This is a genomic window from Leclercia sp. EC_58, assembly GCF_019584355.1.
Lineage (GTDB): Bacteria > Pseudomonadota > Gammaproteobacteria > Enterobacterales > Enterobacteriaceae > Enterobacter.
Window position 1 is genome coordinate 4,384,924 of the sequence record NZ_VDAM01000001.1, and the last position, 169,509, is coordinate 4,554,432.

At 56.1% G+C, this 169,509-nt stretch carries 146 protein-coding genes, 1 rRNA gene and 1 other annotated feature (1 of these 148 only partly in view); of the genes, 46 read left to right on the forward strand and 101 right to left on the reverse strand.

Translation table 11 applies throughout. The annotated features are described in order from the left end of the window. The 9 genes from cysM to FHC51_RS21380 form a co-directional block, all read right to left on the reverse strand. A protein-coding gene (gene cysM, locus FHC51_RS21340; RefSeq protein ID WP_114314318.1) for a cysteine synthase CysM crosses the window boundary here: on the reverse strand, positions 1–54 show its beginning. Its footprint begins 858 nt before the window's first position; the window shows 54 of its 912 coding nt (coding positions 1–54); it begins with the start codon at positions 52–54; its stop codon lies off the left edge, out of view. Between the two features lie 114 nt (positions 55–168). Further along, on the reverse strand, positions 169–1,263 hold the full coding sequence (gene cysA / locus FHC51_RS21345; RefSeq protein WP_103824675.1) for a sulfate/thiosulfate ABC transporter ATP-binding protein CysA: 1,095 nt from the start codon (positions 1,261–1,263) through the stop codon (positions 169–171). Next, positions 1,253–2,128 carry a sulfate/thiosulfate ABC transporter permease CysW gene (cysW, locus tag FHC51_RS21350; protein WP_103824674.1) on the reverse strand — a complete coding sequence of 292 codons (876 nt, stop codon included), beginning with the start codon at positions 2,126–2,128 and terminating at the stop codon, positions 1,253–1,255. The genes cysA and cysW overlap by 11 nt, the downstream gene beginning before the upstream one ends. Further along, the gene (cysT, locus tag FHC51_RS21355; protein ID WP_103180651.1) at positions 2,128–2,961 is read right to left on the reverse strand and encodes a sulfate/thiosulfate ABC transporter permease CysT; all 834 of its coding nucleotides are present in this window, start codon (positions 2,959–2,961) and stop codon (positions 2,128–2,130) included. The genes cysW and cysT overlap by 1 nt, the downstream gene beginning before the upstream one ends. After that, the gene (locus FHC51_RS21360; RefSeq protein WP_103824673.1) at positions 2,961–3,977 is read right to left on the reverse strand and encodes a sulfate ABC transporter substrate-binding protein; all 1,017 of its coding nucleotides are present in this window, start codon (positions 3,975–3,977) and stop codon (positions 2,961–2,963) included. Before FHC51_RS21360 ends, cysT begins: the two co-directional genes overlap by 1 nt. Positions 3,978–4,151: 174 nt before the next feature. Next, entirely contained in the window at positions 4,152–5,051 is a 900-nt protein-coding gene (locus FHC51_RS21365; RefSeq protein WP_156239501.1) for a Dyp-type peroxidase, read from the reverse strand. Positions 5,052–5,144: 93 nt separating this feature from the next. Further along, positions 5,145–5,720 (reverse strand): RpoE-regulated lipoprotein, encoded by a 576-nt coding sequence (locus FHC51_RS21370; protein WP_103824671.1) that lies wholly within the window; start codon positions 5,718–5,720, stop codon positions 5,145–5,147. A gap of 62 nt (positions 5,721–5,782) precedes the next feature. Then, positions 5,783–6,232 (reverse strand): DUF2919 domain-containing protein, encoded by a 450-nt coding sequence (locus tag FHC51_RS21375; RefSeq protein ID WP_220436551.1) that lies wholly within the window; start codon positions 6,230–6,232, stop codon positions 5,783–5,785. Beyond that, entirely contained in the window at positions 6,219–6,644 is a 426-nt protein-coding gene (locus FHC51_RS21380) for a GNAT family acetyltransferase (protein WP_032613000.1), read from the reverse strand. The genes FHC51_RS21375 and FHC51_RS21380 overlap by 14 nt, the downstream gene beginning before the upstream one ends. 212 nt (positions 6,645–6,856) lie before the next feature. Between FHC51_RS21380 and amiA the strand changes: the two genes are divergently transcribed. Beyond that, positions 6,857–7,732, forward strand: a complete 876-nt coding sequence (gene amiA / locus FHC51_RS21385) for an N-acetylmuramoyl-L-alanine amidase AmiA (protein ID WP_220436552.1) — start codon at positions 6,857–6,859, stop codon at positions 7,730–7,732. Beyond that, positions 7,732–8,631: an oxygen-dependent coproporphyrinogen oxidase gene (hemF, locus tag FHC51_RS21390; protein WP_220436553.1), complete on the forward strand. Its 900-nt coding sequence runs from the start codon at positions 7,732–7,734 to the stop codon at positions 8,629–8,631. Before amiA ends, hemF begins: the two co-directional genes overlap by 1 nt. Positions 8,632–8,709: 78 nt before the next feature. On the opposite strand, the gene maeB is transcribed toward hemF, so the two are convergent. Continuing rightward, on the reverse strand, positions 8,710–10,989 hold the full coding sequence (gene maeB / locus FHC51_RS21395) for an NADP-dependent oxaloacetate-decarboxylating malate dehydrogenase (protein WP_114386003.1): 2,280 nt from the start codon (positions 10,987–10,989) through the stop codon (positions 8,710–8,712). Positions 10,990–11,279: 290 nt separating this feature from the next. Between maeB and tal the strand changes: the two genes are divergently transcribed. Further along, positions 11,280–12,230: a transaldolase gene (gene tal / locus FHC51_RS21400; RefSeq protein WP_220436554.1), complete on the forward strand. Its 951-nt coding sequence runs from the start codon at positions 11,280–11,282 to the stop codon at positions 12,228–12,230. Between the two features lie 19 nt (positions 12,231–12,249). Continuing rightward, positions 12,250–14,238: a transketolase gene (tkt, locus tag FHC51_RS21405; RefSeq protein ID WP_220436555.1), complete on the forward strand. Its 1,989-nt coding sequence runs from the start codon at positions 12,250–12,252 to the stop codon at positions 14,236–14,238. Positions 14,239–14,324: 86 nt separating this feature from the next. Here tkt and FHC51_RS21410 read toward each other — a convergent pair whose 3' ends face one another. From FHC51_RS21410 to aegA, 3 genes are all read right to left on the reverse strand, one after another. Next, complete coding sequence (locus tag FHC51_RS21410) at positions 14,325–15,368, reverse strand: DUF1176 domain-containing protein (RefSeq protein WP_220436556.1); 1,044 nt, start codon at positions 15,366–15,368, stop codon at positions 14,325–14,327. A 125-nt stretch (positions 15,369–15,493) separates the two neighbouring features. Further along, a complete protein-coding gene (nudK, locus tag FHC51_RS21415) occupies positions 15,494–16,069 on the reverse strand; it encodes a GDP-mannose pyrophosphatase NudK (RefSeq protein ID WP_103824708.1) in 576 nt (191 codons plus the stop codon). Between the two features lie 65 nt (positions 16,070–16,134). Beyond that, positions 16,135–18,096 carry a formate-dependent uric acid utilization protein AegA gene (aegA, locus tag FHC51_RS21420; protein WP_220436557.1) on the reverse strand — a complete coding sequence of 654 codons (1,962 nt, stop codon included), beginning with the start codon at positions 18,094–18,096 and terminating at the stop codon, positions 16,135–16,137. Positions 18,097–18,293: 197 nt separating this feature from the next. Between aegA and narQ the strand changes: the two genes are divergently transcribed. Both narQ and acrD read left to right on the forward strand, forming a co-directional pair. After that, positions 18,294–19,988 carry a nitrate/nitrite two-component system sensor histidine kinase NarQ gene (narQ, locus tag FHC51_RS21425; RefSeq protein ID WP_220436558.1) on the forward strand — a complete coding sequence of 565 codons (1,695 nt, stop codon included), beginning with the start codon at positions 18,294–18,296 and terminating at the stop codon, positions 19,986–19,988. Positions 19,989–20,187: 199 nt separating this feature from the next. Next, positions 20,188–23,301: a multidrug efflux RND transporter permease AcrD gene (acrD, locus tag FHC51_RS21430; RefSeq protein WP_114314308.1), complete on the forward strand. Its 3,114-nt coding sequence runs from the start codon at positions 20,188–20,190 to the stop codon at positions 23,299–23,301. Positions 23,302–23,408: 107 nt separating this feature from the next. Here the strand turns inward: acrD and ypfM are convergent, their stop codons facing one another. The 12 genes from ypfM to FHC51_RS21490 all read right to left on the reverse strand — a co-directional run bounded on the left by ypfM (position 23,409) and on the right by FHC51_RS21490 (position 36,689). Then, positions 23,409–23,468: a protein YpfM gene (gene ypfM, locus FHC51_RS21435; RefSeq protein ID WP_015572204.1), complete on the reverse strand. Its 60-nt coding sequence runs from the start codon at positions 23,466–23,468 to the stop codon at positions 23,409–23,411. Positions 23,469–23,981: 513 nt separating this feature from the next. Beyond that, positions 23,982–24,581 (reverse strand): hypothetical protein, encoded by a 600-nt coding sequence (locus FHC51_RS21440; RefSeq protein ID WP_163446127.1) that lies wholly within the window; start codon positions 24,579–24,581, stop codon positions 23,982–23,984. Further along, a complete protein-coding gene (locus tag FHC51_RS21445; RefSeq protein WP_163446128.1) occupies positions 24,578–24,928 on the reverse strand; it encodes a hypothetical protein in 351 nt (116 codons plus the stop codon). Before FHC51_RS21445 ends, FHC51_RS21440 begins: the two co-directional genes overlap by 4 nt. 11 nt (positions 24,929–24,939) lie before the next feature. After that, the gene (locus FHC51_RS21450) at positions 24,940–25,488 is read right to left on the reverse strand and encodes a recombinase family protein (protein ID WP_201523943.1); all 549 of its coding nucleotides are present in this window, start codon (positions 25,486–25,488) and stop codon (positions 24,940–24,942) included. Positions 25,489–25,763: 275 nt separating this feature from the next. Beyond that, a complete protein-coding gene (gene radC / locus FHC51_RS21455) occupies positions 25,764–26,195 on the reverse strand; it encodes a DNA repair protein RadC (RefSeq protein WP_104453856.1) in 432 nt (143 codons plus the stop codon). A 440-nt stretch (positions 26,196–26,635) separates the two neighbouring features. Then, the gene (locus FHC51_RS21460; protein ID WP_163446130.1) at positions 26,636–27,742 is read right to left on the reverse strand and encodes an SAVED domain-containing protein; all 1,107 of its coding nucleotides are present in this window, start codon (positions 27,740–27,742) and stop codon (positions 26,636–26,638) included. Continuing rightward, entirely contained in the window at positions 27,742–28,320 is a 579-nt protein-coding gene (locus tag FHC51_RS21465) for a 3'-5' exoribonuclease domain-containing protein (RefSeq protein ID WP_227653921.1), read from the reverse strand. Before FHC51_RS21465 ends, FHC51_RS21460 begins: the two co-directional genes overlap by 1 nt. Next, positions 28,289–28,774, reverse strand: a complete 486-nt coding sequence (locus tag FHC51_RS21470; RefSeq protein WP_104453859.1) for a hypothetical protein — start codon at positions 28,772–28,774, stop codon at positions 28,289–28,291. Before FHC51_RS21470 ends, FHC51_RS21465 begins: the two co-directional genes overlap by 32 nt. Further along, positions 28,775–30,049 carry a nucleotidyltransferase gene (locus tag FHC51_RS21475; protein WP_163446131.1) on the reverse strand — a complete coding sequence of 425 codons (1,275 nt, stop codon included), beginning with the start codon at positions 30,047–30,049 and terminating at the stop codon, positions 28,775–28,777. A gap of 542 nt (positions 30,050–30,591) precedes the next feature. Then, entirely contained in the window at positions 30,592–33,204 is a 2,613-nt protein-coding gene (locus FHC51_RS21480; protein WP_196351975.1) for a TOPRIM and DUF927 domain-containing protein, read from the reverse strand. A 447-nt stretch (positions 33,205–33,651) separates the two neighbouring features. Then, complete coding sequence (locus tag FHC51_RS21485; RefSeq protein WP_163446597.1) at positions 33,652–34,422, reverse strand: hypothetical protein; 771 nt, start codon at positions 34,420–34,422, stop codon at positions 33,652–33,654. A gap of 572 nt (positions 34,423–34,994) precedes the next feature. Next, positions 34,995–36,689 carry a recombinase family protein gene (locus FHC51_RS21490; RefSeq protein WP_163446596.1) on the reverse strand — a complete coding sequence of 565 codons (1,695 nt, stop codon included), beginning with the start codon at positions 36,687–36,689 and terminating at the stop codon, positions 34,995–34,997. A 227-nt stretch (positions 36,690–36,916) separates the two neighbouring features. Between FHC51_RS21490 and FHC51_RS21495 the strand changes: the two genes are divergently transcribed. From FHC51_RS21495 to FHC51_RS21505, 3 genes are read left to right on the forward strand one after another with little or no spacing between them, the layout of a single operon-like run. Next, positions 36,917–37,300, forward strand: a complete 384-nt coding sequence (locus tag FHC51_RS21495; protein ID WP_220436559.1) for an ArsC family reductase — start codon at positions 36,917–36,919, stop codon at positions 37,298–37,300. Positions 37,301–37,303: 3 nt separating this feature from the next. Next, positions 37,304–38,431, forward strand: a complete 1,128-nt coding sequence (gene dapE, locus FHC51_RS21500) for a succinyl-diaminopimelate desuccinylase (protein ID WP_220436560.1) — start codon at positions 37,304–37,306, stop codon at positions 38,429–38,431. Positions 38,432–38,457: 26 nt separating this feature from the next. Then, positions 38,458–38,655, forward strand: a complete 198-nt coding sequence (locus FHC51_RS21505; RefSeq protein ID WP_032613036.1) for a YpfN family protein — start codon at positions 38,458–38,460, stop codon at positions 38,653–38,655. A gap of 38 nt (positions 38,656–38,693) precedes the next feature. Here the strand turns inward: FHC51_RS21505 and ypfH are convergent, their stop codons facing one another. The 6 genes from ypfH to dapA form a co-directional block, all read right to left on the reverse strand. Further along, complete coding sequence (ypfH, locus tag FHC51_RS21510) at positions 38,694–39,389, reverse strand: esterase (protein ID WP_156239517.1); 696 nt, start codon at positions 39,387–39,389, stop codon at positions 38,694–38,696. A 73-nt stretch (positions 39,390–39,462) separates the two neighbouring features. Then, a complete protein-coding gene (locus tag FHC51_RS21515) occupies positions 39,463–41,463 on the reverse strand; it encodes a tRNA(Met) cytidine acetyltransferase TmcA (RefSeq protein ID WP_304608140.1) in 2,001 nt (666 codons plus the stop codon). 15 nt (positions 41,464–41,478) lie between these two features. Beyond that, positions 41,479–42,342, reverse strand: coding sequence for a neutral zinc metallopeptidase (locus FHC51_RS21520; protein ID WP_220436562.1), 864 nt, complete (start codon positions 42,340–42,342; stop codon positions 41,479–41,481). A 126-nt stretch (positions 42,343–42,468) separates the two neighbouring features. After that, on the reverse strand, positions 42,469–43,182 hold the full coding sequence (gene purC / locus FHC51_RS21525; protein ID WP_103180677.1) for a phosphoribosylaminoimidazolesuccinocarboxamide synthase: 714 nt from the start codon (positions 43,180–43,182) through the stop codon (positions 42,469–42,471). A gap of 108 nt (positions 43,183–43,290) precedes the next feature. Next, complete coding sequence (bamC, locus tag FHC51_RS21530; RefSeq protein WP_220436563.1) at positions 43,291–44,325, reverse strand: outer membrane protein assembly factor BamC; 1,035 nt, start codon at positions 44,323–44,325, stop codon at positions 43,291–43,293. Between the two features lie 16 nt (positions 44,326–44,341). Continuing rightward, positions 44,342–45,220, reverse strand: coding sequence for a 4-hydroxy-tetrahydrodipicolinate synthase (gene dapA / locus FHC51_RS21535; RefSeq protein WP_103180679.1), 879 nt, complete (start codon positions 45,218–45,220; stop codon positions 44,342–44,344). A gap of 145 nt (positions 45,221–45,365) precedes the next feature. On the opposite strand from dapA, the gene FHC51_RS21540 reads away from it, so the two are divergent. Together FHC51_RS21540 and bcp are read left to right on the forward strand one after the other, a co-directional pair. Beyond that, complete coding sequence (locus FHC51_RS21540; RefSeq protein ID WP_197080105.1) at positions 45,366–45,935, forward strand: glycine cleavage system transcriptional repressor; 570 nt, start codon at positions 45,366–45,368, stop codon at positions 45,933–45,935. Next, entirely contained in the window at positions 45,935–46,405 is a 471-nt protein-coding gene (gene bcp / locus FHC51_RS21545; protein WP_039029687.1) for a thioredoxin-dependent thiol peroxidase, read from the forward strand. The genes FHC51_RS21540 and bcp overlap by 1 nt, the downstream gene beginning before the upstream one ends. A 95-nt stretch (positions 46,406–46,500) precedes the next feature. Here bcp and FHC51_RS21550 read toward each other — a convergent pair whose 3' ends face one another. Continuing rightward, positions 46,501–47,562: an AI-2E family transporter gene (locus tag FHC51_RS21550; protein ID WP_114314303.1), complete on the reverse strand. Its 1,062-nt coding sequence runs from the start codon at positions 47,560–47,562 to the stop codon at positions 46,501–46,503. Between the two features lie 222 nt (positions 47,563–47,784). Between FHC51_RS21550 and bepA the strand changes: the two genes are divergently transcribed. Further along, complete coding sequence (gene bepA / locus FHC51_RS21555) at positions 47,785–49,248, forward strand: beta-barrel assembly-enhancing protease (protein WP_114385993.1); 1,464 nt, start codon at positions 47,785–47,787, stop codon at positions 49,246–49,248. An 11-nt stretch (positions 49,249–49,259) separates the two neighbouring features. Beyond that, positions 49,260–49,619, forward strand: a complete 360-nt coding sequence (arsC, locus tag FHC51_RS21560; protein ID WP_103824653.1) for an arsenate reductase (glutaredoxin) — start codon at positions 49,260–49,262, stop codon at positions 49,617–49,619. Between the two features lie 32 nt (positions 49,620–49,651). Here the strand turns inward: arsC and FHC51_RS21565 are convergent, their stop codons facing one another. The 4 genes from FHC51_RS21565 to FHC51_RS21580 all read right to left on the reverse strand — a co-directional run bounded on the left by FHC51_RS21565 (position 49,652) and on the right by FHC51_RS21580 (position 54,147). Beyond that, the gene (locus FHC51_RS21565; RefSeq protein ID WP_214422612.1) at positions 49,652–50,353 is read right to left on the reverse strand and encodes a DnaA inactivator Hda; all 702 of its coding nucleotides are present in this window, start codon (positions 50,351–50,353) and stop codon (positions 49,652–49,654) included. Between the two features lie 95 nt (positions 50,354–50,448). Next, a complete protein-coding gene (uraA, locus tag FHC51_RS21570) occupies positions 50,449–51,738 on the reverse strand; it encodes a uracil permease (RefSeq protein WP_220436564.1) in 1,290 nt (429 codons plus the stop codon). Between the two features lie 94 nt (positions 51,739–51,832). After that, positions 51,833–52,459: a uracil phosphoribosyltransferase gene (upp, locus tag FHC51_RS21575; RefSeq protein ID WP_032613066.1), complete on the reverse strand. Its 627-nt coding sequence runs from the start codon at positions 52,457–52,459 to the stop codon at positions 51,833–51,835. A 257-nt stretch (positions 52,460–52,716) separates the two neighbouring features. Beyond that, positions 52,717–54,147, reverse strand: a complete 1,431-nt coding sequence (locus FHC51_RS21580; protein ID WP_220436565.1) for a 6-phospho-beta-glucosidase — start codon at positions 54,145–54,147, stop codon at positions 52,717–52,719. A gap of 278 nt (positions 54,148–54,425) precedes the next feature. Here FHC51_RS21580 and purM point away from each other — a divergent pair, with 278 nt between their 5' ends. The 4 genes from purM (at position 54,426) to ppx (ending at position 59,900) form a co-directional block, all read left to right on the forward strand. Beyond that, positions 54,426–55,463, forward strand: coding sequence for a phosphoribosylformylglycinamidine cyclo-ligase (gene purM, locus FHC51_RS21585; protein WP_220436566.1), 1,038 nt, complete (start codon positions 54,426–54,428; stop codon positions 55,461–55,463). Beyond that, complete coding sequence (gene purN, locus FHC51_RS21590) at positions 55,460–56,101, forward strand: phosphoribosylglycinamide formyltransferase (protein WP_220436567.1); 642 nt, start codon at positions 55,460–55,462, stop codon at positions 56,099–56,101. The genes purM and purN overlap by 4 nt, the downstream gene beginning before the upstream one ends. A gap of 193 nt (positions 56,102–56,294) precedes the next feature. Next, entirely contained in the window at positions 56,295–58,355 is a 2,061-nt protein-coding gene (ppk1, locus tag FHC51_RS21595) for a polyphosphate kinase 1 (protein ID WP_114314296.1), read from the forward strand. Between the two features lie 3 nt (positions 58,356–58,358). After that, complete coding sequence (ppx, locus tag FHC51_RS21600) at positions 58,359–59,900, forward strand: exopolyphosphatase (protein WP_103824647.1); 1,542 nt, start codon at positions 58,359–58,361, stop codon at positions 59,898–59,900. An 8-nt stretch (positions 59,901–59,908) separates the two neighbouring features. Here ppx and FHC51_RS21605 read toward each other — a convergent pair whose 3' ends face one another. Then, a complete protein-coding gene (locus FHC51_RS21605; RefSeq protein ID WP_220436744.1) occupies positions 59,909–62,149 on the reverse strand; it encodes an EAL domain-containing protein in 2,241 nt (746 codons plus the stop codon). A gap of 347 nt (positions 62,150–62,496) precedes the next feature. Between FHC51_RS21605 and FHC51_RS21610 the strand changes: the two genes are divergently transcribed. Continuing rightward, the gene (locus FHC51_RS21610; RefSeq protein ID WP_103180692.1) at positions 62,497–62,703 is read left to right on the forward strand and encodes a YfgG family protein; all 207 of its coding nucleotides are present in this window, start codon (positions 62,497–62,499) and stop codon (positions 62,701–62,703) included. A 27-nt stretch (positions 62,704–62,730) separates the two neighbouring features. Here FHC51_RS21610 and FHC51_RS21615 read toward each other — a convergent pair whose 3' ends face one another. Then, complete coding sequence (locus FHC51_RS21615; protein ID WP_220436568.1) at positions 62,731–63,615, reverse strand: LysR family transcriptional regulator; 885 nt, start codon at positions 63,613–63,615, stop codon at positions 62,731–62,733. 98 nt (positions 63,616–63,713) lie between these two features. Here FHC51_RS21615 and FHC51_RS21620 point away from each other — a divergent pair, with 98 nt between their 5' ends. Beyond that, the gene (locus FHC51_RS21620) at positions 63,714–64,895 is read left to right on the forward strand and encodes an MFS transporter (RefSeq protein WP_220436569.1); all 1,182 of its coding nucleotides are present in this window, start codon (positions 63,714–63,716) and stop codon (positions 64,893–64,895) included. Here the strand turns inward: FHC51_RS21620 and FHC51_RS21625 are convergent. After that, a complete protein-coding gene (locus FHC51_RS21625) occupies positions 64,892–65,617 on the reverse strand; it encodes a 3-oxoacyl-ACP reductase family protein (protein WP_220436570.1) in 726 nt (241 codons plus the stop codon). The genes FHC51_RS21620 and FHC51_RS21625 overlap by 4 nt on opposite strands. 220 nt (positions 65,618–65,837) lie before the next feature. On the opposite strand from FHC51_RS21625, the gene FHC51_RS21630 reads away from it, so the two are divergent. The 4 genes from FHC51_RS21630 to FHC51_RS21645 all read left to right on the forward strand — a co-directional run bounded on the left by FHC51_RS21630 (position 65,838) and on the right by FHC51_RS21645 (position 71,519). Then, the gene (locus FHC51_RS21630; protein ID WP_220436571.1) at positions 65,838–66,299 is read left to right on the forward strand and encodes a DUF6130 family protein; all 462 of its coding nucleotides are present in this window, start codon (positions 65,838–65,840) and stop codon (positions 66,297–66,299) included. 35 nt (positions 66,300–66,334) lie between these two features. Further along, positions 66,335–66,589 carry a DUF1471 domain-containing protein gene (locus tag FHC51_RS23120; RefSeq protein ID WP_220436572.1) on the forward strand — a complete coding sequence of 85 codons (255 nt, stop codon included), beginning with the start codon at positions 66,335–66,337 and terminating at the stop codon, positions 66,587–66,589. Between the two features lie 9 nt (positions 66,590–66,598). Continuing rightward, complete coding sequence (locus FHC51_RS21640) at positions 66,599–67,345, forward strand: alpha/beta fold hydrolase (RefSeq protein ID WP_220436573.1); 747 nt, start codon at positions 66,599–66,601, stop codon at positions 67,343–67,345. A gap of 334 nt (positions 67,346–67,679) precedes the next feature. Then, on the forward strand, positions 67,680–71,519 hold the full coding sequence (locus tag FHC51_RS21645) for an SIR2 family protein (protein ID WP_220436574.1): 3,840 nt from the start codon (positions 67,680–67,682) through the stop codon (positions 71,517–71,519). A 223-nt stretch (positions 71,520–71,742) separates the two neighbouring features. Here FHC51_RS21645 and guaA read toward each other — a convergent pair whose 3' ends face one another. After that, positions 71,743–73,320, reverse strand: coding sequence for a glutamine-hydrolyzing GMP synthase (gene guaA, locus FHC51_RS21650; RefSeq protein ID WP_156239543.1), 1,578 nt, complete (start codon positions 73,318–73,320; stop codon positions 71,743–71,745). A gap of 63 nt (positions 73,321–73,383) precedes the next feature. After that, complete coding sequence (guaB, locus tag FHC51_RS21655) at positions 73,384–74,850, reverse strand: IMP dehydrogenase (RefSeq protein WP_114314245.1); 1,467 nt, start codon at positions 74,848–74,850, stop codon at positions 73,384–73,386. A gap of 159 nt (positions 74,851–75,009) precedes the next feature. Between guaB and xseA the strand changes: the two genes are divergently transcribed. Next, positions 75,010–76,383 carry an exodeoxyribonuclease VII large subunit gene (xseA, locus tag FHC51_RS21660; protein ID WP_220436575.1) on the forward strand — a complete coding sequence of 458 codons (1,374 nt, stop codon included), beginning with the start codon at positions 75,010–75,012 and terminating at the stop codon, positions 76,381–76,383. Between the two features lie 5 nt (positions 76,384–76,388). Here xseA and FHC51_RS21665 read toward each other — a convergent pair whose 3' ends face one another. Continuing rightward, positions 76,389–77,519, reverse strand: coding sequence for an MFS transporter (locus FHC51_RS21665; RefSeq protein ID WP_220436576.1), 1,131 nt, complete (start codon positions 77,517–77,519; stop codon positions 76,389–76,391). 155 nt (positions 77,520–77,674) lie between these two features. On the opposite strand from FHC51_RS21665, the gene FHC51_RS21670 reads away from it, so the two are divergent. Further along, complete coding sequence (locus tag FHC51_RS21670) at positions 77,675–78,694, forward strand: M4 family metallopeptidase (protein WP_156655026.1); 1,020 nt, start codon at positions 77,675–77,677, stop codon at positions 78,692–78,694. Beyond that, entirely contained in the window at positions 78,695–79,045 is a 351-nt protein-coding gene (locus FHC51_RS21675) for a protealysin inhibitor emfourin (protein ID WP_103824635.1), read from the forward strand. It begins immediately after the preceding gene. Here FHC51_RS21675 and FHC51_RS21680 read toward each other — a convergent pair. From FHC51_RS21680 to FHC51_RS21740, 13 genes are all read right to left on the reverse strand, one after another. Further along, complete coding sequence (locus FHC51_RS21680) at positions 79,042–79,263, reverse strand: zinc ribbon domain-containing protein (RefSeq protein ID WP_220436577.1); 222 nt, start codon at positions 79,261–79,263, stop codon at positions 79,042–79,044. The genes FHC51_RS21675 and FHC51_RS21680 overlap by 4 nt on opposite strands. A gap of 52 nt (positions 79,264–79,315) precedes the next feature. Then, a complete protein-coding gene (locus FHC51_RS21685) occupies positions 79,316–80,353 on the reverse strand; it encodes a Gfo/Idh/MocA family oxidoreductase (protein WP_220436578.1) in 1,038 nt (345 codons plus the stop codon). A 62-nt stretch (positions 80,354–80,415) separates the two neighbouring features. After that, the gene (locus FHC51_RS21690) at positions 80,416–81,969 is read right to left on the reverse strand and encodes a peptide MFS transporter (RefSeq protein WP_220436579.1); all 1,554 of its coding nucleotides are present in this window, start codon (positions 81,967–81,969) and stop codon (positions 80,416–80,418) included. A gap of 300 nt (positions 81,970–82,269) precedes the next feature. After that, positions 82,270–83,745 carry a ribosome biogenesis GTPase Der gene (gene der / locus FHC51_RS21695; protein ID WP_103824707.1) on the reverse strand — a complete coding sequence of 492 codons (1,476 nt, stop codon included), beginning with the start codon at positions 83,743–83,745 and terminating at the stop codon, positions 82,270–82,272. Between the two features lie 110 nt (positions 83,746–83,855). After that, positions 83,856–85,034, reverse strand: a complete 1,179-nt coding sequence (gene bamB, locus FHC51_RS21700; RefSeq protein ID WP_220436580.1) for an outer membrane protein assembly factor BamB — start codon at positions 85,032–85,034, stop codon at positions 83,856–83,858. Positions 85,035–85,044: 10 nt separating this feature from the next. Beyond that, complete coding sequence (locus tag FHC51_RS21705) at positions 85,045–85,665, reverse strand: YfgM family protein (RefSeq protein ID WP_114314238.1); 621 nt, start codon at positions 85,663–85,665, stop codon at positions 85,045–85,047. Between the two features lie 13 nt (positions 85,666–85,678). Next, positions 85,679–86,953, reverse strand: coding sequence for a histidine--tRNA ligase (gene hisS / locus FHC51_RS21710; protein ID WP_103824629.1), 1,275 nt, complete (start codon positions 86,951–86,953; stop codon positions 85,679–85,681). A 91-nt stretch (positions 86,954–87,044) separates the two neighbouring features. Further along, on the reverse strand, positions 87,045–88,163 hold the full coding sequence (gene ispG / locus FHC51_RS21715; RefSeq protein WP_103824628.1) for a flavodoxin-dependent (E)-4-hydroxy-3-methylbut-2-enyl-diphosphate synthase: 1,119 nt from the start codon (positions 88,161–88,163) through the stop codon (positions 87,045–87,047). Positions 88,164–88,193: 30 nt separating this feature from the next. Beyond that, positions 88,194–89,201 (reverse strand): cytoskeleton protein RodZ, encoded by a 1,008-nt coding sequence (gene rodZ / locus FHC51_RS21720; protein WP_156239559.1) that lies wholly within the window; start codon positions 89,199–89,201, stop codon positions 88,194–88,196. Positions 89,202–89,492: 291 nt separating this feature from the next. Beyond that, positions 89,493–90,659 (reverse strand): bifunctional tRNA (adenosine(37)-C2)-methyltransferase TrmG/ribosomal RNA large subunit methyltransferase RlmN, encoded by a 1,167-nt coding sequence (locus tag FHC51_RS21725; protein WP_103180711.1) that lies wholly within the window; start codon positions 90,657–90,659, stop codon positions 89,493–89,495. Between the two features lie 169 nt (positions 90,660–90,828). Then, positions 90,829–91,260 (reverse strand): nucleoside-diphosphate kinase, encoded by a 432-nt coding sequence (gene ndk / locus FHC51_RS21730; protein WP_039029721.1) that lies wholly within the window; start codon positions 91,258–91,260, stop codon positions 90,829–90,831. A gap of 155 nt (positions 91,261–91,415) precedes the next feature. Next, positions 91,416–93,740, reverse strand: coding sequence for a peptidoglycan glycosyltransferase PbpC (pbpC, locus tag FHC51_RS21735; RefSeq protein ID WP_220436581.1), 2,325 nt, complete (start codon positions 93,738–93,740; stop codon positions 91,416–91,418). A 1-nt stretch (position 93,741) separates the two neighbouring features. Beyond that, positions 93,742–98,700, reverse strand: a complete 4,959-nt coding sequence (locus FHC51_RS21740) for an alpha-2-macroglobulin (protein ID WP_220436582.1) — start codon at positions 98,698–98,700, stop codon at positions 93,742–93,744. 285 nt (positions 98,701–98,985) lie between these two features. Between FHC51_RS21740 and FHC51_RS21745 the strand changes: the two genes are divergently transcribed. From FHC51_RS21745 to FHC51_RS21760, 4 genes are all read left to right on the forward strand, one after another. After that, entirely contained in the window at positions 98,986–100,530 is a 1,545-nt protein-coding gene (locus FHC51_RS21745; RefSeq protein WP_114385970.1) for a PTS transporter subunit EIIC, read from the forward strand. Between the two features lie 11 nt (positions 100,531–100,541). Next, the gene (locus tag FHC51_RS21750; protein ID WP_156655030.1) at positions 100,542–101,909 is read left to right on the forward strand and encodes a 6-phospho-alpha-glucosidase; all 1,368 of its coding nucleotides are present in this window, start codon (positions 100,542–100,544) and stop codon (positions 101,907–101,909) included. A gap of 89 nt (positions 101,910–101,998) precedes the next feature. Beyond that, positions 101,999–102,844 carry a 3-mercaptopyruvate sulfurtransferase gene (sseA, locus tag FHC51_RS21755; RefSeq protein ID WP_220436583.1) on the forward strand — a complete coding sequence of 282 codons (846 nt, stop codon included), beginning with the start codon at positions 101,999–102,001 and terminating at the stop codon, positions 102,842–102,844. After that, positions 102,844–103,614, forward strand: coding sequence for a MurR/RpiR family transcriptional regulator (locus FHC51_RS21760; protein ID WP_220436584.1), 771 nt, complete (start codon positions 102,844–102,846; stop codon positions 103,612–103,614). The genes sseA and FHC51_RS21760 overlap by 1 nt, the downstream gene beginning before the upstream one ends. Positions 103,615–103,633: 19 nt before the next feature. Here the strand turns inward: FHC51_RS21760 and sseB are convergent, their stop codons facing one another. From sseB to trmJ, 11 genes are all read right to left on the reverse strand, one after another. Next, the gene (sseB, locus tag FHC51_RS21765) at positions 103,634–104,410 is read right to left on the reverse strand and encodes an enhanced serine sensitivity protein SseB (protein WP_214422268.1); all 777 of its coding nucleotides are present in this window, start codon (positions 104,408–104,410) and stop codon (positions 103,634–103,636) included. A gap of 96 nt (positions 104,411–104,506) precedes the next feature. After that, a complete protein-coding gene (pepB, locus tag FHC51_RS21770) occupies positions 104,507–105,793 on the reverse strand; it encodes an aminopeptidase PepB (protein WP_220436585.1) in 1,287 nt (428 codons plus the stop codon). A gap of 59 nt (positions 105,794–105,852) precedes the next feature. Further along, positions 105,853–106,053 (reverse strand): Fe-S cluster assembly protein IscX, encoded by a 201-nt coding sequence (gene iscX / locus FHC51_RS21775; protein ID WP_032613119.1) that lies wholly within the window; start codon positions 106,051–106,053, stop codon positions 105,853–105,855. Position 106,054: 1 nt separating this feature from the next. Then, entirely contained in the window at positions 106,055–106,390 is a 336-nt protein-coding gene (gene fdx, locus FHC51_RS21780) for an ISC system 2Fe-2S type ferredoxin (protein ID WP_039029728.1), read from the reverse strand. A 1-nt stretch (position 106,391) separates the two neighbouring features. Further along, positions 106,392–108,242 carry a Fe-S protein assembly chaperone HscA gene (gene hscA / locus FHC51_RS21785; protein ID WP_220436586.1) on the reverse strand — a complete coding sequence of 617 codons (1,851 nt, stop codon included), beginning with the start codon at positions 108,240–108,242 and terminating at the stop codon, positions 106,392–106,394. 14 nt (positions 108,243–108,256) lie between these two features. Next, complete coding sequence (hscB, locus tag FHC51_RS21790) at positions 108,257–108,772, reverse strand: co-chaperone HscB (protein ID WP_039029730.1); 516 nt, start codon at positions 108,770–108,772, stop codon at positions 108,257–108,259. Positions 108,773–108,849: 77 nt separating this feature from the next. Next, the gene (iscA, locus tag FHC51_RS21795; RefSeq protein WP_103180721.1) at positions 108,850–109,173 is read right to left on the reverse strand and encodes an iron-sulfur cluster assembly protein IscA; all 324 of its coding nucleotides are present in this window, start codon (positions 109,171–109,173) and stop codon (positions 108,850–108,852) included. 15 nt (positions 109,174–109,188) lie between these two features. Then, positions 109,189–109,575, reverse strand: a complete 387-nt coding sequence (gene iscU / locus FHC51_RS21800) for a Fe-S cluster assembly scaffold IscU (protein ID WP_004866383.1) — start codon at positions 109,573–109,575, stop codon at positions 109,189–109,191. A gap of 23 nt (positions 109,576–109,598) precedes the next feature. Beyond that, positions 109,599–110,813 carry a cysteine desulfurase gene (gene iscS / locus FHC51_RS21805; RefSeq protein ID WP_103180722.1) on the reverse strand — a complete coding sequence of 405 codons (1,215 nt, stop codon included), beginning with the start codon at positions 110,811–110,813 and terminating at the stop codon, positions 109,599–109,601. Between the two features lie 116 nt (positions 110,814–110,929). After that, entirely contained in the window at positions 110,930–111,421 is a 492-nt protein-coding gene (gene iscR / locus FHC51_RS21810; protein WP_103180723.1) for a Fe-S cluster assembly transcriptional regulator IscR, read from the reverse strand. 239 nt (positions 111,422–111,660) lie between these two features. Continuing rightward, entirely contained in the window at positions 111,661–112,389 is a 729-nt protein-coding gene (gene trmJ, locus FHC51_RS21815) for a tRNA (cytosine(32)/uridine(32)-2'-O)-methyltransferase TrmJ (protein ID WP_103824617.1), read from the reverse strand. 124 nt (positions 112,390–112,513) lie between these two features. On the opposite strand from trmJ, the gene suhB reads away from it, so the two are divergent. Beyond that, positions 112,514–113,320 (forward strand): inositol-1-monophosphatase, encoded by an 807-nt coding sequence (suhB, locus tag FHC51_RS21820; protein ID WP_103824616.1) that lies wholly within the window; start codon positions 112,514–112,516, stop codon positions 113,318–113,320. A gap of 71 nt (positions 113,321–113,391) precedes the next feature. Here the strand turns inward: suhB and FHC51_RS21825 are convergent, their stop codons facing one another. The 3 genes from FHC51_RS21825 to FHC51_RS21835 form a co-directional block, all read right to left on the reverse strand. Then, a complete protein-coding gene (locus tag FHC51_RS21825; protein WP_220436587.1) occupies positions 113,392–114,219 on the reverse strand; it encodes a hypothetical protein in 828 nt (275 codons plus the stop codon). A 105-nt stretch (positions 114,220–114,324) separates the two neighbouring features. Beyond that, positions 114,325–115,290, reverse strand: coding sequence for a nickel/cobalt transporter (locus FHC51_RS21830; RefSeq protein WP_220436588.1), 966 nt, complete (start codon positions 115,288–115,290; stop codon positions 114,325–114,327). Next, positions 115,281–115,919 (reverse strand): DUF1007 family protein, encoded by a 639-nt coding sequence (locus FHC51_RS21835; RefSeq protein WP_114314223.1) that lies wholly within the window; start codon positions 115,917–115,919, stop codon positions 115,281–115,283. The genes FHC51_RS21830 and FHC51_RS21835 overlap by 10 nt, the downstream gene beginning before the upstream one ends. A 123-nt stretch (positions 115,920–116,042) precedes the next feature. Between FHC51_RS21835 and csiE the strand changes: the two genes are divergently transcribed. Beyond that, the gene (gene csiE, locus FHC51_RS21840; protein ID WP_103824612.1) at positions 116,043–117,320 is read left to right on the forward strand and encodes a stationary phase inducible protein CsiE; all 1,278 of its coding nucleotides are present in this window, start codon (positions 116,043–116,045) and stop codon (positions 117,318–117,320) included. Here the strand turns inward: csiE and FHC51_RS21845 are convergent. From FHC51_RS21845 to FHC51_RS21860, 4 genes are all read right to left on the reverse strand, one after another. After that, on the reverse strand, positions 117,317–118,453 hold the full coding sequence (locus tag FHC51_RS21845) for a 3-phenylpropionate MFS transporter (protein ID WP_220436589.1): 1,137 nt from the start codon (positions 118,451–118,453) through the stop codon (positions 117,317–117,319). The two genes, csiE and FHC51_RS21845, sit on opposite strands and share 4 nt — an antisense overlap. 81 nt (positions 118,454–118,534) lie before the next feature. Next, on the reverse strand, positions 118,535–119,368 hold the full coding sequence (locus FHC51_RS21850) for an aldose 1-epimerase (RefSeq protein ID WP_220436590.1): 834 nt from the start codon (positions 119,366–119,368) through the stop codon (positions 118,535–118,537). Next, on the reverse strand, positions 119,368–120,810 hold the full coding sequence (locus FHC51_RS21855; RefSeq protein WP_220436591.1) for a sugar porter family MFS transporter: 1,443 nt from the start codon (positions 120,808–120,810) through the stop codon (positions 119,368–119,370). Before FHC51_RS21855 ends, FHC51_RS21850 begins: the two co-directional genes overlap by 1 nt. A gap of 69 nt (positions 120,811–120,879) precedes the next feature. Then, entirely contained in the window at positions 120,880–124,161 is a 3,282-nt protein-coding gene (locus tag FHC51_RS21860; RefSeq protein WP_220436592.1) for a DUF5107 domain-containing protein, read from the reverse strand. 114 nt (positions 124,162–124,275) lie between these two features. On the opposite strand from FHC51_RS21860, the gene FHC51_RS21865 reads away from it, so the two are divergent. After that, entirely contained in the window at positions 124,276–125,472 is a 1,197-nt protein-coding gene (locus FHC51_RS21865) for an ROK family protein (protein WP_103824608.1), read from the forward strand. A gap of 127 nt (positions 125,473–125,599) precedes the next feature. Next, complete coding sequence (locus FHC51_RS21870; protein WP_103180736.1) at positions 125,600–126,022, forward strand: DoxX family protein; 423 nt, start codon at positions 125,600–125,602, stop codon at positions 126,020–126,022. Between the two features lie 47 nt (positions 126,023–126,069). Here the strand turns inward: FHC51_RS21870 and glyA are convergent, their stop codons facing one another. After that, on the reverse strand, positions 126,070–127,323 hold the full coding sequence (glyA, locus tag FHC51_RS21875; RefSeq protein ID WP_220436593.1) for a serine hydroxymethyltransferase: 1,254 nt from the start codon (positions 127,321–127,323) through the stop codon (positions 126,070–126,072). A 304-nt stretch (positions 127,324–127,627) separates the two neighbouring features. Here glyA and hmpA point away from each other — a divergent pair, with 304 nt between their 5' ends. Beyond that, on the forward strand, positions 127,628–128,818 hold the full coding sequence (hmpA, locus tag FHC51_RS21880; protein ID WP_220436594.1) for an NO-inducible flavohemoprotein: 1,191 nt from the start codon (positions 127,628–127,630) through the stop codon (positions 128,816–128,818). 86 nt (positions 128,819–128,904) lie between these two features. On the opposite strand, the gene glnB is transcribed toward hmpA, so the two are convergent. From glnB to purL, 5 genes are all read right to left on the reverse strand, one after another. Beyond that, positions 128,905–129,243 carry a nitrogen regulatory protein P-II gene (gene glnB, locus FHC51_RS21885; RefSeq protein ID WP_003860685.1) on the reverse strand — a complete coding sequence of 113 codons (339 nt, stop codon included), beginning with the start codon at positions 129,241–129,243 and terminating at the stop codon, positions 128,905–128,907. A 79-nt stretch (positions 129,244–129,322) separates the two neighbouring features. Next, complete coding sequence (glrR, locus tag FHC51_RS21890; RefSeq protein WP_114314215.1) at positions 129,323–130,660, reverse strand: two-component system response regulator GlrR; 1,338 nt, start codon at positions 130,658–130,660, stop codon at positions 129,323–129,325. Continuing rightward, a complete protein-coding gene (qseG, locus tag FHC51_RS21895) occupies positions 130,657–131,433 on the reverse strand; it encodes a two-component system QseEF-associated lipoprotein QseG (RefSeq protein ID WP_220436595.1) in 777 nt (258 codons plus the stop codon). The genes glrR and qseG overlap by 4 nt, the downstream gene beginning before the upstream one ends. After that, complete coding sequence (qseE, locus tag FHC51_RS21900; RefSeq protein ID WP_114385952.1) at positions 131,430–132,863, reverse strand: two component system sensor histidine kinase QseE/GlrK; 1,434 nt, start codon at positions 132,861–132,863, stop codon at positions 131,430–131,432. Before qseE ends, qseG begins: the two co-directional genes overlap by 4 nt. Before the next feature lie 577 nt (positions 132,864–133,440). Further along, positions 133,441–137,328: a phosphoribosylformylglycinamidine synthase gene (gene purL / locus FHC51_RS21905; RefSeq protein WP_220436596.1), complete on the reverse strand. Its 3,888-nt coding sequence runs from the start codon at positions 137,326–137,328 to the stop codon at positions 133,441–133,443. Between the two features lie 268 nt (positions 137,329–137,596). On the opposite strand from purL, the gene mltF reads away from it, so the two are divergent. After that, positions 137,597–139,147 (forward strand): membrane-bound lytic murein transglycosylase MltF, encoded by a 1,551-nt coding sequence (mltF, locus tag FHC51_RS21910; protein WP_103824602.1) that lies wholly within the window; start codon positions 137,597–137,599, stop codon positions 139,145–139,147. Here mltF and tadA read toward each other — a convergent pair. From tadA to murQ, 4 genes are read right to left on the reverse strand one after another with little or no spacing between them, the layout of a single operon-like run. Continuing rightward, a complete protein-coding gene (gene tadA, locus FHC51_RS21915; RefSeq protein ID WP_114314212.1) occupies positions 139,035–139,574 on the reverse strand; it encodes a tRNA adenosine(34) deaminase TadA in 540 nt (179 codons plus the stop codon). The genes mltF and tadA overlap by 113 nt on opposite strands. Before the next feature lie 30 nt (positions 139,575–139,604). Further along, positions 139,605–140,240, reverse strand: a complete 636-nt coding sequence (yfhb, locus tag FHC51_RS21920; protein WP_103824600.1) for a phosphatidylglycerophosphatase C — start codon at positions 140,238–140,240, stop codon at positions 139,605–139,607. Between the two features lie 3 nt (positions 140,241–140,243). Beyond that, positions 140,244–141,596: a PTS transporter subunit EIIC gene (locus FHC51_RS21925; RefSeq protein ID WP_114385948.1), complete on the reverse strand. Its 1,353-nt coding sequence runs from the start codon at positions 141,594–141,596 to the stop codon at positions 140,244–140,246. A gap of 10 nt (positions 141,597–141,606) precedes the next feature. Continuing rightward, a complete protein-coding gene (gene murQ, locus FHC51_RS21930) occupies positions 141,607–142,500 on the reverse strand; it encodes an N-acetylmuramic acid 6-phosphate etherase (protein ID WP_114314209.1) in 894 nt (297 codons plus the stop codon). Between the two features lie 118 nt (positions 142,501–142,618). Between murQ and FHC51_RS21935 the strand changes: the two genes are divergently transcribed. After that, a complete protein-coding gene (locus tag FHC51_RS21935) occupies positions 142,619–143,467 on the forward strand; it encodes a MurR/RpiR family transcriptional regulator (protein WP_220436597.1) in 849 nt (282 codons plus the stop codon). Between the two features lie 56 nt (positions 143,468–143,523). After that, positions 143,524–143,784 carry a YfhL family 4Fe-4S dicluster ferredoxin gene (locus FHC51_RS21940; RefSeq protein ID WP_103824596.1) on the forward strand — a complete coding sequence of 87 codons (261 nt, stop codon included), beginning with the start codon at positions 143,524–143,526 and terminating at the stop codon, positions 143,782–143,784. On the opposite strand, the gene acpS is transcribed toward FHC51_RS21940, so the two are convergent. The 12 genes from acpS to rseD form a co-directional block, all read right to left on the reverse strand. Next, positions 143,781–144,161: a holo-ACP synthase gene (acpS, locus tag FHC51_RS21945; RefSeq protein ID WP_114314207.1), complete on the reverse strand. Its 381-nt coding sequence runs from the start codon at positions 144,159–144,161 to the stop codon at positions 143,781–143,783. The genes FHC51_RS21940 and acpS overlap by 4 nt on opposite strands. Next, complete coding sequence (gene pdxJ / locus FHC51_RS21950) at positions 144,161–144,892, reverse strand: pyridoxine 5'-phosphate synthase (RefSeq protein ID WP_220436598.1); 732 nt, start codon at positions 144,890–144,892, stop codon at positions 144,161–144,163. The genes acpS and pdxJ overlap by 1 nt, the downstream gene beginning before the upstream one ends. 23 nt (positions 144,893–144,915) lie before the next feature. After that, a complete protein-coding gene (gene recO, locus FHC51_RS21955; protein WP_220436599.1) occupies positions 144,916–145,626 on the reverse strand; it encodes a DNA repair protein RecO in 711 nt (236 codons plus the stop codon). An 11-nt stretch (positions 145,627–145,637) separates the two neighbouring features. After that, positions 145,638–146,543 (reverse strand): GTPase Era, encoded by a 906-nt coding sequence (gene era / locus FHC51_RS21960; protein ID WP_103180752.1) that lies wholly within the window; start codon positions 146,541–146,543, stop codon positions 145,638–145,640. Further along, positions 146,540–147,220 carry a ribonuclease III gene (rnc, locus tag FHC51_RS21965; RefSeq protein ID WP_103180753.1) on the reverse strand — a complete coding sequence of 227 codons (681 nt, stop codon included), beginning with the start codon at positions 147,218–147,220 and terminating at the stop codon, positions 146,540–146,542. The genes era and rnc overlap by 4 nt, the downstream gene beginning before the upstream one ends. Before the next feature lie 223 nt (positions 147,221–147,443). Next, a complete protein-coding gene (lepB, locus tag FHC51_RS21970; RefSeq protein ID WP_103824593.1) occupies positions 147,444–148,418 on the reverse strand; it encodes a signal peptidase I in 975 nt (324 codons plus the stop codon). A gap of 16 nt (positions 148,419–148,434) precedes the next feature. Continuing rightward, complete coding sequence (lepA, locus tag FHC51_RS21975) at positions 148,435–150,234, reverse strand: translation elongation factor 4 (RefSeq protein WP_103180755.1); 1,800 nt, start codon at positions 150,232–150,234, stop codon at positions 148,435–148,437. 184 nt (positions 150,235–150,418) lie between these two features. After that, the gene (gene rseC, locus FHC51_RS21980) at positions 150,419–150,895 is read right to left on the reverse strand and encodes a SoxR-reducing system protein RseC (protein ID WP_114385946.1); all 477 of its coding nucleotides are present in this window, start codon (positions 150,893–150,895) and stop codon (positions 150,419–150,421) included. Beyond that, complete coding sequence (gene rseB / locus FHC51_RS21985) at positions 150,892–151,845, reverse strand: sigma-E factor regulatory protein RseB (RefSeq protein WP_103180757.1); 954 nt, start codon at positions 151,843–151,845, stop codon at positions 150,892–150,894. Before rseB ends, rseC begins: the two co-directional genes overlap by 4 nt. Beyond that, a complete protein-coding gene (gene rseA, locus FHC51_RS21990; RefSeq protein ID WP_039029767.1) occupies positions 151,845–152,495 on the reverse strand; it encodes an anti-sigma-E factor RseA in 651 nt (216 codons plus the stop codon). The genes rseB and rseA overlap by 1 nt, the downstream gene beginning before the upstream one ends. Positions 152,496–152,526: 31 nt before the next feature. Then, positions 152,527–153,102, reverse strand: a complete 576-nt coding sequence (gene rpoE / locus FHC51_RS21995; RefSeq protein ID WP_103824590.1) for an RNA polymerase sigma factor RpoE — start codon at positions 153,100–153,102, stop codon at positions 152,527–152,529. Then, positions 153,099–153,167, reverse strand: a complete 69-nt coding sequence (gene rseD, locus FHC51_RS23125; RefSeq protein ID WP_233212310.1) for a rpoE leader peptide RseD — start codon at positions 153,165–153,167, stop codon at positions 153,099–153,101. Before rseD ends, rpoE begins: the two co-directional genes overlap by 4 nt. 357 nt (positions 153,168–153,524) lie before the next feature. Here rseD and nadB point away from each other — a divergent pair, with 357 nt between their 5' ends. Further along, complete coding sequence (nadB, locus tag FHC51_RS22005; RefSeq protein WP_220436600.1) at positions 153,525–155,144, forward strand: L-aspartate oxidase; 1,620 nt, start codon at positions 153,525–153,527, stop codon at positions 155,142–155,144. On the opposite strand, the gene FHC51_RS22010 is transcribed toward nadB, so the two are convergent. After that, positions 155,129–155,866 (reverse strand): tRNA1(Val) (adenine(37)-N6)-methyltransferase, encoded by a 738-nt coding sequence (locus tag FHC51_RS22010; RefSeq protein WP_220436601.1) that lies wholly within the window; start codon positions 155,864–155,866, stop codon positions 155,129–155,131. The genes nadB and FHC51_RS22010 overlap by 16 nt on opposite strands. A gap of 132 nt (positions 155,867–155,998) precedes the next feature. On the opposite strand from FHC51_RS22010, the gene srmB reads away from it, so the two are divergent. Beyond that, entirely contained in the window at positions 155,999–157,327 is a 1,329-nt protein-coding gene (srmB, locus tag FHC51_RS22015) for an ATP-dependent RNA helicase SrmB (RefSeq protein ID WP_220436602.1), read from the forward strand. A gap of 51 nt (positions 157,328–157,378) precedes the next feature. Here srmB and grcA read toward each other — a convergent pair whose 3' ends face one another. After that, positions 157,379–157,762, reverse strand: coding sequence for an autonomous glycyl radical cofactor GrcA (gene grcA / locus FHC51_RS22020; protein ID WP_103824585.1), 384 nt, complete (start codon positions 157,760–157,762; stop codon positions 157,379–157,381). Positions 157,763–158,075: 313 nt separating this feature from the next. On the opposite strand from grcA, the gene ung reads away from it, so the two are divergent. Beyond that, a complete protein-coding gene (ung, locus tag FHC51_RS22025) occupies positions 158,076–158,765 on the forward strand; it encodes a uracil-DNA glycosylase (protein WP_103180764.1) in 690 nt (229 codons plus the stop codon). A 93-nt stretch (positions 158,766–158,858) separates the two neighbouring features. Here the strand turns inward: ung and FHC51_RS22030 are convergent, their stop codons facing one another. Then, positions 158,859–159,944 carry a tRNA/rRNA methyltransferase gene (locus FHC51_RS22030; RefSeq protein WP_220436603.1) on the reverse strand — a complete coding sequence of 362 codons (1,086 nt, stop codon included), beginning with the start codon at positions 159,942–159,944 and terminating at the stop codon, positions 158,859–158,861. A gap of 206 nt (positions 159,945–160,150) precedes the next feature. Between FHC51_RS22030 and trxC the strand changes: the two genes are divergently transcribed. From trxC to FHC51_RS22060, 5 genes are all read left to right on the forward strand, one after another. Then, entirely contained in the window at positions 160,151–160,570 is a 420-nt protein-coding gene (gene trxC, locus FHC51_RS22035) for a thioredoxin TrxC (RefSeq protein ID WP_103180766.1), read from the forward strand. 71 nt (positions 160,571–160,641) lie between these two features. After that, positions 160,642–161,340 (forward strand): tRNA-uridine aminocarboxypropyltransferase, encoded by a 699-nt coding sequence (tapT, locus tag FHC51_RS22040; RefSeq protein ID WP_220436604.1) that lies wholly within the window; start codon positions 160,642–160,644, stop codon positions 161,338–161,340. 35 nt (positions 161,341–161,375) lie between these two features. Continuing rightward, positions 161,376–164,039, forward strand: coding sequence for a protein lysine acetyltransferase (pat, locus tag FHC51_RS22045; RefSeq protein WP_220436605.1), 2,664 nt, complete (start codon positions 161,376–161,378; stop codon positions 164,037–164,039). Positions 164,040–164,149: 110 nt separating this feature from the next. After that, positions 164,150–165,505, forward strand: coding sequence for a CDP-diacylglycerol--serine O-phosphatidyltransferase (gene pssA, locus FHC51_RS22055; RefSeq protein WP_114385940.1), 1,356 nt, complete (start codon positions 164,150–164,152; stop codon positions 165,503–165,505). 31 nt (positions 165,506–165,536) lie between these two features. After that, positions 165,537–165,872: a YfiM family lipoprotein gene (locus FHC51_RS22060; protein WP_255584953.1), complete on the forward strand. Its 336-nt coding sequence runs from the start codon at positions 165,537–165,539 to the stop codon at positions 165,870–165,872. Here FHC51_RS22060 and FHC51_RS22065 read toward each other — a convergent pair. The 3 genes from FHC51_RS22065 to rrf form a co-directional block, all read right to left on the reverse strand. Continuing rightward, positions 165,869–167,176 carry an MFS transporter gene (locus tag FHC51_RS22065; RefSeq protein ID WP_220436606.1) on the reverse strand — a complete coding sequence of 436 codons (1,308 nt, stop codon included), beginning with the start codon at positions 167,174–167,176 and terminating at the stop codon, positions 165,869–165,871. The genes FHC51_RS22060 and FHC51_RS22065 overlap by 4 nt on opposite strands. A gap of 151 nt (positions 167,177–167,327) precedes the next feature. Then, complete coding sequence (locus tag FHC51_RS22070) at positions 167,328–167,783, reverse strand: DUF4385 domain-containing protein (RefSeq protein ID WP_220436607.1); 456 nt, start codon at positions 167,781–167,783, stop codon at positions 167,328–167,330. A gap of 117 nt (positions 167,784–167,900) precedes the next feature. Then, a 5S ribosomal RNA gene (gene rrf, locus FHC51_RS22075) occupies positions 167,901–168,016 on the reverse strand. Between the two features lie 77 nt (positions 168,017–168,093). Continuing rightward, positions 168,094–169,509, reverse strand: a sequence feature (most likely nonfunctional fraction of RNA operon).

Here is a 169,509-nt window from a genome sequence, read left to right on the forward strand (position 1 = left end):
CCGTTGCAGCTTGATCAGAGGGGTATTGCCGATGGTTTGTTCTAATGTGTTCATGACCGCTGTCCAATAAAAAGCCCGGTGGCGTTGACGCTTACCGGGCCTATACAGAGCATATCGTAGGCCGGGTAAGCGCAGCGCCACCCGGCAAAACTACGTGGCGTTAACCTATCAGGCAGATTCCGCCAGAGCAAGATCTCCCCGCGTCTCGATACGATCCTTGTCGTGGTAAATGCGCGCATGTTGCAGGCCGACAAACAGGCGTTCACCGCGGTGCGGCGGCTCCTCGTCGCGCATCACCACCGTCAGCGGTTCGTTGTACCAGCCCAGCGGCTGTACCACCAGCTGGGTGTAGTGACCTTTTGGGCTGGCTTCCAGCACCTGGACCGGCAACGGCGAGTCGAGACTGGTGCGACGGCTGACATCCACTTCCCACGGACGCAGGAAGAGATCGACCGGCCCCTGATAGCCTGGGGTGTAACCCAGCGGCCAGCGGTGGGCGCCAACGTGGAACTGGCCGCCGCGAATGTTGCCGTGCAGTCGGTTCACTTCACCCATAAACTCCAGCACGAAGCGGGTCGCCGGTTCACGCCAGAGCTGCTCAGGCTCATCAACCTGTTCGATATTCCCCTGGCTCATTACCACCACCCGGTCGGCCACTTCCATCGCCTCTTCCTGATCGTGGGTCACGAAGACGCTGGTGAATTTCAGCTCTTCATGCAGCTGACGCAGCCAGCGGCGAAGCTCTTTACGCACCTGCGCATCCAGCGCGCCAAAGGGTTCGTCCAACAGCAGGATCTGTGGCTCAACGGCCAGGGCGCGCGCCAGGGCCACACGCTGTTTCTGGCCGCCGGAAAGCTGGGCCGGATAACGGTCAGCCAGGTGCGCCAGCTGCACCATCTCCAGCAGTTTGGTCACTTTCGCTTTGATGGTGGCGGCGTTCGGACGTTCACGGCGCGGCAGCACCGTCAGGCCGAAGGCGATGTTGTCGAACACTGTCATGTGGCGGAACAGGGCATAATGCTGGAACACGAAGCCCACCTTACGGTCGCGCGCATGCAGGCGGCTTACGTCAGTGCCGTGGAAGCGAATATGGCCGCTGGTCTGATGCTCCAGACCGGCGATGATACGCAGCAGCGTGGTTTTCCCGGAGCCAGACGGTCCCAGCAGCGCCACCATTTGTCCGGAAGGGATATCCAGCGAGATATCGTTCAGCACCTGGGTGCGACCAAAGGACTTCTTAATATTGGCAATCTCAATGCTCATGATTTCCCTCCTGATGCTGGCGTTTGGCCTGATTCTCTAAACGCCACTGCACCATACTCTTTAAAAACAGGGTCAAAATAGCCATCAGCGTCAGCAGGGCTGCGGCGGTAAAGGAACCGACGGTGTTATAGTCCTGCTCCAGCAATTCAATTTGTAACGGCAGCGACAGCGTTTCGCCGCGGATAGATCCGGATACCACCGACACCGCACCAAATTCGCCAATCGCACGGGCGTTGGTCAACACCACGCCATAGAGCAGCGCCCAGCGGATATTCGGCAGGGTGACGCGGCGGAACATCTGCCAGCCGGATGCGCCCAGCAGCACCGCCGCTTCGTCTTCGTTGCTGCCCTGGCTTAACATCACCGGCACCAGCTCACGTACCACAAACGGACAGGTAACAAATATCGTGACCAGCACCATGCCCGGCCAGGCGAACATGATCTGCAGGTTATGCTCATCCAGCCAGCCGCCCAGCGGGCCGTTGGAGCCGTAGAAGAGCAGATAGACCAGACCGGCCACCACCGGTGAGACCGCAAACGGGATGTCCAGCAGGGTCAGCAGCAGCTGGCGGCCCGGGAAATTAAAGCGGGTGACCAGCCAGGCCAGCAGAATGCCGAACACCAGGTTTACCGGCACGGTGATAAGCGCAATCATCACCGTCAGCCAGATGGCATGCAGCATGTCCGGGTCGGCCAGATTTTGCAGCGCGGGCATAATCCCTTTGCTGAACGCCTGGACAAAGATATAGACCATCGGCACGACCAGAATGAAGGCCGATACCAGCACGCCGGTGCCAATCAGCACCCATTTTCCCCAGTTAATACGGGGAGCGTCGTAGCGTTTCAATTGAGTGATTTCCGCCATCAGTGACCTACCACGCGTCGACCAAAGCGACTTTGCAGAGTGTTAATCGAGAACAGCAGCAGCAGCGATGCCGCCAGGATCACCGAGGCAATGGCGCTCGCCGCCGGGTAATCAAACTCCTGCAGGCGAACAAAAATCATCAGCGAGGTCACTTCGGTTTTCCACGCGATGTTACCGGCGATAAAAATCACCGCGCCAAACTCACCGAGGCTGCGGGTGAACGACAGCGCCACGCCCGCCAGCAGGGCCGGAGAGAGCTCAGGCAGTACCACCTTGCGGAAGCTCTGCCAGCGCGTTGCGCCCAGTGTTTCTGCCGCCTCTTCATATTCCGGGCCTAACTCTTCCAGCACCGGCTGTACGGTTCGCACCACAAACGGGATGCTGGTAAAGGCCATCGCCACCGCAATGCCGAGCCAGGTATAGGTCACTTTAATATCAAACTTCGCCAGCCACTCGCCGTAAAAACCGTTGACGGAAAACAGCGAGGCCAGGGTCAGGCCCGCCACCGCGGTGGGCAGCGCGAAGGGTAAATCCATCAGCGCATCCAGCAGCGTGCGGCCCGGGAAACGGTAGCGGGTTAAGATCCACGCCATCAGCAGACCGAACACGCCGTTAAACAGGGAGGCGACAAACGCCGACAGCAGCGTCACTTTATAGGCCGCCACCACCTGCGGATTGCTGATCACCTCCCAGTACTGGGACCAGCTCATCTCAGAGAGCTGGACCACCAGCGCGCTGAGCGGTAACAACAAAATCAGACAGACGAACAGCAGGCTGGTCCCGAGGCTTAAGGTAAAGCCCGGCAGCACACGTCTGGAGGAAACTGCAAACATTACTTACGCCCCGCCGCCAACAGTTTGTCTAACTCACCGCCGCTGGCGAAATGGGTTTTCATCACCTCAGGCCAGGAGCCAAAGTGATCTTCCACGCGGAACAGCTCGGTCTGCGGGAATTTGTCTTTCAGCTTGTTCATCACGTCCGGGTTATTCACGCGATAGTAGAAATCGGTGATCACCGTCTGCGCCTGCGGGCTGTAGAGATAGTTGAGATAGGCTTTCGCCGCCTTCTCCGTGCCGTTGGCTTCGATATTTTTATCCACCCACGCTACCGGGAACTCCGCCAGAACGTTGGTTTTCGGGATAACCACTTCAAAGCCCTGAGCTTCGTACTGCTTACGGATGTTGTTTACTTCCGATTCAAAGCTGATCAGCACATCGCCCAGACCACGTTCCGCGAAGGTGGTGGTGGCACCGCGACCGCCAGTATCGAACACTTCAACGTTTTTCAGGAACTGAGTCATGAACTGTTCAGTTTTGGCTTTATCGTTGCCGTCCGCTTTGTCCGCGGCGCCCCAGGCGGCCAGGTAGGTATAACGCGCGTTGCCGGAGGTTTTCGGGTTCGGGAAGATCAGCTTCACGTCAGAACGCACGAGGTCGTTCCAGTCGTGGATGTTCTTTGGGTTGCCCTTACGCACCAGGAAGCCCATGGTGGAGTAGAACGGCGAGCTGTTGTTCGGCAGACGGCTCTGCCAGTTAGCCGGGATCAGCTTGCCTTTGTCATGCAGGATCTGCACATCGGTGACCTGGTTATAGGTGACCACATCGGCCTTCAGCCCCTGCAGAATGGCCAGCGCCTGTTTCGACGAGCCGGCATGAGACTGCTTAATGGTCAGCTTATCGCCGTTATTCTCTTTCGCCCACTGCTGTTCAAACGGCGGATTCAGGGCGGCAAACAGCTCGCGCGAGACATCATAGGAGCTGTTCAGCAGCTCGGTTGCCTGCGCCTGCGCAACCAGCAACACTGAAGCTGCCAGCACCAGAGATCCTTTTTTCAGTACAGTAATGGCCATTGCGCACCCTTAAAATGTGATGTTTTTCTCAGGGCCATAATATTTATAACGCGTACTAAAGGAGTAACGGTTTTATATACCGTTTAGTGATTTGGAAGCAGAAAAGGGAATAAGGGTGCGGGGAAAGTGCCGGGTGGCGCTTACGCTTACCCGGCCTGTTAAAGGAGTGCCGTTTTATAACGCCAGCAGACGCTCGATAGATGGCGCAAAGTAGTAGCCGCCGGTCACCGGTTTGGTGAAGCGCAGCATCGCGTCGCGCTTGCCGTCGGTGTCGCCAAACATGCTCAGCAGCTGCTGTTCAATGTTATACAGACGCGCGCAGTAGGCGCAGAAGTAGAGACCGTGTGTGCCGCTGGCGGTACCATACGGCAGGCTCTGGCGGACAATCTTCAGTCCTTTGCCATCCTCTTTCAGATCCACGCGACTCAGATGTGAGGTCACCGGGCGCTCGTCGCCGTCGATCTCTTCATTGGCCTCTTTGGTGCGGCCAATCATCATCTCCTGGTCGTGCACGCTCATGCGGTTGAGCTGTTTGAGGTTATGCTCCCAGCGCTGGACGAAGACGTAACTGCCGCCCGCGTCCACGCCCTCTTTGATCACCGCGACTTCACGACGGGTCTCATCCCCAGCCGGGTTTTCGGTGCCGTCAACAAAGCCGCTCAGATCGCGATCTTCCACCCAGCGGAAACCGTGGATCTCTTCTTTTACTTCAACGCAGTCGCCAAAGGCAGCCATCGCAGCCTGGGCAATGGAGAAGTTCACGTCATGACGCAGAGAAAGAATATGGATCAGCACGTCGTACTGGGTGGCCGGAGCCAGACCTTTACCATAAGGCACAAAGTCTTTCAGCTCTTCGGCCCCTTCTCCGCCGCTCAGCTGACGCCAGACGTTGTGGCCAAACGCCACCACTGCGCCGCAGTGGGCATCCGGGAATTTGGCCTGGAAGGTGGCCACGTTATCAATAAAGACTTTGCTGGCCGCACGCAGGGCATCAACATCCCCTTTGACATTGGCTTCGATCCAAATCGCCGCGCGGCAATGTTCTGGCAAAATGCCACTCTGAACCTGAGACATCGCTCCTCCTGAAAAAAAGATGCCACGAAGTCGTGGCATGGTTGGCGGCGATTATACCCGCTTTTTCAGCGAGGCGGCTTGTCCAGGCGCAATTTACTGCTGCCAGATAATTTTGCTGACTTTCCAGTTTTTCAGGGTGTCGTCAGAAGGCATTAACCCCTGCGGGCCATTCCAGGTTCCGCTGAACTGGTAGCTGATATGCTGGCTGCCTTCCGCCTTACACTCTACCGCCACACCCTCTTCGGCAGGGGCGCTCGCGCAGTTGCCGTAGGCCTTCTGATAGAGGTCGCTAAATGGGGTACCGATCTTCACCCCACTGTCGGTTTCGATGTCGCTATCCAGCACCTCGATGCGCGTCACCGTCTCTTTATTACCGTTAATCACCAGGGCCAGTTGGTCATCTTTCAGCGCTTCGTAATAGTGCACAATATTACCGTTCTGCGTTCTCATGCCGCTGCGCAGCCGGTAATCACCGCCTAATGCCGATTCGATGGCGCTCTGTTCCAGCGGCGTGGCGGCGGTGAGGTTGCCCACCCCCTGCTCAGTCACGTCGGTGGATGAGCCGAACCAGTTCCAGGGATAAGCCGCAGACCAGTTAACGGCGGAAAGCGTTGAACAGCCCGTCAGGACAACGGGAAGCGCACATAACAGTAAACGCAGCGATTTCATCGGGAGTTCCTTTCTGGTTATTTGAACGCTTGTTGGAGTACAGCATCGCTAAAAAGTGCCGTTTAATCTTTCTCGGGGGTGAAACAGGCGCGCAGACGGGGATGGGTCAGCAGCCACAGCAGCGCCACAATATCGGCCACCACCAGCGCAATGCCCACGCCACTCAGGGCTTCACCGTTCAGCCAGAGCAGCGGCTGCCAGCACAGCAGTACGCCCTGGGCGAGGATAAGCAGCCCGTGCAGCGTACGCCACAGACGCGGCCAGAGGTGACGCCGCCCGCTCAGTAAAAAGGCCAGCACCGCCGGGATCCCCGGCAGCAGCCCGAGCCAGAAGTTATTACGATCGGGATAAAACAGGCTCAGCAGCGTGTTGCCCTGATCGCGGGAGGCGCCAGCCAGCACGAATAACACCCAGGTGCGCGCCTGGAGGAGCAGTACGCACCAGAACAGAAACGGCAGACGTACCCGGCCATAGCCGTCGTAGTCGCCCGGGTGGAAATCAATACTCTTCATCTTCTATCAGGCGCTTGCCCAGCGTCAGCACGTCGGCATGTTCATAGTTAAGACGCTCGTACATGCCCAGTACCATGTCGTTATCTTCCCGCACCATGATCTGAATTTTTGGACAGCCACGGGCGATCAGTTTCTTTTCCAGACGATTGAGCAGCGCGTTGGCAATGCCGCGCCCGCGAAACTCCGGGTGCACGCCCAGATAGTATGCCGAGCCGCGATGCCCGTCATAGCCGCCCATCACGGTGCCTACCACTTCGCCGTTCACCTCCGCCACAAGAAACAGGCTGACGTCATGATTGAGCTTGCGCTCGATGTCCATCTCCGGATCGTTCCACGGTCGCAGGAGCTCGCAGCGCTCCCAGAGAGTGATCACCTCTTCGAAGTCTGCCTGGCGAAAAACACGTATCTCCATGGTATTAACCGCCTTTTTGGGTTCAAAAACAGTGATTATGACGCGAACGCCCGCTTTCGCCAATATCCCGCGAAAAACACCTGAAAATTTGGCATAATGGCACTTTGTCACGTATTGAAATGAAAAGTAAAACAATTCGCCACATGGACTGTCGTAACGGAAAAGACGATACGATATAACACCAGGACCCCAATTTTTACAATTCAGGCCGCATGAGCACATTCAAACCATTAAAAGCACTCACATCGCGTCGTCAGGTTCTCAAAGCGGGGCTGGCGGCCTTAACGTTAACGGGCATCGCAAAGCAGGCTCAGGCAAAAGACGAGAGCACGCTCAAAACCAGTAACGGACACAGTAAACCCAAAACCAAAAAACCCGGCGCGAAGCGTCTGGTCATGCTCGATCCCGGTCACGGCGGCATTGATACCGGCGCCATTGGCAGAAACGGTTCCAAAGAAAAACACGTTGTGCTGGCGATTGCAAAAAATGTCCGGTCGATTTTACGCAGCAACGGTATTGACGCCCGCCTGACGCGCACCGGCGATACCTTCATTCCGCTTTACGACCGTGTGGAGATCGCCCACAAGCACGGCGCGAATCTGTTTATGTCGATACATGCCGACGGCTTTACTAACCCGTCGGCGGCGGGGGCATCGGTATTTGCCCTCTCCAACCGCGGCGCCAGTAGCGCCATGGCAAAATACCTCTCCGACCGGGAAAACCGCGCGGATGAAGTGGCCGGAAAGAAAACCACCGACAAAGATCATCTCCTGCAGCAGGTGCTGTTTGACCTTGTTCAGACGGATACCATCAAAAACAGCCTGACGCTCGGCTCGCATATTCTGAAGAAGATTAAGCCGGTACACCGTCTGCACAGTAAAGGCACCGAGCAGGCGGCGTTTGTGGTGCTGAAATCGCCGTCGATTCCCTCAGTGCTGGTGGAAACCTCTTTTATTACCAACCCGGAAGAGGAGCGTCTGCTCGGCACGGCGGCGTTTCGCCAGAAGATCGCCAACGCGATTGCCTCCGGCATTATCAGTTACTTTAACTGGTTCGATAACCAGAAAGCGCACTCCAGGAAACGTTGATGAAACCCAATGCACAGCTGGTTAAAACTTTTCTGCTGCAACTGCAGGATGACATTTGCCAGAAACTGAGCGCCGTCGATGGCGGTGAATTCCAGCAGGATGAGTGGCAGCGCGAAGCCGGTGGCGGCGGACGCAGCCGCGTACTGCGCAACGGTGGCGTGTTCGAGCAGGCCGGGGTTAACTTCTCCCATGTTCACGGCGACGCCATGCCCGCTTCAGCTACCGCGCACCGCCCGGAGCTGGCGGGCCGCAGCTTTGAGGCAATGGGCGTCTCGCTGGTGGTGCACCCGCATAACCCGTTCGTGCCAACCAGCCACGCTAACGTGCGCTTTTTTATCGCCGAAAAACCGGGTGCTGAGCCGGTGTGGTGGTTCGGTGGCGGCTTCGACTTAACGCCCTATTACGGCTTTGAAGAGGACGCGGTGCACTGGCACCAGACCGCCCGCGAACTGTGTCAGCCTTTTGGCGACGAGGTCTATCCGAAATACAAGAAGTGGTGCGACGACTATTTTTACCTGAAGCACCGCGACGAGCAGCGCGGCATTGGCGGGCTGTTCTTTGACGATCTCAACACCCCCGATTTTGATACCGCGTTCAGCTTTATGCAGGCGGTGGGCAACGGCTATACCGAGGCGTACCTGCCGATTGTCGAGCGGCGGAAAAACCACAATTACGGCGTGCGCGAGCGCGAGTTCCAGCTCTATCGCCGCGGGCGCTACGTGGAGTTTAACCTGGTGTGGGACCGCGGGACGCTGTTCGGCCTGCAAACCGGCGGGCGCACGGAGTCGATTCTGATGTCGATGCCGCCGCTGGTGCGCTGGGAGTACAGTTATGAACCAAAAGAAGGCAGCCCGGAGGCTGCCCTGAAGGATTTTATTAAGGTTCGCGACTGGATTTAACGCCGGGCGGCGCTGCGCTTGCCCGGCCTGCCTGACCCGCAGGGCGGGTAAGCGAAAGCGCCACCCGACAACTGTTGCTTACAGCGGCTGCGTTTGCGCCTCTACCACCGCCAGCGCCACCATGTTCACGATACGGCGCACCGAGGCAATCGGGGTTAATACATGCACCGGTTTCGCCACCCCCATCAGTACCGGCCCGACGGTCACCCCTTCTGAACTGGAGACGCGCAGCAGGTTGTAGCTGATACGCGCCGCTTCCACGTTCGGCATGATCAGCACGTTGGCAGAGCCTTTCAGCGGGCTGTCCGGCATCCGCTCGTTACGGATACTCTCCACCAGCGCGGCATCGCCATGCATCTCCCCGTCGATCATCAGCTCCGGCGCGCGCTCGCGCACCAGCGCCAGCGTCTGGCGCATTTTGCAGGCGGCAGCCGATTTGGATGAGCCAAAGTTGGAGTGCGACAGCAGCGCCACCTTCGGTTCGATACCGAAGCGACGCACCGTCTCCGCCGCCATCACCGTAATTTCCGCCAGCTGTTCCGGGGTCGGATCGTCGTTGACGTAGGTATCGGCAATAAAGGTGTTACCGCTTGGCAGCAGCAGCGCGTTCATCGCCCCGGCAGTATGCACGTTGTCGCGATAGCCGAAGATCTCCTGCACTACGCTGAAGTGCTCATGGTACTCACCGATGGTGCCGCAGATCAGCGCGTCAGCTTCGCCACGGTGGACCATGATCGCCCCGATCACCGTGGTGTTGCCGATCACCGCCCGCTGCGCCTGCTCCTGGGTGATCCCCCGACGTTTCATGATCGCGTAATATTCGCTCCAGTACTCCTTGAAGCGTGGATCGGATTCATTGTTGACGATTTCGAAATCGACGCCCGGCTTAATCTGCAGACCCAGCTTCTGGATACGCATCTCGATCACGCTCGGACGACCAATCAGGATCGGCTTCGCCAGCCCCAGGCTTACCAGCTCCTGAGTGGCGTGCAGGACGCGTGCCTCCTCCCCTTCCGCCAGCACCACGCGTTTTGCGTCCGCGCGCGCCTGGGAGAAGATCGGCTTCATGAACAGGTTGGTTTTGTAGACGAACTCGGTGAGTTTATCGATATAAGCATCAAAGTCGGCGATCGGGCGCGTTGCCACGCCGGAGTCCATTGCCGCTTTTGCCACCGCCGGCGCGATTTTGACAATCAGGCGCGGATCGAACGGCTTCGGAATAATGTAATCGGGGCCAAAGCTCAGATCCTGATCGCCATAGGCGGAGGCTACCACTTCGCTCTGCTCCGCGTGGGCCAGCTCGGCAATGGCGTGAACCGCTGCCAGCTTCATCTCTTCGTTGATGGCGGTGGCACCAACGTCCAGCGCCCCGCGGAAGATAAACGGGAAGCAGAGAACGTTGTTCACCTGGTTTGGGTAGTCTGAGCGACCGGTACAGATAATGGCATCCGGGCGTACCGCTTTCGCCAGCGGCGGCAGGATCTCTGGCTCCGGGTTGGCCAGGGCGAGGATTAACGGCGCGCGCGCCATCTTCATCACCATCTCTTCGCTGAGCACTTTCGGGCCCGAGCAGCCAAGGAAGATATCCGCGCCGTCCACCACCTCTGCCAGAGTGCGCCTGCCGTCATCCTCCACGGCGTAGGCAGCTTTGGTCTCCGCCATGTTGGCTTCGCGGCCTTTGTAGATGACCCCTTTGGAGTCGCAGACCACGATGTTGTGCTTCTGCATCCCCAGCGCCACCAGCAGGTTCATACAGGCGATAGCTGCCGCGCCTGCCCCGGAGACCACCATACGTACGTCAGAGAGGTTTTTCTCCACCACCCGCAGGCCATTGAGGATAGCGGCGGTGCTGATGATAGCGGTTCCGTGCTGGTCGTCGTGGAATACCGGAATGTTCATCCGCTCGCGCAGTTTCTGCTCGATGTAGAAACATTCCGGCGCTTTGATGTCCTCAAGGTTGATGCCGCCAAAGGTCGGCTCCAGCGCGGCCACCACGTTGATAAATTTATCCGGGTCGAGCTCGTCCACTTCAATATCGAACACGTCGATACCGGCAAACTTCTTAAACAGTACGCCCTTGCCTTCCATCACCGGTTTTCCGGCCAGCGCCCCGATATTCCCCAGCCCCAGCACCGCGGTGCCGTTGGAGATCACCGCTACCAGGTTGCCGCGGGCGGTGTATTTATAGGCCGCCAGCGGATCTTTTTCGATTTCAAGACAGGGCGCGGCCACGCCCGGCGAGTAGGCTAACGCCAGGTCGCGCTGGGTGGCGAGAGGCTTGGTGGGGGAGACCTGAATTTTGCCGGGTACAGGGAATTCATGAAAATCGAGGGCACTCTGTTTCAACTGATCGTCCATTGTAAGGTTCCTTTCACGTGTCGTTCAAAATGGGTGATGTTGTTATGGTCTGAGTTCACCCAGGGTGGCGGATAGTATCGCTGCTGACCGCGGTTCAAACTTTGAAGGGTGCCAAAGTCTCACTATCCAAAAACAAAAATTGTTATCAATTTATAACAATCATGTTACCTGCCCAGCGAAGCAAGACCATGTCCGTCTGCTATGCTTTTTTGTTAAGTCCATCGCGAATTTCGCAGAAGTGTGATCTAACACACTCCACCAACTCTTTTATTTTCAAGGAGTCACTCTTTATGAATCAACTAGACGGCATCAAACAATTCACCACGGTCGTGGCTGACAGCGGTGATATCGAATCCATTCGCCATTACCAGCCCCAGGATGCGACCACCAACCCGTCGCTGCTGCTGAAGGCTGCCGGGCTCTCACACTTCTCGCATCTGATTGACGACGCCATTGCGTTTGGTAAAGGACGCGGGAAAACCAAAGAGCAGCAGGTTGCCGAGGCCAGCGACAAACTGGCGGTCAATATCGGTAGCGAAATTCTGAAAAGTATTCCGGGGCGCGTCTCCACCGAAGTGGACGCCCGCCTGTCGTTCGACCAGGAGAAGAGCATCGCCAAAGCGCGGCAGATTGTGCAGCTCTATGAGGAGCAGGATGTGGAGAAATCGCGCATTCTGATCAAGCTGGCCTCCACCTGGGAGGGGATCCGCGCCGCCGAAGTGCTGGAGAAAGAGGGGATCAACTGTAACCTGACCCTGCTCTTCTCCTTCGCTCAGGCGCGTGCCTGCGCCGAGGCCGGGGTGCATCTGGTTTCACCGTTCGTCGGGCGAATCTACGACTGGTATCAGGCCCGCCAGCCGATGGACCCTTATGTGGTGGACGAAGATCCCGGCGTGAAATCCGTTCGCAATATCTACGATTACTATAAGCAACACCGCTATGAAACCATCGTGATGGGCGCCAGCTTCCGCCGCACCGAGCAGATCCTGGCCCTCACCGGCTGCGACCGTTTGACCATCTCCCCTAACCTACTGAAAGAGTTGCAGGAGAAAGATGAGCCGGTTATCCGCCGTCTGGTGCCTTCCTCCACGGTGCTGCCAAAACCCAAACCCATGACCGAAGCCGAATTCCGCTGGGAGCATAATCAGGACGCCATGGCGGTCGAGAAGCTGTCAGAAGGGATCCGTCTTTTCGCGGTCGACCAGCGCAAACTCGAAGACCTGCTTGCCGCCAAACTGTAACCTTGCCATGGAGTGAACTATGTCCCGTAAAGAGTTAGCCAATGCCATTCGCGCCCTCAGCATGGATGCCGTGCAAAAAGCCAATTCCGGTCACCCAGGCGCGCCGATGGGCATGGCCGATATCGCCGAAGTGTTGTGGAACGATTTCCTGAAACATAACCCTAACGATCCGACGTGGTATGACCGCGACCGCTTTATTCTCTCTAACGGTCACGCCTCGATGCTGCTTTATAGCCTGCTGCACCTCTCCGGCTATAACCTGCCGCTGGAGGAGTTGAAAAACTTCCGTCAGCTGCACTCAAAAACGCCGGGGCATCCGGAGCTGGGTTATACGCCAGGGGTCGAAACCACCACCGGGCCGCTCGGTCAGGGGCTGGCGAATGCGGTCGGGCTGGCGATTGCCGAGCGCACGCTGGCGGCGCAGTTTAACCAGCCGGGACATGAGATTGTCGATCACTATACCTATGTCTTTATGGGCGATGGCTGCCTGATGGAGGGGATCTCGCACGAGGTCTGCTCCCTGGCGGGCACGCTGGGCCTGGGCAAGCTGATCGGCTTCTACGATCACAACGGCATCTCCATCGACGGCGAAACCGAGGGTTGGTTCACTGACGACACGGCCAAACGCTTTGAGGCCTATAACTGGCACGTGGTGCATGAGATTGATGGCCACGATCCAGAGGCGCTGAAAGCGGCCATTCAGGAAGCGCAAAGCGTAACTGATAAACCGTCGCTGATAATCTGTCGCACGGTCATCGGATTTGGTTCACCGAACAAAGCCGGCAAGGAAGAGTCCCACGGCGCAGCGCTGGGGGAAGAGGAAGTGGCCCTGACGCGGCAGAAGCTGGGCTGGAAATACCCGGCCTTTGAGATCCCGAAAGAGATCTACAAAGCCTGGGATGCCCGTGAAGAGGGCGAAAAAGCGCAGGCGGCCTGGAACGACAAATTTGCTGCCTATCAGAAAGCCCATCCGGAGCTGGCGGCAGAGTTCAGCCGTCGCATGGGCGGTGGCCTGCCTGAAAACTGGGAAGAGACAACCCAGGCGCTGATTGAAAATTTACAGGCTAATCCGGCGAAAATCGCCACCCGTAAGGCCTCGCAAAACGTCCTTAACGCCATTGGCCCGATCCTGCCGGAACTGCTCGGCGGCTCGGCGGACCTGGCACCGAGTAACCTGACTATCTGGTCGGGCTCGACCTCGCTCAAGGAAGATATCGCCGGGAACTACATCCACTACGGGGTGCGCGAGTTCGGCATGACCGCTATTGCCAACGGTATCGCCCACCACGGCGGGTTCGTGCCTTATACCGCCACCTTCCTGATGTTTGTGGAGTATGCGCGTAACGCCGCGCGTATGGCGGCACTGATGAAGGCCCGGCAGATCATGGTTTATACCCACGACTCCATCGGTCTGGGGGAAGATGGCCCAACTCACCAGGCGGTGGAACAGCTGGCCAGCCTGCGTCTGACGCCGAACTTCAGCACCTGGCGACCGTGCGATCAGGTTGAAGCCGCTGTCGGCTGGAAACTGGCGATAGAGCGCCACAACGGCCCGACGGCGCTTATCCTCTCCCGCCAGAACCTGGCGCAGATCGAGCGTACCCCGGAGCAAGTGAAAAATATTGCCCGCGGGGGGTATATCCTGAAAGACAGCGGCGGTAAGCCGGATCTGATTCTGATTGCTACCGGTTCGGAGATGGAGATTACCGTCAAGGCGGCGGAGAAGCTCACCGCCGAAGGCCATGCAGTACGGGTGGTGTCGCTGCCTTCAACGGATATCTTTGATGCTCAGGATGAAGAGTACCGCGAGTCGGTGCTGCCGTCAGACGTCACGGCCCGCGTGGCGGTCGAAGCGGGTATCGCGGACTACTGGTACAAATATGTCGGGTTGAAAGGGAAGATTGTCGGCATGACTGGCTACGGTGAATCCGCCCCTGCCGAGAAGCTGTTCCCGTTCTTCGGCTTTACGGTGGAGAATGTGGTCGAGAAGGCGCAGGCCTTACTGTAAGTGGTTTGCCCGGCGGCGCTGTGCTTGCCGGGCCTACTAGTTTAACGTCATTCGTGTGCCGGGTAAGCGCAGCGCCACCCGGCATTTCAGCGTGTTATCCACAAGGTCGGCCATGCATCCGGCCCATGCCAGTTATCACAGCTTGGCTCTTCCGCATACCGCACCAGACGGAAACGCTGGCCGGTAAAACGCCAGCGCGTCTGGATACCGCAGTCGGCAATCCCGCGCCCCAGCGCCAGGGTCGTCAGCTCGCGGCTCTTCTCATCAAAACTGGCGTTCATTAACTCCATCTCGCTGCTGTCGCTGGCGGGAACAAACGGCAGGCGCAGACGTACCGCATGGGAAGCAAACGGCTTTTTACGTGAGACCAGCCAGGCCAAATCGACGGTGTTGTATGCCCCCGCCTCGCAGCCAACCATCAGCAGCGCTTTGTCATCCGTCAGGGCGGTGACCCGCACTTCACGACGGGCCGGGTCGAGCGAACACTGGCTGTTGTTGATACGCCAGGTGCCATAGTCGAGCAGATCGCTACGCTCCTCGCGGGTGAGCGGCGTCGGCGTCGGGTTCACCACGGCCACCTCTTTCAACGCCGGTGCGGGCGGTACGCTCAGCGGGGGTTGCGCCCCTTTATTGATCCACGCGGTTTCGCTCCCGCCACGCTTTTGCTGGGCATCAATAAACTGTAGCGCCTCTTTCATCCCATCCAGGGAGATAACCTGCTTGCCACCGGCGAGCGTGATGACCCTTTTTTGCTGAAGTGTGGTCAGCAGGGCGGTAATGGTGGCGGCATGGTCGGTCGTCAGACGCCACGGGGTAATTTGCCAGTGCGGGGGGCTAAGCTGCAACGGCTCGCCGTCGAGCAGCAAGCGGGGGGCAATGGCGGGCTGTTTGGGATCGGGCGTTGCCAGCCCACCGAGATCGATGCGCAGCAACGCGTCAGTTTTTGCACCCGCGCTGCGGCTTAAGGTCATCACCAGCCCGTGATGCTCGCCAGCATTACGGGCGATGCAAAAGTTCTGGTTGTTGCAGGTCACCTGCCAGTCAATAAACGACCGCTGTGCAGGTGCCGCCCGGGCTAACACCGAGGGCAGCACGCTGAGCATGAAAACAAATAAAAGGCAGTGACGCATGAATAGCAGGATCCCGAAAGCAATAGCTGAACAGACAGAGCGTATCTTCCTGCTCAGAACGGGGTTGCTCAATCAGATTTATCGGATAGATTTATTTTGAATACATCTTATTAACGGCAATAAGATCAAGCCATTAACCCGGAACTTTGCAAATACTGTAATAATATCACCGTTTTGCCGTCCCGTATTTCACCCGATTGCATCATCGATAATGCCTGAGCAAAGGGCAGTTCCAGCACCTCGATCTCCTCATCTTCGATGCCACCACCCGCTCCGGCACGTCGGGTGTCGCTATATTCCGCCACGAAGAAATGGACGATTTCCGTTACGCCGCCCGGAGACATATAGAGCTCAAACACTTTGCGTGCCTCGCCGACGACAAAGCCGGTCTCTTCAATCGCCTCTTTGCGAATGCACACTTCCGGCTCATCGTTATCCAGCAGCCCGGCACAGGTTTCAATCAGGCGCCCGTCGGGGTTGCCATTCACCCAGGTGGCAATGCGGAACTGGCGAATCAACACCACGCTCTGCTTCTCACGGTTGTAAAGCAGGACCGTGGCGCCATTGCCCCGATCGTACACTTCGCGTTTGTGGCGCACCACCTCACCGTTACGCCGCGTCAGATCGTAGGTCAGGTTGCGCAGGATGAAATAGTTATCCGAAAGGCACTTGTCTTTAATTAGTTCAATTTTCACGGTAATACGGGCTCCGTTGCGCTCAATACCGGTCATACTACGCTGCGAAGCCCGCGTTGTCGCCCGTCGGGTTAATGTTCGGTAGGAGAAGCGACCCCAAGCCAGTCGGCGATCCCCTGGGCGGCGTGTCGCCCTTCCGCCATCGCCGTTACCACCAGATCGGCTCCCCGCACCGCGTCGCCACCGGCAAATATATGCGGGTTGCTGGTCTGATAGCGATAGCGCGATTCCACGCTTGCCGCAATCCTGCCCCAGTCATCCACCTCAACCCCCTGCGCCTGTAGCCAGGGCATTGCATGCGGGTTAAAACCAAAGGCCATAATCACCGCCTCGGCAGGCATCACAAACTCGCTGCCCTCGATGGGCTCCGGACGACGGCGTCCCTGGGCATCTGGCTCACCCAGCCGGGTGCGCAGCAGGCGGATGCCGTTGACCCGCCCGGCGTCATCGAGGGTGAGCTCCACCGGCTGAACGTTAAATTCAAACGCAGCCCCCTCTTCTTTGGCGTTTTTAACCTCTTTTTTCGAGCCCGGCATATTGACCTCATCCCGGCGATAGGCGCAGGTGACGTTCGCCGCTCCGTGGCGCAGGGCGGTGCGCACACAGTCCATCGCCGTATCGCCGCCGCCCAGCACCACAACGTTGAGTCCGGCGGTATCGACAAAGGGCTCTTCCACCGAGGGCGGCAGCCCCATCAGCTGACGGGTATTACCCACCAGGAACGGCAGCGCATCGTAAACGCCCGGCGCATCTTCGTTGGGAATACCCGCTTTCATTGAGCGATAGGTCCCCACCCCAACAAAGAGGGCATCGTACTCGCTGAGCAGCTGCGCCAGCGGGATATCTTTACCCACCTCGCAGTTCAGTTCGAAGCGGATGCCCATGGCGGTGAAGATCTCCCGACGGCGGGCCAGCAAGGATTTATCCAGCTTAAAGGCCGGAATGCCGAAGGTGAGCAGGCCGCCGATTTCCGGGTGGCGGTCAAAGACCGTGACGCTGACGCCGCGACGGATCAACGCGTCAGCACACGCCAGCCCGGCGGGTCCGGCGCCGATGATGGCGACCTGCTTATTAACCGGCGTAACGTGGCTCAGATCCGGTCGCCAGCCTTTCGCCAGCGCCTGGTCGGAGATATAGCGTTCGATGTTGCCAATGGTCACCGACCCGGCCACATCGCGCACCGTGCAGGCGCCCTCGCACAGTTTGTCCTGAGGGCAGACCCGGCCTGTTATCTCCGGCAGGCAGTTGGTCTGGTGAGAGAGCTCGACCGCCCCAGCGATATCCCCCGCTTTCACCCGTTCGATCCACTGGGGGATATGGTTATGCAGCGGGCAGGTCCATTCGCACACCGAGTGCTCGCCACAGGTAAGACAGCGGTCGGCTTCCCGCTTCGCCTGTGCCGGACGGAACGGCAGATAGATTTCGTTGAAATTGCCCGCCCGCGCCTCAGGGGTGAGCTTATCCGGCTCGCCGCGCGCGGGCGTAGCTTCCAGCTGCTCGCGTTTGCTACCTGTTCTGGTCACGCTCGCCGCCCGGGTCTGCCACGGCTGGGCCTCATGGCGCGCCGTGCGCAGTTGCCGGGCGCGAGCCAGCTGGTTCAGATTATCAGGGGTCACCAGCGACAGGGCATCCGCCGGGCAGTTCGCCACACAGGCGGGCCCCTGCGGACGCTCAAGGCAGAGATCGCACTTCTGAGCGGTAGCCGCCAGCGGTGTGGTAACAATCTCGATGGTGCCAAACGGGCAGGCAACCACACAGGCTTTACAGCCGATACATTTGCGCTGATCCACCTGTACACTTTCATGCATGCGGCTGATGGCCCCGTTCGGGCAGCTCTGGGCGCAGGGGGCGTTTTCACAGTGGTGGCAGGTTACGGCGCTCTGTTTAGTGCCCTCTTTGACCACGGTGATGCGCGGGGTAAAATGGCGCTGGCTGAGGGCATGTTGCTCATTGTTATGTGCCATGACGCAAGCGACCTCGCAAGCATAGCATCCAATACATTGCTGGCTATTTGCCATAATAAAACGGTTCATGACGGTTCCCTTGCTGGCCCTGATAACCTTATTCTTTTAACGGAATAGTGTATTTACCCACCGCAACGGTAACAGGCAATGTTCATTTGCCCAGGAACGGAAAATATTTCGCCTGAACCTGTATCAGATCAATTTATTTCAGCGCGGGTGAAATTACGTTTCATTCCTTTGCACAAATGCTTATCAGGACGCGACCGGTGAGAGTTAAACAACCTGTTTCACGCAGCCTTGCCCGGGCCTTTTTCTCCATCATTGCCCTGTCGCTGCTCACCAGCGCGATTGCGCTGTTTACTCTCGCCAGCGGCCAGCGTGATGCTGAAGCCATCAACCTGGCCGGTTCGTTACGGATGCAGAGCTATCGCCTGGGTTACGACATCCAGCGGGGCAGCGTCGACCTGGTGCCTCATCGCCGGATCTGGCAACAAACCCTGGATGCCCCTGCCCTGCAAACCCTGAACAGCTGGTATGTCCCGGACGAGGTTAAGCAGCACTATCGCCAGCTGCAGATCCGGTGGCAGGCGGTGGATCAGAAACTCGCTCTGGGTGATTACGCCTGGTATCAGGCGCAGATGGACGAGTATGTGGCGCGTATCGACGCCTTTGTCCTCTCCCTGCAGCACTATGCCGAACGTAAGATCACTCTGGTCTTTGCCATCTCCTTTGCCGGTGGGGCCAGTATTTTTCTGCTGGTGTTTGTCACCCTCCGCCGCATCCGCCAGCAGGTTGTCGCCCCGCTCAATCACCTGGTCACCTCCAGTCTGCGCATTGAACAAGGTCATTTTGATACCCCGGTGCCGAATACCGATCTCTCCAATGAGCTTGGCCTGCTCTCCCGCACCTTCAACCATATGTCGGCGGAGCTGCACACCCTGTACCGCTCGCTGGAGATTTCGGTTGAAGAGAAGACGCACCACCTGCACGAAGCCCACCAGCAACTGGAGATGCTGTTTACCTGCTCCCAGGCGTTGAACACCGACAAGATTGACAGTCACTGCTTCCGCCACATCCTGCACATTGTTTGCGAATATACCGGGATCACGTATCTGGCCCTGCACACCAGCGACGGCTGGCAGATGCAGGAGGGTGAAGCCGCACTGCATCTCGACACCCAGGTGCTGCCGGTAGTGATGATGGAGACCCGCTTCGGTGAGCTGCGCTGGCAAAGCGCGCAGCGCCCCGTCCCGATGCCGCTGATGAAAAGCGTGGCGACGATGCTTGGCCGCGGCCTCTTTTCCAACCAGGCGCAGAAGCACTATCACCAGCTGCTGTTGATGGAGGAGCGCGCCACTATTGCCCGTGAACTGCATGATTCGTTGGCGCAGGTGCTCTCTTATCTGCGCATCCAGTTAACGCTACTCAAACATGCGGTGCCGGAAGAAAACGAAACGGCGCAGAGGATCATTACCGATTTTTCCCAGGCGCTGAATGCCGCCTACCGCCAGCTGCGCGAGCTGCTTACCACCTTCCGCCTGACGCTGAACCAGGCCAATCTGCCGGCGGCGTTGCAGGAGATGCTGGATGACTTACAAAAACAGACCGCTGCACGGCTGACTCTCGACTGCCAGCTTTCGTCTCTGGCGCTGGATGCACAGATGCAGGTCCACCTGTTGCAGATTGTCCGGGAGGCGGTACTGAATGCCATCAAGCATGCGCAGGCCAGCGACATCACGGTCTGCTGCATCACCGCCCCGGATGGCAAGCACACGGTGACAATTTGCGATAACGGCATCGGCATTGGTGATGCCAGCGAACCTCCGGGCCACTACGGTCTGAACATTATGCGTGAACGTGCCGACCGGCTGGGGGGAACCCTGAGCTTCTCACAGCCGCCAGAGGGCGGTACCCAGGTGAGCGTGCGCTTTTGTTCTTCGACCGCAGCCGAGGGTAAATAACGGTAAAAACAGGCGGGGGATCGCCTGGCAGCCACGCAGATGAACAATACTCACCGCTGCACCAGGGCGATGGCGCGGAAAAAGCGCATGATAATTTACATTATCTCCTTTATTTCTCCACGTTTGACATCTCCCTTGCCGCTAGAGTGAAGCGGGCTATCTACAATTACGACGCGCAGCAAAACGAGGTCCTATTTTAATGGCGAATTTTTTCATCGATCGCCCCATTTTTGCCTGGGTGCTGGCAATTTTATTGTGCCTGACCGGCACGCTGGCTATTTTTTCTCTCCCTGTTGAGCAGTACCCGGATCTGGCCCCGCCTAACGTGCGGATTACGGCTAACTATCCGGGGGCATCTGCACAAACCCTGGAGAACACCGTTACCCAGGTGATTGAACAGAACATGACGGGCCTCGACAACCTGATGTACATGTCGTCCCAGAGCAGCGCCACCGGCCAGGCATCGATAACGCTCAGCTTTACCGCGGGCGCCGACCCGGATGAAGCGGTGCAGCAGGTGCAGAACCAGCTCCAGTCAGCCTTGCGTAAGCTGCCGCAGGCGGTGCAAAACCAGGGCGTGACGGTGCGTAAAACCGGCGATACCAACATCCTGACCATCGCCTTTGTCTCTACCGATGGCTCGATGGATAAGCAGGATATCGCGGACTATGTTGCCAGTAATATTCAGGATCCGCTGAGCCGTATCAACGGCGTGGGGGATATCGACGCCTACGGGTCGCAGTACTCCATGCGCATCTGGCTCGACCCGGCGAAGCTCAACAGCTTCCAGATGACCGCGAAAGATGTCACCGACGCCATTGAATCGCAGAACGCCCAGATTGCGGTGGGTCAGTTGGGGGGCACGCCGTCCGTGGATAAGCAGGCCCTGAATGCCACCATTAACTCCCAGTCGCTGTTGCAAACGCCCCAGCAGTTCCGCGACATCACCCTGCGTGTCAATCAGGATGGCTCCGAGGTGCGCCTGGGGGATGTCGCCACCGTGGAGATGGGGGCCGAGAAGTATGATTACCTGAGCCGCTTTAACGGCAAGGCGGCCTCCGGGCTGGGGGTCAAGCTGGCTTCCGGCGCCAACGAGATGGCCACCGCAGAACGGGTTATCGACCGTCTCGACGAGCTGTCGCACTACTTCCCGCACGGGCTGGAGTACAAAATCGCCTACGAGACCACCTCGTTCGTGAAGGCCTCTATTGAGGATGTGGTGAAAACCCTGCTCGAAGCCATCGCGCTGGTGTTCCTGGTCATGTACCTGTTCCTGCAAAACTTCCGCGCAACATTAATCCCCACCATCGCCGTCCCGGTGGTGTTGATGGGCACCTTCACGGTGCTTTACGCCTTTGGCTACAGCATCAACACCCTCACCATGTTTGCGATGGTGCTGGCGATAGGCCTGCTGGTGGATGATGCCATCGTGGTGGTGGAGAACGTCGAACGTATCATGAGCGAAGAGGGACTCTCGCCCCGGGAAGCGACGCGTAAATCGATGAAGCAGATCCAGGGCGCGCTGGTGGGTATCGCCATGGTGTTGTCGGCGGTGTTCGTACCGATGGCCTTCTTTGGCGGTACCACCGGGGCGATCTACCGTCAGTTCTCAATCACCATTGTGGCGGCGATGGTGCTGTCGGTGCTGGTGGCGATGATCCTCACTCCGGCGCTGTGCGCCACCCTGCTTAAACCCCTGCATAAAGGTGAACACCACGGTCAGAAAGGCTTCTTCGGCTGGTTCAACCGCATGTTTAACCGCAACGCGGCGCGCTATGAGGCGGGCGTGGGGCGGGTTCTGCATCGCAGCCTGCGCTGGATGCTGATCTACATTCTGCTGCTGGGGGGCATGGTTTTCATGTTCCTGCGCCTGCCCACCTCGTTCCTGCCGCTGGAAGACCGGGGTATGTTTATCACCTCCGTGCAGTTACCGAGCGGCTCGACCCAGCAGCAGACCCTGAAGGTGGTGCAGCAGGTGGAGTCGTACTTCTTTAACCAGGAGAAAGACAACGTGCTGTCGGTCTTTGCCACCGTCGGCTCCGGCCCGGGCGGGAACGGACAGAACGTGGCGCGTATGTTTGTCCGTCTGAAAGACTGGGATGAGCGCGATGCCACAACCGGCAGCTCGTTTGCCATTATCGAGCGCGCCACCAAAGCCTTCAGCCGCATTAAAGAGGCGCGGGTCTTTGCCAGCAGCCCACCGGCCATCAGCGGGCTCGGCAGTTCGGCGGGCTTTGATATGGAGTTGCAGGATCACGCCGGGGCCGGACATGATGCATTGATGGCTGCCCGCGACCGTCTGCTGGAGCTGGCCGGAGAAGAACCTTCCCTGACCCGCGTGCGTCACAACGGTCTGGACGACAGCCCACAGCTGCAGATCGATATCGATCAGCGTAAAGCCCAGGCGCTGGGCGTCTCCATTGACGATATCAACGACACCCTGCAAACCGCGTGGGGTTCGAGCTACGTGAACGACTTTATGGATCGTGGCCGCGTGAAAAAGGTCTACGTGCAGGCGGCGGCCAAATACCGCATGCTGCCGGACGATATCAATCTGTGGTACGTGCGCAATAAAGAGGGCGGCATGGTCCCCTTCTCGGCCTTTGCCACCTCGCGCTGGGAGACGGGCTCACCGCGCCTGGAGCGCTACAACGGCTACGCCGCGGTAGAAATTGTCGGTGAAGCCGCGCCGGGCGTCAGTACCGGTACCGCGATGGATGTGATGGAAAATCTGGTGCGGCAGCTGCCTGCCGGGTTTGGCCTCGAGTGGACCGCCATGTCCTATCAGGAGCGCCTCTCGGGTGCTCAGGCTCCGGCACTGTATGCCCTGTCGCTGCTGGTGGTCTTCCTCTGTCTGGCCGCGCTGTATGAGAGCTGGTCGGTGCCGTTCTCGGTGATGCTGGTAGTGCCGCTGGGGGTTATTGGCGCCCTGCTCGCCACCTGGATGCGCGGCCTGGAAAATGATGTCTATTTCCAGGTAGGGCTCTTAACGGTCATCGGTCTGTCGGCGAAGAACGCCATTTTGATTGTCGAGTTCGCCAACGAGATGAATGAAAAAGGTCAGGAGCTGATGGCCGCCACCCTGGAAGCCTGTCGCCAGCGCCTGCGCCCCATCCTGATGACCTCGCTGGCGTTTGTGTTTGGCGTTCTGCCGATGGCGACCAGCTCTGGTGCGGGCTCAAGTAGCCAGCATGCGGTGGGTACCGGGGTGATGGGCGGGATGATTTCAGCCACTGTTCTCGCCATTTACTTTGTTCCGCTGTTCTTTGTTCTGGTACGGCGACGTTTCCCGTTAAAGGAAAAACAAAAATAAGATACTGAAAATAAAAAAGGCGTCCTTACCGGCCGCCTTTTTTGTGTGTTAATTTTCACACTTTTATTATTTAGAAAATTAAGTGCTCTTGCGTTTCTTGCTGAATGTCATTTACGAAGCATGCCTTCGATAAAATCTTTCCAGTTCCCCAGTTCACGTTCAATCATAACTACCTCTCTTATTATTATCGGCCATTCTACGAGAATATATCATCATTGTGAAGAGTTTTTAATCAGTGATACTGTTCTACCCCCGTTGGTACGACTGGCTTGTAGATACTATGGGCCCTTCGCGTTAAATTTTATGTGACCAACTGCAATATTTTGAAATAACCTTAATCAGAGCCGGGAAAATAACTTTGTAGTTGTTCTTAAATGCATTTTTGGCCCTCAGCGCTCTATGCAATAAAGATGAAATAATATTCACGACTTAAGTACAATTTGTCCCGCCGCTGAATATTCAATAAGGTAATAAAACAAATGTGTTATATTTCCACAAACGTTTAACCATCGAAATTACTGAGCAACTGACCACTTTTAAGACAAAAGGATTCACCATGATCACCCTGTATGGCATTAAAAATTGCGAGCAGTTTTCAATACAAAGGCCACAAACATCCCCTTATTGATATAGTTATGCAAAAAGCCCTTACATAAGCAAGGGCCTTAGAACAGCATCAATCAAGTCAGTTGCTTCATTAGACCGTTCATCACAAAACTGCCTCCCAGTGCTGCCATCAGGATGAACAAACCAGTCCCACCATTTAACACAACGACAAACTGCCATACGTCAAAAGGTGAAGGTCTACCAATGCTTGCCACTACAAAGGCTGATATCAGTAGACCTGCTGTGATGACCACTGTGGCAATCTTACTTGTTGCCCAATTGAGCCTGTGCATAAGTATGAACATTCCATTTCCCACAAATGCTGGCCCAAGTGTGCTGTAGATTAACTGGTAATTGGTTCTCCAGTTCCATAGCCCGTACACAAGTAGAGCAGTACCAATAGCTAACAGTATGAGCGACACCTGCGTATACACGGTGCCGAGTTTTTTCGATTGCTGGTTATATTTATTCGCACTAGCGAATGCACCACATGCTCCCATAAAGCCGCTGATGATTAGCCCTAAGCGGGGCAGCATAACCTGTAACCCGAAGCTGTAGTCAGCATCAGTAGTCCAGACTTGGTAGCCCACTATGCACGCCGCGTAGCCGATCGATGCCAGGGCAATCACAATAGCCAGGAATGACAGGGCCTCTGGCCGATTTTTAAGTATCATAGCCTGACTCCCTTACATGTGTTGAGTTTACCCTTTGGCCCTATCTGTAATTCAAAGTGGTTGAGTTTATTACTATTCATAAAGATTACCTTTGCCAGTGACGAGCCGTCGTAGAAGGTGATGATCGAATACTTATCGACAATCTCGGCTTTATGTAAGCGTATCTTTCGATCGCCATCGGGTGAGTTGATATCAATAAAACCCTGTTCGTCTGCGTAATGGATATCAGCAGTTATGCTGTTCTCACAGACTAACGCTATATCCATCACTTTCGTTTCTGCTTTTACAGGGAGAGTGGGAGCCATTACGAGAGATAAGACTGTCAGCAATGCTGTGCCGTGGTTCATTCAGTATTCCTTTAACTTGGCTTGTTTTTAACGATCCTATAAATGCTGGTGATTCCGATTCCTAGTCGACGGGATATCTCTGGCTTGTTCAGTCCTTGCTCCAACATGTCCAGAACTTCCTGAGATTTGCTGCGTGCCGTGGCCTTTCTGCCTTTATATTTGCCTTTGAGTTTCGCCAGTGCGATCCCTTCAGCTTGACGCTCCAACATCATTTCCCGTTCGAATGTGGCGATAGCCCCAATCATCGTCAGCATCAGCTTTCCGGTTGGTGTAGCCGTGTTAATACCAATGTTAAGAATATTTAGTGCCACACCTTTTCCTTGCAGAAATTCTGATACTTCCAATAGATGGCGGGTGTTGCGGGCGAGGCGATCAAGTTTCGTAATCTGTACAGTGTCTCCTTCCCGAACCCATTCCAACATTGCCTGAAGTTCAGGGCGATCATTCTTAGCTCCGCTGATTTTCTCCTGAAAGATTTTCTCGCAGCTAGATAGCGCAGCCAGTTGTGCGTCAAGACTTTGCCCGGCAGTAGATACTCGGGCGTAACCGATAGTTGCCATTTCATTATTTCCTTAACCTACCAATAGAGCATGCTATGCTGACTTTTCCCAATAGCGTGGCATTTTCCTTTTCGGAAGGGTGCTAATCAGTGATTCCACCGTTATGACGATGGTAGATCTTTAGGGCATGAGCTATTGGCGTGAGCTAGTGGATGTGATGGAGAATTAGAAGAAATCTTCGTCAGGGGTATAACGTGCAGCCATCGCCCGGAAAAACACGGTAGCAAAGGTCGTGATTGCCATGACAAGCGCTTCAATAATTAATGATTTCCAGTTCATAACCAGCCCCTATCAGCGAACGAGACAGTCCGACCACCACCAACGACGATGTGATCCAGTACCCGAACGTCTATCAGCTCCATCACCTTCTGTATCCGTTCAGTAATGGCCTTATCAGCCGCTGATGGCTCAGGATGCCCAGAGGGATGATTATGGGAGAAAATGACGGCAGCGGCGTTCAAACAAAGCGCTAAACGAGCTATCTCGCGTGGATATACACTTGTAGATGCAAGAGTGCCGAAGAACATCTCTTTATACTCAAGTACCTGATTCCGGTTATCCAGGAAGATGACAGCGAAGACCTCCTGTTCACGGTCACCGAGTTTCAGGGCGAGATAGCTTTCGGTTTCTTTGGGGGACCCCAAGGACTCGTTACGATACAGCTGTGCTGTCAACAGCTCGCGAGCCTGATTGATTATATCGTGCATAGTAATCTCCTGTGGTTGTATGCACGTTTCTTGTACCAGGGAGAGCGTTCAATATTGAATTATAATGAGGGTAAAAGGAATATAAGAACAAATCGAAGATATGGAAAGTGTTACTTTCGTTACCAAGCTGAATTGAGAATCGTAACGATGAAGCGTTGATATTATAGCATGTAACCATTGTTACGAGTGTTACCTTGAAAATATGAAAGTATGATGAGCCGTATCTCTTTAGAGTAGAAAGCTATAATTTTATCATTTCAAGTAGGTAGACCTTACTGACAGCTTTGTGGCAGGAGTATATATGTGAGCTCAAGGTAATTTATTAATAACCAAAAGTCATTACCACTTTTTTTGATTATTCAACGGGGAGCAAAGTCAAGCGCTCTTCTCAAGAGCACTTATAACTTTTTTAAGTTGACAATCCGTTTTCACCCACCAACTTAAAAACGAACTTTAAGAGCCTCTGTTCGTAATACAAAGCCGCCTTCTTCTCTACCGTGAGAAATCGCGTATACTCCCCACGGATAGGTATCATCATCAGATTTCTCATACTGATAGACGATCAGTTCAGGTAGATTACGGCTATCATAACGTCGTCCAAAACTAACCACGACACTACTCGGCGCAACTAAAATTAGATGTATACGTTTAGCTCCTTGTTGCTGCAGTTTTTTTACAAACTCAATGAACTGTAAAGAAAGTCTTTGCTGTTTTTCAATCGACCAATGATTATCGAAATTGATATGCTTTAGATAAAGATGCTCGATACGCAATCCGGTAAAGCTTTTCTTAATACAAGTTAGATCTGCATGATAGGAAAAGGATATGGCAATAACAACATCCTCAACATTTCCTTCCATTATAGTTTCTTGATTAAAAGAATCCCCATCATCCGGTGTATTATCTGAAATTACCTGCCAAGTCTCACTCGCACGATTCCAGTCAATTAAAGTAACGACACCCTTATCATCAAGTACGTTACCAATCCAGAAAAGGAAGGGAACAGGCAGCATACCTGCATAGACTACTTGAATATCATTCAATGCCGTTGCGCCGAAATATTGATTCAGATTCCGACTTAAAGGCTGTACATAATTACGAAATACATCTGCAGGATGAATCACATAACCGTCTCGTATATTCTGGGTGATGTTGACATCCAAATAATTCAATCTGCCTGAGTGCCGTTTATAGATCTGCGAGTCTATATTACTACCAGCTACCCTTCTTAATCCCTCCCCCCTAATGACCAAGATACTCTTCTTAGAATTTTGTCGCCAGTCTGTAATTGCACTACATACTGCCCACACTGCTCCGATGATACAAAGCACTATTCCTAAAAGCGGAACAAGTATCTCCGTAATAAAACTACCTTCAGGAGATGATGCCTTAACTCCATAATCTTTGTAACTTAGTATTACCTGCCAAGAGAGTCCTCCACCTAATTTTAAAATGGCCAATCCAGTCGCAAGAAAGATAAAAGGAGGCTTACGCTGCCGCGTAAACCAATTAATAAGCATGTAAATACATTTTTGGAAAAAAATCATTAGCGCACACCTTTATCATTCAGAATAGCTTGAAGAATCGCGGCCTGAAAAATAGCATCATCAAGTGCATGATGCTCTCTGCCTCGTTTGATGCCATAATGTGCTGCTGCAACAGAGGTGCGTGCTTCCTGCCAAGGAAGTCCACAAACTCCTTTGAAAAGTGATTTAATATCCAGCGGGACATAACCAAAAGGATTTTTGATAGCAGTATAATGAAAATACCAATTTATAAATGACCAATCGAATGCCGCGTTAAAGCCAGCAAATACAGCTTTCCTTCCGTCCCCAGATAATTCCTCCACCCAAACTGAAAGGTCTTTCATGGCTGTCAAAGCATCAATACCTGTATTCATTAGATGATATAGATCAAAGCCAGTAACCGAAAGTGCTTCAGGATCGTGATGAAGAGTAAGAGGCTTAAGTTCCCGATAAAAATTTATATCGGGCGTTTCCACCAGACAGACACCAAAAGAGAGCATGCTATAAAAACCAGGCACAGGACCTGAACTCTCAATATCGACAGAAAAGTAACGAGGATTATTTTTATCATTCATCAAAATAAATTCCATTTTCATCATCTGAAGGATGAGCTCCCCCCCCCTTCCATTCACCACTGAACAACCACTCTTCAAAATATAGCAGCCAGAGTGAAGCCCAAGGAATAATTGTATCACTTAGTTTTAGCTGAGGCCGCCACTCAGATAGACCATCAAGTGTTTTCGATTTAGGTAAAAAAAGGCAGAGTTTTCTATGACCTGTGGCACTATCGTACCCATACGTATGAGGAATTTTTTTACCGCCAGCCAACTCGTCCAAATCAGGCGAAAGTACAATGCATTCTGGCGCAAAACCTTTCGTGTAACGCAAGAGGATCTTATATTTTCTACAGAAAGGACCAGGAGATATTTCACTCTGCCAAACAAGTGTGCGATTCCGATTAGTAATACGCCCAGAGCCTTCACGAAAGCGGTTCTTAAGGGAGTAAAATTGTACGCTTAGTGAAAGCGCAGGAGGAGAAGTGAATTTATTCATTTAATCCCCGAAGAACGTATTAGCCGGAACTGGAACGACAGTGGAAGAGTCTGAACCATAAAATGTATTGCTAGGCACAGGACTCGGCTGAATAGCATTAGCCTTTCCTGTGATAAGTGTAGCCGCCCCACCAGCTATACCTAACTTACCAGTACGACGAAGTTCTCCAAGATTGTTTAACATATGATCACGAACAATGTTAACCGGTTCTGCACCGAAATTATTACTGATATTTTCTAAAAGATTGTCCTGCCCGACAGAAGCACTAATAGCCTTGAAACTCTGCAACACAGCCTCATGCCACTTTTTGAAGGAGGCATATAGATTTTGGCCTTTATTCCCGTCGATGACATTCCATTTTTCTGCAAAGTTTTCTAAAGGCATTGCAGGATTAAGAACCTGCAAACCCTCCGAACTTGTTTGAATGAAATTCGGCATAAACTCAATTACATCGATAATGATGTCAAGATCATTATCATAAGCAAGACGGTCATCAATTATCTTCTGGTAAGCATGGGCAGCAAGTGTAGTGATAATCGCCGAAATGGGCTTGTATTGGTATACATCCTTATTCTGGCTTGCAATCCATTCGTCACGATGCCGCTTGAGGATCTGAACAATGCGGTTGAGCAGCTTTTTAGATGTATGATCGGGAAGCGGGGCAAGCGATTTGTTGAGAGCAGAATCAGAAGCGTAAGACTCAAAACTTGCTTGCAGCCGAAGCGGTTTTTTCTCAGTGATAGCATCAAACCAAATCGCGTATCCATCAGGATTTGATTCTTTCCACTCTGTATTACGGTCAGTGACCCAAAGTGGGTGACCTTCAAAATCCTCACTGCTGTAATCAGTTCCGGGCGTGATATCAAGATGATACGAACCCGCATAGTTAATTCTAAAACCTCGTGGAAGCCGTTCAAACATAGTCTTGTAACGCTCATGACCAATCAAGCGCTGCTCTACCGCATTAAGAACCTCACTACCACTTCCAGTCCCTGCATGAGGAAGATAACACACTAAATCTATATCAAAAGGCTCATCTGGACCAGGTTTGACGGTTGTGTTCAAACGTACACTACCTTGAGAGTAAATGCGTGTATCTTGTAAAAGTGGATCATCACTTTCTGCAAGCCAAGTTCCTACTCCTCGGTAAGCTTGGCGAATCTGCTGATATTGTGTATCCGTTAAATCTAAGGTCTCAGTCAGAGCCTTTAGAATATCGGCAATATACTGTTTCTCGGTTATTGAAAGGAGACGTATAGGATCTGGATTTTGCATGACTGATACCCTCAAGCAGGCCTGAAGTACTATATATTGTTATCAACTATCATCAAACACCAATATATGGCATACACAAAGATATGTACAGATGTTTCATCGTCCATATTATTGGTATCTTGACAGTGTATCTGAAGATAGGTTTGTAAAAGAAAGCTCAGGTGATTCTATGGCCCTGCAGGCACATAGCTCTTGTTCTACAAGCAACACAACTCCCCCCTTGCACTACCGCTTTACAGCGGTAATGCGAGCATTCATTGTAAAACACCCGTTCTTGGTTATCGCCTTCTGTTCAATAACATAAAAGATGCTCTTACTCTGTAAGACCGCAACGTCTTCATGGCAAATCGCATCACAACTAACGGTACTTAATCAACAGCTCAATTTCTTCCTATTACAAAGAGTTAATACGCTTCAATCGATTGCTTTCAAGAGAAACAAAAGTAACAGCGTCACACCCTGTCATACCAGTAATTTCACTGTTACCGCCCATTTTGGGTATCAGTAACAAAGTAACAGAGGGGGTAGAGTCCCCCTCTGTATCACACAGAGTATAGTGAGTCGTCGCACAGTACTGGTTCTGGTGTCTCTGGATCATCCCCCAGAAGCTTCCCTGAAATAACATAAACTTTACGAGACTCTCCGCCAGGTATTCGTTTTGTTACCGCCGCACTACTTGGAAGAAAATCACTCTCATGCAACACCCTAGCTACATTTCTATGGTCCAGCCCTCGACATAATTCTTCCCTAAACGCAGCAGGGTAAACCCAAAAATCACCACCAACTTTTACCCCCCATACAGGGCTATTCATCGCCTGTCCAAAACGTGAATCTCCCCATGTTAGTAATTGAGCTTTAACGGATTCAATAGCTTGATTAGACTCATGAGAACCTTCCCCACGTCCTGCCAGCCAACTATTAAAACAAGCCTTGACTCCACGGAATGATTCCCCATCAGGCCAACCAGTGACCTCCCGCGCCAGTTCCCCAGCAGCAGCCACAAGAGCAAAGCGGTTAGCGGCACGTTTAATCTGACCGTCAGCACCTTCCGGCACATGAACAAGGAATTCAGCCATCAGAGACTTGAGCCTGACTGCCAATCCAGCCTTATCCGCCGTAAGTTGCCGCAGGAATGCACGGGCAGCCGTACCGTAGAAACTCTTACTGTCACGGTTCAGAGCCTCTGCGAAGCTGGCACCATCAATGTGACCATGGAGTTCCTCGAACAGCCCCAGCCCCTTTCCAGCATCCGCCGGAATATCGATAAAACGGACTTCCTGACCAGCTTTAACCTTCTTACCATGCTGCTCCATCAGGTTCGACAGCGATACCTCGCCCGCAGACATGAAGATCAAACGCCACGTTTTAATCGCTGCTGCACCTCCCTTCCGGTTTGCCCGCTGCTTACTCGCCCCATTAGCAACCATGTAGACGGTCTGAGCCGCCTCTGTGGGGTTTTCATCTGCCATCTGGCCCAACTCATCTATCACTAACGTCGCATCGTTATGTGCAAAGCAAACACCTTCAAGCCCGTTCGAAGTAGCACGCCACGTTACGAGCTTATCTGGGGCTCCCCAGACAGATTTACAAACGCGAAGACCTGTCGACTTCCCTCGGCTGCTTTCACTACGGATGTGAAACCCACCTGATTCAAGTGAACTGTCCAGTTCCAGCAATGGCCCGGCAAATCCGGCAGCAACCATCAGAATTAACCGACTGTTACCGATACATTTAGCAGAGATATTTTTCTGCCAGTCCTCAAGGCTACCTGACTGCTCGTAACCAGGAGGAGCCCCGGAAATAGACTGATAAATTACATCCTCGCTTGTTGCACCAATAGCTTCATCGGGGAGCACATAAACATCGCCAAACCATCCTGTCTGCGATACGCTCCTAGCTCTTCCTACAGGCTGAACCGTGTTGATGTAACTCTGGAGTACCCTGAGTTCACCGGGATCATAATGCAAACCACGTGAAACTAACGGCTCCAGCATCAACGAAGGTTCTTTAATTAAAGCCGCCCTCGGCAATGCAAACTGGTGCGTATGGTCATCCATATCCGCAAACTGAAGGACCAATCCCCAGTCTTCACTCGCCTTATCACGTGACAACGCGACCGGGTAAATAGCCGTACTAATCTTTGCGCTACCCGACTCACGCTTCTGACACAGCCATCCATTTGAGAAGAAGAAACTGGGTGGAATCCCCATTCTGGCATGAGCGATAACGGGCTCCAGTTGCCTCTTCAACTCGTCCATTCCCTCCAGCAGCATCAAATCGTTGGCATCCGTGGGCTGACTCGTCTCATCCTGAAACTCAGGGATGAAAATAGACACCCCTTCAATTGTTTTTGCGACCTTTTTCGCAGCCTCAACTCCTGCGTTTTTCTCCTTGTACTTATCGTTATCGGCAACAATGATGATTGGAGCCTTGGTATGTAAGCGAATAGACTCGACAACCGGGTAAATATTCCCACAGTCGATCGCCATGACTGAAGTATATCCTGTCGCATCAAAGCAGGATGCTGCTGTAGCATATCCTTCTGCTACTAATATCGTACTGTCATCACCTTGAATAACGTGGCAGGCAGCTTTCTTACCGCAATCCTTAAAAAAACATTTAGTTCCATCAGGAAAAATACGCTGAGCATTAACAAACTCACCGCCATAATAATGAATAGGGATAATTAATGCATTTCCATCCACAAAAATATCATTACCTGAAACTTGCTTCCTTGATAAGTAAGGATGCTGTGATACAGATGGAAGTGTTTTTAAACTTCTCTCCAACTCCATTCTATTACTAGCAAGTAGGCTATCCTTTTCCTGTATTCGTTTCTCCTTTAATGCTTTCAGTTCATTATCAATCTCCTGTAGTTCTTCTGGTGGCAATGAATGCAGACCATCATGATCCCATATCGCGCTACCTAAATTTTCATGGTAACTATTGATATATACTCTGAGAATCTTACCTTCCTCATTAATATATGGATTTAACCAGCCACTTGCCCGACCATGCTTATCATCAGCATCTTTAAACCGAGGGTAATCTGTATCTATTGCTTTTAATTCAGTATCCTCTGCGGCAATGCCATGTTCTATTGCGAGCTGTAACGCCCCAATTAATGCCTTTTCATTATGCTCTTCAATATTCATATTGACTCCCCGCATGACTTTCGCAAGGGAGAGTTGACGTTCCCCCTTGCGGATGAAGTCAATGCGATATTGTATTGTTAGTTACAGCCGAATTCGAAGTGTTCGATATCTCCGTAAGGACTCATGACAAGGCGCATGCTACAGCAGTCCCCCCCGGAGAAAAACTGATAGCAGTCATGCTCTTCACTGTAAGTTACATGCCCATCTTCAATGTGACAGATACTTTCAAGCAACTCATAGACGTATTCGCATTTATCTTCAACAGAGGTTAACTGGCTAAAGGTAGCAGCCTTCTGCATGAAGCTTTCATTATTACAGATCATTGGATTTCCTCATCGTTACAGCAAGAGTGCCTCGCTGCGTTGAGAGAAATGTTATTCGTGTTGACAGTTAAATGTCGACAAGGCAGATTGGGCACTTTCGATAATAAAAACGCCCAAAATAAAATCAATTTAACGTTGACTTTTCCAAGAGATCCAAGATTTTAGACTTGAACTTTTTTATTGTGACATTACTCTCTTTTTCTATCTCAAGTTTTAAACAATGTTTATACATTAATGTTTTGGTTGGATTCTGCTGAATCATGTGAGAAAGAGAATTATAGAAAAAACTACTCTCTGTTTTTTTTGCCTCATACCTTGCAAGAGTTTTATGATCAGAAATGGAGATACCAAAGAGTGTTTTTATCTCACCATACAGCATCTCGTTAAGATGTCCTGTATGTGTGTAGCCTGAATTAGTAACTTTCTTTATTGCCTCATTTAATTGTTTTCGATAAAAAATATATGTTCCAATTCTTGCTTTAAGCTTTTCCTTTTCGTATGTTTTATTGTGAGATCGTAGGTTAAACGAATCTTGTAAATCCATACCATTTTCAGAGATTGAAGATTGCAGCCCAGCAGATAAATACTCTCTCATTTCCTTGGTTAGTTCATACCCACAATTCAAGAAAGTTACCATGATTTCAATTGCTCTTTCAGCAACACCTTTGGGGATTTCCCATCCCATTACAGTATTGTCTTCAGGAGGCATAAATGACAGTTCAGATATTTCAACATAGATACTACCACCTGAAATAACTTTAACAGCACCAAGTTCACTATCACTTACCTTATTTGTTTTATATTTTATTTTTTTAAGACAGACAATGAACTCCTCTTTAAGTGATTCTATATCACAATTTTCGCTATTCACATTGTTTTTCTCGATTAAATTCATTGTCCCTCCATGGATGTAAAATAAAAATGCGAGCTTAGATTTATATCACATTATGACCTGATGAAGAAGAACGAGAGTTTATGAACAATTTACGATCGCGAGAAGCATCCTACTGGTTTTAACTGTGTGATTGACGCCGATCTTGTACTTCCGCTCATCGGGGCCAGCCTGCCTGCTTCAGGCTATCTGAATGGCCTGACTAAGTGGCATGCCGAATCCGTTATGCGTAGGTTGCATCGGCTCCTAGAGGGTCTTCCCATTAAGGCGACGATCACCGACCACACACAGCGTAAAACACAGGTTTATACTTTCAGACTCAACGGGCAGGGATGCCCGTAGTGATCGGGACAAAGGGCCTGAGTATCCGGCTTAATGACTCCAGTCCTTGATTTGGCGTAGGTTTAATCTCGGGATTGTGTCGATGATTCCAGCTTGGTTTCTACAGGTTTATCGCCATTGCCCTCGCTTTCGTTCCTGTTCGAATCGATGTGGTTCGTGATGCTGTCTCGAATACTTATTGCAACCCGGCTTAGTTACCCGCAGCTAATACATCGAAAGAAGGTTACGAAACCTCAAGAAATTTTATTCAGATTGTCGACACTATAATCGCCACATTCATCAAATTCGACAAGCTTCCCTTTTTCATACTCCACTCTTTCTTCTTCAACCCAGACAGGATCAACATAAGGAGCTTCCGCGATGGTTCTAACACAGATATGGCCTTCATAATCATGGACAATACTGCTCATTAATTTGGGACCAAATGCTTGCTCCAACATGACTTGACCTTCCATGTTTTTGATTACGGCAACAAGCCCAGCATTCTCATGAATAAATTCTATTGTGATAGCTGACTTTAGCTGACTGTTGAACTGTTGACGCTGCTCCGTACTGTTTAAATCCTCAGGGCTCAGAAAGCGAGCAATTGTCCTGGTAGAGAGTTCAAGGGCCATAATCTCCCCCTCAATTTGCACAATTTTTTCCTCCAGTGCATGGCAGGCATTCTTAGACTCTTCAAATAAAACTCGGAAAGCAGCATCATCATCAAAATCCAGCACTAACTGGGCCGCCTTCACCCTCTTTTTACCTTCTGCTTCCAGCTCATTTTGTAACACAGCTAGATCGTCTTTCAACGCTGATACTCTGCCAGTCTTAGGTTGCCTTTGCTCCATAACGCTGGATAGCCGACTCAGAGCCTGTAGTAATTGCGGTTCAATTCTGTTGTATGGCAAATACGGCAACTCGCATCCGGTAACACCTTCCATTGGGCATACAAGATAATTACGAACTTGTCCCTTGCTACCTTTATTATGGAAGCGTAGCAATTCACCACACTGACAACGGATAACCCCGCTGAACAGGTTGTTATAGAGGCCTTTTCTGTAAGAGCCGCTATGGTTGTTCCTCTTATCCACAATATGTTGTACCTCTGCAAAAATTGCAGGTGAAACAACGGTTGGATAATAGCCAAAAAGTGGATCACCATCTGGCACTCGCTTCCCTTCATAAATGATATGAGGCTGAAATTCACCGATTACGGCTCTGCTCTTGACCACTGATTGGATGCCAGCTGGACGCCATGCTTTACCCTGCCCAAATGTCTTGTAATCTTTATCTCTGAATGCCTTAGCAATCTGTTGATAACCTTGGCCAGACCGAGCCATTTGAAACATCTCGTTCACAATAGCAACCCTTTCAGGGATAGGAACGATCTTGTCCCCCTCAAGCGTCAACCATGAAGGAAGGCGAGAGTTAGCTATCACTTTGTTATTTTCTCTCGCTTGTTGGCGTCCATTGGACCATGCAGCACGGCTGCGGCGGCTTTTCATTTCAGATTCATCGTTGGCACGAGCCATATAGACAATCGAAACAATCAGCTTTGTGAAATCCACTTCACCACTGCGAAAGACCTGATTATCTGAAAGAGTGACAATCACAATGCCTTCTCTGACTATTTCCAAGAACTGCGTTAGAGCTTCTTCAATCGCTTGCCTGCTCAGCCGATCCACCGATTCAATCAAGAGATAAGATCCCTTCTCGATTTCCCCACTTTTCACGGCATCAATGAAGCGACCCAATGCACCATCAGTACGGTTGCTACCACGAAAAGCACTAACTCCAAAGTCCTCAATGGTCTTGTCATCCAACACAAGATTGTGAGTCGTGCAATAGTCCCGAGCCTGCTGAAGTTGGCGGCGATAGCTATCCCCCTGGGCTTGTTTAGGGGTACTGAAACGAACATAGGAATAAGCTTTGGGACTTCTCACAACTGCTCCTTTGTTGATTAAACAGACTTGCGAACCAACAACATAAAACTTAGATGAGCCAACACTATCAACTCACGGCTCTTTTAACAATATATGTACTTATTATTTACTACCACAACTTAGAAAAATAGATAACCATCTGATTACAATAGAATATTGTTGTAGTTTTAATGATTTATGAACGTCTGTATGCTACAGACCTAACCAAGTTGCACAGGTAAAACCCTATGACAGACCATTCTGAACCGAAAATTATCATGTACGGCCTTTCTCCTAAAGTATGCGACACTATCAAAAAAGCCCGCCGCTGGCTGGAGCAAAACAACGTTGAGTACCGTTTTCACGACTATCGCGCCGATGGTATTGATGCTGATTTGATGCAGAAATTTATTGCTGAGCTCGGCTGGGAAGCGCTGCTCAACACGCGCGGCACCACCTGGCGCAAACTGGATGAAAGTGTGCGGGCCAGCATCAACAATGCCGACAGCGCAGCCGCATTAATGGTGGAAATGCCCGCAATCATCAAACGCCCATTGCTCTGGGCGCCCGGTAAGCCTATGCTGCTGGGTTTCAACGAAAATCAATACCAAACCTATTTTATTGAGGTGTAGTCTATGTCATGCCCGGTCATTGAGCTGACTCAGCAGCTTATTCGCCGCCCCTCCCTGAGCCCTGATGATGCGGGTTGTCAGGCTTTGATGATCGAACGCCTGCGGGCGATTGGTTTTACCGTCGAACCGATGGATTTTGGCGATACGCAAAATTTCTGGGCCTGGCGCGGCCAGGGTGAAACGCTGGCATTTGCCGGACATACCGATGTGGTGCCAGCCGGTGATGCCGATCGCTGGATCAATCCTCCTTTCGAACCGACGATCCGCGACGGCATGCTGTTTGGTCGCGGTGCGGCGGACATGAAAGGCTCGCTGGCTGCGATGGTGGTTGCCGCCGAACGTTTCGTGGCGCAATACCCGAACCATAAAGGCCGCCTGGCATTTTTAATTACCTCAGACGAAGAGGCCAGCGCCAAAAACGGCACCGTGAAGGTGGTTGAAACGCTGATGGCGCGTAATGAACGTCTGGATTACTGCCTGGTGGGCGAGCCGTCCAGCACCGAAATGGTGGGCGACGTAGTGAAAAATGGCCGTCGCGGCTCCATGACCTGCAACCTGACCATTCACGGCGTCCAGGGCCACGTGGCTTATCCGCATCTGGCGGATAACCCGGTACACCGCGCCGCGCCGATGCTTAACGAGCTGGTGGCGATCGAGTGGGACAAAGGCAACGAGTATTTCCCGCCGACCAGCATGCAGATCGCCAACATTCAGGCCGGTACCGGCAGCAACAACGTGATCCCTGGCGATCTCTTTGTGCAGTTTAACTTCCGCTTCAGCACCGAGCTGACGGACGAGATGATCAAAGCCCGCGTCGTGGCCCTGCTGGAGAAACACCAGCTGCGCTACAGCATCGACTGGTGGCTTTCGGGCCAGCCGTTCCTGACCGGGCGCGGCAAACTGGTGGATGCGGTGGTTAACGCCATCGCGCACTATAATGAAATTAAACCGCAACTGCTGACCACAGGCGGTACCTCTGACGGACGCTTTATTGCCCGCATGGGTGCACAGGTGGTCGAACTTGGGCCGGTGAATGCCACGATTCATAAAATCAATGAATGCGTGAATGCCGCTGATTTGCAACTGCTGGCCCGTATGTATCAACGTATCATGGAGCAACTCGTCGCCTGACGGTTGCCCCAAAGAAGGATAAGCGAATGGACTGGCTGGCTAAATACTGGTGGCTCCTGGTACTGGTTTTTCTGGTAGGCGTACTGCTGAATGTGATCAAGGATCTCAAGCGCGTTGACCATAAGAAATTCCTCGCCAACAAACCTGAACTCCCCCCACATCGTGACTTTAACGATAAGTGGGATGATGAAGACGACTGGCCGAAGAAAGACCAGAAGAAGTAATGCCTTTCCCTCTCCCCTTGCGGGGAGAGGGTTATCCGCTAAAAGAACTCCACGATATCGTCGTCATTAGGCTTGCCGCCGCTGAGCGCTTCATCGAAGTAACGTTTCGGCACGGTAAAACGCAGGTGATCCAGCGCAAACTGCATGCTGCGATCGTCTATGGCGTGTCCCAGATCGTCGACAATATCCAGCGTCACATCACCGCCCGCGCGGATCAGCGCCTCCTGAGCAGCAACCGCATGGGAGAGCTCAATCACGCGATCTTCCCCGCCGTGGATCAGATGAATAGTGGTTCTGGTGGTCGCCTGTCCGGGCAAGGTCGCATAGCGGCCATTGAAAGCAATTACCCGCGAGACCAGGCCTGGCTCCGCTTTTATGCTCTCCAGCGCCATAATCGCCCCCTGGGAAAAACCGATCAACGCTGTGGCATCCGCCTTCACACCGCTTTGCTGCTGCCAGTAACGCACCGTTTCGACAAAGGTGGGCATGATGGCATCCACGCGCCCCTGACGGCTCTCTTCGGTCACGTCCTGCACAGAAAACCACTGGCGGCCGTTCGGGCCGCAAGGCTCCGGACCACCCACGCTGACCACAAGCGCGTCAGGAAACAGTGGCGCAAACCAGCGGCCAATCTCCCCCATATTGACCGGGTTGTCGCCAACGCCATGAAACAGCAGCAGAAGCTGTTTGGCTGGCATAGCGGGGCTCTGGACAACAAAATGGTCATGTTTCATGGCAGTCTCCTTAATGGGTAAGCGGGATTCTACGCCTGACAGGCAGAATGAACATGCCAGTTTACTGATGAAGTTATTGAAAAAATTGCCATTGCAAAACCGTCTGCTTCAGCTCCTGACAGCGCTGACTGTCCAGCTGCGCCAGCGCCTGGCCCGCCTCGCTGCGTAGACGACTCAGTAACGCCTTGCGCCCGTTCAGCCCCAGACTCTGGCTCAGAGCGCCGTCGTCCCGGTCCTGCTCGATTTTGCCCCGCAAGCCTGCCAGGGGCAGAATCGTTGACCGCAGCAGGCGTGTCAGACTGGCAAACGACGCCGTGAGGGGGCGATGTGCAAAAGCAAATCCGGCCAGCTCCAGCCAGTCATCATCATTAAGGGTAGACTCACCCGCGGGCTCTACCGGGATCTTTTCTCCGTTCATGCGTTCAATCACCGCGGCATCACGACAGAGCCGCTGATGCTCGCGCTGACACAGCGCCTGCCCCGCCGGGCTCAGCGGCAGCATCGCCATTGCCGTGTAGCAGCCACTGCTGGCCTCCCGGTGGCTCCCCATCCGCACCAGCACAAAACCGCAGCGCTGCCAGAAACGCCAGAGCGCGTCGGTGTAACCAAAGCTCACAGAAAGGTAGTCGAGGCTCGTCTGCTGGCGGGCCGCGGCCACCAGCGCCCGGCCAATGCCTTCGCGCTGGCGGGCAGGATGGACGGCTACGCGGGTCACCCGTCTCGCGCTCAGCGTTGCCGCCAGGGGCGAGCCCCCGTGTGCCGCCAAAGATTGCGCCACCAGATTGCCGCGCGGACGCCGGTAGCCCGCCCATACCGCCTGGCTGAGCGCCGGGCTTAAGCCTCCCTCCTCCACCAGCCACAGCGCGCCGCAGACGCTCTCTCCTGCCCGGGCGACGGCAAAATGCTGTCCGGGAGCATCCATCATGCGTCGCAGATCGAGGGGGGATGTCCGGTAGTGGGCGGCGCAAAGCAGTTTATAGACCGCCGCCGGGAGCGCAGGGGCGCGGTTCCAGGCCTCCTGCTCCAGGGTTGCGTAGCTGATCTCACCCTGCGGAGTGCTGTCGTCGGGCTCATCATCAAACAGCAGCACCTGGGCGATAATGCGCTCCAGCGGGCACCCTGCCGCCCAGCGCACCGGGGTGGAGAGGGTGAAGTAACGCAGCCCGGCAAAACGGGCGCAGAATTTCAGCAGGAACCCCCTGCCGGTGCCCTCATAGCCCTGCACCGTGGTGGTAAGCAGGACCCGGGGGAAGCGCGTCACCAGCCGCTCCAGCAGCGGGCCGGGAATGGCCGCCGCCTCATCAACGATCAACCAGTCGGCATGCTCGTCCGAGGCCAGCAGTGCATCAGGAGCCATAAAGCGATAGCGCTCACCGCCGAAACGGGCAATCACGTCGGTCGCCGCCCTGGCGGGAGCGGTGACAATGGCGTTGCCCGTAATGCGATGCAGCAGCATGCCCGCCAGCGCCGACTTGCCGCGCCCGCGCGGAGCGGTGACGGCAGCGACGCCTTCGGGCATGGTAATGAGCTGGTCGAGTATCGCGGCCTGCTCGCTCTGGGGCTCGCCGTTGGCCGGATGCCAGTCGGGTGCGGGTGGCGTTGGCGTAAGCATAAAAGGCTCGCCCTGCTGCCAGCGTAACACCTGCGGATCGCCCAGGATGTGGCGGCAGAAGCGGTCAATAAAGCGCGGCGTAGGGATGGGCTCTGGCCTGTCGCTCCAGCGCAGCGAATCCTGGTCGGGAATTTTTGGCCACTGTGTCAGAGCGGGGGTAAGTAGAACCAGTAGACTGCCGGCGCGCAGGGTGCCCGCCACGGCAGCAAGGGCCGAGACGTCGAAGCCGTGCCGGGCGTCGAAGATAGCGTGAAGAAACTCGCGGCCCAGCAGCTGATGCAGCGCCTGAGGCGCGCAGGATGGCGACTGCGGAGCGTCAGCGCCAATCCACAGCCACTCCCCGGGATAGTCCTCTTTCATCAGCCGCGCCTGCTGCTGCGTCCAGGTTTCATCCCCGCTCAGCACCAGCAGCCGCCGGTGCCCTTCCCGCGCCAGTTGTTCAGGCAGGCCTGATAAATTCATCCCTGACATTGAAGATTACAGCGCCTTGCCGAAGGTATTGCACTGTGCCGGATCGCCGCCGTCAAAGCCCTTTTTGAACCAGTTATAGCGCTGTTCTGACGTGCCGTGCGTAAAGCTGTCGGGCACGACATGGCCCTGACTTTGCTGTTGCAAACGGTCATCGCCAATGGCGTGGGCCGCGTTGAGGGCCTCTTCCAGATCGCCCGCCTCCAGCACGCCCTCCTGCTGCATCTTGTGACCCCAGACACCGGCGAAGCAGTCGGCCTGCAGCTCCATGCGTACCGACAGGGCATTCACCTCTCTCTCGCTGGCATTCTGCTGGAGCTGACGTACTTTAGGTTCAATCCCGAGCAGTTTTTGCACGTGATGGCCGACTTCATGGGCGATAACATAGCCCTGGGCAAAGTCGCCGTCGGCGCCCAGCTTATGTTTCATGTCATCGTAGAAGGAGAGATCGATATAGACGGTAGCGTCAGCAGGACAGTAGAACGGCCCCATGACCGATTGTCCGGTGCCGCAGCCGGTGCGGGTAGCGCCGCGATACATCACCAGCTTCGGTTGCTGGTAAGTACGCCCCATTTTTTCGAACAGCTGGCCCCAGGTATCTTCCGTGGTGGCGAGAATGACCGACGTAAATTTTGCCGCCTCGTCTTCGCTCGGGCTGATGGAGCGCGTTGCCTGCTGCTGTTGCTGAATCGGTTGCCCGGTTAGCAGCCCGCTCAGGTCGACCCCGTAGTAGCCCGCCACCACGACCACCAGCAAAATAATAATGCCGCCCTTGCCTCCCGGCAGGCGAAATCCCGGGCCGCCCATCGACGGGCCCCCACTGCTGCGTCTGTCATCCACATTGTCACTTTCACGACGCCCTTGCCAGCGCATAATCCCACCTCGAAAAATATCATCTTGATAATAAGTATGATCGTAGGCGCTTCGAAGCAAGATTACCACAGGAAACAGGAGTGAGATGCCAGAGGAGGCTGTGCTCCTCTGGCAGGTAAGGCAGGATTAATCGAGTTTAACACCCAGACGGTGAGCAACGGCTTCGTACGCTTCAATCAGGCCACCCAGGCTTTGGCGGAAGCGGTCTTTGTCCATTTTATCCAGGGTCTCTTTGTCCCACAGGCGGCTGCCGTCCGGGGAGAATTCATCACCCAGCACCACCTCACCTTTATACAATCCGAATTCCAGTTTGAAGTCGACCAGGATGAGGCCCGCGTCGTCAAACAGCTTCTTCAGCACGTCGTTGGCTTTGAAGGTCAGCTCCTGCATACGCGCCAGATTCTCTTTGCTCACCCAGCCAAAGGTTTCGCAGTAAGATTCGTTGACCATCGGATCGTGCATGGCGTCGTTTTTCAGGAACAGGTCGAACAGCGGTGGGTTCAGCTCCATGCCCTCTTCGATGCCCAGACGCTTCACCAGGGAGCCCGCGGCGCGGTTACGGACGACACATTCAACCGGCACCATGTCCAGCTTCTTCACCAGACACTCTGTATCGGACAGTAACGCTTCCATCTGCGTCGGGATACCCGCTTCTTCCAGTTTGCTCATAATGAAATGGTTGAACTTGTTGTTCACCATGCCCTTACGGTCAAACTGCTCAATGCGCGCGCCATCTCCTGCTGACGTATCATTGCGGAACTCGAGCACCAACAGATCCGGGTTTTCGGTGCTGTATACGGTTTTCGCTTTGCCACGATACAACTCAGCTTGCTTCTGCATCTTCATTACTCCTGGTGTGATGATTTGTGTTCAAAACTGGAGATATTATGCCACGCACACGTTTGCGTAGCACGAAAATTAAAAGGGCTGGATTAACCAGCCCTTTTTTTACTTGTTGAATGCCGCCTGAAGGACAGCGACCAGCGCATCATTCTGCGACTGGGTCAGGGTATGGCCTTTCGGATCGATAAACTGCAGGCTGCTACGGTTATCCAGATCGCCGACCTGAAGTTTGTAATCGCCTGAAGCCAGACCCGGATCGCGTACGCCCAGCTCTTCCCAGCTGCTGTCAGAGAGCGGTTTGTAGGTGAGCGTCATGCTGCCGGTTGAGCGGGTGCTGTCAGTGACTTTCATGCCGACACGCTCAAGGGTGGAAGGCAGACGCTGCCAGACCTGGTTAAACGGACCACGCACCACCAGCATTGGCAGACCGGTATCGTCGGCAGCGCTCTGCACGTCGAAGGTGGCACCATTACGGTTCTGAGCAGCATTCGCCGCGTCGGTGGCGCTCTTATCAAGACCCGCAGCAATCACGTTAAGCAGCTCGGTGCTGTAACGCTGCATGGATGCCGCGTCGGCAACCGGTTTGCCCGCCTGCTCCAGGTTGATGAGCTTAACCACCACCGCCTGCTGATAACCCTGAGGTTTAACAGAGACTTGATAACGCCCACGGTACTGTTGATCTTCATCCAGACGGCTCCATTCGATCCAGTCTGTCGTCAGCGTCTGGCTGGCATCGTCGCGCTGGGTGATCGCGTAGTTCTTCGACTGAAGTACGCTCACCACCTGCGGCCACAGCCCGGCATTGCGCGCGCTCTCAACCTGCAGCGTCGCGGTATCGCCGGTGAACTGAGTACGCGCCCCGCTTACCAGCGCCAGAGGCTGTGCTGGCGGACGAATATCAAGCGCTTTGCCTACCGCGCCGCTACCGTTGGCAACCGGAATGTTGTAGTCGCCATTCTGAATGGGCAGGATCATGCCAGCAGGTGCATGAAGTTCAGCAAGCGGCGCAGCATCCAGATAGGATTCGTCACCGCTCACCTGGCGCTTGTAGCGTGAATCTGAGCTACAGGCCGCGAGCAGCATAATAAGCGAAACACCCGCAACCTTCGCCAGGCGCGACTTCTGTACTGAGTAAGCCATCAAATCTCCCTAAACTTTACAGCAGACCGGCATGCTTCAGCGCCGCAGTGACCGTTTCACGACCGTGGTCGGTAATCGGGGTCATTGGCAGACGCAGCGTATCGGTCGCTACAAGTCCCAACTCCTTACATGCCCATTTCACTGGGATTGGATTGGGTTCGACAAATAATTTGTTGTGCAGCGGCATCAGACGCTGGTTAATCACACGCGCTTCCTGGAAATGACCAGCCGCAGCCAGTTTACACATTTCAGCCATATCGCGGGCTGCAACGTTAGAGGTCACGGAAATCACGCCGTGGCCGCCGAGCTGCATAAAGTCCAGCGAGGTCGCATCATCGCCACTCAGCAGAATAAAGTCGTCTGAAACCAGCTCTTTGATCTGATGAACGCGGCTTAAGTTCCCGGTCGCCTCTTTAATACCGATAATATTTTTTACTTTCGCGAGGCGGCCTACCGTTTCTGGCAGCATATCGCAGCCAGTGCGCGACGGCACATTATACAGAATTTGTGGCAAGTCAGTATGTTCAGCGATGGCTTTGAAATGCTGGAACAGACCTTCCTGGGTTGGGCGGTTGTAATATGGGGTTACCGTCAGGCAACCTACTACGCCGCTATCGTTGAAGCGCTGGGTCAGGCTGATGGCTTCAGCCGTGGCGTTGGCGCCCGTACCGGCGATAACCGGGATACGCCCGTCAGCCAGTTCAAGGGTCATCAACACCACTTCGCCATGCTCTTCGTGGCTCAACGTAGCAGATTCACCGGTAGTCCCTACCGAAACAATCGCCGAGGTTCCGCTGGCGACATGATAATCAATCAGTTTCTTCAGGCTTGACCGGCAGACATTACCTTTCTCATCCATCGGTGTTACAAGCGCGACAATACTTCCCGTGAACATGGGCCATCCTCTGTGCGTACAAGAGCCTCAATGGTACGTTTGGTGCTGTAATAAAAGCAAGCGACGTGAGACCTCCAGGTTATTGTATGCCGGTTTTTTTTATGCTTTCCTTAGAAAGACTAAACCACGCAAAGGAAGAACAGGTTTGACAACCTCATCACAACATTACCTGGTTATTACTGCGCTGGGTGCCGACAGGCCGGGGATCGTGAACACCATTACCCGCCACGTCAGTAGCTGCGGCTGCAACATCGAAGACAGCCGCCTGGCGATGCTGGGTGAAGAGTTCACTTTCATCATGCTGCTTTCCGGGTCGTGGAATGCGATCACCCTGATTGAATCGACCCTGCCGTTAAAAGGCGCAGAGCTGGATCTGCTGATCGTGATGAAGCGCACCACCGCGCGCCCACAGCCTGCCCTGCCCGCTACCGTCTGGGTCCAGGTGGAAGTGACTGACTCCCCGCATTTAATCGAACGCTTTACCGCCCTGTTTGACAGCCACCAGATGAATATCGCCGAGCTGGTCTCGCGGACGCAACCGGGCAAAGATGACACCGTGCCGAAACTGTTTATTCAGATCACCGCCCACAGCCCGGCGTCGCGGGATGCCTCAAATATCGAGCAAGCGTTCAAAGCCCTCTGTACAGAACTGAATGCGCAAGGCAGTATTAACGTCGTCAATTATTCCCAGCATGAACAGGATGGAGTTGAGTAATGAATCCACTGAAAGCCGGTGACATCGCACCGAAATTTAGCTTGCCCGATCAAGACGGTGAGCAAGTAAATTTGACCGACTTCCAGGGACAGCGTGTACTGGTCTATTTCTACCCGAAAGCCATGACCCCAGGCTGTACCGTACAAGCCTGCGGCTTACGCGATAACATGGACGAGTTGAAAACCGCCGGCGTCGAAGTGCTGGGTATCAGCACCGACAAGCCGGAAAAACTGTCTCGTTTCGCCGAAAAAGAGCTGCTTAACTTCACGCTGCTTTCTGACGAAGATCACCAGGTTTGCAACGCGTTTGGCGTCTGGGGTGAGAAAACCTTTATGGGTAAAACCTATGACGGTATCCACCGCATCAGCTTCCTGATCGACGCTGACGGCAAAGTTGAACACGTGTTTGATGACTTCAAAACCAGCAATCACCACGATGTGGTGCTGGAGTGGGTGAAAGCGAACGCCTGATTCGGCTCTTCGCTTGTTTCGCCGGGTGGCGCTACGCTTACCCGGCCTACAAAACCCGTAGGCCCGTGCAAGCGTTAGCGCCGCCGGGCAACAGCCTACTCCTCCACTGCCGGCACATCCGGCCAGGCATGCACCACCGCTTTGACCAGCGTTGCCAGCGGGATCGCGAAGAAGACTCCCCAGAATCCCCATAATCCGCCAAAAATCACCACCGACAGAATAATGACGAGTGGGTGCAGGTTTACCGCTTCCGAGAACAGCACCGGCACCAGCAGGTTTCCGTCCAGCCCCTGAATGATCAGATAGACGACGAAACAGCTCCAGAACTCGGTGCCCAGACCAAACTGGAAGAGCGCCACGCCCACCACCGGAATGGTGACCACAAACGCCCCGATATAGGGAATCAACACCGAGAAGCCCACCAGCACCGCCAGCAGCAGCGAGTAGTTCAGGCCGAAGATTAAGAAGCCAATCCAGGTGGCAACCCCAACGACAATCATCTCCAGCACTTTACCGCGAATGTAGTTGGTGATCTGCTGGTTCATCTCCTTCCACACCTGCCCTGCCAGCCCACGGTTACGCGGCAGGACGCGACGCACCGCGTTAAGCATCTGATCTTTGTCCTTGACCAGGAAGAAGACCATCAGCGGCACCAGCACCAGATAGACCGCCAGCGTCAGCAGGCCCACCAGCGACGCGAGGGAGAATTTCACCACCGTATCCCCCATCGTCATGATGCGGGTGCGCATGTTCTCGGCCATGGCATCGATGATGCCCGCATCCATCAGGGCCGGATAGCGGCGCGGCAGGGTGGCGGCAAAATCAGAGAGTTTGCTGAGCATCCCCGGCATATCGCGGATGAGATTGATCCCCTGCTGCCAGGCGATCGGCAATACTACAAAGGACATCACCATCAGGATGCCGACAAAAAAGACCAGCACGATGATGCTGGCCCAGCGGCGGGAACAGCCAATATTTTCCAGCCGGACGGTAGGCCACTCCAGTAAATAGGCGAGCACGATCGCCACCAGTAGCGGCGCCAGCAGCCCGCTAAAGAAGAAGAGGATGCCAAAACCGGCAACCAGAATAACCAGCAAAGCAATGGCCTCGGGGTCGCTAAAACGACGGCGGTACCACTGCATTAATAACTCGAGCATTCAACCCTTCCCTGAAGATATTGGCGGAACGTAAAGGGTGAATTGTATCGAAGAGTTAATGAAAAGACTTTCGCTTTTTCTTGCTCCGTCACAAAACGCAAAAGCCTGAAAAGAGGGATTTTCTTATCGCCCTGAGGCGCATACACTTGCAGAGCAGCCGCAGATGAACGATATGCGGGTTCTTCGGTCAAATTAGCACACCCACCAGACAGGACAGAGGTTATGTTCAGGCAGTTGAAAAAAACGTTGGTTGCGACGCTCATCGCTGCGCTGACCGCTGGCCAGATGATGCCAGCCTTCGCTGACTCTGCAGACGCATTGCCGGATATGGGCACCTCGGCAGGCAGCACGCTCTCCATTGGTCAGGAGATGCAAATGGGCGATTTCTACGTGCGCCAACTGCGCGGCAGTGCGCCGCTGATCAACGATCCATTGCTGGTGCAGTACATCAATTCGCTGGGGATGCGCCTTGTCTCCCACGCGGATTCGGTAAAGACCCCTTTCCACTTCTATTTGATCAATAACGACGAGATAAACGCCTTCGCCTTCTTCGGCGGCAACGTGGTGCTGCACTCGGCGTTATTCCGCTATGCCGACAACGAAAGCCAGCTGGCCTCGGTAATGGCGCACGAAATTTCTCACGTCACCCAGCGTCACCTGGCGCGCGCGATGGAAGATCAGAAGCGCAGCGCCCCTCTGACCTGGGTGGGCGCACTAGGCTCTATCCTGCTGGCGATGGCGAGCCCGCAAGCGGGTATGGCTGCGCTGACCGGTACCCTGGCGGGAACCCGTCAGGGGATGATCAGCTTTACCCAGCAGAATGAACAGGAAGCGGACCGCATCGGTATTCAGGTACTACAACGCTCCGGGTTCGACCCGCAGGCGATGCCGAACTTCCTCGAAAAGTTACTCGACCGGGCGCGCTACTCCTCGCGTCCGCCGGAAATTCTGCTGACTCACCCCCTGCCGGAAAGCCGTCTATCGGATGCCCGCAACCGTGCCAACCAGATGCGTCCGGTGGTGGTGCAGTCCTCAGAAGATTTCTACATGGCGAAGGTCAGAACCCTTGGCATGTACAACTCGGGGCGCAACCAGCTGACCAACGATCTGCTGGATGCCCTGAACAAAGGCAACGTGCGTGAACAGCGCGCTGCCCGGTATGGCCGTGCCTTACAGGCGATGGAAGCCAGCAATTATGACGAGGCCCGCAAGAACCTGCAGCCGCTGCTGACTGCAGAGGCCAACAATGCCTGGTATCTTGATCTGGCCACCGACATCGACTTAGGGCAGAAAAAAGCCCAGGATGCGATCAACCGTCTGAAAGGCGCCCGTGATCTGCGCAATAACCCGGTCCTGCAGCTCAACCTGGCGAATGCTTACTTACAGGGTGGACAGCCGCAGGAAGCCGCGCCCATTCTCAACCGCTACACCTTCAATAATAAAGATGATCCTAACGGCTGGGATCTGCTGGCCCAGGCGGAAGCCGCGCTCGGCCATCGCGATCAGGAGTTGGCAGCCCGCGCCGAAGGTTATGCCCTGGCCGGACGTCTGGATCAGGCCATCTCCCTGCTGAGCAGCGCCAGCTCGCAGGTGAAACTCGGCAGCCTGCAACAGGCCCGTTACGATGCCCGTATCGATCAGTTGCGCCAACTGCAGCAGCGCTATCGCGCGTATGAAAAGATGTAAAAGGAGAAAAGATGTCTGACGCGGTTACGATCTACCATAACCCTCGCTGCTCAAAGAGCCGCGAAACCCTGAACCTGCTGAAAGCCAACGGCGTTGAGCCGCAGGTGGTGCTCTATCTGGATACGCCGCCGGATGCCGACACCCTCCGCACGCTGCTTGCCCAACTGGGAATGACCAGCGCCAGAGCGTTAATGCGCCAGAAAGAGGAGCTTTACAGAGAGTTGGGGCTGGCAGACAGCGCGCTTAGTGAAGAGGCGTTAATTCAGGCGATGGTGGAGCATCCGAAGCTGATTGAGCGCCCGATTGTGGTGGCCAACGGCCAGGCCCGGATTGGACGACCGCCTGAGCAGGTGCTTGAGATTGTGAAGTAAGCAGGAATGGCCCGGTAGCGCGTGCGCCGGGCCTAAAGATTGAGAATGTCTTTCACAAAAGGAATGGTGAGTTTGCGCTGGGCAGTGATGGATGCCTTATCCAGCTGATCGAGGGTCATAAACAGCGTACGCATCTCGCGATCTAAACGTTTTAGCAGAAAACGTCCCACATCTTCCGGCAGTTCAAATCCCCGTAACCGCGCCCGCAGCTGCAAAGCCTGCAATTTATCCTCATCGGAAAGCGGCTGTAATTTGTAGATTTGTCCCCAGTCGAGACGCGAAGCCAGATCGGCCAGCCCGAGATTTAACTGACGCGGCGGTCGATCGCCGGTGATCAGCAGCCGGGTCTTTCCGGACTCCAGAATGCGGTTATAGAGATTGAAAATCGCCATCTCCCACAGCTCATCCCCCGCCACGCATTCGATATTGTCGATGCAGACCAGCGACAGCTGTTCCATCCCATCGAGCACCTCTGGCACAAACCAGGTGCGTTTATCCAGCGGCACATAGCCGACCGCATCCCCGCGCTGAGAAAGTTCAGCGCAGGCGGCGTGCAGCAGATGGCTGCGCCCTGCACCTTCGCGTGACCAGATATAGATGTAACCGCTGTGCTCCTGGCGCAACACGTTTTGCAGTGCAGCCAGTAAAGAGGGGTTATCACCCGGCCAGAAACTCGCGAAAGTTTCGTCGTCGGGAAGATAGAGTGGCAAAGAGAGCTGTGCCGGTGCGTTCAGAAATACCTCAACCAGGTCTTACTCGGAATCGGCCCAGAGTTTAACACGGAACAAGCGGGGAGAGAACCGGGCGGATCGGCCGCCCGGTTGCAGGATCAATGCGAGACTTTTTCGCTCTCTTCGGCGTCCAGCACCACCTCTTCCGGGCGCAGAACGGAGATCAGTTTGAAGATCAGGGCCAGACCGATACCGACGATGGTGGCCAGCGCCATGCCTTTCAGCTCAGCTGCGCCAATGTGCACCTTGGCACCGCTGACGCCGATAATCAGGATCACCGAGGTCAGGATCAGGTTTTGCGCTTTGCTGTAGTCAACTTTTGAGTCGATCAGAACGCGAATACCGGAGGCGCCGATCACCCCGTACAGCAGCAGAGAGACGCCGCCCATGACCGGAACCGGAATGATCTGGATCGCTGCCGCCAGCTTACCGACGCAGGAGAGCAGAATAGCGAAAATCGCCGCGCCGCCGATAACCCAGGTGCTGTACACACGAGTAATGGCCATCACGCCGATATTCTCACCGTAGGTGGTGTTGGGCGTGGAGCCGAAGAAACCGGAGATGATGGTTGAGAAGCCGTTGGCAAACATCGAGCGGTGCAGACCCGGGTCGCGGATCAGGTCGCGCTTGACGATATTGGCCGTGACCACCAGGTGACCGACGTGCTCGGCAATCACCACCAGCGCGGCAGGCAGAATGGTGAAGATGGCAAACCACTCAAAGCGCGGGGTGTAGAAGGTTGGCAGCGCGAACCAGTGGGCCTGGGCAATCAGGGTGGTATCCACAACGCCCATCGCAAAAGAGAGCGCATAGCCTGCCAGTACGCCAATCAGGATCGGGATAATCGCCATAAAACCACGGAACAACACGGAACCAAAGACCGTCACGCCCAGGGTTACCAGCGAGATAGTAATGGTTTTAGTATCCGGGGATTGTCCGTCAGCAGGCAGCAGACCCGCCATGTTCGCCGCCACACCGGCCAGTTCAAGACCGATGACGGCAACGATTGCGCCCATCGCCGCAGGGGGGAACATCACATCCAGCCAGCCGGTCCCCGCTTTCTTCACAATGAAAGCCACCAGACAGAACAGCACGCCGCACATAATGAAACCACCCAGCGCCACTTCATAGCCTAACGGCAGCAACAGCAAGACCGGGGAGATAAAGGCAAAGCTGGAGCCCAGGTAGGCCGGGATCTTACCTTTACAAATAAAGAGATAAAGCAGCGTACCGATGCCGTTAAACAGCAACACGGTGGCCGGGTTAATGTGGAACAGAATGGGCACCAGCACGGTTGCACCAAACATCGCAAACAGGTGCTGCAAACTAAGCGGGATTGTCTGTAAAAGTGGCGGTCTTTCACTCACCCCGATAGCACGGCGCGTCATAGAATCTTCCTCAAGTGTTGTTTGTTTTAAGCGGTTGGGTTTTTTATTCAAAAAAAAGCCGACTATCAAAGTCGGCTTCTTTTTCGTTATTCACTTATTTAGTACCAAAAATCTTATCGCCGGCATCGCCGAGTCCCGGGATGATGTACCCGTGCTCGTTCAGGCCCTGATCGACAGAGGCGGTGTACAGTTCAACGTCCGGGTGCGCTTTTTCCAGCGCAGCGATGCCTTCCGGCGCGGCAACCAGTACTAATACTTTGATGCTGCTGCAGCCCGCGTTTTTCAGCAGGTCGATGGTGGCGATCATGGAGCCACCGGTGGCCAGCATCGGGTCAACGACCAGCGCCATACGCTCGTCGATATTAGAGACCAGCTTCTGGAAATAAGGCACCGGCTCCAGCGTCTCTTCGTTACGGTAGATGCCAACCACGCTGATACGCGCGCTAGGGACGTGCTCCAGCACGCCTTCCATCATGCCCAGACCTGCGCGCAGGATTGGCACAACGGTAATTTTTTTGCCTTTGATCTGCTCAACCTGTACCGGGCCGTTCCAGCCTTCAATGGTCACAGTTTCGGTTTCCAGATCGGAGGTTGCTTCATAGGTCAGTAAGCTGCCAACTTCAGAGGCCAGTTCACGAAAGCGCTTAGTGCTGATGTCATGCTCACGCATCAGGCCCAGCTTGTGTTTAACGAGTGGGTGTTTCACTTCCACAATCTTCATTCTCTTTCTCCTTCGGGTGGCAGCCACAAAAAAAATCGCCGGATTATACCGCTTTTTTCGGACAGCGCCATACCCATCTTGCTTGACCGGGATCAACCAAAGTGAATTAGAGGCTGTCAGAGAGTATAAAAGAGACAAAAAAAACCGGCGGGGGATCGCCGGCTTTTGTGCGGGTTTTCGCCCGGCGGCGCTGCGCTTGCACGGGCCTACGATTTTGTAGGCCGGGTAAGGCGAAGCCGCCACCCGGCCGTGGACGTTTAAAGCGATTCGCCGTTGCTGGCGATCACCTTCTGATACCAGGCGAACGACTTCTTCTTGCTGCGATTCAGCGTGCCGTTGCCTTCGTTGTCTTTATCAACATAGATAAAGCCATAGCGTTTTTTCATCTCGCCCGTTCCGGCAGAGACCAGATCGATACAGCCCCACGGGGTGTAGCCCATCAGATCCACCCCGTCTTCCTCCACCGCTTTTTTCATCTCACGGATATGGGCGCTGAGATAGTCGATGCGGTACTGGTCATTGACCGTGCCGTCGCTCTCCAGCACGTCGATGGCGCCAAACCCGTTCTCGACAATAAACAGCGGCAGCTGGTAGTGATCCCAGAACCAGTTCAGGGAGTAACGCAGTCCCACCGGATCAATCTGCCAGCCCCAGTCCGATTTCTGCACATAGGGGTTGGAGACCAGGCTTTTGCTTTCGTCGTAGTCCAGTTGCGGGTTGTCCTCCGTGGCTTTGGTGGCAAACGACCTGTAGTAGCTGAAGCCGATGTAATCCACGCAGCCCTGCTTCAGTGCCGCTTTATCCTCTTCGGTGATATCCAGCGCAAAACCGCGACGGGCAAAGTAGTTCAGCAGGTGTTGCGGATAGGCGCCGCGCACGTGTACATCGGTGAACCAGTAGCGGCGGTGCATGGCGTTCATCGCCATCATCATGTCGTTCGGGGCGCAGGTCAGGGGATAGATCGGGCACATGGCGATCATGCAGCCAATTTTCAGCGACGGGTTGATGTCGCGTCCGGCTTTTACCGCCAGGGCGCTGGCCACCAGCTCATAGTGCGCCGCCTGGAACATCACCGGCTCACGATCCTCACCCGGCTGGTACTTCAGCCCGGAGTTGGTAAACGGGGCGAAATCTTCGTGGAAGTTGGCCTGGTTGTTGATCTCGTTAAAGGTCATCCAGTACTTCACTTTGTGCTGATAGCGCTCGAACACCACGCTGGCAAAGCGCACAAAGAAGTCGATCAGTTTGCGGTTACGCCAGCCGCCGTACTCTTTCACCAGGTGATAAGGCATTTCGAAGTGCGAGAGGGTAATCACCGGCTCGATGCCATGCTTCAGGCACTCATCAAACAGATCGTCGTAAAATTGTAGTCCCGCCTCATTGGGTTGCTGTTCATCGCCTTTCGGGAAAATACGCGTCCAGGCAATGGAGGTGCGGAAACATTTAAAGCCCATTTCCGCGAACAGCCGGATGTCGTCTTTGTACCGGTGATAGAAATCGATGGCTTCATGGTTGGGGTAGTTTTTGCCCGGCAGTACGCCGTCGGTAATTTCGCGGGGGACGCCGTGAGCGCCAGCGGTCATCACGTCTGCCACACTCGTGCCCTTCCCGCCCTCCTGCCAGCCGCCTTCAAGTTGATGCGCCGCCACCGCGCCGCCCCACAGAAAACCCTCTTTGAATCCTGACATGCGATATCCCTCATTCAGCGTTAATTATCGGCAAAAAAGAGTACAGAAACCGGTTTCAGTGAAATGATGTGCATTCACTGGCAGGGTTGCAAGAATAAGAATGTACCCGGTTTCATTTTCGTGAACGGGTTCAAGTTTGTGCGCCAGGCTGCGATTTTCTCTGGATTTTCAGGCGCACGATTTTCTGTTGCAGAATGGGCTCGCAAACGTTTGCCTGGACTGTTAGAATTGCGCCGATTTTTCTTATATCGCAATGCAATCGCGTGGGGACTTGAGCCGTGACCAACAAAACTTCTCTCAGCTACAAAGATGCCGGTGTAGATATTGACGCAGGTAATGCGCTGGTTGACCGTATCAAAGGGGTAGTTAAAAAAACCCGCCGCCCGGAAGTGATGGGAGGTCTGGGAGGATTCGGCGCACTGTGCGCGCTGCCGCAAAAATACCGTGAACCGGTTCTGGTCTCAGGCACCGACGGCGTGGGCACCAAGCTGCGTCTGGCGATGGATCTGAAACGCCACGACACCATCGGCGTTGACCTGGTCGCCATGTGCGTGAACGACTTGGTGGTTCAGGGCGCTGAGCCGCTGTTCTTCCTCGACTACTACGCGACCGGCAAGCTGGACGTCGATACCGCAGCCAGCGTCATCAGCGGTATCGCGGAAGGTTGCTTGCAGTCAGGCTGTGCGCTGGTGGGCGGCGAAACCGCTGAAATGCCGGGCATGTACCACGGCGACGATTATGACGTGGCTGGCTTCTGCGTGGGCGTTGTCGAAAAATCAGAGATCATTGACGGCAGCAAAGTGGCCGACGGCGACGTGCTGATTGCGCTGGGCTCCAGTGGCCCGCACTCTAACGGCTACTCCCTGGTGCGTAAAATTGTTGAAGTGAGCGGCTGCGACCCGCTCACCACCGAGCTGGAAGGCAAACCGCTTGCCGATCACCTGCTCGAACCGACCCGTATCTATGTGAAATCCATTCTGGAGCTGATTGAGAATGTGGACGTTCACGCGATTGCCCACCTGACCGGCGGCGGCTTCTGGGAAAATATTCCGCGTGTGCTGCCGGACAACACCCAGGCGGTGATCGATGAATCCTCCTGGCAGTGGCCAGCAGTATTCAACTGGCTGCAGGATGCCGGTAACGTCAGCGATCACGAGATGTATCGCACCTTCAACTGTGGCGTGGGGATGGTTATCGCCCTGCCGGCAAGCGAAGTGGACAATGCCCTGGCGCTGCTGCAGGCGAAAGGTGAAAACGCGTGGAAAATCGGTATCATCAAAGCGTCTGATTCCGAACAGCGTGTGGTCATTGAATGAAAAATATAGTGGTGCTCATTTCCGGTAACGGAAGTAATTTGCAGGCTATCATCGATGCCTGCAAACAGAAGAAGATCAACGGCACCCTCCGCGCAGTATTCAGTAACAAGGCCGATGCATACGGCCTTGAGCGTGCCCGCGACGCGGGCATTGCCGCGCATGCGCTCAGCGCCGCCCAGTTTGCCAGCCGCGAGGCTTTTGACCGCGAGCTGGTGCAGGAGATTGACGCCTACGCCCCGGACGTGGTGGTGCTGGCTGGCTACATGCGGATCTTAAGCCCGGCGTTTGTCGCGCACTATGCCGGACGACTGCTGAATATCCACCCTTCCCTGCTGCCAAAATATCCCGGCCTGAATACCCACCGTCAGGTGCTGGATAACGGCGACCTGGAGCACGGCACCTCGGTCCATTTCGTTACCGACGAACTGGACGGTGGCCCGGTGATCCTGCAGGCGAAAGTGCCGGTGTTTGCAGGCGACAGCGAAGAGGATGTGACCGCCCGGGTTCAGGCCCAGGAGCATGCCATCTACCCGCTGGTGGTGAGCTGGTTCGTTGATGGCCGTCTTGAAATGCGCGACGGCGCCGCCTGGCTGGATGGCGCGCCGTTACCCCCGCAAGGCCATGCGGCGGAAGAGTAAACTTTTGCCGGGTGGCGCTATCGCTTACCCGGCCTACAGCACCTTTTGCCCCGCCAACTCTCTATTATTCCTCAAGAAAAAATTTAACTGTCATACTTTTCTGACACAGTTGGACATATTGTGGAAATGCTCGCCATAATAAAGGCGAGACGGATTTACCACGTCCTGTGATTGAACTGGAGTGTGAGTAGTAATGGGTCAGGAAAAGTTATACATCGAGAAAGAGCTAAGCTGGTTAGCATTCAACGAGCGCGTGCTTCAGGAAGCGGCCGACAAAAGTAACCCGCTGATTGAGCGCATGCGTTTTCTGGGGATTTACTCCAATAACCTGGACGAGTTCTATAAAGTTCGCTTTGCTGAACTGAAGCGTCGAATCATTATTAGCGAAGAGCAGGGTTTAAACTCGAATTCGCGTCATCTGCTGGGCAAGATCCAGTCCAGGGTCCTGAAAGCCGATCAGGAATTTGACAGTCTGTATAACGAATTGCTGCTGGAGATGGCACGCAATCAAATCTTCCTGATTAACGAGCGACAGCTCTCGGTTAACCAGCAGAGCTGGCTGCGTCACTATTTCAAACAGTATCTGCGCCAGCACATCACCCCGATTCTGATTAACCGCGAAACCGATCTGGTGCAGTTCCTGAAAGATGACTACACCTACCTGGCGGTAGAGATTATCCGCGGCGACAGCATCCGCTATGCGCTGCTGGAGATCCCGTCAGACAAAGTGCCGCGCTTCGTCAACCTGCCGCCGGAGACGCCACGCCGCCGCAAACCGATGATCCTGCTGGATAACATCCTGCGCTACTGCCTTGACGATATCTTCAAGGGCTTCTTCGATTATGATGCCCTGAACGCCTATTCGATGAAGATGACCCGTGACGCCGAGTACGACCTGGTGCACGAGATGGAGGCCAGCCTGATGGAGCTGATGTCCTCCAGCCTCAAGCAACGTCTGACTGCCGAGCCGGTGCGCTTTGTTTATCAGCGCGATATGCCCGATGCCATGGTCGATATGCTGCGCGAAAAGCTGACCATCTCCCGCTACGACTCCATCGTGCCGGGCGGTCGCTATCACAACTTCAAAGACTTTATCGGCTTCCCGAACGTCGGCAAAGCCAACCTGGTGAACAAGCCGCTGCCCCGCCTACGCCACATCTGGTTCGATAAGTTCCGCAACGGCTTCGACGCCATTCGCGAGCGCGACGTCCTGCTCTACTATCCGTACCATACCTTTGAGCATGTGCTGGAGCTGATGCGTCAGGCGTCGTTCGACCCCAACGTGCTGGCGATTAAAATCAACATCTACCGCGTGGCGAAAGATTCCCGCATCATCGATGCGATGATCCACGCTGCCCACAACGGCAAAAAAGTGACCGTTGTGGTGGAGCTGCAGGCACGTTTCGATGAAGAGGCCAACATCCACTGGGCCCGTCGCCTGACCGAAGCGGGCGTGCACGTGATCTTCTCGGCTCCTGGACTGAAGATCCACGCCAAGCTGTTCCTCATCTCCCGTAAAGAGGGCGATGACGTGGTGCGTTATGCTCATATCGGCACCGGTAACTTCAACGAAAAGACCGCGCGCATCTATACCGACTACTCGCTGCTCACTGCCGATGCGCGGATCACCAACGAGGTGCGTCGGGTATTTAACTTTATCGAAAACCCGTATCGCCCGGTCAGCTTCGACTATCTGCTGGTCTCCCCGCAGAACTCCCGTCGTCTGCTGTATGACATGATCGACCGCGAGATCGCCAACGCGCAAAACGGCCAGCCAGCCGGCATTACGCTTAAGCTCAACAACCTGGTCGATAAAGGGCTGGTGGATCGCCTGTATGCCGCCTCCAGTTCGGGAGTTCAGGTTAATCTGCTGATCCGCGGCATGTGCTCGCTGATCCCCGATCTTGAGGGCATCAGTGAAAATATTCGCGTCATCAGCATCGTCGATCGCTATCTTGAGCACGATCGGATCTATATTTTTGAGAACGGCGGCGATAAACGCGTCTACCTCTCTTCCGCCGACTGGATGACGCGAAACATCGATTACCGAATTGAAGTGGCGGCCCCGCTGCTCGATCCGCGGCTGAAGCAACAAATTCTTGATATTATCGACCTGTTGTTAAGTGATACTGTAAAAGCACGTTATGTCGATAAAGAACTGAGTAACCGCTATGTGCCGCGCGGCAATCGCCGTAAAGTACGGGCACAGCTGGCGATTTACGACTATATCAAATCACTCGAGCAACCCGATTAACCTATGCCGATAAACGATAAGACCCCACGACCGCAGGAGTTTGCTGCGGTCGACCTTGGTTCTAACAGCTTCCACATGGTCATCGCCCGTGAGGTGGATGGCGCAATGCAGATCATCGGTCGTCTGAAGCAGCGCGTCCACCTGGCTGACGGCCTGGGTGCGGACAATATGCTCAGCGAAGAGGCGATGGAGCGCGGGCTGAACTGCCTGTCGCTGTTTGCCGAACGCCTGCAGGGTTTCACCCCGTCGAGCGTCTGCATTGTCGGAACGCATACCCTGCGCCAGGCCGCGAACGCGACGGAATTTTTAAAGCGCGCGGAAAAGGTGATCCCCTACCCTATCGAAATCATTTCGGGTAACGAAGAAGCCCGTCTGATTTTTATGGGTGTGGAGCATACGCAACCCGAAAAAGGCCGCAAGCTGGTGATTGATATTGGCGGCGGCTCGACGGAGCTGGTGATCGGCGAAAACTTTGAACCGCACCTGGTTGAAAGCCGCCGGATGGGCTGTGTCAGCTTTGCCCAACTCTATTTCCCGGGCGGGACAATCAGCCGGGAGAACTTCCAGCGCGCACGCATGGCCGCGGTACAGAAGCTGGAGTCCCTCGCCTGGCAATACCGTCTGCAGGGCTGGAACGTGGCGCTTGGCGCCTCGGGTACGATCAAAGCGGCACACGAAGTGCTGGTGGAGATGGGCGAAAAAGATGGCTTTATTACCCCTGAGCGCCTGACCCGGCTGATGGAAGAGGTGCTCAAGCATAAAAGCTTTACCGCCCTGAGCCTGCCGGGTCTCTCCGAAGAGCGCAAAGCGGTATTTGTGCCGGGTCTGGCGATCCTGTGCGGCGTGTTCGATGCGCTGGCCATTCGTGAGCTGCGTCTTTCCGACGGCGCGCTGCGCGAAGGCGTGCTGTATGAGATGGAAGGCCGTTTCCGTCATCAGGATATTCGCAGCCGCACCGCGCAAAGCCTGGCCAACCAGTACAATATTGACCGCGAACAGGCCAGACGCGTGCTGGAAACCACGACCCAAATGTATGATCAGTGGGAAGCCCAGAACCCGAAACTGGCGCATCCGCAGCTGGCGGCTCTGCTCAAATGGGCGGCGATGCTGCATGAGGTGGGGCTCAATATCAACCACAGCGGGATGCACCGTCATTCGGCCTACATTCTGCAACACAGCGACCTGCCAGGCTTCAACCAGGAGCAGCAGACCATGATGGCCTCGCTGGTGCGCTATCATCGTAAAGCCGTTAAGCTGGACGAGTTGCCGCGCTTTACGCTGTTCAAGAAAAAACAGTTCCTGCCGCTGATCCAGCTGTTACGTCTGGGCGTGTTGCTCAACAACCAGCGCCAGGCGACCACGACGCCACCAACGCTGACGCTCACCACGGACGATAACCACTGGACGCTAAGTTTCCCGCATGACTGGTTTAGCCAGAACGCGCTGGTCTTGCTGGATCTGGAAAAAGAGCAACAGTACTGGAGCGCCGTCACCGGCTGGTGCCTGAAAATTGAAGAAGAGCACTCCCCGCACGTCGCCGCGTAATCCTCCCGTCAGGCGCTCATACCGAGCGCCTCAACCCTAAGCAGACTCTCCAGTGGCACGGGTTTGCCAATCAAATAGCCCTGAAAATAGTCAATGCCCAGTTCTTCAGCGGCGTGGCGGATCTCTTCGCTTTCGACATACTCCGCCACCACCAGCATCTTTTTCATACGCGCAAGATGACAAATTGAGGCGACAATCTGGTAATCCAGGCTATTGCTGACGATGTTACGAATAAAGCTGCCGTCGATTTTCAGGATATCGGCATTCACGTTTTTCAGCCGCGCATAGCTGGCGTAGCCGGTACCAAAATCATCAATGGCAATCCGGCACCCCATCTGCTGCAGATGATTCACGGTCTGCATCGCCAGCCCGGCGTTGCCAAAACTGCTGCTTTCGGTGATCTCGAAGATCAGTTGCCAGCTCTCAATGGCGTATTTTTGCAACATTCGGCTGACCTCAAGCGGCAGCTGGGCCCGGCAGATAGAGGTTGGCGAAAGGTTGATGGCAAACCGCTGCCCCGGAAACGCTTCGCGGTTCTCCGCCATAAACTTGAGCGTCTTCTCCAGCACCAGCAGATCAATTCGCGACGAAAGGCCAAACTCCTGGGCAACAGGCAGAAAAATATCGGGCGAGATCAGCCCGGCATCACCATTTTGCAGACGGAGCAGTATCTCGTGATAGCTATCGCCGCGTATGCCCTGTACGGGCTGCGCCAGAAGGGTAAACTCATCTTTTTCCAGCGCCCGCTGCACGCGATTCATCATCGCGACTTTGTCTTTCAAACCGCGTTGCAGATTGATTGCGCCCCGCTGCTGCAGGTTTTCCGGGTGGTTGGTCGCCAGAGAGAGATCGGCAATGGTACCCAGTTCACCCAACAGCAGATAGAGATGTACCACCGGGGAGCGCACATAACAGTAGCTAACCCCTACCTGCGGCTGAAGCGGCATGCCGTCCCAGAGGAAGCGGAAACGTTTGATCTGCAGATCCAGCTCTTCAATGCGGGACTGATGTGACTCGGTATCCAGCCGCAACACCAGATCGTGACCCGACATCTGATATACGCACTCGTCCGGCTGCAGAGAGTCGCTCAGCCAGGCGGCCAGCTTCTGTTTGTACTGAATACGCAGCAATACCCCATAGTTACGCCCCAGCACTTCCAGCTCAGGGATGCGCAAGAAACAGAGCACCGACCAGGGCTTTTTGCCCAGCGCGCGGTTAAGCGCCCGCAGGTTCGGCATATGTACGACCGGGTCGAGAAACGCCAGCCGTCTGGCGCGGATATTGATGGCCCGCTGTCGGGTCGCCAACACCGCCATATAGACCACCACGAAGGTAAAGACCAGATAACTGGAGGAGGTAATGGTGAGCTGGATATCGTATCCCTGTGACCAGGGGATATAGCGGTAAAAATAGTGAATAGAGACGATCAGCACTGGCGTCCAGATCAGGGACATCAGCTTATAACCGAAGCGCATCGAACCCCACAGCATGACCGGCATCAGCAGCGACAGCGTGTAGTTGGTACTGAAGATGCTGCTGTTTTCGTTGATCGGCCATAACAGCAAGGCCAGTAATGCGCTGTTGATCAGCACCCAGATGACGACTTCTGTCAGCGACACTTTGCGGTCTATCTGGCCCCTCATCTGCGATATCAGGCTACGCAGATAGCGGGGATGACGGAGGATGCGGATGATCACATAGCAGAACGGCACCCCCGTCAGGCAGCCAACCATTAACCCCTGATAGTTAATCAGCGAGCGGATCCCGGGGGTACTGATACCGGCCAGGTCAAACCGCGTCTGGTAAACGCCGAGGTAAACCGCGAACTGAAACAGCAGCAGGAAAAGCGTGGCCGGGCAGAACATCTGCCAGAACATCCGCTGCGCGATAAGCCGTGGGTCGCCATAGGCGGTCATATTACGTCGGGGTGTAAAGACCCGATATCCCCCCCAACTGAGGGAGATAGGGATCAGGAAATGCGCAATGGCAATGGCCGTTTCGTAGCCGCCAATCGAGGGATAATAGTGCAGGAAGAGCGCAACCATAATGCCAGGCACTGCCGCCATCCCATAAAACAGCATGAAGGCAAGTAACAACGCCAGCGGCATATAATAGAGCACCACCAGACTCCCCTGAACCTGGGTGTAGGTAGTGGCTAAGCGCGCAATGGGCAGCAGCACGATTGGCAGAAGCAACGGCAGCGCCCACCAGTGATCTTTGTATTTTTTGTATAACGAGAAAATAGTCATAGATGCCATAGTAAACCCGCTCGTCCAGGGGTAGTTCAGACAGGCATCCAACCTGACGCTGTTGCCGTGCAGACGAAATAACGATTACACGAAAAGGAATAAAGATTTTAGTTAGCAACGGCGAGTGACATTTGACTTAAATCAAAAATAGTAATTTCGATAAATAAGATTCACATTTTTTAACCCTACTTTTGTGCTAATTATCAATGGCGTAAATAAACTAATTATTATACATAACATTAAGTAAGTGAGTTGTTGACGGAATTTTACATTACAATTAATTGACCCCTGCCCCCCCGTATGCCTTAATGACGTACCGCCCGCAGGGTATTATCAGGAAAACAACAGTGAGTCAGGCCACACGTATGCGAAGACGACATCGGTTTAACACTCGGATGACGCGTATCATACTGCTAATCAGCTTCTTCTTTTTTCTTGGCCGTTTCGTCTATTCCTCTATAGGTGCCTGGTATCACCATCAGGAGAAAAAACAGGCCCAGCAATCCAGCCTCTCTGTCGATTACGCCGGGCGTTCCACATCGACAATTAATTAATCGTTTGGTTTTTATTGGTTAATTTAATTATTCTGCGGTTTGTAATAAACGAATAATTTCGCTCATTCCTCTGCTCAGTATTTTGTCCTGACGCATAACGATAGCCAGTTGGCGCTGTAATAACGGCGTAAGCGACTGTACGCATAATCCCTGCCTGTCCTGCGCACAGGCGACCGCCATTCGGGGAATAATGCTGTACCCCAGCCCGACACGAACCATACGCTTGATCGCTTCGATGCTGCCGGACTGCATCACTGGCTGCACCTCCACGCCGCTTGCCTGGAACCAGGCGTCGATAACCGTACGCGTGCTGCTTCCCGCACTAAACGCGATAAAGGGCTTATCCTGCAGATGCTCTGCGGTCAGCATGCCGAACTCTCCCTGCTCTTCCCCGGCGGCGATAAAGACAAATTCCTCATCCATTACCGGCGCGATCGCCAGCGCAGAACCGGCAGCCGGGAGTGTCACCAGCCCCAGGTCGAGACGGTTCTCCTCGATAGCGCGAACAATCTCCAGGGTATTGCCGGTGGTGACGCCAACCCGCAGCAGCGGATGCTCCTGTCGCAGCTGCTGCAACAGAGGCGGCAGCAGGTGGATGCAGGCTGTCGCCCCCATTCCGAGGGTAATGGTTCCGCTCACATCATGGCTGAAGGCCGCTACCGCTCGTATCGCCTCATCCACCGCCTGCTCGATGCGCTCGCCGTGCGTGAGTAACGCCAGCCCGGCCGCCGTGGCTTTAATCCCCCGCCCGGTTCGCTCGATTAATCGCGCCTGCAGAAACTGCTCCAGCTGGCGGATCTGCAGACTGACGGCCGGCTGTGAAAGTCCCAGCAGATCCGCCGCGGCAGAAAAACTGCCCCGCTGCACCACCAGGCGAAAGGTTGCCAGCTGTCCCAGATTCAGCGTCGTCATCACAAAGTTTCCCTTATAGGAGCCATAAACGCACCGGCCTGCCAGGGTCCTGATGCAACCGATATGCTCAGCATAACGCCCTGATGGAATGAAAGATAATGAAAAACCCTGCCCTACCCCGCGCCCTCTCCCTCACTGCCGGCTGTAACCAGCTTATCAACTGGGGGATCTCTTTTTATATGCCGGGCACTTTTGCCCGGGCGATGACGGCGGATACCGGCTGGTCATCAGCGCAAATCTACTCGGGCCTGACGCTCGCCATGCTGGTGATGGCTGCCCTCTCGCCGTTTGTCGCCCGCTTACTGGCGCGGATCGGCGGCCAGCGCGTGGTGATGACCGGCTCCCTGCTGATCGCCTTGAGTTGTCTGCTCATGGCTTACACGCACTCGCTTATGACCTGGTACAGCGCCTGGGTGTTAACTGGCATCGGTATGCGCCTGTCGCTGTACGACGCGCTGTTTGCGGCGCTGGTTAATCTTTACGGTCAGCAGGCGCGGCGAACGATCTCCCGCGTGACGCTGGCGGGCGGGCTGGCCTCGGTGGTGTTCTGGCCGCTAGGAGAGGCACTGCTCATGGTCATGAACTGGCGTGAAGCGCTGCTGATCTATGCCCTGTTCGGCCTGCTGAGCGCCGCGTTAACCCTGTCGCTACCCAATCATACTCATCCTCTAGCCAACAAACCCGCCACCCGTGCCGGGGGAGAGGATCGGCGCAACAGCTGGCTGTACGCCGCGTTTATCGCGCTCATCACCTTTGTCTCTAACGGCACCTCGACCCATCTGCCTGAATTTATCGCCAGCGTCGGCCTGCCGGTGACCATCGGCATGTTATGGGGAATTGGGCAGACCGGGGCGCGGTTCCTGGAGGTGGTGACCGGAGCGGGACTGACTCCGCTGCGCCTGACGCTACTCACCGCGCTTGCCATGCCGGTCTGCTTTATGCTCGGCCTGAGCAGTACGCTTTTCCTCTGGTCAGCCGCCGGTTTTGTGCTGGGCTACGGCGCGATTAACGGCCTGGTGACCATCGTCAAAGCTACGCTGCCGTTGCAGTTGTTTGCCCCGGAAGAGTACGCCAGACGCACCGGCGTGCTGCTGATCCCGGCCCAGCTGATGGCGGCGGCTTCCCCGCTGGCCTATGCGTGGTTGAATCGCGCTTTAGGGACGATTGGGGCGATGTGGCTGTCATGGGGACTGACGCTGGTGATTGCCGGGCTGGCGGTGGCTATCGTTAAGGGTCAGGCATCGCGCCATGCTGAGGGCATCCCTGCCCTGAGTGACTAAAGAACAAATCCGCCGTCGATGGTCAGGCTTACCCCGGTCATGTAGCCGGATGACGCCCCGGCAAGCCAGGCCGCCAGCGAGGCGATTTCGTCCGGCTCGCCCATTCTTTGCAACGGAATGCTACCGACGATCTGCTCCGCCATCCCGGCGGTCATATCGGTGGCGATGGGCCCTGGCTGGATGTTGTTAATGGTGATGCGCCGTGGCGCCAGATCCAGGGCGAGGTTCTGTACCATCGAGGCGACTGCCGCTTTACTCATGGCATACACGCTGCTGCCCGCATGGCCGGTACGCACCGCCGTATTACTGCCGATGGTGATAATCCTCCCCCCTTCTGCCATCGGCTTCACCGCTGCCTGAATGGCAAGAAAGACACCGCGCACGTTGACCGCCAGGGTGGTATCCAGATCGTCCAACGAATACGCCTCAATCGTACCGAGGCGAAGCACGCCCGCATTCACTACCGCAACATCCAGCCTGCCGTACTGCTGTAATGTCTTATCCACCGCGGCCTGGATAGCCTTCGCGTCTGCGCTGTCGGCTTCAATGGCTATCGCCTGACCGCCCTGTTGCTCAATCGTTGAGACCAGCGCCTGCGCCCGATCCGGGCGTGATACCCAGGTAATGGCAACCCGATAGCCCTCGCGCGCCAGCCGTGTCGCAATGGCCGCTCCGATCCCGCGCGCCCCGCCGAAAACCAACGCTACCTTTTCGTGATTCATGATGATCATTCTCCTGTTTGCTTTAGCACCCACCCGGGTGCCTCTGCAGACACCATGCCAGCAGAAACAACCCTGCGCATGCGCGGAATGTATCGCACTGTATCCACGCCGCCCTGCTTACGCAGCCATACAAAAAAGCCGCCCACAGCAAACAGACCCGATACATAAAAATGGTTTTCTGTACCTGTCGTCACTGATTACCTGAAGAGGAGATACCCGGATGATGCATCGAAATGTCCTGCTCACGCTGTTCGCCTTGTCATCAGGCTGTACCTGGGCCGCACCGTTAAGCGGGCTCAGTGCGGCGGATGTGAATGGCCCCGCCGCCGTCGCACCGCTCGAACAGCCCCAGCCCCCGGCGAAGCTGATTGTGGATCCGCCGCTGGCGGGCCCGCTGAGTAAAGGCGCGGTCTTTATTCAATACCGCGCAGAGAACATGCGCATTGAACCGGTGTTCGGACCCGAGGCGCTGAAAGTGGCGCCGCGCATCGGCCATATCCACGTCATCGTGGATGACAACCCCTGGCACTGGGCCGACGCCAGCGGCGAGCCGGTCATTCTGGTGGGGCTGCCCGCAGGCCATCACAAGGTGACCCTTATTCTCGCCGACCCAACCCATAAACCTGTTGATCGCAAGACCGTCGAATTCACCGTGCCGCCGCATGCCGCGGTTATGCACTGAACGCAACCCCTGACCTATTTTTGAGGATTTAAACCATGAAAACATTACTGATTGCTGTTCTGACCTTCACCGCCCCAATGGCCTCTTCCGCTTTCGCCGCCCAGGAGATTGATCATCCTCTGGGAGAGCAAAAGATTGGCACCGTTTCCGACAGCAGCGGCGCAACGTCGCTGGCGGATCTGGAGGCGAAACTGCAGGACAAAGCCGATAAAGCGGGCGCCAGCGCATTTCATATTACCTCCGCCGGGGGGAACAATACCCTGTCCGGTACCGCCGATATTTATCGCTGAGGCGTAACCATGAAAAAACTGTTTATCCATACCGTTGCGGTGGGCCTGCTGCTGGCCGCCGCCGGTGGCTCCGCGCTGGCGAATAATAAAACCGTGGTGCTGGTGCACGGCGCTTTTGCCGACGGCAGCAGCTGGAACCGCGTGATCGACAAGCTGCAACGCCAACATACCGAGGTCATCGCCGTTCAGCTGCCGCTCACCTCGCTGAAAGAGGATGTCGCTGCAACCCAGCGCGCCATCGCCCGGGCCCACGGGGATGTAGTGCTGGTAGGCCACTCCTGGGGCGGGACGGTGATAAGCGAGGCGGGTAACGATGCGCGGGTCAAAGCGCTGGTTTACGTGGCGGCGTTTGCCCCGGACTCAGGCCAGTCGACGGCGGCGCTGGCGGACAGCTACCCTGCCCCGCCGGGCAGCGCAGGCATCGCCAAAACCGCGGACGGTTTTCTCTATTTGCCGGGCAAATCGGTACATCAGGATTTTGCGCCGAACATTACGGCTGCTGAGCAAAACTGGCTGATCGCTACTCAGGGTCCGATCCGTGCGGATGCCTTTGCAGAAAAGGTCACGCATGCGGCCTGGCACGATAAGCCGAGCTGGTATGTGGTCAGCAAGAGTGACCGGATGATCAACCCGGATCTGGAGCGTTCAATGGCGAAGGCGATTGATGCGAAAACCACCGAGGTAGCGGCAAGCCATGTGTCGATGGTGAGTCATCCCGAAGAAGTTGCCCGGGTGATTGAGCAAGCGGTGAAATGAGACAGGTGAAAAAAAGCCCGCGCGATGCGGGCTTGATTTATCAGCGCTTAACAGGCGGGAATTATTCCCATCTCATTATCAACCATGGAAAATAATTAAAAATCAATTAATTATAAAGTTACTATGTATGCTATTAAAAATACCATGATAGCAATTGGTATGTATCAGTTCACAGTTTAAGTTAGTTTTAGATTGCGTTGCTCGGGTGCTATCAAATATACAACATACAGGTAATGGCGAAACTCTAGACAATAAAGAGACTAATCAAAACTTTAATCACTAAGAGACGGGTTTTGGTAGCCTAAACATAAATGTAGATTGCGGAGGAAAGGATTTGCGATTTTTTGCCGACGGACCATCAATCCCTGACGATCTCCTTCTTGCCAGAGATCAGGGCCGAGTAATTTTCTTTTGCGGGGCAGGCGTATCCCGAGCACGTGCTCAATTACCAGATTTCTTTGGCTTAGCAAGTCAAGTAGTTGCTAGGCTTGGTGTCGACCAAAATAGTCCTGCCTATAGGCTAATACAAGAAGCTAGAGAGATCGACAAGCGTGTTGGTATACCCGGTGTCATATCTGCTGACCGTGTTTTTGGGCTTCTAGAAAGAGACTTCACCTCACGCGATATCGAGGAGGCGGTAGCATCTGCATTAAAGCCACCTGTGGGCTGCGATCTGACTGCACACAGAATTTTGCTGGACCTGGCGACGACGCCAGAAGGTACTGTTCAATTAGTCACGACGAACTTCGACAGATTATTTGATGACTGCGGGCGCAATCTTCGTATATGGCAACCCCCAAGGTTACCGAACCCTTTACTTCCAAATGAGATCAATGGAATAGTCTATCTCCATGGCCGCTCAACACCAACTTATACAGCTGCTGAGGATGATGGCTTTGTTCTCTCAAGTTCCGAATTTGGTCGTGCATATCTATCGGACGGATGGGCAACAACTTTCATTCGTGAAATACTTGAAAAATATATTGTTGTATTTGTTGGGTATACTGCCGACGATCCTCCAGTTCAATATCTTCTTGAAGCTTTGCGTAAGACCTCAGGGAACCGCGCAAACGCTTATGCTTTCCAATCTGGCGACCATGACGATGCCGTCGCACGATGGCGGCACAAAGGTGTTGAGGCCATCCCATATAGCCCAGAGGATTCACATGCTGCTTTATGGAAATCTCTTGAGGCTTGGGCAGAGCGAGCCCGTAATCCTGAAGCATGGTTCACAAAGATTATTGACGCATCCAAAAAAGGACCGACAGCACTTCAGCCTCATGAACGAGGTCAGGTGACACATGTTATTTCAACCTACGAAGGCGTAAAGAAGTTCTGCGAGGGGGAGGTTCTCCCCCCTGCTGAATGGCTTTGTGTGTTCGACAAATACCGACGATTCGCAAGGCCGGTTAATTCAATCTCACTTAATAGCAAAGAACCCTATATTGATCCATTCGATCTATATGGCCTTGATTCAGACCCCTTGCCGACTAAACCAGATCCTGAAGTTAATTATGCCAAGCGAGAAACACCACCCAATGCGTGGGATGCCTTTGAACTTAATCATCTTGATAAAGCAGCGATCCGCAATGAAAATCTTACTGCATTTCGCGGACATTGGGCTAATCATTTCCCACGTATTGTCCCGCGCATAGATACATTGGGCGTATGGCTCGCAAAGGTTTGCGACCAGCCTGCCGCAGTATGGTGGGCATCCCATCAGTCGTCACTTAATCAGCACATTCAACGGCTCATCTCTTGGGAGCTAGAGCGAAGCAATCGACACATTCATCAGAACATTCGCAACGCTTGGCGGTCGCTTTTTGAGGCTTGGAAGTACGTCGAAGAATTCCACAGTGAGTGGTATGCGTTGCAATCCGTCATTAAAGCAGACGGATGGAATAGCGCTATCGTTAGGCGGTTTGGGGAGGTGCTCCGCCCTCACCTTTCTGCAAAACCCTCTTTCACAAATACACCTAAGATGCCCGAAGCAGAGACCACTCAGAAAGATGAAAATTACTTGCTGTGGATGGATGTGAAATATCCTGAAACGCACGAAATAATTACTGTTCCTGATGAGTGGTGTTCAGCAATTGTTAAAGCTTTACGACAGAATCTCGAACTAGCTCTAGCACTTGAAAAAGAAATTGGTGGCTATGGACTTAGAAATATAAGCCCATTAGTCAAGGATAATATTGAAGATAACGACGACTATCATCGAACGCATGGACTTTCAGCTTTAGTTATACAATTTGCGGAGCTGTTCACACAACTAGTTCAAACTAATAAATCAGCCGCTAAACAAGAATTTTTATCATGGCCTACGGAAGATGACACTATTTTTGCCCGGCTACGAATATGGGCATCAGGAAAAAAAAGTATTGTTTCAGATAATGAATTTGGACAATTCATATCGTCTTTAAGCAATACCGCATTCTGGGATCGTTATCATCAACGCGACCTATTATTGGTCATCGCAGAGCGATGGAAGAAACTCGGTAGTGCATCGCGCAAGTTAATCGAACAAAAGCTGTTGATAGGTCCAAAGCGATGGAAGCGCGAGAAGATTGCAGCCTACGATAGCAGACGAGCTTGGTCGATTCTAAATCGCATTCAGTGGCTTCAAAACTCAGAATGCAAGCTTTCAGTCAACGCTCGTAAACAAGCGAAGCTGCTCCGTGCAGCTACGCCCGACTGGAAAGAGGATTATGGCGGGAGAACTGCTGAATCGCTGGAAGTTCGGACAGGATGGGTCAGGACTAACACCAGTCATGAAGGACTAGCAGAAACCCCCCTTTCACTAGTACTGCTACGAGCGAAGGAAGGTAGTGGTCGATCAGACGATTTTCTCGTAGAGAACGATCCTTATTCCGGCCTTGCCGCTCAACGCCCTGCGCGCGCTTTTGCTGCGTTGACCTATGCAGCTAAACAAGGAAGTTTCCCAGAGTGGGCATGGCAACGTTTCCTTACTTCAGAGGCACGAAAGAATGACAAGGCAAGATTAGCTTGGTTGATTGCCATGCGACTAGCTCGTTATTCAAATGCGCAGCTTGCAACGATTCTTCGCCCCGCGACTGATTGGCTGCAGGATGTCAGTGCAAAGCTAAGCAAAGACTACCTTCCTATTTTCGACTGCATTTTGATGAAGCTGGTTGGCGTCCTTAGTGAATCACCGAACGAAGGATATTCAGGTATTATTCGAGGTTCCAAAGAGCCAGACTGGACGATTGAAGCGATTAATTCTCCTACTGGTAAGATCGCTAAAACGCTTTTTAACGACCCCCGCACGGATAATCTTAATCAAAATCAATGCATTCCTTCCGAATGGCTTATTCACGCTGAGGCCCTGTTGGCGCTTCCAAACGACTTGCGCAGACATGCAATTGTGATCTTTTGTCACAACCTCAACTGGTTTTTCGCTGTCGACCCGAAATGGACGGAGCATTACTTATTGCCTGCGCTTCAGAGCAACGACCGGGACGATCGCGACGCAGCATGGTCAGGCTTCTTGTGGGGGGCTAAAATTCCAAATAAAAAACTCTACATGCAGCTCAAGAGCGACATGCTGGAGTTTGCCGTGGCTCCTCTTCTGTCGAGTCGTTCATATAGTGAAATCATTGCAAGTATGATCCTAGCCGGGTGGGGAACTGTAGACGATGCCACAGGTGGACGTTGCATTTCCAATGACGAGATGCGCAGCTTGCTTTTAAAAGTCGATGATGAATTTCGATCTCGGGTCTTATGGCAAGCTCAACGATGGTCTGAAGAGAAAGACAAAAACTCACATAGCCGATGGAAAAAACAGCTTTCCGAGCTGCTACAAATTTGGCCTCGCCAACTATCAGCCAGATCGCCCAACACATCAGCTCGTCTTTGCGAGTTAGCTTTCTCCAGCGGCGAGCAATTTCCTACTATCGCAGCATTGGTTTTGCCACTTCTAAGCAAAATCGAGCGAGACCATCTAATGTTACCATCACTCTATAAGTCCGGAGACAACATCATAGACCGTTATCCTGAACAAGCGCTGGCGCTACTCTATACGGTTCTGCCAGATAACACGTTGGCTTGGCCTTATGGAATGGAAAAAATATTACAACAAATTGAGGAAGCCGATAACAAACTGAATCGTGATGACAGACTAATTTCTCTGAAACGCCAATGGGACTCAAGGTGATGCTCTACCAACGCGTGCTCATCCTAGCATATTCAGAAAATGGCTACGCCTAAAGGATATGTGGCTTTGACTCGATACCATGTGAAAAAGAACTTCCACCATGGTATCAGAATACCTTGCCAGATGACGCTTTCACACACCATGAACAATGCCATTAATGATGTGAATAAATCATTAATGGCATTGTTTTTATTTAATTAAATCAAAAAATTAAATAAGAATGTCATTCCCACTCAATCGTCGCTGGTGGCTTACCGCTGATGTCATACACCACGCGGGAAATACCGTTCACTTCGTTGATAATACGGTTGGATACGCGACCCAGGAAGTCATACGGCAGGTGCGCCCAGTGGGCAGTCATAAAGTCGATAGTCTCCACCGCACGCAGGGAGACAACCCAGTCGTACTTACGGCCATCGCCCATTACGCCTACAGAGCGAACCGGAAGGAAGACGGTGAACGCCTGGCTCACTTTGTTGTACAGGTCAGCTTTGTGCAGCTCTTCGATGAAGATCGCATCCGCGCGACGCAGCAGGTCGCAGTACTCTTTCTTCACTTCGCCCAGCACGCGCACGCCCAGACCCGGCCCCGGGAACGGGTGACGGTAGAGCATGTCGTACGGCAGGCCAAGCTCCAGGCCGATCTTACGCACTTCGTCTTTGAACAGCTCACGCAGCGGTTCAACCAGACCCATCTTCATCTCTTTCGGCAGGCCGCCCACGTTGTGGTGAGACTTGATGACGTGTGCTTTACCGGTGGCGGATGCCGCGGATTCGATCACGTCAGGGTAGATGGTGCCCTGCGCCAGCCACTTCACATCTTCCAGCTTCAGCGCTTCTTCGTCGAACACTTCAACGAAAACGCGGCCAATGATTTTACGTTTGGCTTCCGGATCGTTTTCGCCCGCCAGCGCGTCGAGGAAGCGCTGCTCGCCTTCCACGTGAACGATATTCAGGCCGAAGTGGTCGCCGAACATGTCCATCACCTGCTGGGCTTCGTTCAGGCGCAGCAGTCCATTGTCGACGAAGACGCAGGTCAGGTTTTTACCGATGGCACGGTGCAGCAGCATCGCGGTCACGGAGGAGTCAACGCCACCGGACAGACCGAGGATCACTTTGTCGTCACCCACCTGCTGGCGGATACGTTCCACGGCGTCGTCGATGATTTTTGCTGGGGTCCACAGGGCTTCACACTGGCAGATATCGCGAACAAAGCGCTCCAGCATGCGCATACCCTGACGGGTGTGGGTCACTTCCGGGTGGAACTGCACGCCGTAGAAGCGCTTCTCTTCGTTCGCCATGATAGCAAACGGGCAGCTCTCGGTGCTGGCAACGGTCACGAAGTCGGACGGGATAGCGGTGACTTTATCGCCGTGGCTCATCCAGACATCCAGCAGCGCTTTGCCGTCGGCGGTCAGGGAGTCTTCGATACCGCGGATCAGGGCGCTGTCGGTCTGGACTTCAACCTGTGCATAGCCGAACTCACGTTCGTTGGAGCCTTCTACATGGCCACCCAACTGCATCGCCATGGTCTGCATGCCGTAGCAGACGCCGAACACCGGCACTCCGGCTTCGAATACATACTGCGGCGCGCGCGGGCTGTTATCTTCGGTGGTGCTTTCCGGGCCGCCAGAGAGAATGATACCGCTTGGGTTGAATTCGCGAATCTGTGCTTCCGTGACATCCCACGCCCACAGTTCACAGTAAACGCCCAGCTCACGTACGCGACGTGCCACCAGCTGAGTGTACTGCGAACCGAAATCCAGAATGAGAATGCGATGTTTATGAATATTTTCCGTCATTGACGCTAATTCCGAGGCAAGTGAAACAAAATCGCCCGGCATATAGCCGGGCGTGGAAATTTATCAGGAGCCCATGCGGTAGTTCGGGGACTCTTTGGTGATGGTCACGTCGTGAACGTGGCTTTCCTGGATACCCGCACCGCTGATACGTACAAACTCCGCTTTGGTACGTAACAGGTCGATAGTACCACAGCCGGTCAGGCCCATACAGGAGCGCAGGCCGCCCATCTGCTGGTGGATGATCTCTTTCAGGTAGCCTTTATAGGCCACACGGCCTTCGATACCTTCCGGCACCAGTTTGTCGGCAGCGTTATCGGTCTGGAAGTAGCGGTCGGAGGAGCCTTTGGACATCGCGCCCAGAGAGCCCATCCCACGGTAAGATTTATAAGAACGGCCCTGGAACAGTTCGATTTCACCCGGAGACTCTTCGGTACCGGCCAGCATGGAGCCCACCATTACCGCTGCCGCACCGGCCGCGATCGCTTTCGCGATATCGCCAGAGAAACGGATACCGCCGTCAGCGATAACCGGAATACCGGTGCCTTCCAGCGCTTCTACCGCGTCGGATACCGCAGTGATCTGCGGAACGCCCACGCCGGTCACGATACGGGTGGTACAGATGGAGCCTGGGCCGATACCCACTTTCACTGCGCTACAGCCCGCTTCAGCCAGGGCACGCGCGCCCGCGCCGGTTGCCACGTTACCGCCGATGATCTGCAGGTCAGGGTATTTCGCACGGGTCTCACGAATACGCTGGAGCACGCCCTCGGAGTGGCCGTGAGAAGAGTCGATCAGCAGCACGTCAACGCCCGCCGCAACCAGCGCATCAACGCGCTCTTCGTTGCCCGCACCCGCGCCCACCGCCGCGCCAACGCGCAGACGGCCATGCTCGTCTTTACAGGCGTTCGGTTTACGTTCTGCTTTCTGGAAGTCTTTAACGGTGATCATGCCGCGCAGGTGGAAGCTGTCGTCCACAACCAGCGCTTTTTCAACGCGTTTTTCGTGCATTTTTGCGAAGACCACGTCGCGGGATTCACCTTCACGTACGGTGACCAGACGCTCTTTCGGGGTCATGTAAACGCTGACCGGCTGGTTCAGGTCGGTGACGAAACGCACGTCACGGCCAGTGATGATGCCCACCAGTTCGTTATCGGAGGTGACAACCGGATAGCCTGCAAAACCGTTACGCTCGGTCAGCTCTTTCACTTCGCGCAGGGTGGTGGTTGGCAGAACGGTTTGTGGGTCGGTAACGATGCCAGATTCATGCTTCTTCACGCGGCGAACTTCTTCCGCCTGACGCTCGATAGACATGTTTTTATGAATAAAGCCAATGCCGCCTTCCTGAGCCAGGGCGATAGCCAGGCGCGCTTCAGTCACGGTGTCCATTGCCGCGGAGAGCATAGGAATGTTCAGGCGAATGGTTTTGGTTAACTGCGTGCTGAGGTCGGCAGTATTCGGCAGAACGGTGGAATGAGCGGGAACGAGGAGGACGTCGTCAAACGTCAGTGCTTCTTTAGCGATACGTAGCATGGGCAATATCTCTGACCTGGGTGGTTAAATATTGCCGTGGCATTATACAGAGCGTAACCGATTGCATCCACACTTTTTTATAAATAATGCTTGCGATTGCCTCTTATCAGGTTACTATCGACTGAATAACCTGCTGATTTAGAATTTGATCCCGCTCACATGTTATCCTCCCAATCCCCCTCAATTTATACTGTCAGCCGCCTGAATCAGACGGTCCGCTTGCTGCTTGAGCAGGAAATAGGCCAGGTGTGGATCAGCGGAGAGATCTCCAATTTCACCCAGCCGGCGTCCGGTCACTGGTACTTCACCCTGAAGGACAACACCGCCCAGGTGCGCTGCGCGATGTTCCGCAACAGCAACCGCCGGGTGACCTTCCGTCCGCAGCACGGGCAGCAGGTGCTGGTTCGCGCCAGTATCACGTTGTACGAGCCGCGCGGTGATTATCAGATTATTGTCGAGAGCATGCAGCCTGCGGGTGAAGGGCTTCTTCAGCAAAAATATGAGCAGCTGAAAGCCACGCTTTCCGCTGAGGGCCTGTTCGATCAGCAGTACAAACAACCGCTCCCCTCTCCCGCCCACTGCGTGGGGGTGATCACCTCGAAAACCGGCGCCGCGCTGCATGACATTCTGCACGTCCTGAAACGCCGCGACCCTTCCCTGCCGGTCGTTATCTATCCGACCGCGGTACAGGGCGATGATGCGCCGGGGCAGATTGTCCGCGCCATTGAGCTTGCTAACGCCCGTCAGGAGTGTGATGTGCTGATTGTCGGGCGCGGAGGCGGCTCTCTGGAAGATCTCTGGAGCTTTAACGACGAGCGGGTGGCGCGGGCGATTTTTGCCAGCCGGATCCCGGTAGTCAGCGCCGTCGGGCACGAAACTGACGTCACTATCACCGATTTTGTTGCTGACCTGCGGGCCCCCACACCGTCCGCTGCGGCAGAGATGGTGAGCCGTAACCAGCTCGAGCTGCTGCGCCAGCTGCAAAACGGCCAGCAACGGCTGGAGATGGCGATGGACTATTTCCTCGCCAACCGCACCCGCCGCTTTACCCAGCTTCATCATCGTCTGCAGCAACAACACCCGCAGCTGCGCCTGGCGCGTCAGCAAACCGTGCTGGAACGTCTGCGCCAGCGGATGAACGTGGCGGTGGATAGCCAGCTTAAACGGGCGGTGCAGCGCCAGCAGCGCGTTACCCAGCGCCTGAATCAGCACAACCCGCAGCCGCGTATTTATCGCGCACAAACCCGCATTCAGCAGCTGGAATATCGCCTTGCGGAGAATCTGCGTGCCCGCCTGAGCAGCACCCGCGAGCGTTTTGGTAACGCGGTCACCCACCTGGAAGCCGTCAGCCCGCTTTCAACCCTGGCGCGCGGCTACAGCGTGACCACGGCAACCGACGGCAAAGTGCTGAAGCAGACGAAACAGGTTAAAGCGGGTGATGTGCTTACTACCCGCCTGTCAGACGGCTGGGTGGAAAGCGAAGTGAAAGGTGTGACGCCAGCCAGGAAAACCCGCGCCCGCAAAAAGGGATGACGCGATTAATTCCGGGGGGCGGGCCTCACCATCAGCATCGCCAGCGATAGCGCGGAGAAGGCCAGCAGCGCCCACGCCGCGCCGACAAATCCATACAGCTGGCCAAAGAGCACCGAGCCGATAATCTGCCCGACCGCCAGCATCAGGAAGGCAACGCTGACCCCGGCAGCAGGCGAAGGCTCCGCGACCCGCGCCCCCTGCACCAGCAGCACGCCCGATAAAATCACATACCCCGCCCCGCTCATCGCCACCACCGGCACCAGCCACCAGGCAAAGCCCTTGCTGAAGGCCAGGGCAATCAGCGATCCCGCCATAAAGATCTGCGATCCGCGATAAACCCCGCGCATGCCGATGCGTTTCGCCAGGCTGCCGGTAAACACGGCGGCCACCCCTGCCCCGCCGCTCACCAGCCACAGGATGTTGGTGGCGGCGTCATCCAGCCCGGTATGGCGCTGCAAAAGCTCAGGACCGAAGCTCCACCAGGCGGCGCTGGCGATGCCGCTGACCAGCGCAATAGCGGAGAGCCGAATCATCCCCGGTTTATGCATCAGGCTGCGCCAGCCCGGAGTCATTTCGCCCGCCCTTCCCGCGCGGGGCAGATAGCGCCAGACGGGAATAAGAGAGACTAACGCCATAAGGGCAAAGATCGCGCAGGCAATCCGCCAGCCTCCCGGCACAAAAAACAGCACTGGCACCGACAGAATGATGCCGCCGCTGGTCCCGGCATTGATAATGGTGTTCACCTGAGTTTGCCGCTCGGGGTTAACCCCGAGGCTTACGGCCCCTGCCAGGGCGGGAGACGCCAACCCCGAACTGAGGCCAGCAATGAACAGTCCCGCGGCCAGCATCGGCGGCGAAGGGGCGAACGCCAGAATCAGCAGCCCGGCCGCCGCCGTTAAGGCCGCCAGAACGGCCGGCAAGCGCGGCCCGAAGCGCTCAGTCAGAGACGAGGCGAAAAAAACCGACAGACAATAGGCCCCGTAGCTGCAGGCGGCAATCAGGCCCGCGGCCTGCGGCGAGAAAGGGATAGCCTGCCGGATATCCGGCAGCATGATGCCCCATGAAAAGCGCGCCATCCCATAGGTAATAGCGATCAAGGTAAATCCTGTGATGGCCAGAGCCAGGTTTTTCTTCATGCCGTTCCTCGCGTTGGGTCGTTAAAACCTAAACCCTGTGCGCCGGGTGCGCCACTTTTTCGCCCCGCGATTTGTCCGACTTGCCTGCCGTTTTGCTGCGATGGCATACACTTAAGCTGTTGCTTTTTTCGGCATTGCCATAACAGGAGAGACGCATGACCCGAATCTATAGCGTGATCCCGCCCTATATCCTTCGCCGTATTATTGAGAGCGGCTCTGAGCCGCAGCAGCGCTGCGCTCGCCAGACCCTGACCCATGTCCAGACGCTGATGGCCCACATGCCGGGCAAACCCGTCGCGCCGCACGTGAACAGACCCGGGCAGCTGGAGCGGGACATTTACGACGCCAGGCAGACCCAGGAGCTGCCGGGCACTCAGGTGCGCTATGAGGGGCAGCGCTCTAACGGCGACGTGGCGGTGGACGAAGCCTACGATTATCTGGGCATCACCCATGATTTTTTCTGGAAGAACTATCAGCGTGACTCCCTCGATAACAAAGGGCTAATCCTCACCGGTACCGTGCATTATGGCCGGGAGTATCAGAACGCCTTCTGGAACGGGCAGCAGATGGTGTTTGGCGACGGGGACGGCGAGATTTTTAACCGCTTTACCATCGCCATCGACGTGGTCGCCCACGAGCTGAGCCACGGCGTCACCGAGACCGAAGCCGGGCTTATCTACTTTGAACAGTCCGGGGCGCTGAACGAGTCGTTATCAGACGTGTTTGGTGCGCTGGTGAAGCAATATCACCTTAAGCAAACCGCCGATAAGGCCGACTGGCTGATTGGCGAAGGCCTGCTGGCAGAGGGCGTTAACGGCAAGGCTCTGCGTTCCATGTCCGAGCCGGGCAGCGCCTACGACGATCCGTTGCTGGGCAAAGATCCGCAGCCGGGGCATATGGATGATTTCATTAAAACCCGTGAGGATAACGGCGGCGTGCACCTTAACTCCGGCATCCCTAACCGCGCCTTTTACCTGGCGGCCACCGCCATCGGGGGCTATGCCTGGGAAAAGGCTGGCTACGCCTGGTACGATACGGTGTGCGATCGCAACCTGGCGCAGGACGCGGATTTTGCCGCCTTTGCACGGCTGACCATCTATCATGGAGAGAAACGCGCTGGCGGCGACGTGGCGGCAGCCATTGAACAGGCCTGGAAGAGCACAGGAGTACTGTAAATGCAGATCCCGGAACTGACGGACGACGCCGTGGTTGAGCTGGCCCGCGAAGGCGGCGTCGCTTTTATTCCTAAGCTGAGCGGCCTGCGGCGTATTGCCCTCTCGGAACTGAACGAGCAGCAGCGCCAGCGGGTGGTAGCGATCCTCGACCAGGCGCTGAACCTCGGCCAGCCGCCCGGCCAGGCGTCATCACCGGGGCGCGGCGATCAGCGCTATTTTCGCATCCAGATCATCTGGACCCGGCACAACCAGGCGCAGTATACCGACGTGATCCTGCTGGTGCCGGAACAGGAAGCCCCGCCCTCGCTGGTGGATTTGTGGCGTAAGGGCGAAGACTGCGTCTGCGATTAAGCGCCGGGCAGGACGAACTCAACGCGCTTTTTCGAGATCAGACCGTGGCCGTTCTGACAGAAATAGTCCACCGCACCGCAGGCTTTTAACACCTCAAGCGGCTTATGGCACTCAGGACAGCGCGCTTCCAGAGCGATATCCTTGTGGCAATTCTCGCAATGCGCTACGCCGTTTTGCGGTTCAATCTCCGCATGGCAATCCGGGCAGGTAATCAACATGATGACTCCTTGGAAGGATATTCAGTACGGTGTTGATTTTAACACGATGCGCTCAGTGGGGGCCACGCAGCTGTTGCTGTAATGTCAGCAGGCATGTTACTTCCTCCAGCCGACGTTGCGTTGTGCGGCTCACCTCCTGCGGGGCACGTTCAAACAGGCTCTGCTCCCCCAGGATATGCTCCGCCAGACAGTGGGCGTAAATCGTGCCGCCAAAACGCCAGGACTGAACAACCTGCCCCTTATCCATCAGCTCCAGCACATCTTCCGCTCCGCGCCGGTCGTGGCTGAGGATGCGTCCGTCCCGCAGATAGAGCCGCAGCCCTTTCTGCCCGCCGCTCGGCCCGGCATACTTGTTGAGCCAGATATCCACCGGCACGCCGCCCATCGTTCCCTGCAGATGCGCCTCGCCTTCTGCGGTGGTCAGGTCGCCTTTAGCGATATCGCACCCCAGGCGGTCTCTGGCCGTCACAACCTGTAAGGCTATATCGCCCTCTCCGCCAAGGTAACGCACCGTTTCCCGTATCATCGCCAGCACGTGCGTGCCGATATCCAGGATCACCCCATCAGGATGGCGCAGCGTTCGGGTATCCGGTTCCCCGGTGGCAAAGTTAAGCGCAATGGGTTCTCCCGCCGCGTTAAACCCGCTCGGCTCCTGTAAAAAGCCCTCGATGCTGAGGATATCCGAAAAGTTCTTCACCAACCCCAGCTGCACCAGATTAATGCGCGCCATCCAGTGATCGAGCGCCAGTACCCGGGAGGCCACCTCTGGCCTTGCCAGCAACGTTTTCAGCCTGGCGATCTGGGCAAGCGTCGCGACGATCGGTTTTTCGACCACAATACGCGGGACAGAAGACGCCAGCGCCTGCTCAAGCACCTCAAGGTGCTGCAACGATGCGGTAGTGATAAACAGCGTATCGAGGTGGCGGGCAAGAAGGTCGGCGAGCGAAGGAGTACGGGTGACGCCATCAAGGTTTTTTGCTGGCTGGATATCGAATCCCAGGCAGCGAAGGGAAGACCCAAAGGTGCTCTGAAGTGCGGGTAAGTAGGCGGTTTCAACCACCGCGCCAAGTCCAACAAACCCAATCTGCATGTATCACCTCTGTCATTGCAAGGCCGGAGCGTAACGCACGCCCCGGCCAGCTCAGGCTGATATCAGGCGTTGGTTACCGGCTTCGGCTCGTTTTTCGTCTGCGTATTTTCCAGCATACGACGCACCGGAACAATGAGCACCGTCAGAACGGCGGCACAAATCAGCAGGGCGATGGAGCAGCGCGCGAAGAGGTCCGGCAGCATATCCAGCTGGTCGGCTTTAACATGACCGCCAATGAGACCTGCCGCCAGGTTGCCCAGCGCACTGGCACAGAACCACAGCCCCATCATCTGACCGCGCATTCTTTCCGGGGCCAGCAGGGTCATGGTCGCCAGACCAATCGGGCTCAGGCACAGTTCCCCGAGGGTCAGCATCAGGATACTGCCCACCAGCCAGAACGGCGATACCCCCGCCCCACCGTTACTGAGGACATTCTGCGCCGCCAGCATCATCAGGCCAAAGCCCCCTGCCGCGCACAGAATCCCGATCACGAACTTGGTGATGCTGCTCGGGCGAATGTTGTTTTGCGCCAGTTTAGGCCAGGCCCAGCTAAAGACCGGCGCCAGCAGAATAATAAACAGGGCGTTAATCGACTGGAACCACACCGCCGGGATTTCAAAATCGCCGATCATGCGGTTGGTGTAGTCATTCGCAAACAGGTTGAACGAGGTCGGTTTTTGCTCGAACGCTGACCAGAAGAAGGCTGCAGAGACCAGCAGGATGAAGCAGACCAGCAGTCTGGCGCGCTCTTTCCGGTTCAGGCCGGCAAAGGCAAACAGCCAGATGAAGTAGAGCGCCACGGAGGCGGCAATCACATACACCAGTACGCTGGCCACGGCGACCGGGTTAATGACAATCACGCCCTGGGCAATCAGGGTGACAATAATTGCAATACCCGCCGCCAGCGCCAGCAACCAGCCGCCGACACCCTTTTTCTTCGCTACCGGGCTGTTCCAGGTGGAGTCCAGCCCCACTTCGCTGTCGTAGCGCTTCATCGACGGCACGGCAAAGAGGCGGAAGATGACCAGCGCCACCAGCATCCCGATGCCGCCGATACCAAAGCCCCAGTGCCAGCCGTGGGATTTAATCAACCAGCCGGAGATCAGCGGCGCGATAAACGACCCCATGTTGATGCCCATATAGAACAGCGAGAAGCCGCCGTCACGACGCGCATCGCCTTTCTTATACAGGGTGCCGACCATTACCGAGATACAGGTTTTGAACAGGCCAGAGCCAAGGACAATAAACATCAGGCCGATAAAGAACAGGTTGTTACCCATCACCGCCGACAGCGCAATCGACAGGTGGCCGAGCGCAATCAGGATCGAGCCGTACCAGACCGCTCTCTGCTGGCCGAGCCAGTTATCCGCCAGCCAGCCGCCCGGCAGCGCGGCCAGGTACATGGTTCCGGCGAAGATACCGACGATAGCGGAGGCATTCTCACGCGCCAGCCCCATGCCGCCGTCATAGACGGTGGCCGCCATAAACAGAATTAGCAGCGGACGAATACCGTAAAACGAGAAGCGCTCCCACATCTCCGTGAAGAACAGCGCGCCGAGCGGATAAGGATGGCCGAAGAAAGTTCGGCTTTCGTTTTTATTAACAGAGGATTGCATAATTCTCCCGAGATGATGTGTCGTCGTACTTGTTAGCACCGGAAGTCAGCCGCCCCATCAGCATTCGGGTGGCTTTTTTACATCCGGCGAAATGTTATTTAACCATTTGATAACCTGAAGCAACTTTTGTCCAGCCCCCACCCCACCCTCAAAAGATGAAAGTTCGACAATCGTCTTATTTCTTAGATTTTATGTTGGATAAACATGAATAGTGATTGACATCACATCAATATTTATTCGTCCCTGTCAGGCATAAAAAAACCCGCGACAGGCGCGGGTTTTTTGGCAGAGCAGCAAGGATTATTTGCTTTTCTTGATGTGTTTAATCAAGCGCTTACGTTTACGCATCTGGTTCGGCGTCAGGGTGTTGCGTTTGTTAGCAAACGGGTTATCCCCTTCCTTGAACTGGATACGGATTGGCGTACCCATTACGTCCAGCGATTTGCGGAAGTAGTTCATCAGGTAACGTTTGTAGGAGTCCGGCAGATCCTTCACTTGGTTACCGTGGATAACCACGATCGGTGGGTTATAACCACCAGCGTGCGCATACTTCAGCTTCACGCGACGACCACGCACCAGCGGTGGCTGGTGGTCTTCTGCCGCCATGGTCATGATGCGGGTCAGCATCGCGGTACCGACACGGCGGGTGGAGCTGTCGTAGGCTTCGCGTACGGATTCAAACAGGTTGCCGACGCCGCTACCGTGCAGGGCAGAGATGAAATGCACACGAGCAAAGTCGATAAAGCCCAGACGGAAGTCGAGGGTCTCTTTCACCTGCTCACGCACTTCATTGCTCAGGCCATCCCACTTGTTGACGACGATAACCAGTGAGCGCCCACTATTGAGGATAAAGCCGAGCAGGGAGAGATCCTGATCGGAGATACCTTCACGGGCATCGATAACCAGCATCACCACGTTGGCATCTTCAATCGCCTGCAGGGTTTTGATTACCGAGAATTTTTCCACTACATCGGTGATTTTGCCGCGCTTACGCACGCCCGCGGTGTCGATCAGCACATATTCACGCTCGTCGCGCTGCATCGGGATGTAGATGCTGTCACGGGTCGTGCCCGGCATGTCGTACACCACCACGCGATCTTCACCGAGAATACGGTTAGTAAGCGTTGACTTACCGACGTTTGGACGGCCCACAATGGCGAGCTTGATCGGCAGATCCTGCGGGTTGAAGTCGTCTTCAGGCTCTTCTTCTTCGCCCTCTTCGCCTTCTTCGAACTGCGCCCAGTATTCGGCGTCTTCGTCGACCTCTTCCGGCGGGTTGATCTCGTCAACGAACGGCAGCAGCGCGGTTTCCAGCAGACTGGTCACGCCACGACCGTGAGAGGCGGCGATCGGGTAGATATCGCCCAGGCCTAATGACCAGAAATCGGCCATCGCCTGGTCGGGATCGATACCGTCGGTTTTGTTCGCCACCAGGAAAGTTGCTTTTTCACGCGAGCGCAGGTGCTTGGCGATAGCCGAGTCGGCAGGCATCAGGCCCGCGCGCGCATCGACCATAAACAGCACGATGTCGGCCTCTTCGATCGCCAGCAGGGATTGCTCCGCCATGCGGGTTTCCACGCCGTCCTCTGTACCGTCGATACCACCGGTATCGATACAGATAAACTCACGACCTTCCACTTCTGCACGACCGTACTTACGGTCACGCGTGAGCCCCGGGAAATCCGCAACCAGCGCATCACGGGTGCGTGTTAAACGGTTAAAAAGAGTGGATTTTCCAACGTTCGGGCGCCCGACAAGCGCGACCACAGGTACCATGTTTAAAGCCTCATAAAATTCGATATCACGTCGCATTTGCGGCGTTTTTTAAAAAATCAAAACGGCCCCTGAAGCAACAGGAGCCGTTGAGTATACTACAACCGCGGTGATTAACGCGTGATCGCGTACAGCGTGCCGTCTTTTGCCTGGATCAGCAGTTTACCGTCAACCGATACTGGCTCGGTCAGGAAGCCGGAACTGTCGACCTTCGCCTGCGCGACAAAACGACCGTTGCTTGGGTCAATCCAGTGCATATAGCCTTCGCTATCACCCACCACCAGGCTGCCGTTATAGAGTGCTGGCGCGGTCAGCAGACGGTGCAGCAGATCGCTTTGCGTCCACAGCGTCACGCCGCCTTCGGTGCTCAGGGCCAGCACGCGATCGTTCTGATCGACCAGATAGATGCGGTTGCCGTCAACGATGAAATCGTTCACCGAGCCCAGCTCACGTTTCCACATGATCTGACCACTACGCAGATCCATCGCGGTCAGGTTGCCGTTATAGGCCAGCGCATACACAACGCCATTCACGATAACCGGCGTGGTATCGACATCGCTCAGACGGTCAATTTCGGTCGGACCGGTAGCCTGAGAGATACGCTGCTGCCAGATCAGCTGACCTTGCTGCATCAGCACGGCGCTAACGCGACCGTTATCACCGCCGACAATGGCGGCGCCAAACGCGGTAGCCGGAGCCGATTCGCCGCGCAGGGAGAGCGCAGGCATATCCAGGTTCACGGTCCATTTTACCGCGCCGTCAGTTTCATTCAGCGCCTGCAGCTGACCGTTTGCGGTATGCACCAGCACCATGCCGTCGCTGACGACCGGACGAGAGAGCGTTTCGCCCGCCACGCGCGTCTGCCAGGCAATGGAACCATCGCTGGCGTTAAGAGCATAGACCTGTGCCTTCTCGCTGCCGATATAAACATGGCCACCGGCAATCGTTACACCACCGGAGAGCAGCGCAGGCGTGCGTGACAGCCAGCCGCTTTTTTCTGCGAGGTTGACCGACCACACTTCTTTGCCGTCGTCGGCATTCAGGGCTTTTACCGTGCCTTTGCGGTCAGCCGCATAGACAATGCCGTCCGCAGAAGCCGGATGCAGGTTAGAGTAGAAATCACCAATCCCGTCGCCCACGGAGGTGCTCCAGGCGGTAGAAGGTTCAAACTGGTTTTCAACCGTCGGCAGTGGCGACATGGTCACGACATCTTCTTCACCGCTGAACAGTGAACAGCCGCTCAATAACGTAACGGAAAGCAGTCCTGGCAGAAGTAATTTACGCAATTGCATCGGGTCCCTCTCAGACGGACAAATTATTTATTTTCATCTGCATCATTTCGCTCAGCGCTGGCGAGGCGTTGCTTTTCACACCCGCTTCCCACGCGCTGCGCGCGCCCTGTTTGTCACCTTTGCTCAGCAATGCTTCGCCACGCAGGTCGGCAACAATGGCGGCGTAACCTTCACCTTTAACGCTGTCCAGCGTTTTCAGCGCGTCGTCAGTTTTCTTCTGCTGAACCTGAATACGGGCGAGACGCAGGTTGATAACCGCTTTCAGATTATCGTCGCTTGCTGATGCCAGACCCTGCTGCAGCTGGGCTGCCGCTTTGTCCAGTTCATTTTTATCAACAAACTGCTGAGCCACTTCCAGGGAAGCCAGCGCACCGTAGGTGTTTTTGTTGTCTGCGGCAAATTTCTCTGCCGCTGCCAGCGTTTGTGGCTGATCGGCGCGGATTGCGCTCACGGTATTTTCATACTGTAAGGAAGAACCACGGGCAGAGTCGACCTGATGATTGTTCCAGTAACGCCAGCCCACCAGCGCGCCTATACCTAAAATAACCCCAACAGCCAGGGCTTTGCCGTTTTCAGCAAAGAAGCGTTTAAGTGCATCAACCTGGTCGTTTTCGTTCTCGTAAATTTCCACGCAGTCCTTCTCCTTAGCCCAGTAGAGTGCGCAAGTGCGCCGCAACGCCGTCCTGCGTTACCGTTGTTTGCTCACCAGAGCGCAGATCTTTCACTACCACTTCGCCGTTAGCCACTTCTGACTCGCCAAGTACCAGTGCGATACGCGCGCCCCACTTATCGGCACGGGCGAACTGTTTTTTAAAGTTGCCGCCGCCGTGGTTGGTCATCAGCTTAGCCTCCGGGAGCGCATCGCGCACGCGTTCGGCAAGCTGCATTGCCGCAGGCTGCGTTTCCGCGCCTGAGGCTACCAGGTATATATCGACAACAGGATCAGCTTTAAATTCCGGATTAACTGCCTGAACTAACAAAACAAGTCGCTCAAGGCCCATGGCGAAGCCAACGGCAGGTGCTGGGCGACCGCCTAACTGCTCAACCAGACCGTCATAACGACCGCCGGCACAGACAGTCCCCTGGGAACCCAGGCTAGTGGTGACCCACTCAAAGACGGTGCGGTTATAGTAGTCCAGACCGCGTACCAGGCGCTGGTTAACCGTGTAGGTAATACCGGCAGCTTCCAGCAGTTTGCACAGACCAGCAAAGTGTTCGCGGGAGTCGTCATCCAGGTAATCACCCAGCGCAGGCGCATCGTTCAGCAGCGCCTGTACGTCCGGGTTCTTGGAGTCCAGCACGCGCAGCGGGTTGCTGTACATACGACGCTTGCAGTCTTCGTCCAGCTTCTCTTTGTGCAGTTCCAGGAACGCCACCAGCGCATCGCGGTAGTTGGCGCGCGCTTCAAGAGAACCGATAGAGTTCAGCTCCAGCGTAACGTGTTCAGCGATGCCCAGCGCACGCCACCAGCGCGCGGTAAGCATGATCAGCTCAGCGTCGATATCCGGCCCCTGCAGGCCAAAGGCTTCGACACCCAGCTGGTTAAACTGGCGGTAGCGGCCCTTCTGCGGACGTTCGTGGCGGAACATTGGGCCGATATACCACAGGCGTTGCTCCTGATTGTACAGGAGACCATGCTCGATGCCGGCGCGAACACAGCCCGCCGTGCCTTCCGGACGTAAAGTCAGGCTGTCGCCGTTACGATCCTCAAAGGTGTACATCTCTTTTTCAACCACATCGGTCACTTCGCCGATAGCGCGTTTGAATAACGGGGTCTGCTCTACAATCGGCAAACGGATTTCGCTGTAACCGTAGCTGCCGAGCACCTGCTTCAGGGTGCCTTCAATGCGCTGCCAGATGGCGGTCTCGGCAGGCAGATAATCGTTCATGCCGCGAATGGCTTGAATATTCTTTGCCACGTTTGTTCTCTTTCTATAGACAAAAATGAACCCTGGGGTTCATAACCGAAGGGTTCAATCATACACAGGAAGCATACCGCTTCCCATCACGTTATTTTTCGACCTGGTGCACGCTGATGCGCTGCGCTTCATCAAGCATGGTCGCTTTGGCGCGAATTCGGGCTTCAAGCTGATCGATCATGTCGCTATTATCCAGACGATCTTTGCGAACGCCATCTTCATAGAGACCACTTTTCTTGTTGCCGCCCGTTACGCCAAGCGTTGACACCAGCGCTTCACCCGGACCGTTTACCACACAGCCAATAATCGAGACGTCCATTGGGGTGATGATATCTTCCAGACGCTGCTCAAGGGCATTCACGGTACCGATGACATCGAACTCCTGACGCGAACAAGTCGGGCAGGCGATAAAGTTGATGCCACGGGAACGGATACGCAGGGATTTCAGAATATCGAAACCGACTTTGATCTCTTCGACCGGATCGGCGGCCAGCGAGACGCGCAGGGTATCGCCAATGCCTTCGTTCAGCAGCAGACCGAGGCCAATGGCTGACTTCACCGCCCCACTGCGCGCGCCACCGGCTTCGGTGATCCCCAGGTGCAGCGGCTGATCGATCTGCTTCGCCAGCAGACGATAGGATTCAACGGCAAGGAAAACGTCAGAGGCTTTCACGCTGACTTTGAACTGATCGAAGTTCAGGCGATCGAGATGATCCACATGACGCATGGCCGATTCCAGCAGCGCCTGCGGCGTCGGTTCGCCATACTTTTCCTGCAGATCTTTTTCCAGAGAACCGGCGTTCACGCCGATACGGATGGGGATGTTTTTATCGCGGGCGCAGTCCACCACCGCACGAATACGCTCTTCGCTGCCGATATTGCCGGGGTTGATACGCAGACAATCGACACCGTATTCTGCCACTTTCAGCGCGATGCGGTAATCGAAGTGAATATCGGCAACCAGCGGAACAGAGACCTGCTGCTTGATGAGTTTGAATGCTTCTGCCGCATCCATCGTTGGCACGGAAACGCGAACAATGTCCGCGCCTACGCGTTCTAACGCTTTGATCTGATTGACCGTCGCTTCCACATCCGTGGTGCGGGTGTTGGTCATCGACTGAACGGCGATGGGCGCACCATCACCGATTGGCACATTCCCGACGTAAATACGTTTCGATTTTCTACGTGGAATAGGAGCCTGGTTATGCATGAAAAATCTCCCGCGTTGCCTGTCCGTTACTTACTGTGCTGCTGATTGTTCGGCATTTACGGTCAGACGTGCAACCTGGTTAGTTCTGATAAAACGGCTCAGATCGACAGGTTTACCCTGGAACTGGATCTGGACCGCAGCCGGAGCACCAATCTTGAGTTTGTACGGCGCCTGGCCTGTCAGGTTTAAATTACCGTCTTTACGCTGCAGACCGCTGAACAGCTTTTTGCCCGTCGCATCGGTCACTTCCAGCCAGCAGTCGGCGGTGAAGTTCATCACCAGCGCGTTCGGGTCAACAGGTGCTGCCGACACGCCTGCCGGATCGGCAGGTAAGGTCTGAGTGGCATCCGCCGTTGCTGCAGGCGCGGTTGCAGGTGCAGTCTCGACGTTAGCCTGAGAAGGCGACACCACCGCATTGTCTGCCGGTGCCTGCGCCGTCTGATCCGCGGCTGGCGCAGCAGTTTGCGCCGTTGCCATATCCTGAGTGCCGGTCGCTGGCGTCTGTGAATCGCTGGCGCTTGCAGAGGCGTCGGTATTCAGAGGAATGCTCTGGGCACCGTCGCCCGCTGAGTTATTGAGTTCGGCGGAAGTTTGATCGGCCATAGTGGTGATCTCTTCCTGCTGCGCTTTGTGGTTCTGCCACCACCACGCGCCTGTCAGGCCGATGACCACAAACAGCACCAGCCAGGTGAAACTCATCAGCCAGCCATCACGTTTTTTACGGCGTTTGCCCAGCGAAAAACTCTGCATCGGCGCGACTTTCGCCGCTCTGACCGGTGCCTGTTTTTCCATCATTGGCAGCAGTTCGTTTTCAGGGATATGAACCAGTTTCGCATAGGAGCGGATATAACCACGCAGAAACGTTGAAGCAAGATCGGCAGGAGCCTTATCTTCTTCAATATCGCGGACCGTGGAAACCTTCAGACATAAGCGCTCCGCAACAGCTTGCTGGCTTAGTCCGAGTTGTTCACGGGCGTTACGAAGACGTACGCCAGTGGAAAGTGCTGCATTTTGGTCGTGAGTGGCTTCAGTATTCATTCGCTACAACTACTGGTACGTGAAAAGTGAGGATCCTGGCGCCGGTGAGTCACAATGCCACCCGCACCGCGAAACTTCTGGTCAGTTAACCTAATGACCCCGCCCAACACTGTCAGGTTATCGTTGACAGAGGCGGCCTGGCAGTGAGGCTAAACTGTTGTTGCGTCGTTACATACTGCCTCAAAGTCATATAAAACGCACCGTAATTATTACCCATATGCCGGCGCAATGACTGTTTATTCGCATCCGTAGCCGCCACGGCGCAATTCTCGCGCCGTGACTGCATAATAATTACACGGACTTGATCGCGATGGCGTCGCCCTGCATGCGTTTACGCAGCGTACGCTTGGTGCGGTCGATAACGTCACCAGCCAACTGACCACAGGCGGCATCGATATCATCACCGCGGGTTTTACGCACGATAGTGGTAAAGCCATACTCCATCAGAACCTTGGAGAAACGGTCGATACGGCTGTTTGAGCTACGGCCATACGGCGCGCCCGGGAACGGGTTCCATGGGATGAGGTTGATCTTGCACGGCGTGTCTTTCAACAGTGCCGCCAGCTCGTGGGCGTGCTCGGTACCGTCGTTGACATGATCCAGCATGACGTACTCAATGGTGACGCGACCCTGGTTGGCGTTGGACTTCGAAATGTAGCCACGAACCGAGTTCAGGAAGGTCTCAATGTTGTACTTCTTGTTGATGGGCACGATCTCATCGCGGATGGTATCGTTTGGCGCGTGCAGCGAAATCGCCAGCGCCACGTCAATCATATCGCCGAGCTTATCCAGCGCAGGAACAACGCCTGAGGTAGAGAGCGTAACGCGACGTTTGGAGAGGCCAAAACCGAAGTCGTCGAGCATGATTTCCATCGCCGGAACCACGTTGGTCAGGTTCAGCAGCGGCTCGCCCATCCCCATCATCACCACGTTGGTGATTGGACGGGTGCCGGTGATTTTTGCCGCACCGACGATTTTCGCCGCACGCCACACCTGGCCGATAATTTCTGACACGCGCAGGTTACGGTTAAAGCCCTGCTGCGCCGTGGAGCAGAATTTACACTCCAGCGCACAACCCACCTGGGAGGAGACGCACAGGGTAGCGCGATCGTCTTCCGGGATATAAACCGTTTCAACACGCTGATCGCCAACCGCAATGGCCCATTTGATGGTGCCGTCAGCGGAACGCTGCTCTTCCACCACTTCCGGCGCGCGGATTTCGGCCACTTCTTTCAGCTTGTTGCGCAGCACTTTGTTGATGTCGGTCATCTCATCAAAGTTGTCGCTGCAATAGTGGTACATCCATTTCATGACCTGGTCGGCACGAAACGGCTTCTCGCCCATCTCTTTGAAGAACTCGCGCATCTGCTGACGGTTCAAATCCAGCAGGTTGATTTTTCCATTTTTATTCGGAACCGCAGGAATGGCGACTTCGGAGGTGTTAACTAATTCAGACATAATATATTCCGGCCTCGTTGTTACACGTTATGGCCCGTGGAGGGTTGAAAAGAAACGCCCCGGAAAGCGGTCTGCTCATCCGGGGCGTTACATTGTACAAAGTCTGGTGCAGGGATGCCACGTTTGCACGCGGCATTTACGAAAATAATGTGTAAACGAAACCGTTATATTAACGGGTACGTGGACACACTTCGCCTTCCGCGAAGAAGTAGGCGATTTCGCGTTTAGCAGATTCTACGGAGTCGGAACCGTGGGTGCCGTTCTCGGTGAAGCTGTCAGCGTAGTCTGCACGCAGCGTACCTGCCAGCGCGTTGTCTGGGTTAGTGGCACCCAGCAGATCGCGGTGACGCTGAACGGCATTTTCGCCTTCCAGAACGGAAACCACGATTGGGCCAGAGGTCATGAACTCAACCAGGCCGTCGAAGAATGGGCGACCTTCGTGTTCAGCATAGAAACCGCGAGCCTGCTCAACGGTCAGATGCAGCATTTTGGTACCAACAATTTTGAACCCTGCCGCTTCAAAGCGCGCAAAGATGCTGCCAATAACGTTTTTTGCCACCGCGTTTGGCTTGATGATGGAAAAAGTACGTTCAATAGCCATGATTACCTCTGTGATTTGTTCTGTTGTTATGCATTCATGCGTAATATGTGGCGCGGATTATAATGAGCATTAGCGCCATTGCCTATGGATGCATGTAACATTTTTTTAAAATAAGACGAGTATTAACAACAGATCCTCTTCAAAATGCCTTTTATCTATTGCAGCGTAAAATCCACGGTCGCCACCTGCCCCGCCTCATCCAATACCAGTAGCTGATAATCTCCTGCATTTTCAAGCTGCAACGTATACATTCGCCCCTGGACGTTCAGCGGTTCGCCATTAAGAAACCACCAGCGCGGTCCGTCACTGCCGCTGGCCTGCAGAGGCAACGAGACGCGCGACTCGCCCGGCAGACGCTTAATCACAGCCCCCTGACGAATACCGGAGAGCAGCAGCGGCGCCGGGAAGGTCTGATCGAGCGGTGGACAGGTTGCAGACGCGGGCGGGATGCGGGCAGATCGTCGCTCTGCCTGAGGCAGCCACGGCTCCAGCGGCAGCGGCCAGACGTCGACGCTTTTTTCCTGCGCCTGCGGGCAGTCTGCCGCCACCCGCTTACCGCTGTTATCCAGCCAGATCGGAAAATGAATGCCGCGGATGCCCTCCTGCTCCGGCAGCAACAGCGTCGGCGGCTGGCTCCCTTCGAGCAGCCACGTCGCGAGTCGACGGCGGCAGTTGCTGTCCCCGTCTGGCAGCAACTGCCCGCCCGGCCAGCAAATCACCCCGCGGCTAACGGAGGCCGGGCGCGGATCGCGCGGCAGACGCGCCTCATCCAGCGCCGATCGCGACTGCAGCAGGTTATTAACCTGATTCAACACTGGCACGGCGCTGGCAAAACCAAACTGCCCGGCGACCGGGGTGCCGTCCGGCCTGCCGGTCCAGACCCCGATAACGTAGCGCGCATTCAGCCCAATCGCCCACGCATCGCGATAGCCATAGCTGGTGCCGGTTTTTATTGCCAGCGGTACCACCTGAGCAAGCGCGCTGTCGGGTAACGGCTGCGCCTCGTTGGCAAGAATGCGTCGGATGATCCACGCGGACCCGGGCGAGAGTAAAGGCCGTTCCAGCAGCGGGTCGTCGGGTTTCAGGCGCAGCTTCCCTGCCCGACCCTGACGGGCAAACGCGCTGTATGCCGCGGCGATATCCGCCAGACGTGCCCCGGCGCCCCCGAGAATCAGGGACAGGTTCGGCTGAGCCCCCGCAGGCAGGAGAAGCGGTAAACCGGCGTTACGCAGCATTCCGGCAAACTTCTTCGGCCCATAGGCCTCCAGCACCTGCACGGCGGGCAGGTTCAGGGATCGCACCAGCGCTTCGCTCATGCTGATCGGACCGTGAAAACCGCTGTCAAAGTTACCCGGACGGTAATCGCCGGTGCGTCGCGGAACATCCTGCAACAGCGAGGCCGGATGGATCAGCCCCTCATCCATCGCCAGGCCGTAGACAAAGGGCTTCAGCACCGATCCCGGGGATCGGATCGCGCTGATCATGTCCACATGGCTGAAGCGGCTGTCGTCGTTGATGTCGACCGACCCCACCCAGCCACGCACCTTCATATCGGTATGATCCAGGACGATCATCGCCAGTGAGCTGCGGGGCGGCAGGCGGGATTTCCAGTTCAGGGCCAGCTCCTCGAGCTGACGCTGCAACGTAGCATCCAGCGTCGTGACCACTTTGCTGTCGCGGCTTTTGCCCAGCATCATGCGCGAGAACAGCGGCGCCAGCTGCGGCATCTGGCGTGGCGCCAGCCAGACGGGCTCTTCCTGGGACTCTTTGACCTGGCGAGCGGACCAGACGCCCTGGGATGCCATCCGGTTGAGGACTTTATTACGTGCCGCCTCTGCCCGCTGCGGCCAGCGATCCGGTCGCAAACGGCTCGGCGCCTGCGGCAGAACGGCAAGCAGGGCGGCTTCGGAGTAGCTTAGTTGCGCAGGGGATTTTCCCAGATAGGCCCAACTTGCGGCCCCCACGCCCTGTAGCGTGCCGCCAAACGGGGCGCGGTTCAGATAGAGCGTCAGGATCTCAGCTTTGGAGAGGTGCCACTCCAGCTGGAGCGCCCGCCAGAGCTGGCGCACTTTACCCCCCAGCGTACGGGAATGAGGATCCAGCAGTCGCGCCACCTGCATGGTCAGCGTGCTGCCACCCGAGATCACCTTTCCGGCCAGCAGATCCTGCCAGGCGGCGCGCAGCACAGAGAACGGGTTAACGCCGGGATGATCCCAGAACCAGCGATCTTCATACTGGATCAGCGCCTCAAGATAGCGCGGTGAAACCTCTTCAATGGTGACCGGATAGCGCCAGATCCCGTCGCGATCGGCAAATCGCCACAACGGAATGCCCTTTTCATCCACCACCACGCGGGCAGGGTTGACCTCGTGTAACGGCAGCGGCCACAGGCGATCGGCGGCCACGACGGCGCCCCATAGCAGAAGAAGCGCTCCCGCCAGCCACAGCCAGCGGGAGCGTAACAGAGAGCGGCGCTGCACGTTACGGAACGACTGTTAGCGGGCCGCTGGCCGCACCTGTTGCCCGCCACTGCGGTACGTACATGGATTCCACCATCGGCACTGGCACCGCGTAGGTTCCCGGGGTGACGGCACGGGCCAGATAGACCAGCGTCACTGTCTCATAATTTTTCACCGACACCGCAGCGACAAAGCGATCGTCACGGAACTCCATATGTTGAATATCCGCCTGCTGCATCTGGTTGAGCAGGTTTTGTACCTCGCTGCCGCTCTCCTGCAGGCTGGCGCTGCTGCTGGCGAGGTTCTGGTTTTCCAGCTCCAGCCCCGCAGGCAGCAGATCCACCACCAGCGCATCCGGCACGTTCTTGCTGGCGCGCACGGTCAGCCAGACCAGCACCAGCTCTCCGCTCTTCAGGGAAGAGAGCGACTTGCTGCTGCCGTCGGTGGCCAGAATCTGTCGTTCAATTTTCAGCACGTTCGAGGCGGGCTGCGGCGCGTATTGCGGGTAGCCGCTGCTGTCCAGACGCACCCACAGCGGTGCAGTGCCGGTATTGGTCACCTGCAGGGCGGCCAGTTGATCGGCATTAAGATTTTGCACCTGCGGTTTGTCTCCCCGCATATTGCCTTCTTTAAACGACGTGGTGGCCTGCCACTCTCCGGTGAGTTTCTGTGCGGAACGCCCCGCCAGGAACAGAGCGTTACTCTCCTGCGTTGAGAGCCAGCGCTGGCTGTACGCCTGCTCAGAAAGCACATTCAGCAGCGTATTCTGAGCGTTCGGCAGCAGTTTGTACTCTTCCAGCAGGCTGAGCATCAGGGCGTTATCGCGAAGCGGGCTGCCGTAATCGGCCAGCCAGCTTCGCGTTTCGCTGCGCGGCGTTTTGATTGCCAGATCCAGCGCCTGCTGGCTGCGAGGCGCATCCCCCATCAGCTTCAGCGCCAGGCCAAGCTGCATCAGCGGCAGGTCCGATTTGGCCTGACCATGACGATCCCAGATTTCACGCAGCGTCCCCAGCGGCGCTTTTTGCTGACGAGCCAGCACCAGCGCGGCATAGGCCTGGATGGCAAATTTGCTGGCGGTGGTGTTCTCGCTGTAGCGGACAGACATCATGCCCGGATCCTGCAGATAGCGCAGCAGGCGGTTGTTGGCGTTGGTAATAGTCTCAGCCGGGACGCTGTAACCCTGCTCGCCTGCCCGCACCAGGAAATCAGTGACGTAGGCGGTAAGCCAGTACTCTTCCTCACCGTTCTTATCCCACAGGGCAAAGCCACCGTTGTCACGCTGCATTTGCAGCAGGCGGGAGATACCGATCTCAATGGCCGCGCGACGTTTCTCGTCGCTGTCACCCTTGATACCTAACGCGCTCAGCTGGGCGGCATTGGTATACAGAGACGGGAAGAGACCGCTGGTGGTCTGTTCCAGGCAACCATACGGATAGGCCTGCAGCTCACGAATGTAGCGAGCCAGGTTGAGCGGCGGCTTGCCGCTGAGCAGAAGCTGCCCCTGTAAGGTCACCGGCGAGAAATTCGCCAGATGCTGTTCCGGCGCATGCCAGCTTTCACCCGGATTGAGCATGGTACCGGTGTTCACCGTCTGCGCCGGGAATGCCGGGCGCACGCCGATTTTCCAGCTCTTCTGCTGCGGGGCAACGGTTTCGCCGGGCAGCGTCAGGCCGTTTACCTGCGCGACGATTTCACCCTCGCCGTAACCTTCCAGCGCCCGCACCGGAATAAACAGCGTCGAGCGTTCACCCGGGGCCAGCGTAACCGGCTGCGGCTGGGCCCCTTCCAGCGCCAGATTACCGCCAGCGGTCAGGGCGACGTTCAGGGTCTGCGGACGATCGGTGAGGTTAGTCAGATCCAGCGTCAGCCTCGCGCTATCGCCGCTGGCCAGGAAGCGCGGCGTGTTCAGCTCGGTGATCACCGGTGCGGCAACGATGATTTTGCTCTCGCTGCTGCCAAAATCATCATCGGTCCAGGCCTGGGCCATCAGACGCAGCTCGCCGTTAAAGTCGCCGATAGGTAATGAAACAGTGCCCTCCCCGTTGGCGTCCAGCTCTACCGGCTGCGCCTGCTGGGCGATAATGGTGACGTGGTTAACCGGCGGTTTGCCACCACGCTTGAGCTCATCGCCGTCGCCGCCAAAGCGCAGCGACGCCAGACGCCCCTGGCCTTCAATGACCTGCCCGTAGATATCGTAGATGTCCGCGCCATAGCGCTTCTGACCAAAGAACGCCTGCCACGGATCCGGGGTGACGTAATCGGTAATGTTGAGTACGCCGCTGTCCACCGCCGAAACCAGCACGTTAATTTTCTGCGGGGTCGTCCCCTCTTTCACGCTGGCTTTCACTTTCACCGTCAGCGTCTGGTCAGGGCGCATTTTGGGCGGGTTCTCCAGGGCAATACTCAGACGACGGTTCTCATCGCCCATCGGCAGATGCAGCAAGCCTACAGCCCGTTTTGGCGTGGCCGATTTGGATTTATCGCCAGGGCGAACCACCAGCGTGGAGAGGTAAAGATCGTGGCGTTTCCAGGCTTTATCTACCGGGATCGTCATATCCAGCCCTTCAGCCGGGACGTCGATCTCTTTCCACCACAGCGGCCCTTCGCTGGATTCAATCATCGCATAGCCTTTACCTGCCGCCGGGGCGGCAATGTGCAGCTTGATGGTATCCCCTGGCTGATAGGCCGGTTTGTCCAGCTTCAGGGTGACGCGATCCGGTCGCGCTGCGCCGGAGCCGTCGCTGTTGTCCTGCCAGCTGTAGCCCGCCCAGAAGCGCACGCTGCTCACTGCATCATCCGGGGCTTTAACCTCCAGACGGTAGGAGCCCCACTCCACCGGGAAGCTCACTTTCCCCGTTTCGTCCGCGGCCAGATCCAGCGCCTGCTCGCCTTCGATCAGATCTTTTTGATCATACTGCGACTGCCAGCCGTCACTTTCCGACCAGGTCCAGGCGTAGTCCCGACGTTCGCGGATCAGGCGAACCTGCAGACCAGAAACGGCTTTCTTCGCCCCGCTGGCATCAGCATAAACAATGTCGAACCCGGCCTGGCTGTTCTCCTCCACAATCGGCTGGTTGACGGTGGTATCGGTGCGGTAGTCATAGACCGATTTGCTGGCGAACTGCGGACGGATGCCCGGCAGGGTGGCCGCAGGCCAGACGGCCTGTTCCGCCCGGCGGGTCACCGGACGTCCGCCGGACTCTAACAGGCTGGCCTGCAAAATAACCTGCAGCGGAGAGTGCGTCTCTTTCCACTGGCTTTCGCTGGTCACCTGACCCCGTCCTTGTTCGTCCAGGGTCAGCTGCACTTCGTCGAGGCTGCGGCTCAGGTTCTCTTCGGCGATATCGCCAAACTGGAAGCCCGGCAGTGCAGCCGCGGCGTCACGCAGCGGGCGTAAAAAGAGCTGCCCTTGCAGGCTGTTGCCGTTGGCGGGAGCGCCGTACAGGTAATACCCCGTCACGTCGAACGCGACATCATCCTGCGGCGCAACCGGCGCTTTTTGCCCGGTAAGATTCAGCGCCATGCGCTCTGGCATAAAATCTTCGACGTGGAAATCCCACATCCGCTGCTGGTTATCGCCGGTACTGGCGCGCACATGCCACATACCGGTCTGCGCCCCGCTATCAAGGGGATAGTTAAAGCGATAGAGACCGTTTTCCGGCTGGCTGACCACGGTACGTGCCACCTGGCCGTCCGGGCGTAATACCTCCAGCTTCACCGGCTGGTCGGGCAGCGGTTTGCCGTCGCTGTCGCGCAGCAGGCCGTTAAGGATCAGCGTTTCGCCCGGGCGGTAGAGATCGCGCGGACCAAACATAAAGAACTGCTTGTTCAGGCCTGGCGCGCCGGAGATGGCAAACTCCGCCAGATCCAGCGCCGGAAGGATGAGATCCAAAAGCGTGGTCTGCCCATCTTTACGGGCGAGAAGCAGCGCGGCCGCTTTATCTGTCTGCAACGTCGCGTGACCGTCGGCATCGCTGGACGCCTGGGCCAGCGTCTGCCCTTTATCGTTGAGCAGCAGCACCTCAATGCCCGACTGCGCCGCGCCGTTCTCCAGGCTCTGGGTAAAGATATCCAGTCGGTTATGGTAGCGGTGGGCGGAGAGACCAATATCGCTGAGGGTAAAGAGCGTGGCGGCGTTGCTGTAGTTATAGTGCCCGGCCTGATTCATCACCGCGATGTAGACCCCCGCCTGCTGTAGCGGCTTGATGTCCGCCAGCGGCAGCAGCAGTTTCTCGCGGGTATTGCGCGCCGGGTTAAGGTCGAAGCGGCCGGTATAGACCAGATCGGCCATCTTCAGCAGATTGTCAGATTCCCAGTTGGTGAGCGAGCTGCGGTATTCCCACTGGCTGACGAACGCGGCCAGGGATTCGGGTTTGACCCGGTAGAAATTCACATCGACGTTGTTTACGTTTAGCGCCATTACCGGCAACCCTTCCACCACCTTGCCCGGCAGCAGCGAGCCGCGGCTGGCGAAGCCCACGGTCGGCTCAATATCGCGGGTGGTGATGGTTTTTTCGATATCGCTGCCCAGCGTAGCTTTATTCAGCCCAAGCAGCGCGCCCTCGACGGTGACCACCAGATTCCGGTTTGGCTCCAGATGGCGCAGGCGCAGCTCCTTCAGGTTAGGCGCCAGCTCCCATGCCCCATCAACCTTGCCGCTTTTTTTGTCCACCACGTGCACGGTGCGGGCAAAATCCTGGGCGGGATCGAGGGGAACCGAGAAGGTCAGCACCAGGGCTGCCGCACCGTCGAGCTGGAGCTCTGAAGCATCCAGCAGGGTCAGCGCCTTGCCCTGGCTCTGCGCTGCCAGTTTTTCCAGCGTGGCGCCGTCAGGCTTCGCCGGGACAGTCGGCTGTGTGGTGGATGCAGCCGCCGCAGCGGGCGCCTGGGGTTTGGGCTTATCGTCACTGTTGTCACAGCCGATAAGCGCCAGTGAAGTGAGCAGCGCTAATGAAAGTGCGGCGAAGCGAAACGGTTTCATCCTTTATCCCTGGCCTCTCGGGCCTGTTGGTCGTCGTCGGGGTAAGTATTATCCGCAAGTTTCATTAATACAAAAGCACTCAATCCAATTACGGACAGCGCCTCGCAAAATAATTATCAGCGTTAAAAATTCTGCTGCTACGGCGATCACAGCGCATAAGGTTACATGTAACCTTTAACGTCATTTGTTTTTAAAACAAGAAGATATATGGATAAACAGGCGTTCCCACTGCTAGTTTTACTCTCAGACGCACCTTGAGTGCGCGGTTCAATAAGAGAGAACGTGATGAAACGAGCCGTGAACGCCCTACAAAATTTCGGAAAATCATTATACGGACCGGTACTTATCCTGCCGATTGTCGGTCTGTTTATTGCCTTTGGAAACGTGCTGGGTAACGGTGGTCTTGCTGGCTACCTGCCGTTCCTCGGTCATCCACTGATCCAGAGCATCGGCCAGCTGATTTCAAAATCCGCCGTCTCGGTGCTGGTTAACCTCGCGCTGGTGTTCGCCGTGGGGATCCCCATCGGCCTTGCGACGCGTGACAAAGGTTACGCGGCGCTGATTGGTCTGGTCACTTTTGTGGTGTTTATCAACGCCATGAACGTCACGCTGCAATTGCAGGGCGCACTGGCCCCAGCGGAGCAGATGAAAGCCGCCGGACAGAGCATGGTGCTGGGCGTACAGGTGCTGGAGATGGGGGTGTTCGCCGGGATCCTCACCGGGGCGCTGTCGGGATACCTGTATAACAAATACTCCGGGGTGCAGTTTAACGGCGCCATGGCGATCTACTCCGGCCACTGCTTTGTCGCCATCATTATGCTGCCGGTCTCGATGTTACTGGGGGTGGTGATGAGCGAGCTGTGGCCGTTTGCCCAGCACGGGATCAGCACGATGGCCTTAGCCATTAAAGGTTCCGGACCGTTTGGGGTGGCGATTTACGGCTTCCTTGAGCGCATCCTGGTGCCGACCGGCCTGCACCATCTGGTCTATACCCCCTTCCTCTATACCGAACTGGGCGGTACCCAGGAGGTCTGCGGCGCGACCTACCAGGGCGCGCGTAATATCTACTTCGCCGAGATGGCCTGCCCGGACGTGAAACAGCTCAGCAGCACCGTGGTCTGGGATGCTCGCGGTATCAGCAAGATGTTTGGCCTGCCTGCCGCCGCGCTGGCGATGTATGTCACCGCGAAACCGGAGCGTAAAGCCGCGGCGAAAGCGATTCTGATCCCGGCGGCGCTCACTTCGTTGCTGGTAGGCGTTACCGAACCCATTGAGTTCTCCTTCCTGTTTGTCGCCCCGCTGCTGTTTGTGGTGCATGCGGTGCTGACTGGGATCGGCATGATGCTCTTCTCCCTGTTCGGCGTTCACGCCATCGGCGCCAACGGCATCATCGATTTCATTCTCTATAACCTGCCGCTGGGCACGGAGAAATCCAACTGGCCGATGTACATCGTGGTCGGGCTGATCATGTTCACCGTCTACTTCGTTGTCTTCCGCTTCCTGATCCTGCATTTCCGCATGAAAACGCCGGGACGCGAAGAAGAGGATCAGGAGACCCGTCTGTACAGCAAGCAGGAGTATCAGGCAAAGGGCAGCAATGATGGCCTGGGCGAGGCGATTGTGGTCGGCCTCGGCGGACGTGAAAACATCGAGGTAGTGGACAACTGCTACACCCGCCTGCGCGTCACGGTGAAAGATGTCGCCGTCATCGACGAGCCGCGGCTCAAGGCGACGGGCGCGAAAGGCATTATCAAACAAGGTAACAACGTTCAGGTGGTCTACGGGCTGCATGTCAAAAAAATGCGAGAAGCGGTCGAGACGGTTCTCTGAAGGAGATAAACATGATTACACCCCCATTCATTCTCTCTATCGCCGGTGGCGGCAGCACCTATACGCCCGGGATTGTGAAAAGCCTGATGGTGCAGCTGGACAAATTCCCGCTGGCGGAAATTCGCCTCTACGACATCGATGAAGCGCGGCAGAATACCATCGCGCCGGTCGTGGAGAAGGTGATTCGCGATCACAGTCAGAGCATCAAATTTACCGTCACCAGCGACCCGGAAGTGGCCTTCAGCGGCGCCCATTTTGTCTTCGCCCAGATGCGCGTGGGTCAGTACAAAATGCGCGAGCAGGATGAGAAGATCCCGCTGCGTCACGGCGTGGTCGGCCAGGAGACCTGCGGCCCGGGCGGGCTGGCGTATGGCTTACGCACGATCCTGCCGATGGTTGAACTGATCGACATGGTCGAGCGCTATGCCCATGAAAAAGCGTGGATCGTTAACTACTCCAACCCGGCGGCCATCGTTGCGGAAGGGGTGCGCCGCCTGCGTCCTGACGCCCGGGTGCTGAACATCTGCGATATGCCGGTCGCGGCGATGCGCAATATGGGGGCCATTCTGGGCGTGGATCGCCACAAGCTGGAGGTGGATTACTTCGGTCTGAACCACTTCGGCTGGTTTACCCGCGTGCTGGTGGATGGCGAGGACAAACTGCCGGAGCTGCGTCGCCATGTCGCCAGATTTGGCCTGCTGACGGAAGATGCGGCTAAAACCGACCCGCAGCACTCCGATCCGTCCTGGGTGAAAACCTGGCGCAACATCAAGCCGATCATGGATAACTTCCCGGAGTATCTGCCGAACCCCTATCTGCAGTACTACCTGATGCCAAACCAGATTGTGGAGCACCAGAACCCGGACTATACCCGCGCCAACGAAGTGATGAACGGTCGCGAGAAAAAGCTGTTTGCGGCTGCGGAAGAGTATAAACAGACCGGGATCCTGCCGGATGCGTTCCACGTGGGGGTACACGGCGAGTTTATCGTGGATGTGGCCCGCTCGCTGGCGTTTAACCTGCGCCAGCGCCATCTGGTGATGGTGGAAAACCGCGGGGCGATTACTAACCTGCCGTATGACGCCATGGTTGAAGTACCGGCCTATATCACAAGCGAAGGGCCAGAGCCGATCCGCATCGGCCAGGTGCCGCTGTTCCACCAGACCCTGCTGCAACAACAGCTGGCCTCGGAGCAGCTGCTGGTAGAGGCCACCATCGAAGGCAGCTACGAGAAAGCGTTGCAGGCGTTCACCCTGAACCGCACCGTGCCGACCATGGAGCATGCCAAAGCGATTCTGGACGAGATGATCGAAGCTAACCGTGAATACTGGCCTGCATTACAGAAAGCGTGGCAGGACGGAGAAGCGGTGAAAAAATAAGGGCTTGCTCGCGAGTTGAACGTGGTTCCCTTGTCGGTGTCAGAAAAAACACCGACAATCCATTATTGGATTCATTTATGGAGGCAACCATGTCCACCTCATATTTTGTCGCAGCCGACTGGCTGATTGAGCACAGTGACGATCCTGAAGTCCAGATCCTCGACGCGCGCATGGCGCCGCCAGGGCAGGAGCATCGTGACGTTCCCGCGGAATACCGCGCCGGGCATCTGCCGGGGGCGGTATTTTTTGATATTGAAGCCCTCTCCGATCACACCTCTCCCCTGCCGCACATGATGCCGCGTCCGGAAGCCTTTGCGGTCGCCATGCGCGAGCTGGGCGTCAGCCACGATAAGCATCTGGTGATTTACGACGAAGGGAATCTCTTCTCCGCCCCACGGGCCTGGTGGATGCTGAAAACCTTCGGCGTGGAAAAGGTGTCGATTCTGGCGGGGGGTCTTGCCGGCTGGCAGCGGGCTGAGTTACCGCTTCAGCAGGGGGATGTCTCCCTGCCGGATAGCGACTTTGAAGCCACCTTCGACGCCGGAGCGATCAAGCGCGTCACCGACGTGCTGCTGGCCAGCCACGAACAGACCGCGCAGATTGTCGATGCCCGCCCTGCCCCGCGCTTTAACGCCGAGGCCGACGAGCCGCGCCCTGGCCTTAAGCGCGGCCATATCCCTGGCGCACGTAACGTGCCCTGGGGCGATCTGGTATTTGAAGGCGAGCTGAAAACCACCGATGAGCTGCGTGAGATTTTTGCCCGTCAGGGTGTGGATCTGCATCAGCCAGTCGTCGCCAGCTGCGGCTCGGGCGTCACCGCCTGTGTGGTGATTCTGGCGCTGGCGACCCTCGGCAAAACCGACGTAACGCTCTACGACGGGGCGTGGAGTGAATGGGGTGCCCGGGACGATCTGCCGGTTGAACCGGCGCAATAATGGATAACCGCCTGGCGACATTGTTATCGCGCGGGGAGACCCTGACCCGCGCGGAATATCGCGTGCTGGCCCATCTGACCGGGCATCCACTGCTGGTGGGCCAGATCACGGTGCGGGAGCTGGCGCAGGCGACCTTCGTCTCGACCGCCACCATTATGCGTCTGTGCCGCAAGCTGGGGTTTAGCGGCTTTAGCGAGTTCATCTGGCACTGCAAGCAGCTGTTGAGCGACACGCCGCACATTGCCGCCGAAAGCCGTCAGCCTGCGGAGCTGCCCGCGCTGTTCAATCAGTTTATCGCCAACTATCAGCAGACCTTTCAGTGGGCGACGGCGCAAAAGCGCCGTCATTTTGCCGAACTGCTGCGCGACAAGGAGAGCTTCTTTCTCTACGGGGCAGGCTTTTCCTATCTTTTTGCCGAGTACCTGACCAAAAAATTGCAGGTGCTGGGCAAGACGGCCTTTATCTCAGGCCCGGGCGACAGCCGTAATATCTTTCTCAGCAACGCCTCGCGCTATCAGGTCTTCATCGCGGTCTCGCGCAGCGGGGAAACGGAACAGGTTCTGGATAAGGCGCGCATTGCGCAGAACGTGGGGATGACGGTGGTGGCTTTTACCCGCGCGTCGGCGAATAGCCTGGCGGGGATGGCGGATCTGCATTTTGCTTTGTACGACGAAGCGGTGCATTTCGCCGCCGAAGCCGCAGGGGTGACCTCGTTTGAATCAAACCTGGTGCTGCTGATGGATTTACTGCTACTGGAAGCAACGGGGTGAGAACTCACCCCGTACGGGCTCAGATAATACGGTTGTTTTTGAAATCGCGCAGGAAGCCACCCCAGCGGCGCTCATAGAATGGCGTGATGTGCTCGGTGATAAAGTGGCTGATGCCCTTCTCCCCCGCCACTACCCGGCAGATATCGATCGGCTCGTCCCCCGGCAGGGTGTCGGTCGCCACACTGCCCGCGGCCTGTATGATGTCGTCGATCTCGCCATCCGCCTCGATACCAATCAGCAGTACCGGCTGTTCGTCAGCCTGCTCTTTGATGGAGCAGAGAAACGCGCGCTTAACCGGCTTGATGGTCTGGAAAAGGGTGGTCAGGGAGTCGATCATCTGCGCCGGTGGCTCGGCCACTTCCGACAGCAGCAGCGACTCGCCGCCCTCCAGCACTTCCTGGGTGCTAAGCGGGTTGCCCTCTTCGCCAATCAGATGGCTGATCTCGCGCGGGGTGAACTCTTTTCCGGTCGGCAGTTTGGCGTTCAGAAACAGGGTTTCGCCCAGCGTCATCTCAAACAGGGTGCGCACCGGCATCACCACGAACGCCTGCTCATCTTCAACGGCTTGCTGTAAGGCCTCAAGGGAGGAGAAGAACGGGATCACCGAGGTGCCGTCGTCTTTTTCCCAGTGCAGCAGATCCAGGGCGCTGTCCTCAACAACCTGCTCGCCTTCCGCCGCCGTACCGGGCACCCAGACGGTGGACTCCAGCAGCGCGCGGAAGAATGCCGGACGATGGGCGGGCTCGGTGGCCGCTTTCTCCAGCAGGGTTTCTAATTCGTTTTTGGTTTCTGACATAGTTTCACTACTTCAAAAAACGCCGGGTGGCGCTTTGCTTACCCGGCCTACAACACCCGTAGGCCCGTGCAAGCGCAGCGCCGCCGGGCAAGCTAATTACTCTGCCGTCAGCAGGTTCGCAATGGTACGCACGCCCAGACCGGTCGCACCCGCGGACCACTGCTCAACCGCCGCTTTACGGTAGGTCGCGGAGCAGTCGATGTGCAGCCAGCCTTCCTGATAGTTCTCGACAAAGTGCGACAGGAAACCGGCGGCGGTGCTTGCCCCAGCCGGATAGGCTGCGCTGGCGGTGTTGTTCAGCTCGGCAAAGTTCGACGGCAGCTGGCTGCGGTGGAACTCGGCCAGCGGCAGACGCCAGAACGGCTCGTTCTCGGCGGCGGCGCTCGCCAGCAGGCGGTTGGCCAGCTTATCGTCGAAGCTGAACAGCGCGTGGTAGTCGTTGCCCAGCGCGGTTTTCGCCGCCCCGGTCAGGGTTGCCATGTCGATAATCAGCTCTGGTTTTTGCGCCGAGGCATCGATCAGCCCATCCGCCAGCACCAGACGGCCTTCGGCGTCGGTGTTCATCACTTCGACGTTTTTGCCGTTGCGGTAGCGAATGATGTCGCCGAGCTTAAAGGCGTTACCGCTGACCATGTTGTCGGCGCAGCAGAGGTACAGCTTCACGCGTTTGTTCAGGCCACGGGTGATGGCAAAGGCCAGCGCACCGGTGATGGTCGCCGCGCCGCCCATGTCCGACTTCATAGAGTCCATGAACGCGCTCTGCTTCAGGCTATAGCCGCCGGTGTCAAAGGTAATGCCCTTCCCGACCAGGCAGGCGAATACCGGGGCCGCTTTATCGCCGGTTGGGTTGTAGTCCAGCGCCAGCAGCACCGGCGGGCGCTCAGAGCCGCGACCCACGGTGTGGATGCCCATATAGTTCTGCTCGCGCAGATCTTCGCCTTTGGTAATGCGGTAAGAGACGTTATCGCCCGCCACCTTGCTCAGCAGATCGACGGCACGCTGCGCCAGCTGCTCCGGACCCAGCTCTTCCGCCGGGGCGTTGATGGTGTCGCGCACCCAGTCGATAATGGTCAGACGGCTTTCCAGCTCGCGCTTGCCGGCTTCGTCCAGGCTTGCCCACTCAATTTTACGGCTGCCTTTTGGCCCTTTATAACCGGCCCAGAAGGCCCAGCTGCGATCGGTATCCCAGCCTTCGCCGTCGAGTAACACATGTTTAATGCCCAGGCCGTCAATTTTACGCGCCGCGCGCTGGATCAGGCCTAAATCGTCGCTGCCGTTCAGGTGCAGGGTAATACCGTCGTTGTTGATGCTGTAAGTGGCTTTTTCACCCCAGCGCGCATCGGCAGGCTGAGTAGAGAGCGTAATCTTCATCGCTTCGGTCATTTTATTTTTCCTTATGAGCAACAAGCAAACGGGCCGCCTGAAGGCAGCCCGTTACGTTTTTATTCTGCTTCGTCCAGCCAGACTAACAGAATCGCCTCCAGAATTTTTTCATTGGATGCGTTGGGATCGTCGTCAAACTCTTCCAGATCGCAAATCCACTGATGCATATCGGTGAAGCGTACGGTCTTCGGATCAAGATCCGGGTTGGCGTCGTACAGCGCCTCGCCGATTTCACGGCTGTCTGTCCACTTCAGTCCCATATTAATGCTCGCGTGCGTGGTTAAGCGTATAACGCGGAAGTTCGACCACCAGATCTTCATCGGTGACGCGCGCCTGACAGCTCAGGCGGCTTTCCGGCTCCAGACCCCATGCTTTATCGAGCATGTCGTCTTCATCCTCTGTGCTCTCCGCCAGGGAGTCAAACCCCTCGCGGACAATGCAGTGGCAGGTTGTGCAGGCACAGGATTTTTCACAGGCGTGTTCCACTTCAATACCGTTACGCAGGGCAACGTTAAGGATGGTTTCGCCGGTCTCAGCTTCCAGAACTGCGCCATCCGGACAGAGGTCCGCATGTGGCAGAAAAACAATCTTTGGCATATTAAACCTCGTCCACGGAGTGGCCTTTCAGCGCGGTACGGACAGACTGGTCCATACGACGAGCGGCAAACTCCTGGGTTTGTTTATCAACGTTTTTAATCGCTTGTTCTATGGCGTCAGCGTCATTGCCTTCGGCCACCGCAATCAACTGTGCGACGGCATCGTCAATGGCCTGACGTTCAGCGGCGCTTAGCAGCGCGGCATCAGCAGTGAGTGCGCTGTTCAGGCTTTCCAGCACGCGTGCGGCTTCGACTTTCTGTTCGGCCAGCATACGCGCCTTCACATCCTGCTCAGCAAAACTCATTGAGTCCTGAATCATGGTGGCGATCTCATTATCGGTCAGACCGTAGGACGGTTTCACCTGAATGGAGGATTCGACACCGGTCGATTTTTCCATCGCCGTGACGCTCAGCAGACCGTCCGCATCCACCTGGAAGGTGACGCGGATGTGCGCTCCGCCCGCAGGCAGCGCCGGAATGCCGCGCAAGGCGAAACGCGCCAGCGATCGGCAGTCCTGAACCAGCTCGCGCTCACCCTGCAGCACGTGGATCGACATTGCAGTCTGGCCATCTTTAAAGGTGGTGAACTCCTGCGCGCGGGCCACCGGAATGGTGGTGTTACGCGGGATCACTTTCTCCACCAGGCCGCCCATGGTTTCTAACCCGAGGGAGAGTGGAATGACGTCCAGCAGCAGCATTTCGCTGTCCGGCTTGTTGCCGACCAGAATATCGGCCTGGATAGCGGCACCGATGGCGACCACTTTATCCGGATCGATAGAGGTTAATGGCGTGCGGCCAAAGAACTCGCCCACGCGCTCACGCACCAGCGGCACACGGGTTGAACCGCCAACCATCACCACTTCCAGCACCTCTTCGGCTTCCACGCCGGCATCTTTCAGCGCGCGGCGACAGGCCAGCAGGGTGCGTTTCACCAGCGGGGCAATCAGTTCATTGAACTGCTCGCGGCTGACGTCGCCTTTCCAGCCCGCCACCTCAACGGTTACGGAGGAGGCATCGCTGAGGGCGATTTTAGCGGCAATGGCCGCATCCAGCAGCTCGCGCTGGACGCGCAGGTCGCTGCGATCGGCAATCCCCGCCTGCTCACGGATGTGATCCGCCAGAAGATGGTCGAAGTCGTCACCGCCGAGGGCAGAGTCGCCGCCGGTCGCCAGCACTTCAAACACCCCGCGGCTCAGGCGCAGGATGGAGATATCAAAAGTTCCGCCGCCGAGATCGAATACCGCAATCACCCCTTCCTGGCCGGAGTCCAGACCATAGGCAATGGCGGCCGCGGTCGGCTCGTTGAGCAGGCGCAGCACATGCAGGCCCGCCAGACGCGCGGCATCTTTGGTGCCCTGACGCTGGGCGTCATCGAAATAGGCCGGAACGGTGATCACCACGCCATCCAGCTCGCCTGAAAGGGTCGCGGTGGCGCGGGCGGCCAGCGCCTTGAGGATATCGGCAGAGACGCGGATCGGGTTAAGTAACCCTGCGGCAGTGGCGATCATCGGCAGGCCATTTTCACTTGCCTGCAGTTGATACGGCAGATGGGGATAACGGTTCTGGATATCCGCCAGCGAGCGGCCCATCATGCGTTTTACCGAGCTGATGGTATTGGCAGGATCCTGCGCGGCATTGGCGCGGGCATCGAAGCCCACGCTGTGGCCCTGAGGCTGATAGTGGACCACAGAAGGCAACAGATGTTGACCCTGCGCATCCGCCAGCGTCTCAGCCTGGCCGCTGCGCACGGTCGCCACCAGCGAGTTGGTGGTGCCTAAGTCGATGCCCACCGCCAGACGACGCTGGTGCGGTGCGGCACTTAAACCTGGCTCACTAATTTGTAATAAGGCCATAATCGCTTCCGAAATTAAAAATCGAGCAGCTTTTCTTCGAGTTGTTCAGCACTGCTTCGCAGTTTATCGAGAAAACGCAGCTTACGAACGCTGTCCGCCGCCACGTCCCACGTCTCGTTATTCAATTGGTCAACCATCTGCTGATGGCGGGTATCGAACATCCCTTTTACGCGCTTGATAAAGCGCTCCAGACGGGCTTCATCTTTGGCCTGTTCAATCTCATCCAGCTCTTCACGCAGCTCCAGCTGTTCCATCAGGAACGCGGTGTCGCGGACAGTGTGTTGCTCACTGGAGAGATCAAATCCGTGGCGCGAAAGCAGATATTCTGCCCGACTCAGCGGATTGCGCAGGGTTTGCCACGCCTGATTGATGGTCGCAGAGTGCTGCACCGCTGCCAGTTGTTCCGCCTGCGTGCCGCTGGCGAATTTATCCGGGTGATACTGACGTTGCAGATCCTGGAAACGGGCCGCCAGCGCCTGAGTATCAATTTCATACCCGGCTGGTAACCCAAAGAGGGTGAAGTAATCCATAACAATCTCAGGGTTAGCTGATTAAAGCAAACCCCACACACAGCCTGGCTGCGGTGGGGTTAACAGGTGATGCGCAATTATACATGGAAGCTTTCGCCGCAGCCGCACTCGTCTTTCACGTTCGGGTTGGTGAATTTAAACCCTTCGTTAAGACCTTCTTTAACAAAGTCCAGCTGAGTGCCGTTCAGGAACTGCAGGCTTTTACCATCGACCACCACCTTCACGCCTTTGTCTTCGAACACGGTATCTTCCGCCGCAGGTTCGTCAACAAATTCCAGTACATACGCCATACCGGAACAACCGGAGGTGCGTACACCCAGTCGCAGGCCAAAGCCTTTGCCACGGTTTGCCAGGAAGGCGCTTACTCGCGCGGCAGCGCTGTCGCTAAGGGTAATCGACATAACAACCTCAACTAATTATTTTGCTTCACGTTTGCTTTTGTAATCCGCAATTGCGGCTTTGATCGCATCTTCCGCCAGGATAGAGCAGTGGATTTTCACCGGCGGCAGTTCGAGTTCGTCAGCAATATCGGTATTTTTAATCGCCTGCGCTTCGTCCAGAGACTTGCCCTTCACCCACTCGGTGACCAGGGAGCTCGACGCGATTGCGGAACCGCAACCGTAGGTCTTGAAGCGCGCGTCTTCAATGATACCTTCATTGTTGACTTTAATCTGCAACTTCATCACGTCGCCACACGCTGGTGCACCCACCATGCCGCTGCCCACGCTGTCGTCGCTGTTGTCGAAGGAGCCCACGTTACGTGGATTCTCGTAATGATCGATAACTTTTTCGCTGTATGCCATGCTGAATTCTCCTTACAAACCGATTAGTGATGTGACCATTCAATGCTGTTCAGATCCACGCCTTCTTTGTACATTTCCCACAGTGGAGAAAGGTCACGCAGACGGCCAATGGAGTTGCGAACCAGTTGGATGGTGTAGTCAATCTCTTCATCGGTAGTAAAACGACCTAAAGAGAAGCGGATAGAGCTGTGTGCCAGTTCATCTGTCATGCCCAGCGCACGCAGTACGTAGGACGGCTCCAGGCTTGCGGAAGTACACGCAGAACCGGAAGAGACGGCCAGGTCTTTCAGGGCCATGATCAGCGACTCGCCTTCAACATAGTTGAAGCTGACGTTGAGAATGTTTGGTGCGCCCTGCTCGAGATCGCCGTTCAGGTAGACCTCTTCCATATCCTTCACGCCTTCCCACAGACGGTTGCGCAGCGTACGCAGGCGCGCCATCTCGGTTTCCATCTCTTCTTTGGCGATACGGTAAGCTTCACCCATACCCACGATCTGGTGAACAGGCAGCGTACCGGAACGCATGCCGCGCTCGTGACCACCGCCGTGCATCTGGGATTCGATGCGGATACGTGGCTTACGACGCACGTACAGCGCGCCGATACCTTTCGGGCCATAGATTTTGTGGCCGGAGAAGGACATCAGATCCACTTTCAGCTGGCTCAGATCGATAGGCAGTTTGCCCACGCTCTGGGTCGCATCCACGTGATAGATAATGCCGCGCGCACGGCACAGCTCGCCGATTGTCGCGATATCCTGCACCACGCCGATTTCGTTGTTAACGTGCATGATGGAGACCAGAATGGTGTCGTCACGCATTGCCGCTTCGAGCTCTTTCAGGTCGATGATACCGTTGCGCTGCGGAGCGAGGTAGGTTACTTCAAACCCTTCACGCTCCAGCTGACGGCAGGTATCCAGCACGGCTTTGTGTTCAGTTTTGCTGGTGATGATGTGCTTGCCTTTTTTCTGGTAGAAATTAGCCGCACCTTTAATCGCCAGGTTATCGGATTCGGTTGCGCCAGAGGTGAAAACAATTTCACGCGGATCGGCACCAACCAGCTCGGCAATCTGATTACGGGCGATATCTACCGCCTCTTCAGCATGCCAGCCAAAACGGTGTGAACGGGAAGCTGGGTTACCAAAGTTTCCGTCCAGGGTCAGACACTGCATCATTTTCTCGGCAACACGCGGGTCCACCGGCGTGGTTGCGGAGTAGTCGAGATAAATCGGTAATTTCATTGCTCTATAAACTCCGTACATCGCTTCAATGCAAGGAATCAGGCAACCGGCTGGATGTACGACCGAGTACACGGGGCGTTACGCCCCGGCCTGATTCTGAAATACTTATCTTTTTATTACGCGCGTAATTTGACGTCGATAGCGTCCTGCGCGCGGGTATTACGATGGGAATCGTGGCTGTGCTGACGGCCTGATACGTCCAGAACTTCCTGGTTATTTACCAGCTCACCGAGGGTGATATTGTTCAGGAAACCGGTCAGACGGTCGCTCAGATCGCGCCACAGCGCGTGCGTCAGGCATTTGTCGCCGCCCTGACAGCCGCCTTTACCCTGGCAACGGGTCGCGTCGACGGATTCGTCAACTGCGCTAATCACTTCACCAACCGCAATACTGCCCGCGTCTTTACCTAACAGATAACCACCGCCAGGACCGCGAACGCTGGAAACCAGGCCATTTTTACGCAGTCGGGAAAAAAGCTGTTCCAGATAAGAGAGGGAGATTCCCTGACGTTCAGAAATATCAGCCAATGGAACCGGGCCCGCTTCGGAGTTGAGCGCAACGTCCAGCATCGCGGTCACGGCATAACGCCCTTTAGATGTCAGTCTCATGTCTTACTTAACCTCAAACTCGCCCCTGCCCGGGGTTTTTTATTGTAAAGTGGGGGTATTGCATAGCAGGGCCAAGTCTGACATTCCTGACTAAAATGGTCAACTATTTACTTGACTGATTTAGTCAGGTATTTAACCTTCTGTGCGTTCATCTGTTTTTGCCCGGCGGCGCTTCGCTTGCACGGGCCTACGGGTTTAGTAGGCCGGGTAAGCGCAGCGCCACCCGGCGCCACACCGCACTACTCTTTATTCTTCTGCTCAATCGACGCCAGAATACCGCGCAGGATGTTCAGCTCCTGGCTCTCCGGACGGGCGCGAGTAAAGAGGCGGCGCAGACGGTTCATCACCTGACCCGGATGACCGGCGCGGATAAAGCCGGTAGCGAGCAGGGTCTGCTCCAGATGGCCGTAGAAGCGCTCCAGATCGTCCACCAGCGGATAAGGCGTCTCTTCCTGCGCGGCCGGAACACCTTTTTCCTGGGTTGCCAGCCAGGCCATACGCACCTCATAGGCGATAACCTGCACAGCCATCGCCAGGTTCAGCGAGCTGTACTCCGGGTTGGCGGCAATGGCGACGTGATAGTGGCACTTCTGCAGCTCATCGTTGGTCAGCCCCACGCGCTCACGGCCAAACACCAGCGCCACCGGCGCATGCTGGCCTTCGCTGATGCTTTTCAGCCCGCATTCACGCGGGTCGAGCATCGGCCACGGCAGGGTGCGGGAACGCGCGCTGGTGCCCACCACCAGGCTACAACCCGCTAAGGCTTCATCCAGGGTGTCGACGATCTGGGCATTGCCAATCACGTCGCTGGCGCCTGCCGCGAGGGCAATGGCCTGAGAGTCGGGTTTGACCAGCGGGTTAACCAGCCAGAGATTGGTTAAGCCCATGGTTTTCATAGCGCGGGCCACGGAGCCCATGTTGCCGGTATGCGATGTTTCGACCAGCACGATTCGGATATTTTGCAGCATAATTTTTCTGAGTATGGAGAATATTCGATGATGTTATCATAAACGGAAGACATATGCCGATCCCGCTGCTATACTCTGCGCCGTTTTCGTTTCCCCGTTCTTTAACATCCAGTGAGAGTAACCGATGCAACATCCAATGTTGACCATCGCCGTGCGCGCAGCGCGCAAGGCGGGTAATGTAATTGCCAAACACTACGAAACACCTGATTCCGTAGAAACCAGCCAGAAAGGCAGCAATGACTTTGTGACCAACGTTGATAAAGCGGCAGAAGCTGTAATTATCGACACCATTCGCAAATCTTACCCGCAGCACACCATCATCACCGAAGAAAGCGGTGAGCATGCAGGCGAAGATCAGGATGTTCAATGGGTTATCGATCCACTGGATGGCACCACCAACTTCGTTAAACGTCTCCCACACTTCGCTGTTTCTATCGCCGTACGCATCAAAGGCCGTACCGAAGTGGCCGTGGTTTACGATCCAATGCGTAACGAACTCTTCACCGCCACCCGCGGTCAGGGTGCACAGCTGAACGGCTACCGTCTGCGCGGCACCAACGCTCGCGACCTCGACGGCACCATCCTGGCGACCGGCTTCCCGTTCAAAGCCAAACAGCACGCCCCTGCCTACATGAAAATTCTGGGCAAACTGTTCACCGAGTGCGCCGACTTCCGCCGCACCGGCTCCGCTGCGCTGGATCTGGCCTACGTTGCCGCTGGCCGCGTTGATGGTTACTTCGAGATTGGCCTCAAGCCGTGGGACTTCGCCGCTGGCGAACTGATCGCGCGTGAAGCGGGCGCGCTGGTGTGCGATTTCACCGGTGGCCACAACTACATGCTGTCCGGCAACATCGTTGCGGGTAACCCACGTGTGGTAAAAGCGATGCTGGCGAACATGCGTGACGAACTGAGCGAAGCGCTGAAGCGTTAATCTCAGCGGGCGGGTGAAGATCCTTCCCCCGCCTCTTTTCCTGCCCTGCCCCGCCCTCAGGCCATTAACGATTACTTCAGCAGTGACAGCAGAATACGAATGAAGGTATTGGTGACCATCACCAGCACCACCATGCCGTTAAACAGCGCAAAATACCGCCACCCTTTTTGACACCGCACCTCCCCCAGCCACTGATGCAGCAAACAGGCGATACCGCCCGTCGCCAGTCTGGCTAACAGCACGCCAATCATGACGGGCACAAACAATAGCCATCCTGTCAGGATCAAATCATACTCCCGCGCCCCCAGCAGTAGCCATACGATCTGTGACGGCATATAGAAACTCAGCGCGAAAATCAGCGGCAGCCGAATATTGCTTCGCGGACTTTCAGCGCTTTTCCGCCAGCACAGGGCATCGCGCACCAGTAACACGCCCAGTACCAGCGTGGCGAAATAGCAGACGTAGTTGAACGCTGCGCCAAAGCGCAGCAATGCCTCGTGGGAGAGATTCTGCGTAAATCCGATGCGCCAGAAAACGATGACAAAAAACCCGCACTGCAGGACCCAACTGCGCACTATCCAGTCAAAAAATTGCCTGGCCGAAGGCTGGTTATGCAGCATCCAGGCGACGAGTGGTATTTTGCTGTAGCCGGGATGCAGAAACGCCAGCACAAAACCGGCCACCAGCAGCTTGCCGTACATCGCGAGCGGAAGCGTGTCGATGCTGGTTTGCCCCATACCGATAAGAAAATAGAGGATGGAATAGATGCGGGGAAGATCTTCAGGCCACCAGCTTGCCAGTTCGGGCCAGAAGAAGACGATAACCAGGCCGAGCAGCAGGCCGGACCCGGCGGCGAACCAGAGATAGCGTGTTGAAAGAGAAGCATTATGATCGGTCATCGTGACTCCTTGTCATGACCCGAAAGCAAAGCTGCAAACTAAAACAGCCCTGTCGAAGCGGCAATCATGTCCCGCCATTTTGGGATTTTTGCCCGGCAGGGACGATTAAAACGGCCTTAGCCCCCTTCCCACCGGCACCGCGCTCAGCCACATGATGACCGCCGCCACCAGCAACATCACACCGCCCGCTAATGCCAGCGTCGTCCATCCGACCTGTCGCCACAGCACCGGCGTTTTATTGCCGCTGAGCCTGACCGCCAGATGACGAAAGCCGTGCACCAGCAGTGCCAGTGAAGAGATGGTTAACCCCGTTCCTGCCGCCATCGCCAGCGCCGAGGCCACACCCCAGCTGAATACGCCGATCACCTTACTGAACAGCAGCACCATAATGGCCCCGGAACAGGGCCGCATCCCCATCGACAGGATAATCATCAGCCGCGCCCGCCAGTCATCCGCGCCCTGCATCTGCCCCGGCGTAGGCAGATGTTGATGGCCGCAGCCGCAGTTTGCATCATGAACGTGGTGTGGGGTAAAGGCTTTGAAGGTCGGTTTGCGCAGCAAGGCACGCAGTTTTTTCAGCGCCCGCCAGCAGAGCATAATCCCCAGCACGCCCACCAGGGCGTAGCTGCCCTTCTCCAGCCAGAAGCTGCTCATATGCAGATCCCGCGCCGGGAGCCGCAGCAGCATTAATACCCCCACCACCAGGGCGATCGCCACGCCCCCCTGTAATAAAGAGGAGGCCAGGGTTAAGCCGATGCTCGATTTCAGTTTTGAGGGGTGGGTGGCAAGCCAGGTGGTGATCACAATTTTGCCATGCCCCGGCCCCAGCGCGTGCAGCACGCCATAGAGGAAGCTGAAGATCAGCAGTGTTCCGCCTGCTGCCGTCGGGTTGTCGGCCACCGCTTTCAGCAAACCGCTCATCTGCTGGTTGACATCCCGCTGCCAGAGAATGCTCTGACGCATCACCTGCGGCCACGCCTGCCATAACCACACGGCCCCCGCCGCTGCCACAACGAGGAACAGCCCCAGCGGCCAGAGCTCCCACCCACGTCGCGCGCGCATTACTGACATTGTAAGGTCACCGTCTGGGCAAACTGTTTGCCGAGATTCATATCTTCCGGCGGGGCATCGTCTTTATCCAGCGAGCTGGCAAAGTTGAGCGTCTCGTCGCTGGGCTCCGGGGTATCGATAGTCAGGGCGCATTGACTTTTCAGGCCGTCAGGCAGCGTCACGTCATTATCCTCGGCATAGCTCATGTCGACATAATAAGAGGGATCGAAGGTCGAGAAGGTGTACTTTTGTCCGGCCAGCGGCTGGGGCTCCGCCAGCGGCAGAATAAAGGTCAGCACCGCCTGGTGATCCACGCGGCTCATACCGTACTGAGTGGGGCGGTTAAGAAATTTCACCTTCTCCCCGTTATGCCAGAACTCGGTAAAGTAGTGCTGGCCGAGCACGTTAGCCATGACCTCCGCCGCCAGTTTTTTCCAGATTTCATCCCCGGGCTTTGCGTTCCCGGCATCATAAAGCAGATCGGCGGATGTTAGCTCGTCCATCACCCAGCGCATTTTCAGGCCGGTTACCTGCTCATCCTTCACCATGATTTGCGTTTTCAGGGTGATAAAGCTGTGAGGGTGCGCGACGGCGGAAAAAGACAAAACCGCCAAAAAAAGCGCAGTTGCGCTGCGTTTAACTATTTGCATCTCATCCTCACGTCAAAAATTCTGTGATGTTCACCCGCATTCCTGAAGGAAAGCCCGGCATCCCGTGCTATGGCGTACATCCTTTAGCTATTCTTATCAAACACACTCACTGGAACCCGACAGATGATGACGACTCTCGAAATGCCATCTGCACTTTCCAGTTCGCAGCGCCGTTGCCAGGTTCTGTTGATGCTCTATGTGCCAGGCTTTCGCGCCACCCTGCAAAGCATCGGTGAAATCAATGGTGTCGATGATGCCCTCTGCCGGCAGGATATCGACGAGATGCGCATGGAGATCCAGCGCTATCACCAGCTCGACATTGCGACACAGCATGATGGCTGCTACCTGCTGGAAGGTAGCCACCTTAATCAACGCTTATGCCTGCTGCACTGGTTGCGCCGGGCGTTACGCCTCTGCCCCCACTTCATCGCGCAGCAGTTTACCCCATCTCTGAAGATCGCGCTAAAGCAGCTCGGCATCGCCCGCACGTTATATGACGACACTAACCTGCAGGCGCTGGTCAATTTCTGCTCCCGCCGCCTGCAACGGCAGTTTGAATGCCGTGACGCGCAGTTTTTACAGCTCTACCTGCAATACTGCCTGCTCCAGCACCATCTGGGCCAGACGCCGCAGTTTACTGTGGTTCAGCGTAACTGGACCCAGTCGCGTAACGAATATCTGATGGCGCAGGAGATTGTACGCCACTGGCAGCGCCGCGTGGTGCAGGTTCCCCACGCGGATGAACAGCTGTTTCTGGCTCTGCTGTTTATGATGTTGCGTACCCCCGATCCGCTGCGCGATGCGCACCAGGAAGATGAGCGCCTGCGCCGCGCCATTACCCGGATGATCGACCGCTTCCGCGGGCAAACGGGGATGCATTTCAGTGACGAGCAGGGACTGACCGCTCAGCTCTATATCCACCTTGCCCAGGCGCTGGACCGCTCTCTGTTTGGCATTGGCATCGACAACAGCCTGCCGGAGGAGATCCACCGCCTCTATCCGCGCCTGATGCGTACCACCCGGGAGGTGCTGTTTGAGCTGGAGTCCGAATTCGGCCTGCGTTTCTCCGAGGAGGAGGCGAGCCTGGTGGCGGTGATCTTTGGCGCCTGGCTGATGCAGGAGACCGATCTGCATGAAAAGCAGGTGGTGTTGCTGACCGGTGAGGATAAAGCATGCGAGGAGCTGATTGAACAGCAGCTCCGGGAACTGACCCTGCTGCCGCTGAACATTCGCTATGTAACGCTACAGTCTTTTCAGAAGGATGGCGCCCCGCGCGAAGCGGCCCTGGTGGTCACACCTTACACCACCGCCCTGCCGCTGTTCTCGCCGCCGCTCATCCATGCCGTCGAGGCGTTGAATGCGCAGCAGCAGGAACATATTCGCGCCATGCTGGAAACTTAGCGCGCTGCCACGCGCGGACGCAGGAGAACCGCGGGCAGCGCCACCAGCGCCATCACCCAGAAGACCCCGTGACCCAGATGCTGGTAAAGGAAACCGGCAAACACGGTCATGATGGCAATACTGCCCCCCATCGCCACGGCGGAGTAGACCGCCTGCAGGCGGATCACGTCGCTGCCTTCGCGCGCCGCGATATAGCGCATCGCCGCCAGGTGGCACACCGTAAAGGTGCCGCAGTGCAGGATCTGCGCCACAATCAGCCACGGCAGCGCCGTGGTCCAGCCCATCAGACCCCAGCGTACAATCCCGCAGACAGCCGATAACAGCAGCAGGTCCCGGGCGCTAAAGCGGCGAAACAGCCTGTTGCTGAGGGCGAAGATGATCACTTCCGCCACCACGCCCAGCGACCAGAGATAGCCGACAGCGGAGGCTGAATACCCGGCTCCCTGCCAGTAGATAGCGCTGAAGCCATAGTAGGCGGCGTGCGCCCCCTGCAGCAGACAGACGCAGGCCAGAAAACGCCAGCTCTGGGCAACAAGCGATCGCCAGGCGGGCCAGCCTGCGCTCTCCTGCTGACGGCTCTCCCCCTGCGGCATCACCGACGGGCGTAACAGCATGCCAAGCAGCATCGACAGGATCCCCACGCTCAGCAGCGCCAGAATCGCGCGGTAGTCGTAGAGGCTCACCAGTTTGCCCACCAGCGCCGAGCCAATCACAAAGGCAATCGAGCCCCACAGCCGCACCCGGCCATAGTCCATGGTGATCTGCTTTTGCCAGGTATTGGCGAGAGCGTCGGTCAGCGGAACCAGCGGCGAGAAGAAGAGGTTAAAGCCCACCATCACCACCATCAGCCAGGCAAACTGCTGGCTGACCCAGAAGCCGGCCATAAACACCAGGGTGAGCAGCGCCAACACGCGTACGGCTTTGATTAACAGGGAGGGATCGCTGACGCGCGGCGCAATAAGCAGGCTACCGAGAAAACGTGCCACCAGGCCCGAGCCCAGCAGAAGGCCAATCATCTCCGGCGTAAGGCCAATCCCCTTGAGCCAGACGCTCCAGAAAGGCAGAAAAATACCGTAGCTAAAAAAGTAGGTGAAGTAGCTGAGCGCCAGCCAGCGTGTGGAATGCAAAACCATGAATCCCTCCCGTTTTGGAGGCGATAGTCTGGCGGCAAAAACGGGCTGGCGCAAGGGAGTATTAACCGCGGTTTAACAGTTTCAGAGCGCCTTTTCGACGGCAATTTCCATCGCAAAATGGCTGCTTTCTCCCCGGCCTAACGCCACCAGGCCAGGCTGCCCGGCCATATGGTGGGCATTGACCGGATGGCTCTGGGGCTCAAGGCATAAGAACGATTGCCCCGACATTCTGAACAGCATCAGCCACGGAGTTTGCGCTGTAATTGTGATATTCATCACATCATGTTCCAGCGTCGCCACCCCGTTCCAGCCGGAATAGCCGACATTCAGCCAGCGATCGCCGCCATGGCGTGGCGTGCTGAAATCGATATCCGCCGGGATATCGCTCTGCCAGGCTTGCGGTAAATGGTGTTCACCTTCCGGCCAGTAGCCGCTGGCGGAGAAGCGCAGGCGGCTTTGCGCATCAAAACAGAACCACGGGTGAAAGCCCAGGCCGTACAGCATTGGCGCCTGACCAAGATGGGTGAGCGTCAGCTCCGCCCGCAGAACGTTCCCGCGCAGCTGGTAGCGCAGCCAGGCCTGATAATCAAAACCGCACTGATGCTGGCTGCGCAAGGTGAGGACGCACGCCGTGTCGGAATGCGAAGCTATCTGCCAGCGCGACTGCCAGCCATCACCGTGCAGGAAGAAGCGCTCATCAACCGGACTTTGCGGCAGCACCACCTCCCGCCCCTGAAACCGGAAGCGATTCCCCGCCACCCGGTTTGCCAGCGGCACCATCGGAAACAGCGCGCTGTCGCCGCCATCCCATAACACCGGCTGCCCGCAGGTCAGGGAAAAGAGTTCCTGTAACCCGCCGCCCTGCGGGTTGACGCGCATCCGTAGATGCGCGTTTTCAATCAACAACGTTTCCATTAGTGCACGCGCTCAGCATGATTTGCGGAGGCAACCTTGCCGTGCTGTTTTTCCAGCTGCGCCTCCAGCGCCTCCAGCGTCACGCCTTTGGTCTCCGGCACTTTACGCAGAATGTAGAGATAGCCCGCCGCGCAAATCACACCGTAGAGCAGGAAGCTCCCCGCCGCACCCAGCCCGGCATTGAGCAGCGGGAAGGTGTAGGTTAACAGGAAGCAGGCGATCCACAGCGCCAGCGTGCCCACGGACATCGCCAGGCCGCGCACGCGGTTGGGGAAGATCTCCGACAGCAGCACCCAGGTGACCGGCGCCAGCGTCACGGCGTAGATGGCAATCGCCGCCAGCACCAGCAGCAGCACCGGCCAGCCCATGATATTCATGGCGTAGGCGCTGGCAATCAGCACGTAGATAATGGTCAAGCCTGAGGCGCCGAGCAACATCAGCTTGCGGCGGCCAATCTTATCCACCAGCGGCAGCGCTGCGAGGGTAAAGACCAGATTAATGATGCCGGTCGCCACGATCGATTTCAGGGTGTCGTTGATATCAAACCCGGCGGAGGCGAAGATCTCCTGGGCATAGTTGAAGATCACGTTGATCCCGCACCACTGCTGGAACATCGCCAGCACGATGCCGATGATGACAATCGGTTTGACCTGCGGTTGCAGGAGCGTGGAGAACGCCACCTTGTGGGTGTCTTTCTCCAGGGTGTGGGCGATCTCTTTTAAGGTTTGACTGGCGTACGCCGGGGTGCCAATACGCTCCAGCATCGCGCGCGCACGCTCTGGCTTGCCCGCCTTCATCAGCCAGCGCGGCGATTCCGGGACAAAGAACATCAGCACCAGGAATGCCAGGGCCGGCACCAGCTCAGCGCCAAACATCCAGCGCCAGCCGGTCTGCCCGTTCCAGGTCTGAACGATGGCCTCCTGGGTGGCACCTGCCGCTACCGGCTCGGCAATCATCAGGTTAATCAGCTGTGCGGCCAGCACGCCCACCACGATGGTCAGCTGGTTAATGGCTACGAAGCGACCGCGCTTTTCCGCCGGGCTGACTTCAGCGATATAGAGCGGACTGAGGGCGGAGGCCAGGCCAATGCCGAGGCCGCCGACGATGCGCCAGACCACAAACATATCAAAACTGCCCGCCACCGCCGTGCCCCACGCCGAGGCGCTGAACAGCACCGCCGAGAGGATAAGCGGACGCTTGCGGCCAAATTTATCGGCACACCAGCCGGAGATCAACGCCCCGAAGATACAGCCCACCAGGGCGGAACTCATCGCCCAGCCAGACTGCGACGGGTCGGTAATGGAGAACCAGGCTTCATAGAAGGGTTTGGCCCCGCCAATCACCACCCAGTCGTAGCCAAACAGGAGTCCGCCGCAGGCGGCGACCAGACAGATAGTCCAGACGTAGCCCATTTTCAGTTGTGTCTGCGCGCTATTATTCATGTTGATTCCTCTTTAAGGGAAACGCAGGGTACAGAGGGTTAACAGGTGGGTCCCCACCTGCGAGGTCAGTTAATGGAAAATGCCCGTGGCCTGCGCATGCTGAATCAGATGCGCTTTGTCATGGGCCGGGTTCAGCGCCAGTAAGTTCCCCAACAGGCGTTTGCAGGCCGCGAGGTCGCCCAGCCCTGCATAGCCCAGCGCCTCAATGAACAGGCAATGCTGCTGGTGCTGATGACCCGCTGGCGTATCCAGTACCACCAGATCCGGGAGCGAAACTGCAAAGAAATCCGCTTCGGGCAGGTCGTCGCGATGGGCCTGCACCCACGCCAGGAATCCCTGGAAGTGGCGCTCCGCCGCGGCGGGATCGCCCAACTGGCGCAGCGCCATCCCCTGCCAGAACAGATAGTCCGCCGGCTGATCGTTGTAGTAGCGTCCGGCATCGAGAGTGGAGCCGCCCTGTGCCGCCCTGGCAAAACAGCGTTGCGCGTCGGCATGTGCGCCACTTTGCGCATGGCAGTACCCCAGCAGATACCAGATATCGTTATCGGTTTGCCCCGGCAGACGCCCCTCCCCCAGGTTGTGCGGATAGTGCAATGCCGCCTGCAGCAGAGCCATCGCCTCCTGGAATTCCCCGCGACTTATATGCTGCAGGGCACGATGCTGCTGGTTCAGCAGATACTGCCCGGTCACTTTGCCTTCACCCCCTTCCCACGGATGGAACTGCCGCTCCTGAAGTACCTTCGCCGCAGCATCATAGCGCCCGGAACCGTTCCACAGACTCAGAAGTTCTGCGGTGAGGTCATCGCGCTTCAGCGCCACGCGCTCCCGCTCCCGCTCGGTGAGCATGGCAAGGCGTTTCGCCACCGGCTGCCCGGTGAGCTTATTGAGATAATCAAGCTCAAACAGGAAACGCGGATTGTCCGGCTCCAGGGCCACGGCGCGCTGCAGACACTGCTCCGCCAGCGCCAGGTTGTGCTGTTTATTCCAGGCGTAGATCCCAAGCAGGCGGTGGGCAGGGGCAAACTCCGGCTCCTGCGCCAGCGTGGTCTGCCAGCATTTCACCGCATCGTCATAGCGGCGTTTGCTGTACCAGAAGCAGCCCAGCAGATAGCAGGCATACGGGTCGTCGTGCAGGGTTTGCAGCATCTGCACTTCATCAAGCGCATTCGGGAAACGCACCCGGTTGGCCTCGCAGCGCCGCGCCGCGGCAATATAGCGGGCACGGGTAGCAGGATCGTCGCTTAAGGCGGCCCGCCACAGCTGGGGCAACGTCTCCTGGCTGTCGAGCAGATCCAGCATCTCCCGGGCGGCGTCACGCATGCCCATTGAGATCAACCAGCCCGCCAGCAGGCAGGCATTGGCCCCACGACGACCGGTTACCTGCAGCAGCTGGTCACGGGCAGCATCATCCCGGCTGATTGCCCAGCGGACATAGTGCAGAGCGTAGCTCAGAGGATGGGTTTGCAGGCAGCGCTGAATGTAGTCCAGCGCTGCGCCCTCGCCCTGAACCTCTGCCAGCGCGAGGGCTTTCAGCCCCATCGCCAGGTTGTTGCTGGCGTTGACGTTAAGGCTGATATCAACTTTTTCCAGCGCGTCGACACAGTTGCCGCGCTTCATCGCCAGCCGCGCCAGGGATAAGAAAGCCGCATCACGGCAGTTTCCGCTCCACGAGGCTTTGTAGTAGTGATCCCATGCGGCGGCGTCCTGCCCCTGCCGCTCCAGGGCCGTCGCCAGCAGTTGGCTGGCTTCGCCGTCGCGGGGGTTTTTATTCAGACGATGGGCGCGAACCAGCGCGGCTTCGGCGCAGCGTTGCGCCAGCGCCCAGTCGGCACGGTTGAGCGCCAGCGTGCCCAGCGCCACGTTATTGCGATAGTCGTTAGCATCCAGCGCCAGCGCCCGGCGATAGTAATCTTCCGCATAGCGGCTGGCATGGTTGTACTGCTCCAGATGCTGCCCGATAAAATAGAGTTCATCGCTGTTGCTGATCTCTTCCGGCATGGCGGGCGCGGTGGCCGGATCCGGCAGCGGCGTCTCCTGGGGGATATGCTCCTGGTAGTGGAGCAGCGTGCGGCCCGAGGCCTCTTTCACCCTCAACGTTAAGCGCTGCGGCCAGGTATCCGGCAGCGCCTGCTGCCAGCTTTCGCCCGGCATCAGGGTCAGGTGCGTCTCCCAGACCGGTTTTTCTTCGGCGGTCAGCTCGAGCCGCACATCATGCAGCGGTGCGATGGCGTAGAGGCCGAGGTGAAGCTGCTGCTCACGCCGTTCCAGCTTAAGCGCCAGCTGCGTGTTGGCGTTATGCACCTGTCCCAGTTCGCTATAGGGCAGGAAGTTCTGCACGAAGATCTTCTCTTCGTAGGGTGCAAGCCAGGTGAAATCGGGCTGGTTATCGGTAAACACCCCGGTCATCAGCTCGATATAGGGGCCGTTTTCATCGGTCAGATTGCGATCCCAGGCACGGCCAAAATCGTCATGACCCCAGGTCCACTGCTTTTTCCCCGGCGACACATGGTGGTCAGCCACGTGCAGCAAGCCGCCGCGCTCGCCGTGATGGTATGCCCCGACGAAATCGTAGTCCGATTTTTCCGCCATGTAGGAGGTTGGCACCGGCACGTTTTTGTAGCGGGAGATATCCACGCCCGCCGAGTAATCGACTTTATAGTAGGTGCCGGTGGCGATCGGGAAGGCGGAGACGGCGCGCTTGCCATGGTCAAATACCGCCGTGACGTCCGGCGGGAAGACGCTCTGGTGATCGTCCCCACCCTTCACCGCCGGATTTGCCCACCACAGGAAGTGGCGCGGCGTGGCGTTGCCGTTGAAGACTTTGCCGGTGATCTCAATCAATGCCCGGTCAGGGTAAAGGGTAAACCCGGTCATCACCTGCAGGCCGCGCATCGGCTCGGCCTCGCCCAGCCAGACGGTTTGCGCCCCGTTATCCTGCTCCTGAATGGTGACGTCGACAGGCATAAAGGTGGTTGGGCGATGGTGCTGCGGCCAGTTAAATTCGATGCCACCAGAGATCCACGGCCCCAGCAGCCCCACCAGCGCCGGTTTCACCACTTCGTTGTAGTAGACGAAATCACGCTGCTGGACTTTGTCATACGCGCGATGAATACGTCCCCCCAGCTCCGGCAGCAGCATAATGCGGATGAAGTCGTTTTCCATCCAGACGGCTTGGTAATCGCGGGTTTCGCGAACGCCGGTCAGGGTATCGGTCACGCCGTAGGGATAGACCGCGCCAGAGGAGCCCTGATAGACGCGCTTTTCCAGGAACATCGGGTTGGTATCTTCTGCGCCGGTGGTCCACGTCGGTAATGCTACGGTCTCCCGCCAGACCTTCACTGCTCCAGACATATTCACTCTCCAGTAAACAAATAACAGTAAAAAGCGATAAGATGGCAGTGTAGAGAGGAATTCAGCGCGCTGATTGCGTAATGCTCACGCAATATAATTAACGGAGTTTAGTGAATGCAGCTATCCGGTCTGAACAATCACAGGGTAAGACAGCATAACCGTCGCACGATCATGTCCCTGGTCTGGCGCTACAAGCGCCTGAGCAAATCCCAACTGGCCCAACACACCGGGCTCTCTATTCCGGCAGTAAGCAAGATCCTGGATGAGCTGGTGGCGGACAAAAAGCTGGGGCATTCCAGTGAAAACCTCAGCACCCGGGGAATGAACAGCGGCCATTATCAGATCCCCGATGAGGGGCCATTAATACTCTGCATGAATGTCAGCCCCACCAGCATTGAGAGCCAGCTGATCGACGCCCGCATGTCGCCGTTAGGCGAGTTTCGCTGGACTGACGTGAACGCACAGACGCCCGAAGCGTTGTTACAGGCCATTGAGAACCTGTGGCAGCAGCAGCGCAAACAGTGGCCGGGGCAGCGCATCAATCTGGCGCTGGGGATCCACGGCCAGGTCGATACGGCCACTGGGGTGTCGCAGATGATGCCCCAGGCGCCGTGGAAAAAACCGGTTGAGATTAAGTATCTGCTGGAAGAAAAACTGGGCATTACGGTGAAGGTGGATAACGACTGCGTGATGCTGGCGCTGGCGGAGAAGTGGCAAAACCCGGCCAACCGCGACGATTTTTGCGTGATTAATGTCGATTACGGTATCGGCTCCTCGTTCGTGATTAACGGCCAGGTCTATCGCGGGACGCTTAACGGCAGCGGGCAGATCGGCCACACCATTTTCGATCGCGACGGCGTGGCCTGCGCCTGCGGACGTTACGGCTGCCTGGAGACGGTCGCCTCCCTGTCGGCCCTTAAAAAACAGGCGCGTTTATGGCTGAAATCCCAGCCCGGCACCCTCGGGCTTGACCCGGATAGCCTCACCAGCCTGCAGCTGATTGAGGCCTGGCGTCAGGGGAACGCGCCAATTCAGCGCTGGGCTGACGAGGCCGCCAACGCCATCGGGCTGACGCTCTACAACCTGCTCAACATCCTTAATATCAACCAAATCTGGTTCTATGGCCGCAGCTGCGCCTTTGGCGAACGCTGGCTGCAGACCATCAATCGCCAGATTGGATTTACCCCCTTCGATCATGGCGATGCGGTGCGTAACCGGCAAACGGAAATCGCCTTTGGCGGCTTAACCCGGCAGCAGCAGATTATCGGCATTGGCTTTCTGTTCGTTGAGGACGCGCTGGCGGAAGGCTAGCGGAGAACATGCTGAAATGGGGGGAATTTAAATCATCCTGATGGCTGATTTATGGCGAAAAGCGGAATGGCGGGGCGGCAATTTGTGTATTAGCTTTAAGATAAATCCCACCCCAAACGAGCCTGCCATGAACACACTACGGTATTTCGATTTTGGTCAGTCCCGGGCGCTGATCCTGTTGATTGCCCGTCTCGCCCTTATCCTTCTGTTCATTATTTTCGGCGTGCCTAAAATGTTCGGTTTTGACGGCACGGTGCAGTATATGGTGAAGCTGGGCGCTCCAATGCCAATGCTGGCGGCCATTGTGGCGGTGATCATGGAAGTGCCCGCCGCCATTCTTATCGTGCTCGGCTTTTTTACCCGCCCGCTGGCGGTGCTGTTTGTCTTTTATACGCTGGGAACGGCGTTGATTGGGCACCACTACTGGGATATGAGTGGCGATGCGGTGATGCCTAACATGATTAACTTCTTCAAGAACATCAGCATCGCTGGCGGATTCCTGCTGCTGGCGGTGGCCGGGCCGGGCGCTATCTCCATCGACCGGCGTTAGCCATAAAAAAGGCCGCTTGCGCGGCCTTTTTGTTCTGCGAGGTAGACTTATGCGTAAACCGGGAAGCGAGCGCAGATTTCCAGCACTTTCGCTTTCACGCGTTCGATAACCGCTTCGTCGTTGATGTTGTCCAGCACGTCGCACATCCAGCCCGCCAGCTCTTTAACTTCCGCTTCTTTAAAGCCGCGGCGAGTGACAGCCGGAGAACCGATACGGATACCGGAGGTCACAAACGGGCTCTTCGGATCGTTTGGTACGCTGTTTTTGTTCACGGTGATGTTGGCGCGGCCCAGGGCAGCGTCAGCTTCTTTACCGGTCAGGTTTTTATCAACCAGATCCAGCAGGAACAGGTGGTTTTCAGTCCCGCCGGAGACCACTTTGTAACCGCGGTTCAGGAAGACTTCCACCATCGCTTTGGCGTTCTTAGCAACCTGCTGCTGGTAAACCTTGAACTCTGGCTCCATCGCCTCTTTCAGCGCCACGGCTTTCGCCGCGATCACGTGCATCAGCGGGCCGCCCTGTGCGCTTGGGAAGACGGCAGAGTTCAGCTTTTTGTACAGCTCTTCGTCGCCACCTTTCGCCAGGATCAGGCCACCGCGTGGACCGGCCAGGGTTTTGTGGGTGGTGGTGGTGACAACGTGAGCGTGTGGAACCGGGTTCGGGTAAACGCCTGCGGCGATCAGACCGGCAACGTGTGCCATATCGACGAACAGGTATGCGCCGATGCTGTCTGCGATTTCACGCATTTTTGCCCAGTCAACGACACCGGAGTAGGCAGAGAAGCCACCGATGATCATCTTCGGTTTGTGCTCTTTGGCCTGCTTCTCCATGTCGGCGTAGTCAATTTTACCGGACTCATCGATACCGTAAGGGATGATGTTGTACAGTTTGCCGGAGAAGTTAACCGGAGAGCCGTGAGTCAGGTGGCCGCCCTGCGCCAGGTTCATACCCAGAACGGTATCGCCCGGCTGCAGCAGTGCGGTATAGACCGCGAAGTTAGCCTGAGAGCCAGAGTGCGGCTGCACGTTAGCGTAATCAGCGCCAAACAGCTCTTTTGCGCGATCGATTGCCAGCTGTTCAACCACATCGACATATTCGCAACCGCCGTAGTAGCGCTTGCTTGGGTAACCTTCAGCGTATTTGTTGGTCAGCTGAGAGCCCTGCGCCTGCATCACGCGCGGGCTGGTGTAGTTTTCGGAGGCGATCAGTTCGATGTGCTCTTCCTGACGTACTTTTTCCTGCTCCATAGCCTGCCACAGTTCGGCATCATAATCGGCAATGTTCATTTCACGCTTTAACATCCGCATCTCCTGACTCAGCTAACAAGTAAATTTTGGCCTGAAAAGGCAGTCCTGATGGACGACGGGCAACAGTATAACTGATTAGCAGAGTGATAACAGGTCTTGACAAAGGATTTTACGCAAACGTTTACCTACCCGCCACGCAAGGGTTTGAGGAATAGCGTCCTCGCCCTGCAAAAGGGAATTCTTTTCAGGTTTGTGATGCAGTTAATTCATGTTGCAAAGAACCATTTACAAAGCAGGGTTATTTTTTATAAGATGCATTCAAAATACACTATTAAAGTAACATTTGAAGGAAGCTGCTATGTTAGATGCCCAAACCATCGCTACCGTAAAAGCCACGATTCCCCTGCTGGTCGAAACGGGTCCTAAACTTACCGCCCATTTCTACGATCGTATGTTCGCGCACAACCCGGAGCTCAAAGAGATTTTTAACATGAGCAACCAGCGTAACGGCGATCAGCGCGAAGCGTTATTCAACGCCATTGCCGCCTACGCCAGCAACATCGAGAACCTGCCGGCCCTGCTGCCAGCAGTGGAAAAAATCGCTCAGAAACATACCAGCTTCCAGATCAAACCTGAGCAGTACAACATTGTTGGCACCCACCTGCTGGCGACCCTGGACGAAATGTTCAGCCCGGGCCAGGAAGTGCTGGACGCCTGGGGCAAAGCCTACGGCGTGCTGGCGAACGTCTTTATCAACCGTGAAGCGCAGATCTACAGCGAAAACGCCAGTAAGACCGGCGGCTGGGAAGGTACCCGCGCCTTCCGTATCGTGGAAAAAACCCCGCGCAGCCAGCTTATCACCAGCTTTGAATTTGAACCCGTCGACGGCCAGCCGGTTGCCGATTACCAGCCGGGCCAGTACCTGGGCGTGTGGCTGAAGCCTGAAGGCTTCCCGCATCAGGAGATCCGCCAGTACTCCCTGACCCGTAAGCCAAACGGCAAAAGCTATCGTATTGCGGTGAAACGTGAGGAAGGAGGCCAGGTTTCGACATGGCTGCATAACGAAGCCCGCGTGGGTGATGTGGTGCATCTGGCCGCGCCTGCGGGCGATTTCTTTATGGCCGTTGAGAGCAATACCCCGGTGACGCTGATCTCCGCCGGTGTCGGCCAGACTCCGATGCTGGCGATGCTGGATACCCTGGCGAAAGCGCAGCATCAGGCGCAGGTAAACTGGTTCCACGCCGCAGAGAATGGCGAAGTGCATGCGTTTTCTGATGAAGTGAAAAGCCTGGCGGCCGGTCTGCCGCACTTTACTGCCCATACCTGGTATCGCCTGCCGTCGGATGACGACCGTGCCGCTGCCCGCTTCGACAGCGAAGGCCTGATGGCGTTAAGCGAGCATAAAGAGCAGTTCCACGCCCCGGAGATGCAGTTCTACGTCTGTGGCCCGGTCGCCTTTATGCAGTATGCCGCCGCGCAACTCCTGGAGCTGGGGGTGAATAAAGAGAACATTCACTACGAATGCTTCGGCCCGCATAAGGTGCTGTAATGCAAAAAGCCCCTCAGTAGAGGGGCTTTTTTTTGCCCGGCGGCGCTCCGCTTGCACGGGCCTACGGGATGTCAAACAACGGGTAATTAAATCGCCGCGTCGTCTTCTTCGCCGGTACGGATACGGATCACGCGCGCCACGTCAAAGACGAAGATTTTGCCATCACCAATTTTGCCGGTCTGCGCGGTGCGGATAATGGTATCCACGCAGGTATCCACGATGTCATCCGACACCACGATTTCAATCTTCACCTTTGGCAGGAAATCGACCATGTATTCCGCGCCACGGTAGAGTTCGGTGTGGCCCTTCTGACGACCAAAGCCTTTCACCTCTGTCACCGTCATGCCGGTGATGCCGACTTCTGCCAGCGCTTCGCGCACATCATCCAGTTTGAAAGGTTTAATAATCGCATCAATCTTTTTCATGGTGGTCCTTAAACTTATGCCTGTCAGCTGCCTCGTAATCGGTTGCTCACAGTATCATATTCAGGCGGAATTTAGCGCATCACTCTTTAAAATCGTTTGCTTCCAGCTCATGGCGCGACAGCAGCTTATAAAACTCGGTGCGGTTACGCCCCGCCATGCGCGCCGCATGGGTGACGTTGCCTTTGGTGATCTGCAGTAACTTACGCAGATAGTTAAGCTCAAACTGGTTGCGGGCTTCAACGAAGGTCGGCAGGGCGGTGTTTTCACCCTCCAGCGCCTGCTCCACCAGCGCATCGCTGATCACCGGCGAGGAGGTGAGCGCCACACACTGCTCAATCACGTTCACCAGCTGACGCACGTTACCGGGCCAGCTGGCGGTCATCAGCCGCTTCATGGCGTCGGTGGAAAATGCGCGGACAAACGGCTTGTGCCGCTCGGCGGCCTGGCGCAGCAGCTGGGTAGCGAGCAACGGAATATCTTCTGCCCGTTCCGCCAGCGCAGGGATCTTCAGGTTAACAACGTTGAGGCGATAGAAGAGATCTTCACGGAACTCGTTGCGCGCCATCGCCTTGGGCAGATCCCGGTGGGTGGCGGAGATGATGCGCACGTTGATGTCGATATCGCGGTTGCTGCCGAGCGGTCTCACTTTGCGCTCCTGCAACACGCGCAGCAGTTTGACCTGCAAAGGCGCAGGCATATCGCCAATTTCATCGAGGAACAGCGTACCGCCTTCCGCGGCCTGGAAGAGCCCTTCCCGGCTGCTGACCGCACCGGTGAAGGCGCCGCGCGCATGACCAAAGAGCTCGGACTCCAGCAGCTGCTCGGGCAGCGCCCCGCAGTTGATGGCGATAAAGGCGTTGTTGCCGCGCGGGCTGGCGTTGTGGATCGCCTGGGCGAGGATCTCTTTCCCGGTGCCGCTCTGGCCGTTAATCAGCACGCTGACATCGGACTGCGCTACCATCCGCGCCTGCTCCAGCAGACGCAGCATAATTGGGCTGCGGGTGACAATCGCCTCCCGCCAGGTGTCGTCGCCCGAAGGGGCGGCGTGCTCAAGCGCATCATCGATGGCTTTATAGAGCGCGTCTTTGTCCACCGGCTTGGTGAGGAAGCTAAAGACCCCCTGCTGGGTGGCGGCCACCGCATCCGGGATGGAGCCGTGGGCGGTAAGAATAATCACCGGCATGCCGGGCTGGAGCTTCTGGATCTCGGTGAAGAGCTGCATGCCGTCCATTTCGTCCATCCGCAGATCGCTTATCACCAGATCGATCTTCTCGCGGCCCAACACTTTCAGCCCCTCCTGACCACTTTCTGCGGTCACGACGCTGTAACCCTCGCTCACTAGACGCATCCCCAGCAGCTTCAGCAAACCGGGATCGTCATCCACCAGCAAAAGATGCGCAGGTTTTCGGCTTGTCATGGCTTTACCTCCTCCTGTTTCGGGGCATCGCTTTTCGGCTCTGTCGCATCACCCTCGGCGCTGGCGGGCGACGCGGCACTCTTCGGCGCGTCCGGCAGATAGTTACTGACCGGCTTACGAGTGGAGAGCTGCCGTTCAATATCGGTCAGGTTTTCCAGTTTGCGGGTTGTGGTGTCCAGCTGCGCCCGCAGGTATTGCTGCTGCTGGCGCAGGGTATCCAGTTCACCGTCGGTCGTCTGCTGCAGCTTACCGTAGCGGAAACGCTCCTCCGCCAGCTGCAGTTGCAGCACCTGACCGTGTCGCCACAGCTGATAGAGCGGGCGTACCTGGGCCGGGATTTGCGGGCTCAGCGCATCCAGACGGGTGGTCAACTGGCGCCGCTCTACCGGGTTAATTTTGGCATTGGCCAGCAGGATCCCGCGTTTAAAGCTCTCCTGCCAGGTGTCATCCGCCCATCCTCGGGCCTCTGCGCGCGCAGCGGCGGGTGAGAGGCGATCTGAGCAGTCCATGCCGCGCAGCCAGTAAAGCGGGTTGCTGTCGGTCTCCTGACCGTGCAGCTGCCAGATATTATTGCAGTCGGTAGACAGGAAGTCCGCCAGCTGATGCTCAGGCAATTTTTCACCCTGCTTGTCGCTGATGGCACTGGTCGGCGTACTGGTAACGCACCCGGCCAGCAGCAGGCAGGGAAGGCTCAGAAAGAGAGAGTGACCGGAAAATACCGCGTTAATGGCGCGGGAAAAGACGTGTGACATACTCACCAGATTTAGATTCATTTTAGTGGTTTTTCCGACTCAAGCGGCAGTTCGATGCGAAAGCACACATCGGTATGGTCGTCAGTGACAAGGTTAAGCTCTCCATGCATACGACGAATACAGTCGCGGGCGATACTCAGCCCCAGGCCGCTTCCCTTCACCGCCCCTTTTCGTTGATGGCTACCCTGATAAAAGGGTTCAAAGATCATCGCTTTTTCATCGTCGGGGATCGGGCTTCCGGTGTTGGCGACATCGATACAGACTCGCGAGCCGCGCGTAAAACTGCGAACATAAATGGTACCGGATTCAATACCATAGTGCACCGCATTGGAATAAAGATTATCCAGCACGCTCATCAGCAGCATCGGCTCGGCTAAACAGGCGGGTGTCGCCAGCGCCAGTTCAGTATGCATCATTTTAGCGCGTGCAGGCAGGCTGTGAGCAGACAGCACCATATCCACCAGCGGCGCGAGCTCTACGCGCTCAAGCTCCGGGATGCCGTCGGCCAGTTTACGGTTGTAGTCGAGCAGCTGTTCAATCAGCTTTTGCAGGTTACGGCTGCTGGCATCGAGGATCTCAACAATCTCTCTTTGCTCCGGGGTCAGCGGCCCGGCAACCTCATCGGCCAGCAGTTCGGTACCCTCACGCATGCTGGCGAGGGGCGTTTTCAGTTCGTGGGAAATATGGCGTAAAAACTGGTGGCGTTGGGATTCGAGCCACGACAGCCGCTCCGACAGCCAGATGATACGTTGCCCGACCGAACGCAGCTCGCGTGGGCCGGTAAAGGCCACGGTATTGCCCAGAGAGCGCCCCTCCCCCAGCCGGTTGATCATCCGCTCAATGCCCTTAACCGGGCCGATGATCATCCGGGTGAAGAGCAGCACTAACAGCAGGCTGAGCAGAAAAAGGACCAGCGCCTGCCAGCCAAAGAACTGGCCGCGCTCGGCAATCTCCTGCTGGAGCTGCTGCCCGCGGGAGAAGATCACCGACCGGGTCGCCTGAACCATCTCGGTATTGGCATTCGCAAAGGCCTCCAGCCGCATAGCGGCCTGGGCATCAGGCCCGCTGTTAATGCACTGCAGCTGGGACAGCGCGTTAAGATCCTGGCGCAACGTCTGATAGAGCTTATCGTCGGGCAGTACACCGGCATGGGCGTCGAGCATATCGCTGTAACGCTTACGCTGATCCTGGTAGACCCGCGCCAGCGTTCTGTCGTCGAGCACACAATACTGCCGGTAGCTGCGCTCCATCTCCAGGGCAGCATTGGTCATCGCCTCGCTGCGGCGGGCATCAATCAGGGTGGTTCTGTTGGTGAGCGCCGCCTGTGCGCTAAGCGCGTTCAGGCTCTGCCACGCCTGCCAAGCCAGCACCAGCAAAGGCAGCAGGATCAGCAGGAAGGCCATCATGACTAACTGTCGTAAGGAGCGAGGGAAAACTGGCCAGCGTTTCAACGCATTACTCTCTGTCGCGAGGGGGTAAGGGGATGCTAGCCGGACATGCGTTCAGATACAACAAAGCCGGGTTAAAAACCCGGCTTTGTTGTGGAATGAGGCGGTGCCTAACTCGACGTTTCGCCCTGGGTCTGATAAAGCAACGCTATGATCAGTAGTTGGACGGCAGGCACCTTTTTGTGCGTCATTCGAAGTTTATGTAGCACGTCCCGAAGGGGCTGACATAAGAAGGTGAATGAGCCACTGGTTACTATTATGCAACAGATGTGCCAAAATGCAAATAAAAATATTAATATGTTGAAAAGTATGAACTTATAGGGTTTCAGGGATTCATTTAGCCCATGACGATTTTCAGGCTATCTGTCGCTAATCGGCAACACCCTGACAGGATTCTTGTCACCCCTATAAAAATCAAAAACTTAAGTGTCGCTTTTTGGCGACACCGCAGAATGTGAGTTGTCGCACATTTGCGACACTGGGGAATTGCCGGGCGGCACTGCGTTTGTCCGGCCTACAAAATTTATCCGGCCTTTGTAGGCCCGGTAAGCGAAGCGCCACCGGGCACAACAACGATCTCTTAACCTAACTGCTTACGCGCGTTGCGGAAGATACGCATCCACGGGCTGTCCTCGCCCCAGTTTTCCGGGTGCCAGGAGTTGCTGACGGTGCGGAACACGCGCTCAGGGTGCGGCATCATCACCGTGACGCGACCGCTTTCGCTGGTCACCGCGGTGATCCCATTGGCAGAGCCGTTCGGGTTTGCCGGGTAGTTTTGCGTTACCTTGCCGAAGTTGTCGACAAAGCGCAGCGCCACCAGACCTTTACTCTCCAGCTCCGCCAGATGCGCGGCATCACGCAGTTCAACCTGCCCTTCACCGTGGGAGACAGCGATCGGCATCTGCGATCCTACCATTCCCTGCAGCAGCAGAGACGGGCTCTGGGTCACTTCCACCAGGCTGAAACGCGCTTCGAAGCGATCGGACTGGTTACGCACAAAGCGCGGCCAGGCTTCGCTGCCCGGGATCAGCTCACGCAGGTTCGACATCATCTGGCAGCCGTTACAGACGCCCAGCGCCAGGGTCTGTGGACGATGGAAGAAAGTTTCGAACTCATCGCGGACGCGTTCGTTGAAGAGGATGGATTTTGCCCAGCCCTCGCCCGCGCCCAGCACGTCACCGTAGGAGAAGCCGCCGCACGCCACCAGCGCCTGGAAATCAGCCAGACCGGTGCGCCCTGCCAGCAGGTCGCTCATGTGAACGTCGATGGCATCGAAGCCTGCACGGTGGAAGGCGGCCGCCATCTCAACGTGGGAGTTGACGCCCTGCTCACGCAGGACAGCCACTTTTGGACGCGCACCCTTCGCAATGTACGGCGCGGCAATATCTTCATTGATGTCGAACGACAGCTTCACGTTCAGGCCTGGATCGTTGTCGTTGGCTTTCGCCTCGTGCTCCTGATCGGCGCACGCCGGGTTATCGCGCAGACGCTGCATCTGCCAGGTGGTTTCCGCCCACCACATACGCAGCGTGGAGCGGCTTTCGGCAAAGACCGTCTGGCCATTCGCGTCGATAACAAAACGATCGCCGCTCACCGCTTTACCCAGATAATGTACGCAGTCGCCGAGACCGTACTGCGCCAGCAGCGCTTCCACTGCCTCGCGATCGGCCGCACGCACCTGAATCACGGCGCCCAGCTCTTCGTTGAACAGCGCAGCCAGATTATCGTTACCCAGAGAGGCAATATTCACTTCCACGCCGCAGTGGCCGGTGAAGGCCATTTCCGCCAGGGTGACCAGCAGGCCGCCGTCGGAACGGTCGTGGTAGGCCAGCAGTTTACGCTGCGCCACCAGCGCCTGAATGGCGTCGTAGAAGCCTTTTAGCTGCGCCACATCGCGCACGTCTGCCGCTTTGTCGCCCAGCTGGCGATAAACCTGCGCCAGTGCGGTGGCCCCCAGTGCGTTGTGACCTTTACCCAGGTCAATCAGCAGCAGGGCGTTGTCTTCGGTAGAGAGCTGCGGGGTAATGGTGTGACGCACATCTTCCACGCGGGCAAAGGCGGTGATCACCAGCGACAGCGGCGAAGTCATCTCGCGCTGTTCGTTACCTTCCTGCCAGCGGGTTTTCATCGACATGGAGTCTTTACCCACCGGAATGGTCAGGCCCAGCGCCGGGCAGAGCTCTTCACCCACCGCTTTCACCGCTTCGTACAGCCCGGCGTCTTCACCCGGGTGACCGGCTGCGGCCATCCAGTTGGCGGAGAGCTTGATACGTTTGATGTCGCCAATCTGGGTGGCGGCGATGTTAGTCAGCGCTTCACCCACCGCCAGGCGGGCAGAAGCGGCAAAGTCCAGCAGGGCCACCGGAGAGCGTTCGCCCAGCGCCATCGCTTCGCCATAGTAGCTATCGAGGCTGGCGGTAGTGACCGCGCAGTTCGCCACTGGCACCTGCCACGGGCCCACCATCTGATCGCGGGCGACCATGCCGGTCACGGTACGGTCACCGATGGTGACAAGGAAGGTTTTCTCCGCCACCGCCGGCAGATGCAGAACGCGGTTTACCGCCTCGGCAACGGTCACACCCTGCAGGTCGAGGGCTTTACCGCTCGCTTTGCGGGATTCAACGTCGCGGGTCATCTTCGGCGTTTTACCCAGCAGCACGTCCAGCGGCAGGTCAATCGGCTGGTTGTCGAAATGGGTATCGCTTAAGGAGAGGTGCATTTCTTCGGTGGCCTCACCGATCACCGCATACGGGGCGCGCTCGCGACGGCAGAGCTCGTCAAACAGCGGCAGCTGATCCGGGGCAACGGCCAGCACGTAGCGCTCCTGGGATTCGTTACACCAGATCTCCAGCGGACTCATGCCGGGTTCATCACTCAGGATGTCGCGCAGGTTGAAGCGACCCCCGCGGTTACCGTCGCTCACCAGCTCCGGCATGGCGTTGGAGAGACCGCCCGCGCCCACGTCGTGAATAAAGAGGATCGGGTTGGCATCGCCCAGCTGCCAGCAGCGGTCGATCACCTCCTGGCAACGGCGCTCCATCTCCGGGTTGTCGCGCTGTACGGAGGCGAAGTCGAGATCCGCATCAGACTGGCCGGATGCCATAGAGGAGGCTGCCCCGCCGCCCAGACCGATATTCATCGCCGGGCCGCCCAGCACGATCAGCTTGGCACCCACGACGATCTCGCCCTTCTGCACGTGATCGGCGCGAATATTGCCGATCCCGCCTGCCAGCATGATCGGCTTATGGTAGCCGCGCAGCTCTTCGCCGTTGTGGCTGTCCACCTTCTCTTCGTAGGTACGGAAGTAACCGTTCAGTGCCGGACGACCAAATTCGTTGTTAAACGCTGCGCCGCCCAGTGGGCCGTCGGTCATGATATCCAGCGCGGTAACAATACGCTCTGGTTTGCCAAAATCTTCTTCCCACGGCTGTTCAAAGCCCGGGATACGCAGGTTGGAGACGGAGAAACCGACCAGACCCGCTTTTGGTTTTGCCCCACGGCCGGTTGCGCCTTCGTCGCGGATTTCACCGCCGGAGCCGGTTGCAGCACCCGGCCACGGCGAGATCGCCGTTGGGTGGTTGTGGGTTTCGACCTTCATCAGGATATGCGCCGGCTCCTGATGGAAATCATAGCGCCCCGCTTCGCGATCGGCGAAGAAGCGGCCCACCTCGGAACCTTCCATGACTGCGGCGTTGTCTTTATAGGCCGACAGCACATGATCAGGGGTTTGCTCGAAGGTGTTTTTGATCATTTTGAACAGCGACTTTGGCTGTTGCTCGCCGTCGATAATCCAGTCGGCGTTGAAAATCTTGTGGCGGCAGTGCTCTGAGTTGGCCTGCGCGAACATATAGAGTTCGATGTCGTTCGGGTTGCGGTTCAGCTTAATGAACGCGTCCTGCAGATAGTCGATTTCATCTTCGGCCAGCGCCAGACCCAGACGCAGGTTGGCGTCAATCAGCGCCTGACGGCCTTCACCCAGCAGGTCCACGCTCTGCACGGGCGCAGGCTGATGGTGGGAGAAGAGCTGCTGCGCGTCGTCGAGAGAGGCAAACACGCTCTCCATCATGCGATCGTGCAGCTCGGCTGCCACAACGGCCCACTGGGCGTCGGTCAGGGTGGAGGCTTCAACGTAATAGGCCACGCCGCGCTCCAGACGGTTAATCTGGCTCAGACCACAGTTGCGGGCGATGTCGGTTGCTTTAGAAGACCAGGGGGAGATGGTGCCCGGACGAGGCGTAACCAGCAGAAGTTTACCGTTCGGGGTATGGCTGCTCAGGCTTGGGCCGTACTTCAGCAGGCGCTCAAGCCGGACTAAATCCTCTGACGTTAAGGGAGCATTCAGGTCAGCAAAATGGACATACTCAGCGTAAATATTGCTTACCGGAAGGTCGGCCGCCTGAAAACGTGCCAGCAGTTTGTTGATACGGAAGGCAGACAGTGCAGGCGAACCACGCAGAATTTCCATCATAAGTCTCTCGTCTTCGAAGCGCCGGAGGCGCTTACAGTGTGCGCAAGGGGGGAAAACGGGCGCCATTATAGTGGATCCTGCGCGCCGACGAAACCGTTTGCGTCGTAATAAAATCGTCGTCGTCATTTAACCATTGGTGTCGCCTTTCCCGCTAATAAGTTGCCAAGTGGCGTAACTTTACGCAAAATGCCGCGAAATCTTTGGTAATACTTGTTTTTACTGTGACGACTACAAACCAAAATAATACACAGCTCATAGAATCAACTTATTGAAAAAATTAAAGATTAATTATCTGTTCATCGGCATCGTGACCCTGCTGCTGGCAGCGGCCCTGTGGCCTTCAATCCCCTGGTTCGGTAAAGCCGAAAATCGCATCGCCGCCATTCAGGCGCGGGGGGAGCTGCGCGTCAGTACCGTGGCCTCTCCCCTCACCTACAGTGCGATCAACGATAAAGTCATTGGGCTGGATTACGAGCTGGCGCAGCATTTTGCTGACTATCTGGGCGTAAAGCTCAAGATTACGGTACGCCAGAACATCAGCCAGCTGTTTGACGACCTGGACAATGACAAGGCTGACATGCTGGCTGCTGGCCTGGTCTATAACAGCGAGCGCAGCAAAAACTATCAGCCAGGCCCAACCTACTACTCTGTCTCGCAGCAGCTGGTCTATCGCGTGGGCAGCCTGCGACCACGCACGCTTGCCGGGCTCACCGCCGAGCAGCTCACCGTTGCCCCGGGCCATGTCGTCATTGACGACCTTCGGGCACTGAAAGAAAAAAAGTACCCTGAACTTAGCTGGAAGGTTGATAAGAAGCTCGGCACCACGGCGCTGTTGGAACAGGTGACGGACGGGAAACTGCCCTACACCATCGCCGACTCGGTTGCCATCAGCCTGTTCCAGCGCGTTCACCCGGAGCTGGCCGTGGCGCTGGACGTCACTGACGAGCAGCCTGTCACCTGGTTCAGCCCTCTCGACGCCGACCAGACGCTCTCCGCCGCCATGCTCGATTTCTTTAACAGGATGAATGAAGACGGTACGCTGGCGCGTCTGGAGGAGAAGTACCTCGGTCACGGGGATGGCTTCGACTATGTCGATACCCGCAGCTTCCTGCGGGCGGTGGATAATGTCCTGCCGACGCTGAAGCCGCTGTTTGTGAAGTATGCCCAGGAGATTGACTGGCGACTGCTGGCCGCCATCTCGTACCAGGAGTCTCACTGGGACGCGCTGGCCACCTCGCCAACCGGGGTACGCGGCCTGATGATGCTGACCAAAAATACCGCCCAGAGCCTGGGCCTGACCGATCGTACCGATGCTGAGCAGAGCATCAGCGGCGGCGCGCGCTATCTGCAGGCGATGATGGACAGAGTGCCGGAGAGCGTCCCGGAAGAGGAGCGGATCTGGTTTGCGCTGGCGGCCTATAACATGGGCTATGCCCACATGATCGACGCCCGCGCCCTGACCGCGAAAACCAAAGGTAACCCCGACAGCTGGTCAGATGTAAAACAGCGTCTGCCGCTGCTGAGCCAGAAGCCGTATTACAGCAAGTTGACCTATGGCTACGCGCGCGGCCACGAGGCGTACGCCTACGTGGAAAATATCCGCAAATACCAGATAAGCCTGGTGGGGTATCTGATGGAGAAAGAGAAAGAGGCGCAGGCAGCCCAGCAGCTGGCCCAGGCCTATCCGGTGGTGGCACCGGATGAGCTTACTCACCCGATAACTTCGATTCTGCCTTTTGCTGCTTTTTCTGCTGACGCCGCATTCGAAAGAAGTCACTTAGCATCGCCGAACACGCTGGTGCCAGCACCTCTCCAATAACCTTGACCTGATGGTTCATGCCGGGGTGACTGAGCACGTCCAGCAGCGAACCTGCCGCACCGGTTTTTTCATCCCGCGCGCCATACACCACCGTACCGATCCGGCTGTGGATCATGGCGCCGGAGCACATGACGCAAGGTTCAAGAGTGACATACAGGGTGGTGTCCAGCAGGCGGTAGTTTTGCAGCACCAGTCCGCCCTGGCGCAGGGCCATAATTTCGGCATGGGCGGTGGGGTCGTGGCGACCAATCGGGCGATTCCAGCCTTCGCCGATCACCTGATTATTGTGTACCAGCACGGCACCGACCGGGACTTCGCCTTCATCCCAGGCACGTTGGGCAAGCTGGAGCGCATGGCGCATCCAGTATTCATGATTAAGTTCAGGGTCGGACAACGCAGCATACTCCAGTCTGAAAAGCGGGCGCATTATACACACCCGCTATGCATAATCACAAAATCATTCCAGTTGCTGAAGTTCGCCCAGCGGCGTGACGCGCCAGCGGTGCTGGCAGAAGTAGAGCAGCGGGTTATCCTGTTTGCTGTCGCTGTAGCCGCTGTAGAGCCGCAGCGGGGTGCCAATTTTCTTCTCCAGCTGTGCCACCTTCTCATGCCCAAGACAGCGCATGGTCAGCACCCAGCCGCCGTAGGCGCGGCCAATCTGGGTGGCGATCAGATTAACGCGCGGCAACCAGGGGGTATCAAAATAGACCTGTTCCACCAGCGGCTGCGGCGAGCCGGTGATGAGCCAGATGTCGGCATCGTTGGCGTCCAGGTAGTTTGTCAGCCGATCCTGCACCACCGGAAAGGCGGTGACATGCTCGCGAAACCAGGTGACAAACTCTTTCTCCAGCTGTTTAAGCCGGGCTTCGCTGTGGCCAAAGGTGCACCCCCACAGCAACAGGCTCATCGGCCAGCGAGCGGCGCGCCCCTTCACCAGCAACACGCCGCCAATGATCGGCAGCAAGGGCAATACGAGCAGGGCATTCAGGGGCTGTCGGCGCAGTAAATAGCGCATAAAGGTGCCGAACATATCCTGCTGATGCAGCGTTCCGTCCAGGTCAAAAAAGACAACACGACGCTCGTTATTTGCCAAACCTTACTCCTCTGGATCGTTAAACCCTAACAGCCAGGTAAACAGGAACCCGGCGATCACCGCTACCAAATAGCCTAACAGATAGAGCATGACTTTTCCGGTCACGATGGTTAATGCCAGCGGTAATCCGGAAATACCAAAGGTGATGACGGTCGCCACTTTCCAGTAACCGATCAGCGCCCCACCGACCGCGCCGCCCAGACAGGCCCCGATAAACGGCTTGCCGAGCGGGAGAGTGACACCAAAAATCAGCGGCTCGCCGATGCCCAGCAGCCCGACCGGCAGCGCCCCTTTGATCACCTTTTTCAGGCGTGCATTGCGGGTTTTCATCAGCACCGCGATGGCCGCGCCGATCTGTCCGACCCCGGCCATTGCCAGGATAGGCAGCAGGGCGTTGTAGCCGTGCGCCTGCACCAGCTCAACGTGGATCGGCACCAGCCCCTGATGTAAACCGGTCAGCACCAGCGGCAGGAAGGTGCCCGACAGCACTGCCCCTACCAGGAATCCACCGCGATCGATAGCCCAGGAGGCACCGTGGGCGATGGACTCCGATATCCAGCCTCCCAGCGGCTGCAGGGCGATGATGGCGATACTGCCGGTGATAAGCGTGGTCAGCAGCGGGTTGAGGATCAGCTCCAGGGAGCCTGGCAGGATATTACGCAGCTTTTTCTCAAGCCAGCACATCAGCACCACCACCAGCAGCACGGCGATCACCCCGCCGCGCCCCGGCTGCAGCGCTTCGCCGAACAGGGTGATTTGCGCCAGCTGCGGGCTGGAGAGAATGCCGGCCATCACCCCGCCTAACGCCTGCGAGCCGCCAAACACTTTGGCGGTATTCACCCCCACCAGAATGTGCATGATGGCAAAGACCGCGCTGCCGAAAATGCCGAGGATCCCGAGCAGGTTTGGATATTGGGTCGCAAAATCCCCGACAATGTCCGGGCGTTTCAGGATATTGATAATGCCGGTGATGAGCCCTGAAGCAATAAAGGCTGGAATGAGCGGAATAAAGACATTTGCCAGCATGCGTAGCGCATCGCTCATCGGGGCTTTATATTTCGCTTTTGCCTGCGCTTTGGTGCGCTCGGCATCATCAATCACCGCCCCGCCCATCAGGGAGCGCATGGCATCCACCACCTGCGCGGCTTTACCGGGCCCGACGATAAGCTGGTGCTGCTCCCCCTGCTTTACGTATCCGCTGACGCCAGGCAGTTTTTTCAGGGTGGCCGGATCGAGCTTGTCGTCATCCTGAACTTCCACCCTCACCCGCGTCATACAGTTTTCCAGACGCCGTATATTTTTTTCCCCGCCGATCCCCGCAAGAATACCGCTGGCGAGCGCTACTGTTTTTTCCATGTACGCCTCTTTAGTTTTCTAATGCCGCACGTAAGAATCCCTGATGCGCGTCAAGCCTGGCGCGCGCCGCAGCGGCATCCAGCCCGCTTAAAATCATCAGAATGGCCGGTTTGACGTCATACCCGGTCTGCTGCAGTACCTTTTCCGCCTCTTCGCGGGAGGCGCCGGTGGCTTCGACCACCATGCGGCACGCCCGATCAATGAGCTTCACGTTGGTCGCTTTCATGTCCACCATCAGGTTCTGGTAGACCTTACCGAACTTCACCATTGCCCCGGTGGAGATCATATTCAGCACCAGCTTTTGCGCCGTGCCGGATTTCAGGCGGGTGGAGCCGGTCAGCGCTTCCGGGCCGACAACCGGCGAGATGGCGATCGTCGCCACCTGGGCAATGGGTGAGCCTGGATTGCAGGAGATGGCCACGGTAGTGCAGCCGGTCTGGTTCGCATACTCCAGCCCGCCAATCACGTACGGCGTGCGCCCGGAGGCCGCCAGCCCGACCACCAAATCCTGCGCGGTCAGATTAAGTGCTTTGAGATCGTCTTCACCGAGCTGCTTGCTGTCCTCTGCCCCTTCCACCGCTTTCAGCAGTGCCCCCGGCCCACCGGCGATGAGGCCGATGACCAGGCCATGTGGTACGCCAAAGGTGGGTGGGCACTCTGAAGCATCCAGCACCCCCAGACGCCCGCTGGTGCCCGCCCCCATATAGATAATGCGTCCCCCCGCTTTCAGCGCGTCTGCCGCGGCATCCACCGCTTTTGCCACCTCGGGCAATGTTTCTTTCACTGCCTGCGCGACCAGCGTATCCTGTTGGTTGAAGCGATGAACAAGGTCAAGCGTGGAGAGTGCATCCAGGTCGAGGGTTTGTGGGTTGCGTGATTCTGATACCAGTGAGCCGAGATTCATTTTTTTGTGCCTCAAGAATTTTTAATTCACAATAAGCGCATTATCATGGAATATAAAATTCATTCAGGCGAGCAGAATTCGCAATTGCTGCAGTCATCACATTTCGCCAGGAGTCCCTATGAACTGTCTAATTCGCATCCGCCAGCGATACGCGGGTTTTGCCCAGAGCGATAAAAAGCTGGCGGATTTTTTACTCTCGCAGCCCGATCGTGCCCGCCATTTAAGCTCCCAGCAGCTTGCCAGTGAGGCGGGCGTGAGCCAGTCAAGCGTGGTGAAATTCGCACAAAAGATTGGTTTCAAAGGTTTTCCCGCCCTGAAACTGGCGCTCAGCGAGGCGCTGGCCAGCAACCCGAATCCGCAATCCATGCCGGTGCACAATCAGATCCGCGGCGACGATCCGATGCGCCTGGTGGGTGAAAAGCTGATCAAAGAGAACATCGCTGCGATGCACGCCACGCTGGACGTCAATAGCGAAGAGAAGCTGCTGGAGAGCGTGGCCATGCTGCGGGCGGCAAGACGGGTGATCCTAACCGGCATCGGCGCCTCGGGGCTGGTGGCGCGTAACTTCGGCTGGAAGCTGAATAAAATCGGCGTGATTGCCATTGTCGAACAGGAAATGCATGCCCTGCTGGCTACCGTACAGGCGATGGAGCCTGACGATCTGCTGTTGGCCCTCTCCTATTCCGGCGAACGCCGCGAGATTAATCTGGCCGCCGATGAAGCGCTGCGCGTGGGGGGCAAAATTCTGGCGATCACCGGCTTTACCCCCAATGCCCTGCAGCAGCGGGCCACGCGCTGTCTGTATACCATTGCCGAAGAGCAGGCCACCCGCAGCGCGGCGATCTCGTCCACCAGCGCGCAGATGATGCTGACCGATCTGCTGTTTATGGCGCTGGTTCAGCAAGATCTGGAGCATGCCCCGGAACGTATTCGCCATAGCGAGGCATTGGTAAAAAAACTGGTTTGAACAGACAATGAGCGTATAATGCCCGCCCTGTTTGTGTTGTTTCTGAGAATTTCCTGATGGCGCTGTTAATCACCAAAAAATGCATCAATTGCGATATGTGCGAACCCGAATGCCCTAACCAGGCAATTTCAATGGGAGAGAGCATTTACGAGATTAACAGCGACCGCTGCACCGAGTGCGTGGGTCATTATGAGACGCCAACCTGCCAGAAGGTGTGCCCGATCCCCAATACTATCCTGAAAGATCCGGCACATCCTGAATCGGAAGAGCAGCTGTGGGACAAGTTCGTTCTGATGCACCACGCCGATAAGATTTAACTTTCGATAATCACCGTGGCGCAAGCGTAATGGCGCTCATCCGCCAGCGTTACATGCATGTGCGCCACGCCCAGCTTTTCGGCCAGCCTTAACGCCTCGCCCCACAGCCTGAGGCGCGGTTTGCCCAGCTCATCGTTAAAGACTTCGAACTGATTGAACGCCAGACCGTTGCGGATCCCCGTCCCGAAGGCTTTTGCCGCCGCCTCCTTCACTGCAAAACGTTTGGCAAGAAAACGCACCGGTTGCTGGTGCGCTTCCCAGATGGCCCACTCGTTATCGCTGAGCACCCGACGGGCAAGGCGATCGCCGCTGCGGGCAATCACCGCTTCGATGCGGGCGATCTCAACGATATCCGTGCCTAAGCCAAGAATGGCCATTAGTTGCGGGCTTCCAGCATCAGGCGCTTCATCTCTGACACCGCCTCTTTCAGACCGCTCATCACCGCGCGCCCGATAATCGCATGGCCGATGTTCAGCTCGTGCATCTCCGGGATCGCCGCAATGGCCTTAACGTTGTGGTAGGTCAGACCGTGCCCGGCATTCACCTTCAGGCCCAGACCCGCCGCGTAGGTTGCCGCTTTGGCGATGCGATCGAGCTCTTTCGCCTGGGTCGCTTCGTCTTCAGCATCGGCGTAGCAGCCGGTGTGGATCTCAATAAACGGCGCGCCAACGTCGGCGGCGGCTTTGATCTGCGCTTCATCGGCATCGATAAACAGCGATACCAGGATCCCGGCATCGGCCAGGCGTTTGCAGGCGTCACGCATCTTATCCAGCTGACCGGCCACATCCAGCCCGCCTTCGGTGGTCACTTCCTGGCGCTTCTCCGGCACCAGGCAGCAGAAGTGCGGTTTGGTCTCAACGGCAATCGCCAGCATCTCTTCGGTGACGGCCATCTCCAGATTCATGCGGGTGTCCAGGGTCTGGCGAAGGATGCGCACATCGCGGTCGGTAATATGGCGACGGTCCTCGCGCAGATGTACGGTAATGCCGTCGGCACCCGCCTGCTCGGCGATAAAGGCCGCCTGGACCGGGTCAGGATAGGCGGTTCCGCGCGCATTGCGCAGCGTGGCAATATGGTCAATGTTGACGCCTAACAGTAATTCAGCCATGACAATCCTCGGTTTCTCGTTGTTCATTTACGCTTTGGCATAAACTGCCTGAATAATTCGCGGCTCTTTAAGGGCTTGCCACCAAGATACGGCTTGAGCGCAATACGGGTAAAGCGTTTTGCCGCCCGCAGAGTGCTGGCGTCCGGAAATTCGCGTTCCGCCAGCGCCCGCAGATCCCGCCCGGTAAAGGTACTGTTGTCGATGACCACGCTGGCGATAAAGCCTTTCTCCTCACGATAGCGGTATGTAATGGTGTCTTCGACCGGCTCGCCGCTACCCGCGCAGTGCAGAAAATCAACCCCATACCCCAGGTGCCCAAGCAACGCCAGCTCAAAGCGGCGCAGCACAGGTTCGGGCGAGCCGCTCACGCCAGCCAGCGCCTGGATACAGTGCAGATAATCGAAAAAGAGTTCAGAGAAGCGGGTCTCATGTTCAAGCACGCGCGTGATCAGCTCGTTCACATACAGACCGCTGTAGAGCGTAATACCAGAGAGAGGGAGCGCCAGAGAGACGGCTTCAGCACTGCGCAGGGTTTTCACTTCCCCACGTCCGCCAAAGCGCACCAGCAGCGGTGTAAAGGGCTGTAGTGCACCCTTCAGGTTAGAACGTTTGGAACGTGCGCCTTTGGCAACAAGGCGCACGCGGCCTGACTCTTCCGTGAAGACGTCCAGCATCAGGCTGGTTTCGCTCCAGGGACGACTATGAAGGACAAAGGCTCTTTGCCATCCATCCACGTTTTAGTGGCTTATACGTCGTCGCCGTAACCAAGACTGCGCAGTGCGCGCTCGTCATCGGCCCAGCCAGATTTCACTTTCACCCACAGTTCCAGGTGAACCGGCGCTTCAAACATCTCCTGCATGTCCTTACGGGCTTCAATACCGATGGTTTTAATCTTGGCGCCTTTGTTGCCAATCACCATCTTCTTCTGCCCTTCGCGCTCAACGAGGATCAGCCCGTTGATGTCATACCCGCCGCGCTCGTTAGTCTGGAAACGTTCGATTTCAACGGTGACAGAGTACGGCAGTTCCGCGCCGAGGAAACGCATCAGCTTCTCACGGATGATTTCAGACGCCATAAAGCGCTGAGAACGATCCGTGATGTACTCTTCCGGGAAGTGATGAATCGCTTCCGGCAGATGCTTGCGCACGATGCCCGCGATGGTGTCGACGTTCAGACCGGTCTCGGCAGAGAGCGGGACGATATCGAGGAAGTTCATCTGGCTACCCAGCCACTGCAGATGCGGCAGCAGGTCGGCTTTTTCCTGCACGTTGTCCACTTTGTTGACCGCGAGGATCACCGGCGTTTTACCGTCACGCAGTTTGTTCAGCACCATCTCGTCGTCCGGGGTCCAGCGGGTACCTTCGACAACGAAAATCACCAGCTCAACGTCGCCGATAGAGCTGCTCGCCGCCTTGTTCATCAGACGGTTAATGGCGCGCTTCTCTTCCATATGCAGTCCGGGGGTATCGACATAAATCGCCTGATATGCCCCTTCGGTATGGATACCGACAATGCGGTGACGCGTGGTCTGCGCCTTGCGGGAGGTAATAGAAATCTTTTGCCCCAGCAGATTATTCAGCAGGGTTGATTTGCCTACGTTCGGACGTCCAACGATGGCAATAAATCCACAATAACTTTTTTCTTCGCTCATTCCAGCTCCAGCATTTTCAGCGCCTGTTCGGCGGCAGCCTGTTCCGCCTTACGACGGCTTGAACCTGTGCCAACCACCGGTTCACTCAGGCCACTGACCTGGCAATGGATGGTAAACTCCTGATCGTGTGCTTCGCCACGAACCTGCACCACCAGATAAGATGGCAGCGGCAGATGGCGACCCTGCAAATACTCCTGCAAACGGGTTTTTGGATCTTTCTGTTTATCACCCGGGCTGATCTCATCCAGACGCGTCTGATACCAGTTAAGGATCAGCTGCTCCACCGTCTGGATATCGCTGTCGAGGAAAACACCACCGATTAACGCTTCGACCGTATCCGCGAGAATAGATTCACGACGGAAGCCGCCGCTTTTCAGTTCGCCAGGCCCGAGTCGCAGGCATTCACCCAGTTCAAATTCACGGGCAATTTCGGCAAGCGTATTGCCACGTACCAGCGTTGCACGCATGCGGCTCATATCGCCTTCATCCACACGCGGGAAACGGTGATAAAGCGCATTCGCAATAACAAAACTTAAAATGGAGTCGCCCAGAAATTCGAGTCGCTCATTGTGTTTGCTGCTGGCACTGCGATGGGTTAATGCCTGTTGCAACAACTCCTGATGCTGAAAAGTGTAGCCCAGCTTCCGTTGAAGCCGATTAATTACGATGGGGTTCATGCGATACCAATAGAATAAATGCGTCAAAAATGCAGCACACGAAACCGTCCTGAGAAAGCCAACGCGGTTTCGTGTGCCGTGGCACTGAATCAGCGCCAACCTTAAACTTCGGGGGAATATTCTATACGCAACGACAGGGGTTGTCGTTAGTCAGAAGAGATTTATCAGTGAAATAATTCACGTAGCCTCTGGTTAAAGAGGCTACGTGCTCATTTATCAGGAATTAATGGATACCGCCAATACGATTTAACCGTACGCCGGTTGGCCATTCGCCTTCCTGTTTCTCGAAGCTCATCCAGATGGTGGTGGCTTTACCCACCAGGTTCGCTTCCGGCACAAAGCCCCAGTAACGGCTGTCCGCGCTGTTGTCGCGGTTATCACCCATCATGAAGTAGTGTCCCGGTGGCACGATCCAGGTCGCCAGCTGCTGCCCCTTCTGCTGATAGTACATGCCCAGCTGATCCTGCGCGATGGAGACGGTCAGGATACGGTGCGTCACATCGCCCAGGGTCTCTTTACGCTCGTTCAGACGAATACCGTTCTCTTTGGTCTCGCCTTTCGGCAGCTGGAAGAAACCGCTGGTCGCTTCGCCGCCGTTGCGACGGGCAAAGGTCTGCACAAAGTCGCTTGGCTCAACGCCGGAATAGGTCACCGGTAATGCGCTACCGCAAGCGGTGCCGGAACTGCAGCCAGGCTGAACCGTCACCTCTTTGGAAACCGGATTATAGGTCACCTTATCACCCGGTACGCCAACGGTACGTTTGATGTAATCCAGACGCGGATCGTCCGGATATTTGAACACCACGATATCGCCGCGTTTTGGATGGCCGGTTTCGATCAGCGTCTTCTGGTAGATCGGATCTTTAATGCCATAAGCAAACTTCTCGACCAGAATAAAATCACCGATCAGCAGCGTTGGCATCATCGAACCGGATGGGATCTGGAAAGGTTCATAGATAAACGAACGTACCACCAGCACAATGGCCAGCACCGGAAAGACCGAAGCGCCCGTTTCCAGCCAGCCCGGCTTAGGGCTGACTTTCTTCAGGGTATTCGGGTCCAACTGATCGCCCGTGGCAGCCTGCGCGGCGGCCTGACGTTCGCGACGTTTCGGAGCAAAGATAAACTTATCCAGACACCACAACAGCCCCGTCACCAGTGTGGCAATCACCAGGATCAGGGCAAACATGTTCGCCATGCCAACTCCTTAAGGGTTATTTTCCGTCTTTACCAACGTGCAGAATGGCGAGGAACGCTTCCTGCGGCAGCTCAACGTTACCGACCTGCTTCATACGCTTCTTACCTTCTTTCTGCTTCTGGAGCAGCTTCTTCTTACGGCTGACGTCACCGCCATAGCATTTTGCCAGAACGTTTTTACGCAGCTGTTTCACCGTAGAACGGGCGATAATATGGTTGCCAATGGCCGCCTGAATCGCAATGTCGAACTGCTGGCGTGGGATGAGATCTTTCATCTTCTCGACCAGTTCGCGACCGCGATACGGGGCGTTGTCGTTGTGGGTGATCAGCGCCAGCGCATCGACGCGCTCGCCGTTGATCAGCACGTCCACACGCACCATGTTGGAAGCCTGGAAGCGTTTGAAGTTGTAATCCAGCGACGCATAACCGCGTGAAGTTGACTTCAGACGATCGAAGAAGTCGAGCACCACTTCCGCCATCGGGATTTCATAGGTCAGCGCCACCTGGTTACCGTGGTAAACCATGTTGGTCTGCACACCACGTTTTTCGATACACAGCGTGATGACGTTACCGAGGAACTCCTGCGGCAGCAGCATGTGACACTCGGCGATCGGCTCGCGCAGCTCATGAATATTATTCAGCGGCGGCAGCTTGGATGGGCTGTCGACGTAGATAACCTCTTTCGAGGTGGTCTCGACTTCATACACTACCGTCGGTGCAGTGGTGATCAGATCCAGATCGTATTCACGCTCCAGACGCTCCTGGATGATCTCCATGTGCAGCAGGCCGAGGAAGCCACAGCGGAAGCCGAAGCCCAGCGCCGTCGAGCTTTCTGGCTCATAGAACAGGGAAGCATCGTTCAGGCTCAGCTTGCCGAGCGCGTCACGGAAGTTCTCATAATCGTCAGAGCTTACCGGGAACAGACCGGCGTAAACCTGCGGTTTCACCTTTTTAAAGCCTGGCAGCGCTTTTTCTGCCGGGTTACGGGCGCCCGTCAGGGTATCGCCCACTGGCGCGCCGAGGATGTCTTTGATCGCACAAACCAGCCAGCCTACTTCGCCGCACTTCAGCTCGGTACGGTCGACCTGTTTTGGCGTGAAGATACCCAGACGGTCAGCGTTGTAAACCTGTCCGGTGCTCATCACTTTGATCTTGTCGCCTTTACGCATGGTGCCGTTTTTAATACGCACCAGCGAGACAACGCCGAGATAGTTATCGAACCAGGAGTCGATGATCAGCGCCTGCAGTGGCCCCTCCGGATCGCCTTCCGGCGCCGGGATGTCACGCACCAGACGTTCCAGCACGTCGGTTACACCGACGCCGGTTTTCGCCGAGCAGCGCACGGCGTCGGTCGCGTCGATGCCGACGATATCTTCGATCTCTTCCGCAACGCGCTCAGGGTCAGCGGCTGGCAGGTCGATTTTGTTCAGTACCGGCACCACCTCGAGATCCATTTCCATCGCGGTATAGCAGTTAGCCAGGGTCTGGGCTTCTACGCCCTGCCCGGCATCAACCACCAGCAGCGCGCCTTCACAGGCCGCCAGCGAACGGGAAACTTCATAAGAGAAGTCAACGTGGCCTGGGGTGTCGATAAAGTTAAGTTGGTAGGTTTCACCGTCAGACGCTTTATAGTCGAGCGTAACGCTCTGCGCTTTAATGGTAATACCGCGTTCGCGTTCCAGGTCCATGGAGTCCAGTACCTGGGCTGCCATTTCACGATCAGACAGGCCACCGCAAATCTGGATAATACGGTCAGACAGCGTCGACTTACCGTGGTCAATGTGAGCAATGATCGAAAAGTTACGTATGTTCTTCATATAGTTAAATAATTATGCCTTACGAATTCCTGGAGGCCGCTGTTCTTAGCCTGACGTTTTTCAGTGCGAAAACGCAGCATTCTACACTACATCTCCGTCACCAGGAAATGCTCTTCCAGCAAGCTTAGCGCGAAGATCTGGCGTTTTCTTTTATGAGATGTAAATAAAACAAAGCCCGGTAACATCACCGGGCTTCTGAAGAGAGCGTGTCGACACGCAGCTGATCGGGTGGCAATCCGACGCTGAGAATAACGGGCTGCCACGCTTCACGCTCCGCAAGACGGGAGGAAAAGCCGCGCGCCAGTAAAAAGCCGCCCACGCCGCCCAGCGCTGCGCCGCACATCGCGGCGAGATCGGTCCCAAACAGCACCTGGAACAGCCCGCCAAGGGCAAACAGCCCCACCAGCGGGGAGAGATAGACCAGCATCGCCGAGCCAAGCAGGCTACCTTCAGCGATCCCTAACTCAACTTTTTGACCTTCCACCAGCGGCTCTGCGCTGGGCACGCTGATCGTGTGTGAGGTCTGCGGTCCAAGTTTGTTCAGCACCCGGCTGCCGCAACCGGCGCGGGAGGCGCAGCTGTTGCAGGATGCTTTGACATCGCAGCTGACCAGCGCGACGCCCTTATGCCATGAAACGACCGTTGCCCACTCTTTGATCATTGTGCAGCCCTGAATTTAATGCTGTCGGCAATACGTTTAGCGGTTTGCGGCGGCAGTTCACCGACAACGGTGATCTCTGCGTTATCCCGTATCGTGGTGCTGACGGTGCGACGCCCGGTACGCAACATCTGATCGGCACTGACCGGTGTTGCCCGGTTAATGTTCACCGAGAAGCTGAACAAGCCGTCGGAGTAAAGACGGGATTCAACCGGGGTATCGATGGTGGGCAGCTGGCGTCGACTGCTGGAGACTTCACTGAAGCCCTGCGGGATCCAGTTAGGCGCCCAGTTAAAGTTAACGTTATCCCCCGCCGGGACGGAGAGCAGCGGCGGCAGGTTAGCTTTTGCCAGATTCTGCATGCTGTTACCGACCTGATCGTCGATGGTAAAGGAGATCACCCGGAACTGCTCCAGCGTCTCACCATCCCGATCCAGCAGATCGACCCGCATTGGCAGTTTGGTCTCTGCATCCATCCAGACGATATAGCTGTAACGTGTTCCGTCTCTGGCGACCACCCGCAGCACCTCGCAGAGCCGATCGGCGATACGGGTACGTCCTACGGAGATGAAGTCGTAGTAAGGGGACAACCGTTTAAAATCGGTATAGATGAGCGAAGGCAGCGAATCAACAATGTAGTCGCCATTCAGCGTAAAGGGTTCGAGACCCGGCTCGAAATAGCTGATTTCATTGCCACGCTGCACAACTTCACGGCGCGGGCCATCCATCTGCAAAAGCTGGGCAAGAGGCTGTTTATCAAGACGGGCATGGCGATAGCGTAACGACTCTACACCTTGCTTATTGATACTGATAAAAGACAGCTCGTAGTTGAGTGACTGGCTGGCCTGGTTCATTTGCTGCAACAACGCCCCGGACGATACATCAGCCGAGGCGTTGACAGTGAACAACAGGCTACCCGCCATCAGAGACATGGCGCACCAAAGTTGCTTCATTACTGCGATTGCGTTCCTAAAGTTTGGTTTCCTGGCACTTGCACAGCAGCCTGCTGCGTTTGCGCCTGTTCAAACTGAAGCTGTTCAGAATGCAGACGACGCTGCAATTCATAATCCTGCAACATCGCATTGATACGACGGCGCTGCTCTTGAACCTGCTGCTGCTGACCGGCACCGGCCGAGGCATCAGAAGGAATACCCAGACTTACCGGGCTGGCTTTGCCCATCATCGGCAGTGTATTGAACACTGGCGCTTCTGGTTGCTGGCTCACTTCAGATTGAGTGTTATAGTGCTGGACGCCCACAATAACTGCAAGCGATACGCAAGCAGCCACACCCATTTGAGTCAGTTGACTCGCCCAGGGGCGCACTTTGTTCCAGAAAGGCATCTTCTGCCACAGGTGCGGTGCAGGTTGGGCTTCGGGGATGAGCGGGGTGGCCTGAGAAACAGGTTCGTTCTCTATGGCCGCCATTACGCGAGCTGAGATATCAAAATGGAGGACATCGCTGGTATCGCCGCGCAGAGTATCGCGAATGAGATGATAACTCTCCCAGGTTTTTTGCATCTCAGGAGAGCGAGAGAGCTCGTTGAGCATCTCACTGTCCAGCGTTTCACCATCCATCAAAGCGGAAAGTTGTTCTTTCTGCATGCCTAATACCTTTTCCAGTATCCCGCTATCGTCAACGCCTGATTAGCGGTTGAACTTTATTATCAATAGCTTCTCGCGCACGAAAGATCCGTGAGCGAACCGTACCGACCGGGCAATCCATGATAGCGGCTATCTCTTCATAGCTCAGGCCATCTAACTCCCGCAACGTAATTGCCATGCGTAAATCTTCCGGGAGCGACTCGATGGTGCGAAAAACTATTTGTCTCAGTTCTTCTGACAACATTAAGTTCTCAGGGTTCGAAATTTCTTTCAACGCACCGCCGCTTTCATAATTTTCAGCGTCGATAGCATCGACATCGCTTGAAGGCGGACGTCGGCCCTGAGCGACGAGGTAGTTCTTAGCCGTATTGACGGCAATACGATACAGCCAGGTATAAAAAGCACTATCTCCCCGGAAAGATTCCAGCGCACGATAGGCCTTAATGAAAGACTCTTGTACCACATCAGGAACATCCCCTGACGGTACATAGCGGGACACCAGACTCGCCACCTTATGCTGGTAGCGCACCACCAGTAGGTTAAAGGCTTTCTGATCTCCCTTCTGGACCCGTTCAACCAGAATCTGGTCCGTTAACTGCTCGCTCATCCGAGGTAAAGTCTCCCCAAACCTAAATTCCACGCGTTATCGAAACGCCACTCCAAACACTGCACTGTGAGCAAGCAGTTGCTTTGAGGGTCTTTATTTCAATTAGTTCCGTCACGCCTTTGTTTTTGTTAATCACGTCGCAGACTGTTCATTTTCTATCATTATAAGTCTGATACCGATACGTACCCAGTTTCTGCTAAGAAATGGTCTTTTACCGTTTGCAGGGTAACGCAAGACGGGCTTTATTTCACCACAAAATCTGTAGCTAACAATCTGCTACGCAAAATAATTTCGCCCTTTTTGTCCTTTATCTCTGTTCAGCCTCTGTTTAGTCATTGCAACTACTCTTAAAAAAAACGTGCGATTCATCGCATTCAGATGCTATGCTGGCCAAACACTGTTTAGTAAATTAAACACACATCATGAACGCAATTTCCGAACTCACCTGTGACGTACTGATTATCGGCAGCGGCGCCGCCGGCCTTTCACTGGCGCTACGACTCGCCCCACACCAGAAAGTGATTGTCCTCAGCAAAGGTCCTGTTAGCGAAGGTTCTACCTTCTATGCCCAGGGCGGAATTGCCGCGGTGTTTGATGAAACTGACAGTATCGACTCCCATGTCGAAGATACCCTGATTGCCGGTGGCGGCATCGTGGACCGACACGCGGCTGAATTTGTCGCCAGTAATGCCCGCCACTGCGTGCAATGGCTGATCGATCAGGGTGTGCTGTTTGATACCCACGTGCAGGCCAACGGAGAAGAGAGTTACCACCTGACGCGTGAAGGCGGACACAGCCATCGCCGGATCCTGCATGCCGCAGATGCCACCGGTAAAGCAGTCGAAACGACGCTGGTCAGCCAGGCGTTAAGCCATCCCAACATCCGGGTGCTGGAACGCAGCAACGCGGTGGATTTGATCATCTCCGATAAGATTGGTCTGCCGGGCACGCGGCGCGTTGTGGGAGCCTGGGTCTGGAATCGTAATAAAGAGAAGGTGGAAACCTGTCGGGCAAAATCGGTTGTACTGGCAACCGGCGGTGCCTCTAAGGTGTATCAGTACACCACCAACCCGGATATTTCCTCAGGGGACGGTATTGCCATGGCCTGGCGAGCGGGTTGTCGCGTGGCCAATCTGGAATTTAACCAGTTCCACCCCACTGCGCTATTCCACCCGCAGGCACGCAACTTCCTGCTGACCGAAGCGCTACGCGGTGAAGGCGCGCATTTAAAACGCCCGGATGGCACTCGCTTTATGCAGGATTTCGACGAGCGGGGCGAGCTGGCGCCGCGTGATGTTGTGGCCCGCGCTATCGATCATGAAATGAAACGCCTGGGCGTGGATTGCATGTATCTGGATATCAGCCATAAACCCGAAGCCTTTATTCGCCAGCACTTCCCTACCATCTATGAAAAACTGTTGGGGCTCGGCATCGACATCACCAAAGAGCCGATGCCGGTGGTGCCGGCGGCGCACTATACCTGCGGCGGCGTGATGGTTGACGATCATGGCCGGACCGACGTTGACGGTTTGTACGCTATCGGCGAGGTGAGCTACACCGGCCTGCATGGCGCGAACCGAATGGCATCAAACTCACTTCTGGAGTGCCTTGTGTACGGCTGGTCAGCGGCGGAAGATATCACGAAGCGCATGCCTTACGCCCGCCAGGCGGAAAATCTGCCGGACTGGGACGAAAGCCGCGTGGAGAACCCGGACGAACTGGTTGTGATCCAGCATAACTGGCACGAGCTGCGCCTCTTTATGTGGGATTACGTCGGCATTGTGCGCACCACCAAACGTCTGGAGCGCGCCCTGCGCCGTATTACCATGCTGCAGCAGGAAATTGATGAGTATTACGCCCATTTCCGCGTATCCAATAATTTGCTGGAACTGCGTAATCTGGTTCAGGTGGCGGAGCTGATTGTGCGCTGCGCAATGATGCGCAAAGAGAGCCGCGGTTTGCACTACACGCTCGACTACCCGGAGCAGCTTGAGCATTCCGGCCCGTCGGTGCTTTCACCGCTGGCTCACATAAATAAATAGAAGGGGTGGGTCAGCGCCGTGTAGCCATCGGAATAACGCTGATCTGGCCCACGTATCACCAGCCTGTCGCTGAAGCACTCTCCCTCTTTCGGCGACAGCGCCAGCAGCACCCGGTGCGGCAGCCTGCCGTCGGTTTCCGCAATATCGGTGCGCAGGCGTAAAAACCAGCCCATCTCCAGCGCGCTGGCAATAAATGCACTGCCTGCTCTCTCCGGTAACACCACGCAGAAAAATCCCTCTTCGGAGATCAACCCGGCGGCGCAGGCTAACAGCGCGCTATGATCGAGCGTGTCGGTATACCGGGCCTGCTCTCGCTGGGGTGTAGCACAGGCTACGCCCGGTTCAAAATAGGGAGGGTTGCTGACAATCAGGTCATAGCGAGCCGTTTGCTCTGGCGCCCAGGCAAGAACATCCGCACAATGGAGAGATACGCGCGAAGCCCAGGGGGATTCCGCTACGTTTTCCGCTGCCTGCTCAGCCGCCTGGGGATCCAGTTCAACCGCGTCAAGCGTGACGGAGTGTTCGGTACGCTGCGCCAGCATCAGGGCTAATAATCCGCTGCCGCTGCCAATGTCGAGGATACGTTTAACGCCTGCTACCGGTGCCCATGCCCCCAGTAAAATGCCATCAGTGCCGACTTTCATTGCACAGCGATCGTGGGCGACAAAGAACTGCTTAAAAGTAAAACCATCGCGGCGCAGCTGCGCTTTGAGTTGAGACATGTCAGAGCAACCTTCAAAGTGAAACGGGAGTAGCATAGGTGAAAGCGTAACGACGGAAAAGGGATATCCACACAAACAGATGAAGATTGCAGCCGTAACGTCTATAATCAGCGCCCCACACAGAGGTAGAACATGACTGTAACGACTTTTTCCGAACTTGAACTCGATGAAAGCCTTCTGGACGCGCTCCAGGAAAAAGGCTTCACACGCCCGACCGCTATTCAGGAAGCGGCAATTCCGCCTGCACTGGAGGGCCGTGACGTGCTCGGTTCTGCGCCAACCGGCACGGGTAAAACGGCAGCCTATTTGCTGCCTGCGTTGCAGCATCTGCTGGATTTTCCGCGTAAGAAATCAGGTCCGCCGCGTATTCTGATCCTCACCCCGACCCGTGAACTGGCGATGCAGGTTGCCGATCACGCGCGTGAGCTGGCGAAGAATACCCACCTGGATATCGCAACCATTACCGGCGGTGTGGCCTATATGAACCACGCCGAAGTATTCAGTGAGAACCAGGATATCGTCGTTGCGACGACCGGGCGTCTGCTGCAATACATCAAAGAAGAGAACTTCGACTGCCGTGCGGTTGAAACCTTAATTCTTGACGAAGCTGACCGTATGCTGGATATGGGCTTTGCGCAGGATATCGAACACATTGCCGGTGAGACCCGCTGGCGTAAGCAGACCATGCTCTTCTCCGCGACGCTGGAAGGCGATGCGATTAAAGATTTTGCCGAGCGTCTGCTGGAAGATCCGGTCGAGGTGTCTGCCAATCCATCCACGCGTGAACGCAAGAAGATCCATCAGTGGTACTACCGCGCCGATGATATTCAGCATAAAACCGCGCTGCTGATCCACCTGCTGAAACAGCCTGAAGCCACCCGCTCTATCGTCTTTGTACGGAAACGTGAGCGTGTGCACGAGCTGGCGACCTGGCTGCGTGAAGCGGGTATCAATAACTGCTATCTCGAAGGCGAGATGGTGCAGATTAAACGTAACGAAGCGATCAAACGTCTGACCGATGGCCGCGTGAACGTGCTGGTGGCGACCGACGTTGCAGCGCGCGGTATTGATATTCCTGATGTCAGCCACGTGTTTAACTTCGATCTGCCGCGCACTGCGGATACCTATCTGCACCGCATTGGCCGTACCGGCCGTGCCGGGCGTAAAGGGACAGCCATTTCGCTGGTCGAAGCGCATGACCATCTGCTGCTGCAAAAAATTGGTCGTTACGTTGAAGAGCCGCTGAAGGCCCGCGTGATCGACGAACTGCGTCCGAGCACCCGTGCGCCGAGCGAAAAAATGACGGGCAAACCGTCCAAGAAAGTGCTCGCTAAACGTGCCGAGAAAAAGGCGAAAGAGAAAGAGAAACCGCGCGTGAAGCAACGCCACCGTGATACTAAAAACGTGGGCAAGCGTCGTAAGCCTAGCGGCAGCACGCCGGTGACACAGAAAGAAGAGTAATAAAAAAGCCGGGTTAAAACCCGGCTTTTTTTATCTGTACGCGGGTAACGATTACAGGCTGGCAGTAAAGGTACGGGCAATAACGTCGCGCTGCTGTTCTGCAGTCAGTGAGTTAAAACGTACCGCGTAGCCAGAAACACGGATGGTCAGCTGCGGATATTTTTCCGGGTGCTTAACGGCATCTTCCAGCGTTTCACGACGCAGCACGTTAACGTTCAGATGCTGACCGCCTTCAACACGGACTTCAGGTTTGATTTCCATTGGGATTTCGCGGTATTCGAACTCGCCCAGCGCGTTAACCTGAACAACTTCATCTTCAGCAAAGCCTGCTTTTGCGCATACGCAGCGCGCTTCGCCTTTCTCGTTGTCCAGCAGCCAGAAAGAGTTCAGCAGGTCGTCGTTTGCAGCTTTAGTAATCTGGATACCAGTAATCATGTGATGTCTCCCTTACACTACAATATTGGGTGTCGCCCGTTCGTCCGGGCAATTGGTAAAACCATTGTTGCTTGAGTGTATATATATCAGTCAAACACTCGCTATTCCTTGACTTAAATCAATAAAAACCACACCAGAAAAAGGGTGATAACTGAAGATTATTGTTTTATATCAATTTTACCCTCGCACCGCCTTCAAAATTCTGTGTAAATTTTCAATATTTTTCAATGTAATGACATTTTTGGCTCACTAGTTTTGTTCCCTCGTCATATGCAGTTAAGCTAAAGACAGTGAAAATTCGCAGGAGAGCGAGATGACAGCACCTTTAACCTGGCACGACGTACTGGCCGATGAAAAAAAACAGCCTTACTTCGTTAATACTCTGAATACCGTTGCCGCGGAACGTCAGGACGGCATCACCATCTATCCGCCCCAGAAAGATGTGTTCAACGCCTTTCGTTTTACCGAGCTGGCGGATGTCAAAGTGGTGATCCTGGGACAGGATCCCTATCACGGACCGGGTCAGGCGCACGGCCTGGCGTTTTCTGTGCGTCCGGGCGTTGCCATTCCCCCTTCCCTGCTGAATATGTATAAGGAGCTGGAAGCCTCGGTGCCGGGGTTTACCCGCCCTTCACATGGTTACCTGGAAAGCTGGGCGCGTCAGGGTGTTCTGTTGCTCAACACCGTGCTGACGGTTCGTGCCGGGCAGGCCCATTCTCATGCCAGCCTCGGGTGGGAGACATTTACCGACAAGGTCATCAGCCTGATTAACCAGCACCGGGAAGGGGTGGTCTTTTTGCTCTGGGGATCGCATGCGCAGAAGAAAGGGTCGATCATTGATACTCAGCGCCATCATGTGCTGAAAGCGCCGCACCCGTCACCGCTGTCAGCCCATCGCGGCTTTTTTGGCTGCAATCATTTTGTGCTGGCGAATGAGTGGCTGGAGAAACAGGGCGAAACGCCGATTGACTGGATGCCGGAGTTACCGGCTGAAAGCGAGTAAGTTGTTGTAGGCCGGGTAAGGCGAAGCGGCCACCCGGCACATTTCCCGGCGGCGCTACGCTTGCCGGGCCTACGAACGACGAACAAAGCGGGATTATGCTTTGTTCTGACGCCACCATTCCGCCAGCAGAACGCCAGTCGCAACGGATACGTTGAGGCTTTCTACATTGCCGGTGCCATCGATAGAGACGCTCAGATCGGCGCTGGAGAGTGCCGCATCGGAGAGACCATCGCGCTCCTGACCCAACACCAGCACCATCTTACGTGGCAGTGTCGCTTTAAACAGCGGCGTGGTGCCTTTGTGGCTGGAGGTCGTCACAATGGCATAGCCCGCTTTACGGAACTGCTCAATGGCTTCCAGCACGCTGTCGCCGGTGATCGGCTGAACGTGCTCCGCGCCGCCTTCCGCCGTACGGATTGCTGCGCCGGATTCCAGCAGAGCCGCATCCTGCAGCAGAACGCCTTTCACGCCGAAGTGGGCGCAGCTGCGCATCATGGCGCCGAGGTTGTGCGGGTTACCCACGTCTTCCAGGGCCAGCACGCAGTCATCTTCGCCAGCCTGGCTGACCCACTGCTTAACGGTGGTACCGTTACGTTTCTTAATCAGGAAGCAGACGCCACCATGGTGTTCGGTGCCAGACGCTTTGGTGATCTCAGCATCGTCTACCACATGGTAGGCTTTGCGGTTGGCCGCCATCCAGCGCAGCGCTTCTTTGAAACGCGGCGTGACGCTCTGGATGAACCAGGCGCGCACGATGCAATCAGGACGGCTCTGGAACAGAGCCTGACAGGCGTTTTCGCCATAGACGCGCGTCTCTTCGGCACGCTGACGGCGGATCACTTCCGGATCGATAACCGTTTTACCGGCCATGCTGCCGTGATCGACGGGCGCAGTGGACTCGTCGCCCGGCGCGCGGGAGACGGTACGCCACGGTGAGGCGTCGCGGCTAAAGTCGTCGCGTTTGAAATCATCACGCTTACGGTCGTCACGTTTGCGGTCATCACCACGGCTATTTCTCTCATCGCGGGCGGGGCGACGGCCACCGTCTGCACGAGATGGCCCTGGACGCCCGCCACCTTTTCCGGTACGCGGATTTTGGGTGCGTTTATCAGAGTCATCGTCACTGCGGACATACATCACTTTGACCTTGCCGCTTTTGTTTTTCAGTTCGTCGTTCATGCTTTTCTCCACCAGCGCTGCGCGAAGCGCGCAGATTACCCGATGTCCCGGCGCATAGCCATTACTTCGTATAAAAGCCTGTGACTATTGTTCTCATTGAACAAAACGCATTGTTGTTTCAAACAGGGTCGTTGATAATATGTAACATATTGGAAACATAACCGGCATGTTGCCGATTTGTCCCCCTGCTCTACCTGAGGTTAGTTATGAATACCGTATGTGCCAACTGCCAGGCTCTTAACCGCATTCCGGAAGATCGCATTGATGACGGAGCAAAATGCGGACGCTGCGGTCATGAATTGTTCGATGGTGACGTGATTAATGCTACCGGCGAAACTCTGGATAAACTGCTGAAGGATGATCTGCCGGTTGTTGTCGACTTCTGGGCACCGTGGTGCGGCCCGTGCCGTAACTTTGCGCCGATCTTTGAAGATGTCGCCGAAGAGCGTAGTGGTAAAATGCGTTTTGTGAAAGTGAACACCGAAGCTGAGCGCGAACTGAGCTCCCGCTTCCGCATTCGTAGTATCCCGACCATTATGATTTTCAAAAATGGTGAAGTCGTCGATATGCTCAATGGTGCCGTTCCGAAAGCACCTTTTGACAGCTGGCTGAACGAATCCCTCTGACATTCCGGGGCACGTAACTTGTGCCCCGCTCTCGCCTCTGCGAGAATGGCGTTTTTTCTGCGCTCCTTCCCATGACTGATAACGCCGTACTGCAACTGCGCGCCGAACGCCTGGCGCGTGCGACTCGCCCTTTTCTTGCCCGTGGTAACCGCATTCGTCGCTGTCAGCGCTGTCTGCTGCCGCTCAGGCAGTGCCTCTGCGCGACGCTGGCGCCCAGCCATGCTCAAAGCCGTTTTTGTCTGGTGATGTTCGATACCGAACCGATGAAGCCCAGCAACACCGGGCGGCTGATCGCCGATATTCTACCGGATACCGCAGCCTTCCAGTGGTCACGCACTGCGCCACCTCAGGCGCTGCTCGATCTGGTCGCCAGTCCCGACTATCAACCGATGGTAGTGTTTCCGGCCTCCTACGCCGGTGAAACGCGTCAGGTGATTACCGCGCCCCCCGCCGGTAAACCGCCGCTGTTTATCATGCTGGATGGCACCTGGACCGAAGCGCGTAAAATGTTTCGCAAAAGCCCCTATCTGGATGCCCTGCCGGTGATCTCCGTCGATTTGTCACGCGTCTCGGCTTACCGGCTGCGTGAAGCCCACGCAGAAGGCCAGTATTGTACTGCCGAAGTGGCTATTGCCCTGCTGGATCTGGCGGGGGATGTCCAGGCGGCAGGCGCACTGGGCGATCACTTCTCACGCTTTCGCGAACGTTATCTGGCCGGAAAAACCATTCATAAGGGAAGCATCACAGCGGCGGAGCCGGAAAGCGTTTAAAATCATCAGGTCACTCGCCTTTTCAGGAGATCTGTATGAGCCAGCGCGGGCTAGAAGCCTTACTCCGCCCTAAATCCATTGCCGTGATTGGCGCGTCGATGAAGCCCGAACGCGCCGGTTATCTGATGATGCGTAACCTGCTTGCTGGCGGCTTTAACGGCCCGATACTGCCGGTCACCCCCGCGTATAAGGCGGTGCTGGGGGTCCTTGCCTGGCCGGATGTGGAGAGCCTGCCCTTCATTCCCGATCTCGCGGTGCTCTGTACCCACGCCCGACGTAACATCGCCCTGCTCGACGCGCTGGGGAAGAAGGGCTGCAAAACCTGCATTATTCTCTCTTCGCCCCCTGAACAGCAGGCGGAGCTGCTGGCCTGTGCGACGCGCTACCAGATGCGACTGCTGGGGCCAAACAGCCTGGGTCTGCTGGCACCGTGGCAGGGACTGAATGCCAGCTTTTCTCCCGTTCCGATACGTAAAGGCAAGCTGGCCTTTATCTCCCAGTCGGCGGCGGTCTCCAATACGATTCTCGACTGGGCCCAGCAGCGCGAAATGGGCTTTTCCTATTTCATCGCGCTGGGCGACGGTCTGGACATTGACGTTGACGAGCTGCTGGATTTTCTGGCGCGCGATAGCAAAACCAGCGCCATCCTACTCTATCTTGAGCATCTCAGCGACGCGCGTCGCTTCGTCTCGGCAGCCCGTAGCGCTTCACGCAACAAACCGATTCTGGTGATCAAAAGCGGGCGTAGCCCGGCCGCCCAGCGTCTTTTGCATTCACATTCAGGCATGGATCCGGCATGGGATGCCGCCATCCAGCGTGCCGGCTTGTTGCGTGTTCAGGACACCCACGAACTCTTTTCCGCTGTCGAAACGCTCAGCCATATGCGCCCGCTACGGGGGGAACGGCTGATGATCATCAGTAACGGCGCCGCACCGGCCGCGCTGGCACTGGACGAACTGTGGCTGCGTAACGGTAAGTTGGCCACCCTCAGCGAAGAGACAATACAGCGCCTGCGTGAAGCGTTACCGCCCGGCGTGGAGCCGGGTAATCCGCTCGACTTACGCGACGATGCCAGCAGCGAGCACTATCTCAGCGCACTCAATATCCTGCTGGACAGCCAGGACTTTGATGCCCTGATGGTCATTCACTCCCCTAGTGCCGTAGCCCCGGGCAGCGAAAGCGCTCGTGCGCTGATTGATATTGTGAAGAAGCATCCGCGCGGAAAGTATGTGTCGCTTCTGACTAACTGGTGCGGTGAATTTTCATCTCAGGAGGCGCGACGTCTCTTCAGCGAGGCTGGCCTCCCCACTTACCGTACCCCGGAAGGCACCATCACCGCTTTTATGCATATGGTGGAGTATCGGCGCAATCAGAAACAGCTGCGGGAAACGCCTGCCCTGCCGGGAAACCTGACCGCCAATACGGGTCATGCTCACGACCTGTTGCAGCGTGCCATTGATGACGGCGCGCGTTCGCTGGATACGCACGAGGTACAGCCGATCCTCACCGCCTATGGCCTGCATACGCTGCCCACCTGGATCGCCAGCGACAGCGCGGAAGCGGTGCATATCGCCGAGCAGATCGGTTATCCGGTAGCACTGAAACTGCGTTCGCCGGATATCCCGCATAAATCTGAAGTTCAGGGGGTGATGTTGTATCTGCGTACCGCGGCGGAAGTCCAGCAGGCGGCGGATGCCATTATCGATCGCGTTAAAATGGCCTGGCCCCAGGCGCGGATCCACGGCCTGCTGGTGCAGAGCATGGCTAATCGTGCCGGCGCGCAGGAGCTACGGGTGGTGGTGGAACACGATCCGGTCTTCGGCCCGCTGATCATGCTGGGCGAAGGGGGCGTGGAGTGGCGCCCTGAAGAGCAGGCGGTGGTGGCCCTGCCGCCTCTGAACATGAACCTGGCGCGTTATCTGGTGATTCAGGGGATTAAGAGCAAAAAGATCCGCGGACGCAGTGCCTTAAGACCGCTGGATATCGCCGCCCTGAGCCAGTTCCTGGTGCAGGTATCGAACCTGATTGTCGATAGCCCGGAAATCCAGCGTCTGGATATTCATCCTTTACTGGTATCCGGCAGCGAACTGACGGCGCTGGATGTGACGATGGATGTGGCGGCCTATACCGGCGATCGCGAAAGCCGGCTTGCTATCCGCCCTTACCCCCATCAGCTTGAAGAGTGGGTGGAGATGAAAAATGGCGAACTCTCGCTGTTCCGCCCTATCCTTCCTGAAGATGAACCCCAGCTTCAGCGCTTTATCGCTCAGGTCACAAAAGAAGATTTGTACTACCGCTACTTTAGCGAAATCAACGAATTTACCCACGAAGATTTAGCCAATATGACGCAGATCGACTACGATCGGGAAATGGCTTTTGTTGCCGTCCGACGCACTGAAGAGGGCGATGAAATCCTTGGCGTCACACGTGCCATCTCCGATCCTGATAACGTCGATGCGGAGTTTGCGGTGCTTGTCCGCTCCGATCTGAAAGGTCTGGGGCTGGGAAGACGATTACTCGAAAAGCTAATCAGTTATACGCGCGATCACGGACTGATCCGCCTCAATGGCATTACTATGCCTAACAACCGTGGCATGGTCGCCCTGGCGCGAAAGCTGGGCTTTACCGTTGATATCCAGCTTGAAGATGGGATCGTCGGATTGACTCTGCAGCTGATGCCATCAGGTAAACAAGAGTAAGGTACTGGAAATGTTGACCACTTTAAACGGCACTGGTGGTATGATTGCCCGCTTCTGTTGGCTGCATAGTCCATATAATCCTTCAATGAACAGAGAAGAAACGCACTGTGATGTTGTCCAAATTTAAGCGTAATAAACATCAACAACACCTTGCTCAACTACCGAAGCTTTCTCAGTCAGTTGATGATGTAGAGTTTTTTTATGCTCCCGCCGATTTTCGGGAGACGCTACTGGAAAAAATTGCCAGCGCAACGCATCGTATCTGCATTATCGCGCTTTATCTTGAACAGGATGAAGGCGGCAGCGCCATTTTACGCGCCGTGTACGAAGCCAAACGCCAGCGCCCTGAGCTGGATGTCCGTATCCTGGTCGACTGGCATCGCGCCCAGCGCGGTCGTATTGGCGCGGCTGCGTCCAACACCAATGCCGACTGGTATTGCCGCATGGCGCAGGAAAACCCCGGCGTAGATGTCCCCGTTTATGGTGTTCCGGTTAACACTCGCGAAGCTCTGGGCGTCCTCCATTTCAAAGGCTTTATCATTGATGACAGCGTGCTCTATAGCGGCGCGAGTCTGAACGACGTCTATCTGCATCAGCTGGATAAGTACCGTTACGATCGTTATCACCTGGTGCGTAATGCCCGCATGGCTGACGTCATGTTTGAGTGGGTGGACCAACATCTGGTGCATGGCCGCGGCGTAAATCGCCTCGACGATCCACAGCGACCAAAAAGCCCGGAGATCAAAAATGACATTCGCCTTTTCCGCCAGGAACTGCGCGATGCCATGTTCCATTTCCAGGGCGACGCCGATAATGAACAGCTTGCAGTGACCCCACTGGTCGGGCTGGGTAAATCCAGCCTGCTCAACAAGACCATCTTCCATCTGATGCCGTGTACAGAACATAAACTGACCATCTGTACACCGTACTTCAACCTGCCTGCGGTGCTGGTGCGTAACATCATTCAGCTGTTGCGCGACGGTAAAAAGGTGGAAATTATCGTTGGCGATAAAACCGCGAACGATTTCTTCATTCCTGAAGATCAGCCGTTTAAGATCATCGGCGCCCTGCCTTATCTCTATGAGATCAACCTGCGCCGCTTCCTGAGCCGCCTGCAGTACTATGTGAATACCGATCAGCTGGTTGTGCGTCTGTGGAAAGATGAAGATAACAGCTATCACCTGAAAGGCATGTGGGTTGATGATGAATGGATGCTGCTGACGGGCAATAACCTCAATCCACGCGCGTGGCGACTGGATCTTGAAAATGCGATTTTGATCCACGATCCCCGTCATGAGCTGGCTGCTCCGCGCGACCGTGAACTGGATCTGATCCGCACGCACACCACTGTGGTTAACCATTATCGCGATCTGCAAAGTATCGCTGACTATCCGGTGAAAGTGCGTAAGCTTATTCGCCGTTTACGTCGCATCCGAATCGACCGGTTGATTAGCCGCATCCTGTAATCTTCAGCCCTGTCATTGACGGGGCTTTTTTATGGAGGTCGTTGTGCGTTATTTGCTGTTAATGGGCTGTCTGGTTTTGGGCGGATGCAGCCATATGGCTCAGGATAGCTGGTCTGGTCAGGATAAGGCGCAACACTTTTTAGCCTCGGCGATGCTCTCGGCCGCAGGTAATGAATATGCCCAGCGCCAGGGCTACAGTCGCGACCGCAGCGCTGCATACGGCCTGATGTTTTCGGTCAGTCTGGGGGCGTCGAAAGAGCTCTGGGACAGCCGCCCGGCAGGGAGCGGCTGGAGCTGGAAAGATTTTGCCTGGGACATAGCCGGTGCGACTACCGGCTATGCCGTCTGGCAGATGGCGGATCATTAAAGACGCACGCCTTTCCCTTTGCGATGCAGCATTAAAGAGACAATAAATGCCAGCGCTCCCATCAGCGTGACGTACCAGAAAAAGATTGCCTCACTCCCCACCGATTTTAATGACAGGGCGACATATTCCGCTGAGCCGCCAAAGAGCGCGTTAGCCACCGCATAGGACAACCCAACGCCCAGTGCACGCACCTGAGCCGGAAACATCTCTGCCTTAAGAATGCCGCTGATCGAGGTGTAAAAACTGGCAATGACCAACGCGACCATCACCAGCGCAAAAGCGGCATAAGGGGATGTGACATGCTGGAGTGCAGTGAGAATGGGCACAGTACATATTGCCGACAACCCGCCGAAAATCAGCATTGAGCTACGACGACCGATTCTATCCGACAGCGCACCGATAATGGGCTGGATGAGCATAAAGACAAAGAGCGCCACTGTCATGACCATGCTCGCCACGTTAGCGTGCATACCCGTAGTATTAACCAGATACTTCTGCATATAGGTGGTGAAGGTATAGAAGGTGAGCGAACCGCCAGCCGTAAAGCCGAGCACCATTAAAAAGGCCTTCCGGTTACGCCATAAGCCTTTAAATGAACCTGCCTCTTTTAACGTTCTCACCTCTTTACGCGACGTTTCGTCGAGCTGACGGCGTAACCACAGCGCCACAATGGCAAGGAGGGCGCCAAGCGCAAAAGGAATACGCCATCCCCAGGCACGGAGATCTTCATCACTCAGAACCTGTTGCAGGATCACGACGGCCAGAATAGCCAGGAGCTGTCCCCCGATCAGGGTGACGTACTGAAATGAGGCATAAAAACCTTTACGCCCTTCCACGGCAACTTCACTCATATATGTCGCGCTTGTGCCATATTCCCCCCCAACGGAAAGTCCCTGGAACAAACGCGCCAACAGCAGTAAGGCTGGAGCCCAAGTGCCGATAGTGTCATAGCCCGGCAGACAGGCGATAACCAGGGAACCGAAACACATCATGCAGACGGAGATCAGCATGGACGTTTTTCGCCCCTTTCGATCGGCAATACGCCCAAAGAGCCAGCCGCCGATTGGACGCATCAAAAAGCCTGCTGCGAAAACACCTGCAGTTTGCAGAAGCTGGGTCGTGGTATTGCCGGATGGGAAGAAGATATGGGCAAAATAGAGCGAGCAAAACGAGTAAACGTAAAAGTCGAACCATTCAACCAGATTGCCTGAAGATGCACCGACGATTGCCCAAATCCTGCGGCGAGTCTCGTCCTCTGCCAGTTTTTTACTATCCGTATCTGTACTTGCTACGGTTTCTGTCATTTTAAATCCCCTGTCTTACAATGCGGGCCAAAGCACCCACTCCAGTAAAACCAGATTTAAAATTTAACGTTAGGTAAAATAATTGTTTCTATTATGTTTCATTTGGTTTTGTTATCTGGATCACAAAATGAATCCTGTCTGGATAACATTATCACCCCCACTTTTTTTGATGCGCTTGTTTTCGTTGTAAATAATCCTCATCAGCGCGAATTTTATCCCACCATCCTTTGAAAACTTTTGCGGCTTCGGCTTTGACGGGATCGTGATCCAGCGGGCGCACATTACGTTCATCATCGTACTTTTTTCCGCCTTTATGGTTGGCGTAGCGTCTGGCGCGGGTATATCCCATCTGGATAAATTTTCTGGCCATATCCATGCCCACAAAATCGTCTTGCTGACGGTATTGCTCAAAGAGTGCGTATATTTCCTGCGCAGATTTTGTCGCAACCTCAGCATTTTTGTATCGCCAGTAGGGCAGAATTTCGCTTTTGTAAGGTTCAACCAGCAGAACGCCTTGCTCTCCCCGCCCTACCTGATAAAGCTCAGGATGGTCGCGAAAGTTTATGTTGGCGAAATCTTGTTGGTAGTTAAAAGAGGGGTTCGGCAAAATAACCTCGCTGACGATGCGTATCTTGTTATTTTAGCCAGAGATTGTTGATTGTGCCCGCCAGGGTGGAAAAGCAAAAAACCCCGTACCTTGCGGTACGGGGTTTCTTTAATTGATGCCTGGCAGTTCCCTACTCTCGCATGGGGAGACCCCACACTACCATCGGCGCTACGGCGTTTCACTTCTGAGTTCGGCATGGGGTCAGGTGGGACCACCGCGCTACAGCCGCCAGGCAAATTCTGTAATCTGTATCAGCTGAAAATCTTCTCAAACCCACCGAAACAGCTTCGGCGTTGTAAGGTTAAGCCTCACGGTTCATTAGTACCGGTTAGCTCAACGCATCGCTGCGCTTACACACCCGGCCTATCAACGTCGTCGTCTTCAACGTTCCTTCAGGACCCTTAAAGGGTCAGGGAGAACTCATCTCGGGGCAAGTTTCGTGCTTAGATGCTTTCAGCACTTATCTCTTCCGCATTTAGCTACCGGGCAGTGCCATTGGCATGACAACCCGAACACCAGTGATGCGTCCACTCCGGTCCTCTCGTACTAGGAGCAGCCCCCCTCAATTCTCCAGCGCCCACGGCAGATAGGGACCGAACTGTCTCACGACGTTCTAAACCCAGCTCGCGTACCACTTTAAATGGCGAACAGCCATACCCTTGGGACCTACTTCAGCCCCAGGATGTGATGAGCCGACATCGAGGTGCCAAACACCGCCGTCGATATGAACTCTTGGGCGGTATCAGCCTGTTATCCCCGGAGTACCTTTTATCCGTTGAGCGATGGCCCTTCCATACAGAACCACCGGATCACTATGACCTGCTTTCGCACCTGCTCGAGCCGTCACTCTCGCAGTCAAGCCAGCTTATGCCATTGCACTAACCTCCTGATGTCCGACCAGGATTAGCTGACCTTCGTGCTCCTCCGTTACTCTTTAGGAGGAGACCGCCCCAGTCAAACTACCCACCAGACACTGTCCGCAACCCGGTTCCCTACTCTCGCATGGGGAGACCCCACACTACCATCGGCGCTACGGCGTTTCACTTCTGAGTTCGGCATGGGGTCAGGTGGGACCACCGCGCTACAGCCGCCAGGCAAATTCTTGGTGCTCTGTACGCAATACTTTATCGCATCAGCCGCGTTGGCCGCGCTCGTAAAGTCAGTCACATACTTCAGTATGCTCCTTCCTTTCCTTCGCTTGCCGCCTTGCTGCTGCGCAAACTATTGTGTACTTAACTCTGAATCAATGCTGAAAATCTTCTCAAACCCACCGAAACAGCTTCGGCGTTGTAAGGTTAAGCCTCACGGTTCATTAGTACCGGTTAGCTCAACGCATCGCTGCGCTTACACACCCGGCCTATCATTGCACTAACCTCCTGATGTCCGACCAGGATTAGCTGACCTTCGTGCTCCTCCGTTACTCTTTAGGAGGAGACCGCCCCAGTCAAACTACCCACCAGACACTGTCCGCAACCCGGATTACGGGTCCACGTTAGAACACCAGCCATTAAAGGGTGGTATTTCAAGGACGGCTCCAACGGGTCCACGTTAGAACACCAGCCATTAAAGGGTGGTATTTCAAGGACGGCTCCATGCAGACTGGCGTCCACACTTCAAAGCCTCCCACCTATCCTACACATCAAGGACCAGTGTTCAGTGTCAAGCTATAGTAAAGGTTCACGGGGTCTTTCCGTCTTGCCGCGGGTACACTGCATCTTCACAGCGA

Coding starts and splice junctions, on each gene's coding strand:
- cysA (WP_103824675.1), bottom strand. CDS start 1,263: ATGAGCATTGAGATTGCCAATATTAAGAAGTCCTTTGGTCGCACCCAG.
- cysW (WP_103824674.1), bottom strand. CDS start 2,128: ATGGCGGAAATCACTCAATTGAAACGCTACGACGCTCCCCGTATTAAC.
- cysT (WP_103180651.1), bottom strand. CDS start 2,961: ATGTTTGCAGTTTCCTCCAGACGTGTGCTGCCGGGCTTTACCTTAAGC.
- FHC51_RS21360 (WP_103824673.1), bottom strand. CDS start 3,977: ATGGCCATTACTGTACTGAAAAAAGGATCTCTGGTGCTGGCAGCTTCA.
- FHC51_RS21365 (WP_156239501.1), bottom strand. CDS start 5,051: ATGTCTCAGGTTCAGAGTGGCATTTTGCCAGAACATTGCCGCGCGGCG.
- FHC51_RS21370 (WP_103824671.1), bottom strand. CDS start 5,720: ATGAAATCGCTGCGTTTACTGTTATGTGCGCTTCCCGTTGTCCTGACG.
- FHC51_RS21375 (WP_220436551.1), bottom strand. CDS start 6,232: ATGAAGAGTATTGATTTCCACCCGGGCGACTACGACGGCTATGGCCGG.
- FHC51_RS21380 (WP_032613000.1), bottom strand. CDS start 6,644: ATGGAGATACGTGTTTTTCGCCAGGCAGACTTCGAAGAGGTGATCACT.
- amiA (WP_220436552.1), top strand. CDS start 6,857: ATGAGCACATTCAAACCATTAAAAGCACTCACATCGCGTCGTCAGGTT.
- hemF (WP_220436553.1), top strand. CDS start 7,732: ATGAAACCCAATGCACAGCTGGTTAAAACTTTTCTGCTGCAACTGCAG.
- maeB (WP_114386003.1), bottom strand. CDS start 10,989: ATGGACGATCAGTTGAAACAGAGTGCCCTCGATTTTCATGAATTCCCT.
- tal (WP_220436554.1), top strand. CDS start 11,280: ATGAATCAACTAGACGGCATCAAACAATTCACCACGGTCGTGGCTGAC.
- tkt (WP_220436555.1), top strand. CDS start 12,250: ATGTCCCGTAAAGAGTTAGCCAATGCCATTCGCGCCCTCAGCATGGAT.
- FHC51_RS21410 (WP_220436556.1), bottom strand. CDS start 15,368: ATGCGTCACTGCCTTTTATTTGTTTTCATGCTCAGCGTGCTGCCCTCG.
- aegA (WP_220436557.1), bottom strand. CDS start 18,096: ATGAACCGTTTTATTATGGCAAATAGCCAGCAATGTATTGGATGCTAT.
- acrD (WP_114314308.1), top strand. CDS start 20,188: ATGGCGAATTTTTTCATCGATCGCCCCATTTTTGCCTGGGTGCTGGCA.
- FHC51_RS21440 (WP_163446127.1), bottom strand. CDS start 24,581: ATGATACTTAAAAATCGGCCAGAGGCCCTGTCATTCCTGGCTATTGTG.
- FHC51_RS21445 (WP_163446128.1), bottom strand. CDS start 24,928: ATGAACCACGGCACAGCATTGCTGACAGTCTTATCTCTCGTAATGGCT.
- FHC51_RS21450 (WP_201523943.1), bottom strand. CDS start 25,488: ATGGCAACTATCGGTTACGCCCGAGTATCTACTGCCGGGCAAAGTCTT.
- radC (WP_104453856.1), bottom strand. CDS start 26,195: ATGCACGATATAATCAATCAGGCTCGCGAGCTGTTGACAGCACAGCTG.
- FHC51_RS21460 (WP_163446130.1), bottom strand. CDS start 27,742: ATGATTTTTTTCCAAAAATGTATTTACATGCTTATTAATTGGTTTACG.
- FHC51_RS21465 (WP_227653921.1), bottom strand. CDS start 28,320: ATGATGAAAATGGAATTTATTTTGATGAATGATAAAAATAATCCTCGT.
- FHC51_RS21470 (WP_104453859.1), bottom strand. CDS start 28,774: ATGAATAAATTCACTTCTCCTCCTGCGCTTTCACTAAGCGTACAATTT.
- FHC51_RS21475 (WP_163446131.1), bottom strand. CDS start 30,049: ATGCAAAATCCAGATCCTATACGTCTCCTTTCAATAACCGAGAAACAG.
- FHC51_RS21480 (WP_196351975.1), bottom strand. CDS start 33,204: ATGAATATTGAAGAGCATAATGAAAAGGCATTAATTGGGGCGTTACAG.
- FHC51_RS21485 (WP_163446597.1), bottom strand. CDS start 34,422: ATGAATTTAATCGAGAAAAACAATGTGAATAGCGAAAATTGTGATATA.
- FHC51_RS21495 (WP_220436559.1), top strand. CDS start 36,917: ATGACAGACCATTCTGAACCGAAAATTATCATGTACGGCCTTTCTCCT.
- dapE (WP_220436560.1), top strand. CDS start 37,304: ATGTCATGCCCGGTCATTGAGCTGACTCAGCAGCTTATTCGCCGCCCC.
- FHC51_RS21505 (WP_032613036.1), top strand. CDS start 38,458: ATGGACTGGCTGGCTAAATACTGGTGGCTCCTGGTACTGGTTTTTCTG.
- ypfH (WP_156239517.1), bottom strand. CDS start 39,389: ATGAAACATGACCATTTTGTTGTCCAGAGCCCCGCTATGCCAGCCAAA.
- FHC51_RS21515 (WP_304608140.1), bottom strand. CDS start 41,463: ATGAATTTATCAGGCCTGCCTGAACAACTGGCGCGGGAAGGGCACCGG.
- FHC51_RS21520 (WP_220436562.1), bottom strand. CDS start 42,342: ATGCGCTGGCAAGGGCGTCGTGAAAGTGACAATGTGGATGACAGACGC.
- purC (WP_103180677.1), bottom strand. CDS start 43,182: ATGCAGAAGCAAGCTGAGTTGTATCGTGGCAAAGCGAAAACCGTATAC.
- bamC (WP_220436563.1), bottom strand. CDS start 44,325: ATGGCTTACTCAGTACAGAAGTCGCGCCTGGCGAAGGTTGCGGGTGTT.
- dapA (WP_103180679.1), bottom strand. CDS start 45,220: ATGTTCACGGGAAGTATTGTCGCGCTTGTAACACCGATGGATGAGAAA.
- bcp (WP_039029687.1), top strand. CDS start 45,935: ATGAATCCACTGAAAGCCGGTGACATCGCACCGAAATTTAGCTTGCCC.
- FHC51_RS21550 (WP_114314303.1), bottom strand. CDS start 47,562: ATGCTCGAGTTATTAATGCAGTGGTACCGCCGTCGTTTTAGCGACCCC.
- bepA (WP_114385993.1), top strand. CDS start 47,785: ATGTTCAGGCAGTTGAAAAAAACGTTGGTTGCGACGCTCATCGCTGCG.
- arsC (WP_103824653.1), top strand. CDS start 49,260: ATGTCTGACGCGGTTACGATCTACCATAACCCTCGCTGCTCAAAGAGC.
- uraA (WP_220436564.1), bottom strand. CDS start 51,738: ATGACGCGCCGTGCTATCGGGGTGAGTGAAAGACCGCCACTTTTACAG.
- upp (WP_032613066.1), bottom strand. CDS start 52,459: ATGAAGATTGTGGAAGTGAAACACCCACTCGTTAAACACAAGCTGGGC.
- FHC51_RS21580 (WP_220436565.1), bottom strand. CDS start 54,147: ATGTCAGGATTCAAAGAGGGTTTTCTGTGGGGCGGCGCGGTGGCGGCG.
- purN (WP_220436567.1), top strand. CDS start 55,460: ATGAAAAATATAGTGGTGCTCATTTCCGGTAACGGAAGTAATTTGCAG.
- ppk1 (WP_114314296.1), top strand. CDS start 56,295: ATGGGTCAGGAAAAGTTATACATCGAGAAAGAGCTAAGCTGGTTAGCA.
- ppx (WP_103824647.1), top strand. CDS start 58,359: ATGCCGATAAACGATAAGACCCCACGACCGCAGGAGTTTGCTGCGGTC.
- FHC51_RS21605 (WP_220436744.1), bottom strand. CDS start 62,149: ATGACTATTTTCTCGTTATACAAAAAATACAAAGATCACTGGTGGGCG.
- FHC51_RS21615 (WP_220436568.1), bottom strand. CDS start 63,615: ATGACGACGCTGAATCTGGGACAGCTGGCAACCTTTCGCCTGGTGGTG.
- FHC51_RS21620 (WP_220436569.1), top strand. CDS start 63,714: ATGAAAAACCCTGCCCTACCCCGCGCCCTCTCCCTCACTGCCGGCTGT.
- FHC51_RS21625 (WP_220436570.1), bottom strand. CDS start 65,617: ATGAATCACGAAAAGGTAGCGTTGGTTTTCGGCGGGGCGCGCGGGATC.
- FHC51_RS21630 (WP_220436571.1), top strand. CDS start 65,838: ATGATGCATCGAAATGTCCTGCTCACGCTGTTCGCCTTGTCATCAGGC.
- FHC51_RS23120 (WP_220436572.1), top strand. CDS start 66,335: ATGAAAACATTACTGATTGCTGTTCTGACCTTCACCGCCCCAATGGCC.
- FHC51_RS21640 (WP_220436573.1), top strand. CDS start 66,599: ATGAAAAAACTGTTTATCCATACCGTTGCGGTGGGCCTGCTGCTGGCC.
- guaA (WP_156239543.1), bottom strand. CDS start 73,320: ATGACGGAAAATATTCATAAACATCGCATTCTCATTCTGGATTTCGGT.
- guaB (WP_114314245.1), bottom strand. CDS start 74,850: ATGCTACGTATCGCTAAAGAAGCACTGACGTTTGACGACGTCCTCCTC.
- xseA (WP_220436575.1), top strand. CDS start 75,010: ATGTTATCCTCCCAATCCCCCTCAATTTATACTGTCAGCCGCCTGAAT.
- FHC51_RS21665 (WP_220436576.1), bottom strand. CDS start 77,519: ATGAAGAAAAACCTGGCTCTGGCCATCACAGGATTTACCTTGATCGCT.
- FHC51_RS21670 (WP_156655026.1), top strand. CDS start 77,675: ATGACCCGAATCTATAGCGTGATCCCGCCCTATATCCTTCGCCGTATT.
- FHC51_RS21675 (WP_103824635.1), top strand. CDS start 78,695: ATGCAGATCCCGGAACTGACGGACGACGCCGTGGTTGAGCTGGCCCGC.
- FHC51_RS21680 (WP_220436577.1), bottom strand. CDS start 79,263: ATGTTGATTACCTGCCCGGATTGCCATGCGGAGATTGAACCGCAAAAC.
- FHC51_RS21685 (WP_220436578.1), bottom strand. CDS start 80,353: ATGCAGATTGGGTTTGTTGGACTTGGCGCGGTGGTTGAAACCGCCTAC.
- FHC51_RS21690 (WP_220436579.1), bottom strand. CDS start 81,969: ATGCAATCCTCTGTTAATAAAAACGAAAGCCGAACTTTCTTCGGCCAT.
- der (WP_103824707.1), bottom strand. CDS start 83,745: ATGGTACCTGTGGTCGCGCTTGTCGGGCGCCCGAACGTTGGAAAATCC.
- bamB (WP_220436580.1), bottom strand. CDS start 85,034: ATGCAATTGCGTAAATTACTTCTGCCAGGACTGCTTTCCGTTACGTTA.
- ispG (WP_103824628.1), bottom strand. CDS start 88,163: ATGCATAACCAGGCTCCTATTCCACGTAGAAAATCGAAACGTATTTAC.
- rodZ (WP_156239559.1), bottom strand. CDS start 89,201: ATGAATACTGAAGCCACTCACGACCAAAATGCAGCACTTTCCACTGGC.
- FHC51_RS21725 (WP_103180711.1), bottom strand. CDS start 90,659: ATGTCTGAATTAGTTAACACCTCCGAAGTCGCCATTCCTGCGGTTCCG.
- ndk (WP_039029721.1), bottom strand. CDS start 91,260: ATGGCTATTGAACGTACTTTTTCCATCATCAAGCCAAACGCGGTGGCA.
- FHC51_RS21740 (WP_220436582.1), bottom strand. CDS start 98,700: ATGAAACCGTTTCGCTTCGCCGCACTTTCATTAGCGCTGCTCACTTCA.
- FHC51_RS21745 (WP_114385970.1), top strand. CDS start 98,986: ATGAAACGAGCCGTGAACGCCCTACAAAATTTCGGAAAATCATTATAC.
- FHC51_RS21750 (WP_156655030.1), top strand. CDS start 100,542: ATGATTACACCCCCATTCATTCTCTCTATCGCCGGTGGCGGCAGCACC.
- sseA (WP_220436583.1), top strand. CDS start 101,999: ATGTCCACCTCATATTTTGTCGCAGCCGACTGGCTGATTGAGCACAGT.
- FHC51_RS21760 (WP_220436584.1), top strand. CDS start 102,844: ATGGATAACCGCCTGGCGACATTGTTATCGCGCGGGGAGACCCTGACC.
- sseB (WP_214422268.1), bottom strand. CDS start 104,410: ATGTCAGAAACCAAAAACGAATTAGAAACCCTGCTGGAGAAAGCGGCC.
- pepB (WP_220436585.1), bottom strand. CDS start 105,793: ATGACCGAAGCGATGAAGATTACGCTCTCTACTCAGCCTGCCGATGCG.
- iscX (WP_032613119.1), bottom strand. CDS start 106,053: ATGGGACTGAAGTGGACAGACAGCCGTGAAATCGGCGAGGCGCTGTAC.
- fdx (WP_039029728.1), bottom strand. CDS start 106,390: ATGCCAAAGATTGTTTTTCTGCCACATGCGGACCTCTGTCCGGATGGC.
- hscA (WP_220436586.1), bottom strand. CDS start 108,242: ATGGCCTTATTACAAATTAGTGAGCCAGGTTTAAGTGCCGCACCGCAC.
- hscB (WP_039029730.1), bottom strand. CDS start 108,772: ATGGATTACTTCACCCTCTTTGGGTTACCAGCCGGGTATGAAATTGAT.
- iscA (WP_103180721.1), bottom strand. CDS start 109,173: ATGTCGATTACCCTTAGCGACAGCGCTGCCGCGCGAGTAAGCGCCTTC.
- iscU (WP_004866383.1), bottom strand. CDS start 109,575: ATGGCATACAGCGAAAAAGTTATCGATCATTACGAGAATCCACGTAAC.
- iscS (WP_103180722.1), bottom strand. CDS start 110,813: ATGAAATTACCGATTTATCTCGACTACTCCGCAACCACGCCGGTGGAC.
- iscR (WP_103180723.1), bottom strand. CDS start 111,421: ATGAGACTGACATCTAAAGGGCGTTATGCCGTGACCGCGATGCTGGAC.
- trmJ (WP_103824617.1), bottom strand. CDS start 112,389: ATGCTGCAAAATATCCGAATCGTGCTGGTCGAAACATCGCATACCGGC.
- suhB (WP_103824616.1), top strand. CDS start 112,514: ATGCAACATCCAATGTTGACCATCGCCGTGCGCGCAGCGCGCAAGGCG.
- FHC51_RS21825 (WP_220436587.1), bottom strand. CDS start 114,219: ATGACCGATCATAATGCTTCTCTTTCAACACGCTATCTCTGGTTCGCC.
- FHC51_RS21830 (WP_220436588.1), bottom strand. CDS start 115,290: ATGTCAGTAATGCGCGCGCGACGTGGGTGGGAGCTCTGGCCGCTGGGG.
- FHC51_RS21835 (WP_114314223.1), bottom strand. CDS start 115,919: ATGCAAATAGTTAAACGCAGCGCAACTGCGCTTTTTTTGGCGGTTTTG.
- csiE (WP_103824612.1), top strand. CDS start 116,043: ATGATGACGACTCTCGAAATGCCATCTGCACTTTCCAGTTCGCAGCGC.
- FHC51_RS21845 (WP_220436589.1), bottom strand. CDS start 118,453: ATGGTTTTGCATTCCACACGCTGGCTGGCGCTCAGCTACTTCACCTAC.
- FHC51_RS21850 (WP_220436590.1), bottom strand. CDS start 119,368: ATGGAAACGTTGTTGATTGAAAACGCGCATCTACGGATGCGCGTCAAC.
- FHC51_RS21855 (WP_220436591.1), bottom strand. CDS start 120,810: ATGAATAATAGCGCGCAGACACAACTGAAAATGGGCTACGTCTGGACT.
- FHC51_RS21860 (WP_220436592.1), bottom strand. CDS start 124,161: ATGTCTGGAGCAGTGAAGGTCTGGCGGGAGACCGTAGCATTACCGACG.
- FHC51_RS21865 (WP_103824608.1), top strand. CDS start 124,276: ATGCAGCTATCCGGTCTGAACAATCACAGGGTAAGACAGCATAACCGT.
- FHC51_RS21870 (WP_103180736.1), top strand. CDS start 125,600: ATGAACACACTACGGTATTTCGATTTTGGTCAGTCCCGGGCGCTGATC.
- glyA (WP_220436593.1), bottom strand. CDS start 127,323: ATGTTAAAGCGTGAAATGAACATTGCCGATTATGATGCCGAACTGTGG.
- hmpA (WP_220436594.1), top strand. CDS start 127,628: ATGTTAGATGCCCAAACCATCGCTACCGTAAAAGCCACGATTCCCCTG.
- glnB (WP_003860685.1), bottom strand. CDS start 129,243: ATGAAAAAGATTGATGCGATTATTAAACCTTTCAAACTGGATGATGTG.
- glrR (WP_114314215.1), bottom strand. CDS start 130,660: ATGACAAGCCGAAAACCTGCGCATCTTTTGCTGGTGGATGACGATCCC.
- qseG (WP_220436595.1), bottom strand. CDS start 131,433: ATGAATCTAAATCTGGTGAGTATGTCACACGTCTTTTCCCGCGCCATT.
- purL (WP_220436596.1), bottom strand. CDS start 137,328: ATGATGGAAATTCTGCGTGGTTCGCCTGCACTGTCTGCCTTCCGTATC.
- tadA (WP_114314212.1), bottom strand. CDS start 139,574: ATGCGCCCGCTTTTCAGACTGGAGTATGCTGCGTTGTCCGACCCTGAA.
- FHC51_RS21925 (WP_114385948.1), bottom strand. CDS start 141,596: ATGGAAAAAACAGTAGCGCTCGCCAGCGGTATTCTTGCGGGGATCGGC.
- murQ (WP_114314209.1), bottom strand. CDS start 142,500: ATGAATCTCGGCTCACTGGTATCAGAATCACGCAACCCACAAACCCTC.
- FHC51_RS21935 (WP_220436597.1), top strand. CDS start 142,619: ATGAACTGTCTAATTCGCATCCGCCAGCGATACGCGGGTTTTGCCCAG.
- FHC51_RS21940 (WP_103824596.1), top strand. CDS start 143,524: ATGGCGCTGTTAATCACCAAAAAATGCATCAATTGCGATATGTGCGAA.
- acpS (WP_114314207.1), bottom strand. CDS start 144,161: ATGGCCATTCTTGGCTTAGGCACGGATATCGTTGAGATCGCCCGCATC.
- pdxJ (WP_220436598.1), bottom strand. CDS start 144,892: ATGGCTGAATTACTGTTAGGCGTCAACATTGACCATATTGCCACGCTG.
- era (WP_103180752.1), bottom strand. CDS start 146,543: ATGAGCGAAGAAAAAAGTTATTGTGGATTTATTGCCATCGTTGGACGT.
- rnc (WP_103180753.1), bottom strand. CDS start 147,220: ATGAACCCCATCGTAATTAATCGGCTTCAACGGAAGCTGGGCTACACT.
- lepB (WP_103824593.1), bottom strand. CDS start 148,418: ATGGCGAACATGTTTGCCCTGATCCTGGTGATTGCCACACTGGTGACG.
- lepA (WP_103180755.1), bottom strand. CDS start 150,234: ATGAAGAACATACGTAACTTTTCGATCATTGCTCACATTGACCACGGT.
- rseC (WP_114385946.1), bottom strand. CDS start 150,895: ATGATCAAAGAGTGGGCAACGGTCGTTTCATGGCATAAGGGCGTCGCG.
- rseB (WP_103180757.1), bottom strand. CDS start 151,845: ATGAAGCAACTTTGGTGCGCCATGTCTCTGATGGCGGGTAGCCTGTTG.
- rseA (WP_039029767.1), bottom strand. CDS start 152,495: ATGCAGAAAGAACAACTTTCCGCTTTGATGGATGGTGAAACGCTGGAC.
- rpoE (WP_103824590.1), bottom strand. CDS start 153,102: ATGAGCGAGCAGTTAACGGACCAGATTCTGGTTGAACGGGTCCAGAAG.
- nadB (WP_220436600.1), top strand. CDS start 153,525: ATGAACGCAATTTCCGAACTCACCTGTGACGTACTGATTATCGGCAGC.
- FHC51_RS22010 (WP_220436601.1), bottom strand. CDS start 155,866: ATGTCTCAACTCAAAGCGCAGCTGCGCCGCGATGGTTTTACTTTTAAG.
- srmB (WP_220436602.1), top strand. CDS start 155,999: ATGACTGTAACGACTTTTTCCGAACTTGAACTCGATGAAAGCCTTCTG.
- grcA (WP_103824585.1), bottom strand. CDS start 157,762: ATGATTACTGGTATCCAGATTACTAAAGCTGCAAACGACGACCTGCTG.
- ung (WP_103180764.1), top strand. CDS start 158,076: ATGACAGCACCTTTAACCTGGCACGACGTACTGGCCGATGAAAAAAAA.
- FHC51_RS22030 (WP_220436603.1), bottom strand. CDS start 159,944: ATGAACGACGAACTGAAAAACAAAAGCGGCAAGGTCAAAGTGATGTAT.
- trxC (WP_103180766.1), top strand. CDS start 160,151: ATGAATACCGTATGTGCCAACTGCCAGGCTCTTAACCGCATTCCGGAA.
- tapT (WP_220436604.1), top strand. CDS start 160,642: ATGACTGATAACGCCGTACTGCAACTGCGCGCCGAACGCCTGGCGCGT.
- pat (WP_220436605.1), top strand. CDS start 161,376: ATGAGCCAGCGCGGGCTAGAAGCCTTACTCCGCCCTAAATCCATTGCC.
- pssA (WP_114385940.1), top strand. CDS start 164,150: ATGTTGTCCAAATTTAAGCGTAATAAACATCAACAACACCTTGCTCAA.
- FHC51_RS22060 (WP_255584953.1), top strand. CDS start 165,537: ATGGAGGTCGTTGTGCGTTATTTGCTGTTAATGGGCTGTCTGGTTTTG.
- FHC51_RS22065 (WP_220436606.1), bottom strand. CDS start 167,176: ATGACAGAAACCGTAGCAAGTACAGATACGGATAGTAAAAAACTGGCA.